Source organism: Vibrio sp. 10N.247.310.23, assembly GCF_041467155.1.
Taxonomy (GTDB): Bacteria; Pseudomonadota; Gammaproteobacteria; order Enterobacterales; family Vibrionaceae; genus Vibrio; species Vibrio crassostreae_C.
Genome location: NZ_JBFSTZ010000003.1, coordinates 1 through 228,178, shown reverse-complemented (window position 1 = coordinate 228,178; position 228,178 = coordinate 1). Strand labels below are relative to the sequence as shown.

Genomic DNA, 228,178 nt, shown 5'->3' with positions numbered 1-228,178 from the left:
CATACACCTTCGCACCGAATGAAAACTTCAATGGCGACGTAAACTTCGGTTTTGATGTGTCTGACGGCACCGATACGGTCTCTGCAAACATCGATGTGAGTGTTATAGCGGTTGATGATGCGCCAGTGTCTGGTGACTTAGCGTACTCAATCGATGAAGACGGTTCTATCCGTTTAAGCCAAGAGCAACTGTTATCACAAGCATCTGATGTTGAAGGCGATGACCTTACTGCTAGCGGCCTAACGGTTGGTGGTGATGCGACGGTTGTAGCTAACGATGATGGCAGTTTCACCATCACGCCAGATGAGAACTTCAACGGTGACATCGATATCAGTTTCGATATCTCTGATGGCACCAATACCGTTCAAGCATCGGCTGACCTAACGGTTAACCCAGTAAACGACCTACCAGTACCTCAAGATCAACAGTTCAGTATTGCAGAAGACGGTACTTTACAGTTCACAGACGCGGATCTGCTTACAGGCGCGACAGACGTTGAAGGTGATAACCTGACGGTTGAGGGCATCACTTATGAAGGCACTGATGGCGTACTGACTGACTTGGGTGAGGGATCATATAGCTTTGCTCCAAACGAAAACTTCAATGGTGATGTGAGCTTTAGCTTCGATGTGTCAGACGGTACCGATACCGTGTCTGCAAACATTGATGTTAGCGTGACTCCTGAGAACGATCCGCCTGTTGCGGGCTCAACGTCCTACACGGTGAATGAAGATAATTCGATTACCATTTCTGATGCACAACTATTGGCAACATCTTCAGATATTGAAGGTGATGTATCGATAGACAGCGTGACTTACTCTGGTAGCGACGGTGTCCTCGAAATCAATGGTAACGGCACTTACACCTTCTCGCCAAATGAGAACTTCAGCGGTGAAATTGCACTGGATGTGGTTGTTGCTGATGAAGATGGTGCGACCGACTCAACGACCGCGGGCATCAATGTTCTTGAAGTGAACGATCCGCCGGTTGCAGGCCCTACGTCTTACACCATTGATGAAGACTCAGTACTTACCTTCAGTGAGTCTCAAGTGTTGCTTAACGCCTCAGATGTAGAAGGGGATGTTGAGCTTGTTGGTATTAGCTACGATGGCCCTGAGGGTATCTTCTCCGTAAATGGTGACGGCACTTGCAGCTTCGCTCCAAATGAGAACTTTAATGGCCAAGTTCAGCTTGATGTCACCATTCGTGATGAAGATGGTGCAGAAGTGGAAACCGTCATCAATGTTGACGTATTACCAATCAATGATGCGCCAGTGTCTGGTGATTTGGCTTACAACGTTAACGAAGATGGTTCAATCACACTGAGCCAAGATCAGCTGTTGTCTCAAGCGTCCGATGTAGAAGGCGAAGATCTAACCGCAAGTGACTTAACAGTTGGTGGTGATGCGACGGTTGTAGCTAACGATGACGGCAGTTTCACGATTACGCCAGATGAAAACTTCAACGGTGACATTGATATTCAATTCAACATCACTGACGGTACTGACACGGTTCAAGCAACCGCCGATCTTACTGTTAACCCAGTTAATGACTTGCCGGTTCCTCAAGACCAACAATTCAGTATCGCAGAAGACGGTACGCTTCAATTTACAGACGCCGACTTACTTACCGGTGCCACCGATATTGATGGCGACGACTTAACCGTTGAAGGTATTAGCTATACAGGTGGTGATGGCGTACTGACCGACCACGGTGATGGTACTTATACCTTTGCGCCAAATGAAAACTTCAATGGCGATGTGAACTTCAGTTTCGATGTGTCTGATGGCACAGAAACCGTTAGCGCTAACATTGATGTGAGTGTGACTCCTGAGAACGATCCGCCAGTTGCGGGTTCAACCTCATACATGGTCAATGAAGACAATGCCATCACAATTTCTGATGAACAGTTGCTAGCTAACTCTTCGGATATTGAAGGTGCGGTGTCGGTTGATACTGTGACTTACAGTGGCACTGATGGTGTGTTCCAAGATAACGGCGATGGCAGCTATACCTTCCTTCCTAATGAAAACTTCAGCGGTGATATCAGCCTTGATGTGATTGTTGCAGATGAAGAAGGTGCAATTGATGAAACCACAGCAGGTATTACCGTTCTTGAAGTGAACGATCCACCAGTTGCGGGTCCAACGTCATACACCATTGACGAAGATTCGGTTCTGACGTTCAGTGAATCTCAGATTCTTGTGAATGCTTCGGATGTCGAAGGCGATGTAGAACTTGTTGGCATTAACTACGATGGCTCTGACGGTATCTTCACTGTAAATGGTGATGGTACATGCAGCTTTGCACCCAACGAAAACTTCAATGGTCAGGTTCAACTGGGTGTGACCATTCAAGATGAAGATGGCGCAACGGTTGAAACACACATTAACGTTGATGTATTGCCAATCAATGATGCGCCAGTATCGGGCGATTTGGCTTACACCATCAATGAAGATAGCTCCATCACGCTAAGCCAAGAGCAATTGCTAGCAAGAGCAGGTGATATCGATAGCGATAACTTAGAAGCTATCAATCTATCTACTGATGAAAATGCGACCATCCAACACAATGATGATGGCAGCTACACCATCACACCGAACGCAGATTACAACGGTGACCTAGATCTGAACTTCGATATCATCGATAACGATGGTGGTTCAGTTCAAGTTGGCCTAGACATTACCGTGAATCCGGTTAATGACTTGCCACAAGCGCAAGATCAACAGTTCACGATTGAAGAAGACGGTACGTTACTCTTCACCGATGCTGACCTGCTTGCAGGTGCGTCGGATATTGATGGTGATGAACTGTCGATTGAAAACGTACTCTACACAGGTGCAGATGGTGTTCTTAGCGATAATGGCGACGGCACATATAGCTTTGCTCCAAACGAGAACTTCAATGGTGATGTTCAATTCTCGTTCGATGTCTCTGACGGTACTGATTCAACATCAGCTGTTATTGATGTCAGTGTAACGCCTGAGAATGATCCACCGGTTGCTGGCTCGACATCTTACACAGTTCAAGAAGATGGCCAAATCACGATCAGTGATGAGCAATTATTGGCAAACTCTTCCGATGTAGAAGGCGATGTATCATTGTCTGGAGTATCGTACTCCGGTGATGACGGCTCATTTGTTGATAACGGTAACGGCACTTACACCTTTACGCCAAATGAAAACTTCGATGGTGATATTTCACTAGACGTTGTTGTCGTTGACGAAGACGGTGCAACCGCAACCACAACCGCTGGCATCGATGTTATCGCTGTGAATGACGGACCTGAAACTTCGGGCATTCAGGCTGAAGTCGATGAAGATAATTCAATCACCATTACTCAAGAGCAGTTACTCGCTAATGCGACCGATGTTGAAGGTGATGAGTTAACGGCATCTAACCTACAAACCAACGATCCAGATGCGACAATTGTTACTAATGACGATGGTTCATTCACTATTACGCACACAGAAAACTTCAATGGCGAGTTGGACTTCACATACAGCATCAGTGATGGTGAGAATGAAGTTCTGACGACACTCGACTTGACGGTTAACCCTGTCAACGATGCGCCAGAAGCGGGCGATGAAATCTTCATCCAAGCGCAAGAAGACCAAACAGTTGGTGTGACACTTCGTGAAGAACCAGCACTACGTTTAGACCAAGCGCCAGAAAACGGCATCATTGAAGCAAATGTGAATGACGAATGGGTGGTACTGGAAGTAGGACAAGAAGTTCCTGCAGATACCGAAGTGCGCTTTGTTCCAAGTGAAGATGCTCTTGCTGAAGGTACACACACCACACAAATCGGTACGTTTGACGATAACGCGAGTGTGGATGATTGGGGTACAGAAGTTGACCCTTATACGCGTGAGTTCTCAGATGGTGACTTAACGGTAACTGTTCAAAGTAACGATGACCCTCTTGGTGCCTGGAATGGCAACACCCACATTGGTCATGGTATCGGTGATACTGACCGCCAAGGCTTAAGTGGTGATGAGAAACTGACGGTTTCAGTTGAAGGTCAAGACATCAATGAAATCAGTTTCCACCTAGATGGTTTGGGTGGCTGGTTCATGGAAGAGTCTCGTCACTTTACAGAAGTAGAAATCAAAGCGTTCAATGAGGATGGCGACCTAATTGACTCGATGACTTACCACAAAGAAGACCGTGGTACTTTCGAGACAGATTACACGCTAACGGTTGATCAACCAGTGTCCTACTTTGAGCTTGGTACCGTGCAAGGTAATGGTACTTACGTCGTTCAAAACATGACAGTGTCACAAACTTGTCATGATGAAGCGGTGTTTACATCGATTGGTGTAGATGGTTCAGAGATTACTGAAACGGTTGAGTTGAATATCCATGCGGGTGACAACGAAATCGAGTTAACGGCTGATCTTCCGAATATTACTGTCGATACCGATGGTTCTGCCCAGTTTGCTTCGGTTGTGATTACCGAAGAGCAACTACTGGCGCAAGCATCTGATATTGATGGCGACGACCTTGATATTGAAAATCTAGAGCTAGTGGGTGAAAACTCAGAGCATGCAACACTCACCGATAATGGTGATGGCACTTGGACGGTAACACCGGATGAAAACTTCCATGGTGAAATCGAACTTGGTTACCAAGTTACCGATGGTGAGCTGACAGACAGCAATATCATCAATATCAATTTCGAATCAGTAAATGATGCGCCAATCGTTTCTGGCCCGATTGTTCTATCGACAGATGAAGATGAAGGTATCACGTTCAGTGCAGATGACTTGCTAGCGAACACCACAGATGTGGAAGGCGATACGCTGTCTATTTCTGACATCACTTACGGTGGTGATAACGGTGAGCTAGTTGATAACGGCGATGGTACGTTTACCTTCATGCCGAATGAAAACTTCAATGGTGAAATCGACATCGACTACAAGGTGTTTGATGGAACTGATGAAGTTGCAACGCATCTAGACCTAACGGTCGTACCAGTCAATGATGTGCCGGTTCCGGGTGAACCATTGCACACCCAAATGCTTGAAAACGGCTCCATGATCATCGAAGCGAAAGACCTATTGTCTGGTGCTACCGATGTTGATGGCGACATTCTTCATGTCGAAAACCTATTACTTGCAGACCAAACGCAAGGTACGTTAACGGATAACGGGGATAATACCTTTACCTTCGAACCTGCAGAAGACTTCTCTGGTGAAGTGAATCTGACTTTCGACATAAGTGATGGCCAAGCAAGTGCACCAAGCACTGCAAGAATTGACGTTGAAATTGTCAATGAAGGCCCTGAGGTGAGTGGTCCAATTGAAGCCACTGTTGATGAAGATGGTTCAATCACTATTACTCAAGAGGATCTGTTAGCGAATGCAACCGATGTAGATGGCGACAACCTTGAAGCCGTTAACTTAGCGACCAACGATCCAAATGCGGTTGTTGTAGAAAACCCAGACGGTAGCTTCACGATTACACCAAGTGCAGATTTCTTTGGTGAGATTGAATTTACTTACGATGTCACTGACGCAATCGAAACTGTTGCCGCTGACCTCAACCTAACCGTAAATCCAATCAATGATGCCCCAGACGTGCCTGACATGTCTTTCGCTACGGAAGATGGTCAAGCGATTACTATTACCGAAGCTGAATTACTGGCACAAGCGACAGACGTTGAAGGTGATGAACTGTCAGTTGTGAATGTAACGAGCGCAAGCGACACGGTAGAAGTCACAGACAATGGTGACGGAACATACACATTAACACCAGAGCAAGGCTTCTTCGGTAATGTTGACTTAGCGTTTGATGTGAGCGATGGCACTGATGTGGTTGCCGCAAACATCGACCTAAAAGTTGAGTTCGTCAACGATGCGCCAGAAGCGACACCGATGGTGGCAGATGTCGACGAAGATGGTTCAATCCTCGTTACACAAGAAATGCTGTTGGAGAACGCGAGCGACCAAGATGGCGATGAGCTATTTGCTTCTTCGCTTGAAACCAATGATCCGAACGCCAGCATTGTAGACAATGGTGATGGCACGTACACAGTGACACCTTCTGAAAACTTCAACGGTGATATTGCATTCACTTATGAGGTGAGCGATGGTGAGCTGAGCACGTCTAATGATATGACATTAACCGTGAATCCGGTGAATGACATTCCAATTGTTGCCCCAGGCATGTACCACATCGAAGAGGATGGCAGCATCCTGTTCACTCAAGAAGATCTGTTGAGTGGTGCGATTGATATTGATGGCGACGACCTAAGCGTTACTAGCATCAATTACTCTGGCGATGAAGGCACAGTCACCGACAATGGTGACGGCACGTTCAGCTTCGTTCCTGAAGAGCACTTCAGTGGTGATCTGCAGTTCAGCTTTACGGTAACAGACGGTACGGATGAAGTTGAACAAGACATTAATGTTCACATTGAAGCAGTTGCTGATGCGCCTGACTTACTTATCACGGATGGTGATGGTGTTAACGTCGACGACCAGGCGATTTTGGTTGAGCCAGGCGGTATTGTTGAACTGAACATTGCTGCGGCACTTGTCGACCAAGACTTGTCTGAAACACTCACTGTTACAGTAGATGGTGTGCCAGAAGGTTCGGTTATTCAATACGATAATGAAGGCGTTCTGAATGACCAAGAAAACGGCATCACCAGTTACAACGATACTGAAATCACAGTAACGTTTGAAGGTGAAACCGCGGGATACCAAAACGCAGCGGGTTACTACAAAGTCGATGAAGACGGCAACATTACAGGTGTTGAAGTTGTCTACGAGAATGCATCACAAGTGGGTGGCGGCGGTGACCTTGTCCCTGGGCAAGATCAGTTCAGCTTCCAAGTCGAGGAAGGTGAGAGCTTTAACCTGTTCTTAATTCCAAACGGACATCAGCACAACGACTTTGATGCGATGCAAGACGGTCAGTACGAGTTCCGTGCTGAGGATGGTTCGCCTGCGAACATGGATACGGTTGATCCTCAACTTGTCTTTGTGGCTGCTGATGGAACCGAGACAGTGATTCAAGGCCAGAATGGTGACGCGATCTTCCATGGTGGTTCAAGCTCTCAGCTAAACCAAGATGGTATCGAACATACTCGTACTACGGTTAATGAAGACGGCGAGCTGGTTTACGGATTTGAAGATTTGTATGGCGGCGGAGATGCTGACTATTCTGACTTCAACTTCACAATCGATGTCGGTGAAGTGAACAGCCAAATCTACAGCGGTGAAGTAACGGTTGGCCCTGATGGTACGGTGAACTTACCAACAACGGCTATCGAAAATGCGTTACAAATCCAGTTACCAGAAGACTTCAATGAGCAGCTTGAAGTTCATGTAACCGCAACTGCGACAGAGTTATCGAATGATGATTCTGAAACGGTATCTCAAACCATCTACATTAACGCGACAGGCGCGCACATTGAGCACGCTCCTGAAGCACTTCCGGTTTCTGCAACGGTTGAAGAAGATGGTTCAATCATCATTACGCAAGAAGACTTATTGGCTAATGCGCGTGATTTAGATGGCGATCAGTTGACGGCTCTGAATTTAGCAACCGATGATGAGAGCGTTACGATTACCGATAACGGTGATGGTACGTACACATTAACGCCAGATGCTGATTTCAATGGCGATGTGAGCTTTACGTTTGATGTGTCTGATGGTGATGATGTTGTCTCTACCAACCTTGAGTTAACAGTTTCACCAGTAAATGACGGTCCAGAAGCACAAGACCACGCATTCACAGTCGGCGAAGATGGCGTGTTAACCTTCAATGACCAAGACCTATTAACAGGTGCAACGGACATTGAAGGGGACGACCTAAGTGTTGAAGGTGTAACTTACACTGGCGCAGATGGTGTCCTAACCGATAATGGCGATGGCACCTACAGTTTCGCGCCGAATGAAAACTTCAATGGCGATGTGAACTTCTCGTTCAATGTATCAGATGGAACCGATACGGTAACCGCTAACATTGATGTGAGCGTGACACCAGAGAATGACCCTCCGGTTGCGGGTAGTACGTCTTACACGGTTCATGAAGACAACTCTATTACAATCAGCAACGAACAACTGCTAGCGAACTCTTCGGATATTGAAGGCGAAGTCGCAATTGATAACGTGACTTACAGTGGTAGCGACGGTGTTCTGGAAATCAACGGTGACGGTACATACACCTTCTCGCCAAACGAGAACTTTAATGGCGAAGTTAGCCTAGATGTTGTCGTGACGGATGAAGATGGAGCGACCGAAGCAACAACGGCGGGCATTACTGTCCTTGAGGTGAACGATCCGCCAGTTGCTGGCCCAACGTCATACACCATCGATGAAGATTCAGTACTGACTTTCAATGAGTCTCAAGTTCTGCTGAACGCTTCTGATATTGAAGGTGATGTTGAGCTTGTTGAGATCAACTACGACGGTCCAGACGGTATCTTCTCTATCAATGGTGACGGTACATGTAGCTTCGCTCCGAATGAAAACTTCAACGGCCAAGTGCAGTTGGATGTGACCATTCAAGATGAAGACGGCGCTCAAGTTGATACGTTTATTACGGTTGATGTATTACCAATCAACGACGTACCAGTATCAGGCGACCTTGCATACAGTGTTGAGGAAGACGGTTCGATTACCTTGAGCCAAGAGCAACTTCTTTCGCAAGCGAGTGATGTAGATGGCGACGACCTTACTGCTTCTAACTTGATTGTTGATGGAGACGCGACGGTTGTTGCTAACGATGACGGCAGCTTTACCGTTACGCCAGATGCGAACTTCAATGGTGACATTGACCTAACGTTCGACATTAGCGATGGTACAGATACGCTGGTTGCGACGGCTGACCTAACCGTTAACCCAGTCAATGACCTTCCACAACCACAAGATCAAACGTTCAGCATCGGCGAAGACGGCATCTTGAACTTCACTGATGAAGACTTGCTGACAGGTGCGACTGACATTGATGGGGATGACCTGTCGGTTGAAGGCGTTACTTACACAGGTGCGGATGGTGTTCTTACTGATAATGGCGATGGAAGCTACAGCTTTGCGCCAAACGAGAACTTCAATGGTGATGTGAACTTCAGTTTTGATGTGTCAGATGGCACGGATACAGTTCAAGCCAACATTGATGTCAGCGTGACACCAGAGAACGATCCACCAATCGCGGGTAGCACGTCTTACACCGTTCATGAAGACAACTCAATTACCATCAGTGACGAACAGTTACTTGCTAACTCTTCTGACATTGAAGGTGATGTGGCAGTCGATAGCGTGACTTACACTGGCGCTGACGGTGTCTTTGAAGACAACGGTGACGGTACTTACACCTTCTCACCAAACGAAAACTTCAACGGCGAAGTTAGCCTTGATGTTGTCGTAACTGATGAAGAGGGCGCAACTGAAGCGACCACCGCGGGTATTACTGTACTTGAGGTGAACGATCCACCAATCGCAGGCTCAACCAGCTACTCAGTCAACGAGGACGAAGTTATCACCATCAGTTCAGAGCAACTGTTGGCAAACGCTTCTGATATCGAAGGTGAAGTGGCGATTGATAGCGTTAACTACACAGGTTCAGACGGTATCTTTACCAACAATGGTGACGGAACATTCAGCTTCGCACCTAACGCTAACTTCGATGGCGACGTAAGCCTTGATGTTGTCGTTACTGATGAAGAAGGCGCAACCGTAGCGACCAACGCAAGCATTGATGTTCTGCCTGTTAACGATGCTCCGGTATCGGGCGACTTGGCGTACAGCGTGGACGAAGATGGCTCAATTACCTTGAGCCAAGAGCAATTACTTGCTCAAGCGAGTGATGTTGATGGCGATGACTTAACAGCGGCTAACCTAACCGTTGGTGGTGATGCGACAGTTACAGCAAACGATGATGGTAGTTTCACTATCACGCCAGATGCTAACTTCAATGGCGACATTGATTTGAACTTCGACATTACCGATGGCGATGCGACGCTTCAAGCAACGGCTGACCTAACGGTTAACCCAGTTAATGACCTGCCAACAGTCGGTGAGCCACAATTTGTGACTCAAGAAGACACCAGCTTTACCTTCACAGAAGAACAACTGCTGCAAAATGCGGGCGACATTGATGGTGATAACCTATCGGTTGAAAATGTGGCTTCAGATAGCGGTACTTTGGTTGATAACGGCGACGGCACTTACACATTCGCACCGAATGAAAACTTCGACGGCAATGTGAATGTGACGTTCGACGTGAATGACGGTACCGCGACAGTACCAGCAGAAGCGACGATTGATGTTCAATCTGTGGTTGATATGCCAGAGCTGTCGATTGCTTCTGACCTAGTGATTGCTTCAGACAACTTCGAGTCTGGCTCAAACGGTTGGAATACAGGCACAGAAAGCTCTCAAGGCTTCGAGTCGGGTGACATGCTAGGTCGTATTGGTGGAACGGGCGGTGATGAAGCCGTCAGCAAAACTTACGACATTCCAAGTGATGTGAGCGAAGTTAATATCTCGTTCAACTTCTACGAAATTGATTCTTGGGATGGTGAGTCGTTCCAAATCTTTGTCGGCGGCGAAGAGCTAACGACATTAGATAATTCTGCGTTCCGTACTCAAGATGGCACAACAACGCTTTACGATTCAGAAGGAAATGAAGTCGGCGAAGTGGTTCACGGCGTATCGCAAGGTGAGGGCTTCAGTGGTTGGAATGACCAAGCACATCAAATCAACCTAACGGTACCAGTAGAAGACGGCCAACTTGAACTTGGCTTCGGTTCAACCCTGAATCAAAGCGTCGATGACGAGGCGTTTGGTATCGACAACATCGAAATCACAGTGTCTGACGCGGATTACCAAATCATTGGTACTGAAGACACACCTGTACCACTTGATATTGATGCAGCTCTAACAGATACCGATGGCTCAGAAAACCTTGCTATCTTGATTGAAGACGTGCCAGAAGGCAGCTCGCTTTCTGCAGGTACCGATAACGGTGATGGCACTTGGTCATTGCAACCAGGCGAGCTAGAAGGGCTAGAGTTTATCCCTTCAGGTGACTTCAATGGTGATGTGGTTCTAACTGTGAATGCAACATCAACAGATGTTGATACCGGTACAACCGCAACAGCTACGCAAGACGTGACGATTCACATCTCACCTGCGAACGATGCTCCAGAAGTTGACGGTGATATTAGTGCCGTTACAGCCGAAGATAACAGCATCACGCTAACTCAAGAGCAGTTGCTAGAGCACGCTGTCGACATTGATGGTGATGACCTATCAGCAATCAACCTAACCACCAATGATGAAAATGCGACCGTTCAAATGAACGACGATGGCAGTTTCACCATTACACCGAGTGAAAACTTCAACGGTAATATCGAATTTAGTTACGATGTCACCGATGGAGAGGACATGGTCGCTGCTGGCCTAGACTTGACGGTAACACCTGTCAATGATGCGCCAGAGCCACAAGACCAAGCATTCACTATTGGTGAAGATGGGGTTCTTAACTTCACTGACGCTGACCTGTTAACGGGTGCGACGGATGTTGAAGGTGATGACCTAACAGTCGAAGGTGTGACATACACTGGTGCTGATGGTGTGCTTACCGACAATGGTGACGGAAGCTACAGCTTTGCGCCAAACGAGAACTTCAATGGTGATGTGAACTTCAGCTTTGATGTGTCAGATGGCACGGATACGGTTCAAGCCAACATTGATGTGAGCGTGACGCCTGAGAACGATCCACCAGTGGCGGGTAGCACGTCTTACACTGTGCATGAAGACAACTCAATCACGATCAGTAACGAACAGCTATTAGCCAACTCTTCAGATATTGAAGGTGAGGTTGCGATTGATAGCGTGACTTACACTGGCAGTGACGGTGTGTTCGAAGACAACGGTGACGGCACTTACACCTTCTCGCCAAACGAGAACTTCAATGGTGATGTGAGCTTAGCGGTTGTTGTTACCGATGAAGAAGGGGCAACAGAAGCGACCACCGCGGGAATCACCGTACTTGAGGTGAACGATCCGCCAATCGCAGGCTCAACCAGCTACTCAGTCAACGAAGATGAAGTTATCACCATCAGTGCAGAGCAACTGTTGGCGAACTCTTCTGATATTGAAGGTGAAGTGGCGATTGATAGTGTTACTTACACAGGCGCTGACGGTATCTTTACTGACAACGGCAACGGCACATTCAGCTTTGCACCGAACGCAAACTTCGATGGCGATGTTAGCCTCGATGTAGTGGTGACAGATGAAGACGGTGCGACAGTAGCCACCAGCGCAAGTATTGATGTTCTTCCAATTAATGATCCACCAGTATCGGGTGACTTGGCATACAGCATTGATGAAGATGGTTCGATTACTCTGACTCAAGAGCAGTTGCTGTCTCAAGCATCTGATGTGGATGGCGATGATCTGACCGCAAGCAACTTAAGCGCAGGCGATAATGCAACCGTTGTTGATAATGGCGATGGCACCTTTACGGTAACGCCAGATGCGAACTTCAATGGCGATATCGACCTAAGCTTTGATATTTCGGACGGCACCGAGTCGATTGTGGCGAACGCCGATCTGACGGTAAACCCAGTCAACGACTTGCCAACGACATCTGATGTTTATGCGAACGTTGATGAAGATAATGTCATCACTATCACGCAGGAGCAGTTACTTGCGAATGCCGCTGATATTGAGGGCGATGACCTTGTCGCTTCCGACTTAACCTTAGTGGGCGACGATGCAACGATTGTCGACAATGGCGATGGCACGTTCTCAATCACTCCAAGCGAAAACTTCAATGGCTACATCGATGTTGCCTACAGCATCAGCGATGGCGACACACCAATTGCCGCTAACTTAGGCTTAACCGTTGACCCAGTTAACGACGCGCCAATTGTTTCTGCTGATGTGGCGATAACCATTGAAGAAGACGGTTCATACACCATTACTCAAGAAGAGCTCCTACAATTCGCGACTGACATCGAAGACGATGACATGACCGCAATTATCGGAGAGCAGGGCGATGAAACAACCGTAACCGGTACAGTGTTGGATGCTGAAACTGGCAATCCAATCGCAGGTGCGGATGTTACGCTAACCGACAACGCAGGTCATTCTTACACAGCGGAGACGGATCAATCTGGTAACTACTCTGTGAGCGGTCCAGTTGTTGACCAAGGTACCGTTACGATTGAACAAGAAGGCTCAATTACTAGCAGCTTCCTAGTTCCAGCAGGCGAAGATACCAATGGTGGCGTGACTGCAATATCTGAAGTCCTTGAAGAAACAGATATGCGTATCGTGGTCACATGGGGTGACAGTCCACGTGATATGGACAACCACCTATGGCTCTACGATACAGAGAATGGCAGTGAGCTAGACCATATTTACTATCGCGACATGAGCCATGATTTGGGTGAAGGTAATGTCGTTCAGCAAGATGTAGATGACACGAATGGCGGTGGTCCTGAAACCATCACTATTCCAAATTATCAAGATGCTGACATGCACTATTCAGTACACAACTACACCAGCAGAAGTTGGGATGTAGATGGTGTTGAAGATGTACAGGTTCAGGTATTTGTTGGCGATACATTGGTTGAAACCTTTAGCCCTGATTTATCTGAAAGCCCATCGGGTGACCACTGGCATGTATTTGATATCGTGAACGGCGTTATTGTTCCAAGCCAAGATGTAGGCAGCGAGAATGCGTTTGATTTACCAACGGCAGAAGAAGCGCTCGCGAATGAAAACGGCATTGATATCTCTGAATTGCTAACCGGCGAGGAAGGTGATGATTCTGGTGAAACGGGTGGTAACGAACCAAGTGTTGGAGATGTTTCCATTGAGAACGCTCTTATCACTGACAATGGTGATGGTACTTACACCATTACACCGGAAGAGAACTTCAATGGTGAATTCTCGATTAGCTACAACGTAGACGATGGCAACGGTGGGGTTACTCCAGCGGAACTAGACGTGACCGTAACAGCAGTTAACGACCTTTCTGTAATTTACGACCACGACTACACCATTAATGAAGATGGTTCGCTGACCTTTACCGATGAACAGCTATTGGCTGGTGCAACGGATATTGATGGCGATGACCTTTCTGTCGAGTCGGTTAACTACGAAGGTACAGACGGTGTGTTCACGGATAACGGCGACGGTACTTATACCTTTGCTCCAAACGAGAACTTCAATGGTAATGTCGACCTAACTTACGATGTGAGTGATGGTACAGATGTTGTATCGGCGAATATTGATGTTCAAGTGGTTCCAATCAACGACGTACCGGTTACAGGCACAACCTCTTACAGCGTTGAAGAAGACGGCAGTATTACCCTAAGCGATGCACAACTTCTGGCGAACAGCTCGGACGTTGAAGGGGAAGTGTTTGTCAGCGATGTAAGCTACAGCGGCACTGATGGTGTATTCACTGATAATGGTGATGGTACTTACACCTTTGCTCCAAACGAAAACTTTAACGGTGACATCAGTCTTGATGTCTCTGTTATGGATGAAGATGGCGCAACCGCTGAAACAACCGCAGGTATCGACGTCATTGCCGTTAATGACTTGCCAGTTGCAGGTTCAACGACCTACAGCGTTGACGAAGATAACGTGATTACCATCTCTGAAGCACAGCTTCTTGCGAACAGCTCAGACATTGAAGGTGATGTATCCGTTAGCGACGTTTCCTACTCAGGCGCAGACGGTATCTTTACTGACAATGGTGATGGTACTTACAGCTTCGCACCAAATGAAAACTTCAACGGCAATGTCAGCCTAGATGTCACCGTTGCTGATGAAGAGGGTGCAACGGCTGAAACCACTGCGGGTATTGAAGTTATCGCGGTTAACGACGCGCCAGTGTCAGGTGACTTGGCTTACTCAGTGGATGAAGATGGTTCAATCACACTAAGCCAAGAGCAGCTGCTTGCTCAAGCATCGGATGTGGACGGCGATGATCTTACCGCTGCCAACCTAACCGCCGGTGATAACGCGACCGTTACGGCAAACGATGATGGTTCATTTACCATTACCCCGGATGCTGACTTTAATGGCGATATTGACCTAAGCTTCGACCTTTCTGATGGTACTGAAACGGTTGTTGCAACGGCTGACCTTACTGTGAATCCAGTGAATGACATCGCAGTTGTAGAAGATGTCGCTTACACCATTGAAGAAGACGGTTCGCTTACCTTTACGGACGAGCAACTACTAGCAGGTGCTTCTGATATTGATGGTGATGAGCTTTCAGTTGCCGACGTGTCTTACACTGGCGCAGAGGGTGTGTTTACCGACAATGGCGATGGAACCTACACCTTTGCACCGAACGAGAACTTCAACGGTGACGTAAGCCTAGACTTCTCAGTATCTGACGGTACAGAGACGGTCGATGCTAACATTGACGTAACGGTAACAGACGTTAACGATGCACCAGTGGCAGGCGCAACGTCTTACCAAATGAACGAAGATGGCACCATCACATTGAGCCCTGAGCAGTTGATTGCTAATAGCTCCGATGTGGACGGTGAAGTGTCGCTTGATAGCGTGAGCTACTCAGGTGCAGACGGTATCTTGGTTCAAAATGAAGATGGGTCGGTAACGTTCGCACCAAACGAAAACTTTAACGGCGACATCAACCTTGATGTGACGGTTATTGATGACGACGGTGCAACGGCTCAGACTACCGCTGGTATTGAAGTTATTGCAGTTAACGACGCACCAGTGGCCGGAAACGTGGCTTACTCGGTTGATGAAGACGGTTCAATTACGCTATCTCAAGAGCAGTTGCTGGCTAACGCATCCGATGTTGATGGTGATGCACTAACCGCAAGCAACCTATCTGCAGGTGACAATGCGACCGTAACAGCGAACGAAGATGGTTCATTTACTATCACTCCGGATGCTGATTTCAACGGTGACATTGATTTGAGCTTCGATGTGTCAGATGGCCTTGAAACTGTTCAAGCTGGAGTCGACCTAACGGTTAACCCAGTCAATGACCTACCAACAGCAGAAGACCAAAACTTTACTGTTGAGGAAGATGGAACGCTAATCTTCACGGATGCAGACCTACTAGCAGGTGCTGCAGACATTGACGGCGATGACTTGTCTATCTCGGATGTGTCTTACACGGGTGCAGAGGGTGTGTTCACTGACAACGGTGACGGCACTTATAGCTTTGCTCCGAACGAGAACTTCAATGGCGATGTAAACCTTGGCTTCACAGTGACTGATGGCACTGAGACAGTCGATGCGAATATTGGTGTGACGGTAACGGATGTTAACGATGCGCCAGTAGCGGGTTCTACGTCTTACCAAATGAACGAAGATGGCACCATCACAATCAGCCCTGAGCAGTTAATTGCTAATAGCTCTGACGTTGATGGCGAAGTGTCGCTTGAAAGCGTGACTTACTCAGGCTCTGACGGCACCTTGATTCAAAACGATAATGGGTCTGTGACCTTCACGCCAAGCGAGAACTTTAATGGTGATATCAGCCTAGATGTGGTTGTGACCGATGATGACGGTGCAACTGCAACAACAACGGCTGGAATCGAAGTTCTGGCTGTGAACGATGGACCTGAATCTGAGGATGTGAAACTAACCACAGCCGAAGACAGCACCATTCTTATCACACAAGACATGTTGTTAGCTCAAGCTACCGACATCGATAACACCGCAGACGAGCTGTCGGCTTCTGGTCTACAAATCGACCCTAGCTTGGGTGAGTTGCTAGATAACGAAGATGGTACTTGGTCATTTACACCAAACGAAAACTTCAATGGCGATGTGCCAATGACGTTTAACGTTAGCGATGGCCAAGAGACAATTTCAGTCGACGGCAACATCGATGTCACGCCAGTGAATGATGCACCTGAAGCACCAATGATTGAGATGCAAGGCGAAGAAGATGTGGTCATGGTGATTGACCCTGCATACATCGCGGGTCAAGTGACAGACCTTGATGGCGACGAGATCAGCATTGAGAGCATCACAGTTCGAGCTCCAGCGAACGCGACCTTAACTCAGCAACCAGACGGCATGTATCACTTAGTGACTACTCAAGACTTCAATGGCTTAGTAGAACTCGGTTATCAAGCGACTGACGGTGAAGAAGTGGTTGATGGCTCGCTGAATGTGGATGTCATTCCGGTTAACGACGCACCATTCAACGTCGGCAACGCAATGATGACCACCAACGAAGATGGCGCGTTCACCTTCGATGCTGGCGACTTGATGAACTTGTTCGGTGACATTGATACCGCAGACCTTGTTGTTTCTCGCATTATCACCGCAGACGGTGAAGATGGCGGAGAAGTTACAGACAACGGTGATGGTACTTGGACATTCACACCAACAGGCGACTTTGCGGGTGTTTCTGACCTACAAGTTGTCGTGAGTGACGGTGAGTTCGAAACGGTTCTCGATGTTCCTGTGTACGTACGTCCTGTCGCAGATGGCGCGGTTATTTCAACTGACCATGACGGTCCATTAGTCTTCGGCGAAGATGAAACGGGTCACTTGGGACTGAACGTTGGCCTAGTCGATGATTCAGAAACACTAAGTAACTTGGTGATGACAGGTTTCCCTGTTGGATTCGAGGTAACAGATGGTGTGAATACCGTGATGATCACCGAGCCGGGTCAATACATCGACCTGTTCGACTGGGATATCTCAAACATTCAAATGACGCCTCCTGAAGACTTCCATGGTGAGTTCTTCGTAACGGTTAGCGCAACAACGGTTGATTACGGAGATGAGCCGGAAGCGTTTGAAGATGGCATCGATTCTGGTGATTTCGAAACCGTAGCGGGTGATTCCATCATCCTAACGGCGGACGACCTAATCGGTTTGGCTGAGAATGTGGATGCTGACAGTGATGATGAAGTGAAACTGGTTCATCTTGCCGACCGCAGCCAAGGTGAGATTGTCGATAATGGCGATGGCACTTGGACCTTCACACCAGCACCAGGCTTCACTGGCGAAGCAGATATAGCTTACGTGGTTGATAAAGATGGCGTGCTTCATGATGAGCAAACTGGCGTGGTCGTGAAAGAAGGCGACTCGCAAGAGAATGCAGCACCAGAAGTTAACAGCATCACAACGACGGAAATCGCAGCGGATGCAACCTTGTCGTTCACTGATGAAGACATGTTAGCGAATCTGAGCGATGCAGAAGGCGATAGCTTGAGCATTGAGTCAGTAAGCTTGATGGAAGGTCAGGGCGTAATTGAGAGCGATAACCAAGGTAACTATCAATTCACTCCTGCTGAAGACTACACCGGCGATGTTCAAGTTGGGTTTATCGCGACCGATGGCGAAAATCGCATCGAAAGCTTCTTCAATGTGGATATCCAAAGTGGCGATGAAACAGCGGCGAGCGAAGGTTATACCTTAGCTGATGATGGTTCACTAACTATCACGGATGCACAGCTGGTGGATGAGTTGGGCGTGAGTGATTCTGCACAGGTTGTTGATGTTGCAGACGCGAACGATGCTGGCTTCTTTGCTCAATCTGGTGAAGGTGAGTGGACTTACTGGCCGAACGAAGACTTCGATGGCAATTTAGCGATGAATGTTGAAGTTAACGACGGGGGTGAAGTATCAAGTCACAGCTTAAGCATCCAAGTTGAAGATGATTCAGTACAAAGTGATGAACCACAAGTACAAGCTGCTCAAGCAACAGAAGAGCAACAAGTAGATGTGGCTCAACAAGCTGATGACCAAGCTCAAGATGCTGAAGCTGAAGGCAGCACAGCAGATGTAACCGCGGCACCGGGCGATACTATCTCTATCTCGATTCCAGATGAGGTGAGTGGTAACGAATCGGTTGATTACGCTGATATGTCTGGCTTACCTGAGGGCGCTACTGTGAACAACGCACTGGATAACGGTGATGGTAGCTTCACAATCAGTGGCAACCTAGAGCAGCCTGTATCCGTTGAACTTCCAGAAGGTTATGAAGGTACTAGCGAGATCCAATTCCAAGGTTACGACGAATTGGGTAGTTCAATAGACGGTGCTAGCGGTTCTGTTGAGGTTGAGGTCGATGATCAATACACCATGCAAGGTTCTACTCAAGAGCAGCAACCAGACATGGCGGGTATGGAATCTGGAGGCAGCGACTGGACAAGTTCAGGTGGTCAAGATCAAGGTGTTGACTTCACGGATGACTCTGGAAGCTTTGATTCAGATTCTCAAACTGGAACCGATCAAGGCAACGACTTCGACCAAAGCTCGATTTAATCGAGAGGGCTTGGTTTTAGTCTGAACCGACATTTAGTCTAAACCGACAAGTAGATAGGGCAGCGTAAAGTTGCCCTCATTAAAGCCATGTAGAGTTATTGATACATGGCTTTTGTTATTTATTTTTTTGTTTCGCTAAATAAACTTGAGAACAGGTAAATATGTCCTTAATTATTAGAAGGGTCCGTTAGACAGGAGGGACGACATGTATCGTTATGTCAGTTCACCGCAAGCGTCGAAGTACATAGTGCCACCGCCTCAACATCGAGAGTTGTCGAGTGTGGATGTGCCTGAGTCTGAATTAGAGATGCGAGAAATATTGAATAATTGGTTTGCTGATGGTTTAGCGCCCATTATTGAAAGTGACGATGACTACATCTCTGCGAGCGATCACGTTCGATTTGAAAAGCTTAGCCGCACCGTTGGGATGTTGTTGAGAAACAAAGATTATTATTTTGCGGCTAAACGGATTTTATCAGTGTGGGAACAAGATTGTCTTGAAACCACTTATATCAATTATCTCATTTTGCGCAGTGAGCGAGTCACTTCTTTAAGGTAAGTTAATGGTGTGGCATTTGTCATTTTTCATTAGGCATTTTTCATTAGGCATTAGGGATTAGCGACTTAGGGTTCGTGTGCTTACGATCTTTTTATTTTTCTAACGAATCAGCAAACAAAAAGGGCAAGCTTGGAGGCTCACCCTAAAGGTCTTTGTTTTGGCTTAACGTTATTTTCAACTAATTCTCAACTGGGTTACGACTTACACCCAACCATCAAATTTGAGTCGTTTTTGAATTCTTTCGACCGCTTCTTTCTGCATTTGTCTAACACGTTCATTAGAAACATTCACATCCAACATTTGTCCGACCTCAGACAGCGTTTTCACCTTGTTATCAAAGAAACCAAAACGGTGGATGAGCACCTTTTGTAATTTTGGAGGAAGTGTATAGATGATTTGTTCTAGAGCTTGGGTAAAGGATTGATCCTCACAATCTTGTTGAGGGTCTGGGATATATTCACTTTCGCATTGATCAAGCACCATAGGCGCATGGCTAGTTCCAACCGTTGTCGTCACGTCAATAAACCCGCTTAACGCCACCAGTTGATCGACGCGTTCGGCCTTTACACCTGAACTGTCTGATAGCTCAGAAATTGAAACCTCTTTACTCATTTTTTTGCTTGCATCGAGCTTTTTTGAGGCGAGGCTGTTTATTTCTTTACACACGTGGGCTGGCAATCGAACGGTTCGACCCGTGTTCATGAGTGCGGCTTCAATGTTTTCGCGGATCCACCAAACAGCATAGGTTGAAAAACGATAGCCTGGTTCTGGATCGTATTTGTCGATGGCCTTAATCAAGCCAATGTTGCCTTCCTCGATCAGGTCGAGCAGGGTGAAATTATTGCCTTTACGTTTTAGGTAACTCTTTGCGATTTTCACAACAAGGCGCAGGTTTGATTCGATCATGACATCACGCGCTTTTTTATCACCCGCGCGATTCAATTTTGCGTAATACACCTCATCTTCACGCGACAGCAGATCAATGCCAACAATATCTTTCAGATAATGAGCATAAGGGTCTGCACTGGTAGAAAATGATTCGGTAATGGGTGTTTCATCCGTGAGCCCCTGAAACGCAGCAAAACTATCGTTGTTCATTTCCTTGTCCTTATCTAGCCGACTGAACGTTTTAGTTTTTTTATTATGCCACCAAGTGATTAACGCTTGGTTTCATTAGAGTGTAGATAACAATTTCTTCTTTACCAATAAATAAAATGCAATTTCGTATGTTTATGTCACAAAAAGATCTACAAATATTTAACTATTTTGCATCTCATCAAGTGTGTTGGTTTTTCGTTTAAAACATTAAGACGGATAGTTTATAAAGCATGTGTTATACATCGGTTTATTTAGATAAATGACGTGAATTTATAGGTGTGGGTTAGAACTATAATTGAGAGGAGAAATGATGAGAAAAATGTTAAGAGTCGAGGTTCAATGTTTCCAAGCACCTCAACTCTTTTAGCTGTGTCGGCTGTTAAGTATCGCCATGCACGTTTTAATTCTATCGACTAATAAGTGCTAAGAACCTCATCGATTTGCTGATTAATGATCTTTATTTCGCTGTAGATAACCGAAAGATCATCATCTTGCGGCGCAAGCTTATTGAGTGTGTTTTGTTCTACTCTTTCCAATGCAACTGTGGCCGTTTCTTCACCAAAGCTGGCTAAAATGCCTTTTAAGGTGTGCACGGTAAAATGAAGCTTGCCCCAATCTTGTTGTTGAACCAACTCTTCGATCTCTTGTAGCGAATTGCCATGGTCTTCTTGATATGTAGACAAAACGGCGTAAATGACGTCTCTGTCATTGTCTAAATAGGCGTTTAAAGCATCAAAGTCTAGCATGTGGACTCCTGTCGGCTGAATGTTGAAAATGGGCTAGGCGGCTTAGTGGAAAAACCATACCTTGATGAATCACTAATCCATTGATTCCATTTTGGAGGAAGTTCTAACTGTAAGATTTCTTCTAGATAGTCGTCGCTAAGTTTCTCATCTATATGAGCTTTATTGACGGCGTATATATAGTCAAGTTTGGCGGCAACTGAATATGGGTAACTGTGAATGTAGTCCTTTATTTCTTGGATCGAACCCAAATTTTCAATGTTTATACACGTTGAAGGGTCGACATTTTTGGACTCAAGTTGGTGATTTATGGCTTCTCCACGAGATTTGAGACATTCCACTGTTAAATGATAAAGAGAGTACTCACCAAAGTGGGCGAGCATGGGTAATAACTGAGTGAGCAAATAAGTCGGTTGGCTGTGGAAATTGTTCGCTAACAGTGTCGAAGCTCTAATCACTTTTTTGTGGGCAATCTGAGGGCTATTTTCGATGAGCAATATGCTGCTCTGAAATAGGGCAAGGCTGGCCAAAACTTGCTGCTGTTGTTTTACCGGAAGTTTCAGGTTTACCAACTCGGTGAATTGGTTGGCGTGCTCAAGCAAAATACGTTTGTACTTTAGTTGCGTCTCGCGCTGATACGTTGCTTTTAAGGAATTAAAGTGCGCACCAATGGAATGGATGACATCAATGTCAGCAGCTGAAATGTGGGTTGCATACATCTCACCTAACTTTATGATCATATGTGTGTTATCTGCGTTCTCAGCTAAGTCGATGGCCCTGATTGCACGATGGCTGATGCTGGGAGTCATCTCAAATGCACGAATCGCTAATTTAAGAGCAGGCAGCAGCATTTTATGTTTTTCATAGATACAGCTTAAGCAGTCAATCACGCTCAATGAGAGTGGCTGTGCTATTAGAAAATTGTGGAGCTTATCTATGGCTAAATTTGGCTTGCCTAAGCTGTCGAGAATCAGCGCCTCAGCCACCAATTTGGTTGGGTGCATGTTGGTTTTGGAGTTGTTAATGACGCTAGAGAGTAACTGCCATTTCTTACCTGCAATTAAATGTTCAATCAATGTCGCTTCGAACTGAACGCTAGTACCATTAGGGGAGATCGCCAAAGCTTGAGCTAATCTCTCTTGACTGGCAATGGGATACAAATCATTCAGTTGGGTGAGTTTCTTTGAAACGGACACGGCACTTTGGATCTTTTTACCCAACGTTTGAGTATTAATCGGTTTAGAAACGAAGTGGTGTGCTTCACCTGAAAGGGCGGTTAATACTGTTTCCTGACGCATATCCCCAGAGAGCAAGATTGTCGCCACAGTATGATCGATGAGGCGGTTTCGATACAGAATGCCCAACAGCTCAAAGCCAGTAAAAGACTGTTCTAAGTGGTAGTCAATGAGGAGTACATGAAAAGAGTGTGTCTCGACCGCTTTAATGGCTTTTCGATAGTCGGTCGCAATAAAAATACAGTCGCGCGAAACTCCCAAACTAGCCAGTTGCTGCTTAATAAGTATTGTTGCGCTTTTAGAGTCGTCGACGATCAAAATTCGAAGGTCTGTTGGTAAGGTCAAATCCATTTTCCTTAATACCAAATGTTATTTTTTAATTTAGGTGTCAAGTTGCACATTGTCAAGGTGCCTATATCACATACAAACACTCAATAAACTATTGGTAATTAAAGAGTATTAGATAACATTTATGAAAGCCTTCAAACGCAGGTGACTTTTACCTGATTTTAGTGGGGTTATACGTGTTTTAGAAATAAAAAAGAGGCAAGCCGATAAGCTCACCTCTCTGTTTTATTGTTCGAGTTTTTATTCGAAATGTTGTTCTTTGCTTGAAGTTTTATTTACCGAAACTCTAGCGTTAATCACGCATGTTTAGAATCAATACTGCCGCTAGAGCCAAGAACGCCGTCATCATTAAGAACACATCGTTGTAAGCCATGATGGCTGCGTCACGTTGCATTGTGCCGAGCAAACTTGCTTGTGCTTGTTGCATCGCAGTTGCGGCATCACTTCCTGACTGAATGAAAAACGCTTGTTGTTGCTGAAGCGTCTGCCAACCAAGTTGACTCACTGAAGGTAGCGACTCCTTGATGTGTGCTAAGTGCTCACGGGTTTTGTTATCCAATAGCGTAGCGATAATCGCGATGCTGAAAGCGCCCCCTAAGTTCCGCATTACGTTGGTTAACGTTGATGCGTCTGGCGTGTCCATTTTGCTGATGTTCTTCATGGCAACCAAAGACAGCGGAACCATGATGAACGGACTACCAATAGCACGCAGAACCATAGATAAAATCAGCTGTTGCCCGCCAAAATCGATTGTCATGTGTGTATTTACGTAACAACTAAAACCGAACATCGCGAAGCCAAAGGTAACCAAGTACTTAGGCTTAATGATCTGTGTTAGCTTTGGCACAATTGGGAATATCAGAAGCTGTGGGAAACCCATCCACATTAGCACTTCACCAATTTCCATCGCGTTATATTGCTGAATTTGAGTGAGATACATCGGTAGAACATAGATAGAGCCGAGCAATGCCATTCCTAGAATCAAATAGGCGATACAAGACATCGCAAATTGCCCATCCCGCAATAGCCGCAGGTTAACCAATGGCTTCTTGTGTTGGAGTTCGTTTATCACGAAGTAAACCAAACTCACCGCCGACACGATACTCAAGCCAATAATAAAGCTCGAACTGAACCACTCTTCACGGTTACCTTCTTCTAACACCACTTCCAAACAACCTAGCCCTAATGCCATGGTGGCGATACCAAACCAATCGGCTTTTTTCAGCGTGCCAAGGTCGAGCTTTTCATCGTCCAAGCCATATCGGATCATGGTGATCACAAGCAAAGCTGGCGGAATATTGATGTAGAAAATATAGTGCCACGAGAAGTTCTCCGTCAGCCAGCCACCAAAGGTAGGGCCAATCGATGGAGCAAAGGTCGCGGTTACACCAAACAGTGCCATACCCACAGCACGCTTGTTGACCGGCAATAACTGAATCACCAGCGAGAAAGCAAGCGGGATTAGAGCACCACCACTGAAGCCTTGCATCGCGCGGAAAACGATCATCGAGGTCATGTTCCAAGAGAACGAACACAACAAAGATGAAATGGTGAAAATGGCTGTCGTCCACGTGATATAACGGCGTTTACCGAGCGCTTTAGAAAGCCAACCACTGAGTGGGATAGCGATCATCTCTGCGACTAGGTAAGACGTAGAGATCCACGAGCTTTCATCCAAGGTGGCTGATAGCGCACCTTGAATATCTTTGAGAGACGAGTTGGTGATCTGAATATCCAAGATCGCCATAAACGCGCCAATCAAGCCGCCAAATAGGGCGATCCAATGGCGTCTCGAAACCTCGTCATCATCATTTGTTTGGGTGACAACACCAGCGTTACTCATGGTCTAGCCTCGTTTATCGATGGTCGCTACCACAGACAAACCAGGAAGCAGTCGACCTTTCAACTCTTGCTGATCTGGAATAGTAATTTTAACCGGTACACGTTGAACGATTTTAGTGAAGTTACCGGTCGCGTTTTCTGGTGGTAGGAGCGCAAATTTAGCGCCAGTCGCAGGGGAGAAACTGTCTACCACACCTTCAAGAGGCTGCCCCGGGAACGCATCCAGCTCTACTTCAACCGTCTGACCTTTGTGAATACCACTTAGCTGTGTCTCTTTGAAGTTGGCTTCAATCCACACTTGGTTGTTTGGTACCAAGCTCATCAGTGGTGCGCCTGCTTGAATCAGCAAGCCTTCACGTACGCTGCGTTTACCAATCACGCCATCTGCTGGCGCGTAAACTTTGGTGTAATCAAGGTTAAGCTGTGCTTGATCTCTCTGGGCTTGAGCTTCGGTCACGGATGCATTTGCTTGCTCAATCTCACTAGCGATAACGGTTAATTGGTCATTGGTTGCAACGAGGTTTGCTTTTGCTTCTTCTAAATCTGCCTGAGTTACTTTTTGTTGTGCAACCATGCTATCGACTTCATCTTGAGACGCGTAGTTACGCTTTAGTAAGCTACGAGAACGTACCACTTGTTGAATCGCGCGTTCGTATTCAGCTTGTGCAGAATCAACGCGGCTTTCTGCTTGATTGATCTTGCTACGTTGTAACGTTTGTTGTGCCACTAGATTTTTGACGTCTGATTGCACGACGCTTAAATGGGCGTTTGCTTGAGCGAGTGCTGACTGGTAATCACGGTCATCGATTTGAACTAGCAAATCACCTTCTTTAACCGATTGGTTATCACTCACATAAGACTTAACAATATAGCCAGAGACCTTAGGGCTAATATTCGTGATGTCGCCTTGTAGGTAGGCATTGTCGGTAGATTCAAAGTACTGGCCATAGCCGTACCAGTATCCAGCACCGGCTAAACCCAATGACAGCATGATCGCAGTAGCAATAAGCGGAGCTTTTTTACGTTTTTTTGTGCTTACTGTTTGCGAAGCGTTGTTGTTCTCTGTCATTTTTTCTTTCTCATTTTGTTTTTATTTAGATGTAACGAATTGTAAATGAATTCGATTGATTGATAAGATAGGAAAAAAGGGAAACACTGTTGCAAAAATCTAACTAATGGCGCTTTGGGAGAAGTACGATGGACTTAAATGCTGTGACTGTTTTTACACAAGTTGTTGATTGTGGGAGTTTCACGCACGCAGCTGAAGCATTGAACATGACCAAGTCGACCGTCAGCCGAAAGCTAGACGAGCTGGAACAGCATCTAGGTGTGAGGTTGATCACTCGTTCGACACGAAGTTTAGTCTTAACGCCAGAGGGTGAGCGCTTTTATCAGTCGAGCATGCAGATGCAAGAGATCATGAACCAAGCTGAGCTAGAGGTTTCAGCCAATCAGGATTTGATCCGAGGGCAGTTGAATGTTGTGTTGCCTGTCGAATTGGGGCATCAAGTATTAGCCAAATACATCCACAGCTTCCTAAAAGAGCACCCTAACGTGACTTTGAACTTAGAACTGTCGAATCGAGAAGTCGACATCATTGCGGAGGGTATCGATCTTTACGCACAAATTGGTGAGCTAGTGGACTCGAGCTTGGTTTCTCGCTACCTCACAACATCAAAGCGTGTATTGGCAGCCAGCCCTGAGTATTTAGAGCAGTTCGATGACGTCTCTTCACCCGATGATCTTGAACCGCCATTCAGAATGATTGAGGTGGTGAACAAGGCCGCGCGTCTACCCAAGTGGCATTTACAATTAGAAGGCGGTGAGTCGATTTTGATCGATCTGCCGTGTCAGTTACGGGTGAATACCATCACGGCATGCCTAACAGCTTGTGTAGATGGGCTCGGCTTGGCGGTGCTTCCTGAATTCATTTGTCGTGAGCACTTCAAGACAGGCAAGTTGATTCGTTTGCTACCTGAATATGAGATGCCGGAAGTTTCAGTAAGCCTAGTGTATGCAGACAGGCAGTTGATGCCGAAACGTAAGAAGGTCTTTATCGACTATCTACTGACTGCTTTTCAAAATAGAGCCAATCAAATAACGAAATAAAGGCATATTGTATTGGGAGCAACAGAAGGAATCGGCTGCCTAACTGTTGATTAGTTGTAATTCATTGACAATGACCAATAACATTGAAAAGAGAAAAACGAACTTGTTAACAAGTTCGTTTTTTTCTGATTGCTAATGTAGTTGTAGGCTAAGTACCGAACTAGCTCTTTTTCTCTGTGTACTCTAGCTTGTAGAAGTGAGCTTCACTTTGTCCATTCGTAAATTGGTTGTATACGCCAGCTTTGAAGTAGCTTAATAGGTGACGCCAGTAGTCAATATCCTGCTCAACTTTACGTTCACCGTTTACGTCAACAATAAGTTTCTTATCACCCACGATTAAATCAAATGCTGTTGGTTTGCCTTGTGGTGCTTTGCCTAAATCATACTGAGAATATGCTACGTCTGATTTGCACATTTCCTTGTCTTGGTTTTTCTTGCCGAACGATCCTTTACAAATTACAGCGTTGTTTTTAATGATTGCCCAGAAATGCCCTTCAATACCATTATTGTCACGTTTCCATACAACACGAAGCAAAGGGTGAGGGACATTGTGAGTACCAAGATCATCTAAGCCTTTGTTATGTACTTGTAGGAATGTAATCTCGTCTTGCTTAGAGTCTGAGTTCTTCATCGACTCTTCAGGTTTTATGATCTCCACCTCCGAACTTAATGTGTATGTTTCATTTGTTAAGTCTGTGCGGAAGTTTTCCTGAACGCGTAGCTCGTTGCGCAGGTGGTCATTCTTCATGGTAAAGACTAGCGCTTCACTTTCTTTGTCGACATAGAAGTTGTTGTTCACAATGCCGTCGTAGTTATTATCGAGCGCAAAATAGTCTTTGTTGCCTTTCTTTCCGTTTGGATCTGAAATTTGAAGTTCAGAAACTGACAAAACATTTTGGTATTGAGAGTAATTAGAAGGTTCGCCTAAAGCTCCTTCTGGATTCGAAAACTGAACATTAGCGATTGCCGAAGAAGAAAAGGCAAGAAGGGCACAGCAAGTGAGTAGGGTCTTTTTCATCAAAAATATCTCTTTTGTATTATTATCATTCAATATAAGCATTGATATCACTTTTGAGATTTATGTGAAAACATCTGTGTTTGAAATTGTGGTCGGCACCCAATTTTCTTGTACAAAAATAGAGAGAATTAGGTGTCGATTGGGATTGGTACCTGAGTGTCAAAGGTGTGGATTTTTGCTCGTTAACAACACTACCTGCTAACCCGTAATAGTGAATAAGGTGAGGCTTAAAAACGGCACGTTCAAACTAGTTAGGCTCTGATTTCCACTCTAACGTTTGTCCGTTGCTCAATACGGCTTTTATAGCGCTCGGCGAGACTTTAAGGCCTCTCTGATGAAAGGTTTGATCTGAAAAATTGGCAATGATCTTACTCCCGTCACTGAACTCAGTTTGTTGAACATCGCCGCTCTTATCTAACCATTCGGAATCGACTAACTGTTTATCCCATAACTGTTCGTGCATTGGTTCAAAGCCATCTTGATAGTGTTTGAGTGCTTTGATTCTCTGGCTTGAACTTGATAAAGCTTCATCTCTGGTCAAGTGAACCATCGGTGGTGTGTTGTACAGCATGGCGGTTAAGTCACGTTCTGCTTGTACATTAGTGAACTTAAGGCTGTCTGAATGCCAATGGTGCGTATTGATTACTTCATCATGGAAAACGGCTTGGTAAAGTGGAATTCGATATTGAGGCGAAAACAGTAGCGACTTATAGGGCTCTTTAACCTCGGCCGGCTTAAAGAAGAAGTCGGGCTTTTGGTCTGGGTACCAACGACCTAAGTAATAGGGAGATTGACGGTTCTCTTTCATGTCTTTGTCTGTCCAACCAAAACCAACCGTTTCTAAGCCGTGTGCAAACGCGATGCCTTTTGTTGTTAGGCTGTTGCCGTCTTCAGAGCCTAATACTAACGAAGGTTGCTCGCTAAGCCACTTCATTCGGTTGTTGAACGCAGAAAGCATGTCTGATTCGTCGTTTGTATTGCCATTACTGTCTATAGAGACGCGGTAATCTTCACGTGCCATGGCGGTTGCATCAACATCTAAGAACAAGCTGTTGAAGTTGCCGAATCTCATAATGTCTTGAGCACGCTGTTTTACGTATTCTAAATGGCAGTTCGGGTTTAAGTAAAAGCCGTTTCCACGAAATCCTTTTTTCAAACTCCCACCCGCTAGTTCAATCGCACAACTTTGACGCATCGGCTCTGGTAATTGAGCGGTTAGCCAGTTGTAATTGAGCTTCGCAGGAATTGCGGTGTTGTAGGAATCGTAAGTACCGACCAGATATCCGGACTGTTTTGCCAGGCCCACAGCGTTAGGTTGATAGAATTCTGGCATCCAATTATCGAATCCAAGCCACAGTTTGTTTAAGCCTGCCTTATTTAGATTAGCGACCATGTCTGAAGACAGCGCTTGTCCCCAAGTCTCTGACGAGTTTAGGTAAGGGGAAGCGTGCTCTAGCAACCAGTTCTTCTTATCCTGTGCTGCTTTATATTGCGCTTTAATCGTGTTGTCTTCGAGTGTCGGATTACCAACAGGATATAACACCTGCAATGACTGGCTAATAGAGTCCAACAATAGTTGTTTGTGGTACTGACTGAACCAATCTTTCCCCTTGGAGAGTGACGATAGATCTCTTTTCGCTTCCGCAGAAACATTGAGTTTAGAGCCCTCTAGATACCATGTTTTCAATCCCCACCAGTCACTCACATCTTGGATGCTTAATGGGTCTTTGCCAAATAGGTAAACGTGGCTCGCGCCGATCAACTTAGTCACATCTGGATTGCGCTTTTGCTTTGCTACAAGCGTTTCAGACTGGTCATTATTGATGCGCCAATCTCGGTATTGTTTGGCACCATCTAACCACGAGTCTCCGAGGGTGATACGAACAAGAAAAGGTTGTGACTGATTGAGCATCGTAAATTGGTGTGCTGCCTTCATATCAATTTTGGTTTTTGTATTTGAGGAAGCATTAGAGGATGCATCTGAAAAGAGCAGTTGATTGTTGGTTGCATTAACCATTTGATAGCTAATGAAATGATTGTTTTGCTGTACTGTCCAAAAAGGCATCTTCAAGTCTTGAGTAGTGTTACTTCCAGAATGGTTACCGACGAGATAACTTGCCCAAATTGAGTTTCATCAGAAAAGTCATCGTAGCGATTTCTAAACATTTCGACGGTTAAGCCTAGGCTAGTAATAGGCGTGCGCAGTTCATGAGTAAGAAGCTGTAAAACGAACTGCCTCTCTTTTCGTTGTTTTGTTCTTAGGTATAAGACTCTAGCGAGCCCGGAAAGCAACGTTAGCAGCAATGTAAAGATCAACGTTTTCATGATCAGATTGTCATTGCTAGGCTCGTTTAAGCACACGTTACTGTAACGAAAAGTACAGGTTTCACCTGCCAAAGATACCTCTTGTTGCTCTGCGATAGGTTGCCAAACATCTAAGGGAATAGCTTTCCAGCCTTGTTCGCCACTTAACCAAAGCACATCATCTTGTTGCCAAGCGCGGTATCCATTGAGCAGTGCTTCTCTGCCTTGTGCACTTAGGCTTTCTAGTTTGTTATATAAAGGGTGCTGAGGGTTGGTAAGACTCAAAAATGGGCGTATCTGCTCGGTCACATCTGGGTAAGCGGCTAAATAACGACCAGCAAAGCTGCCACCGGCAGGGTGACGTTTGGAGTGTGCTGCAAACCAAATCGAATCCAATGTTTGTTGCTGACACAGAGCGAGCTCGAACTCGATGGCTTCATGTAATGAAGGGTTACTGCTTTCAATCGCTTGGCAGTGATCTTGTATTGACGCTAACGCTGCGATGTCGTCCCAACTGAATTGGTTGAAATCAGGATAGCGGCTATTTTCATGGAGCAGAACTTTCGGATACTGAGCCAACTCTTGTTGAGATACTAAGAGTGGGGATGATTGCCAGCTCAGTTGATACAGAGTTTGCCACTTATCTTGCAAACTTTGGGCATTGACTAGGGTTGGGAGCCAAAAGATCAAGCAAAGAGCTAATGTAAACCTGCGCATCCAATCATTCTCGTTAAAAGTCGTGGGGCGAGTCTAAAGAGTTTTGGGCGCGATTTGTAACCTGAATGTCAACAAGTGTTCTTTTAACAACAAATTGTCGAGTGGGTCATGCTTTTAAATAATAAAGTACAAATACAGTAAGTATCATTTATTTGAAACAAACTAGATAATTGTGTACTTACTGTCATTATTGGGCGGATTGAGGGGACTATACTGGGCTCATACCTAATAAGAGGAACCATTATGAAACTCATCATCAAATCAGTATTGGCAATCAGTATTTTGGCCGCAGGCTCTGCTCAGGCGTTCGAATTAACCAGCAACGATATTCAAGAAGGTCACCCAATGGCGAAGACTTTTGAATACTCAAGTTGGGGTTGTGACGGCGAGAACCTATCACCACAATTGATGTGGAAAGATGCACCAGCAGGCACCAAAAGCTTTGCAATCACAGCTTATGATCCAGATGCACCGACTGAAAGTGGCTTCTGGCATTGGGTTGCGTTTGATATCCCTGCAACTGTGAACGAGCTACCTCGCGGTGTCGACATCTCTAAAGTCGGTGGCAAAGAAGGTCGCATTGATTACGGTACAGTTGGCTACGGTGGCGTATGTCCTCCAGAAAAAGATGGTATGCACCGTTACCAGTTCACGGTTTGGGCATTACCAACGGATAAACTTAACCTCGACGAAAACACGCCGTCGGCAGTGGTTGGATTCACGTTAAACAGTATGGCTTTAGACAAAGCGAAACTGACCGCAACTTATACACGTTGATAGCTTATGTACGTTAAAAGCTTATACACGTACATAATAATTAAATAAGGGGGATGAGATGAATCATCAATATCAAGTGACGATCTTTCGTGCAGAGCAGTTACAGAAGCTGCGTAATGTGAGGATTCTATCCCCTAGTATCATTCAGATCATTACAGGCAGTAAGCGCCTGTTTTGGAAAGATTCAGCGGCAGAGCTCTCACATTCTGAGCTGTTATTGTGTGAGGCATCAGCTTCACTAAGTTTTGAGAACATGCCCCACAAAGGGCGCTTCTTGTCGCGAGTGTTCAGCTTTCAATTCCAACCTTCTCAGGCGATGCTTGATTTAAGTGAGGAACGGTCGAATGATCTGGGACTGCCTACAGTAAAAGCGGAGCGAAACTTACAAGACTCACTTAATGCGCTGTTTTCGTTTGATACACAGAGCATGAGCAAAGAGACTCAGCAGTTTTGGTTGCAGGGCTTGTACCAGCAATTGGCCGAAAAAGGAGTATTGCATCGGCTGTTTACCAGTGCCAACGTCTCGTTTAGCCAAAAGCTCAGCCATTATCTTTCACATTCACCAGACGAGAAGCATCCATTAGAGTCGGTGGCGGAGCGTTTTGCGATGAGCCGAGGGACATTGATTCGGAAGCTCAAACTGGAAGGTATGCAATATCGAGAGGTATTAGCTGAAGTTCGGTTAAGTCACGCGCTTTATCTGATGCAAAACGGACAACAGAATGTGGCGATGTTGGCTCAGTCTTGCGGTTACCAATCGGAAGGGCGTTTTAGTCAGCGCTTCAAAGGGAAGTTTGGTTTGTCGCCAAGTGAATACATCAAAACCGTCGTCAGCCATAGAGTCGCGAGCAAATAAAGTCGCGACGCCATAATCATTCTGTTTGGCCTAAACGCTCACTTTCTTATCACGTGCTGCCAATGCCGCGAAAATCGTGCACGCAAAGGCAACAGATGCGATCAACAGAATCGGCACACTCCAAGAATCTGTCTGAGCGTGAAGCTTACCCACCAGCGTTGGACCAGTGGCTGCCAACGCATAACCGATTCCCTGAGCCATACCCGACAATGATGCGGCTTGGCTGCTATTCGATGTACGCAAGCCAACAAAAGAGAGCGCGATAATAAATGTCGAGCAGTTGGCTAATCCAAACAGTCCCACCCAAAAGATCGCAAACTCAGGCAAATACAGAAGACCAATCAATCCAACAAATACACTCGATGCACATAGAGTGATGAGCCATTGTTGATTGTCACTTTTGGCTAAGAACGGCAGTAACAGCAGCCCCGGAACCATAGTCGAAAATTGCAGAAATCCATAAATGTAGCCCGCGTCGATTTCGCTGTAGCCAAGATCGTTCAATATCTGTGGCAACCAGCCAGCCAAAGAGTAGAAGGTAAATGAGTTAAGCCCAAGCGCTAACGTTACTTGCCACGCTACGCCGCTTTTAATCATCTGTTTCATCGGCAGAGGTTTGTCTTGTTGCTTGTTATTGCTGGCCGAAGATGAGCGTTTTCTGATTTTAGGCAACCAGATCATCAAAGCTAATATTGGAAATACCAAGTTCATTAACAGCGCTAATTGCCAACCCGTGATCGTAAATAAGGTTAGATTTGAAAACGGCACCATCAAACTTGAGCCTAACGTCGAACCGATGCCCATCGTAAAGATGTACAGAGAAGTCACAGTAGCGATGCGTGTCGGGAAGCTAACTTTCACTACTACAGGCAACAACACATTACCAATCGCGATACCAAGCCCGATCATCACCGTGCCGATATACAAGGTTGGGGTTAACCCAGCAGAGCGCAGTGTAATACCCGTAGTGATCAGAACTAAGCCTAATAACAGGCTAGGCTCTAGACCAATTCGTTGGGATATCTTGGTGACTAATGGTGAGAATAAGGCAAAAGTTAACAGTGGCAAAGCTGTTAAGAAGCCTGCAGCCGATGACGTAAGGTTGAGGCCTTCCATAACCTGAGAAAGCACAGGAGCCAAGCTCGTAAAAGGCCCACGAAGGTTAAGTGCTAGGAATAGAATCCCTAACATCACGAAAATGCTATTACGAAGAGAGGCGCTCATAGGTTGTTCTACTGTTTGCTTATGAGAAGACAGGCTAGCCTACAGATCATTGAATGATTACACAAATACCGTTTAAATAGGTTTACTAATGATTGAACCTGCGCAGTACGCGCTTAGCCAGAAAAGTCACCCATGACTGTATTAAATATCGACAAGCTCATCTCGGACTTCCCACTGCTTCAACAATTGATTGCATTGGAAGAAGTGGTTTGGTTTAACCCAAATGTGACGACTCTGGAGCGCGGTTTGCTTTATGTGGGATTAGGCGAACAAGATATTCACGATGCGAGCATGAGGCTACAAAGGTTTGCTCCTTATCTAGCCAAGGCGTTTCCTGAAACTCAAGCGACCAATGGCATCATCGAGTCTGAGCTTATTGACATTCCATCTATGAAATCAGTATTGGAAGCGCATTATCAGCAGTCTATAAAAGGGCGTTTGATGATGAAGAAAGACAGCCATTTGCCGATTTCAGGTTCAATCAAAGCGCGTGGTGGTATTTATGAAGTACTAACACATTTTATAAATTAAGCTTCTTAGATGTTCTAACTATCAGTTAGGTTGAGTGGCATTCAACTTGATAGGGATTGAGCAATGCAGACGGACAAAGTGATACAGATAAGACACATAAACACACCAGAAAAATTACTCCAGCGTTTAGATGCTATTGGGGAGTCTTTGGAAGCATCGGGTAAGGCTCATGCTTTGCTGGGATTGGGCTCAGTAGGTATTGAAACAGAACGACTTGATCAGTATTCAGATGTCGATTTTTTCGCAATAGTGCAAACAGGGCACAAGCAGTATTTCTTAGACAGTTTGCATTGGCTATCTGATATTCACTCAATCGACTACGCAGTGAGAAATACCGTCGATGGCTATAAAGTTCTGTACGCTGACGGAATCTTTTGTGAGTTTGCAGTGTTTGAACCCCACGAGTTAGCGCACATTCCGTTTGCTGAAGGGCGTATTGTTTGGCAGCAACATGAATTTGATACACAGTGTTGTGTTTCACCAATAAAAGGGGAGACAGACACTAATTCCCAAGATTGGATCATTGGTGAGGCTCTAACCAATCTTTATGTGGGTATGTCTCGTTATAACCGAGGCGAAAAGCTGTCGGGCAGTCGGTTCGTTCAATCTTACGCACTCGATCGTTTGATCGATCTTTTGGATCAAACTGAACAGTCTGAGCCTGAATTCGTTGATGAATTTATGTCGGATAGAAGGCTAGAAGCACGCTTCCCTAAGTTTGCCCAATTGCTACCAACCTTTACCCAAGGCTACGAGCGCACCGCTGAATCGGCACTTGCCCAACTAGCATTCCTCAACACCCACTTCGCAGTCAACCAAGCCATGTGTGACCGAATCTCTGAACTGTGTTCCAGTAAAGATTAAGCTTATAGCGTGTGAATCCCCAAGCCTAACTGACACCACCTTTCAGATGATAAGCGGCGGGCAACCTAATTGAGCTCTCGAATTATTATTCTTAAGCACTAAACCCGTACGCTTTTGTTTACTCTTCAAGACCGTGACTGTTCGTGTTTACTCCGCTTATCACTGGATGTCGTCAGCCAAATAAAATACAATCGAACAATGTTTTATTAATTCGTGCTTTATCATTATGATGAGAAAATTACTCATATTCATCGTTAGCCTGTTCTTCTTAACAGCCTGTTCTTCAACGAGTAATCATCAGCTAGACGACGAGACATTGAGCAACGAAGACGCTATGTCGAAAAGTATAGAGGGAGAGAGTAATCTCGAGACTTCAAAGGATACAAACGCTGAGACCAGCGTTGATTCTTCCCATGATTCAATCGTTAATCATCAACCACTCACTAACCTTGATTCAAATAAAGACACGATAGCTCACGCCAATGCAGAGCCAGAATCAGTGGAGCCTTCTCAAATAGAAGCGACAGAAACAACTGAAAGCGATGCTAAGAGTGGCGGTGAAAAAGGCATCGGAAGCTATTTTATTCGTCATAATAAACCGACTAAGACGGTGATTAAATCACTAGAGGGCGTGACAGATGCATTGAACGTCATGACGTTTGGGATATTTGCCACCGGTAACGGTTAAATCGTTAACTTAGAACCACAACCTAATAGATAGAATGAAACGTGAAGGCGAGCCAGATGGTTCGCCTTTTTTGATCTTCTAAATCTGGCCACCGTTCTTCCTAAGAATCGTGCTCACTTATCTGAGCGCTGAGTCAGGCGACGGTTAACGTAAATAGGAAATTATTCGTTCTGGAAGGGACTCGCCGAATTTACCCTGTTTGACTTGTTATATGCATCAAGGGTTCTAATACTCATCCCAAAGTAAGCAATGAAATCTAATCTTACAAAGACAACTCTTATATTCACTTACGAGCATAGTAAGATGTTTGCTGTTAAGTAGGTTTAGGTTTAGTTATCAATATTCTAGGGAAGAAAAATGAAGAATAAGAGTGTGTTTTTAAGTGCCGCATTGGTGATGTTGTCAGCTCATGCAAATGCATCAGATGCGAACCATGAGTCTGTATCAGATGGAGTTATCGCAGAACAAAGAGCGAAGCTTTCTGAAAATACCCAAGGACAAGGTTTTGGACCGCAAGCTCCACGAGATTTGGGTTCATTAGAAGGTAAAAATACTAGGCTGTTCTCGGATGCCCCTGATTCAACAGCGATGAACTTATGTAATATTCACTTCCATAAAAATGCTGAGCATAAAGGTGGAGAGTTTACTCAATACGCTGGTAACGGTGATGGTAAGGGATTCCAGAGTGGCTTTAAATACACAGGCAAGCTGAGTTCTGCTGAGCTGAAACCATTTGAGGGCAAGGTTTGTCCGAGCTAGCATGGTTCTTTGCATTCGGGTGACACCATTGAAGTTCACTATGTTTATTCAACGGCGCAAGTTGAACCGGGTGAAACACTGGGTGCTTGTTTTAACGATGCGATTACCAACCCGCAACTGCGTGTAGAAACCCAAGTTTACGTATTAGTGAATGACGACAAAGCACCCGACTTTGAAGCGCTCGCTAAACATTCAAAAGTGAACGGCTTACACCAAGCACCAAACATCCCACAAGATACGGGCTCAGCGATCCAATACGCAGGCTCTACAACGGGTCCTGGTTATAATGAGCAAGGTTCACCTTTCCAAGTAACATGGAGCGTTAGACCACAAGTCGCGAAAGTAAATATCGCGACAGTAGGTAGCTGGTGTGAAGGCAATGACTTTAACGAAGATCACGCCCACGGTGTGAGAAATTTGGTGGTTAACCCTGAGTTGTTATCACCCATTCGTAACGACTAAACGATTCTGGCGAACAAAATGATTAAGGCGAGCCAATAGGTTCGCCTTTTTTATGCCCTAACGAAAAGTACTTAGGTTTAGGTTTAATTAAGTCTGGTGGGTAAATTACGTGCGACACTTATTCAATACATGAGTTGTGTAAATCGTATTTAGTAAAAAACGTTCTTTACCAGAATCGAAGCTCCATGATACGTTCATGATCAATTATGTTGGGTTATAGAAAAGGACAGTCCAATGTCATTAGAAAGTGCGATTACATTCTTTATTGCCATGTTTGTATTTGGTATTACTCCGGGGCCTGGCGTCTTTGCCATTTTAGCTCGTGCTATGGTTCAAGGATGGCGAAAGTGCGTCACGCTTTCGTTAGGTATGATATGCAGTGATCTTATTTACCTTGCACTTGCCTGTTTCGGTCTAGCAACGATTGCCGAGAATTGGTCGATTGCGTTTGAGGTGATTCGCTATGTTGGTGCAGCTTATTTGATTTACTTGGGCTACAAGATGTTTAAGAGCCTGCCTGAAGTGCAAGGCTCTGCGGAACTTGCGGCCAAACAGAGTCAGAAATCTGAACTCGCGAGTTTCGCGCAAGGCTTTTTGATTTCAGCATCGAACCCTAAAGTGATTCTGTTTTATATTTCGTTCTTGCCGACTTTTATTGATCTGACTGTTCTGCGCTCACAAGATATCGTATTAGTTTCTGCTTTAGCATCTGTTGCTCTGATGTCAGGCTTAATGCTTATCGCTGTGGGCGCGGGCAGAATGGCAGGTTTGTTAAAAACGCCACGCGCACATAAAAGGTTAAACCAAAGTGCTGGTGGAATAATGATTGCTGCTGGCTCATATTTGGCGATAAACAGATAAACACAGTTCAATTTAAATAGAAAAAGCGCGTTATTGCCTTGTGGCAGTAACGCGCTTTTTTGTATTAGCTTATAGGTCTATCTTAGTTTGCTAATGGAGCACTTGCTGGTGGCAAGTCACGCTTCTTAATTACGTATCGCAAGCGAAGCAACATCAACGCAGCTGATACGCTTAATCCCGTTAGAATGCCAATCCAAAAGCCTTCTTCACCCATTGCAGGAACAATGTGGTCTGTTAAGCCCAACACCATGCCAAGTGGTAGTGCCAAGCCCCAGTATGAAGCGATGGCTAAGATCATTGGGATCTTAGTATCTTTATAGCCACGTAATGCACCGTTAGCAGACGTTTGCAATGCATCACTGAATTGGTACATAGCAGTAAAGGTCAACAATACCGCTGCCGTTGCGCTTATCGCTGGGTCAGTGGTGTAAAGTCTAATGATCCATTCTGGGAACAGCAGGAACATCGCAACCGAAAGCAATGAGATCAACGCTGCAACCAAGATACCGACTTTACTGCGCTCAATCGCACCGAGTTCGTCTTTTTCACCTAGAGCGTGTCCAACACGAATCGTAATTCCAAACGAGATACTCATTGGAATCACGTAAGTCAGGCTCGAGATGTTAAGTGCAATTTGAGCTGCTGCTACGTTCTCAGCACCAATACGACCAATCATCAGTGCGATTACCGCAAAGATGCTGCCACACACTGCAATGTTCATCCCGATAGGTAAACCTAATCTTAGAAGGTGAAGCATCTCTTTTGCTTTTGGCTTCGCATCTGAAAAGTTGATGATGGTCTTGTAATGGTGATGACCTTTAATGTAGGAATACAGCATTCCCGACATTAGCCAATACACCAAGCTTGTTGCCCAGCCACAACCCACAGCGCCCATTTCAGGGAAGCCGAACTTACCGTAGATAAGCACGTAGTTGACCGGAATATTCACCAACAAACCAACCACAGAAATGATCATTGGTACTTTGGTATTGTTCATCCCTTCACAGAAGCCGTTCAAGGTGTAGAACAGGGCAATACCCGGTACACCGAAGGCTAGGGCAAAGGCATAGTCACTGCCGATAGGGATGATCTCAGCGGCTACACCAATCCATTCTAAAATCGGTTTCGCACTCACCAAGTAAGCGATAAGCAGCACGCTAGCAATTAATGCGAGCCAAACCATCTGGAAGAATTCAACAGAGATACTTTGAAAGTCACGAGCACCGCGGTGGTAAGCGACAACTGGCGTTAACGCCATAATCACACCACGAAGTAGCAGCAAAACAGGAATCCAAAGGCTAGTGCCGAGTGCAATTGCGGCGAGGTCGGCAGGGCTTACTTGGCCAGCCATTGTCGTATCGACAAATCCTATCGCTTGGGTAGCTATTTGAGTCAAAATGATTGGAATCGAAAGGTGCATAAGCGCACCCGATTCACGAGTAAAAGGACGAAGTTTCGTTAGCATGGAAGTTCAAAACACCAATATAAATGCACCAGTGATGGCAGGATGGCCGGTGTGCATTTTAGGATGTGCCCCGTTTGGGCGGCGACAATATAAACACCTTACCGTATAGGGTCAAGCTTTGGATCTATAGAGTTCAACTCGCTCTGAGATAGTCACGGGTTCTGATGGTTACAACACGGGTTTAACGCACGTAAGTTAATGATTTAGCGGGAATCATACTAGACAGACAAATTCTATATTTGCCACGCTAATCACTAACACTGCGGTATAAGTGATTGTTATGGAAAGACAAAGGCTAGTACAATTAGTGGCATAAGCAAGTGAGCAGAACAACTCTGTCGATTAGTACAGAGTTTGTTGGTTTCATAACAGTCATGTTGAGTATTCAATATCACAATAAGGAAAAAATAATGGTTAATAGTATTAACTTTCAGAGCTTTATAGATTCTGAGTCACTGTACTTTTCAAAATACGGAAAAGGTGGTGTTCTAATATGTGCAGATAATGAGCAAACCTACAGCTTGGCCAAAGATTTCAATTCTAAACAGGACTTAGATTCTTTTCTTGGCGATAGCGTTAAGAAAGTTATTAGTATTCAAGTTAACGACGAAAATATTACTGTAGTTCTCGAGTTATCAGCTCCTTACGTAGTGAAACGAATAATGCCGAAAAATGAAGTCACAGTCGAAGTTTACGAAGTGCACCTGTAGGCATATTAATAAGCTATTCTAGTGATTCGCAACGCATGGCATTTTTATTATGCGTCGACTTTTGTGATTTAAGTTGGTGTACGGAAGCATCGATATTGCGTTGCTCACTAAAGCTTTCGGATAGAATATACATTGGAGGTTATATGCAAAATGGTAAGCTGATTTGGCATGTTGCATGCGATGAATCGGGTGTTGATGGTCAAAAGTATTATGGATTCGGGTCACTCTGGATGAAATATCAGCGGCGTGGAGATTTTGTTCGAATAATTCGAGAGTTAAGAGAAAAGCATAATTACCAAAATGAAATAAAGTGGCAAAAGGCACACAAGAAGCATTATGCAGGTTTCTATGAAGAGTTAGTCGAAATGTTTTTCAAGCATCAGTGGTTGGCCTTTCATTGCATTGTTATCCGAAAAGGAATGGTAGATAAAAAATATCATGATGGTGATTACGACTTAGCGATGCGAAAACACTTTACGAAACTAATTCAAACTAAGATCAGCGCTATACATAAAGCTCACCCTAAGCGCCAATGTGAGTTTCGCATTGAGGTCGATCCCTTACCTTCACGATACAAAAAAGCGGATGAAGCTTTTCATAAAATCGCCAATAGTATTCTTAAAAAGCAATTTGGTGGTGAGGTACCTATTCGCTCTGTCGTCACCAAAGATTCGAAAGACTCAGAACAAATCCAAATAGCAGACTTCTTATTGGGAGCCGTTATGAGTGCGTTCCAAGGAAAAGCGAGTTCACCAGCAAAGCTAAAAGTTGCCGAGAATATCGCTAGTTACCTAGGCTGGGAGTCTTTATTACACGATACAAAGCCAACTGAGCGAAAGTTTAATATTTGGTATTTTTACGATCCGACTAAAGGACCTCGTGAAATTGAAACTCAAGAGGTAAAACTCAAATACCAATTGCCAAAACGGACATGACAAACGGCTTTAGCACCAATATCAACTTGGCGCTATCCATTACACCTTTAAACCTAGCGCCGTATAAGCTTCTCACTGCCACAAAGCTAGCAGAAACACAAAAAGACCAATTCCAAGCGTTACTTTTAGAAGCAAGCCAAGAGGGGCTCCACCTTTTGGGGCTTTGTTACAACATCCCATAATTGATTCCTAATTCAGTGTTGGTTCAGTTCAACCTTAAACCTTTCCCTTACGGTAAGGTCAATGCATTTGTTGACGTTGAATTTCAGAAAACAAAAAGGCGAACCACTTGGCTCGCCTTTTATTATGTTTTATCGCTTAGCGTCGCTATGAATTAGTCTTCGTAGTTGTCGATGCTTGGGCAAGAACAGATTAGGTTACGGTCGCCGTATACGTTGTCTACACGGTTAACTGTTGGCCAGTACTTCGAGTTCTTCGTTGCTTTCGATGGGAAACAACCAAGTTCACGAGAGTAAGGGCGATCCCATTCTGCGCCAGCTAGATCAACTTGTGTGTGCGGTGCGTTCACTAGAGGGTTGTTGTCTAGTGGCCATTCACCGTTTTTCACTGCTGCCATTTCGTGACGGATTGCGATCATCGCTTCACAGAAACGGTCTAGCTCTTCTAAATCTTCTGATTCAGTTGGCTCTACCATTAGCGTGCCAGCTACTGGGAAAGACATCGTAGGCGCGTGGAAACCGAAGTCCATTAGACGCTTAGCAATATCTTCTTCGCTGATGCCTGTTTCTTCTTTTAGTGGACGAATATCGATAATACATTCGTGCGCTACGCGGCCATTAGTACCACGGTAAAGAACAGGGTAGTGAGGACGCAGTTTTTCCATCACGTAGTTCGCGTTCAGAATCGCAACTTTAGTCGCATCTGTTAGGCCAGGTTCGCCCATCATTGCGATGTAAGCCCAAGAGATAGGTAGAATTGAAGCACTACCTAGATCTGCCGCTGATACCGCGTAGTCAGAACCTTGTACACCATTTTCGATGTGGCCTGGTAGGAAAGGTGCTAGGTGAGATTTAACACCGATAGGACCCATACCCGGACCGCCACCACCGTGTGGGATACAGAATGTTTTGTGTAGGTTCAAGTGAGATACGTCTGAACCGATGAAGCCAGGTGAAGTTAGACCTACTTGAGCGTTCATGTTCGCACCGTCTAGATAAACCTGACCGCCCGCTGCGTGTACTTGTTCACACACTTCTTTCACTTGCTCTTCGTATACGCCGTGCGTAGAAGGGTAAGTGATCATGATGCTTGATAGGTTTTCTTTGTGCTTCTCGATTTTCGCTGCTAGGTCTGTCATGTCGATGTTGCCATCTTCATCACACTTAACAACCACTACCTTCATTGAAACCATTGATGCTGTAGCAGGGTTAGTACCGTGCGCAGAGCTTGGAATCAGACAAACGTTACGGTGAGCTTCACCGCGGCTTGCATGGTAACGTTGAATTGCGATTAGACCTGCATATTCGCCAGATGCACCAGAGTTAGGCTGTAGTGAGAAATCTTCGTAACCGGTGATTTCACATAGCTTCTCTTTAAGATCTTTTGCTAGTGCTGTGTAACCCGCCGCTTGCTCTAGAGGTGCGAATGGGTGAATTGAACCAAACTCAGGCCATGTTACTGGAATCATCTCAGCAGCAGCGTTCAGCTTCATCGTACAGCTGCCCAGTGGGATCATGCCGTGCGTTAGTGAGAAGTCTTTGTTCTCAAGCTGTTTTAGGTAACGCATCATTTGCGTTTCGCTGTGGTGCGTGTTGAACACTGGGTGAGTTAGGAACTCTGATTCACGACGACAGTTTTCTGGAATTGCCGCAAACTCATTTGATGCAATGTCAGAAGATAGCGCTTGAACGTCTTCTTTTACGTCGAAGATAGCGAATAGGGCATTCACGTCGTCGACTGTGGTTGTTTCATCTAAGCTGATACCGATCTTACCTTTAAGAAGGCGCAAGTTGATGTCTGCTGCTTGTGCTTTCGCGTACAGTGCATCTGTCTTCTCTTCAGAGTTGATTGTGATGGTATCGAAGAAGCTGTTGTTTGTTAGCTCGTAACCCGCTTTAGTCAGGCCAGCCGCTAGGATAGCTGTCATGTGGTGTGTACGACGAGCGATAGTACGTAGGCCTTCTGCACCGTGGTAAACCGCGTAGAAAGACGCCATGTTTGCTAGAAGTGCTTGAGCTGTACAGATGTTCGATGTCGCTTTCTCGCGGCGGATGTGTTGCTCACGAGTTTGCATTGCCATACGTAGCGCTTGGTTACCGTGAGTATCGATAGAAACACCGATTACACGACCTGGCATTGTACGCTTATGCTTTTCACGAGTACCCATGAATGCAGCGTGTGGACCGCCGTACCCCATAGGAACGCCGAAACGTTGTGCTGAACCGATTACTACGTCTGCGCCCATTTCGCCAGCAGGCTTAAGTAGAGCAGATGCGAGTAGGTCAGTAGCAACGGTTACTAGAGTTTTGTTTGCTTGAGCTTTCGCAATGATGTCTGTTAGGTCACGAACTTCGCCCGTTGTACCAGGGTATTGAACTAATGCACCAAATACGTCTTGCTCTGGAAGTGTTTCAAGAGCGCCAACCATTACTTCAAAACCGATGTACTCAGCACGAGTTTTAACAACTTCTAGTGTTTGAGGGTGAACATCGTCAGCAACGAAGAATACTTTGCTCTTGCTTTTACCTGCACGCTTACACAGTGTCATTGCTTCGCCAGCCGCTGTCGCTTCATCAAGAAGTGATGCGTTTGCGATTTCCATACCTGTAAGGTCCATTACCATTTGTTGGTAATTTAGTAGAGCTTCAAGACGACCTTGAGAGATCTCTGGTTGGTATGGTGTGTAAGCTGTGTACCAGCCTGGGTTCTCTAAAACGTTACGTAGAATAACGTTTGGAGTGAATGTGTTGTAGTAGCCTTGGCCAATGAAAGTACGTTTCACTTGGTTTAGGTTAGCGATCTCTTTAAGAGAGGCCAGCATGTCCATTTCGCTTAGTGGCGCAGCAAGTGTCATTGGTTTTTCAAGACGGATTTGTGCAGGAACCGTTTCGTCGATCAGTGCGTCTAGGCTAGTCGCGTTGATCGCTTCAAGCATTTTTTGCTGGTCTGCTTTATTTGGGCCGTTATGACGAGCAACAAACTCGTTTTGAGTACCCAGGTCTTTCAGTAATTGGCTTTGAAGTAATTCAGTCATGATATGTTCTACTTTCTCTCTGGAGCCGTGAGCTAGCCCCTAAAATTAAGCTGCTCAAAAGAGCAGCTTTATCGTAATGAGGTTACCTATTAGTCTTCTTCGATAGAGCTTAGGTATTCTTCCGCATCTTTAAGGTTGTCTAGTTCAGACGCATCAGACATCTTCACTTTAACAATCCAGCCACCTTCATAAGGTTCTTCGTTGATTAGCTCTGGGCTATCTTCTAATTCTTCGTTGATTTCTACGATTTCGCCAGAGATTGGTGCGTAGATATCAGAAGCAGCTTTCACTGACTCAACTAGAGAGAAGCTTTCGCCAGCTTCGATTTCGTCGTCAGTGTCAGGCAGGTCAACAAACACAACGTCACCTAGCATCTCTTGAGCGTGCTCAGAAATACCGATAGTTACAGTACCGTCACCGTTGTCTTTTACCCACTCGTGGCTGTCTGCAAACTTTAGTGTATTGTCCATTGCTTATTCTCCAAAAATTTATGAGGTTTTAATTTAAATCTTAAAAACGGTCTAACGGTAAAGAGGGAAGCGCTTGCAAAGCTCTTTAACTTGCTTGCGAACACGTTGCTCAACTTCAGCGTTGCCTTCAGGGCTTTCAACTAAGCCATCAAGTACATCGCCGATCCATTCACCGATAAGTTTGAATTCTTCAGTGCCAAAACCACGACTGGTTCCAGCTGGCGTACCTAAACGAATACCCGAAGTAATCATAGGCTTCTCTGTGTCGAATGGTATGCCATTTTTGTTACATGTGATCCCTGCACGCTCTAATGCTTCTTCAGTTACGTTACCTTTCAAGCCCTTAGGACGAAGGTCAACCAGCATTAGGTGCGTGTCTGTTCCGCCAGTCACAATGTCACAACCGCGAGTTTGCAACACTTCAGCAAGAACTTTTGCGTTGTCGATCACTGAATCAATATAAGTATTAAATTCTGGGCCAAGTGCTTCGCCAAACGCCACTGCTTTAGCCGCGATAACGTGCATTAGTGGGCCGCCTTGTAGGCCAGGGAACACTGCAGAGTTGATCTTTTTGTTGATGTCTTCGTGGTTAGTCAGAATCATACCGCCGCGTGGGCCACGAAGTGTTTTGTGCGTTGTTGTAGTCACAACGTGTGCGTGTGGCAGTGGGCTAGGGTGAGCACCTGTCGCAATAAGACCCGCGATGTGTGCCATATCGACCATTAGAATAGCGCCAACTTCGTCAGCGATTTCACGGAACTTAGCGAAATCAATAACGCGTGGAATAGCACTACCACCAGCAATAATCATTTTAGGTTGGCTTTCGATAGCTAAAGCGCGAACCGCTTCGTAATCGATTTCAAGAGTGTCGCGGTCTACGCCGTATTGAACTGCGTTGAACCATTTACCAGACATTGCAGGGCGCGCACCATGAGTAAGGTGGCCACCAGCGTCTAAAGACATTCCTAGGATAGTGTCGCCAGGTTGAAGTAGGGCAAGTTTAACTGCGCCATTTGCTTGAGCACCTGAGTGAGGCTGTACGTTTACGTATTCGCACTTGAACAGTTGTTTAGCACGTTCAATCGCGATAGCTTCAACTGTATCTACGTGCTCACAACCACCGTAGTAACGACGGCCTGGGTAGCCTTCTGCGTATTTGTTGGTTAGGCAAGTGCCTTGAGCTTGCATTACTGCTTTAGAAACGATGTTCTCAGAAGCAATAAGTTCGATTTGTTCGTTTTGACGAGTGTTCTCTGCTTGGATTCCAGCAAATACTGCGTCGTCAGTCGCAGATAGGTTTGTAGAGAAAAAACTGTCTAAGCTATGGTTTTGGTAAGCGTTCATTGTCGAGACCTTTCATTAAGCTAATGGTGATTGTTTTTATAGTCCATTAGGTCTTACGTTGATTTCTGCATCGGTATCGTTTGCGCTATATAGGTATAGATAAACGTGAATTGCGTTATAAATATACTCTTACAGCGTCTAAGCGATCGTTGTAGGGTCAATGCAGCACGAATTGTTTCCCAAAAAGTTCGGGTAAAAAACAGCTTTTGCAAATGTTAAAACTATCATTTGGTACAAGCTGAAGTAGCATCTCTTCATCTAACAAGTCGATAACATAGCTCCGATAAAATCAATTTTCAACAAAAATTTCCAATAGGAAACAGATTTTCTCGTTTTGCTACAGGGAGCACGCTTTATTTCCCTGTGTGCTCTTTAATCAACAAAGCGCTTCATGCAACAATGAAATGAATAGACAGGAAGTAAGAAATGAATGAGGGACCTATGTCAGAAGACATTTATGATGAGTACCCATCTTTAACGTTGGCGAAAGAGACGTTAGACCAGAATATCGAACCACTTAGGCTCGGCCAGCGTATTAAAGATATCCGCGGCAAGCTTGGGATCACGCTAGAAGAAGCAAGCCAAAGAACAGGCTTGGCGCGTTCTACGCTCAGCAAAATCGAGAACGAACAGATCTCACCAACGTTTCAAGCAATGCAAAAACTGGCGATGGGTTTGCAAATAGATATGCCACAACTCTTTGAGCCACCAAGAAAAAAAGTGGCAACAGGACGTCGCGACTTAACCAAGGCAGGCCAGGGTAAGCCACACCCAACACCGACTTATGAACATGAGCTGCTTGCGACTGAGCTTTCTAATAAGAAGATGATGCCGTTTAAGAGCCGCGTTAGAGCTCGTACTTTTGAAGAGTATAACGATTGGGTTCGCCACGATGGAGAGGAGTTCTTAATGATCATCTCTGGCGATGTGATGTTCTACTCAGAATTCTACGAACCTGTGCCAATGAGCGAAGGCGATAGCATGTATTACGATGCCAATATGGGCCACATGCTGATTTCTACCAGTACAGAAGATGCACTGATTTTGTGGGTGACTGCAAAATAAGTTAACAAAGTTAGAATTTCTTATAGTGAATGCAAACGTTTGCTTTTGTTTCTAACGTTTGCCAAAAGACGCGATGTTGGTGTGAAAAGCATCAATATCGCGTTTTTGTATGCGACTGAAAGTTGTTTTTAAATTGTTAAATATCACATTTTGAGCTGTTTTAATCTTGTTAAGGGTGTAAAACTGACTCAGGCTTGTTTACTATAGTGAACACGGTTTACTCATGTTGATTGAAGTTTACTGAAGTGAATTCTTAGAAAGTGAGTCGTATAGCTTTTATACAGAAGCCTCTTTTTATATCGCTAGTAATAAAAGCCTATATAGAAGACATCACTTTTTACTATCTACTGTTTCTAACGTTAACCCATATCGTTAGAGGCGACTCTAAATAGAGATATAAGCGGCAGATTCGATTTGGAAAGCCTGCAACGCTTCATGGAGAATAAAATGACTCAAGAACACGCTAATCAAGACCTACTAAAAACACCTCTGCATGCACTTCACGTTGAAGTCGGCGCAAAAATGGTTCCTTTTGCTGGCTACGACATGCCAGTTCAGTATCCACTAGGTGTAAAGAAAGAGCACTTACACACTCGTGACGCTGCTGGTCTTTTTGATGTTTCTCACATGGGGCAACTGCGTCTACACGGTGAAAATGCAGCCGCTGTTTTAGAATCTCTGGTTCCAGTAGATATTATCGACCTGCCTTCTGGTAAGCAGCGCTACGCCTTCTTTACTAATGAACAGGGCGGCATCATGGATGATCTTATGGTTGCTAACCTTGGCGATCACCTATTTGTTGTTGTGAACGCGGCGTGTAAAACACAAGATATCGACCACCTAACTGCGCACCTTCCAGCTGACGTAGAAATGGAAGTGATTGATGATCGCGCTCTATTAGCACTTCAAGGCCCTAAAGCGTCTGAAGTTCTTGCTCGTTTCCAACCAAGTGTTGCAGACATGCTGTTCATGGACGTTCAAAAAGTCGATATCGACGGCGTAGAATGCATCGTGAGCCGCAGTGGTTATACCGGTGAAGACGGCTACGAAATCTCAGTACCGAACGATCACGCTGAAGCACTTGCTCGTAAACTAACATCAGAAGCAGAAGTGGAGTGGATTGGCCTTGGTGCACGTGATTCACTTCGTCTTGAGTGTGGCCTATGCCTATACGGTCACGACTTAGATACAACAACGACTCCAGTAGAAGCTAGCCTTCTATGGGGCATTCAAAAAGTGCGTCGTACTGACGGTGAGCGTGCTGGCGGTTTCCCAGGTGCTGATATCATCCTTGAACAAATCGCAACTAAAGACGTTCAACGCAAGCGTGTTGGTCTAGTGGGTCAAACTAAAGCGCCTGTACGTGAAGGTGCTGAACTGTTCGATGCGGAAGGAAACAAAGTAGGTGTGGTAACGAGTGGCACTGCGGGTCCTAACGCGGGTAAACCTGTTTCAATGGCATACGTGCGCACTGATCTAGCGGCTATCGGTACAGAAGTATTTGCTGAAGTTCGTGGTAAGAAGCTACCAATGACAGTAGAAAAAATGCCATTCGTACCTCAACGTTACTACCGGGGCTAATCTCTTTTAAGAGAAAACACAAACTATAACGAAAGCCTATTGTTAGCTTCTCTTTTTAGGGATGTTTAACGGTAGGCTTTTTTGTTTTTTGAAACGTATACAAGGCAGAATAGAACAATTGAAGTCAGGTTGTTAAATTCGTCTATAAATTGAGAGATGTGGCAATATCGTTACAAATACTTACTATAATGATGGTCAGTACGTGTTATGGTGTCTATTCATCAATTTTGTAAATAAGTAGTAGGGGTTACAAGGAGTTATCTATGAATGTGAATCATACAATGAGTCCAGTTCGTAAAGCCGTTTTAGGGCTTTTAGCGCCAATGATTTACACATCAAGTGTTATGGCGACAGAAAACTCGGTCGAAGTTTCTCCTGACGCGACTGTGACACCTTATATTGTTAATGGCAGCGACGCTTCAGTCACGGAATTTCCTTCGATGGCAAGCTTGTTCATTGATCGTATTGATTATGACGGTGTTTACTCAACAGGCCCTTACTGTGGTGCAACAATTTTAGATCCAACGCATATTCTAACCGCAGCGCATTGTATATACGGTAATGAAGAAGGGCAGTTGTTTACTGTTGTCGTCCCTCAAATTGAAGATACTTCTCAGTTTCCCAACGGTAACATCCAAAAAGCTCGTGTATCTGAGGTTTACTATCGCAGCGATTATTCAAATGCGTTGAGCGACCTATTACGCAATGACGTTGCAATACTTAAGTTAGAAAGCGCACTGAATATCGACTCAATCAATGATGTTGTAAAGCGTCCTAGTTCGGATGGTTATCGCAGTTCTTCTGAGGCGTTTACCGCTGTGGGCCATGGTGATACACGCACTGGTTTCGACGGAACCACTTTGCTACAAAAAGCAAACCTCAATTATGTAGACAATGCGACTTGTAAAACGGTATTTGCTGCTGGCAATGAGTTAACAGAGAATCAAATTTGTTTCGTTGGAGATGTGGCTACTTCTGGCTTGTACGGTGGCACTTGTCAAGGTGACTCTGGAGGTCCTGTCTACTGGAAGGATGGTTCGGTTTACAGACAAGTAGGGATTACCAGCTTTGGTCCTGAAACGTGTGGTGGCAGCTCAAGAGTAACTTCGGTATTCACTGAAATCTATGACTACAGAGATTGGATTACAGATGTAACTGGTGGTGTGATAGATAGTTCTGAAACCGTTCAAATTTCAGCAACAGAAGCTAAGCGAACGGCTTATGTGAATGCACGGACTTCATCTGGTTCAGGCGGCAGTGGAGGCAGTTTGTCGTTTGGCGTGCTAGGCGCGTTGATGTTACTCGGTAGGTTTAGAAGAGCGATGTCTTGTTAGATACCCACGTCTTCATGTTAGCTAAACAAACGGCCAGTCATTCAACTATGACTGGCCGTTTTTGTTTTGTTTGTTTAAGCCGTTCAGAGGATTAGGCACAGAATTCAGTAGACGCTTTTCTAATGTACCTTTCGACAATCACATCCATCTCTTTAACTGCGTCGTTGATGCTTTGAATACCGCCTTGTGCGACACCTTTTTCATTTTGGTTCAGAGCAGAAAAGGCCTGCTTCAATTCTTTCTCTTCCAACATACTTCCGTGCAGCAGCACTTCTTTGTAAGTGAGTAGCCTATGCTGCACTGCAATAATTTCGGAGCGGGCATTGTCCGTTTCTAATGCGTGCTTAATGCAAGGAAATGCCAATCTATAACGATTCGCAATTTCCAATATGACGTCTTTCTTATTCGCAATTTGCAATTTTTCTAATTTCCCAACACTTGAATACTCAAGTTACCTAGCCTGTACGTTCACAACTGATATCAGTGTGAAGGTTTATGAAACGTAACGGTTTTATCAAGCGAATAATATGCCTTTGATGGCTTATGTAAACCATCACAAGTCAATATGGTCTGCTTCTTGCTGAATTTAGGACATAACTGTCTTTTGAGGATGAGCTTATGTCACAAGAACCCATAATATTGGCGCTGATTGAGCGTAGGAAACAAGCCAACTTGTCTCAAGAAAAGTTAGCCTCGAGTGCAGGAATGAGCTTAAAAACCTATCAAAGGATTGAACGCGGAGAGGCGGACATCAAGATGTCTCAGTATCGTTCAATCACTAGAACCTTAAAAGTGACGGATTTGGATGTGGTGCTTGATATTGTTGGCGCATCACAAGTAACAGCGGAAGATGTAGCTGCGGTCAGTCGTCTGCTGACCAGCGAAGAGCGCCTGTTGTTGATCAAGCTGATTTTGTCGGTCAAAAAGAAGCAGTAGTCTTTCTTTCAAATAAACAGCGTAATAGATCGATTCGTTAGTCAAATTGACAGATACTTCTAGGGTAATGTGTTCTCTGAGGGCATGAAGCCATCAGCTCACTCTTCCACGCAGCTGTTTGGTGGTGCTTCTTTGTTTTTTGCTTTCTAAACGTCTTTTCTGAGAGCCACGCGTCGGCTTAGTTGCTCGTCTTACTTTTTGAACCTTTGTCGCTTCCAAGATCAATTCTTTCAAGCGCACTAAAGCATCATCTCGGTTTTGTTCCTGAGTTCTATACTGTTGCGCTTTAATGATAATCACACCGTCTTTGGTGATGCGGCTATCTTTGTGTGCGAGGAGCTTTTCTTTATAGAAGTCAGGTAGGGTAGAGTGCTTGATATCAAAACGTAAATGTATCGCGCTCGATACTTTATTGACGTTCTGACCGCCGGCTCCTTGTGCTCTGATCGCTGTTAACTGAAGTTCCCAGTCTTGAATCGAAACAGAATTAGATATTTGTAACATAAACATCCATTTTGAACGGTAATATGGCGCCATGATACTGAATATTGGTTATGGTATCAGTAACTTTATTAAAGAGTGGTAGTAGTGATGAAAATAGATTTAACGGCATATGAAGGATTAATCTTTGATATGGACGGTACGTTGATCGATACAATGCCTGCACATGTAAAGGCGTGGCAGCAAACGGCTGAAGAGTTTGGTTTTCATTTTGAAGCGTCTTGGCTACATAGTTTAGGTGGCATGCCGAGTTATAAGATAGCCGGTGAGGTGAACAGCAAATACGGTTTATCGCTCGACCCACAAGCGGTTTCTACGTTTAAAATGGCGTCGTTTGCGGCTATTGAAGACAAAGGAGACGTTATCCCTTGTACTCACTCTCTGTTGTTAGAGCATCTGGGTAACAAGAAGATTGCAGTAGGAACGGGCAGTCAACGTAAAAGTGCCGAACAGTTGTTGGACAAAACAGATATTTTGAGCAAGCTGGATATCCTAGTGACAGCAACAGATGTGAAGAATCACAAACCAAATCCGGATACCTTCTTAGATGCGTGTTTTGGTATGGGATTACAGCCAAAGCAGTGTGTTGTGTTTGAAGATACGAACTTAGGTAAGCAGGCTGCTCATGCTGCGAACATGGATTGTATTCTGGTGGTAGAAGGGAAAAAGTTAGAGTTCTATCCAGCACCAAGCTGATTGAAAGGATTGGGTTGTTAAACCGCCAAACTGATAGCCTAGCGGAACAATACTGATTTTCTGTTAGGCGATTTCGCTCATTTCGCTGTCTAGGAACAGGCAAACACTGTTTCGACCTGCGGCTTTGGCTTCATAGAGTGCTAAATCCGCACACTTGTAGTTGAGAGTAGGGTCGTTGGTCAGGTTGGTGATTCCGCCACTGACCGTCACCACGTTGTCGAGCTCAATATTGACTGCGATTCTCAATCTGTTAAGCACATATTCAGCTTCTTCAGTTGTGGTATGAGGCAGAATAACGCCAAATTCTTCACCACCAATGCGAGCCACAAAATCAGTTTCTCGACACTCACGTTGTAATACCTCAGCAACGGTTTGAATGACGCGATCACCATAATCGTGACCAAATCTGTCGTTAATGCGTTTGAAATAGTCTATGTCCAAGATCGCTAAGCAAGAGTGTTCGCGAGTAGGGTATCGATTCACACGAGAGCACTCATCTCTCAGCTCAAGATCGAACTTACGGCGGTTCCAACACCCAGCTAAGGCATCTTTTTCGCTCAGGTTTCTCAGTTTGTTTTCTAGCTCTTTGTGTTTACTGATATCCACAAATGAAGCGACATAAAACTGAATCACGTCTTTCGAGTCTTTAATGGTTTGGATTCGCAATATTTCCGTGATCAAAGATCCGTCTTTACGGCGATTGACCACTTCGCCTTCCCATACCCCAGTCTTAGTGATTATGCTCCACATCTTGATGTAGAACTCTTCGTTGTAGCGACCAGAGGCAAACATGGATGGTTGGCGGCCTTTTACGTCTTCTAACTCGTAGCCACTAACACGGGTGAATTCTTGGTTTACCTTGATGATACGGTTGTTTCTGTCGGTAATCACTAAGGCAGACATACCATTCATCGCGGCTTTAGCCAGTTGACTATCGATACTGTTCTTCTTGTGGTTACTGTTCCACAATACAAAGCCAGCGGAGATCATCGAAATCAAGAAAGACAAGGTGATGATCTGAACGACAATCGCTTGTTTTTCTTGTCGGTATTGACTGCTGAAATGCTGATTCTCAATGTGAAGAACCATGTAAATAGGGCCTGCAAACTGCTTTATCTTTGGGCTGATGTCCGAGTGGAAATACCAGTTCTTACCATCGAAATAGCTAGACGAAGAGTTGTCTTGAATGTCTTTCCAAAGCTCTGGGTATAGCTTTGCGTATGTCTTGTCTGAACGTGATTCAATCACATGCCCAAATGATTCAGCTGGGTCAGGGCCCATGATGACATGACCAGTTTTGTTTAGAATGACCGGGACTGCATCTGAGTCTCCAATTTGGTAATGAAGGCGGTTGTAAATCTCTAGCATGTTTAGATTTGCAATGAAGTAACCAATAATTCGATTCCCTTCAGCGACTGGCGTCATAATGCGAAGCGCCGGCGTTAACGGGTGGATGATTTCTCCATTTTCCATTTCTAGGTCAATGCCTCTGGATCTGACATCGCCAATCTCTAATTTCTGAAGCATCTGGTAGTAATCTCGAGAAGATTTGTTCTGCAGTTCGTTCTCGGGGACGACAGTGGCTCGACCGTCTTTGTAGTTAACGCGGAACACTTCGTTGCCGGCTAGATCGAGATAACGAAGCTGGGAATAGTATTTTTGGCCACGAGCTAACATCACCCAAAGATCTTGCAGGGTTTCTTTATGGATAATAGAAGGTTCTCGAATCGCTCGGAGTAGTGTTTGAGAGTCGGCGATTGACGGAACAGAGTTAGAGATTTGCTCAACAATAACAGCGAGTTCATGAAAGCTGTATTCGATCTGGTTCTGGCTGGACTGTTGGATATTTAGCGTGTGCTGAGCTTCAACCCTGTCAAATTCAGAGTTAATGTAGAGGGCAGGGACTAGTCCTAGGGCAAAGATGGTACATAGAAATTGGCTGACTAGTTTTTTTATACTTGTATTCATCACTGTCCTCAAAGAATCAGCGCAATACTATATATTTTATAGGGTTTTTAATGTGATCTTGACCCAGAAGTTAAGACAAGATTCGCATATAACTACGATTTAAGTGCAACTTTTTGCATTTAAGCTTGATTGTTGAGCAATCACTTCGTTAGTAAATGATTGCTCAATATAGAACACTGCTCCGAAACCTAAGCTAAATTAATCGCGATTAATTGCCGATTATCTAACTAAGGGCAGCTAGCTTAGGCCGACGATATTTCCATTACTATCAATATCTAACGACATGAACGCCGGTTTGTCAGGCAAGCCTGGCATGGTCATTACATTGCCGCACAACGCGTAAATAAAGCCAGCACCAGCACACAATTTTAGTTCTCTAACAGGCACGTCAAATTGGGTTGGTGCACCTTTTACGTGTGCTTCTGTCGAGATCGATAGTGGTGTTTTTGCCAAACAAACTGATAGGTCGCTATAGCCATGCAGTTTGAATTCAGCCAGTTGTTTTTTAGCCAGTGGAGATAGCGAAATACTTGCCGCGCCATAACCAACTTCAGCAACTGCCATCAGCTTTTCTTCTAGGCTTTGCTCTGAGTGATACAAAGGCTTAAATTCACTCTGTTTTTGGCAAGCTTTGACTACAGCGTGAGCCAGTTGAGTCGCGCCTTCGCCACCTTGACCAAATGCTTCGCTTACTTCAACGTTAACGCTTGAGTCGAAGTCGGTGATCATCTGTTTCAAAGCATCGAGCTCTTGAGCTGAGTCTTGTGGGAATCGGTTAATCGCAACAACTGTAGGCACTTGGTATTGCTTAACGTTGTTGATGTGCCATTTTAGGTTCTCAAAGCCTGCAATTAGCGCGTCTTGGTCATCATTAAAAATTGAATCTGGTAATGGAGTGCCGGGTCTCAAATCGTATAAACCAGAGTTGGCCTTTAATCCACGTAATGTTGCAACAACCACAGCGCAATCGGGCTTTTTGTTCGACGCTTTTGCTTTTATGTTGCACGCTTTTTCAAAGCCCATATCTGAGCCGAAACCACCTTCGGTCACGACAAAGTCACTCAGTTTTAACGCTATCTCATCGGCAATAATTGAAGAGTTACCATGTGCGATGTTCGCGAAAGGCCCGGCGTGAATTAGGGTAGGAACGCCTTCAAGGGTTTGCATCAATGTTGGTTCAATAGAATCCTTCATGGTTACGGTCATTGCGCCTGCAACGTTGAAGTCATCTGCGGTCAACGGCAAGCCTTGTTTGTTGTAGGCAAGTACCACTCGTCCGATGCGCTTTCTCAAATCTTGAAGGTCATTGGCTAGAGCAAGAATGGCCATTAGCTCTGAAGCAGCTGAGATATCAAATCCATCTTCTCGCTCAAAGCCGTTAATTGTTTTGTCTGCTTCGTTCTTGCCAACCGTGATCATGCGTAGTGCGCGATCATTGTGGTCAAGTACACGTCGCCAAACGATTCTGCTTGGGTCAATATCCAAGGCTTTTAAGCCAGAACGCGCTTCAAACGCCTCTAAGCCTTCCCGTTGTTCATGATACAAACGTGCATCAATGGCGGCAGAGGCGAGGTTGTGAGCGGCCGTAACAGCATGAATATCGCCCGTCAGGTGCAGGTTTAATTGTTCCATAGGGGCAACTTGAGAGTAACCACCACCCGCAGCGCCACCTTTTACACCAAATACCGGACCCATTGAAGGCTGGCGAATGCAGGCCATTGCAGATTGGTTAATCTCTGCGAGGCCTTGTGCTAATCCGATAGTAGTGACGGTTTTGCCTTCACCAAGAGGTGTCGGTGTGATCGCCGTGACTACGACTAATTTACCATCTTGTTGGTTGGCGAGGCGTTCAAGTGACGTGAGAGACACTTTAGATTTGAATTGCCCTAATGGCTGATGTTCGTTGTGGTGCAGGCCAGCTTGCTTGGCAACCTCACTGATGTTTTTAAGGGGAGTAGAGCGACAAATATCAATATCAGACAGCATATTTGATCCTTATATCAGAACCGAAAGGCGGTACGTAAACGTTTGCGTGGCGATAGTACTGTATAAATTTGCCAAGTAAAGGCAAACCACACGAATTATGTGCTGGAAGATAACAGATCTAAAGAGTCATTGCGCGAGATCAAATCTTAAACGAGCAAAATATTCGATATGATTAACTTCACCTGCCGTTATATTGGTGTTGAATACAAAAAGGGCTGCATATAGCAGCCCTTCAAGGAATGGGTAATCTCACTTGGCGTTAACCTTTAAGAGGTAACTGCCTAATATGGTCGATTAACGATCCCAGTATGTTTCTTCTAAGCTATCTTCGCGTTCAGGTAATGCACGAGAAAGGCGAGGAGAGTGCTGAGTCAACACTTCGTAGCTTACACGGTTTGCGTACTTACAAATTTGAGACAGTGAAGAGTAAGTTAGACAAGTGTGCTCGTGTTTCTCTGAGTTTGGTACATTCACGTGGTGGTAGCTATTTGCTGCCATGTCGTGAAGTAGTGCTGAAAGTGCACCATCGCCAGCGCCATTGGTATTCTTAATCTCAAGTGGGCCACCTAGGTAAGGGCCAATGTGAGAGTACACTTTTACTGGGTCTTTACAGTCTTGCTTACGCATCGCACGGCTGAATTCGTATTTATTGAACTCAGGGATGTTACCCGGTAACAATGGCAGTGTGGTTTCGCGTTTCGCTGGTTCGTCAGTGTAACCTGCCATGTATAGACCAATAGGACCTGCAGTACATAGAACTAGGTCAACCCACTCAAGTGCCTTGTTAGCAGCCAATAGAGGATCTTTTTCACCCGTTAGCGCTTCACCTTCATCTTCGTTCATCGCGACGATGGTTACGTTTTCTTTCAGGTATTCTTGCCACCATTCAGCGTTGCCTTCGATCACATACTTAGTACCAAGTGTTAGTACAACAGGCACATTGTGCGCTTTCGCGTATTCAATCGCTTTTTGTACCGCTTTTGGCATCGGATCTTCAGGTTTGCCACGCATTAGGTATGACGACACAACCAATGCAGACGCTTTCTCGAAGACTTTTTCAGGAATGCTTTCTGGAAGAAGTTGGTTCATGTGGCCTTCGTTGATTGCAAACGTACGTTCGCCATCTTCAGAAATCAGCGTGTAACAACGACCAATTGGACCATCAACAGTTTGAAGGTGGTTTAGATTCATACGAGAAGAAGTGCGGCAAAGGTAACGATAACCAAATGAGCCAACTTCAATCTTCTTAGACATTACGCCAAGCAGGACCGATTTGCTGTCCGCAAGTACGGAATAGTTGTGCAGTGTGTTGCCGATAGTATCGCCAGGATATTGATGCGTGATCAAACCGCGCTCAACTAACTCTTCATACAGCGCATCTGCTTTACTTTCTTCCAATACCAGTGAGTGACCTTTACTCAGCTCGTATTTTTCTAGGAACTCGTTGTCAACACGGGCTTCGATATCAACAATCGTTTGGCCAACACCCACAATCGTTGCGCGGTGAAGCTTAGGCGTTTGTTGAATTTGGTTGACCAACGGATCACGTGCGTGAGTTGGAAAGTAGTGCTTAGATTTACGCTGTCCAGGAAACTTCATATGAAAAATACAGTGAAAAAATTTTGCCGCATGATATCACATTTTGTTTCTGTTTCTTTCATTTTTATTACATTTTGAATCACCTGCACAATGTCTGTACAGGTGATTCAACTAACTATATGTTTGAAACTACTCGGTTGGCTGTACTAACGCCGCTGGATCAACGTAAGCCTCTGTACCCCATAGTGGAACAGTTGAAAGGCTGTGTTTGAAGCTACCTTCTGTTTCTTTGGTGGTGTAAGACAAGTAGAGCAGCGACTGATTCTCTGCATCGTAGATACGACGAACCTTCATTGTTTTAAAGAAGATACTTTTCGATTGCTTGAATACCACTTCGCCAGACTTACTCTTGTCTATTTGAGCAATCATTTCTGGTGTAATTTCACCTGTTTGACGACAAGATATAGAGCTATCACTTGGATCAGAAAGGCTAAGGTTTGCTTCGATTGATGCGATATGACAGGTAACACCCGCGATCTTATCGTCATCTAATGAAGACATCTTGATATCCTTCATTGTGAAGAAACCCAGTGAGACGTCGCCAACCTCGTTGTCCGAACAGCCAGCTAACATTGTCACGATACCTGCTGCTATTAAGGCTTTTTTCATAAGAAGTCCTTTTTATTTATATAGTTCTGTTTACTATAAGGATATTGAAAGCTTGGATACGAGTGTAGAGCTTTTCGTTAAGTTCTTAAAGGATGTTGTTGGATAATGAAAAATATGAAGCATTTAAAGTACTTGTTGGCCTTGGTCATGCTCTGTATGCTCTCTGCTTGTAGCTCGGCACCTCAGCCGACCGTATGTCTTCCAAATAACTGCGATATTTGGGGATACTAACCGTAGGTACTAAAAGAATGAATAACGAAATACCTGAAATTGCACACAAGAAAAACCAATGGCTATTTAGTCAGCTCGATATTGCTTACCCCGCAAAAGAGAGCCTCCTCGGCCGTGAACTTTATCAAAGCAAACTTCCATCCAAGACATACCAACTCCTAGCACAAGATCAAACTCCTTCCCAAATTGATGAACTGCATAAAGTCGATTTCCATAAATTGACCGTGCTATTTTCACTCAACCAAGCAAGCGTTTACCAAGATGAAATCGAAAGGGCACACATGCTTGAGTTCTTGAGCCAAATTATGCTTTCTGACGATCATGTATTATATATTGGTACTCAAAACGGTGAAGTTGTGGCGAGCGCTATCGTCACAGAAGCGGATGGTTCCCTATTGATCTCGGATGTCGTTGCTGAAAATGGTCAAAGTATCAACAACTTTGCTAAGCAGTTACACGATTTTTGGGCACAAGATCATGCTTCTTGCGATAAAGTATGGATCGAGAACTAAAGATTCTTTGACAAAGCGTTAATCTAAGTACAATACCCCGTCTTATTTAAAGGGTATTGTATGTACAAGCTATTGATATCAATCGCTGTATTATGTGTTAGCGCTTATTCTTCACTCAGTTTTGCTAACGACTGGGATATTAAACGCATCCTAGTTTTACACTCATACGAACCTTCTTATCAATGGACTGCTGACTTCCAAAAAGGGATAGACAGTGCGTTCAGCCAGTCTCAAACCGAAGTTAAACTCTCAATAGAGTATTTGGATTCAAAGCGTGTCCACAGCCCAGAGTATTACGACTCTCTCGCGAACTACTTACGTGCGAAGTATGCAGGTTATAAATTTGATGGCGTAATTGCGACGGACGATAACGCAGCCAATTTTCTTGAATCTCTGCCTAATTTGATTGATCGCTCCACACCTGTCGTTGCAGCCGGCATCAATGATTTCAGCACCGACATGTACGCGGTGTCTGACAGAGCAACTGTGCTTTACGAGAACGATCAGATAGACGTTAATATTAAGCTGATCTCCAAATTAAGACCTAATCTAAAGAATCTCTATTTTGTAAATGATTATAGTGTCACGTCTGAATTGATTCATAAAGAAATGAACAAAATGATGGCTGAATTTTCAAATATCAATCTCGTAGAAATTCGCGACTTGTCGCTGGAGCATACGAGCCAATTTTTGGAAGGGATCTCTGCGGACGATGCGGTATTGCTCAGTCATTACAACACCGAGTTAAAGCAAGGGGTTTATCACACTTACCAAGAGATTGCGGATACGTTGTCAAAAGCGAGTGCTGCTCCGGTGTTTGCTTTATGGCAGTTCTATATTTCGGGTGATGTACTCGGTGGTTACGTTAATCACTCACAAAGCATGGGTGAACAGGCCGTCGATGCGTTGGATAAATACCTTCCACTTGGTTTTACTACACCGTTAACTCCCGGAGACAACAAACGTTTTGTATTCAATTACCCTGCAATGAAGAGATACGGGATTAGTGGAAACGCGTTACCTGACGAAGCGGTTTTCATTAACGAGCCTTCATCCTTTATTCGCAAAAACTTCCAGTTGTTATTGGGGCTGTCGATGGTGATTGCGGGTTTGAGCCTGATCATCTTGATGCAATTTGTCACTCTGCGCCAAAAGAAAGAGTTGGCGAATAAGAACAAACGAATCTTAAAGCTTCAGAAACAGACCTTGAATATCCAAAAGGATATGATTCATGTTCTCGGAGAGGCAATTGAAACCCGCTCTGGCGAAACTGGTAATCATGTTAAGCGTGTAGCCAAGTTGTCTGCACTGCTTGCTAAGTATCGTGGCTTGAGCCATCGCGAGGTCGAGATGATTGAGATCATCAGCCCAATGCACGATGTGGGTAAGATTTCAGTCCCTGAATCAATCTTGGATAAACCTGGGAAATTAACCGACCAAGAGTGGGAGGTGATGAAGCTTCATACTACGGCTGGCTATAACTTACTAAAGAGCGGAGCGGGTGATATTACCAACCTCGCGGCAATCATTGCTAACGAACATCACGAGCGTTGGGATGGTGCTGGATACCCGAATGGAAAAGTGGGTGATGAAATACACCTGTTTGCTCGTATCACTGCCGTAGCCGATGTGTTTGATGCGCTGCTTAGTGCACGTTGCTACAAAGAACCGTGGCCGTTAGATATGGTGGTCGATTTGTTTGAGCGAGAGTGTGGCTACCAGTTTGATCCTCAGCTAACTAAATTGCTACTGAAACACTTATCCGAGTTTGTCGCTATCCGAGATTCGTACCCCGATACTGGAACTGTAGAATATGCGTCTTCACCTTCGCTTGAAGCTAAGGTCTTAGAAGAGTCGGTTGTTAGCTAATTGTCGCTCTATCTGAGTAGCCTATAAGCCATTTTTTTTATCGATTCACCACGATCCGGCTAGGAAGTAGTGATTTATATTTTCTCCTGAAATTGAGTAGCTTATGTAAACCTCGCAGTATTTGGTTTCGTAGAATCTGGGTTAATTTAATGAAAACTGTTGCTTATGCTGAGCGATAAAGTGATCAACTCCATATTTCGCGAAGAGAAATAAGCCTGTATCTGCAAACTGTTACCTCAATCATCTCGCGCATTGAAAGAACACTATAGGATAAAACTTGGATTCAATCTGAGTGAGATACCTATGCGGTTAGAACAGACTAAATGTGTGATTTTCGATTGTGACGGAACACTTATCGATAGTGAAAAGCTGTGCTGCCAAGCTTTGGTGAACGTTTTCACTGGCTTTGGAGCGGAGCTAAACGTCAACGACTGCTATGCGCACTTTCAAGGCGGGAAGCTAGCCGACATCTTAATGGATACACAAGAACGTCTTGGGTTATCTATCTCGATTGATACACTTGAGCCGTTATATCGCAATGAATTACAAGCACTGTTCCAGCGTCATTTAAAACCGATGGATGGCGCTATCGAACTTATTGAATTCCTCAAACAACAAGACATCGAGTTTTGTATTGCTTCCAATGCACCGAAATCTAGGGTTGAATCTTCATTGGCGATGACAGGCATGCTAGACGACTTCAAAGGCAAAGTGTTCTCAGCTTTTGATGCTAACAGCTGGAAGCCAGAGCCTGATCTAATCATGTACACGGCCATGAACATGGGCTTTCTGCCAAATGAGTGCATCTACGTGGATGATACGTTGAAAGGGATTGAGGCTGGTGTTCGCGCGGGTATCCAATCGTTTCGATTACGCCCGAGTATTGATGAAGCAATCGTAGATCCCGAAGCCGACTCAGCAGAACTCGCGGCTCAGGATATCTACAGTTTAGAAGAAATTTCAGTTTGGATTAATGGCAAGCACTGCTCAAATGGTGGTATATCGAATTCTGCAGCTTTGGTGGGGTAGAGCTTAGTTGAAGGCTGACTACCTTACTAAATTGTTTGGTGTGGAAACCGCAAGATGCACAAGTAAACTTTTCTCCACTTTCTGAAAGCAGATACTCGTCGTGTTGGCATAAAGGGCATGCAATGTCGTCGGTGTTTGGTGTTTCTGTTTTATTCATTATGTGTCACCTGCAGCAAGGGGGTAAGCGAAAAAAGACCCGTTCAATTAGATTACTCCTAAGCTCGAATATTAGACAGTTCTGACACTTCTTAATCTCTCCTTTGCGACTTGCTTCATGGTAATTGATAATGTCATCGTTATTGACCATGGTTCTTGTAATGTTATTAAACAAAAGCCAAAAAGAAAGGACCCATTACGAGTCCTCATTAGTTTGTTTTCAATTCACGCCGCTAGTTCACCAGTTGATCCTTAAGTTCGGTAGCGTGCCAATGTCTGAGATAGAGAAACCGACGCTTCTGTTAGCCTAGATACGCCATTTGAAGAATTCTGAGCCACGTCTTTAATCACATCGGATTGGCTTCGAATATCGTTAAGCTCTGCTGCAATCGTATTGGCAACGTTACTTTGCTCATCGGCTGATGTTGCGATTTGGATACTCATGTCCATTAGTGCTTGAGCTGAATCTGCAATCGAGTTTACGTCGTGACCAATGTTTGAAATCAACTGGCTACTGGTTTGCGCTTGGTCAACCGTCTGTTCGGTGATCTTCGCGATATTTTGGCTCTCTTGCTGTAAGCGTTCAATCATCGCTTGGATTTCTACAGTAGCCGACTGAGTGCGGCTTGCCAGTGTTCTTACTTCATCAGCAACAACAGCGAAACCTCGGCCTTGCTCGCCCGCACGAGCGGCTTCAATCGCGGCATTTAAAGCAAGTAAGTTAGTTTGCTCTGAAATAGCATTGATCGTCGTGATGACCTCGTTAATTTGGCTCGTATTCACATTCAAGCTAGTAACAGAAGATGAGGTTTGCTCAATCAAAGAAGAAAGGGTGGTGATTTCCGAGATTGCCTGTTGAACCTTCGCGTGGCTATCGTTGATTTGCTGCGCGTCTTGTTCTGTTTGTTCAGTTGAGCGTGCAGAGATGTTAGAGACTTCATTTGCCGAAGCTGTCATCTGATCCATTGCTGTCGCTACAGAGTCTAGAGAGGCATTTTGGCTCATGATTTGTGTTTCGCTGCGCTTCATCTCAGTTTCGAAAGAAGCCGATGTTTCGCTTAGCGTTGCTGCACTGTGGTTTACGTTGTTGACTAACTCACTAAGCGTGTCCATTGAACGGTCAAGCGCACAACCAATCGTGCCGAACTCATCACGGCCAGGGTGGAAGCCAAGGCGTGATGTTAAGTCACCATCACCAATCTTTTGAGTCGTTGAATAAAGAACCCAAAGTGCGCCGCCTAGGAAAGTCGCTACCCAGTAACAGAAAAGGCCAAAAGGCACACACCACAAGAAGCTCAGTAATAAAGTGTACAGTGCTTGCTGCTTTTGATTCTGTATATCGTTAGTTGAAACGGTAAGTGAGTAGTAGTTGCCATCTTGTGCGAGTGCTGTGGCAGTCACAGAACCATTATTTGAAATAGTGGTTTGTTGAGCGCGAGTTTGCTGGCTAACAGAGCGAACAGATGCCGGGGAATCTGATGCTGATAAAATGCCTTGCAGTTGATACTCGACCTGCTGTTTTGCAGTTACGTCAATGTGTTCCATTTTGTTGACGTAGTTCAGTCCAGCTAGGCTTGCCAGAGCGGCAAAAAAGATTAAGAAAATGACCCAAAACTTGTCGTTGATCGACATCTTAATAAACAGTTTGTCTATCGTTCGAAATTGTACTTCTTTCATAAAAACTCCACGGTAAATCCTTTACCGTGGACTCTAAATAACCGACCTCAATAAAAATGTGACTTCAATCGACTAATTGTGAAAATTAATGATAGTGATATGTCATTTATGAGATCTGAATCAAGTAAATTAGTTCTGTATAGGTTTATTAGCCTAAAGAAGGCAGTAACCCTACTGAAATAAGAACTTGAATCGCAATGATAAATACGCCAACGCTACCTGCTAAAAACAACGCTTTGCTACCGCCTAACACTTGGTAACTGGCTTCTGAAGATTGTGGTTTGACAGAGAAATCAGTGTAACGAACCTTGTAGACCATCACTGTTGGTAACAGAATCGCGAGCACTGAAAGTGCAATGGCTGCGTAGCCTAAAGCCATGATGAAGCCTTGTGGGTAAAATAAGGCAAACCCCAGTGGCGGTAAGAAGGTGATAGCAGCTGTCTTAACACGTTTTGCGTTACCTAGTTTCTTGCTCAGTGAGTCGCCCATGAATTCAAATAAGCCCAAGCTCACACCAATAAAAGATGTCAGCAGTGCAAGGTCTGCAAACACACCGACGATCACGCTTAGGTTGGATTGATGAACCGTTTGCGATAGCGAGACTAATAGCGCGCCCAAGCTTGTGTCAGACAACAACTGCTCTTGGCTAATCACGCCCAAAGTAACACTTTGCCAGAAAACGTAGATAACCAGAGGCAGTGCCGAGCCAATAATCATTACCTTACGTAAAGAACGAACGTCACCATCTAGGTATCGAACAATTGATGGGATGCTGCCGTGGAAACCAAAAGAGGTAAACACAACCGGAATAGCCGCAACAATCAGGCCTTGCTGTAAAGGCATGCTCATTAAGTATTGAGAGGTAATGTTTGGCGCTAGGAAGCTGAGTACCAAAACCATCGCGATAAGCTTTAAGCCAAACAAAACGCGGTTAACTTTATCAACACTGTGTGTACCAATCGTAACAACGCCGGCAACTAATAGGGTAAATAGAAGCGTGGTGATTTGAGCATTAAGTTCGATACCCGCGATATCCGAAATTCGTTGGTTAAATTGCGCACCGCCGCCAGCTATGTATGCCGCACACAGAGCGTAGAAAAGAAACATCACCGCGAAGCTCGCAATCCACTTTCCTTTTGTCCCCAAAATGGTATGAGCTAACGTGTGTAGGGTAGCGTCAGATTCTGCGAATTGGTGAAGCTCTACCATTAATAGCGCAGTAAAAGCCATTAACGCCCATAAACCCAGCATCAAGAAAAGTGAAGTTGAAAAGCCAATACCTGCAGAAGCAAGTGGAAGAGCGAGCATGCCAGCACCAATGGTTGTGCCTGCAATGATCAAAGTACTACCAAAAACCTTTGATTTATTCATTGTATATAATTCTTTACGTTAGGGTGTGTTTTCATTGTAATTCTTCTAGCTTAAGCGCATAAACCCAAAGAATATCTCGATTTTGAAGTATTCTGATTGAGTTTAATTCCAAATGCAATTCTTATTGTAATTAAAAACATCCACTGTAAATTAATATTTACACAAAGGGGCGTGTCAGCATTCAATTGAGCAAAGCAAACGTTTGACCATGATCGGTTTCAAAATTTATAGAGTAATTTGTTGTACTTGGTGTAAGGTGGCAGTACATATGTCGTTCGCGTATACCCCTTTAGCGCAAAAAAGCGTTAATGATCGCGAGTAGCTTTAAGCTATGAATATGGAATGGGTAGAGTAGAGTGCGTTCATCAAAGTGACATAATATAAGTCCAAGATGGTGCACTAGTTAATCGGACATCATGTCCACATCAAGGAATAGAGGGGGCACAATGAGTGACCAATCTTATAACGACGAAAGTCTAGAGTTGTTAGATGCTATGGAAATTGGCATTGATTTGTCTGACTATGAGCAGACAGTGAAACAGTTAGCAGAAGAGCTTTTCAAGTCTTCGAACTAAGCTTTTAAGATCTTTAATTCAGTTTCAACTGAAACGTTTTAAAGCTAAAAGTTTTCTTAGCTAAAGCTTCTCAAAGCAAACAATTCTAAACTGAGCAAATCGTATTCGCTCACACGTCATACCAAAACTATCCTCATTAAAGTTCGCGAAGATAAACGAGTACGTTTACCATGTTACTTAGTTCTCGATACTTTAATGAGGTTCAATGAACTTTCTCGCACACCTTCACATCGCCAAGCACTGTAACAGCAACTTAGCAGGTAACCTGTTAGGTGATTTTGTTAAAGGCGACCCTAATAAACACTATTCTGATTCCCTTTCTGACGGTATTAGGCTTCATCGATTTGTTGATAGCTATACTGATCGTCATGATGTATCTCGTTCTGCAAAATCACTTTTCTCAGACCAAACACGACGCTTTGCGCCTATCGCACTCGATGTATTTTGGGATCACTGCTTAGCCAATCATTGGGATCAGTTTTCACAGCAGACATTAGAGCGTTTTTGTTTAGATAGCCATGAGCAGATCTTTGAACATCAAGAGCCACACTGGCCTGAAAATTTCGTTATGGTTCATCAGAAAATGGCTGAGCATAGATGGTTAGAGAGCTATCAAGACATGTCATCTATAGAGGTGGTGTTGCAGCGAATGGCGTTGAGAAGGCCTAAGCTCGGTATGCTCGAGGCATGTTACGATGACCTCGAACGTCACTATGATACGTTGCAGTGTCACTTTAATGAGCTTTATCCCAACGTTTTAGAGGAAGCTAAGCAGTTTAATGCGCTTCAAATGAAGAAAAATCAAAAGGAAAGGTAAACAGCGTAATGCAGGTTTGCTACAATCCGCGCCTATTTAATCTTTGAGCATCATACTATGTCTGAATCTACAAAATCTTTTAACCAACTAGGATTATCTGAGCATCTTCTTGCCACGTTGTCTGAGCTTAATTTTACGGCTCCTACCAGTGTTCAAGAACAAGCAATTCCATTGGTATTAGAAGGCAAAGATGTACTGGCTGGTGCTCAAACGGGTACAGGTAAAACGGCTGCGTTTGGTTTACCGATTATTCAAAGATTAATCGAGACAAAAGACAACGTTATTCCGAACCCTAAGCTCGTTCGTGCGCTTGTATTAGTGCCAACTCGTGAATTGGCACAACAGGTTTTCGATAACTTAACTAGCTACGCAAAGGGCACCGACATTAAAGTCGTGGTGGCTTACGGCGGCGTTAGCATGAAGGTGCAAACTGATAACTTACGCGGTGGCGCAGATATTCTTGTCGCGACGCCTGGTCGTCTTATTGATCACATGTTCACTAGAAACATCATGTTGAGCCAAACGGAAGTACTGGTACTGGATGAAGCTGACCGTATGTTAGATATGGGCTTCATGCCTGACATCAAGCGTATTCTTTCTCGCATGAACGAAGTGCGTCAAACTCTGTTCTTCTCTGCAACGTTTGATAACAAAATCAAAGCGATTGCACACCGTATGATGCAGAAGCCAAGTGAAATCCAAGTTACGCCAAAAAACAGCACCGCTGAAACCGTAACACAGATGGTTTACCCGGTAGATAAGTCGCGTAAAAGTGAGCTATTAGCGTATTTGATTGGTTCAAAAAACTGGCAACAAGTGTTGGTGTTCACAAAGACTAAGCAGGGCACTGATGCTCTCGTTAAAGAGCTTAAGTTAGACGGCATTAAAGCGGCATCAATCAATGGCGATAAGAGCCAAGGTGCGCGTCAAAAAGCCCTAGACGATTTCAAGTCAGGCAAAGTTCGTGCGTTGATCGCAACCGACGTGGCAGCTCGTGGTATTGATATTCAGCAGCTAGAACAAGTTGTGAACTATGACATGCCATTTAAAGCAGAAGATTATGTTCACCGCATCGGACGTACTGGCCGTGCGGGTAACAGCGGCTTAGCGATCTCTTTGATGAGTCAGGATGAAGCTTACCTATTGGGTGATATTGAGCGATTACTTGACACTCGCTTGCCTCAAGAGTGGCTAGAGGGCTTTGAACCAAGCCTTGAAAAAGATCTAGCGCCCGATCGTGGTGGTCGCAGCAAAAGCCGTTCATCAGAAAAACGTAAGATGAAAGCGAAGCTTAAGATTCACCAAAACCGCGGTAAAGCACGTCGCTAATAAGCTGTACAAAGCTCCAGTTTAAAGATCTATACATATAAAAACGCGCCGTTACAGTGACTTCTGTAACGGCGCGTTTTTGTATCTTATAAGCTCATAATGGTTATGAACCCGATTAAGCTTTATGTTCCTGGTTACACTTCCATTCACATGGCACTTCATAAATCAGCTCTTCAATCGAGGTTGGATTTAGAGCCCACTCTTCATCAATATTGAACTTGCTGACCATCTGCGTGTTGAAAAGCTGCCAATGCTTAAGTAGGGCGTCTTCGGGTGAGGTGACCATATCACCTTCATTCCAAGTGCTTTCCATAAAGGGAGTGAGGCATACAGCGCCGTTTGCGTACATGATCATTTGCCATTTAACTTCGTAAATGTTGATCATTTTGTCTGGGTTAGCTGCATTGTACTCAGCGGCAAGCCCGTTAATCTCTTTTTCAACATCGCCGACATTGTCGATGAAGTAATCAACTAGGTTGTCTTCTTGGCGAACAGAGTCTGAAATAAGCTGCATTGGCCTACGTGAGTGAATCATGTTGGTGAACAGACGCATGCTAAACAGGTAGATAGCGATATTTGGCGCAACATCTTTTGGCAGCTCTTCCATAATCTTACTGATGTAAGACTGAAAATAATCGTGTAAACAATCACTTATTGCATGCCAAATCTTTTCTTTGCTACCAAAGTGGTGGCGGATAAGGCTATGCGAGACGCCTGCCTTTTCACTGATGTTTCGCAGTGATACACGATCGTAGCCAAAGTCACAGAACATGTCTGCGGCAACGCTCATGATCAAAAAACGCGTCTCTTCGGCGTCTTTTGCACTTCTTCTACCTTGCTTCTTTTCGGTCATCTTCATTTCACATAATTACCTGATTACAACATTCTACACTGTTTTTACTGAAATAAAAAATACTGCACAAGTGGAAAGTAAAGCTTGAGAATTATTTAATATTAAATATACTGCCCACCTGTGTAATAAATAATAATAATTAAACGGAGAGGCATCATGCAGTTCAATTTGTCGATCAATGCCATATCGAGCAAGCGCATGGGAGCTGTTATTGCAGCACTATTGCTCGCAGGCTCTCTAACTGGATGTGACAAAGTTCAGTCAGAGGAAAATGTGCAGGTAATCAAGCCAGTCAAGCTGTTCGAAATCCCACAACAGACTGATATTGATCTCGATAGCTTCATTGCAAAGGTTGATGCAACCGACCGTGCGGCACTTTCTTTCCAAGTGGGTGGAGATATAGAAACCTTCGATGTTCGTATGGGACAAGAAGTGAAGAAAGGTCAGGTGTTAGCCGTATTAGACGCGACGGATTACCGTATTGCCGTTGACGCAGCCCAAGCTAAATTTGATCTGGCGAACAGCCAATACAAACAAGCTTCTGAGTTGTATGCGAAAAAACTGGTCAGTACCGATTACTACGACCAAGCCGTAAACACCTTTACTGCCGCTGAAGTTGAGTTGGACCAAGCAAAAACAAACCTTGGCTACACTACCTTAGTTGCTCCATTCGATGGCGTGGTATCGATGGTGTTTGGAAAGCAATATCAATTGATCGCAGAAAAGCAGCCTGTACTGAATATTTTGAATCACAGTGAAATGGATGTGACGTTTTCAATTCCAGTATCAAAGCTTGAAGACCGTTCTATTCAAGACCTAACGAGCTCAAACATGTGGGTTGTGATGGACAGCCACCGCGGCATTCGTATCCCGACTCGCTTTAAAGAAATCTCAACGCAACCAGATGAAGATACCAACAGCTACCAAGCGGTTGTGTCTATCGAAAAGCCAGAAGGCATCAATCTACTTTCTGGTATGACAGCGCAAGTTGAAGTTCAGAAAAGTAAATCTGACTACGGCATTGGTATTGTGGATTCAGCTTGGTTAAACAAAGACGTAGGCCATGGTGAACTATGGCGTTATAACCCTGACTCTCAACTGATTTCTAAAGTACAAGTCCTTCTTGATGAGCAAGGCAAGGTTATCGACGGATTGTCGTCTGGTGACCTTATCGTTGAAGCGGGTGTGGATGTGTTATCAGACGGACAACAAGTAAAAGCTTGGCTTCGTGAGGGCGGTATTTAATGAACCTTTCAAAATTATCAGTTGTTGTCGCGTCGGTTCTGTTACTTCAAGCCTGTAACAATGAAGCTGTACACCGTGAACAACCACCTTTGTTGGTTTCTACCTTTGAAGTTGGCGCACCGCTTACTAGGGCGTGTTGATCTTTCGTGAGTGTTTTTTGAACAGCATGGTAAAGAGTTATAATTTGCTTCGCCAAAAGTAAAACCATAACCAATACCATGCCAAGAACAATGCTAACTGATATTCGCTGGGAACTGCTACTCCAAGTTATGAAAAGTACAGGTCGTATTTACGATAAAACTGAACATCGAATGACATTTGAAGGAATACTTTATCGAATGAGAACAGGTATTCCTTGGCGAGATCTACCCTCTGAGTTCGGAGTACCGTTTACAGACGATTTAATCTTTGGTCAAAGAAAGGGATTTTAGATAATCTTTTCAAAAGTTTATCTAACATGGCTGATTTTGAATGGGTATTTCTTGATGGCTCTATAGTTAGAGCACATCAGCATAGTACAGGTGCAGCTACTGAAAGTTCAGAGCAAATAGGAAAAAGTCGCGGGGGCAACTCAACCAAAATTCACTTAGCCGTAGATAGTGGTGGCCTGCCGATTTGCTTTGATTTATCAGAGGGACAACGCCACGATATAGTGCATGCCGAAAGCTTAGTTGAGCAACTCGATGAAGTTAATACCATCGTTTGTGATAAAGGATATGACAGCGAACCTTTCCGTACTTTTGTTAAGGAACGTGGCGGAGAAACGGTAATTGCTAAACGCAATTACGGACAAGATATAGACAAAGACAGTATGGATTGGTGTTTATACAAGTATCGTCACTTGGTCGAAAATGCCTTTGGGAGAATTAAGCATTATCGAGCTATTTCAAGTAGATATGACAAGCTAGAAAGGAATTATGCCAGCATGTTATCGCTGGCATTCATGTTAATGTGGCTACCGATGTATTGTTGAACGCGAAATGTACAGCAAAGATCAACACGCCCTAATCAGTTCAGAAGTTTTAATGGACAGGTGATGCCAGCTGAATTGACTCCCTTGGCATTTAAGCTAGCAGGCGAGATTCAACAAGTATTAGTAGAAGCGGGCGACAATGTCGAAAAAGGGCAGTTATTAGCCACCTTAGATAACGCAACGTACGTACAAGATCTGACTGATGCTCAATCTCAATTCAAACTGGCAAGCAAACAGTTGGCCCGTGGAACGGAGATGTTTGGCAGCGAAATGTTATCGCAATCAGAACACGACCAACTGACGGCTAACTATAAGCTCGCATCGGCGAATTTGGCGGCGGCGAAACGCAAGCTGAGTTACACAGAACTTTTAGCGCCGTTCTCAGGAACAGTTTCAACTGTCGATAAGCAACGATTCGAAAATACGACGCCTGGAGAAACACTACTGAGTGTGTACCAGAACGACAAGGTGTATGTGCGAATTCAAGTATCAGATTCGATCTTGGCGTCAATTAGCCCAGACATGCTTTCAAATAGCTATCGTCCTGAGGCGACCTTTGGCGGTCACACAGGCCAATATCCACTGACGTATCTAGAACACACCAGTGAACTGCACCCACAATCCCGTACCTACGAATTTTGGATGCAGATGCAGCAGCCTGAAAGTGAAATTCTGCCGGGCACGAGCGTTACGGTCAATGTAGATATGGCGAAAGCGGGCCTGAGCGATGTTCAAGGCTACCAATTACCAATGACAACGCTAGAAGCGGGCTCTGAAGCGAATCAGTTCTATGTGTGGAAAATGGAAGACGGACAAGCATTCAAAAGCGAAGTAGAAGTCGACAAGATCAGTGGCCAAGGCGCACTCATCGCTCATGGTGTTGAGCAAGGTGAGCTACTCGTAAATTCGAATTTAAGAAAACTCCGTGACGGAATCCAATTGTCAGGAAAAGCAGAATGAACATCGCAGAATATTCAATAAAGAACAAAGTAATCAGCTGGCTGTTTCTAGTCATTTTGGCCATTGGCGGTGTGACGTCTTTTGGTAATCTATCCCGTTTAGAAGACCCAGCTTTTACCATTAAAGATGCAATGATTATTTCAACTTACCCTGGCGCTACGTCAATGGAAGTTGAAGAAGAGCTGACTTACCCACTAGAAAAAGAGATAAGACAGCTTCCGTACATCGACAAGATTACCTCGACATCATCGAACGGTATGTCCCAAATTATGGTCAGTATGAAGATGGACTACGGTCCAGACGAGCTGCCTCAGATCTGGGATGAAATGCGCCGTAAGATCAACGATCTACAACCAACACTGCCAAGTGGTGTAAATTCCGTTCAGATCATCGATGATTTTGGTGATGTGTTTGGTGTGATGATCATGCTGACCGGTGATGGTTACGATTACGTTGAGCTCAAACAGTACGCAGATTACCTAACGCGTGAAATCGAACTGGTCGACGGTGTCGGTAAAGTTAGCATTGCAGGTGACCAACAAGAACAACTGTTTGTTGAGATGTCACTGGAACGCTTAGCCGCATTGAACCTAGATATGTCGACGGTGACAGCATTGCTAGCACAGCAAAACAGTGTGGTATCGGCAGGCGAGGTGATGCTGAATGGTCAAAGCCTTACGATCAAGCCAAACGGCACCTTAAGCACGGTTGAAGAACTAGAAAACCTGATCATTCATGGTCGCGATACAGGTAACCTGATTCGCTTGAAAGATGTCGCTGAAGTAACTCGTGGTATTCAAGAAAAGCCGGGCAATGTATTAACGTACAACGGTAAACCAGCAATCAACTTGGGTATTGCGTTCTCTTCTGGTGTAAACGTGGTTGAGATTGGTAAAGCACTGGATGCGGAACTGGATCGCCTAGAAAGCATTAAGCCAGCGGGTGTAGAACTGAATTACTTCTACAACCAAGCGCAAGAAGTAGACAAATCTGTGGCTGACTTCTTAATCAGCCTAGTTGAAGCGGTAGCCATCGTTATAATTGTATTGTTGTTCGCAATGGGCTTACGCAGTGGTTTGATCATCGGTTTGGTTCTTCTATTGACGGTATTCGGTACCTTCATCCTGATGGATTACAACGATGTTGAACTGCACCGCATATCTCTGGGGGCACTGATCATCGCGCTGGGTATGCTGGTGGATAATGCGATTGTTGTCGTTGAAGGTATTTTGGTGGGCTTGAAGAAAGGCAAAACCAAGCTTCAAGCAGCGAAAGACATCGTCAAGCAAACACAATGGCCACTGTTAGGTGCGACCATTATCGCTATCACAGCGTTTGCACCGATTGGTTTGTCGAAGGATGCGACAGGCGAATTCATGGGTTCACTGTTTTGGGTACTGTGTTTCTCACTGTTTTTGAGTTGGGTAACTGCACTAACACTAACGCCATTCCTTGCCGAGATGTTGCTTAAAGAAGAAGACAAGGTTGATGAGAACGAAGACCCATACAAAGGCATCCTGTTTGTGGTATTCGGTGCGTGTCTGAAAGTAGCACTTCGATTTAGATGGCTTACTGTAGTTAGTATGGTCGCTCTATTAGCAGTTTCTGTCGTCGGTTTTGGTATGGTGAAGCAGCAGTTCTTCCCGCCGTCAAATACCCCAATGTTTTACGTAGACATGTGGATGCCAGAAGGCACCGATGTTCGTGAAACGATCAAGCAGACAGAAAAAGTTGAAAGCTACATTCGCCAGCAAGACGACGTGGAGTTTGTAACGACAACGGTTGGGCAGGGCATGCAACGTTTCGCACTGACTTACCAACCATAGAAAAGCTACGAAGCGTACGCCCAGTTACAAGTAAGAACCACTGACCGCGACACTATGTTTAAGGCTCTAGCGGCGCTAGACAAAGACTTAGCGAACGAATTTGAGCAACCAACGTTCCAGTTCAAGTTGATTGAGTTTGGTCCGTCACCCGCTTCAAAAATTGAAGCGCGTATTATCGGTGCCGATCCACAAGTACTGCGTAACATTGCAGTTGAAGTCGAAGACATCTTGCTTGCCGATCTAGGCTCTCGAAATGTTCGTCATGACTGGCGTGAACGTACTAAAGAACTTGTACCACTGTTCAACGAATCTAAGGCTCGTCGCCTAGGCATTTCAAAAACTGACTTGTCTGAGACATTACAGATGGCGTTTGGCGGTTACAACATCGGCCTACTGCGTGATGGTACTCATATGTTACCTATCGTGGCGCGTTTACCGGAAGAAGAGCGTTTTGATTTCGAATCGCTAAACAATGTGAAGATTTGGAGCCCATCACTACAAACTTACATCCCAGTTGAGCAAGTGATTGATGGCGTAGAGCTTCAATGGTCTGAGCCACTGATTCAGCGTCGCGACAGAAAACGTACGCTAACAGTATTGGCTGACCACGATGTTCTTGGTTATGAAACGCCAGCGAGTCTGTTTGCTCGTGTGAAACCAAAGGTAGAAGCATTAGATTTACCAGAAGGCTACAGCATTAGCTGGGGTGGTGAGTACGAAAGCTCTAAAGATGCGCAAGAATCTCTGTTTGGCTCACTGCCAATGGGTTATTTGCTGATGTTTATCATCACGATGCTTCTGTTTAACTCGGTTCGTAAGCCGCTTGTGATTTGGTTTACGGTTCCACTCTCTATCATTGGTGTTTCAATTGGTCTGTTAGGTACCAATATGCCATTCAGCTTCACAGCGTTCCTTGGCTTATTGAGTCTAAGCGGCATGATTTTGAAGAACGGCATTGTACTGCTTGACCAGATCAACAGTGAGCTATCAACAGGTAAAGACCCATATTTAGCGGTTGTCGACAGTGCGATTAGTCGTGTACGACCGGTATCTATGGCAGCATTAACGACTATCTTGGGTATGATTCCTTTGGTATTCGATGCATTTTTCGGCTCGATGGCGATTACCATCATGGCAGGCTTAGGCTTTGCTACCGTACTAACGCTAATAGTAGTACCGGTGATGTTCGCTATTTTATATAGAATCAAACCGTCCACTGCGGGTTATTAGGGAATGATATAAAACAGATTCTTTTAAGCCAGCCCAGTCAAATTTGACTGGGTTTTTTATGCGTGTTGTCCCGTCCTGAAATGTGTTGACACGTGAGAGCGGTAAGAGGGTACGAATAGGCAAGCATTAAAAAATCCGCTACTCAATGGGCAAGCGGCTTTAAGAACAATAGGGCGATTCTAAATTGCTAGCCGTATGTCTAACTCAATCGGCTTTGGCATGGCTAAGTGGTAGCCTTGATACATATTGAAGCCTAAGCCCTGCATCGCTTCGAGTTGTTGTTGGGTTTCAATACCTTCAATCACTGTCTTTGCGCCAATTTGGTTTGCAAGATCAAGTACTAACTCCATTTCTCGAGTGTCGCCTTGTTCAAAGTCCAACATAACCGAGCGGTCTATCTTGATGATATGAGGGTTAATGTGACGAACGCGTTGTTCGGTTGATGCTTGTGTTCCAAAATCATCGACCGCTATTTGAAAGCCATTATCCGCAAGAGAAAGAGCGGCATCTTTCAAACGCTCTTCACTTTCTGCGTTCAACTCTACCAACTCCATCACTATCTGTTCGCATGAAAGGTTAAGCTCGTGAAGGCGTTTAGCTAACAAGCTATCGCTGACCTTTTCTGCAGCAAACAACTCACCAACGTTTGGAAGAACGTTCAAAAATAGATGTAAATGACGGATTGTCGATTGTGCGAAGTTACGGATATGAATCGCTCGACTCAACCTCTCTACATTGATTTTGTCTGTGCTTGAGGTTTCGTCGGAATGGAAGAAGTGATCAGGACGAACAATATCACCTTTGTTATTTGAAATGCGCACCAAAGCCTCAACACCTATTTGAGTCATAGAAGAGTCGAATATAGGTTGATAGACGCTTCTAAGCGTCAGGTCTTGGTATTTCGCAATAAACTGCATATCAGCATCTACGGATATACAGCTAATAAATTCACTTCTGTCTGATAAAATCATAGTCGCTAATAAAGGTGTTTATTTAATGACGAGAATATACGTCACGGCTGTCACAATATTGACAGGTGTTACTAAATTGTCAATTAATAAAAATTCATTTGTAACGTCAATATTTAAATTAATATAACTAACGAAAAATCAGCATGATAAATGACATTAACCATTAAATTTACTTATCATTGACTGTGTTTGATAGTTTAAGTGAATCTAACGGCTAAGTAACGTCTCACATATTAACCCCAACCAATATAAGGCTAGAACGCTGATACACCAGAGAAAAGTAGGGTTAATGGCTTAAATTATGGGGGAGTGTCAAAGTTATAAAATAGATTGACTAAGCGAGTTACACAGAAATGATATCTATCTCTCAAAATCGAGACTGTGAGTCGATCGGCTATTAATAATTAAAACAGGAAGTTCGAATAATTAATGAACAGGGAATGAGTTATCTTTTATAAAATACTGGGATGGAGGTCTAACTATTTACTTTCAAGACTGATTAAAAAAGTTGACCCGTATTCTTACTGCCATTGAAGTACTGCGTAAAGTTGCAGATATTTACGAACCAGTTGTTGATTTCCTGACCGCTTTAAAGGGTGTCCAAATTTAATGAAGCAAGGGCTGATTTTAAAATTATTATTTAAGTCAGTAGCAAATTGAGAATCACTCTCTCTTAGCGTGATACCTTGTTGACTATATTCCGTGATCTCATCTGGGAGTTCACCCATCCACCAATGCAATAATTCGCCACTGTTTTTACTTCGGCTAATCCAATGGTCGGAGACAATGATCAAAACGTCATTGGGTTGAATGGAAAATCCATACTCTTGTTGCCAATTATGGATGTCCAACATCAACTTTCTACGACATGTTTTCCCGGCGCTCACCATATGATGACTGATCATCCAAACGGTACCGATTTCGGAAGATATTCGGAAGTGTCGAGGCGTTTCTCTAGAGGAAAGCATTTCAAGTGGGCTGATGTTGCTTGCATGATTAAAGCTAACGAAGGTGTGCTCCATTCGGCGGGCAAATGCCTTACCTATATGGTGCTCACTGATCCCTTGATTGTGTACAGTAGGGTAGTGGCGTTCACAGAGCTTTAGGCAATCGTCTTGAAATTGATTAACGCTTTTAATCACTAGATCTAATAACAATGAAGTCCCTTATACACAGCTACTATCTTATTGATGGGCAATAGTACGGTAATTGCGGTTCCGTTACCTATCGTCAAAGTGCGAGTTCTTGATCTCTCTATCAAAATTAACCATTGCTGAGTGATTTTATGGATAGCACTGGCGCTCTACAGGTCTGTATTCTAAATTATGAGGAATTCTAGCTAGTTACCTCGACTATAGTCTAGTCAGCAAATCACAATTGATCTACTTACTCTTTATTTGGAAACATTCATGACCATTCAATTAGATTCGAAACAAAAGTCTGAGCTTACTCATACGCTCCAAAAGTACCTGCAGGATGAACTTGATGTGGAGCTTGGTCAGTTCGACACAGAATTCTTGGTCGATTTCATAAGTAAAAAGTTTGGGGCGGTTTACTACAACAAAGGGATAGAAGACGCTCAAAAAGTCATGGAACGTAAAATGTTAGATATCTCAGATGAGCTTTACGAGATCGAACAAATCGTTGAAATCTAACGTTTAGCCCAAACTTGTTCAAATAATTTGAATAACTCGTTTAATTTGAAATGATGTTACCAATGTAAAGCTTGGTAAATAATATGTTACACAAACTTGGTGTAGGGTACGCTTTTCGAAACTACACTACTCGTTAACATTCGGAAGAGATGCATGGACAACAACGTTAGAAATTACAACCCTTTAGCAAGAGCGATGCATTGGATTTCAGCTCTCGCGGTATTTGGCTTATTTGGTGTAGGCCTGTGGATGGTTGATCTTTCATACTACAGCGAGTGGTACAAAACAGCGCCAGACTATCACCGCTCGGTAGGCATTCTTTTGGCTGCCGTTACCGTTATCCGCTTGGTCTGGAAACTAGTTACCGCGTCACCTAAAGTGGAAGGTAAAAGCTATGAAATTGCAGCAGCGAAGATCGCTCACGGCTTCATGTACATCAACTTAGCGGTTTTGTTTATTTCAGGTTATTTGATTTCGACATCAGATGGCCGCGGGATAGAGGTATTCAATTGGTTCACTGTACCAAGTATGGGCGAACTGTTTGCAAACCAATCTGATCTCGCAGGTACGGTTCACTACTATGCTGCATGGGTACTGATCATTATGGCATCAGTGCACGCCTTAGCGGCGATAAAACACCACGTTATCGACAAAGACGATACGCTACGAAAAATGATAGGAGCTTCAAAATGAAAAAGTCAATTATCGCTACAGGATTAGCATTTGCTATGGCAATGCCTTTCGCTGCGAACGCCGCTGATTACGTGATTGATACAAAAGGTGCGCATGCTTCAGTTAACTTTAAAGTTAGCCACCTAGGTTATAGCTTTATCCAAGGCCGTTTTAACACATTCTCAGGTGATTTCTCATTTGATGAAAGCAACGTTGAAGCATCAAAAGTAAACGTAACTATTGATACAACAAGCCTTGATTCAAACCACGCAGAGCGTGACAAGCACATCCGTAGCTCTGACTTCATTGATGCAGGTAAATTCTCTGACGCTACTTTCAACAGCACAAAAGTGGTTGATAAAGGCAACGGCAAACTTGAAGTAATGGGTGACCTTAAGCTTCACGGCGTAACTAAGCCAATCGTTATCGAAGCTGAATTCATCGGTGCTGGTCAAGACCCTTGGGGCGGTGAGCGTGCTGGTTTCGTGGGTACAACTCGTCTAGAACTTGCTGACTTCAACATTCCAGTAATGGGCGCTTCAAGCTATGTAGATATGGTTCTACACGTTGAAGGTGTAAAGAAGTAATCTAGCTATTGTTGATCGCTAACTAGTATCAATCTCTTATGTAACACCAAAAGTTAAATAGATACTTAGAAAGCAACAGTTAGAAATAGAGAAAGGCGCAAAGTTTTCACTTTGCGCCTTTTTTATTGAGATAAATGGCAACGCGTTTAGGTCTGTTTTGTGTCAAACCGTTTAGTACGTTAAAAGCCACCGTTTACCTCTAGCCAGTCAACGTTGCCATGACTGAGTTATCTAATTGAACTACTAATCCCTAATAGTTCAACTTAAGATTAGTTAAGCCGTTTCTAGTTCAGCTTGTGGAACCACGTTTAGTCGGTCACCGTAGATTGGACGTAGTGCTTGCATCACTTCAATGCGAGTCAACACACCTACCATTACGCCGTTTTCTAACACTGGAAGCATATGTGGTTGGCTTACTTTCATCGCTTTTGCACGCTCTTCTAGAGAAAGAGATGTCAGGCGAGTAGCGAAGCCCATGCTTGTCGTCGGGTACAGTTGCTCTTTGTCGATGCATAGGAACTCAGCAACGTCCACTAGCTTGTCGTTTGCGTCGATTGCCACAACGTCACGGCTCATTAGGTCTACAACTTTTTGGCCTTTAGTTGGGATGTAATCTTGGCACCAAAGGTCAACCATTACGTCATGAACAGAGAAGATACCCACTAGACGACCTTCAACATCGCAAACAGGAGCGCTAACAAGTTGCGCGTCTAAAAGTGTATCAATCGCGACTGATGTTGGCATTTCTACGCTCAGTGTAATTGGTTGAGTGTTCATGATTTGCTTGATAGTAGTTGCTGTGTTCATAGTAATTTCCTTAACTGACGTAATTTCTGTTGTTTGTGTAATAGCGGTAATTTTTGCTGCTTTAAGTTGTGGGCGACGGTAGATGCTCCAGTTCGCTAAGCCGACCAATACTGAACCACCTACGATGTTGCCGATTGTCACTGGTATTAAGTTTGCGGTGACAAATTGCATGACGTTTAGGTCTGCATACTGGGCTGGTGTTGCGCCGATTTGCATCCAGAAGCTTTCTGGTGCGAATGCTTGAATCGTGATGCCTAGCGGAACCATGAACATATTCGCCACACAGTGTTCAAAGCCTGAGCTTACGAACATTGCAACGGGTAACACGGTCATCATTGCTTTGGTCATTGCGTTAGCAGAGCTGAACGTTAACCAAATCGCTAAACACACCAACAAGTTACAAAGCACACCCAAAGCAAACGCTTGAACTGGGGTGTGGTGTAGCTTGTGTTGAGCAATGTTTAAAGCGTTTAAGCCCCATTGGCCGCCATCCAGTTGATACAAGCCTGCTGCGCTTACCAAAGCCAATAGGAACATGGCACCGATAAAGTTGCCGACATACACCTTGCCCCAGATAGACAGCATCTTCGTGAAGGTGATTTGCTTGTTAGCCCATGAGATGCTTGATAACACTGAGCTGGTAAATAGCTCACCACCGCAAATCACAATCAAGATCAAACCCATACTGAAGGCAAGACCGCCGGCTAAGCGACTCAGTCCCCATCCAGCATCAGCGCTGCCCGTGGTTACCGTGATGTAGAATAAAAAAGCAAGCCCGATGAATGCGCCAGCCATGATTGCCAAACTCAATGTCATGCTGCTGGTTTTATTTGCTTTACTTAATGCAAACTTCTCTGCTTCCGCCATCATTTCTGTTGGTGAGAACAGTTGATGATTTTCAGAAGTGCTGGTTGCCATATCCCCCCCTTGAACAATCCGTCATGTGTAATTCCTAGTGTTAATGACCTGGTTAATCCGTAATGGTTAATCAGTAATGTTTTGCAGGGCTCGTTGTGTCCTGCCATTCCAGATTAGGGCGTTGAGGGGTAGAGGTAAAATTGATAATTTTTAGAAACCACATCAAATTTATTGATATAGATTGGGTTACGCGTAGAATGAAATTGATTGCTCATTGGCTTTATAAAAAACGAGCATCAGGACACAAATAATTAAAAGCATTAAGGATGAATTTTGCGTTATTCATTAAAGCAACTCGCGGTATTTGATGCAGTAGCAGACTCCGGGAGCGTTAGTCAGGCAGCAGACAAATTGGCGTTGACTCAGTCAGCAACAAGTATGTCTCTTGCACAGTTGGAAAAAATGCTCGGCAGGCCTTTGTTTGAAAGGCAGGGCAAGCAAATGGCCCTGACTCATTGGGGTATGTGGTTAAGACCAAAAGCGAAGCGTTTACTGCAAGATGCGCAGCAAATTGAGATGGGTTTTTACGAGCAGCATTTGTTGAGTGGCGAACTCAAATTAGGTGCTAGCCAAACTCCAGCGGAACACCTCGTTCCGGATCTCATCAGTATTATTGATAACGACTTTCCTGAGATGCGAATCTCGCTTGGCGTGCAAAGTACCGACGCAGTCATTGATGGTGTATTAGATTATCAATATGACTTGGGTGTTATCGAAGGTCGTTGTGATGACAACCGAGTTCACCAAGAAGTGTGGTGTACCGACCATTTAACGGTGGTTGCATCGGCTCATCACCCGTTTGCGAAGCGTGAACGAGTCAGCTTGGCACAATTAGAACAAGCAAAGTGGGTATTACGCGAACATGGTTCGGGTACTCGCAAAGTTTTTGATAGCTCTATTCACCATTTAATTGGCGATCTCGATGTATGGCGAGAGTATGAACACGTTCCTGTTTTAAGAAGTTTGGTTGCAAACGGCCCATATTTAACGTGTTTACCTTATCTAGATGTCGAACAGTTTGTTGAGTCAGGTCAACTTGTGACGTTGAATGTTTCTGAGCTTGAAATGGAAAGAACCTTGTCCTTTATTTGGCGTGCTGACATGGCAGAGAACCCACTTGCTGAATGTATCAAGCGTGAAGGTAAGCGCATGATGAAAGGCAAACGGTCGGTTCTTTAGCCGCTATTCAACACCAATGCTAATAACTAAATGTGTTGAATAAGCGATTTCGGTCTCTATCTAGTGATAAATACACATCTGCATACATTATTAATGTGATCGTGATCGGCTAAATAAGGGCTATCTTCCCATAGTATGCTTACTTGATTTTAAGTGAGGCTAAATCCGGTTGCGTTCAATTACGTAATTAGGCTTTAGAAATAGTATGAGTACATTAGTCGCGATTTCATTAACAACAGGTATTTTGTCAGGTCTATGGGGATGGATTGCTATCTCTTTCGGCTTATTGTCATGGGCAGGTTTCTTAGGTTGCACCAGTTACTTTGCTTCGCCAACAGGCGGCGTTAAAGGACTAGCAGGTAGCTTATTGACCAACATGACTGGCGTATTCTGGGCAATGGTGATTATCGAAAGCTCAACCTTCGCAGGGTTAGAGATTTTAGGCTACATGATTACTGCTATTGTGGCATTCTTTATGTGTATTCAAGCGAAACAAGCGTGGCTAGGTTATATCCCAGGCACCTTCATTGGTTGCTGTGCGACGTTTGCTGCAGGTGGTGATTGGCAACTTGTAGTGCCATCTTTACTGCTTGGTGGTGTATTTGGATACTTGATGAAAGCAACGGGGCTATGGCTTCACGAGAAATCGACTCAATCTTCGGAAGTTGTTGAACAACACGCTAAACAGGCAAAGGCTTAATTCGTTAACCTAACCTTAGTTAGTCACTGTGAACTCTTGCAAGATAACCCCCAATTAATTTGTATATCGATTTATACAGGCACACCGTTTGGTGTGCCTTTTTTGGTTGAGGCGACTAGCTAAATATTTCATCAGTAGAGCAACTGATAGCATCTATAAAACAAATTATGTTTAGGTATTTCCATTCGCCATGGTGATCACGCGTTTTAATGTCCACCTTAATAAAAGCGGAATGCATTCTTGTCCTTGATTCTCGCAATGAGAAACAATGGCGAGTGCAAGGTCGGGTTTTGCATGTTTCTTCAATACCTTGGCAACCACTTTCTTTGGAGGGATAGGGTGATCGTATGGAATCTTAACCATGTCACGGAAAAAGCTCTCAAATCCATTCATATATAGGTAATGCTCGATATCTTTATCTGGCAGTTCCGTGAGTCGATGTCTTTCCTGATCATTACCAAGCTTCGATAGCACCGTTGCTGCGTATTTTTTACCCGCCGCATCGCCGTCAGTTACCACATGCCAATCGATGCCAAACTCTTGCGCGACCTTAATCAGTGCCTTAAGTCCTGATTGGGCGAACTCAATAATCTGCACACCTTCTGCTGCTAGGTTATAGCCACATTGGTTGGCAAGTTCATTGAACAACCAAACCTCGGTTTCACCTTCTACTAATAGCCAACAGCGAGCAAATAGTGCCCCAGAGCGGTGGAAGCGGATATGAAAACCAATTCGTCGAAGTTCATCCTTACTGAAATGGTTCATGTTGAGTTGATTGGCGATGGTTTTGTCTGACTGACGAACCAAGCGACGAATCGATTGAAGTGGGACCGCCGCAAGTAGGTCGCCACTGTTGGTGGTCAGGATTTTCTGCATGGGCAATTTCTGCATCAAGCTCCAAGCCCTTGCCAAGTGTGTTGGGTGCAGTCGACCCTCTGGATCTTCAAGGATCAAAAGAGGGCGCGCACATCGCCTTAAGTCGTTTGGCCCTTTAGCTTGTAGATAAGCGTTAAGTAACCCCATGAATAATAAGCGAGTTTGTTTGTTCTTGGTCTCTTCGACGAGTTGATGAATACTCTGATCATTGGTACCCGCAGAATAAAGCAATCCGTCTCGCTGTTTTCTAGGGTTACGACGAGAAGTACTTTTGAAAGAAAAATAGTGCTCAATCAAACTTTGCATCGACTCTAGGCTACTGCGCATTTCACCTTTATTAACATGTCCGGGTATCGCCATAAGACGGCGGCAGGTGTTGTCTATTCGTTTTTCTATTCTTGCTTGTCGACCATTACCGTTATTGGCGCCGTTTCCATTTGTTGTGCCATTGCTCGTGTGATGGTTCCCGTTTGAATTTGCATTAGTTGCGTGAACATTAGTCGGCAGGTGAGCATTGTGGTTAAGGGACTTGCCGTTGAAAGGGCGATCAAAGTGCCTTGCGTCTCGTAAACGGATCACAGGATGTAAGGTCATTAATTCTTGAGCGAGCTTTTCTGAATGATGAAGCTTGAGCGGATTACCGTCCAAACCAAGAAATGCATAGTGTGTTGTTGTCTCATACTGTTCTAACGTCGCGCTGATGCGATAGTAGATGCGAAATACGCCAAATTCATCTTGAACCCAAATAGGTTTGAGTTTGCGATAACGACCTGCGTTAAGTTCGCTCTTATCGTTAGCTTTTAAAGCGAGAACAATTTGAAGATGTTGAGACTGCGGGTGTGAAACAGAGTAATCGACATGAAAATCGGTCATTTCAAAGTGATATGGCACACCGTCTGAGGGCAGAATGACGGAAAGGGCATCCAATAATGAAGACTTACCCCAAGTATTTTCACCAATAAGCGTGGTTAGCTCGTCAAACGCGAGTGACATGCGCTTGATACCTCGAAAGCCAGAAATCTCGATTCTTTCTAGTTGCATAGGCTTACTCCTAACGGAAGGCTCTGCTAATTATTTGAAAGCTAACAGATATCTTTAATCATAATCGAAAAATCCAAATCCGGTATGCTCACCTGTCACAAAACCCGTTGTTTATTAATACGGTGCAAAATGAGATTTTTGATCTATCTCGAGTATTTTTTTGCAGTGCAGTTTCATAAAATTCACGATTCTGTCATGATTCTCGACCTAGTATGAAGGGACAAAGAGAGAAGAAAATATGACTAAAAAGAATAAGCCGACAAAAATAGTGTTGGCACACATCAACGACACCCACTCATACTTTGAACCAACCTCGTTACAGCTATCACTTAAAATGAACAACCACATCATTGAACCTTATGTCAGTGCTGGTGGCTTTGCTCGAATTTCAACACGCTTCAAACAAATAGAACAAGATGCCCAGCGTCAGAAGGTTGGAACCTTGTTCTTGCACGCTGGTGACTGCTTCCAGGGCACGTTGTACTTTTCCTTATTCAAGGGAAAAGCCAATGCCGATTTGTTGAATGCCCTTAATATAGATGCCATGACGCTCGGTAATCACGAGTTAGACATGGGTAATGAGCCCGTTGCGATTTTCGCGAAAAGAATCAAATTCCCGCTGTTGGCCGGTAACTGGAATCTATCGAATGAGGATATCAATAAAACTCATACGCTAGCGGACAACGACATTGTTAAGCCTTATCTGCCTGAAACACGAAGTGCTTCTTTTATAACGAAAGAGTTTGATGGCGAGAAGGTCGCAATATTCGGCTTAAGCATCGACAAGATGGCAGGCATCGCTAACCCAGATATCGATACACCGTTTGAAAATGCTTTGGAAACAGCAAAAGGGACCATTGAGCAAATCCATCAAGCAGGTATCAACAAGATTGTGTTACTTAGCCATCTTGGTTACGAAGCTGATTTAGAGTTAGCAGCCAACGTAACAGGTATTGGTGTCATCGTTGGTGGTCATAGTCATCGCTTACAAGGTGATTTCTCTGATATCGGCTTAGTTAAAGATGATGAATACGGTGTGAAAATTGGCGATACCTATGTTGTGCAAGCGGGTTTCCACGCCATGAGCTTAGGACACTGCGAAATCGAGTTCGATTCTCAAGGCAAAGTGACGCACTTCAATGGTAAAAACGAACTGTTATTAGGCCGTCGACTCTTTATAGACGCGAAACTGAGTGAAGTAGGGCAAGACGATGCCCACGATATGGCGTGTGAGTTTTTAAACAATCACCCTAATATTGCAGTGTGTAAGAAAGATCCTGAGCTGCAGAGCATTCTGACGGATAAATACCAGCCGCGAGTTCGAAAGCTTCAGCAACAAGTGATTGCTCATGCAGACACTAAACTTCGCCATGTACGTATTCCAGATGCTAAAGGCCCGAGTCAACTAGCCCCCTTGGTTGCTCAATCATTTCACCATCTAATGAACAAGAAAGGGCATCAGGTTGACTTTGCCATTCACAACGCCGGTGGTGTAAGAAATTCACTGAACAGCGGCGATGTCTCTGTTGCCGATATTGCCGGAAAACTACTACCGTTTGCCGTACCTATTGGTGTGTATGAAGTAAAAGGTGAAACGATCGCTGGCATGCTTGAAGGTGCAATCAATAACGCGATTGATAATGGTGTCGTGGGCACAGGTTCAGGTAGCTTTCCTTATACACATAATTTGAGGTTTTGTTACCACAAAGAAGCGCCTATAGGACACAGGATTCACCATCTAGAAATTCACTCTGATGATTCAGGTTGGCAAGCTGTTTCTCGCAACCGTATTTACCGGGGCGCGTCGTCAGCCTATACAATGAAAGGCAAAGAGGGCTATAACGCTGTGTTGGATATGATCGGTGATGGCACGGTCACCACTGACTCTATGGCAGACTGCTTCATCGAGTTTCTGCAAGACCACCCAGAGTCGCTTCAACTCAATGAACCGTTGAATTGCATGGAGTGTTTTAGATAACTAAAGCTGATACTGATATTTAACACTATTACTTTGGGTTATTTATAAAATTGGCATTGTTTATGCTTTATCTCTGCAGGTCGCCTTCTTGTGGAGATATGCATGGATAAGAAAGATTGGTTAGATGCGGTAGCGGTTGTCGGTTGGGTATCAGTTTGGTCAGCGTTAGTGTATTTAATACCTGCCGCAGGGCTGTAAATTGCTCTTTTTGCAACTTCATTACGCAGTGCAATAGTGTGTTTGACTTGCGAATTTATTCTTAGAATCAATTCGCGTGTTTATTTGACAAAGTGGCATCAATCAGAAAGGAGCGTTTGCTCCTTTTTTGCTTTTTCCGTGCAAATTTATATAGACGAAACACAACCAGAGGATTATTATCCACGCGTTTGGGGAGTAGTTAGCGCAAGTTTACATATCGTCATCTCGTTAGGCCAAGAGTCTATCCGGTATGTAAAAGTGAAATCCCATATTTCACTTCAACGAGACCAACGCAATCACAGTCAAGATCCGTAATGGAGCTTGATATGCTTTGTTTGCGGAAGGTCTTTGTACAGTTCTTCCGCCCGGAGGAATAATGAACTCAACTCAATCTCTATTATCTACACATAGTGAATCCTTTTTTTCATCGCCAATCATGACGACTTATGCGGGCTTTTTCCTGCTAACGGTTATTCTCGTCTCTATTGATATCTATCAGACTCGTGGCGGTAACGTTACTATCAAGAAAGCGGCAATCTGGAGTGTTTTCTGGTTTGTACTTGCGTTTTTGTTTGCTGGCTCGATTTACCTATTTTGGGACATTTATGCGCCGAACAGTGACTACACAGCGCAAAAAGCAACCGTGTCATTCATTACGGGTTACTTGTTAGAAAAATCCCTTAGCGTAGACAACTTGTTTGTTTTTGCGATGATCTTTGCTCAATACCAAGTTCCTGAGCATCTAAGACCTCGTGCGCTTCTTTGGGGCGTAATTGGTGCATTGGTGCTTCGTGCAATTATGATCGCACTAGGCGCACAGCTATTGGCGGAATATCACTGGGTGCTTTACGTGTTCGCTGCGTTCTTGATTGGTACAGGTATTAAGCTGGCATTAGACAAGGGCGAAGAGGAGAGTGTGAATACTCTGCCTGAAAAGCTACTTCGTAAAGTGATGCCGGTAACAGAGGACTTCCATGGCCCTGCATTAATGGTTAAACAGGGTGCTAAATGGGCATTCACTCCAATGATGTTGGTCATCGGTGCGATCGCAGTCATGGACGTGATGTTTGCATTAGACTCTATCCCTGCGATCTTTGCGGTAACACAAGAACCGTTCTTGGTACTTGCGGCTAACGTGTTTGCGTTACTTGGTCTTCGCTCGTTGTATTTTGTACTGCAAGGTATGATGGACAAGTTCATCTATTTGAAACCCGCGCTTTCATTCATCATGGTGTTCATTGGTGTGAAAATGCTTCTGGTTGATAGCGAGTGGGCTATCCCAACTTACTGGTCATTGGCGGTATTGGTTTCTACGATGACGATTGCGGTTATAGCGTCGGTTTATGCGAAGAAGCCAGGCATTGAACAAGTAAATTAAAAACAAATATAACTTATCGAAAAGTCGATAATGAACACGTGGCTGATGAAGTGGAAAATTTATTTATGTAAATTTTCTGTGACATTGGCCACTGTTGTTTGCGGGGTATTTGTACTAAATGCATGATTTAAACACTATATTGAATTTGTACTCACATAATCTGCATATCTATTTTGTGGTATTGTTAATGGTTTGTTTTATTAGAAAAACTAATCCCAAAATCTAATTTTAGTCATTTTTTAACCTGCAAAAGATCACCTATTATTCTTGTCATCAGAACGAAACACATTAATAAATTTATAGAGAGGCAATCATGGCTCAAGCAGTACAAATGAATACTATCGCTGTTCCTAACTCTATGGATAAGAAAACCTACTCGGTTAACTTCAAAGGATTGATTGCACACATTTTCGATATTCTTTTCGTAGACAACTCTCCACGTAGTTACTACGCAAGCGACCTATCTGGTCACATGCAACGCGATATCGGTATTAACCGTTAATCTCAGCGTTAACATGTAAATATAGAATTTTAAGAAAACGCCAGCCTCTAAAGCTGGCGTTTTTGTATCTGAAATAAACTCAATCTCTTCGTAAACTAAGCACCTGAAAGAAAAACCTAGGCATAACGGTCTGTATTTGAGCGCCATTCAATTCGCTTTGTACAAGGATCTCGGTATGTCACACGCCAAACGCAATTCATCATTGATTAAACTTTGTTTATTTGCCTTACCGATCGGCTTCTATTCCTCAGTGTCGCTTGCACAAACCTGGAGTAATGAAGGCCAGCCCGCACAGGTTATCGAGCTCTTCACCTCTGAAGGTTGTTCAAGTTGTCCTCCCGCTGATGCGTATCTAAGTACATTTGAAGATGACCCACAACTGTGGACACAAGTTATTCCGCTTGCCTATCACGTCGATTATTGGGATTACTTAGGTTGGGGCGACAAGTTCGCGAGCAAGGCGTTCAGTCAGAAGCAACGACTGTATAAAGCTTACGGCTTAACAAGTGGGGTTTACACGCCGGGCTTTGTTGTCGATGGAAAAGAGTGGCGCGGTTACTTTAACTGGTTAGACAGAACGTTACCTTCTCTTAAACAACAAAATAACCCCAAGCTAACGGTCAACCATAAAGGCGATACGTTCAGCGTAAGTTACGAAGGCAAAGGTGATTATGTGGCACATATCGCTCTATTGGCGATGAACGAAGTCACAAGTGTAAAAGCTGGTGAAAACAGAGGTAAGAAGTTAGAGCATGATTTTGTCGTAGTGTACGATGGCTACCAACGTGGTGAATCTGAGTGGCAATTCAATGTGGACTTTGATCCGCTAGTCGCTTCGCCCGATGCCGTAGCTATCTGGTTAACCGAGCCGAATTCGTATGCACCGGAACAAACGGTAGCAGGTTGGCTGAACTAACTGCAACCCACGACAATTGTGTAGCTGGAATACTCTTAGACGAAGTTGGTACGGCGAGTATCGAGGTTCTCACATCGATAACTTCGCTTCTGACGGATATTAATCAGTGAAATAGAAGCGAAAGGGCGATTTAGTTACGTAATACTGCTGAAATACGTTAATATAGCGCGCTATTATTTTAGCTTTGAGTTCCTGCAATTAATGACTAACACCACTACACCAACCAACTTCTCTGATCTTGGCTTAATCTCTCCTTTGATGGCTCGTTTATCTGAGCTTGAATACCAACAGCCAACGCCTATCCAAGCGCAAGTTATTCCAAGTGTGTTAGCAGGACGCGATTTAATTGCAGGCGCAAATACCGGTTCAGGTAAAACCGCAGCATTTGCACTTCCACTGTTACAAAAGATTCATGAAGATGCCCCTCTGGACCGTCGTTCAGGCAAAGGTAACTTTGTTTCTGGCCTTATCTTGGTTCCTACTCGTGAACTTGCTAAGCAAGTGGCTGACAGCGTTAAATCTTACGCTGTGCATTTCAATGGCGCGATTAAAACGGTTTGTGTGTTTGGTGGTGTATCGGTAAACACTCAAATGCAGGCGCTACGTGGCGGCACTGATATCTTGGTGGCAACACCGGGTCGTCTGCTTGACCTTATTTCAAGCAACGCTATCAAGTTAGACAAAGTGAAAACGTTAGTGCTTGATGAAGCTGACCGAATGCTAAGCCTAGGTTTTACCGAAGAACTTGATGCAATCTTGAAGCTCTTGCCGAGCAAAAAACAAACCTTGTTGTTCTCTGCAACTTTCCCAGAGCAAGTTAAAACGCTGACTCACGAACTTCTAAGCGATCCAATTGAAGTTCAACTTCAAAGTGCCAATGCGAGCACACTGGTTCAACGTGTATTCGAAGTAGAAAAAGGTCGCAAGACAGCGTTACTCGCACACCTAATTCAACAACATGAATGGCGCCAAGCTCTGATCTTCGTTAATGCGAAGAACAGCTGTGAGCACCTAGCAGACAAGCTTTACAAGCGCGGTATCATCGCAGAAGTATTCCACGGCGATAAAGGGCAAGGTTTACGTACTCGTATCCTAGAAGATTTCAAATCTGGCGAGATTGACGTTCTGATCGCGACAGACATCGCGGCACGTGGTCTGGATATTGAGAAGCTTCCAGTGGTAATCAACTTTGACTTACCGCGTAGCCCGTCAGACTACATGCACCGTATCGGCCGAAGTGGTCGTGCAGGTGAAGTTGGTCTTGCGTTATCTCTGATCGATCACGAAGATTACCACCACTTCAAAATCATCGAGAAGAAGAACAAGATTCGTCTTGAGCGTGAGCAAATTGAAGGCTTTGAAGTGGATGAAGAAGCGACAGCTGAACTGATCGCAGCACTAAAACCTGTTGCGCCACCGGCCGGTACTGGCAAGAAGAAAAAGAAAAAGAAAGCTCCAATAAACCAAGATGTGTGGCTGAACAACAACTGATCTTGAGTCAGCAAGCCATATAAATCAATAAGTAATAGACATTCAAAAGGTGCTTAATTGCGCCTTTTTTGTGTCTGTAGGGCTGGGATTTGAGTCGTTAATAAACGACTGTTGCGGTGTTAAACAACCCGATAATCCGTTCGAAGGATAGCGTCCTCCATAAGAGATTCAGCGATTTAACGCTTTGCTCATAACCTGTTCGGGTTTTGAGCAATTGGGTAACCGCGTGAAGACCTCGATTAAACAATTAGTGCTGGCCACTTCATTTTTCCTGTTTACCCAACACTCTTCTAGTGCTGCTGAATTTGAGGTTAAAGGGGTTAATAAAACTCTCACCGAAAATGTAGAATTATATTTAGAACCTTTAGCCGATGTTCCTGCATCACAGCTATCGAAAACGAAGCTATCTAAACGTATTCAAGATGCACTCAACCCTTATGGTTATTATCACCCACAGCTCGATATCGACCTCAATGATTCTGATAACGTGATCATTAACATCGATTCTGGTCCTGTCATGCGCATCGCAGAATCGATAGTAAAAATAACAGGTGAAGCTAGCCTAGATGCGGAGTTCATCAATATACTCAATCAAAGCAAGTTAGGCTCAGGTTTAACTTTGTCTCACCAAGAATACGACCAAACTAAGCGTGCGATTTTCTCTTTAGCAAAGCGGAAAGGTTATTTTGACGGCAGGTTTATCGAGTCAAAGATTGAAGTTATTCCTAGCGAGAACATCGCGAATATACACTTGTATTTTGCAAGTGGTCCACGCTACAAGTTCGGTTCTATAAGTATTCCTGATGATGGGGTTGACCCTACTCGTATCGAGAAAATACCCACCTTTAAAAAAGGTGATGACTTTGACACCATCAAGTTAGGTGAACTGCAATCTGATTTGTCAGACACTCAATGGTTTCGAAGTGTCATCGTACATGGTGACTTTGACAAACTTGATGACAACCTAGAAGTTCCAATTGAAATCATTGCCGAGCCAAGTTCTCGAAATATCGTGCAGGTCGGTGGCGGCTATTCTACTGATCTCGGTTTACGCGCCTCTCTCAGTTGGTCAAAGCCTTGGTATAACCGGAGAGGCCACAGCTTTGAAACACAGACATATTTGTCTGAACAGGAGCAATCACTTCAGTTGGGGTACAAAATCCCCACAGAGAAAGTCACAACGGATTACTTTGGTATTCAGTTTGAATCGAAACGAATTGATCATCGAGACACCAATAGCTTTACAAACGATCTTAAGTTCGAACGTTACTGGCAATTAGACAGTGATTGGCAAAGCACCATTTATGTCAGATACTTGCACGAACAGTACCGTCAGGCGTCTGAGGAAGAGCAATCGCAATTGCTGTTACCTGGCATCAGTTTTTCTCAGGTTGATCGTAAAAATGATCAGTTGGAGCTCAATCATCGACACATCTATTCTGTCGAGTATTCTGACCCTAGTCTGTTCTCTGACTCAAGGCTGTTGCGGTTGGAAGGAAACAGTGTCCTTTCATGGGATATTAGTGACAGGCAGAAGCTCCATTTCCGCTCCAACGTAGGCATCAACATTGCCAAATCATTATCTGATGTGCCGTCGTCACTGCGGTATTTTGCTGGTGGCGATGGAAACCTGCGAGGTTATGGTTACGAATCTATCTCCCCTAGAGACGAGAATGGTGAACTAACGGGGGCACGTTATATGTTAACTGCTGGGCTCGAATATCAGCATCAAGTCTATCGTTCAATTTGGTTGGGCGCATTTCTTGATGTGGGTGATGCATTTGATCAACAAGCGGATTGGAAGCGTGGGACGGGCGTGAGTTTGATTTGGAACTCACAGTTAATGCCAGTTAAGCTCGATTTTGCTTACGGCTTAGATGCGCCTGAAGGCGACGAATTTCGTATTCATTTTTCCTTGGGTACTCAATTCTGATTTTTGTACGCTGTTTATGCACTCGCGAGGATGCGAACCATCTAATAGGATTCAAGTAAATCGAAAGAGCGTAATAACCTTTGTGCTTTAGCAAACACAAAGGTAAAAACAATGAAAAAGCTACGATTCGGTGTATTTGGTAATATGGGCCCTGAAGCAGATGCTCTGTTCCAAGATATCGTCGCCAAGAAAGAAATTGAACACGGCGCACTTAAAGACTAAGACCACATGGCCATGATAGTGGTGAAAAACTCAGATATCCCCGCTCGATCTGAAGTGATTAACGAAGGCGGTACCGAGCCTGTGCCTGAACTGATTGAGTCAGCGTGCATTTTAGAACATGCCAATGTTCAGTTTGGCGTAATGACCTGTAACACCGCTCATTACTTTAGACCTGAGGTTCAAAAGCACACCAACGTTTATATCGTCGACATGCTTCAAACCACCGTTGATCAAATCAAAGAGCAGAACTCTGAATCTGTTGTTGGTATTTTATGTACCAACGGCACATACAATTCGGGAATCTATGATCGTTACCTAACGGACGCGAATCTGGTGTTCGTTAAGCCAGATTCCTTTGAGCAAGAGCATAACGTGCATAGTGCTATCTATGGTGAAGTAACCGGTGAGATGACAGAGTGTGGACAAGCAATCCGAGAAACCAACGGGATCAAAGCGGGCGAGTTTGAGCGTAATGCCGCACTGCTTGCTGTAGCGATTCAATCCATCGTAGAGAAGGGCGTTGATACGGTTATTTGGGGATGCACGGAACTTCCTTTGGTTAGAAAGCAACTTGAAACGGCATTTCCAACAGTCACTTTTATTGATCCTATGGAAGCGGTAGCTGAGCGTGTCGTTGATATTTACCGTCTCGCTGAGCAATATGTGGAGCGTGGACATGTGGATTACAACATTAATGATGTTAATTCGATCTTCACAACGCTTGATATGGTGAACTACGTAGCCCAAAGAGCGATGACCTACCGTCTATAAGCTCAGATACGTGTATTTGAAACATGAGAAAGCCGCGAATTACGCGGCTTTTTTACATTTGGACTGGAGAAAATTAAAAATTAAGATTCGAAGCTGAACACTTAAAGCTCGAACTCGCCATTCATTTTTCGAAATAACCAATCAGGTACCTTGTTCCATGAACTGTAGTTCGGGTTCTTAGTATGGATTTGTTCCTCTGAAGCCCAGATGGTGTCACCTGATTGTTCTCGCGACACAGCCCAGAACAACTCCTCTTTCTGACGTGTTAAGTAGTGTGTCACTTGCTTCGCAAACTCTTCACTGTCAACCAACACCCCAAACTCAACGTTGAGAAAGTCTGATCTTGGATCGAAGTTAGAAGAGCCAATATAGGTGACACGCTCATCTAAAATTACTGTCTTGTTGTGGTAGTAGGTATCAACATGAAAGTAGTGATCATCATTGATCGCTTGGCTTTTGTACTCATAGATACTTACGCCCTTGTCGAGTAGAGTCTCACGGTGTTTTTCGTAATACGCAGGCACAAAGCCCGAATCATTAGAAGCCGATGAATTCGTCAGTAAGGTGACTTCGGCTTCGCTCTCTCTAAGTGCGTCGACGAATACAAACTTGTTATCGCTTGGCACCATATAAGGCGTAGAAATAATAACCTTAGATGGTGTCGGTACTTTTTGCTTCATCAAGTGTTCAATACGTTGGCGAAAGTAGGGCTTGTTGTCATTGAGTTTCTCCAGTGAGTCAAATACCGGCGTGACAGAGGCTGAAATGAACTTCGGTTGGTTTAAGCTCTTTATCTGCCTTTCGACTTCAGACGTGATCAATGCTTGATTCTTTTCACCTTTGTTCAACGCTTTGGTGAACGCTTGGTATTGCTCTTTCTCTTTGATTTTAATGCGTTCTTGAATTGGCACTACATGCTCACTGTTCCACAACGCTTGGTAGTTTCGGTCGAAAGCAGCAATCACGTCGCCTTTAAACAGCACATCCATATCAAAGAAGTTGGCACTTTCGCTGTAGCCAAAGTAGTCATCACCGATGTTGCGCCCACCGAGGATCATCGAATGGTGATCAACGTTAAAGTATTTCTCATGCAGTCGATTATCTAACTGTTTTTGATGAGTAGAGAAGTTAAACGCACGACCAATCCAGCCAGCTTTGCGTGACTCAAAAGGGTTGAACAGTCGAATCTCAATATTGGGATGTGAGTCTAATTCTGCTAACCATTTGTCATTAAAAACGAGTAGGTCATCCAGTGTCAGGCGCACGGCCACATCGCGGTCAGCGGCGTGTTTCAGCTCGTTTAACAGCATCAGACCCAGAGTGTCGTTTTCCCAAGAGAAGTAAGTCATATCAATCGAGTGTTTTGCTTGGCGAACCAGATCAATGCGGCGCGCAAAGGCTTCAGGCGCACTCGGGATCAAATAGACTTCGGCTTGATGTTCTGTGCTTTGCCAGTTAGCTTCGAAGTCAGGTTCAACATCGGGGTAAGGTTGGGCACATCCTGTGACCAAAGCAATCAACATTATTGTGCATGCTGTTTTTAGTTTGCTAAGTGTCATAACTAACCTGCGTTTAAATAAAATTTAGATATAAAAACGGCCAGCGAACTGGCCGTTAAAATAGGAGAGGTGTTGAGTATGTTTAGTTTAGGTACCAGTCCCAAGGCATAAGACCTTGCTCTGCTAGACCCGTTAAGCGACCTTCACGAAGCTTAGAATCAACACCTGGGTTAGTGACATAGTCCCAGTCGAAGGTAGTGCTGTTGTCGCTGAATCCTGCACCATCAATGACAAGCACATTGTCGGTAGCATCGCTGTACTGGTAGCTCTGGAACAATTCATCGCTAAACCATAGGCGTGACATTTCGTTCATCATTGCCTTCTCATTACTTGTCGGGTGAATCTCACCACCGTCAAAACGTACAGCTTTGTTGAACACAAACGGCAGTTCTGAACCGTTACACGCACCGCTGATACAACCAATAGTTTTGAATAGATCAATGATTGACAGTTGGTCGTATTCGCCCGTTTCTTCATTTAGACCTGTTTTATAGTTCCACATGTTGAAGCTTGGTTTGTGCTCAAAGTGGTATAGCGTTGCTTCTACTCCGCTGTTTGCTGCCATATGACGAGCTGGACCATTGAACAAGGTGTCATTTAGCAAGGTTTTAAATTGCTTCATGTTGTCAAGAGCGCCACCAAAGCTAGATTCTGAGTTAGGGTAGAAATCAGTTAGAGCCAGAATATCTTGGGTTTGCTGGTGGCTAGTGATCTCAACAATGTCGACCAAGCAACCTACGGTACCCGCAATATCGTTGGTATCAATGCATCCAGTCATTTCAAGTAGATCACCTTCTAGCTTGGCACCATAAAATAAGCTCGTTACTGCGCTGTACGCACTGCTTGGCAATACAAGATCTGCTGAAACTTCATCACTTGCTTGCTCAGATAGTTTTTGTTGCAGAAGAACGATGTTGTTTTCATCTTCTAACCAGTTAACCATAGCTAGAGCTAGCTTTGTTGGATCTTCGTTAGTAAGCAGTTCAGGTTCATCATTTGTTAATAACTCGATGACCGTCGGGATTAAGAACGTAGCGCTAAATAGCATGCCAAAGCTGTTCGCTTCATGTGCATTTTCACCTAGGACAGTTGGTACTGAGAAGCCTGCTTTCATTGGTGACTCTGCTGATTCGCTACAGCTACCAAGGAGACTTGTTTTTTCACACAATATGTATGGAGCAAAAGGCATCAGGTTTGACATTGGCGTCTCATCTGCGGCTGGGCTCAGAATTGGGATTTGCAAAGAACCTAACAACCAATTTTTTAGCTGTTCAATACCATCCAAAGCTGTTTCTTGCGACGCCATGATCTCGTCGACCGAAGTGTCTGCATCAAAGTTATTGTTGCGGCTCTTAGCAACGTCATAACTTGGATACTCGAACCCATACGGGTTGCTTTGCATGATTGCACGTTGGAAATATTGACCTGCGATATCGTCATCTTGCTGCAAGAAACCGATAGACATAGCACCTGAGCCTTGACCCATAACGGTTACGTTTTGAGCGTTACCACCGAAGTCGGTAATATTATTGTGTACCCACTCCAAGGCACGCTTCTGGTCACCTAGGCCATAGTTGCCATCTTTGTAAGCGCCTTTAACCCATTGAGTACCTAACTGACCAAGACGGTAGTTAAAGCTTACATAGATGAAAGGCTTACCATCGTCGCTTCCTTGAGCAACCACGGTATCACCTTGGATGAGCGGCTCTGCACCAGAACCGTATTCGAAATCACCACCGTGGATGAATACATAAACCGGTAGATCTGCATCAGCATCTACGCCTGCTGGGCGCCAGATATTGAGGTTAAGGCAGTTCTCATCTTGTGTTTGTGTTGTCGTTTTTAGTTGAGGACAAGCATAACCGAACTGAGTCGCATCCAAAGTACCTTCAACAAGGTTTACAACTTCACTGTGTTCAAAGCGCTGAGCCTCTGCATATTGAATCCCTTTGAAAGATTCAACGGAAGCCAGTTTGTCGTCTTCGGTATTCGAAGTTATAACCAGTTCTTCTATCGTCGCTTTAATCGTTACGTTACCGATTTGAGCATCAAACGGTTTAGCCGGTGCCGGAACTAACGGTTCGGGCTTGTCTGGGAATGGAACAGTAGGGGCACTATCAGTATCGCAACCTGCTAAGGCAGTAGTAATAGTAAGAGCGATCATTGAACGGTATGCAATAGTCATAAAATGAGTTTCCACAATAGTATTCGGCGTAGTCTGTTTCATCGCTATCTGCGTAGATAACAGAACTACAAAATTTCTTATTAAGAACAACCTGGTTTAAGGGCTAGGCTGGTAATCAAAGTTCGGTGACTAGAATCGGTAGCCAAGATTCAGCGTTACAGCCGAACGAGTTTCGCCTTTGTTGTACAACATGGTCATGTTGTAGTTTTTGCCGATCTGCTTGTTAACACCTGTTAGGAATGCCCACTGGTCGATATCGACGCCAACGTCATAATCAAATTCGATGTCTCCGGTTTTTACGGTGCCTTGCATACGTGAATTTAAACCTTGGTATTCAGCACCCACGAAAAACTGAGCTCGATAATCAACTAATTGGTAACCCAGCATGGGTTGAACCGTGACAATGCCATCTCCCCAATCGTCCACTCCTTTTAGGCGTGTTTGTGAATAGGTACCTGTGACTGAGGCAAAGAACTCTTTGTAACCAACAGATAATGTGGTGCCCGCGCCGCGTAAGTCATATTCAAGATGAAGTGGTACATTCAAACGACCACTGTTACATAAGGCAGAGACACCTTCGCAAAGTGCGTTACCTAGCCCTGGCAATTTGTTATTGAGCTTGTCTTTTAAGTATTCACCTGCGGCGCCGGTATAAGAGGCGTCAACATTCGCATCAACGTTTACCTTTCCTACGTACCCGAATACATTCCAGAATGGCAAGATATTTACGTCGCCGCGTATCGAAACACTTTCCGCTTTGACCGTCGCAACACTGTCTTCCGGGTCAAATAAATCATTCAAGCGCACTCCACCAATCACGTAATCTGTCATGGGTATATCCATATCTTGATTGCGATAAGCCACTGATACGCCGAATGGAAGGGGTAAATCGATACCTTGACGACGCACCATGTCACCCATTAAAGGGAATACTCGATCTAACTTAACACTCGCTTCTTGCATACGAGGATCTGAAACTTCTTTTAGACGCCCTTCATGCAGGACATTAACGCCGTTGTCGTCTTCATAAATTGCGACGGGTTCAGTTACAGCGCTCATGGTCATCGGTTTCGTTTTAGACGTACCCTCGATGTTAATTGTCTTACGTTCAATAACGACTTGACCAGAGTCTAACGTTTGGAAATCAATCACTTGGTAATAGGTATCGACTTTTGACTTACCAAGATTAAATGGCTTGTCGTTGGTGATTACCATGCGTTTTGGTGTGCCGCCTACAAGTTCAATATCAACATTCAAGAAACGGAAATAGGCGATGTCTTGTGGTAAGCCGTATCTCGAATAGTTGAAGCTAATGGTCACGTCGCCGTTGTCTTTTTCATTGACTTTCACTGACGATGGATCGAAGCTTTCTGCATAATTTCTTAGTCGATACTCAGTGCGCGTAAACTCTTCAATTTCATCGATCAGTTTTTCGTTTTCATCCAGCTCTTGCGGGTTGTATTTGATGCGCAGGTCGATGTTGCCTTTGCTGTCTGTGTTTTTTATCAGATAGACGCTTGAGTCACGAACCTCATCGCCAATTTGTATGGTTCGATGTGCGTGTTCAACTAGGTGTTCGCCCTGTACGAGCGAACTGATTGCTAGCTTTGGTAAATCATGACTGATGCCATATTTGTCAAATAGTGCTCGACCTTTTTCCATAACTTCGCTGTAAGTCTTGGTTTCTGCCGCAGACGCAAAATTGGGGGTGGTAAGTAATAGGGCGCTCGCTAACACAGAAAGAGTATGGGTCTTACAGGCGCTGGTGCGTATTTCAAAAAAACTCATGACGGTTTCCACGCTGAGTGGCCTCAAACCTTCGAGACTCAAACAGTCGATGTAATACTGAACGTCGTGTTCAGTTGTTATGTATTTATCCGTTAGGATTGCTAGTGTGAATGTCGCGACTAAAAATGCATTGCGTCAATCAATGAGAGGATTTTAAGAGGAAGTGGCAGATCGCGTTAATCGCGTTTGATGGACGCTATCCTCACTTAGTAATAATTAGCGTTAATTAATTGATTTATAATGATTTTCAATAGATAAAAAAACGGCCTGTGAAGTAAAAATACTTGGCAGACCGTTTTGTTGTGAGTTGTTAAGCGCATTTAGTTCTAAGCAGTTACCCTCACTCTAAATAGATCAGTAAACAACTTCGCTATCATCAGAATAATCAAAATGTTTACGAGCATCAAAAGTGGCGTTTCAATTCCATAAACAGGTGTGAGGTTGAGCGCACCAGATGTGAGAACAACTAATAAGTTAATACCCAATATTCGGTGTACCATGAGCTTAGGTGTCGCGAACACTTTCCATATCACCATAATGTTAAGGAAGTAGAATAGTCCCAGCTCCCATAGTTCTGTCATTAATGGCATCACAAAGATGTATTGCAACAGAACCACCGACCCTGTACCCAACACACCATAAAAAGCGTCCTTAATAACGCTTGGTGGCATGGTCGGCACCATAGAAGAGAATACACCGGCTAACATAGGAAATATGAAACCACCTGGAACTGGAAGATAAATCCAAATCAACAGCGATGTGATAAACATCGACACGCCTTGCAGCACTTTGCGCCCATCTTCATTCAAATGTTCAACAAACGTGCGATGTGCATGATGCCAAGACACGTCTTTATGATCACCTATGACATTGAGTTCACCCTCAACAAGAGATTGTTCTGGTGTTAATACATCGAACGTCTTCAAGTTGTGAGTAAGAACTGCCCATTGGATATCTAAGTCTGATTCGCTGTTACTTTGTTTGAGTAATGTATCTTGGATATGTGCCATTTCATCGATACGCAAGCGCCATGTTTGGATGTTCTCTTTAAGGTGGTAGCTTCCGGTCAGTGGCAGATCTAAAAGTTGATACAGCTTATCAATATTCGCGGTGTTGCTTTCAAGTGCGGCAATGTCGATGTTGTCTGTTTTTTCCATTGCATCTAACAACGCTTGTTTACTGGTTTCGAAACGTTGTACAAAGTTGAGTTCAGTATTAACAGGCCACACGATGCGATACACAATAGAGAACACAACAACACCTAATAGTGTTTCTTGAAGTCTAAGTACAGCAAAGTGAAAGGTGGTTTGGTTATCAAACCCGCCCAGACAAGCAACAATCGAACACACGGTAAACCCTATTGAAAAGATGTAGCCGTATTTCTCGTCACTAGACATGAAAATACAAGTGCCTAAGAACACGGTAAGAAATGTTAGAAACAAAAATCGATCTTGTGAAAACATCGCAATGAGGAAAAAGGCATAACCGGTCCCTAACAAGGTTCCCATTAACCGGTTATGGCCTTTGTTTATTGAATGGGCGAAGCTCTCGTTCAATGCCATCACTGCGACGGCTATCGCAGCCCAATACGGTTTTTCCAAACCAAACCACAACGCTAGGCAGATTGCGATAACGATAGAGAGTGCGACTTTAATCGCGTCTTTAGTCGATGCAGTGAACATAAGAATCACCTAGCTATTTTTGATTATTTTGATCGAGGCAGTCATACCAACACGCAGTTGTACGTCTTCTGGTATTTTGTCTAACTTCACTTTGATAGGGATGCGTTGAGCTAGGCGTATCCATTGGAAGTTTGGATTCACGTTTGGCAATAAATCATTACCTGTGCTGCCGTCTTGCTTCGCGATACCAAAACCAATACTTTTGATATGTCCTTCTAGCTGAACATTGTTGTGCATCATTAAGGTCACATAAGCAGTGTCCTGAGCATCGACACCGACTAAATCAGTCTCTTTGAAATAACCTTCAATCCAGAAGCTATCTTCATCAATTAGCGCAACCACTGGTGAATTCGCGACAACTTGAGAGCCAACACGTAGGTTCAGATTGGTGATATAGCCGTTAGTAGGCGCATATACCTTGGTGTACTCAAGGTTGAGATGTGCTTCTTCTACGTTCGCTTTTGCCAGTTCGACATTTGCGGCGCTGGTTTCTACCGCGTTGTTCAAGTTGTTTAGTGTCAGCACGGGCACGGCACCGGGCGTTCTTTTCTCTAAATTCAACGCGCGTTGCTCTTCGTTTTTGGCTTTGGCGAGTAGGGCAAATGCTTGTTTTTGAGTCGCAAGTGCTTTTCTGTAGGTCGCCTTGTAAATACTCGGATCGATCTCAAAAAGAAGATCGCCTTTTTTTACCTTCGAGTTGTCTTCGACATGCACTTCAATGACTTGACCCGTGACTCGAGGTGTAATCGAGACGATATAAGCGCTGACTTGTCCGTCTCTGGTCCATGGGTTACTTGAGTACGACTGGTAATAGCTATAAACCACAGTTCCCGCAGCAGCCAATAATAAAAGTGTGATGAGATAACGTTTGATCACAGTAAGTGCCTCAAAAAATGGTAATAAAATGGCCGATAGCGCCAGTAAAAATCACGATCAAGCTCAGTTCTGCTATTGCAGGAAAGGCGACGTACTTATGAAGGCCAAACCGTGTCGCGATTGACCCTGTTAGCATTGTCAGTATGTAAGCCAGTGCGATAACCAATAACAGCGGTGGGAAGTAGACTTCATCCCACACAAGCTCATGCGGCATGGTATTCATGGTTCTGTTCTCTATTTGTTTGATGAATGCAACGATAACGGAGTTCGATTTATTGTGATAATCGCTTATAGAGGATCGTACCCATCAAAATCCAACTTTATTCGGTGATTATGCCAACTGCCTCTTTGTTGAGAGCCGTAAGCCAGTAAAACAACGGTAGGTAGGGGCTTTGTTGCGTAATTAAATTTAAAGATAGAACAACCCCGTTTCGCGTATTTCTTAATCAATACGACAAGTTTCAGGCATACCTAACCCAGTAAGCTTGTTCAACGCTTTTATCATCGCGTAAGTTTCACCCACCTGGGCATTGTAATTTCTTAAGCTCAATCGTCCTCCTAGCAACTGTTTAACTCGATACATCGCTGTTTCTGACAATGAACGTTTGTGGTATCCATACCGCTCTTTCCAATACTTATTTGAGCCGTATAATTTCTGGCAACCCACGGCGAGATTTCGAGGATGACCACGCTCCCAGAAGGCTGCCCCTTCTCTTGGGGGAATAAGCGCAACGGCTCGCTTCATCTTAATAGCAGCGCGACACGCTCTCGTGTCGTAAGCGCCATCACCAGACACCTCAAGGATGCTTCGACGTGTTTGTTTCAGTAGGTTCGGGAGTACTTCACCATCTGTAACCGTTGATAAACTTAGCTCGGCGGCAATGATCTCATGAGTGCTTGTATCAACTGCAATATGCAGCTTTCGCCAGACTCTCCGCTTGCCATCCGTCCCGTGTTTTTTGACTTTCCATTCACCTTCGCCATAAACCTTAAGGCCAGTTGCATCAATGGCTAGGTGTTGTATCGCTCCTCTCGCTTTAGTCTTAAATGAGACCTCAACTTGCTTGGCTCTACGACTGATGCAGGTATAATGCGGACAACTTAACGGCACATGGGCTAACCTAAATATCGAGTCGATAAATCCTTGCAGCGCTCTCAGTGGCATAGAAAAAACTCGTTTCACCATGAGTGCTGTCGTAATAGCTAAATCACTGAACCGACGTGGCCTCCCGCGCTTATTCTGTTTGCTTTGCGCCCACCCACTTATTGCTTCTTCATCGATCCAGAAGGTCAGAGAACCACGGTTAATGAGCGATTGGTTGTATTGCTTCCAGTTGGTTGTTTTGTAACAAGGTTTAGGCATAAGGCTACGAGAGAGAGTGGTGGTAGCTGATCAGATCGTAGGTTCTTGATTTAGTTCCATTGAATTACGCAACAAAGCCGTAGGTAGGTTGTCGTTCTTGAAGTGGAAACACTTAATTGAAATTGATTTCGAAAATCATCTACTTTTGCCGGTTTAAGATAAATCTATTTAAACCAATCACTTAAGGTGTAAATTGCACTTCAAAAACTATGCGAACAGTTAAAGTGATGATTTGATCCATCAAATGGGATTACATAATAAAACCTTTTGTTCTTAATATTCGGTTCGAAGCAACGAGATGCTTTATTTATTTTGAATAATCCAACAAATATCATTATTAAGTTATTAGTTAGATTATTTACTCCTTATATTTAGTAACAAGAGTAAATTTGTCATGGACATTATTTCTAATCTGTTTGACATGGCACCATTTGTCGCATTATTTATTACACTCTCATTGGGTTATATGGTTGGTAAAATTACTATCGGCCGATTTGTTTTAGGCGGTGTGGCCGGAACATTATTAATGGGCGTAATTATTGGGCAATTTGGTGTTCAGATTGATCCCGGCGTAAAAAGTATTTTCTTTGCGCTCTTTATTTATGCTGTGGGTTATCAAGGCGGCGCACAATTCTTTAAAGCGCTTAACTTTAGAACCATCAACATTCTGTTGTCTGCGGTTGTTATGACGGTTTCAGGCTTATTGTGTGTACTTGCTGCTGCGTGGTTGTTTGACTTAGATAGAGGTACTGCTGCGGGCCTAGCTGCCGGTGGTTTAACTCAGTCTGCGATCATTGGTACTGCAGGCGATGCGATCGCCCGTTTGGGTGGTGTGTCTGAAGAAGCCAAACATCTGATGCAAACTAACGTTGCTGTAGGTTACGCTGTAACATACATCTTTGGTTCATTAGGTCCAATCTTGATGGTGACTTGGGTATTCCCAACGTTGATGAAGTGGGACATTCGCTCTGAAGCAATTGCGTTAGAGGAGAAAAATTCTAACGGTAAACGTGATTTGGCAGATGGCGAATTTAACGCAGTCACAGCTCTAGTGACACGTGCTTTTAAAGTCACTCACGACGATAAACTGGTTGGAAAAACACTCGCGCAATTGAATCAATCATCACTTGCTGCGTGTATCGAACTTATTGAACGCGACGGAAAAGAGCTGAGTGCAGACAAGTTCACAGCACTTAAAGCGGGCGACCTTGTTGTGGTTACCGGCCGTAGAAATGCGGTTCATGAGCTACAGAGCATGGCGCAAAGTAATGAAGTCGCATTACCGGAAAGCTATGAAGTTATTGAAGAAAATCGTCAACTTATCGCTGACAATCGCAAACTGATTGGTCGTTCGCTAAGAGAGATCAAAGATAGCTCAAATCAACGTTCGTTCCGTGGTGTGTATGTTACAGACTACATGCGTGCTGGTGCTTCAGTCGCCATTACTGATGATCTGATTGTTCAGAAAAACGACGTTATTCAATTAACAGGCACCGCACAAGACATCAACCGAGTTGAAAAACACATCGGTAAGCGTATGGGCTCAGCAACCATGACTGATTTCATCGTACTGGGTTTTGGTATGGTGTTGGGCCTTCTTATCGGCTTAATCAGTTTCAAGATTGCAGGTATTCCAGTAACGATTGGATCTGGTGCAGGTTGTTTGATCTCTGGTTTGCTTGTTGGTTGGTTACGTAGCCGAAACCCACATGTGGCTCAGTTCCCTGCGGGTGCAGCAAGCTTTATTCGTGACTTTGGTTTAGCAGCATTTGTTGGCATCGTTGGCCTCCAAGCGGGCCCTCAAGCAGTTGATACCATAAAAGAACATGGTATGTCGCTTCTGTTCTTGGGTATGGCGGTCACCATCATTCCACAGATTATTTCATTCTTTTTCTCGTACTTTGTATTGAAGATAAAGAACCCAGTAGAAGCGTTAGGTTGTGTGACTGGTGGTCGAAGTGCAAACCCAGCGTTCGCTGCATTGATGGAAAAAACAGGCAACGCAACGCCAGTATTCTCTTTCACTGTGACTTACGCCGTAGCCAACGTGTTACTGACTCTATGGGGACCAATTATCGTCGGCATTATTACCGTTAATGCGGGTATGTAATTAAAACCTACAACTCATTATAGATTTAAAAAATCATCAACTTATTAACAGACCTACCCAATCAAAAATAGGGTAGGCCTGAATAATCACGCTTAAGTAAAACACTTTATTTAATTACAAGTGTTTAATATTAAATTATTAGGTAAATATTATGACTACACAAAATACAACTATCGACTTTTCAAAATTCGCTGATTTAAGCCCATTTGAATTAAAAGACAAATTAATTGAAGTTGCTCAAGCAGTGCCAGATCGTGCTTTACTAGACGCAGGTCGTGGTAATCCAAACTTCCTAGCAACATTGCCACGTAAAGCATTTATTCGCTTGGGTGAATTTGCAGTAATGGAAGCGGAACGTAACTACGCTTACCTCGGTGGTGATTTCGGTGGTATCCCTGATGGCGTGGGTATCGTTGAGCGTTTCGATACGTTTACTAAAGAATACTCAAACGACAAAGGTGTTCAGTTCATCGAGCGCGCACTAAGCTACGCAAAAGATCGTCTAGGCATCCAAAAACAAGCGTTCCTAAACGAACTCGTTCTTGCTTACCTAGCGTGTAACTACCCAGTACCACCACGTATGTTGACTAACATTGAGAAAGTGGTGAAGCAGTACATTGCAGAAGAGATGTATGGCCCAGTTCCAATGACCACGGACTTTGACTTGTTCGCAACGGAAGGTGGTACGGCATCAATGACCTACACATTCCAAACGATGTTCAACAATGGTCTATTGAAAAAAGGCGATAAAGTGGCGCTAATTACGCCAATCTTTACCCCTTACCTAGAAATCCCAGAGCTTTCTGAGTACGAACTAGAGATCGTTGAACTGCGTCTTGATGAGACCACTTGGCAGCTACCAATGTCTGAAATCGAGAAACTGGCAGATACAGACATCAAACTACTTTGCGTCGTTAACCCTGCTAATCCAGCATCAGTGAAATTCTCTGACGAGACTCTAGAGAACCTAACAAACTTTGTGAATGAGCAACGCAGTGACCTATTCATCATCACTGATGACGTATACGGTACATTTGCCGATGACTTCGTTTCTCTATTTGCAAAACTACCATACAACACACTTTGTGTTTACTCGTTCTCTAAGTACTTTGGCGCAACAGGCTGGCGTTTAGGTACCATTGGTATCCAACACAAAAACGTATTTGATGACGCACTAAGTTCTTTCAGCGAAGAAAAACAGTGTCAACTTGATGACCGTTACAAAACACTGACTCCAGAGCCACGTGACATTAAGTTCATCGACCGCATCGTTGCGGATAGCCGTAGCGTAGCCTTGAATCACACTGCCGGTCTATCTCTACCGCAACAAGTGCAAATGGCGATGTTTGCTCTAACTTGCCTAATGGATTCTGAAGGTAGCTACAAAGCAGCATGCAAGCGCATCATTCGTGAGCGCTATACAACTCTATACACCAACATGGGGCTAGAAGTTGAAGAGAACAAAGATCGTGTGGACTACTACACACTACTAGAGTTAGACACTCTAGGTGGCAAACTATACGGTCAAGAGTTCGTTGAATGGTTCAAAGCAAGCGGTAAAGGTAAAGATTTCTTATTCCGTCTAGCTCACGAAACTGGTGTTATTTTACTACCAGGAAATGGCTTCGATACTGTACATGCGTCGGTTCGCGTATCTCTGGCTAACCTGACTCACCATGAGTACGAACTGATTGGCCGCGCAACTCGCAAGGTATTGGACGAGCACTTCGCTGAGTTTCAAGACGCATAAGTTCAAGTCTGGCTTAGAATCAAATACATGATTTAAAGCCGATGACGTCCAACTCATTAAGAATAAGCCTCGGCGATGTCGAGGCTATTCCGACCAAATAAGCACAGTGGTTAGATCGATAAAACTTCCTATCTTGATTTTCCGTTGTGTTTATTTAGTCGTCTTATCCAAGTATTCAAATCCATTTCAAACTGAAAGAGCGACGCATGAAAAGCATTATTTCTATTCAATCTCACGTGGTTTACGGGCATGCAGGAAACAGTTCTGCGGTTTTTCCAATCCAAAGAATGGGACTCGATGTGTGGCCAATCCACACTGTTCAGTTCTCTAATCACACTCAATATCAACAAGGTTGGACCGGGCAAACATTCGGCTCAGATGATATTCGAAACTTGATTCGAGGCTTAGACAACATCAACGTACTGAAAGACTGTGGTGCGATCCTATCGGGTTATCAGGGAAGCGCAGACCAATGTAAAGCGGTTGCCGAGTCGGTTAATTTAGTTAAAGAAAAGAACCACAGTGCACTCTATGTTTGTGACCCTGTAATGGGTGACCCAGATAAAGGTTGTATCGTTGAGGATGGCGTTAGAACCGCCATTACTAAACACTTGCTTCCTATTGCCGATGTTATAGTGCCAAACCAATTTGAACTAAGTGAATTGACCGGCATTAAAATCCTCTCCCTTTATGACGCGGTTACAGCATGTAAGAAAGCATTGGAGCTTGGTCCAAAGATGGTGCTCGTGAAGTATCTTCACTCATTACCCGATGACGCGTTCAGTATGATTTTAGCAACGAAAAAGGCATGTTATTTAGCCCAACGACCGAACATTGAATTTGCTCAACAACCGGTTGGTGTCGGTGACCTTATCTCTGGCCTGTTTACCGCAGGGTTAATAAAGAGAATGTCTCCCGTAGCTGCATTCCGACATGCAAATAACGCGGTCTATGGTGTGTTGGAGCTAACTAAAAGCTATGGCACTTGGGAGCTACAAACAATCAATGCACAATATGAATTTGTAGAGCCTACCCACGATTTCAACGTGGTCAAAATCGGGTAGAGCGTTTAACTCCGATAGTGGTGGAGGGTGTACCTATTCGATGGGTCGCATCCTACAAACGAGATTACGAGCTAAGACTAAACCTAGCTATATTACTCCCACAAAGAGACGGACTTCACTTTATCCCTATTTATTAACTTCTCTGTTTATAGCTGTTCTTTTGATTAAACAGAGTTTCTGAATCATTTTAGAGAACATTAAATGAGCCTAATTATGAACCGTCTAATTTCCTCGGGTTTTACCGTTGCTTTGTCATTACTTGTAGTGGCATGTAGCTCACCCCACACGTTGGATGTACGCGTACACAAAGACAATTACAAAGAAGTGGTTGTAGAAGAAGCGATATCAGTAAAAGAGCCATTGCGTATGTGGGCGAGTGAGAACCCAGACTTCTTATACTCTCCAATCGATCAAACAACGCCAATTAAAGTGTCAGGTGAGCAACTAAATATCTTAGCTTTGTCAGGAGGCGGCGCGAACGGAGCCTTTGGAGCCGGTATTTTGATAGGGTTGGAAGAATCTGGCCAATTGAAAGACTACTCAATAGTTACTGGCATCAGTGCAGGAGCGCTAATGGCACCATTTGTATTCATCGGCGGAGATGCATTTCCGAAGATGAAGGAGGTGATGTTAAACATCAATGACAAATCAGTGCTCGGCAAAAAGAACTTTTTAAACACCGTGTTTAAAGATGCTTTTACTGACGGTAAAAACTTGAATCAATTTATCGCTCAGGCGTTCCCTGAACCGATGATCGAGCAAATTGCTGCGCGACACCGCAACGGTAAGCGTTTGTTTATTGGTAGCACACACTTTGATTCTGGAGAGCTTGTCATTTGGAATGTGGGCGCAATTGCAAATAGTGACATGCCAGATAAGTCTGAACTTATATATAAGGTTTTAGCAGCAAGTGCTTCTATTCCTGGAGTCTTCCCACCGCAGTTTATCAATGTGAAGTACGAAGGTAAAAGTTATGAAGAACTTCACGTCGATGGTGGTTTAGCCGCTCAAGTATTTTTCAATCCATCTAACTTCGACTATCAGCAGATCTCAGATGCTCTTGGGTTAGAAAAACCACCACAGCTCGATGTTATTCGAAATGGAGCACTGAAAGCGCCGTACCACTCGCTGAGAGATAAGGGTCTAGATTTAGTAGCAAAGAGCGTATCAAGCCTGACTCTTGCTCAAACACGTGGTGATTTATATCGAATGAAATACATCTGTGAAATCAACGACATTGATATGCAATTTACTTACATCGAGCACGACTTTGGTTACGCCAAACGAACCAAAGACATGTTTGATGAACACTATTTATTAACCATATACGAATATGGTTATCACAAAGCAACTCAGGGCAAACCTTGGGTAACAGAATTACCTTAATTTAGGGATATCGTAAAATGAATAAAACAGCTTTAGCGCTACTTATCATGGCAACGTCTAGCGCTGCCATGGCACAAAATGTGACCTCAATGGAACAGCAAAAAGTCGATAACGACATGCTACAACTGGCCGACGTTCAACAAGAAGCGGCGTTGTTCATGGTTGAAGAAAATTCAGACTACGTGGAGATTGACTACATTGGTCAGTGGGTTGACGTGAACAATTACGTCACACACAAAGAAGCTAAAGAACGCCAGCTTCAAAAGACCACCAAGAAATACATTTACTCGCAAACAGGTGAAACTCTAGAATCCATCGAGCAGCGAATTGCTGAGCATATTCAAGTGGACCAACCTAGATATTTCAGTGTCGATGTTTACCGTAATTACCACGGTGATTCTGGGGACTTTAACTATCTAGCTCGAGTTATCGAATACATTTAAGTTATTCGTTTGACATCAACGATAAAACCTACTATCTTAAGTAGGTTTTTTTGTTTCAAATTGACGAATTATTTTCACTAATATTATTCTGACAAAGTAGATATTTCGCCAACCTGTGATAATTTAAAGACATAACGATTAAAAGTAAGCACAACAAAATGAATTTCAGCATTGAACAACTTCTTGCTTTTGTAACTGTCTATGACCAACTGTCTTTCAGCAAGGCAGCAGTCAAGCTTAACAAGCACAGAACGACAATCGGGCAGGTTATAACTAACCTTGAAGACCAACTCGCGGTAAGCCTATTTGAAAGGGTTGGACGCTCTGTAAAGCCGACAGAAGATGGTCATCATCTTTACCACTACGCTAAGCAAACGATTGAACAGGCAAGAACATTCGACAAGGTGGCTTTGAGCTTGTCTTATGGCGGGTTGGAAAACATCACCTTTGCTTATTCGGGTGTGATACCTCATCAAATGCTTTTGGATATTCGAAAGAAACTGCGTCGTGATTTCCCGATGATGCGAGTGAACTTTTTAATTCGAAACAAAAAGGATATTAAGAAGGGCCTTCAAAGCGGAGAGTATCACTTTGGACTAGTCAATGTGCATGACAGCCGGGGTATACACAGCTTTGATGCGACTTTTCTAGGTCACATTGAGTTTTCCCCATTCGTTCAAAAAAATGGTGAGTTCTCATCTTTGGCGCAAGAGGATGTACTTTTAGCGTTAAGAAATTCAAAGCAGTTTATCTTGAGATCGTTTATTGAAGAGGGAATGTCAGAAAAAGTAACCATCAGCTCCGATAACGAAGAAGTCGATCAATTGGCGTTAGTTATTAAAATGGTTGAAGCCGGTTTAGGGTGGGCACTGTTACCAAAAACGTTTGCTCATTCTGAATTTTCCCATTACGACATTGAACCTATACAGTCGTCTGAAATGCACCAAGGATTCAAATTCGGTTTTGCGCTTTGGTGCAATCATTCTAAGCAAGTGAAGGATGTAAAATTATCGGTTTTATCTGTTATACAAGAACATGTTGATCGAGTATTGAGTCAATATTAGCAAAGGAAGAATGTAGGTAACTTATTAATAGAGGCTCATTTATATGAGCCTTTTGCGTTTCTGTCATCTCGAAAGCTCTTTAATTTTGTAGGGCGACATCCTCTATATAGGAGTAGGGCAACACCATTATTTGGCCTATTCTATGCCCGTCGATTAAGGACCCCCTTTATTGGCAATAAGTGTTTAATTTCTATGTTTATTGCAAGGAAGCAAACTTTCGGCCGGGTTTCGTCACCCGGTCTTTTCTATGAGGCAAATTTTATGACTCGCTGCGGCGGCATTGTTCTTCTTTCCTGCTTTTTATTTACAACATCTTCTTTCGCATCGTTTTATGATCCTGTTGATGGTCAATTTGATATGGGGCATCACCTTGCGGAAAACGCACATGGCTTTTTGCCTATCCCAATTTTGATTACCGAGCCTGCGGTGGGGTACGGCGGCGGTGTGGCTGGTTTGTTTTTACATGAGACGGATGAGGAAAAGCGACAAAGAAAGCAAGCTGCTCTTTCTGCCATAGATGGTGGTGCGCAGTTAGTACCCTCAGCAATGTCAGTAGTGGGCGCAGTAGGGACAGAGAACGAAACTTGGTTTGTATTTGGTGGCCATAGACGATCTTGGATGAATGATTCCATTCGTTACACAGGAGGCGGCGGCTTTGGTGTTGCGAATTTGGATTTGTACACATCAATCAACTGGGGCCCCATAGATCATGACCTTAGAATAGGCACGTCAACTTCGGTAGCCGTACTTTCACAAAAGGTGCAGTTCCGGATTGGGAATACGCCTTGGATGTTGGGAATAAAGCAGTTATTAGCTAAGTCTGAGATTGAATTTGATAACATGGTTTTAGACCGAATTTTGGGTAACGAATCGGTTACTTCTGGTTTAGGGTTGGAGGCTGAATATGACACAAGAGATAATTTATTTTATCCAACCAAAGGTTACAAATTGTCTGCAGATTACATGGTGTACGACGATGCGATTGGCAGTGATTACAATTACCGAAATTTGAACATAGATGGCGAAGCCTATATCCCAATTACCAATAAATGGACGTTAGGCTTGGCTGCAAATTATCAAAGCTTCGAACAGCAAGACCTGTTTGTATCACCCACAGCGAAACCGTACGTGTCGTTACGCGGGGTGTCATCTTATCGGTACCAAGGAGATGAGATTGAAACAATTCAAGGCCAATTGACGTATAGCATCACTCATCGTTGGAAGGTGTCTGGGTTTTACGGTTCAGGGGTTGCAAAGCAAGATAACGGCATAAGCCACGACAGTACCGTCAATGCCGGAGGTGTCGGCTTTCGATACCAAATCGCGAGACGTTACGGTTTGCACCTTGGGATGGATTATGCGCAAAGCCATGAAGAACGCGCTATCTACTTTAACGTAGGCAGTGGTTTCTAGAACAACGGAATAGGTTGAATTTTTCCAAGAAAAAAGGCGCTAATTAGCGCCTTTTCGTTTTCTATCACTTTCTTACAGTAAGATTACTTCTTACGGCAGAACTCAGCGATTACGTACATTGATTGACCGCCGTTTGTTTTACCAGAAACAAGCTTAGGATCGTCACCAACGCTGATACCACGAATAACAGTACCTTGCTTAATCACTTGGTTAGTACCTTTGATTGGCAGGTCTTTGATTACTGTTACGTCGTCACCTTTCTTAAGTTCAACGCCATTCACATCAAGAGGCTTGTCATCAGCAGACATGCCGATTTGTGCCCAAACTGATGTTTCTTCTTCAAGGTACATCATGTCTAGCGCGTCCTGAGCCCAGCTTTCTGTGTTCAGACGAGTAAGTTGACGCCATGCCGTTACTTGAACTGGCGCTTCCTGGCTCCACATGCTGTCAGTCAGACAACGCCAGTGGTTGATATCTTTAGGATCGTCAATCTCACCAAGACATTTGTCACATACCATGATGCCGTGATCCACTGTTACGTGGCTGTGTGGCGGCACTGCGTATGCAGTAAGAGAAGAATCAGAACCACATAGTTCACATTTAGATTGGCAGCGTTCTACCATAGTAGCTTCAGAAGACATAATGGACTCACATTTATTAGGTATTAAATTACGGGGCTATTATCCACTTTATTTACAATAAAGAAAGAGGTCGTACGGTATTCTGTCTTGATTAATTTTAGCTGAGATCAACCATTTGTGTTTTAAAGTTTTATGCAAACGGTTAACTAGGGGAACTGTTCGAACGGCAGATACAAAAATGCCAGCGGTTAGGCTGGCATTTGGTTTAGTGAAAAGCTTAAGTCTTAGTTATTCCAATAAAGCATCCGGTGCTGCTGCATCAAGGCTATCCGATTCTAAGAAATCAGCTACTTGAGCTCTCATTGATAGGGTATGAGTGGCATCAGAAAGGTCTGCTTGCGGTCCGATGATCGTAGAGTGCTTAGCCGTTTCGTTATACTGAACAAACACTCGGTTTCCAGTTGAAGTGCTAGCTTTTGTAGAGTCATCCAACCCTAAAGTTGAATCCAATCCTTCAGAACCAACAAACGAAGCCGTGTAAGACAATGGTTTATCGTTATCATCATTACCATTGTTTGGTACCGTTTCATCATTTTGCGACTGGATCAACAACGTTGGATAGCTAGAGCTAATTGATGACTGGTCCTCAGTGCTTGCTATTGAATGTGGATCGACCGTGTCAATAAGGGTTTGAGCGGCGACTTTAAATGCAACTAATTCAGTTTCAATTGCTGCGGCACTAGTTGGATTTTCCTTAGCAAAAGCGGTATAGCAATCGCCATCTTCAATGTCGTCCGTAGTACAAGCTGAAGCCACTGAATCCCGATACGTTGCATTTAACTGTTTAGCTAGATTGTGTTTAATTTCGGGGCCAAAGGTTTCCGATGCGAAGAGTAATTCAGCAATGTGCCCACCTGAATTAGCATATACCGCCGAGCTAAATTTATGTGTACCAGCAATTTCAGATGTAGCTACTGACGTAAATCCAGTAATACCGCCCAATGAGTGGCCCATAAATTTAACGGTTGTGTCTTTTACATCAACTCCGGCTAATGGTGTACCAGTAAAGTCATTCCCCACTTTTTCAAGTGCCATACGAAGACCTATTACATCAAGTGCACTTTGACGGATGTTGTCACGCGCAACGGGCAAAGCGCTTAGATTCAAGTAGTACAGAGCATTATCGTTAGTTGAAATAGCACCTCCGGCAAGTGAACGAGACCCATGAATAGGGTGGTCAATTGCAATGACAGCAAGACCTTCAGCCGTTAAGTTTGCCGCAAACGCATACGCATTCTCTTTTACAGAGGTAATACCGTGTTGGTAGATTACAACCCCGGTTATTGGGTCAGTCACAGGAGTAAACAAAAGCACATCAACAGCTTCAAGTGATTTAATTTGTGGTATTGGTGAATACTGAGTGACAATGCGATCACTATCTAGAGCTGTTCCACTTGCGTCCTTTGTGAGTGTTTTTCCCATTAAAGTCGTGACATCAGCTGCGCTAAGGTTTGTTGGGTCTAATCCTAATTTAACCAACTCTCCACCAACGAAAGAACTTGTAGAGTTATCCGTTAGTGCGCTTTTTATAACCGCTAAACTGTCCAATGCTGATGCAAATGGCGTTGTAGAGAACTTAGTTGGATCGGTTTCCAAGAAATATGGGAGTTGAACAGTACCTTTAGTCACGTTTACCGACGTAGTGCTGATACCAGCGTTAGAGTAAAGGAGATTTATCCCTCCAATCAAAGTGGCATTTTCTGTTGCATCGTCATCGGCAAGATATTTTTTAAAGTCAGCATCTGCAGCGATTGCTGTAGCAAATGGTGTTGTTGATGAGGAATCTAAACTAAGATTGTAAGCGTTTGTCAGATCGATATTATTTGGGTTTGCGCTGCCATTCCAATAAGTCGAAAGTGGGGCCCCAGCATCAATCATTCCGCCAATCAACGATGCTGTAGAGGCAAGAACATCACCAACAGAAGTTGTAGTAAACCAAGCTGAATACACAATCTTTTCCGCATCAATACCAACAGCGGCAGCTATAGCTTCTTGACCTTTAATTAAAGTTTGCGCACTAGCTAAGTCACCGGTTGAATAAGTTTTAGTGGCTGTTTTGAGAGCCGCATAGCTTTGCGATGTACCTACTGGGTTACCATTTACATCTGTAACGTCATCAGTAACAACAAGCAAATATTCAGACTTCTCATCAAAAGGAGTATTAGGTGTAATTGCTAGGTTTGAGCCTACTTTGTAAACTTTGTATTCAGAGCTAGCAACAGGTGTTGGTACTTGAGCCGCTGTGGATGTGTCTGTTAGCTTTTTAGAAAGCTTCAACAATGTCACTCCGGAAGTAACAACTCCAGGAGTATCACCAAAACCGTCGCCTTCAAACTCGATGTAAATTGGCATGCTGGTCGAAAAACCATCGGCATAATTTAATGCTGCTTTTGGGTTAGAAATGCTATCGTCGCCACCTGTTGGGATCGCTAACGTGCCATCTGTAGAGTCAAATAATAGGTTATTGCTTAAAGGAACTGATGCATTACTACCTTGCAAGAGCATTTTTTGAGTTGTCGCTCTTGCCAAAGACGTTTCTAGATAGGCTTCAAGTTGTTGGTTACTTGTTACCGAACTTTCGGTGTTGTCGCCACAACCTGCTAGCAGGGTCGCTGAACATAGTAGAGAGATCTTAAAGTTACGTTTCATGATACGATCCTGATTTAGTTAAAAGTGTAGTTAAGCTGAACTGAAGAAAGGTAAGCGGTACCTTCTGCTTCGAAAGTCCTTTCTTGCTGAGCGCCATTTGTCTCAGTGAACTCACCGTCATCACTTACAACAAGTGCGAATCCTGCATCGACAGTCATATTTTCGCTCCAAACATAAGTGAAGCCAGCGCTATACCACATACGATCACTATCAGGAATGCTTAAAGTTGCTTCACCAGCTTGTTCGTCATAAGCGTAACCAGCTCTTAATGTCCACTTACTGTTTAGTTGGTACGTTGCGCCTAGTGAATATCGATTGTTGTCTTCATATTTTTCAGGTTTGTAGAAGCACTGACCTGCTACACCGTTGTCAGTACAATCTGGACTTGTTGCTTTTAACTCCTTAAAAGTACTCCAATCAGTTTGTTGCCAACCGTAGTGAATTGCCCATTGTTCGTTAAGTTGGTGAAATGCTGAAAGCTCCAGAATAGAAGGAAGCTCGATTTGAAGACGACCATCAACCTTGGGAGATGTTGCTCTACCTGAATCGTAGCTGGTAAATTCACCGTCATCGAAATCAAGATCAACAGAAGAGCGGTAAGCGATACTAAAGCGATTGTTTTCGTTCAGCTCATACATCGCGCCAACATTCCAACCATAGGCAAATGTTTCACCGGTCATGCCTATAAGTTTGTCAGATGGATTTCCACCAACAAAGTTAGCGAGCTCACCTTTATGGCGAGTAAGTTCAGCTTCCGCATACACAAGGTTTAAACCTGCACCAACGCTAAATGATTCATTCACGCGATACGCAATATTTGGATTTAGATTTACAGATAAGAGCGACGTATCACCAGCCATATCACCTGCCGAGATGTCATCAGGGTAATCCGTAGCAACACCATAATTGGTGAACATACCGATACCCCAAGCCCATTTTTCGTTGATTGGGCTGATGTAATATGCGGCTGGCACGACTTGTAATGGAGCAACATCTTTTGAATGCTCGTTAGCGTCAACGTCGTAAACGTTAACCTCTGGATCAACGATAGAAACCGCGCCTGAAAATTGGGCTGTATCAAATAGGGTCATTGCGGCGGGGTTTCTCGCTAGTACACTCGCGTTATCGGCTACAGCGCCTTCACCTGAGAATGCGCGACCAAGACCTGAGGCAGAATGCTCAGCAACTTGGAAACCAGCCGCAAGTGAGTTACATGCAAATAGTACTGAAAGTGAAACGAGAGAGCGTTGTATTGTTTTCATCCTTGACCCTCCTAGGGCATCGAATTTCGTTATTATGGTTTGAAAACACACTGAGCATTTTTGGTGTTGAAGCTCTAATGTAAATGGTATGTTAAATTCATGTTTTATATAAAGTCAAAGAAAGAGTTGTTATTTTGTGAGGTTATGTTTTAAAGGGGCGGCACTTTAACATCGATAATATAAGTATAATCAATAATTTATTCGTGGTTGGAGGTGTGACCAGAGTGTTTATGCATCGTTGCGGTATAAATAGTGTTCAATAGCTCAATATGTAACAACTTTGTTTCTGTTTACCACCATTCGCTAAATCGGCATAATATCGACACTCGTTAGAAGTCATTAAATTGGAATTTTAAGTTTGGAATTACTCGCGATAGAGTTTCTTGGAAAACCGCTTCGTTTAGAAGGATCAATGGCAGGGTGGCAACAGTTGTATTGGGATAACACTTTGGTATCTCAATTAGATGCGACCACAGACCAAGAAGACGCACGAAAACACGAATTTACACTACGCGCTGGCGAAGAAACGTTGCAGTGTCACGTTGAGTCGACAGTTCAGTGGCAACCGTTTGAGATGACGTATAAAGCATTGGTCAATGGCCAAACCATTTCCGAAGGCAATCGAAACACCAAAGATATCGAACAACAAACTCCTGTTGTCGCTCCTAAACCAGAGAAGCGTTTTAGCTTAATTGGGTTGGTGTCGCTCGGTATGAAAGCGCTAAAAAGCGCCAAGCTAATCAAGGTCGTACTTGCTTCTGCGAGTTTAGCGGCCTATTCATGGTTGTTTTCAATTCAGTTCGCTTTGGCCTTAATCGCCTGTTTAATGTTCCATGAGTACGGTCATATTAGAGCGATGAAATACTTCGGCATGAAAACCAAAGGGATCTATTTGATACCATTTCTTGGTGGCTTGGCGTTATCCGATGAAAAGATTAATACGCGTTGGCAAGATGTGGTTATATCAATCATGGGGCCATTGTTCGGCCTGATATTGTCGTTAGTATTTATGGTGCTGTACTGGGCGACTGGCGAAATGTTCTTTGCCGGCCTTGCAGTATTTAATGCTCTATTAAACCTGTTCAATCTATTGCCGATTTTGCCTCTCGATGGCGGACATGTTCTTAAAAGTATCAGTTTCTCGATGAACAGCGTACTTGGCATTGTACTTTGTGTCGCGGCTGCCGTTGCTGGTGTGGTATTGAGTTATCAGTTGAATTTAACCCTGTTTGGTTTCTTATTGATCATGGGCAGTGTTGAAATACTGTTCGAATGGAAAGGACGTCATCACAGTCACTTGTTACCGTTAGACAAATACGGGCAAGTCGTGTCGTTCGTTTGGTATGTGGGTTTAGTGAGCAGTTTGATTGGTGTCATCTGGTATTTTGCATCTACTGGTGATCAGCTATTAAGCCTACCATTACAAATTCTTGGTACTTAACCTGTGAATTTCTGTTGTTGGAATTATCCAGCTACTTAGTGCACTTGAACTGTTAGCAAGCAAGAAACTAAAAATGCCCTAACCAATATGGATAGGGCATTTTTGTATTTACACCAGCTAGGCGATTCTTACTTAGATTACGCTTTGCAATTTGGTCTTGGTGAACCTGATTGAGGAAGCGTTTTTATCGTTGCTTGTAGATCTTTAATACGCGTACTGTGGGAAGGGTGCGTAGAAAGCAACTCTGGCGGTTGATTACCCCCTGATGCTTTCGCCATGTTTTGCCACAAGTTGACACTTTGGTTTGGATCGAAACCTGCTTGAGCCATATACTCTAAACCAACAACATCGGCTTCAGACTCTTGAGTTCGCCCATACGGTAGAATAACGCCATATTGAACGCCTAACCCTAACGCGGCCATCGTCATACCTTGATACTGTTTGTATTCTGATGCACCTAACGCAACGTTAGTAATAGATAAGCCAGTATTAGCGATTTGAGACTGAGAAAGGCGCTCATTACTGTGGTCCGCTAAAACGTGTGCCACTTCGTGACCGATAACCGTCGCGAGTTGGTCTTGATTGACTGCAACCTTGAGTAACTCTGTGTATACACCGATTTTTCCGCCAGGTAGGGCGAATGCGTTCACTTGATCACTATCAAACACAACAACTTCCCATTCACTAAAACCTTGTTTAGGAATATATTGAGTGATGCTGTTCGCTACGCACTGTACATAAGCGTTAGTTTTGGCATCTTTGCTGATGGGTTGTTCTTTTTTCATTTGTTCAAAAGACTGCGCTCCAAGCTGAGACATGTCTTTATCTGAAAAAAGCAGCAATTGGTTTCTGCCTGTCGGAGAAGCGCTACACGCGGTTAGGCCTGCAAGTGTGAGAAGCGAGGCAAACTTCATCCATGACGTCATACAATATCCTCTGTGTATTCGGTTTTTATGCATGTTAACATCAACTTGCGTAATAGCTAAGGGCTGTAAGATAACTAACAGCGGTAATATAGAAAAAAGCTATGCACGCGATAACAAGATCAATAATTAAGGAACCTATATGAGTATTTGGAAAAAGCCCGTTGACCTAGATACCTTCAACGCGACCTCAAAAAATACCTTAATTGAACACCTCAACATTGTTTACACCGAAGTAAATGACAATTCTTTGGTAGCAACCATGCCGGTTTGTCACTTTACGCACCAACCACTGGGTATGCTTCATGGCGGCGCATCGGTTGTGCTAGCAGAAACGCTTGGCTCATTGGCTGCAAACTTCTGCGTACCAGAAGGCTATTATTGCGTTGGGCTCGATATCAATGCGAACCACGTAAGGTCAATGCGTGAAGGGCATGTCATTGGTACTGCTGAGCCTATTCACTTGGGCGTCTCTACTCAAGTATGGCAGATCAATATCACTGATGATCGTCAACGCTTAGTTTGTACCAGCCGTTTAACCATTGCCGTTAAGAAACATAAGCGATAACAGACTAGGCAGTCGTACGCTGGTTTTGTCTTTAGAAGAAGTAATCAGTACTTAGAACAAGCAATCAGTATTTAAAGAAGTAACCCGAGAAGCCCATGGTCATAACGTTTAAAAGTGGAAAAGTCATCGCAACCGCACATGAATTGGTTGTTCGTTTAGATGGGGAGCATAGAGTCACGCTGCAAGCCCAAGTTGATGCAATTCAATTGATCGGAAAAGGGGCAAATGTTATTTCAGCTAACGGTTCTGAGTGTAAATGGTCGATAAAATTAGACGATGAACAGCAGCTCCGTGAAATCGCTAATGAAATTGGCTGCGATGTAATGTAATCCTTTACGGTAAAGGCACTTAACCCTTAAGATTGAATAACATCTTAGGATGTCGTACTCATAATTCACAATAAAATTGTGTCAGTAATATTGATTTTACGCCATAAAATAGGGAAACTGAATTCAATGTCCTTTGAATAAGTTTTCCTCTTTATGAGCAGCCCAAGACTTCGCGTTCAATTTGAAACCCTGTTTGAATACTTCGATGGTAAAGATTCTGATGTTCAACTCGACGACATCACGGATGTGCTTTGTTGTACCCGTCGTAATGCCCGAATGGTACTCAACAAGCTTGAAGAAGAAGGGTGGGTAGAATGGTTACCTGCAGCAGGTCGAGGAAAGTTATCTCAACTTATCTTTAAACAGAATCGTTGTGATGTCAGCGAGAACTTAGCAAGACGCTACTTGCAGGAAGGAAAAATTGGACAGGCGCTGTCAGTGCTTGATCACAATGCTGCCAAACTCACGCAAGTTATTCAAAACTACTTGGGCGTACAGTATCAAGAAGGCGAACAAGTTATTCGTTTGCCTTATTACCGGCCGCTTTCAATGCTTAACCCAACCAAATCGATGCGTCGTTCAGAGCAACATATCGCTTGTCAGGTATTCAGTGGGTTGACTCGTCTAGATGAGAATGACCAACTTCAACCCGATCTTGCTCATTCATGGCAAAAAATCAGCGATTACCAATGGCGATTCTTCTTGAGACCCGGTGTTCGTTTCCATAACGGGGAACCTCTGTTAACCAATCATGTTGTGGATACACTGCTTGCACTCGAACCTCTCAACATGTTTTCGCATATCAAAGATGTCTCTTCACCTGCAAATTGTGTAGTAGATGTTTTTCTCACACGTCCAGACAAGTATTTTCCCCTCGCACTAACGGAATCGGTCGCTAAAGTCACATTACCGATCACTTTACGTGGTGAAGACTACGATATTCGACCGATTGGAACGGGACCTTATCGCATTGAAAAGAACGACGAGAAACAACTCGTGTTAACCGCTTTCAATGGGTACTTTGGTTTCAGACCGTTAATTGATCGCGTTGAAGTTTGGGTGGTGGATGAGGCTTATTCTTCAATGGTTTACCCAAGCCTATCTAAGCCTGTTATGGCCGACCGTGGCGATAGCGATGAAGTAGAACTCGATCCTGGTTGCACGTATTTACTGCTCAATAGAAAGAAGGGTATTGCACAAGATCCCGCATGGGCACAGTTTTTATCTAACGCGGTGAATGCGGCGGATCTGTTTGTTCATATTCCAAAAGAGACTGTTATCGATTTGGGCGTGTTACACGCTTATGGCATAAAACCTGGTTGGTATGACATCAAATTGAAGGTGCCAGTTTGTCCACCAGCAATTTCCAAACCAACAATAAGATTGGCGTATCAATGCCAACACCCAATGTTTCCAACGCTTGCCAAGGCGATTGTCACGGTTCTGAAGCAATACAACGTCGATGTTGATCTTTACGGTTACGAAACCGATCCTCCACACGCTGATGATGTCGATATTTGGATTAACCCTATGGGTATCGCTAATAACAGAGACGACGCTTTAGCCGGTTGGCTAATGGACTACAGTTTTCTTGATGAATCTAGCCCGGCAGAAGACTTCGACCAATGGTGTCACATGATTGACCGTTGGCGTTCGGGGGAATTCGAGCAATTCCCAGCAAGACAACTCGGTAAACAACTTGTCCAAAGCAATCAATTGATTCCAATGTTCCATTGCTGGTTAGGCGTTAATAAAGATCAATGTGGTACGTTGCAAAACGCGAAATGTAATGCATTAGGTTGGTTCGACTTTAGCCAAGTTTGGGTGAAGCCTGACGTTGATTGAAATCCAAGAAAACTCAATTAGGACCAAACAACTCATTTAGGAAAAACGATGCAAACTCTGATGATTACATTTATTACGCTGGTGGCATTTGCTGCTAATTCAGTTCTGTGTCGCTGGGCCTTAATGGATCAAACGATTGATCCTTTGAGCTTTTCGATCGTTCGCATCTTATCTGGTGCGCTTACGCTTTTGATTTTATTAGCTTTATCTTCCCAATCTAAAGCTAAAAGTGAGTTAGCAAGTAACACATCGCTATACACAAAGCTCAAATCACAGTTTCAACTCACATCAATATTGTCACTGCTCGTGTATATGTTTGGTTTTTCGTTTGCTTACTTAGAGCTTGGCGCAGGTCTTGGTGCTCTGGTGTTGTTTGTCGCAGTGCAATTTACGATGATTGCCGCGCACCTGTTTTCTGGAAACAGAATGTCGCTCATTGAGTGGGGCGGGTGTTTGTTATCTGTGGCAGGGCTTGTTTATTTGTTAATGCCAACGGAATCGACTCAAGCACCCGACTTAGTTTCTATTATCTTGATGTCTCTGGCCGGAATTGGGTGGGGCATTTACACATTGGCAGGAAAGAAATCGTCAAACGCACTGCAATCGACCACCGCTAACTTTGGATTCAGCTCGCTAGTTATCCTTGTGGCATTGAGCTTATTAGTTTTAATACCTAATGCATTAACGCAAGTGTCTATCACTGAGCAAGGTTTGATTTACGCGGTTATATCGGGCTCTGTGGCTTCTGGTATCGGTTATAGTTTGTGGTATTACGTAGTGAAAAAACTGAATACCGTGGTTGCGTCTATTGCACAGCTTTCTGTTCCAGTTATCGCGACACTTGGTGGCGTATTACTGTTATCTGAACCTGTCACTATGCAATTTATAGTCTCATCAACCGTTATACTTCTTGGGATAAGCTTGGTTCTTGTCGCACCTAAACTTAAGAAATAAAGAGTTCAATCATTAACTTCTATGGCTAAACCAAACAAGAAACAACCGACCAAGACGGTTCAGATTTTCTGTGCCAAATGCAAAACGCAGCTTTTTAAGTATCGGAAAGGTGGCAAAGGTGCACTCGTGAAATGTTTTAAGGAGCGTATCGTTGAAGATTTCACGACAAAACCATGTGTGTGCCCTGAATGCGGGATTGAATTTGCGCGAGACACTTTGGTTCGAGGTACGCCAGCCTACAAGTTTGTTGGTGGCAAGGTAACGATGAAATAACCCGTCACGATGAAACGACCAATCATTATAAACGAGAAAATAATGTTGAAACTAAAAATGCCACAGCACAGTTTGTGTGTGGCATTTCAACGTTGCTTTTGATACTCAGAGTAAAGAATTGAGCTCAGTAAGCTCTGACACGCCCTTGAAGCTTAAGAAGTAATAGCGAAACAATTGCGCCCGTCGTATCACACAGCATATCTTTCTGTGCATCCCAAATATCGCCTTGTGAACCAAGGAATGCGATACCTTCATCACCACCTGCAATCTCCGCGTACCACCACTCGATGATTTCATAACCTGCAGCAACACTCATGATCGCAAATAACGCAAAGAAGCATGCAAGCACCGGTTGAGCCAGTTTTTTACGAATCAAGTACTCAGCGAGTGGGTAAGCATAAAGGCCAATAGAGAAATGCGCGACACGGTCAAAGTTATTCCGTTCTGAACCTATCATGTTATTGAACCAATCAAATGGCACTTCCGCGAAGGTATATTTTGCGCCTATCGTATGCAAAATCAGCCAGATAAACATCAAAACGTAAGCTGTCTTAGTGAAGGTGAGCTTTGTTGATAACCACCAAATACCCACCAATATCGCGAGCGCTGGGACAATTTCGGCAATCCACACCGCTCTTGAAGAGGGAGCGAACGCTGAAAATAGAAACACCGTCAGATACAGCGTCGTCAATGACAGCAATGGTCGATTTTGAGCAAGTGGCGTGATTGTCATATCAAGATCTCTCGTCGAAGTTTTTAATAGTTTTACACAATAATGAACAGTGTTCAATTGGGTCTTAATCACCAGATTTGTTGAAAAGTGGTGTTATCGCCCAGTATCTAGACAAACGGTTGCTAGAGTTTCACAAAAGTTTGATTTACAACAAAGCGATCCTTAAAATCGCTCTATTACTACATAACAAGAAAGAAAGTCATGAAACTGGAAACTGTCGATTACCTTGCTGACGACGCAGCAGAACAATTTGTTCGCTCTCTACGTGAAACTGGTTTTGGTGTTCTTAAGAACCACCCAATCCCGAAAGAGCTTGTTGAGTCAATTTACGAAAACTGGTACCAATTCTTCATCTCTGAAGAGAAAGAGAACTTCCACTTTAATGTTGAAACACAAGATGGATATTTTCCACCTTCAGTGTCTGAAGTTGCTAAAGGCCACACTGTAAAAGACATCAAAGAGTACTTTCACGTATACCCTTGGGGCCAAATCCCTGAACAGCTGAAAGAACAGATTCTAGATTACTACCAACGTGCGAATGCTTTTGCTCAAGAGCTGCTAGGTTGGGTTGAAGCTCATGCTCCTAAAGAAGTACAAGAGAAATTCTCTATTGCGTTATCAGAAATGATCAACGGCAGTGAACAGACTCTGCTTCGTGTTCTTCACTACCCACCAATGCAAGGTGATGAAGAGCCAGGTGCAATCCGCGCTGCGGCACACGAAGACATCAACTTACTGACGGTTCTTCCTGCTGCAAGCGAGCCGGGCCTTCAAGTTAAAGCTCAAAATGACGAGTGGCTAGATGTTCCATGTGACTTCGGTAACATGATCATCAACATCGGTGACATGCTTCAAGAAGCATCTGGTGGTTACTTCCCATCGACAACTCACCGTGTAATCAACCCATCAGGTGAACGCCAAGAGAAGTCTCGTATCTCTTTGCCTCTATTCCTTCACCCGAAACCAGAAGTAGTGCTATCTGAAAAGTACACAGCAAACGAATACCTAATGGAACGTCTAAGAGAGCTTGGCGTTATCTAGTCAGTTCAATGCTTCGTCCCTAAAATTGGGATATATGTGAAAGGTCAGCTAAGTCGCTGACCTTTTTTGTATCCGTACCAAAGAATTGCGGCTTTATTACTAACGGTTGTATTCAACGAAATGGTACTCAGTTTTGACGATAAAAGGTGCCTTTAAGCCAAACGTTAGAAAGTTGTTTGTCCTTAAGCTCGACAAATCTTAGAAAATCGCTTTCAATTAAAGAAGATACGCAACGGATGCGAAACAGGTTACTTATAGTATCCACAGTTCTAGAAATCCATTAATTCAGAGAAGCTAACTGAGTCAACTATGTCGAATTATCAAGATGTGAGAGCAAACTTTCATTGCCATATGGAAAACCCATTGCTTTGGCCGATAATGGAAGTGCTTAAGCAAAAGCCAAGCGGATGGAAAGTACACACATTGGCAGCTCATCTGAACGATCTTGGGTTTGTGCCAGTGTTGGATGCTGTGCCTGAGAAAGAGTTGTTTAAAAAGAACTTCCTTATCATGAATGCGCTTTATCAGCTTCAAGAAACCTTACACCCAGATGGTTGGCTCCAAGTCCAAGCGATGGACATCGAATTGATGAATGGTCGTTATCACGGAAGCAGTCACAGCATCGATCATCAAGACCCACTTCGAGAATACTACATTAATTGGGTTAACTATGAAGCGGATGAAGGTGAAGTCAAAAGGCTGTTGAACGAATTTTGGACTCGGTATAGAAAGTATGTGGGTGGTGATGAACTCGATATGGATCGAAGTCGAGCATTGAACCTGTTTGAGTTACCTTTAGACGCGACACACCATGAAATTAGAAAACGTTGGCGACAACTGGCATTGAGATGGCATCCGGACAGAGACGAAGGCAACACCGCAAAATTTCAGACGCTCTGTGAAGCATGGCATGTATTAAGAAGCTCATAATCGACAGGCATTTTTAGCTGTCTAATTGCTTAGAACCCTAAAACAGAAAGCCCCACATTGTGAGTGACACAAGTGGGGCTTTGTCGTTATTACGCTATGTGCTGTAGCGACTTAAGTTATTGGTGTTAGGAGTGATCTTTGCTCTCACCACTTTTATGTTCAAAGGCATAGTCGAGTACTTTACGGATATAAGGCGCACCAACTTTTGAGCCACCGTTACCGTGTTCAATAACCACAGTTGCGACATATTCAGGGTGTTCATACGGTGCGAAAGCCGTGTAAAGCGCATGGTCAAGCAAGTGTCTAGCGAGTTTCTTCGAGTTGTAGACCTGGTCTTTCGCAAGATCAAAGACTTGTGCAGTTCCTGATTTACCGCCGCTCGTGTATTCAGTTCCCTTAAATGCACGTCTGCCGCTGCCTCGATTACCGTGGTTTACGAGTCGCATCGCATTGATTGGCACATCCCAAATTCTATCCGGTACTTCGGTGATTGAGGGCATTGGCTCCGGTTCGACAAGTTGTTGTGTACTGAAATCTTCACCGTGATCTAAGGTGGCTCTTAAGATATGAGGTGGCATCACCTTACCATGATTAACCAATACTGACGTTGCTTTAGCAAGTTGCATAGGTGTCGATGTCCAATAACCTTGGCCAATACCAATCGGAACTGTGTCACCCTGATACCAAGGGGTGCGATAACGCATCATCTTCCATTCTCGAGTCGGCATGTTGGCGGTACTTTCTTCATAGATATCAATGCCTGTCGGTTCACCAAATCCAAATCGGTTCATCCAACTTGAAATTCGGTCAATACCCAAATCGAAAGCGGTTTGATAGAAGAATGAATCTACCGACTCTTCAATGGCTTGAGTGACATCGACAGGTCCGTGACCCCAACGTTTCCAGTCACGCCACGATTTAGAGTTTCGTTTAGAGCCAGGAATTCTCCAAACGCCATGGTCGTTACGGATGGTATCTTCAGAGATGACATGTTCTTGCAGTCCTGCCACAGCCATAAATGGTTTAACGGTTGAGGCAGGAGGATAAACGCCTAGAGTGGTGCGGTTAACCAACGGGTGAGCCGGATCATTCAATAAACGTTGGTAGTTCTTACTCGAAATGCCGTCGACAAATAGGTTAGGGTCGTAACTCGGGCTTGATGCCATCGCCAACACGCTGTTGTCTTTCGGATCGAGAATAACCGCGCTTCCAGTTCGGTGATCAAGTTGCTCAAAGACGTATTTTTGCAGCTCAAGGTCAATATTTAACACGATATCTTTACCAGCTACTGGCGGCACGTACTCAATGGTTCGGACTATTCGCCCACGGCTGTTTACTTCGACTTCTTGATAACCTTTGGTGCCGTGCAGAATATCTTCGTAATAACGTTCAACACCCAGTTTTCCTATGATTGTTGTAGCTTGATAATTCGCTTCTATCCCTTGTTCTTCAAGCTTTCTGAGATCGCTATCATTGATGTGCGCCACGTAACCAAGAACATGGGTAAGCACCTCACCATTCGGGTAAAAACGCTTTAAGCTGGTATCTATAGATAAGCCGGGGAACTGGTACTGGTGCACGGAGAACTTGGCGATCTCTTCCTCCGTTAAGTTCTCTAGAATAGTCACAGATTTAAAACGGCGGGTGTTGTGATAGCGTTTTTTGAAACGAGCGATCTGCTCTGCATCACGGGGGACATATTTGTCTAGCTTGGTGAGCATTGCATCGACATCATCGGTTTGCTCAGGAATCATGGTTAGATCAAAGACAAGCTTGTTCTCTGCAAGCAACACGCCGTTACGGTCGTAAATAAGTCCACGAGTAGGGGCGATAGGTAATACTTTGATTCTGTTGCCATCGGCACGAGTTTGATAGCTTTTAAAATTTTCAACTTGAAGTCGGTATAGATTGCCGACTAAGACAAGAGTGAACATCAAGATCCCACAAAACGCGACGATTACGCGGTTTTTGAATAGGTTCACTTCGATTTTATGGTCACGCATCTTAACGCGTTTATGATTCATTGAAGCCTCAAGGGTCTGTTACATTTGGTTACACTTGTCGAATCGGGACTTTATCTGAATATCACTAGGGTTTTGTAAAAGCGGTGTCATGTTTTGAGGGATCGACAGCATTAGATGGCGGTAAACAGTGCCTTTAATTTTCTCATTACAAAAGATGATAAGTAATTGATGTAAAGATTGGTTTTATGAATTTATAAAGTTCAAGAGTTTTGACGACACTAGAGGTTAGGTCAAAAGAGGTTAGATAAATTTACGGCCCTCAGAATGAGAGCCGTAGAAGGTTAATTTGCTTATTTAGTGGCTTAGAAGCTTTAGTAAATTAGAAGATTAAAACTTCAAAAACCTAGAAGCACAATAAATCCGATATTTAACGAAATCAGTTCGAAGGCTTGAACTGAGATTTACGCATACGGTTCAGAGCAGCCATCACATCTAACGTTCTTGGTTTCGCTAGGTCACCGTAGTTAGGCATGTTAGCGTGCCATTCGTTTTCTAAAATAGCGTTAAACTCTTTAGCAGGGTTGTTTGACCAACCTGGAGTTTGTGCGAATTGGAACCAAGCCCAACCGATCGCATTCACTTCAGACGGTGATTCTAATTGCTCAAGCGCAGAAAGGTCTGCAAACTCTTTACCAAAACGCAGTGACTCTTTGCCTTTAGCATTAACACGGAATTTACCGTCAGTCAGAATGTTCATCAGTGAAGCACGGTTCAATGAACGCGGTACAAACGTTTCTAAAGCAGTTTCACATTCGTTAGTACGCTGAGTAGGGTGCTGAGCAATCACGTCTTTTGCTTTTTCAGTCACATCTACCGCTTGGTAGTCGTGCATTTGAATCACAGTGTTCGCGACATCTAGGTAATCACCAGAGCCACCCATTACAACAATGGTAGAGATATCCATCTCTTCACGAAGCTGACCAATGCGGTCGACAAGTGGTGTGATTGGCTCATCGCCTTTTGACACTAGCGCTTGCATACGCTCGTCACGAATCATGAAGTTAGTCGCTGACGTATCTTCATCGATAAGTAGAGTTTGAACGCCGGCTTCAATCGATTCTTGTAACCAAGCCGCTTGAGACGTAGAACCTGACGCATCTTGTGTGCTGAAGTCAGATGTGTCTTTCTGCATTGGTAAATGGTTGATGTAGTTTGACAGGTTCAAGCTGTGCACACATCGACCATCTTCAGCGCGGATCTTCATCGTATCAATCGCAGTTACAATGCCTTCGCGACCGTCACCAGGAATATGGTTGTAGATAGAACGTTCAACGGCGTTCAACAGTGTCGATTTACCATGGAAACCACCACCAACGATCAGCGTAATGCCTTTTGGAATGCCTAGGCCGGTCACGTCACCTTGGTTTGGAGTATTTAACGTAACACTCAATGATTCTGGAGCCGCGAAAGGTACCGCGTCTTTCATTGGAAGGTCGCAGTTACCCGCGATACGAGGTAACACACTGCCGTTTGCAACGAAAGCGGCTAGGTTGTTTTCATCCAATTGAGCACGCAGCGCTTCTTGGTCTTCAATCGTTTCACAATGTTTGATCATTGCATCGATGTTTAACTCACGCTCAAGCGTCGCGCGACGAATAAACTTCGGTAAGTAGAAAGTGATGATGTTGTTCGCTTTCTTAGCAAGAATGCTACGACCATCAGCTGGTAAATTAATACGGAAACGAATTTCGATGCCGTGGTCTGTGAATACAACAGCTGTGTTGTCTAATACGGTTTGACCCGTCAGCGCGATAGAAACGGTCGACTCTTGTTTCGCGAACTCAGAGAAGCTACGTGCGATAAAGTCACGAGCGGCTACTTGGTATTCGTAAGATTTTTCTTTCAGCCAATCTAACCCGGTCAAAGACCACGCGCGCGTTGCACGAAAACGAGAAGCTGACGCGTATGGGTCACCTTGGATGTGGTCGATGTGTAATTCAAAATCAGCAAAGTCGTATTGACCTTTAATTTGTTGATATGCACGGTAGTTTTGTTTTTCGAGCTTTTTAAGCTTTGCAGTCAACTGATCCATAACGAGGAATGCCTATATAAGGGGAAAGATAAAAACAGAAAGGCGGCGATTATAAAAATCACCACCTTTAGAGTAAAGAGAAAGTAGGCCTAAATCCAAAACTAACTGCTCTTTTTCGCTTTAAGCGTAACGAGTTGTCCCCAAATAGTTTTGATTGATTAAGCTGTGTTCGAATTCTTGGCTCGGCATTGGTCTTCCGTAAAGGTAACCTTGGCCCACATCGCAGCCTTCGTTAATAATAAATTGCTCCTGAACCTCCGTTTCTATGCCTTCAATCGTCACTTTTAAGTCGAGCTTTTTGGCAATTTGGACAATAGAACGAACAATTTCCGAGTCTTCGTGTGAGTTGAGCATTTGGTCGATAAAGCTCTTATCAATCTTAATGGTGTCGAATGGGAACTTCTTCAGATAACTGAAGGAGGCGTAGCCCGTACCGAAGTCATCTAGTGACAATGTAACGCCAATATCGTGCAAAGATCCCAAGGTATTCTTGGCAACCACTTCATCTGCTATCAGTCCACTCTCCGTAACTTCAAGTTCTAAGAAACGAGGCTCTAAATGATAGGTTTCGAGTAGGTGAACCACTTGTTCCGCAAAGTGTACGTTCTTGAGTTGAATTGCAGACACATTCACAGCCATCTTGAAATCTTCAACGTATTCGGACCACTCTTTGGCTTTTTCAATCGCATTGCGTAAAACAAAGCTGCCCACTTCGAAAATCAAACCGTTTTGTTCAGCCATGTGGATCAGGGTTTCGTTAGAGATATCACCCAAAACAGGATGTCGCCAACGAAGCAAAGCTTCAGCACCGACCCAGCGATGCGTCAACGGGCTAACTTTGGGTTGAAAGTAGAGCATAAGGTCATCATTACGAACGGCTTGAAGCAAATAGCCTTCGATCTTATTAATGTGAGTTTGTTCTTCGGTATGGGATTGAGAGTAGTAAGCGAACTTTTGTCCTGAATCTTTGCAGGCTAACATCGCTTCAGAAGATTTCTGCAGAATGCTTTCCGCGTCATCTTCGTCGTTCGTAATTGCAATCCCAATAAACGCGTGCAAATGCACTTTGTCACTTTCGATGTCGAATTCTGAATGACCAACTTTAACGAGCGTCTGGCAAAGTTCTTCAAGGCGATGGTGTAAATCTTTAACGCTAAACGCCAATACGAGGTCAACCGAAGTAGGGCGTGCAGTTAATACATCGATATCAGAAATACAGTCGATGCGTTTTCGGTATTCAACAAGCACTTGGTCTAACGCGTTATAGCCGTAGCGTGCTTGTATGCGTCTACCGTTGGTAAAACCAATATGAACGACTGCAAATGAGCTGTCTGTCAGCCTTCTCTGTGACAGTAGCTTGTGGTTTAAGCGAGATTCAAATGCGTTTCGGTTTAAAAAGCCGGTGCCGAGGTCGTGATTCTTTTGGAAGTTAATCTTCTGTTCAGCCGCTTTTCGTTTATCAATTTCTTGATTCAACGAGTAATTAAGGCTCGCGAGATCTTTAGTGCGATTGTAAACGCGGTTTTTTAGGTCGCGATTCATTTGGGTAAGCTTGGCGTGTTGGAATAGGGTTTTAAGCTGAGATTCAATCGAGGTGCGAAAGCTCTGTAAAAGCTTGATATAGGTGGGGGTGTAGTGGTTTTCTTTCGAGTCTAAAATGCAGATAGTGCCAAATAATTCACCATTCGGCCAAAGCAGCGGAATGCCACAATAAGAGATTAAGCCAAGCTTCGTGTCGGGGTTGTTTTCCCAATCAACATCGGCAAGCGCATTGGGTACCACAAGTTGCTGCTGGGAATCCATCACCGTCTCACAGTAAAGCCCATTGCCTAGGGTTTCAGAATCACCTTTGTTGTAAGGGTTATTTTCATTTCGGCTGGTCGAGAATACTTCAATATAATTGGCGTGAACACGCATGATCAGTGCGGCGGGCACTTGAGTGATTTGAGCCAAGAGGTCGACAATATTTTGCCAACCAGACACCATATCGTCTGGGATATCTAAGTCTACTGTTTTTATCTTCTTCATATGACTCCGAGTCAATTATGCTAAATGCATCAACACATCCTGTGTTAATTATGATGAACCAAAGAAAACTATGAACCTTACGTTTAATAAGTATAAGAAATGTTGCACGAAAAAACCTCCGCAATTATGCAGAGGTTTTCAAATGTGAATCCGGGTCCCAGTAATGAGATAATTTTAGATTAAGGCTTTAACTTTATAAAATCTTCTGTATTAAGTTTCTGGCTATAATCTACCGATGGTTGAGCAAACCCATTTAATTGTAGAAATTCTTCTTTAAACCCTTGGTAATCCCCTAAGGTTTGGAAGTTATTTTCGTCCATCTTTTCTAGCAGTTCAGTTACGTGCGCTTGGGTTTCTGGGTCTAATTCCCAATCATCCATACGGATCAATCGCTCACCATCAAGTGGTACTTTGGATTGACCATAAAGTTTACTGCCAAACAGACGCTGCATTTGTTGGATACAACCTTCGTGGGTCTCTTTCTCTTTCATCACCTTATACAAAGCAAGTAAGTAAGGGCTTAATCCAGGGATGAAAACGCTCGCTTTAGTGACTAGGGCTTTACATACCGCCGCGTAAGCGTTGCCATCAAAGTTAGCTAACTCTAGATTAAGAGCGTGGCTGGTTTGGTGAAGGTCGATCTTAGCGCGTCCCAATGTACCGTCTAAATAGATAGGATGTGTGACTTCTGGACCCACATAAGAAAACGCGATTGTCTTACAACCCGGAGCAATAGATTCTGCGTTGATGAGCTCATCTATCCATTGTTCCCAATCTTCGCCTCCCATCACTTTAAGTGTGCTTTCGGCTTCCTCTTCCGTCGCGGCTTCAAGCGTGTTGGTGACCCAGTTGTCGTGTTCCAGAGAAATGGTTGCGCCAGTTACGCTTTCACCAATAGGTTTGATGGCAGAGCGCCAAAACTCATCGGAATCTGGTTTAGGACGAACGCCTGCAGCTAAGCTATAGATAATCAGATCCACTTCACCTTCGAAGTAGGTTTCAATGGCTTCGACAACTTGTGAGCGTGTTTCTTGCGAAAATGCGTCGCCAACGATGTTGATAGCAGTGCGTTGCTCTCGTTCGGCTTCTTTTTTGAAGTAGATGTTGTTGTACCAACCAGCACTACCTAGGGATTTTTCGTTTGGACCGCGCTCGAATGAGACGCCGATAGTGTCAGCTTTTGCGCCGCCAAAGGTAAGGGCAATACGAGCGGCAAGGCCAAAGCCTGAGGAAGCGCCGATAATCAGTACTCGTTTAGGGCCATCTTTGATTTGCGGCGCACTCTTAACAAACTTGATTTGTTGCTTTACGGCTTCTTGACAGCCAAGAGGGTGAGCGCTTTTGGCTACCACACCCTTGATAACAGGTTCGATCAGCATAAATAACCTTACAGTTAACGGTGATATGCACTCAGGCTAACGTAAAGCTGTGTAAAATTTATTGAGCTAGACCATTAAAACTTAAAGATACTGATATAATTCTTCGGCGACGAATTCAGCAATCCAAGGTTGAGCTTCTGGTTTTGGATGCAGTCCATCGTTCATCATCCACTCAGGTTTGAGGATGATATGCTCTAGGAAAAACGGCAAAAGTGGCACGTTTTGTTGATCAGCAAGCGCTGCAAAAACGTATTCAAACTGCTGGTTGTAACGCTTTCCGTAATTTGGTGGGATTTTAATCTGCATCATTATAGGTTTGGCGCCCGCAGCTTTTATCTGCTCAATGATCTGCTCAAGATTTGCAGACATCAGCTTAGGTGGGAAACCACGAAGTCCATCATTCGCACCAAGTTCGATAAGAACGGTGTCTGGAGCATGTTCTTCAAGCAATTGTGGTAGGCGGGCTAAACCATTGCCCGTTGTATCACCAGAAATACTCCCGTTAACCACGGTTACCGTTTTGTCATGCTTTGCTAACGCGTCTGGTAACAGGCTTGGCCAACTCTGTTTGATGTCCATGTTGTAACCAGCACTCAGGCTATCACCAAGGACCAGTAACTTAGAATCTAAGCGGGTATCTTGAGCCAAAGAAGCGGTTGAAAATAAAATAAAGAATAAAAAGGAAATTAGTCGAGTCATGCATACATCCATCATTAAAGCAGAAGCTGTTTCGAAGACAGTGTCTACTAATCAAGAACATTTAACAATCCTAGAGCACGTTGATATCGATATTCGTGAAGGCGAAACGGTCGCGATCGTAGGCACGTCTGGTGCGGGTAAATCGACCTTAATGACGCTGCTTGCTGGTCTTGATGTACCAACGAAAGGCGAAATCAGTTTATTAGGACAGCCACTTTCACAGCTTGATGACGAGGCAAGAGCGAAGATCCGCAGTGAATCGGTAGGGTTTGTATTTCAAAGCTTCTTGTTAATTCCAAGTCTTTCAGCGCTACAAAATGTCACGTTACCTTGTTTGTTAAAGGGAGAAGACGAAGACATCGAACGCGCGACTGCTCTGCTTGAATCAGTAGGCTTGAAAGACAGGCTTGATCACTTACCGTCGCAGCTATCTGGTGGTGAACAACAAAGGGTCGCGTTGGCGCGCGCATTTATGATTAAGCCAAAAATTCTTTTTGCCGATGAACCCACAGGCAACCTAGACCAACAAACGGCAGCCAAAATTGTTGAGTTGTTGTTTGAATTGAACTCATCCCACGGCACAACTTTAGTTTTGGTGACACACGATCCTAAGCTTGCACAACGTTGCCAAAGAACACTCAAGATGCATGTCGGTCAGATAGAGGAAGTCTAAATTGAATTCATCAAACGGACTGAATAAACGCCTGTTTTCATGGAGTATCGAAGAGATTCGACACGGTCAGCTTTGGCCAGTTTCAATCGCTTTAACGCTTATTATTGCTTGTGTATTTGCATTGTCGGCGTTGGCCGAACGTATGGAGCAGGTAATTGTTAAGCAGGGCAAAGATGCGCTTACTGCCGATATCGTGTTTATCTCAGCAAACCCAGTTCCACAATCCTTATTAGACCTCACTCAAGTTGAACAGTTAGAAAGCTCTCAGTTGACTCGTTTTTCAACCATGGCATTCAGTGACAACTCGATGCAGTTAGTGACGGTGAAAGCGGTTGAAAGTAATTATCCATTACGCGGTGAAATGATCTTAGTGGGTGCTGATAAAGCATCAAGTAACCATGTTGAGCCAGGGGAACTTTGGTTAGACGAGCGTATATTTGCACAGTTAGAGGTTGAGATTGGTGACGTTGTCACTATTGGCGATGCCGATTTAGCGATAACTGGACGAATCACTCAAGAACCAGGCTTAAGCTTTAACCCATTCCAACAGATGCCAGCCGTTCTGATTCATACAAGCGATATTGATGCCACGGGAGCGATTCAACCGGGCAGTCGTGTTAGTTTTAGGCTGTTTCTCAACGGTGATGATACAAAACTGCAAGCCGCGCAAGACAGCGTAGAATTAACACCAAGCGATCGCTGGCGTACTCAAGATTCTGCGAGCCGTACTAACGACATGTTCGAAAGCACGACTCAATATCTTTCGTTAACCGTTGCTATTGTTGTGATCATGGCTGCGACCACTTTGGTACTCACTTGCCAACATTATGTTGCGAGTCGCCGTAAAACCATCGCGATGCTTAAGAGTTTGGGTGCAAGCAAGCAGTGGATCGTTAAATGGTTGTCTGTACAGGTATCTTTATTAGTGGTTATCGGTGCAGTACTGGGAATAACTATCGGTATCGGCTTAGAGTTTTTGCTTCGTATACCTCTGGGTGACTTATTACCAACGCCACTTCCTAGCTATGGTATTGAACCTGCAATCTTGGCGATTTTATCAAGCATCTTAATTGGTGTTCCTGCTCTTGGTATCCCGTTAATTGGCTTGGTCAATACCTCGGCAATCAGCGTTATCCAATCAAGTCACCAGTCCAATGAAAGCTACAAGAAATATTTGTTGTTACTGGTACCGATTATTCCAATGATGCTGATGTATGGCGACAATCTATTGGTATGGATAGTTCTAGCGGGTATCGCTTGCCTGTTCTTAGTACTTGCGGTCGTTAGTACGCTTGTTCTGCGTTTGGTTGGCAAGTTACCGACATCTACGTCTATGCGTTTAGCATTGAGCAGAATTAATCGCACACCTTTAGCAACGGGGATTCAATTTGGCTCTTTAGCGCTTTCACTGATGTTGCTGTCTATCATCTGGTTGGTAAGAAGTGATTTACTGTCAGATTGGCAGCAAACCTTACCCGAGAACGCACCAAATGCGTTTGCACTTAACATTGCAAGCTATGAAAAAGACAGTTATCTCGAGACGATTGATGCAAACGAAGTAGAGCGTACTCAAGCGTTTCCAATTATCCGAGGACGACTGACGACGATAAACGGTGTCGAAGCATCGGAATACAGTGATACCTCTGGAGAAACAGACGCACTAAGCCGTGAGATCAACTTCACTTGGGGAGATAGCTTACCTAAGTACAATGAAGTATTAGAAGGTAACTGGACACAAGAGCATGGCGTATCTGTAGAATCGGATGTCGCGGAGCAACTGGATCTAAAGATTGGCGATGAGCTGTCATTCACAATCAACAGCCAGAATGTTTCTGCCAAGGTGAATAGCATCCGCAAAGTCGAGTGGCGAGAAATGAAGCCGAACTTCTACTTCATTTTTACTCCAGATGTCTTGAGTTCAATCCCTTCTACTTGGCTAGTGAGCTTCAGATTAGAAGAACAACACAATCAGATGCTCAACGAACTCTCTCGAAATCATCCAACCGTGAGTTTGATGGATATTCGTAAGATGGGTAGCAAGATCCAAGAGTTGCTTAAGCAGATTGTTTGGTCGATTACCGTACTTGCGGCGTTAGGTGTGGTGGCGGGGCTGTTGCTTATCTTCACTCTATTGCGATTGAGCTTATCTCAAAGACAACAAGAGATACGCTTGTATCGAACATTAGGCGCGAGTAAGAAGCGAATTCTCAATACTATTTGGTGTGAGTACGGTTTAATGGCGTTAGTCGCAGGCTCAATTGCAGCCCTTGGTTCTGAGCTCAGCGTGGCAGGAGTGATGAACTTTGGTTTTGAGTTACAACCTTCACTTCACCCGATGTTGTGGATAGCGCTACCGGTGCTAACGTTCATCACATTAGCCGCGGTAGTGAATAGCTTAATCAAACGTTTGTTGGCACCAGTAAACAAGGATTTTGGCTAGTCGTTAGCGAGATCTAGCCAAGCGCTTAAAACGGTCTAAAAGTGAGATTATTTATACTTAGTCATGCACTATTTATAATACGTCGCTTTAGACCGTTTTTTATTTAACCAACCGGTAGCATAAGTAAAAAATATCGCACCTTAGATTCCACTGTTTTTAGCATTTTTTAAAACTAATTACCCAATAATGCCGATTTAATGAACAGCGGTTAGTCCCTGTAAACAAAGGGTTTGCGCAACTTAGCAAGAACGTTATCAACAGTTATCCACAAAAACGGTGGATAACTTTAGGGATAAGTTAACCGCTATGTTTTAAGAGTACTGAGGCAGCCTTTATGTGGCGTCACTTAGGACAAATTTGACTGTTAGAATAACCTTTAAAACCCTATCTGGAGTTATTGAGTCAAGAGATTATTTATGTTTTTTACATAGATATTAAATCCCGCCTATCTAAGACCTTGATAAAAATGTGTTTTAATTCATCGCAGAACAAAAGTAGAATAGAGGCAGTTAATCTTATTCTACAGAACACGATGAACCACAACAAAACGGATACAAATCAACCTTCTATTGCCATTGTTGGTGGTGGTATTGCCGGAACAACGAGCGCGATTCACTTTAGTGAGTTGGGTTTTAAGGTCACTATCTTAGAAAAAGGGCCGAGTTTGGTTAATGGTCCACCAATTTGCCACCTGCACGCTGGCGGCAATTTGTATCGAGATATTTCTGTAGAGCAGTGTCTTCAGTTGCTCACGCAGTCAATTGATACCGTCCGCTTATTTCCTCATACGATCAATATTCGTCCGACAATCATCGCCGTTCCGCACAGTGATGGTGGAGAGCCGTTGGATCTGCTTCCTCGTCTCAAGATAATCAAAAGCGCTTATGCCGATCTTGTTAAACAAGATAAAAGCAACCAAGTGCTCGGTGATCCGGAAGAGTATTATAAGCTGTACAGCAAAGAAGATTTATTAGCACTTTCTGCGAAAACACAGCCTCTGAAACCAACATCGCTTGATGATTGGTGTATTCCTTTCGCCAAGCATACGGATTTAGAGACCCTAAAGTATCCTGTTGCGATGGTCCAAGAGTATGGCTGGAGCGTATTCCGACTTTCTGCGACCGCTCAACTCTCTTTGGGGCAACAAGCTAACTGTACTGTGTTAACCAACAGCCGATTACATTCTGTTGAGTCGACAGGTCAAGGTTGGTCTTTGACTTATACCGATGCCGAAAACCAAAGCTGCCAACTAACGACCGATTACTTGATTAATGCGAGTGGGTTTGAAACGGGTATCGTAGATGACTTTGTTGGCTCTAAGCAGCAAAGACTTGTTGAGTTTAAAGCTGCATACGTTACAGAGTGGCCATATTCGCAAGAATGTAAGGAAGAGTGGCCAGAAGTTATCTTCCATGGCCCGAGAGGTACACCGCAAGGCATGGCGCAATTAACGCCGTATGCTGATGGTGTGTTCCAACTTCACGGCATGACAGAAGGGATTACTCTGTTTGAGGGTGGGCTTGTTTCATCGTCAACAGACTCGTCACAGCCACAGTTGCCTTCGAAGCTGCTTAAGAAAATCGTATCGGGTTGGAGTGAAGATCAGCTTGAATTAAGAACTCGCGCGGCAATAACGCATATGTCTCAGTTCATCCCAAGTTTCAGTTCTGCATTGGTCGGTGGTAAACCTTTGTTTGGTGCACAACAGATTCCGGGAACCGATCCAAGCTTAAGAGCTTCAGACGTTTCATTCTGTGGGGATCGCTATGCTCGACTTGAAGTAGTAAAAGCTTCTTCAACATTAGAAGCGGCACAAAAGGTCGCTGAGCAATGGTTTGATGTATCAGAGGCGGCATCTATTGAAGACACACACTCAGTGACAATGTCACTTAATCTAAATGATATTGAAAACAGAGCGATAGATTTGACACAAGAACGTGGATACCCAGAAGCGCTTGCCAAGGTGTCAGGTCAAGATCACGCTTAATAGCCTATAATTAGTCTATCATCATCGACTGCGTTTAATTTCTTCAATTCGGCTTACTGTAATAGGTAAGCCGAATCTTCATTTCAACATCTGCTTAGATACCGAACCTCATCTAAATGACATCTTCCTAGTTGATTATTCTCAGCTACATAGCATTTAGCACATAACACATCGCAAAAACTAATAGCCGAAAAACTGAGCCCATTGGCACCAAACATCTTGTAAGCCCAAGCGATCGCCCTTGCTGAACGATATCGCATGTCCAGGTTTTGCTTGCGCCAAGCGTGGTAAATCGATTCTGGCGACACATCCTATCTTCGGATAACCACCTAAGGTCTGTCTATCATTAAGCAGCACGATAGGCTGTCCATCTTGTGGAATTTGAATCGCACCTAGGGCAATGCCTTCTGACAATAGCGAAATGTCAGGCGAGTCTACGGGCTCGCCACTGAGTCGATAACCCATCCGATTAGAGTTTTGGTCAACGTGATACTGCGCGTTATACAAAATCTCTCTTGCTGACTCGGAGAATAGCTCGCTTTGATAGCCTTCAATCACTCGTAGGTTCACGGGTAGATTGTAATCAGGCGTGTATCGGAAGGTAACACTCAACGCTTTAAATGGATGAGAGAGTTGGTGTTGGGTAAAAGCGATTTGTTGCCCTTGCTGGCATGGCTCGCCATCTTGCGTTAATCCACCAATCTTTTCACGAGTGACTGTAGAGCAGCTATCAAGAGTTGATGGAACATCGAAACCGCCCTTAATGGCTAAATACGCCCTTAGACCATTTTTAGGCAAACCAAATGAGAGAACTTGCCCCTTAAAAGCTTGAAAAGTGCTCCAGTTAGCCTGTGGTTTACCATCGAGTTTCGCTTGTAAATCACCCCCGCATAGTGCCATCTCGCAATCAACATCGATTCTCAACGCACATTGCCCAAGCGTGATTTCCAACGCCGCTTGGTTGACTGGGTTGCCCAATAGATGGTTAGCCCAGCTATAAGAGTAGTCATCAACCGGTCCACCTTGCGTTAATCCAAGATGAGCAACACCAAATCGCCCAAAGTCTTGAATCAAACTCAACGGGCCGGGCTTAATCACTGTCAGTGTTGGTTTAGTTTTTGTCTTAGCCATTTACGATGCCTCCACCCAACTCTACAAATTCTTTTTTTGAAATCGCTATGAAACGGACGGTATCACCAACATTAAGCAGAGACAGTGGTCTTTGCGTGATATCGGCGTTCTTCAACTGGCTATGATCGAACAACGGAAGTGGGCAATTGCCAATAATATTCCAACCGCCCGGTGAATCCGAAGGGTACACAGCTGTTTTCGTATCCGCGATGGCGATACTGCCTTTGGGCACAATGAAGCGGGGTGTGGAGTGACGGGGCAAGGCAAGCTCATTAACCACATCCGACATAAAGGCAAAGCCAGGCGTAAACCCAATCGCACTGACGCTGTATGTCTGTGAGGTGTGATGTTGAATTATCTGGTCGAGCGACAGGCCTTTGTTTTGATATCGGTCTAAATCGAGCGCCGTTTCTGGTGAGTAATAGGCAGGAAGCTCAATCGTATCACGAGTTTTACTAACACTAGAAAAGGACGACAGAGCATGACTCAACAAATTATTGAGCTGTTCAATGAGCTGCTGTTCTGATATTCGATAAGGGAGGTAGTCGACCAATATTGTTTGGTAAGCCGGTGTCACATTCATCAACACCGATGCTAAGTTTTGGCGAATGGCATCGGAAAAGTGAGCTATGTATTGCGCATATTCGGCGCTAGATTGATTATTTGAAGGCGATAGCGTCAAGGTCACCAAAACGCTGCATTCCGCGACTGGCGCTATATTGAATTCAATCTGATTCGTCGTCATTTCGTTTCCATACGTTTGTTATCTTGCCTTTTTTAGCTTACTTGGCGTGTCTCACTTCCGTGTCCAAGCCAATACAAATCAATTAGATCTCACGAGCGATTAGACCATGCGTCATACCAATCACACGCTTCATACTAATTAAAAGCGTTGAGGTCTTGTCTGATTTTTCTAATTAATGCGATGGATTGAGGGTTATCACCATGAACACAGATAGTATCAGCTTCAATAGGCAGTCTTTCGCCCTCTAAAGTCGTAACCGAGCCATAGTTAATGATTTGCATAACTTGGTTATAGATATCGTCTTGATTGACGTAAACCGAGCCTTTTTGAGTACGTGGCGCTAATTGTCCGTTATTTAAATAAGCACGGTCGGCAAACGCTTCAAACAAGAGAGGCAAGTCATGGTCGTCAGCAATATCCAAATACTGTTGATTGTCTGATGAAGAGAGAATCATCAACGGGATGTTAAACTCAGCGACGGCTTGGGCTACCGCATTGAACACATCAATGTTTGCCATCATATCGTTATAAAGAGCGCCATGAGGTTTCACATAGCCAACAGTGGTATGGTGATAGCGGCAAAGGGCTTGTAATGCACCGACTTGATAACAAACCAGCTCACTGATTTCGTCCATGGTGTGTGGAATAGAACGGCGACCAAAACCAACGAGATCTTGATAACCGGGATGAGCACCAATTTGGGTGTGATAGTGCTGTGCCAGTTTTATCGTCTTGGACATAACGTGCGGATCAGACGCGTGGAAGCCACAAGCGATGTTTGCCATATCGACCCATTCCATGACCGACTCGTCATCGCCCATCTTCCAATTGCCGAAACTTTCTCCCATGTCGCAATTAAGCAAAATCTTCGTTGTCACGTGGTGCTAATCCTTTACGTTGAGGTAAGTAATGACGGTCTTATAAATACCATAAATAAACAGTGACCTAACTCAAACTTTCGACACCGTAGATTTACCAGTATGGCATTTCATATATAGTTGAACTATTGATTAAAGGATTAATATCTATCTGTATATTAGGTGAGCACATGATATCCCGCCAGGTTTGCTTAGGACTAGCATTAACGACACCTGTTTTTGTCTCTGCTCAAGAAAACTCTCTAGACCAGCTCATGTCGATGAGCCTTGAAGAGTTGTCTATGTTAGATGTCGAAATGGAAACGGCTTCGAAAGTGACACAAAAACTCACTGATATTCCCTCGTCGGTGTACGTACTTTCTAATGAGCGAATTCAGCGTAGTGGGGCGAAAACCATTGCTGAAGTCCTAACACTTGTACCCGGACTCAAAGTCACCAAATTCAACGAAACCTCATGGTTTGTTTCGACTCGCGGCTTTCATGATGGGCTATATAACAAGATGCTCGTGATGATGGATGGACGAAGCTTGTTTAGCCCAGTCTATGGCGGTACGTATTGGAGTGACGTTGATTATGTGCTTGCCGACATCGAACGCATCGAAGTACTAAAAGGCCCCGGCGGAACAATTTGGGGAGGCAACGCGGTTAATGGTGTTGTCAATATCATTACTAAGTCTGCCAATGATACGCAGGGGACTTATCTCTCCGGTGTCGCGTCTAATACTGATAACTATGAATTTAGTGTTCGTCAGGGATTAAGCCTCAACGACAGTGTGAATGCGCGTGCCTTTTATAAGTACCGAGAAGAACCCACGTATCGCACAAACGAATCTGAAAAATGGAAAGCACAAACGGCAGGGATGGTTTTTCAGCCAAGTAATGCCGAAGAAAATTGGTCATTACGTATCGGGGGTGAGAAAAGCTTTTATGAGTCGGACTTGTATACGTTTCAATATGATAACTCAGGGTCGTTTGTCGGATCACAAGCCAACGATTTCGATAACAAGAGTCAATCTGTTTACGTCCAATTCAACGACTCTCGCCATTTTGATGAAAGTTCGACACTCTCATATTCGTTATGGGGTGAATATAATGAGGATAATGCGCCAGACGCTCCGGGAAGCTATTCGACCCTCGATTTTGACTCTACTTATATCAACCAACTATCGGAAAGCCATCAGCTAACACTTGGTGGTGGCCTGCGATATATGTATCTTGATTTCTCCTCAAGCCAAGTTTCGGACGTGGATTGGTACAACCCTGATTACTACGGTCGAGCTTACAACATCCAATCTGCCAACGATTACATTGCGAACGCTTTTATACAGTCTCAAATTCAAATGACGGAAGCGCTGTCTATTACTCTTGGTGCCAAGGTTGAACACTTTACACAGAACGAATCAACTGAGCTTTCACCTCAATTGCGTGGTTTATATAAGTTCACCCAACGTCACTCCGTATGGGCGGGGCTTAGCCGTGCGGTCGTTGCACCATCTTATATGGATTCCAATTCCACCTATTATTTCAATAGTTACAATGCTGACTCAAACAACAGCTACCTAGATGTATATAAATCAAGCTCGAGTCTTGAAACAGAGAGTGTCGTAACGGCGGAAATGGGTTATCGCTACTCAAACAATTCAAATTTCGAACTCGATGCAACGATTTATCTGAGTGAACATGACAACCTTCGCTTTCACAGCTATGACCCGAATGATATCCCTGCGAATCATGTCTATGTCGGTGCGTTGTCTGATGATTATAAAGCAAAAACTTATGGCTTAGAGTTAGGCGCGAGTTACCAACTCACCGCAGATTTAGCCAGTTACCTGAGTTACGCCTATACGACATTGGAAGGTGAGAATAAAGGTGATGACCTGAAATCTAGTCCTCAAACGAGTGTTTATTACGATATTGATAATGAACATTTAGCCACGGCACAGTTGATGTGGAATATCACCGAAAGTTGGCAATTCGATGTGATAGGCCAGTACATTAATGTGAATTACCCAGACTATTGGGTAGCAGGCGATGGCACTCAATATAAATGGCAGTCTTACCCACATGAAATAACCTTTGATGCGCGTCTCGCATGGAAAAAATCGTCCGCAGCACCTTTAATTGAAGTGGTTGTTGAAAATATAGGTAAGAGTGACGGCTATCAAGCTGAATTCACATCTCAGAAAAGCGTCAATCAAGAATCGGTGTATGTGAGGATCTCTCATGAATTCTAAATGGCTTAAGCACCGCATTAAGCTCGGCTTATCTAAACTAGGCTTAGCGGCTTTAACGATGCTTATTGTGCCGTTGAACACCTCAGCTGCTAGCTTCAAACCTTATGAAGTGAAAGCGGTGTACCTTTTTAGAATTGCGAATTTTATACGTTGGAATGATGAAAGCTCAATGAACGCTGTGAACTTTTGTGTGATTGGCGATGAAAAGGTAAGCCAAGTGCTGACGTCAATTACCGAGGGGAAATCTATTCGTTCACTCGATATCCAAGTCCAACAGTCGATTACTTCTAAGTGCGATATTACGTATTTGTCTGACCGTAAAAATGACCAATTTCTTAGTCAAGAGCACTCGCCACATACTGTGACAATCAGTGATATGCCTAACTTTACGGACTTAGGTGGAATCATTGAACTCACGCACATCGATAATAAGCTCAAACCTAAGATCAACCTAGAGAACGCAAGGCGCGGTGACTACGCCATTGGCTCAAGCCTGTTACGAATCGCTATAGTGGAGGGCCAATAATGTTGTCTTTCATTAATAACATATCGATTAAAAACAAGCTGATATTACCCATTATCATCTTTATCGCAGTCACTTTTGTCACGATTCAATCAGTAAATTACACTGTCACGTTTGAGAGAGAGAAAGAGAGTCTTATTCAGCGTGTTAAAGTGCTAGCACAAGTTGTTGCTTATAACTTGCAAGCCGCGATTTTATTTGAAGACAAGTCATCGGCTCAGGAAATATTGTCAGCTTTCGTCGCAGATAAAGATATTGTTAGAGTGAAGCTCTATGACATCAACGAACAGCTTTTTGCCAGCTATCAGGTGAGCAACACTCTGGTTCCAAGGCCAAACGCAGAAGAATTAGACGATATCGCCGATCATCAATTTGCCATCTCTGAGCATTTCATCTTCTTGCTCGTTCCAGTGACACTGGATGGCGCAGTGATCGCGAACTTGAGAGTAACAATATCGAAAGAGACGTTTAATTCGATCTTAACGAATATTTTCAAGGTTGCGGTCGTCTACCTGTTGTTTCTGGTGATGTTAGGCGGAGTAGTGGTCAAATTGGTGCAACGCTTGATTATCGAACCGATGTTTGACCTCAATGAGGCGATGCAAGCCTTTGTTGAGCGTCGTTCGAAGCAGCCTAAATTAGTCGTAACGAACCGCGATGAAATCGGCGATCTGGTTCGAGCTTTCAATACCATGTTAGAAAGGCTTCAACATCGCGATAACCAAATCAATTTTACGTTAGACAAGTTACAAGAAGAAAAATCATTCGCAAATGAGGTCATTGAAACCGTTCAGCACTCTTTGTTGGTGGTGGATGAAAAAGGGCTCATTCTTCATGCGAACGCAGCTACTCGGGATATTTTTAAATGCTCGGAAGCCTTTCTTGAGAATTTGTTGATCCAAGAGTTGATCGCGACCAAGCAAACGGGTTACTTACAAGATGTTATTGATGCCAATATTGAACTTAATGACGAATTGCTGGAAACCACCGATCTCTTTCAATCAAAACGCTGGCTTCGTGTGAGCAGTCGTTCTTTGACAAAACATGGTCGTATTCTTTATGCAATCCAAGATGTCACCGACATAGAAACGGCCATGAGTCGCCAACGTATTGCTGCGGGTGTTTTCGAAAACAGTAAAGACGGCTTGATCGTGCTCAACTCATCCAATGTGATAACCATGGTTAACCCGGCGATCACACAACTTCTCGGTTATCACTCTGATCTGCTGGTGGGCAAAACACCATTTGAAGTATTTTCGTGGCAGCAATTTTCATCATTGATGCCGACAATTCGCAGTTCGTTAGACAACTATGGTCAATGGCAAGGCGAAGTGTGGGAGAAAAGCGCGTCCGGCACGTTAGTTCCAATGTTTGTCAAAGTGAATCGAATTGCCTCAGACAACGAGAAAGACGAGTTTGATATGGTATTAACGCTGTCTGATTTATCCAACGTTAAAGAGATGGAAAGACTCGAACACTTGGCTCATCACGATGCATTAACCGGGTTAGCGAATAGAGCGCAGCTGTATAAGGTTATGGATGATGTTGTCACGTCGAGCCACTATTCAAATCAGCATTTTGCGGTTATTTACTTGGATTTGGATGGCTTCAAAGAAGTGAATGACAACTATGGTCACGATGCGGGTGACGAAATCCTTAAAGAAGTGTCAAACCGGTTATTATCTCAGGTAAGAGCGGGGGATTTGGTTGCACGTTTGTCGGGTGATGAATTTGTTCTTATTATTAAACAGACAAACAAAGTCTTATTAGCGAAGTTAGCCGAGCGATTGTTGGATCTGATCGGGCAAGAAGTGAATTATAAACAGCGTTCACTTCATGTTGGGGCGAGCTTAGGTATCAATTTAGTTGATGGCTCAGAGCGTGATATTGACGTGATTCTAAAGGTTGCTGATGAGGCTATGTACCAAGCGAAACGCAAAGGAAAAGGTCAGTTTGTGTTCGCTCGTGAGGGTAAATAGGCACCGGTGTTTGTGAGCTCACCCTAAGTTGTTGTATCATAAGTGATAGGTTGAATATTTTTAATTAAAAGGTCTGCTAAGCATGAATGTTTTAGTTACAGGTGGCATGGGTTACATTGGTAGCCATACAAGTATCCAGATGATCAACGCAGGTATGACACCTGTACTTTTTGATAGCTTGTACAACAGCAAACCAAGCGTTCTAGAGCGCATCGAAAAAGTCTCGGGCGTTCGTCCCAACTTCATTGAAGGTGACGTTCGTGATAAAGCGCTTTTGACTGAAACTATGAAGCAACACAACATCGAAGCGGTTATCCATTTTGCTGGTCTGAAAGCCGTCGGAGAGTCTGTGGAAAAGCCTCTTGAATACTACGACAACAACGTAAACGGCACTTTAGTTCTTGTTGATGCAATGCGTGATGCGGGTGTAAAAACCTTGGTATTTAGCTCTTCAGCAACGGTATACGGTGATCCTGCAAGTGTGCCAATTACTGAAGACTTCCCAACAAGCGCTACCAACCCATATGGTCGTAGTAAACTAATCGTTGAAGAGTGTTTAACCGATTTCCAAAAAGCCAATCCTGATTGGAGCATTACACTGCTGCGTTACTTTAACCCTGTAGGTTCACATCCAAGTGGTGAGCTAGGTGAAGACCCGCAAGGTATCCCAAATAACCTAATGCCATTTGTCTCTCAAGTAGCAGTGGGCCGCCGTGAATTCCTATCTGTATTTGGTAGCGATTATCCAACAAAAGACGGGACTGGCGTTCGCGATTACATCCACGTAATGGATCTGTCTGATGGCCACATCGCAGCGCTTGAGAAAGTAGGGTGCAAAGACGGTCTTCATATCTACAACCTTGGTACGGGTAACGGTTCAAGTGTGTTAGACATGGTTAAAGCATTCGAACAAGCAAGCGGTAAAGAGATCCCTTACAAGCTAGTTGAACGCCGTCCTGGTGACATCGCAGAGTGTTGGGCAGATCCAGCTAAAGCTCAGAAAGAACTGGGCTGGAATGCAAGCCGCACATTGGCTGAAATGACCGAAGATACATGGCGCTGGCAGTCAACAAACCCGAATGGATTCCCTGGTTAACCTAGTGGTTTCGTGAATGATTCAAAAATTAAAAGATGCTTTCGGGCATCTTTTTTGATCTTAATCGAATAAAAAGTAAATTAGTGGTTAAAAAGTATCATTCTGTATCCGCTGTGTTATTATGCTCGCGAATTATATGTTTAATGTTAATTTTCTTTGGAGTTAATCATGGAACTAGGCCTAATCATCACTTTCATCGTTGCTGCTGCAGTAATGGTTAAAAAAGAGATGGCAGAGAAGTAATTTCACTTATTACCTTTTTTATACAATTTTTTAGTGAAATAATAAAAGCCAGCATTTAGCTGGCTTTTTAGTATCTGCAATTCAGTTTTTTAACGAATTAGAATTCGTATTTAGCTGTAATTGACCAGTTACGACCTGCTTGCGTGTAATCTTTATCTTCTTGTGAGAATCCACGAACGTCATTCCACGAGTAGTACTCTTCATCCGTAACGTTGAAGAGACCTGCTCTAAGCGTAAGATCCTTCATCGGCAAGTAGTATGCTGTTAGGTCAACTACAGTTGCTGAATCAATTGGTAGAATTTCATCATTCAAACCATCGCTGTTGATATCACTAGACTTCTTACCTGCTGTGTAGCTTATGTTAAGTGATGTACCCCATAGTGCTGAAGGAGCATCATAGTTAAAACCAACGACAGCGTTCCAAGGGTTTACACTGTTAAGAGGATTACCTTCGCCATCTTCACCTTCAGTATACGTTGCAGAAACACGAGTACTAACACCTTTCACTGGCATGAAGCTATTCCAAGACTGTGTATTTGACGCTTCGATACCTTTAATTACGGCTTCATCAATGTTTACATTCTGATATATTGTTGGATCGGCCGGAGTGGCTGAGCCACTAACTGCTACGTTATCAATAAAGTTATCATAATCGCTGTAGAAGATAGCGATTTCGCTTGATGAATAATTTGTGTTATGACGCCAACCTAACTCGTATGAAATACTTTCTTCAGCTTCTAAGTCAGGGTTAGGGGCATTCAAATAACCGTGAGCAGGATTACCAAATGAGTAGTAAAGCTCTTGGAAATCAGGAGCTCTAAAGCCTTGGCTGATTTGACCGAAGATCTTATTTTCATCATTAAGCGTGTAAGTTGTACCCAAACGTCCGGTAACAGCTGAGTCTGAATATTTTGCATAAGACTCTTCTGGGTTACCACTTGGGTTTTGACTTGTATCACCTGGATCAGTTTCAAAACCATCAAAACGAACACCCGGAGTAATCATCCAATTTCCGATCGTCATTTCATTTTGAGCAAAGAATCCATATTTTCTTTCAGATGCGGCAGGGATGTAGAAAATAACTTGGTCTGCGCTGATGGAGTTATATTCGTTATTAACGTTTTTAATGTCTTTGTCCGAATATGAAGCGCCATAGATAAAGTAGTTTTCTACATTACCCGTCATGAAGAACTTATCGAATTGCACATCAAATTGATAACCTTCATCCTCGTAGATATAGTCCTTTTTCTGAACATTACCTGCCGGAGGTAGGAACATACCGCCATTAGAAGTACGATTAGTTACGCCATTCTCTTCTTTGCTCAGCCAGTCAGCTTGCCAAGTAATAGTATCTGCAAACGCTAGGTCAGCATCCCAAATATGTTTGATACCGATTTGCTGTTGGCTAGTTGTGTCTTCGCCAGTGTAGTCGGTGTAACTTGCACTATTTAAATCGGTATCACCAGAATTCTCAATGAAGTTACCAGAAAACTCTAAACGGTGTTGTTCGTTTAATTGGTACTGAAGCTTAACCAACAAGTTGTTGTTCTGAGTATCTTGCTCATCAGGTGTACCAAAGTTATCAGTTTGCTCACCGTCTCTGCGAGTATAAGCAACTAACGTTTCTAGGTCGCCAATACGATTTGCTAAAGCAACCGATTCGCTAAAGGTATTATCAGATGAAGAGTAGTTGAACTTCGCGTGGCCACCGAAGTCTTTGTCTTTTAAAAAGTCACTCGGGTCTTTTGTTTCGAACGCAGCAATACCACCAATCGCGTCAGAACCATACAGAGAAGAAGCCGCACCTTTAACAATCTCGACAGACTTCAACATATCCGTATCGACATCAATGCGTGAAGAGTTAATGAAGTTATATGACTGAGTACCACTTGGAGTAAATTGGCTAGTTTGTGATACTCCATCAACGATAACCTTTACTCGGTTACCTTCCATACCACGAATGTTAATACCTTGAATCCCTTGGCGAGAATTCGTCGTCACCGTGACACCTGGTGTGTACTTAAATAAGTCTTCTACATCCGTAACCATGTTTTTTTCGATATCTTTATCGTTAATCACAGTTACCGACGCAGCAACATCTTCAAGTTGTTGATTAGTACGAGTCGAAGATACAACAACCTCGTCAAATAGGGCATAATCTTCAGCAAAGGCTGATGTTGATGAAAGCGCTAAAACGATTGAAGCAGAGAGCAGGGATTGCTTATACATCTGATAGTTACCTTAGTTCCATAGTATTATCTTGATTTGCGAAATATAATATTGGATCTAAATGATAATTACTATTATTTGCATTTAAATAATTTTCAATTTTATCAACTAACTCATAATTAATACTCTTAAATATCTGTATTAAAAAGACTTTTACAGTTCCATTCACAGTCTGAATGCTTCTGTTTTTGTGATTCAAGTCTCATTTATAAAGTAGGAAAGCTATGCATAGTCCAATAACACTTGAAGCGTTACACATCCTAGACGCCATCGACCGACGTGGAAGTTTCGCCGCCGCGGCCAATGAAATGGACAGAGCGCCTTCATCACTCAGCTATCAAATACAGAAGCTTGAACAAGATCTAGACATCATGATTTTTGACCGCTCAGGCCACCGTGCAAATTTCACGGAAGCGGGTCAGTTGATACTTGAGCAAGGTAGAATCATTCTTGGAGCTACAGAACGTCTTGTTAACGAGGCAAGCATTCTAGCCAATGGTTGGGAGCTCGATTTGACCATCGCCTTTGATGGCATTATCCCGATTGCTAACTTTTTCCCACTGGTAGATGAACTAGGAAAAATCAGTAAAACACGCGTTCGTTTGCAAGAGGAAATCTTAGCGGGTTGTTGGGAATCTCTCACAGATGGTCGTGCTGACTTATTGGTATGCCCTAAGCTCGATACAATTCCAAACGATATGAAAAGTGACGCAATTGGTAAAATGGAGATGGTGTGGGTCGCGGCATCAAGCCACTATGTTCACAAGCGTTCTGGTGAATTCGATCAGAAGGTGAGAGAAAGTTACAGGGTTATTGCCATTGCAGACACCGCACGCGATCAGCCAGCACTAAGCATCAATATTCTAGAGAAACAGCCACGTTTAACCGTGACAAGCTTTCCTGCGAAAGTAGAGGCTTTGACATCAGGACTAGGGATTGGCACCTTACCGAATAGTGTCGCTAAACCTTTGATTGAATCTGGCGTACTACAGCAGATCTCCGGTACAGAACCACAACCGATCGATATTGTTATGGCTTGGCGACGCAACAAAATGGGCGACGCCAAGTCTTGGTGTATCCAACATCTTAAAAAGACATGGGCGTTAAAGTAACGGTAACACCATATCTGCAGTACCATCTTCAAAACTGATATCTAGCTTAAAACCGAGCTTTTGAGCTAGTGTCAGCATCCCTCTATTGGTTGGCATCGTCATACCCGACATCTGCTTGGTCTGCTTCGCACGGCAGTAATCGATAACCTTGGTCATAAGAATGCGACCTAGACCAACACCTTTAAGGTCAGAACGAATCAATATTGCGAATTCGGCGTCTGTGTTCTCAGGGTTAATCAGCGCACGGGACACGCCGATGATCGCTGGAACGCCTTGTTCCTCGCGAACGACCACAAAGGCGATTTCTCTATCGAAATCAATCTGAGTGAAATTCGCCAACGCCTCATGATTGAATTCACCGACATCACTAAAGAAACGCTTATAGAGATCTTCCTTAGACACACGGTTAATGAAGTCAGCATGAAGCGGTTCATCTTCGGGAAGAATAGGGCGTAACAACACTTCGGTTCCATCTTTTAGCTGGATACGTTCTTCAAGCTCGACCGGATAAGGGCGAATCGCAAGACGTTCCTGTGGATCGCCTTCGTACGCTTTCAAGATGATATCGGCATCTAATATCGTGAACTTGTCACCATTGGCCAGTACTGGATGGATATCCAAATCATGTATTTCAGGGCAATCCACTACCATTTGCGATATACGTACCAATAACTCAGACAAACCTTCTATATCGATGGGGTTAGGGAGTTTTTGTAGACGAATCTTGCCGCTTTTTATCGCTCGAATAATCAAGTAACGCGCCAGTGTCATGTTGAGCGGTGGAAAAGCAGCTGCGGCATCAATCGACTCATCCCACTCCGAACCACCTTGTCCAAGTAATATGATTGGGCCGAAGGTTTCGTCTGTTGTAACCTTAATACGCAACTCTTGGCCGCCCGCGAGCTTAGCCATACCTTGAATTAACAAGCCGTGGATGTTTGCTGTAGGGAAGGATAATTGAGAACGATCGAGAATTGCCTGAGCCGCATTGGCAACTTCACTGCTGTTTCGCAAATTGAGCATCACGCCTTGTACGTCTGACTTATGTGCAATATCCGGCGAACGTAATTTTACTGCGACGGGATAACCGATCGTTTCAGCGATGTGTACCGCTTCACTTGGGTCAGAAGCGATCCAAGTTGGTAACACATCGAGGTTGAAGCTCTTGAAAAACTGACTGTTTTGGTGAGTATCAAGGCTAACTGTATCTTTATCCAGTAGTTTTCTTTCTATCCAACCTTTCGCATCTGCTAGATCTTCAATGTGTACTTTTTCTGCAGTGGTCGGCGTTTCCATTAACTGACGTTGGTTACGTCTGTACTCGACTAAGTGCATGAATGCGACCACAGAGCTTTCAGGGGTCCGATAAGTTGGGAAACCCGCTTCGGTAAACAGCTTTCGTGCGGGCCTTGCTGTTAGCTCACCAGACCAATTCGTCAGGATGTTAAAGCGCTTGTGGCGAGGGTGCTTCTTAATCGCTTCAATAATTCGTTCTGCCGTTTTAGCGGAATGTGCGACCGCTGAAGGGCTGTGCATGATAAGAATCGCGTCTGCTTCATCGCCATCGAGTAAGATGTTTATAGTGTCGATATAACGTTGATCACCAGCGTCGCCGACAATATCGATAGGATTGCTATGAGACCAACTCGATGGCAAAACCTTGTTCAACTTATCAAGTGTCTCTTCTGAAAACTCTGCGAGCTTACCACCGCGGTCAAATAGGGTGTCCACAGCCATAATCGCAGGGCCGCCACCATTAGTAACAATAGCCAAGCGCTCGCCTCGCAATGGTACTGAATGAGTCAGTGTTTCTACCGCAGCAAACAGTTCATGTAAGTTCTTAACTCGTAGCATGCCGCTGCGTCGGATTGCGGAATCATAAATAATATCTAATGTGTCGGCACCGCCAGTGTGAGCCATTGCTGCGGCTCTGCCTTTCGCCGTTCGACCGCCTTTCAACACCAAAATTCGTCGGTTACGCGAAGCCGCACGCGCTGCAGAAATAAAGCGCCTCGCATCAGTAATGCTGTCTACATAAAGCAATATCGCTTCGGTGTGAGAGTCGGTACTGAGATAATCCAATAACTCCGAGAATTCGATATCGCTACCATTGCCTATAGAGATAAACGCCGAAAAACCGATCTCTTTGTCATTAGCCCAATCGAGAATAGTGGTACACACAGCTGCCGACTGAGAAACAAAGGCGATCTTACCGGGTAATGCTGTCACTGGAGAGAATGAGGCGTTCAAATTTAACCAAGGAACAATCACCCCCAAACTATTGGAACCCAACACTCGAATGTTGTGCTTTTTGGCAATCGCTAGGCATCGTTCATCATACGTCTCACCATTATCGCTTTCTTGCTGCATGTCTGAAGAAAGCACAATGACAGAGGCTATACCTTTCTCAGCCAGTTCTTCAAAAATAGCGACATTACGGGTCGCATTGGTACACAAGATTGCGAGGTCAGGAACAATCGGTAACGACAAAATGTTCTTGTAAGAAAGCACACCGGCCACTGAATCATATTTCGGCGTAACCGGCATCACCGCACCTTTAAAATCCCCATGCAACAAATTGTTCATAACAATATATCCTGCGCGTGTTTCTCGTTGAGAAGCACCAACAACAGCGATTGAACGGGGTTTAAGTAGGGGATCAAGATGATTCATAGACATATCCTAGCAATGCACGTAACTTCATCGTAACTTACTTTGCACTCACAGGTTGATGGCAAATTCACCGAATTCAGATGAATAAGCAAACACTGCATAAAGTTTGTGAAATAGGTCACCCACTAATGGTGTATAATCCCAAAGTTAACTTGATTCTAAACCGACGTATCGGCATGATTTATAGTAATTATTATTAAGGATATAGAGCTTTCCATGAAAAAATTTGCAATTGTGACTTTGCCACTGCTCTTGGCTGCGTGTGTATCTGACGACTACGTTACCAATGTCACTTCAGATAGTTATCAAGAAGAGTACAAAACGGCAAAAGTTGAAGCTCCAGTTGTATCTCAATCTGAGCAAACAAGCGTTGTTGAAGAAAATGTTGTCAACGTTATCAGAACCGAACCTGTTGAACAGAAAGTCGCTCAAACGACTCAAGCTAAGCCAGTTGCAGTAGTGACAGGCCCAACCAAGAAACAACAAGACATGAACCAACGTTTTGGTTACACAGTTCAAGTTGTTGCTGTTGGCAGCCAAAGTAAAGTCGATTCTTTCGTGAAAATGCTACCTACGACTTCTCAACCAGTTTGGGAAAACTACAAAATGGTTAACGGCACTAAGTGGTTCACGGTACTTTATGGTGACTACGCAACACGCTTAGAAGCTAAAAAGGCAATCTCAACACTGCCGAACACTTTCCAAAACTTGAAGCCGTTCGTTAAGAGCATTGATGACATCAAGAACTCTGAATACCCAACGCTTAACAAGTTGAACTAAGTTTTGATTCATAAAGAAGGGGCAAATGCTCCTTCTTTTGTTTTAAGACTCGCTGTTTTGTTTAATAGTTAATCGCTCGATCTTTCGAACGCAATTTTAACAATCAAAACACTGTACCTATCTCGACTTTTGTTTATCATTGAAGTCAGTACTCCTAGTTTCAAGGACCGAATTTACCCATGAACACCACAAACATCCTTCTACTTTGCGGCGGTGGATCTTCAGAGCATGAAGTATCTTTAGTTTCAGCCAATTACCTTTTTGAACAACTTAATAGCGTTGCAGATTTTAACGTTGTAAGAGTTGAAATTAAGAACGAAGGCTGGTGTCTTGATTCAGGTGAATTGGTTTATCTTGATATTAACGACCAAACCTTACGCGGTGACAATTTAGCATCTAAAGTCGATTTCATTGTGCCTTGCATACACGGTTTCCCAGGTGAAACAGGTGACATTCAATCACTGTTTGAAATGGCTAAAATTCCATACCTAGGTTGTGGTCCAGAAGCAAGCAACAACAGCTTTAACAAAATCACGTCAAAGCTTTGGTACGACGCACTTGGTATTCCAAACACGCCGTACCTGTTCTTATCAGACAACAATGATCAAGCTCACTCACAAGCAACTCAAGCATTTGAAAAGTGGGGTAAAGTGTTTGTGAAAGCGGCTCGTCAAGGTTCTTCTGTAGGTTGTTACCAAGTTAACCAAGTAGAAGATTTAAGCGAGGCTATCAACAAGGCGTTCACTTTCTCGGACCAAGTATTGGTTGAGAAATCAGTGGTGCCTAGAGAGCTAGAAATTGCTGCTTATGAAATCGATGGCGAGCTACACATCAGCAAGCCGGGTGAGGTGATTGCACCGAATGGCGCATTTTACTCTTACGAAGAGAAGTACAGTGCAGACAGCCACTCGATCACTGAAGTTGAAGCAAGTAATTTAACTGACGAACAGCGTGAATTGATTGCAGACAGCGCACGAAAAGTCTTCACCCAGATGAAGCTTCGTCACTTGTCTCGTATCGACTTCTTTTTAACGCAAGACAACGAAATCTACCTGAACGAAGTCAACACCTTCCCAGGTATGACGCCAATCTCCATGTTCCCTAAAATGGTTGAGCATGACGGCCACAAATTCAGCCAGTTCTTAGAAAACTGCGTGAGAACAAGCCTTTCTTAGGTTTCTAACTCGTTTTCGTTCACTTAGAGCTGAACCAACAAGTGCCTTGAGCTTTCGCCAAGGCGCTTTTTGTTTTTAACGCTAACCGTTTTTTCAAATATCGTTTTAACCATAACTTATATCAAAATAGTAATATCCAAGTAATCTGCGACCCGTCATTGCCAAGGTATTAACGCCTTAAACTTCATCTTCTCACTATCAGCCGTTCCCGTGAAACCGACATATTGAGCTGGCATTGCCGGGCTAAGCCAACGACCAAAGTCCTGAATATCTCTCACCTTAAGACCTTGTTTCGACAACTCTTGTGCAGCACCAACACGAATCGAATTTCCAGAGAAATGGTGATTTTCTGGCAGTTGAAGTAAGTCGCTAGCTCTTCTCAATATCCTATAGATGGACGAATCATCTAAAGGCTGCAAACCAATATTCTCATGCTTGTCTATCGCACGAAATACTGGCAAGTCATCTTGTATACCAGTAAACGAAAGCCAACGTTGAAGTGCAACATTGGCTATTTGTGACAACTGATAAGCCGAATCTTTGACTGTTACTTGGTAATGATCTTCAACGTACTCAACATCACTCATCGATAACAACTTAAGCTCTGAGCGCTTTAAAGCACACTCGAACATCACGTTATAAATAGCAATGTCTCTGATCTCTTTCAGGTTTGCTTTCTCATGGGAGAGTAACGTATTCAAATCAGTGAGATGCACAGATGTCATAGCATTGGTTTGTTTAGCGTCACCGGCCATTTGAGATTGTAAATGGAGTAGGGTAAAGCGAACTTGCCTGTGCTTGATCGGGTTAGCAAAGCTCAACACAGTATGCAACATGCTAAGCGTTGCAGTGTAACGTTTTAGCGATGCGTATTTTCTATCGTTAGACTCCGTTTCAAGAAAACGACGAACAGCGGTTATAGATGCGGGAAGTGTGTTAATACGATGTTTGGTACAGAACGCATGATAGCGATTCCAATCACTGTAAATGCCCAACAGTGAATTGCGAGAGTATTGAAATCCTGTCAACTCATCTATAATTTCTATTGTCGCGTTGCTGTTTAATTTTTCAACAAATGAATTAATTATCACAGAGTCAGTTAAAATAGGGACTTTTTTTCTCAAATTACCATACCTCGACAGGTGTTTTTACCATATTATGCTTGATATCATTATTAGTATACTTATGATTAATGCAGTGAAAACAGAAAGATGATTAATAGATATGGCTAATTCAATTTACCGAAGCGTCCATCTTCAATCGATAGATGCTAACAACACAGTTTGGCGTGCTAAGTTAAAAAACAACGTTATTCAGGGCAACCTAGCTGCCGTGAAAAAGAGTATTGATTGGTGGATTGATACCGCATCTATTATTGATCCAAAAGAATTCATGTCATTAAATAAGTCGAGAGGAACTGGTGGCTCGACTGAAAACTTCAACGGCTACCAAATCAAGAATGATACCGGTGAGCCTAATGCGTGGTATTGCATGTTTAACGGTCGCTTAATCAAAGGCGGCAAGGTTGCAATCCAACGCCATATAGAAGCTTACTTACTCGCAAAACAAAAAGCAGAGCAACAAAAGAAGTAAATTATGAGCCTAGTATATTCAACAGAAACAGGTCGCATTAAGCCTGAAGAAGAGAAAGTCCAACGTCCTAAAGGCGATGGTATCGTTCGAATCCAAAAAGAAACCAAAGGCCGTAAAGGCAAAGGCGTTTCTGTCGTAACTGGCTTAGACCTAGATGACGCACCATTAAAACTAATGGCAGCAGAACTCAAGAAAGTTTGCGGCTGCGGTGGCTCAGTAAAAGATGGCAACATCGAAATTCAAGGTGACGCGCGCGACAAGATCAAAGCGCACCTTGAAAAGAAAGGCTACAAAGTTAAATTTGCTGGCGGTTAATCTCTAACTAATACCAGGGTTAAAATCGAAGATTATTATCACTGGTTATTAGGTATTTTATGGTAAATAGCCAGTTTGGTTAAATACACAGTATAAATTAGAGAATATCGGCACAATACAAAGGCAGGGCATCACACAAAGATACCTGCCTTATAAACATCAAAATCCATTTAACATAACGTACATAATACGCAGTTAATAATACGTGTAGTTAATTCTAAAGGTAGTATTCTCATCTTTTGTCCTTAAAATCCTTGTTCCAACTGACTCTCACGCTTCTTGCGCCGTTCAGGGTTTTCTTAGCGCATTTGAAATCAAATAATTATATGTGCGGCCAACATCTACACAATCCAACCTTCATTCAGCAAATCTAATTGACGAGAAACTTTGTCCATCTGATTTAACTTATCTTGCCACTTCTCTGTTTGCACTAACGAACCGCCGCGTTGTGTGTGATTCTTGTGAGCATTGCTGTTGTTTCTTTTTCAGATTTCACACACGCGACCAATGTTTTTATCAACTGCACATGCTGAGCTTTCGTTCAAATCCATCAGCTAATAAAGTTCGTCTGTCTTACGTAGATTCGCACACACATTTTTCAAACCTTCTTAACGATTCTCTCTAGAGTTAGTACTTTGTGTTCAGTTTGCATAGATTCATTACACTTATTGCTGGTACACAACACCGATACTTGGCAGATCCATAATCACGGTTTGCCCTGAAATTACGTTCAATTGGACTTAGGTAGCTTTGGTAATAAACCTAAGAGTTACTTTAAACCCATTGCGCTTAGTTTTTCTTTACTTGTTTTCTCTAACTGATATGCCTGCTTTGAAGTCGCAATGGTGTTACCGCCTGAGATTAGAAAGCTTATAATGTTTATCGACACATGTAATCAATAAGTAAAGTGACACTGTAGCTAGCTGTACAGGTAAAGCTTGGTCCTATGGAACACAAAATAAAGAACCCAAATAATAACTGTATATTTACACAGTTAAATTATTATCCCCTTAAAAACGTTACCTTTCGTATAAATACCGAACAAAAACAACGCTATTTAGGCATATATCTGTCGCTGGGCGCGTATTTTTGCCTAGCAATCACGCTAGTGTCGTTGATCTCTTTTAATACGCTCATGGATAAGAACTACATCATCACACCTGACAGATAGCCTACGCGCGTAAATACGGACAGAGACCACGATGGTGGCACCGTAGGCTCATTACATAAGTCAGAAGATGGAATTAAGTTACAGCGTGACTTTGAACAAACCTATAGCTTACCCTTCTGTGAAATTGAGTACGTTAAGAGATCGACCCAAAATAAAGGGCTCGATCTCTCAACGTTCGATTCGGTCACCATCAATATAGAATATGAAGGTCAAGAGGAGCCAAGGTTTCGATTCTACATACGTAACCACGACGACAACTACAGCGCTCAAAGCGACCCTATTTCTAACAAGTTCTATCGCTTAGACTTATCATTCCCCAATAGAAAACACATCGATTTAGCATTCTCAAATTGATACGCGCCGCATTCCTTAATCGACTTCTACACAACACCTTACGCCTCGTAAGCTTTTTAAATACTTATTCTGTAAAGCACATATGTGGCAACGAAGCTTGCTCTAAGCGGTGGTAAGCCATTCGCGATATCGGTTTTGAACATTACCGCTGTGGATTGTTTCACTCTGTTCTTAGATAAAATCCTCATTTGTCTGCTTCTGATCATTCATGGATTCTCATCCGTTCAAAATACAAGTCACAACGTCACTAGCCGTAAAAACACCATATATTTAGCCATTTAGACATGGTGACACAAATACTGACACCTAAAGTGGCGATTGTTTTACTTTCAGATCTTGCTGTAATTTAATTACAACTCAAAGCCAAGTAAAGCCTGAGAAGTTAATTACTCTGACGTAACTTGTTGAATAAAAAGTATTTAAGAGTTTTGGACAGGTCGGGATTTAGAGAAACTAAAGAGTAGGTATGTACGAGATAATATACTAGAGGGCAATATATTTAGTTATAGTGCACTATCGTATTAAAAAAGAAGGGCTGATGCCCTACTCTTCTTTATTACTCATTTCTTCACGGATTTGCTCAGCAACGATTTTGATAGCTTGTGCTGTGCTGATGCCTTGGGTCATCATTTCTTGAATTCGTTCAACAGCTTTCTGTTGTTCTTCGTGAGAAAGGGTTGGTAAGTCGTTTAGCATGCTCTGCTCCTTTATTTAGGAGCAGAACTATATAAGGACTGTTAGTAACTAGCAAGGAAATTGATGGATGCACCCATTGCATTTTCATTCGTGTAGTTAGCACTTAGATCTAGCTGAAACAAGTTCAATGGCGAGATACCAACACCAGCTGTCACTGTTCCTTCTGAATCAGAGTAAGCCAGGTTCTTGTAATACCCTCCCCTTAGCTTAAGCTGACGTAACAGGTCGACTTCAGTACCAACACGAATCATCTGTTCGTTGTCTTCGAACGAAGTAAACTTCTCTGCTTCATTCAAATCATAATCAACACTCAACGTAAAGTAATCAGAAACGATCCCCGCACCAACAGTGTAGACAGGCCCCAGGTTATAAGAATGACTCGATGTTACTGTTCTTGTAGCCCCTGTGCTGCTTGTTAGCTGTTGGCTAACGGATTTAGTTTCAATCTCACGGTCTATAATATTCGTTGCAGAAAAACCCACTCTAAATGGGCCGTAAAACCAAAGCGCACCTGCATCAATATTAAATGTAGTTTCCGCGGTGTCGTTTTCTCGAACATCACTTAGATCGTAGTTTTGTGCCGAGGCAATGTAGTTATACGTATAGATTCTTTGGAGTTTTGGAGAAATACCAAACGACAAATGTTGTCCCATGAACGTTTGATATTTTGCTAATGATATACCAGCTTCCATAATGCCAATAGAAACAGCTTTAACAGCAGTTAACTCAGCATTAACCAAGTCACTATTAGCAGCGTCACTAGATGTATCAGGGGTTACAAATGATTCAGTGTATGCTTTTGCAAATACGTTTGCTGCAATATACTGATTTGGTAGAGCGAATGCTACAACACCACCTAAATCAACATTCAGGCTATCACCATTAAGAGCATCTAGATCAGAACCAGTCACAGTACCTGACTCAATGCTGTCAACTAAATTATCGATATCATCAACTAAGTTATTAGGGTCATTATAATTACCGCCAAAACTTGGCGTGATCATTCCCATGTCATCATTACGACGATAAATCGCAACAAGTGCTGGGTTATAGAATGGAGCAGTTAGGAAGTTTGCTGAAACAACACCAACACCACCCATCGCATCACCACGCGCTTCAATGGCGTAGTTTGCTGCTGAAAGAGGAAGACTGGCGAATGCAATTGATGCTGCGAGTAGTTTTGTGGTTTTTTTCATGCCGTTTATCTTTGTTAGATCCCTTACATAGTTAACGGCTCAATTCTAAATTACTTTAACTCTTCTTCGCTAGAAATATCATAAGTTTTACTGATAGTTTGTGCTTGTTCTATCGCTATGTCACCTTGCCAGCGTGAATGCACCATTGAAACCGCCAAAACGTAGCGATCATTGGGAAGTTCTTCGCCAGTTAGGTTCATTGGATAATCAGATTCATAGCTCTTGCCCCACACCTGCTCATAGTGTTCATCGATGTAATCGTACAAACCAATTTCGAGCTTAGGAAGCGGACAATAAGGGTTCAGCAGTTCTTTTTTATCGATGCGCCACGTGTCTTTTGATGCCCAACGAACTTGCTGACGAAAAGCAACGTCACCAAGAATAATCCAAGTACTCCATGAATTACCGCCATCGCCTTTCACACTTAAACGATACAGGCCTGACTCAAGTTGAGATGCTAAATTGTAACGCTTGCGGTATAGGCTCACCGATGCGTTGTTTACCACTTCACTGTCTTTGGTTAGCTCACTGTCCGATGAAACAATCTTATCGACCCATTTCTCGAAGGTAATATCTTGAATGTTGTTTTCGGATTCAACATCAATCGATACGCGAAAAGTATCTCGGCCAGGGCTTTGAATGATGTGTCTTTTAACGACGACTGAACTGATCCAATCTGGGAGTGTTTTTCTGGTGAGGGTTTTACCACAATCTTTGTTCAATGCTTGATCGAACAGCTCATTGAGGTGATCTTCTCGTGATTGAGAAGAGTTGATTTGCCAAACTTCCACTAGTGAATCAAACATCTGAGGTAAGTCATTATCCAACAGGTGTTTATGAACTTGAGTTAGAGTATCACTACTCTTAAACCAATCCGCAGCTTGCGCGGTATTCACCACGCAAGACAACATTAATAGTGGAAGTAAGGCTTTTTTCATTACGCTTTCATCTTGTAACCAACGCCACGCAGCGTTTCGATTTCTAGACCCGGCAGTTTCTGTCTTAGTTGCAGAACGTGCGTGTCTACCGTACGTGTTGTTGGGAAATGGTTGTAACCCCATACATGGTCAAGCAGCTCATCACGAGTGAATACACGGCCAAGGTTGCTTGCCAAAAATAGCAGTAGGTCAAACTCAGTACGCGTTAGGGTGACTTCCAGTTCATTGAAAAACACTTCACGTGTCGCTTTATCGATAACTAGATTTTGAGCCATCACTTTTGATGCATCTTGATCTTCAGCATCAGGCAGGCGTAACTGCGCGCGAATTCGAGCAAACAATTCAGCTTCAGCGAAAGGCTTAGTTAGATAGTCGTTTGCACCTGAGTCTAGGCCCGCAACTTTGTCTTTTACTGTGACGAGAGCCGTTAGCAAAATAACTGGGATGTCTTTCTTTTTCTTCCAACCTGGAAGTGAATCTACTGAGTCACCATCAGGAAGTTGACGGTCTAGAATCACTAGGTCCGCTTGTTCCCAGTAGCCTTCAACTTCAGAGATCAGTTCTGCATGCAAACATTCATATCCAGCTTGCTCAAGGCTAACTAATAAACCGTCAGCTAAATTTTTATCATCTTCAACGAGAAGCAATGTCTGTTTCACAAGGTATCTCCAAAATAAATGTTGTTGGGGGGCCGATAAGCGTCATGTGACCGCCCATTTTTCCGACCATAGATTCCACTATCGTCAGACCTAAACCGAGTCCACTCTTACTTACGAATGGCTTTCTTAGTTGCCCCCAATCTTTGCGGGACAAGTCTCCATTATCTATAACTTTGAATGTCAGCTTCTTGTCAGAAGTATTCAGTTCTAGTATCACTGGTGCGACACCGTATTTCACGGCGTTTCTGATCAGGTTGTCGATGCACGTTCCTAACCAATATACGTTTATTTTTGCAGCAATATCTTTGTTTACACGGAGTTCAATACCCGGTGCAAATTCTTCTTCAACTTTGTATTGAAGCCACTCTTCAACGCTTGGTACCCACTCTGTTGCGAGCGGTTGGTTGTCTGATTGCAAATAGTCTTTACTTGCTTCTGCCAACTGTCTTAAACGGCGTGTATCTTCACACAGCCTACGAAACTCATCATATACTGATTCTGGTAAGTGTTCGAACTCGCGTCTGAACCCTTCAACCGTCAATGACAAACTTGCAATCGGCGTTCTTAATTCGTGCGTTAGGATTTGAAGCACCAGCATGCGGCTCTTCATCTCTTGTTTCTTACTGTTCCAACGGTAAACCGCCCAACCTAAGACAAGCATGATGTTGGCAATAACCAAGATAAACATGGCGACTTGCAGAAGCTCTGAATGATCTTCTATTTCCCAACACACATTACCACGCTGGACAAAACAGCTTTTACCTTCTGAAGACAAGCTAAACGATAACCCAGCAAGCGTGGCATTTTCGTTCCAGACTGATTTTTTATACAGGTAATATCTGTAGCCGCGTTTTACCCACATCTCATCAAGCTCAACAAACATACTCGCACCCGCTAACAGCGCGGTGATTGCTTCGCTATCCATTTGTTGCAAGCGAGACAGTAGTTCATCGTGTTCGGTGTTTGGTCGCTCTTGAATATGCATAAAGCGCTTCAGAGAGTCGAATTTTTCTGGGTACTTCTCAACGTATCGTGCCGCATAAGAACCGCCGCCAGGGTGAATCAAACCACTACGGCTAAACCAACGGTCAGAAAGCTTGGTGCCTTTACACATTGCACGAGTAAAAACTAAAGGCTCAGTAATCAAAGGGCTTAACGGCAGTTTACCACTACAGGTTTTTGATAACTGGTACAAGCGCTGAATGTCTTTTAACGGGTACTCTGCTGTTTGTGGCAGCATAGAAGACGGCATGATCAAACGTGTTGGATAATCAGCCTGTAGCACTCGAATATCGTAAGATTCGATTGCCGTTTCATGATCAAAGAGTTTGGTGAAATTATCGATACGCTCAGGTAAAGAGTCGGCAAATGCGTTTGCAGACACAGACAACGTAGCGATAAGAAGAGTAAATGTTCTTTTGATGATCACAAACCAACGCAAATTCATATAGATCAACCAAATATATACCATTCGCTATCAAAGATAAATTTTTAACCGCATGAAAAACATTGAGAATGGCGAGCTACAGAGATAAAGGCCAATATATTACGGCCACATTGTACATACGTACTAGTAGGCTGATTGGCAAGCCAAACCTCAATTGCGACAAGTTTTGCATCAGGCTTCGTCAACTTCGTATCAACTGAGATCACACATAGAGTCGCTTTCGTAAGATAAAAAAAGGAGCTCAAATGAGCTCCTTATCGAGTTGTTACATATTGTTTAGAGGTGATCTCTATAGATGTTCTAAGATACTTAGACAACTCTTTTTAGCATCGCCAAACAGCATCTGCGTGTTCTCTTTGAAGAACAGTGGGTTTTGCACACCGGCGTAACCTGTGTTCATCGAACGCTTGAATACGATAACATTCTGAGCGTTCCAAACTTCAAGTACTGGCATACCAGCAATTGGGCTGTTTGGATCTTCAAGTGCTGCAGGGTTTACGGTGTCATTCGCACCAATTACCAATACAGTATCTGTCTCATCGAAGTCATCGTTGATTTCGTCCATTTCTAGAACGATATCGTAAGGCACTTTCGCTTCAGCAAGCAGTACGTTCATGTGACCCGGTAACCTACCAGCAACTGGGTGGATACCAAATCGAACATTAATGCCCTGCGCTCGTAGCTTGTCAGTGATTTCATGCACTGGGTATTGTGCTTGAGCTACTGCCATGCCGTATCCAGGAGTGATGATTACTGACTTAGAGTTTTTCAGCATATCAGCCACATCTTCAGCTGATGTTTCGCGGTGTTCACCTTGCTCTTCATCGCCATCAGACACAACCACTTCTTGGCCGAATCCACCAGCAATAACGCTGATGAAAGAGCGGTTCATCGCCTTACACATAATGTAAGACAGAATCGCACCCGACGAACCAACCAATGCACCAGTTACGATAAGCAGATCGTTTGCAAGCATGAAACCTGCCGCTGCTGCTGCCCAACCAGAGTACGAGTTCAGCATAGAGACAACTACTGGCATATCTGCACCGCCAATCGATGCCACTAGGTGGTAACCGAATGCGAATGCGATAAGTGTCATCACCATTAGTGCGAACATGCTGCCGTCTGCTTTAACGAACATGATCATCAGCAGTGTAGAAACTACGATAGCCGCTAGATTCCACTTGTGCTTATGAGGGATGTTCAATGCAGACGAAGAGATAACGCCACGAAGCTTACCAAACGCAACAATAGAACCCGTGAACGTCACCGCACCGATAAACACGCCAAGGAACACTTCCACTAGATGGATAACGTGCTCTGCATGAATATCTGCAGGGTTGATAGAAACAGCAGCAGGTGGATCGATGTAGCTGTTGTAACCTACAAGTACTGCAGCCATACCTACGAAGCTGTGCAGAATTGCAACCAGCTCTGGCATTTCAGTCATTTCTACTTTTCTTGCGTAGTGGATACCAATACCACCACCGATCACCATAGCGATGATGATCCACACAATACCAGCAGAGTGAGGGCCAAAGATCGTTGCGATCAACGCGATTGCCATACCCGTGATACCGTAATAGTTACCTGCACGCGCAGATTCCTGTTTCGATAACCCAGCCAAACTCATAATAAAAAATACAGCAGCAACAATATAAGCTGCTTGTACTAATCCTTCAGACATCTGTTACTCCTTAGTCTTTACGGAACATTTCAAGCATACGTTTGGTCACGGTAAAGCCACCAAAGATATTGATACTTGCAATTAATACGGCAATAAATGATAAGAACGTGACGACGCCACTTCCTTGTCCGATCTGTAACAGTGCACCTACTACAATGATGCCTGAAATCGCGTTAGTCACAGACATCAAAGGCGTATGCAGAGAATGGCTTACATTCCAAACTACGTAATAACCCACCACACAAGCGAGAACAAAAACGGTAAAGTGAGATAAGAACGCAGCTGGAGCAACCGAAGCTACCCAAGCGAATGCACCAACAGCTACCGCCATACCCGCCACTTTCTTAATTGGAGAAACAGGTTCTTCAACTTTAGGCTCTGGTTTGGCCGCTTTTGGCTTAGTTTGTTGTGGTTGAGCTGAAACTTGAATTGGTGGAGCTGGCCAAGTGACCTCGCCCTCTTTAACGACAGTAACACCACGCAGAACAACATCTTCAAAGTCGATATTGATGTTGCCATCTTTCTCTTTGCAAAGCAGTTTCAAAAGGTTAACTAGGTTCGTTGCATACAGTTGAGATGATTGAGTCGGCAGTCGACCAACCATATCAGTGTAACCAACCACCTTCACGCCATTAGCCGTTGTAATGACTTGATCCGCAACCGTGTATTCACAGTTACCGCCATTGGCCGCCGCAAGGTCTACAATCACACTACCTGCACTCATGCTGTCTACCATCTCTTTGGTAATCAGCTTCGGAGCCGGGCGACCTGGAATCAGCGCCGTAGTAATGATGATATCAACGTCTTTTGCTTGAGCTGCATAAAGCTCTTCCGCTTTCTTATTGAATGCTTCAGACATCTCTTTTGCGTAGCCGTCACCAGCACTGGTATCTTCCTTGAAATCCACTTCCAAGAATTCAGCACCCATCGACTCAACTTGTTCTTTAACTTCAGGACGAACATCGAATGAACGAACGATCGCACCTAAGCTACCCGCAGCGCCGATTGCCGCTAGTCCAGCAACACCAGCACCTGCAACCAGTACTTTTGCTGGTGGAACTTTACCCGCAGCCGTAATCTGGCCCGTGAAGAATCGACCAAACTCATGCGCCGCTTCAACAACAGCACGATAACCCGCGATGTTTGCCATAGAACTCAATGCATCTAACGCCTGAGCTCTTGAAATTCGTGGTACAGAATCCATCGCCATCACGTTGATGTTACGACTGGACAATTGTTCCATTAACTCTGGATTTTGAGCAGGCCAAATAAAGCTGACCAATGTTGCGCCATCTTTAAGAAGATCGATTTCATTTTTAGACTCGTCAACGATCGGAGCGTTAACTTTAAAGATAATATCGGATTTCCAAGCTTCATCTGCGGTGACAACTTTTGCTCCAGCTTGTTCATAAGCTGCATCTTCAAAACTTGCTAACGCACCTGCTTGTGATTCAACACAAACTTCAAATCCTAATTTTAGAAGCTGTTCTACCGATTTCGGCGAAGCAGCGACTCGCGTTTCACCTGCGAGCGTTTCTCTTGGTACACCAATTTGCATAGCTATTCCTTGACTATTGGCACGAATGACTTATTCGTTTGTATCTAACGACAACTAATACTTCAAGCGTTTTGTTCAAAGAACAGGAAAAGTTATTACTTATAACGATTTGGACGGAATTTAAGCGCTTCATTCGGATAAATGACGACCGTCTCGAACCAAGAGGTCAAACCACTTGCAAATAATCCTTTTAATAACAACTCACTAGCTGTTCTTTATCCATAAAACTAAAAAGAGCTTTCAGCATATACACTGAAAGCTCTCTAAATTATGACCAACATCAATTCTAACCCTAATTGGTTAGCTAAATATATTGTCGCCCATTTGGTCGATGAACATCTGCGATTTTTTGAGCATCAATTCATCGGCATCTTGTTTGTTTGAAACAACATCTGAACGAATAAAACGGTGAGTTTTGATTTCACCATCGAATTCTTTCTCGATTCGCCCAGCAACACGGTATTGACCAGATTCTGCAATGGCATCTTGATAGATATTGAAACCCTTATATTCGACTGGCTCAATCTCTACTTTTTGTTCGGTTTTTTCTTTGCCACCAAATAATCTAGAAAAGAATCCCACGTTTTTTTACTCCTTAAATGACCGTATTCACCCTAAACTATCATGACTGTTTACGGTTCAACAACGGCTTTTCATACCATTGCAATTCTACGTCATCGTCAAAATTGTGTTGACTAAATATAACAGGCACATTGTCGTCACGTTCACGTCTTCGATCGTCAATAATCATACTTTCTGCATTTTTGACCGCGATCTCACTATTGCGTTTATAGAGCACCAATTTGTCTTCTGGCAATGCTGACAGAAAATCGATATCAAAACGAATATAGATAGGTTTTAGCTGGCCCAAAGCCAAGCACGCGAGATCGGCCAACTGTTCGTTGGTATAACTAGACACATATTCCTCGGTAGCCAATACATGACCGACCAGAGTTTCCATATAGTTATGTACATCAACACTAATTTGCATACCACACCTCCATTTGTAGCGGTTTTTCTAGTCGCAGTCGTTTCTAAAGTCACTTGAAACCATGCAATTCCTAATAGCTTTCTATAACTCAGTTATAGGTTTTACTGTCCATAGTTGAAACTTAGGTATTATTTAATCTTACTCTGACTTCATTACAGATCTTCGTCGCTTAATGAAAAGGTCACTCAATGATAACTGATCATCAAGCCCTTTAAGTGACAGCGCCAACGTAAGAGCAGCAGAGCAGATTTTGTTAAGTATCTATAACGACTAATTAATTTCTCATATATACTGTGTAGTTCGTTCTAAGGTTAATAGCAACTCAAAATACATATAAAAATGATTGCACCAATAGCGACCTATGACTATGTTTTTGCTCTAATTTAGGTAAAAAGCTTGGCAATCGCTTGTTTAACCGTATCCTACGCATAGTATTAAATAATAAGATCATCAATATAGTTAGGCTCACCACATAAATGGCATCATCTTTTGTAACGTCGAGCATGTTTCGATTTTGCTTCCCTTTAGTCCTGTTAACAATTTTGCTCGTTGGTATGGACAACGTCATTCTCGTGACGGACTCAAATTTAGGGTTTGCTAGCAACCTCCCTTACATTTTATTGAGCGTTGCGGTTCTGCTATGCCATACGTTCAGACAAGGTCGAATGGCGATGGTATCGGTGACCATGCTTGTCGCTTATCTGATCATCCAAGTTCGCTTACAAACGCCTCTCAATACTGGCACAACGCTATTAGAGCTCTCGTTACTTGCGGCATTAGTACCTGTCACTTGCTTACTTGTTTATGCCTTCCCTGATAACGGCGTAAACTCAAAGTCGATGCTGCTCTACGCCATCGTTCTTGTTCTGTTTATGGTGTGGGCACAATTGATCGTCTCTCACTTCCATGCCGGCGGTTTTGAATCATGGAGTGATGGTCTTCTATTTATTGTCAGAGACTTCTCCAAACTGCCTTTTGTTTTAGTGCTGTATAGCCTTTGCTTGCTTGGCCTTACTGCCATTCTCGTGTTGGTGTATAACCGCTCTATCGATGTTGTGGTTTATAGCGCTATCCTGCTTTCTTCTTGTACGTTCATCTTCTTCGATATTCAGTACATCTCGAGCACCATGTTCTCGCTGTCAGGCACACTGATCATCGTCTATGTGATGTCTGCTAGTCATGATATGGCCTTTAACGACCAACTGACTAACATTCCCGGTCGACACGCCTTAGAAGTCGATATGAAGCACTTGGGGCGTAAGTATTCGATGGCGATGGTCGATATTGATCACTTTAAACAATTCAACGATACCTACGGACATGACATTGGCGACGATGTGTTAAAACTGGTGGCACGCATTCTGAGGGAAACCACAGGCGGCGCTAAAGCTTATCGCTATGGTGGAGAAGAGTTCACGATTATCTTCAAAGGAAAACATTCGGAACAAGTTAAAGAGCACCTTCAAGCTCTGATTTCCGAGGTTCAAAACTACGACATGACGATTCGTAATAGTCATGAACGCCCCGACGATCATGAAGTGGGTATGAAAAAGCGTGGCAAGAAAGGCAAACCATCGGAAGTGGTGAATGTGACGGTGAGTATTGGATTGTCTGATAGTACAACCACCAGACATCCTGAAGAGGTGTTGAAGCTTGCTGACCAAGCGCTGTATAAAGCGAAAGAAACCGGTCGAAACAAACTGTGTATTGACCGTTAACAATAGTTGATAGCGAAAGATATTGAGTGCTAGAGATCTAAATAGCTTAAGCCATTAATAGCGATCTGCTTCAATAACTATCACTTCCAAGTTCAACGAGCCTCATTGATTTGAGGCCGTATGGGCTTAACTGGAAAAAAGAGCTTAATCTTGGTTGAAGAATATAACCAAGCTGCCACCTTTTAAGCTACTTCCGTAGTTAATCGTAAAACCTATTCCCACGTTATCGACCCACTCATTAAACAGGTTTGGGTTAAGCAACCAACCAACACTGCCCTCGTAGTAAGATGTGGTGCCCATAGATGCCACGGTGTCACCACCAATATCAATTCGTCTTATACTCGAGTACATCGAAGTGATGTTCTTATCCCAACGCACGAGATCATAGAAAACCTTGGCTTCATTGGCGATATACCACCCTTCAGGATGACCGACATTGCCATTATTCGCCTCGCCCCAGCCGATGCCATTAAAGTAATGCCAACTGGTGCTCAATTTATACTTTCCCCAGTCATTCTTATCTTCGTACATCAGCTTGATTTTAGGCTCGATGATGTAAGCCCAAGCATCAGTATTGAGATATACGCCATCCAGTTGGTCTTGAATAGGCTTTAGCAACGAAGCGCGATATTCATAATCATTGCGGTAGTAAGAGATGTGGTTACCGATTGCAGAGCTGAAGCTCCAATATTCGTCTAGCTGGGACACATTCGCGAATTCGACGTAGCCAGACACTACCGACTCTTTTTGAAAATCGTTTCTGTTTGCTGCCGCGTACTCGACATCGTTCTCGATTCGCAATGCAGACAAGCGTAGCGTCACCTCTTGATGGTTGTCTTCGATGTAACTTGGTAATTCAAATGTGTAAGGCAAACTCAGGGAGGTGATGTTTTGGCGACGACTTACCGAATCATTCGAACCGATGTCTTCATTGTCCAAACTAAACACTTTATTGGGGTCAAAGTTATTGATACCAAAAGTGAAAACATCGGTGTCGTTGAGCAATACACTGGTGGCAAAGCTCTGCTCTAGATCCTTTCGAAAAAGATCAGATAGCGTATTGGCATTAACAGTGGTCGCCAAAGCGGTAAAAAATAGAGGAACCGCAAGCGTCCAAGATGTGTTAGTCATAGAAAATGACTTCGAATGTGGCATTTCTTTTATCACTTAAAGCACTTCCTAGCTCAAACGCTATTAGAAGTATAAATTCAAATATCGAAAAGAGCTCGCCAACTAACGCGCAAGCTCCAAAATGTTACGTTGTACAAAGGTATTTCTACCACTTTGCTTCGCTTGATAAAGCGCTTGATCGACCTTTTCGTAAATAGACGCAATAGATTCGCCACCTTCTGGCACAAATGACAACACACCTTGTGACGCTGTCACTCTATCCGATACCGTTGAGTGTTCATGAGCGTAGTTCATCTCATGCAATGCCTCTTTAACTCGAGTCGCGTGTACCTTAGCGCCTTCACTATCTGTATCGCTAAGAATCAGAACAAACTCTTCACCGCCATAACGACCTACAAATTCTCCCGCACGAACAAACAGCTGTTTCAAGGTATTAGCAAGCCCTTGTAAGCACTTATCCCCTTGAATATGACCATAATTATCGTTGTAAGGCTTAAAGAAGTCTACATCTAGAAGTATGACTGTCATGGATATATTACGTCTTCCGTGCCACGCTATGCTCTCTTCAAGCTTAGTATCCATATATCGACGGTTATACAATTTGGTCAGGCCATCTTCGTTGGCTTGTTGCTGCAGAAGGATGTTCAGTTCTTCGAGTTTGGCTGTGCTTTGTTTTAGCTCTCGTCTCATGTGCGCGATACGTTGCATCGCAATCAGCTTAGAATTCAAAACAACCTTGTTTACTGGCTTGATCAGGTAATCATCGCCACCAGCGTCAATCGCTTTTGCGATCATCTCAGGTTCTTCGTGACCACTAAGAAAGATGATGGGAACCCATTCTGGGAATCGGCTTCGAACCTCATTCGCCACTTCAAAACCATCCATATCAGGCATGCTGATATCAAGTAACACGAGTTCAGGATCAAAATCAGAATAAACACTCAGGGCTTCTTTTCCGCTACCGACAGCTTCTACAATATGACCCAGTTGCTTGAGTCGGATAGCAAGTTGCATCCTGTCTAGTTGAACGTCATCAACCAGCAATATGCGCATTGAAGATCCCTTTTCTATCATCACATCACCTTTATCTAGTGTTGAATATTCAAAGTAGCTCAAATTTGGGCTTAAATCATGCCCTAATCTCTATATTAGATTGACTTTTTTACAGATCTTTTTAGCATTGTTTCTTTTTAAAGAGAAATACTATGTCAGACGCTACAAACAACGAACAACAAGAAATCGATTTAACCACCATCTCACCAGAACTTCGTCAAGTTATCGAATTTGATGGCGTACCAAAAGAGATGCACTTTATGGTTACTTCTATTCACGAAGTGTCTGAAGAAGCAGTACGCGAAGCTTGGGATAGTCTTCCAGCAAGCGCACAAAATGTTTTAGACAACTTCGAGCAGTTCCACGCTCTAATCTCAGTTAGCCAAGCTTTCGCTGGTGTTAACGTGATGGAAGAGTTCCCTACTCTTAAACTTCCAGAAGACATGTCTGACGAAGAAAAAGAAGAGTACCGTGCTCAACTGCTAGACCAAGTTCTACACAACTGTGTAAAAGACATGGTTAAACAAATCAAGAAAGCTCGTCGTGATGCAATCTTGAAGCGTGATTTCAAAGAAGTTTTTACTAAGTAAGTCGCTAGTCGCCTAAACTAGGCTAAGCGCTAACAGTACTACTTAGAATTAAGCCGCATGTTTCTTTAAACACGCGGCTTTTTTATATCCGCTATTTTCTGTTCGTCGATCGTTACGTCTGTATGTTCTTGTTGCTAATGTTCATATGATTCGACAAATCATATGCTTTAACACTCATATAGTGTGGCGCAAAACTGGCAGTTATACCGTATAAAAATGACGCATGTATCCATTCATGGAATCAAGACCGAATTTTCAGAACCTATAACAGGCAGTATCGCGGCAATATCGAAAAACTGACCTTGTCAGGTTTAATGCGTTACCGCGATATCTCTTTGAGCGACACTCACACCTTTAATTTGAGCGTAAACACGCTGCCCGATTTCTAGATTTAACTCATCCAGCGCCCACAATGTAATGGTTGCCCATAGGTAGCACCCAGACTCTAACTCTAGCTCGACCTCGACACTCTGCTTATTTGTGCCTTGTTGGTGCGTCTCTACGCTTTTAATGGTGACAGGAAGGATGTTACGTATAGAAGTCCCTTTCGGCCGTTCTAGCGTGATAGAGACATCATTTGCCCTAACTTGCAGCCTCACTGTCGTACCAAGCTCACTCGATACTTTCTGAACCCATAACGACGTCGACTTTCCTAGCATCAGGCGAGACAGCGCATAATCGTCATTGTGTTCCGCTAATGTCGCTTCAAACAACGAGCTTTGCTCTGAGAAAGATTGCCAAGGTTGCATGGCTCTCGATGCCCAAACCTCTTCCGTCACACCCGACGAAATCACTTTGCCTTGGTCAATAATCACAAGGTGATTTGCCAAGCGTAAAATTTCATTGAGGCTATGGGTGACATAGATGATCGGTATTTGGACGGTTTCGGATAAGTTTTCCAGAAATGGCATCACTTCGCGCTTACGAGGCAAGTCGAGAGACGCTAAAGGCTCATCCATCAACAAAATGCTCGGCTTTGATAACAAAGCGCGGCCAATCGCCACACGTTGCTTCTCACCGCCAGACAAACGAGCTGGGTATCGGTCAAGCAATGAACCCAAAGACAACAGCGAGACTATTTGCTCAAAGTGCGCTTGATCGACGCTTTTCATACCGTATTTAAGGTTCGCTGCCACCTTCATATGTGGAAACAATCGCGACTCTTGAAACACATAACCGACGTTGCGTTTGTGAGTCGGCAAATTAATGCCATTTTCACTATCGAACAGTGTGGTTCCAGATACGCTGATCAGACCTTTATCGGGCTGTTTAAGGCCACTGATTGCATTGATAAGTGAGGTTTTACCCGCGCCAGAACGACCAAAAATTGCCGTAATGCCGCTACTTGGTAATTCCAAGTCGATATCAAAGAACGTTTCACCAAGTTGTTGTTGATATTGGAGGATCAAAGCACTCATGCATTGCCTCCCAAGCGTTGTGCTGACTTTTTGTTGAGCCACTCAGATAGCATCAATGAACCCAGCGCTATCACAATAGAAATGACACACAAACGCGCGGCTTCCATTTCAGCGCCAGGGGTTTCAATAAAGGTATACATAGCCAAAGGAATGGTTTGAGTTTCACCGGGAATATTTGAAACGAAGCTGATGGTCGCGCCAAACTCCCCTAGGCTTCTTGCGAATGAAAGCATGGTGCCGGTAATGACCCCTGGGATCATCAAGGGTAAAGTGATCGTGAAAAACACACGAAGAGGTGAAGCGCCTAATGTAGCAGCCGCCTCTTCAAGCTTACTGTCTACGGTTTCTAGGCTCAATCTAATAGAGCGAACCATCAGCGGCAACGCCACAACCACACAAGCGAGTGCCGCGCCCTTCCAGCTAAAGCTGAATACAATACCAAACACGTCATTGAGCCACGAACCTATGATACCTTGCCTGCCCATCATCACTAGCAGTAAATAGCCAATAACTACAGGTGGAAGTACCAAAGGTAAATGGACAATACTCTCAACAATGCTCTTACCTACAAATTGTTTCTTAGCAAGTAGCCATGCTAAGCCAATACCGATAGGGATAAGCCATAAGATTGCAAACCCAGCGACTTTTAAGCTCAGCATTAAGGCTTGGTATTCGTATTCCGATAAATACATCATTTAACGCACTTCAAATCCAAAACTGTTCAAGGTGTCTTTCGCTTTTTCGCTCTTTAGGAAAGTATAGAACTCTTCTGCCACAACTTTATCACTCAACTTCGCTACAGGGTAACGTATTGGTGTGTGCAGATCTGATGGGAAGGTCGACACTAGGTTTACTTCTTTAGAAAGCAACGCATCCGTTTTGTAGACAATGCCAAGCTTAGCTTCACTGCGCTCGACTAAGGCTAAGGCCATACGAACATTGTTACTTGGTGCCAATCGAGTTTTCACATCGTCCCATACACCTAACGTTTCTAACGCTTCTTTTGCATAGATACCAGCAGGAACCGACATGGTGTTACCCACTGCGAGCCTTTCATTAGTAAGCAGTTTAGCCCATTGTTCACCTTTTGATAGGTCTAACGTTACCGATGTCTCTTTAGGAGCAATCAGCACCAGTTCGTTTTCACATAGGTTTGTGACATTGTCACTATAAACCAATTTACGATCGACTAAATGCGTCATCCATTTCTCATTTGCCGAGATAAAAATGTCTGCTGGTGCTCCTCTTTCGATTTGTCGCACCAAAGACGACGTACTCGCGTACACAGGAATCACATCGACAGAATGGTCTTTCTCAAACTCTTCAACCAACAGATTAACCGCATTGGTCATCGACGATGCAGCGTAAACTCGTAGCTTTTCCGCAGCAAAAAGATGACTAGAACTCAATGCCGAAGTTAAAGCCATGGTTAAAAGGAAGACTCGCTTTTTCATTGTTATCACTTATCTATTGTTCGTTTAAGTTCTTTAGCTAACTTCTAAATGGCGGCTTAAGCTGTTAACTCTGGCCAAAGCAGATCAAGATTTAAGTACTCTTCGATGGCATCAGCGATTCGATTAATACCCAGCTCTTTAAGCTGTTCGTGGTCAATCGCGGTCACATCGTTGGCTCCTGCCCATTCGCAAATAAGCGACAACGCATCACTGTTGTCGAATACGCCATGCAAGTAAGTACCAAAAATCGAGTTATCTTGATTCACAGCGCCATCTAGGCTGCCAGATTCTAACTGAACCGGTAAGGCTGTTTCTTTGACATCAGTCCTACCTACGTGGATTTCATACCCTTTTACTTGTGCTGTTTTGCCATCCAGCGTCATGGTGCCGCGTACGTTGGTTAAGGTTTTCTGCTGTGTAAGGGTCGTTTCAGTATCCAGATACCCTAACCCTTCGCTGCTGCCGGGTTCCCCTTCAACGCCATCAGGATCGTGGATGATGTTACCTAACATTTGGTAGCCACCGCAGATACCCATCACTTTGCCGCCTAAGCGCAGGTGGCGTTGAATATCTTTATCCCAGCCTTGTTCTTTTAGGTAATCCAAATCTGCTCTTACCGACTTTGTACCCGGCAAGATAATTAAATCAGCATTGTTTACACGTTCGCCTTTACCGACATAACGTAAATCAATCGAAGGATTCAATCTTAACGCGTCAAAGTCTGTATGGTTGCTGATTCGGGTTAGCACTGGCACCGCCACCTTAAGCTTAGCTTCTCCGTAAGACTCTTGAGCAGAGGTAATGGCATCTTCCGCTTCTAAGTTAAAACCATGCAGATATGGCAAAACACCAATGACTGGCTTGCCGGTTTTTTCCTCTAGCCAATCTAGGCCAGATTGAAGCAGTGCGATATCGCCTCTAAAACGATTTATCACAAAGCCTTTTACACGAGCTTGTTCAGATTCAGACAATAGAGCTAATGTCCCGTAGAGATGCGCAAAAACGCCACCACGGTCAATATCAGCAACGATGATCACAGGGATGTCCGCTTTCTCAGCAAATCCCATGTTAGCGATATCATTTTCACGAAGATTGATTTCGGCTGGGCTCCCCGCACCTTCAATCATCACGCTTTCATATTCTTCAGAAAGTCGGTCAAACGAATCGATAACTGTATCCATCGCCACTTTCTTGTAATCATGATAACCCGTCGCTTCCATGTTGCTCAGCGCTCGGCCTTGCAAAATCACTTGCGCGCCGGTATCTGAGTTGGGCTTTAGCAATACAGGGTTCATGTGAACGGTTGGCTCTATATTACAAGCTTGCGCCTGAACCGCTTGAGCACGGCCAATTTCGCCACCATCTTTTGTCACAGCACTGTTCAACGCCATGTTTTGTGGCTTAAAAGGTGCCACTTTGATTCCTTTCCTTGCCAAAACACGGCATAAACCTGCCACCAAAACACTTTTTCCGGCATCTGACGTTGTCCCTTGAACCATAAGGGCACTTAATGGTGCTCGCATTTGTACTTAAATCCTTAATTTCTTAATTTCTTAATTTTCAATTTATAGCTGTGGGCAATATTTCTCTGCGACCATCTTAACGTCATTGCCGAGTAGATGCTCAATAAAATGAATGGAAAATGAATGTGTTACTCACTCTGGATTCAACCCCAGTGTTGTTTAATAGCTCCATCGAAACGAAGCTTGTGAACGATAACAGGCGCTTCAACAAAAAACGTACTAACGAAAAGAAACGTTTCAAATTCAGAAAAACGTTTCTACTAAAAACAACATTAAGGGATTCACCATGAAAAAAACTGTATTAGCTATCGCATCTACTATTATCCTTGCTCCTACTTTCGCAATGGCTAGTGACCACAACAGCAACAAGCACGAAAGCGCTATTGCTTATACTGGCCCAATTGAAACCGTTTCTGTTGCGACACTACTTGCCGACACAAGCATGTTCGCAGAGCAAGAAGCAATTGTGGATGGCAAGATCGTTCGTCAACTTAAGAATGACACGTTTGTCTTCTCTGATGGCCAGAGTGAAATTCAAATCGAACTTGATGATGATATCCGCCTAGCACAACCACTGACCGCTGATACAAAAGTTCGTATCTTCGGTGAATATGAAGGTGGTAAGACACCTGAAATCGAAGTGGACCACATCCAGGTTCTATAAGCGATTAATATAAAAATACCGACTTCAAATAATTGGCCTGCATATTGCAGGCTTTTTTGTATTATACTGCCGCAAAATACAATTTATATGGAGTCACCATGCTAAGTTGCACGAATAAGACTGTCCTTTTAGGACTCGCTGCACTGTGTTCATTCTCTGCGTCTGCAAACAACTTTAACTACAACACATTCGAGCTGCGCATGGGTACTAGCCCAAGTACTTTCGGTGGTGAAGTCACAACAATGTTCACTCAGAACTCTCATTTTGTTGCTCGTATCGATTCAGAATTTGAAAGTGATTGGGATGCAGCGGTAGGTATGGGATTCAACGGCCCAATCAGTCAATTTGCTGACGTTACTGGCCAAATGTTGCTGCACAACATTGAACGGAATGACGATAACCACATCAAAACAGAAATTAACCTTGGCTTGAGAGCTTGGTTAATGGCAAACGTTGAAGTTAACGCACGCCTTGGTCAACTGATCGACAACGATGACACTCGTTCAATTTTGGGTATCGGTGCTCGTTTCCATTCAACTGATCAACTGTCTGTTGGTCTTGATATGCGCAATAACGGCACATATGGCCACCAAATCTTAATGTCGGCTCGATTCGGATTCTAATCTAGATTTCAATTACTGAGTAATAAATAGCTAAACGTATTACATAGAAAAGCCCCGAACATATTAATGTTCGGGGCTTTTTTGTTTGTTAGTTTCGCTGGCTTTTAGTCGTTCACGACCTGAGCCAGCGACTTGCTTTATAAGCTAACCATCAGCATCTTTTTCTGGTGATCTAAGTACTCTTCATAAGTACCTTGGAAGCTCACTAGCTGTTGATCTTTTACATCGATGATGTGTGTTGCTAATGAAGAAACGAACTCTCGGTCATGGCTTACGAAGATAAGCGTGCCAGTGTAAACCTTCAACGCGTCGTTCAGGGCTTGGATTGCTTCCATGTCCATGTGGTTGGTTGGTTCGTCCATTACAAGCACGTTGATGTCTTGCATCATTAGCTTGCCGAATAACAGACGGTTCTTCTCACCACCAGAACAGTTACGCGCTTTTTTGTTCGCATCGTCAGCAGTAAACAATAGGCGACCTAGAATGCCACGTACCATAAGGTCATCGTGCTTCACTGTGCGCCATTGTGAGATCCAATCGAAGATGCTCAGGTCGTTATCAAAGTCAGACGTACTATCTTGTGGGCAGTAGCCTACAGATGCGTTTTCAGACCATTTTACGATACCTTCGTTTTGCTCTAGCTCTTGAACTAGGCAACGTAGCAGCGTGGTTTTACCTACACCGTTCTCACCGATAACCGCAAGACGAGTACCCGCTTCAAGCAGCAAGTTACCACCGGCAAACAATGTTTCGCCATCGAAGCCGTGACCAAGGTCTTGAAGTTCAAGCGCTTGACGGTGTAGTTTCTTACCTTCGCCAAAATCAATAGATGGGCTCATGCGGCTCGATGATTTCACTTCATCAAGCGTGATCTTATCCATTTTCTTGGCACGAGAGCTTGCTTGTTTTGCTTTAGATGCGTTAGCACCAAAACGGTTTACGAAATCTTGAAGCTCGCTGATTTCAGCCGCTTTCTTAGCGTTGCTTGCTAAAAGCTGTTCACGAATCAAGCCAGATGCTTCTAGGAAGTACTCGTAGTTACCAGGGTAGACACGTAGCTCACCGTAGTCGATGTCTGCCATGTGTGTACACACAGAGTTCAGGAAGTGTCTATCGTGCGAAATGATGATCATTGTACATTTACGCTGGTTTAGCTCTTCAGCAAGCCAGTTGATCGTGTGAATGTCCAAGTTGTTGGTTGGTTCATCAAGAAGCAGGATATCTGGGTTTGCAAACAGAGCTTGTGCCAATAGCACACGCAGTTTCCAACCTGGAGCTACTTGCTGCATCAAGCCGAAATGGAACTCTTCTTCAATACCCGCTTGAATTAGGATGTCGCCAGCACGGCTTTCTGCTGTGTAGCCATCCATTTCCGCGAATTCACTTTCAAGTTCTGCGACTTTCATGCCGTCGTCTTCGCTCATTTCTGGCAAAGAGTAAATGCGGTCACGTTCTTGTTTTACTTCCCAAAGTTTTCTGTCGCCCATGATCACAACGTCGATAACGCTGTACTGTTCGAAAGCGAACTGATCTTGGCTTAGCACACCCAGTTTTTCTCCTGGAGTGATAGAAACGTTGCCCGAGCTTGGCGTTAATGCGCCACTTAGGATTTTCATGAACGTTGATTTGCCGCAACCATTAGCGCCGATCAAACCATAACGGTTGCCGTTACCAAATTTAGCAGAGATGTTTTCAAACAGCGGCTCTGCGCCAAATTGCATTGTGATGTTCGCGGTAGATATCAAAGAACTAATTCCTAAGCGTGTACTGACAGATAATTATTAGGCTATTTCAAGAACCTAAATAAGAAGTACGAAAGTATGGATTAAACAAAAATCGAAGCGCGGATTATATAGAGATCTCGATCACGTTGTCGAGGCTAAACAGTAAACGAATAGTAAACATAGACCATTTAGATGCTTTTCATACGTTATGGGGTGTAAATAAAAAAATCCCCACCAGCAGAACTGGTAGGGATTTCATTTATCAACACTAAAAGTCTTTTAAGCTCGTCACCTTTGAAACTATAGCTCTTCAAAACGAAAAGCTTTGATGACGAGCAGAACTTGTTATTTAGTAATTTTCTTCTGAACGTATTTTTTGCTCACGTCGACAACCGCAACATCTCTAAAGAAGCTTCTACCCAACAGAAGTGGGAAAGAAAGATGCGTTCGGTCGGCTAGCGTAAATTCAGTTTTGTCTTTTAGATCGCCAATTTGAATCGAAGCTACAACCACAGCGCGTCGTTGTGTGCCTTCTGCGCTTGATTGCTTGATCTTAACCCAGCGTTCTACTGGTAAGCTGATCTCTTCAGTTGTAATTCCGTCGTGTTCAATCTTGAACTTAACCCAGTCTTTGCCGTCACGTTCAAAATCAACAATATCAACTGCACTGATTGAAGAGGTTGTTGCACCGGTATCGACACGTGCTTTAAACGCTTCTTTTAAACCAGGAACAAACACCCACTCTTCTTCACCAAGAATCAGTTTGCCGTCACTTGTTTTTCTAACCTTCTCTACTGGTTTTTCAACAGGTGCAGGTTTTACTTCCGGCTCAGTTGGTTTTACTTCTTCAGGCTTCTCAGTAGGTTCCGTTACTTTCTCGCCTTCTGTTGCGTCAGTTTTTGAAGAGTCATCCACAACAGGTTGTTCGATTTGAGGCTTTTGCTCTGGCTCAACAGGAGCTTGAGTTGTAGCCGAACAAGCAAACAGGCCACCACTTAGCATTAAAACTACAATCGCTTTCCAATTATACATTCAGTCACCTTCTATTTTGAAACGTTTGCTATCGCTTTTGCTACATAAGGAATATGAGATTCAGAAAGGCCTGCGATATTGATGCGTCCATCACCAACACCATAGACTCCATATTCTTCACGTAATTGATTCATTTGAGTTTCTTTAAAGCCTAGTACACTAAACATGCCTTTATGGCTTTCAATGAAGTCAAATTGTGACGTGTTATAAGTATTTCGCAATTCATCACATAAACTTTGGCGCAGATTTAACAAACGTTGCTGCATTTCACTCAATTCTTGCTTCCAAATCGAGGTTAGCTCTTGATTCTGAAGAATTGTTTTAACCAAAGCTGCACCATGATCTGGCGGCATTGTGTAAGTTGAACGAGCAAGCGTTAGAAGCTTACCTTTAGCATTGCCAACGTGTTCGCTGTTTTTGCCAATCACGATAGCGGCACCCGTTCTTTCACGGTATAAACCGAAGTTCTTCGAGCAAGATGTCGTAATCAACATCTCTTCGACGTTGTTAGCCATGTGTTGAAGACCTTTTGCGTCTTCTTCTAAGCCATCACCAAAGCCTTGGTAAGCAATATCAACGAACGGCAAGAAGCCATTTTTCTGCGATAGTTTGGTAATTTCCTGCCACGCCTCAAAGTCGATATCCGCACCCGTTGGGTTATGACAGCAACCGTGCAGTAGTACCACATCTGATGGACCCGCTTTTGAAAGGTCATCCAACATTCTTGCAGTATCAACTTGCTTCGTTTCAGGACTGAAGTAATTGTAATATCGAACTTTTAAGCCTGCCGCTTCCATCACCGGTTTGTGGTTAACGTAGCTTGGGTTTGAAATCCAAACCGTGGTGTCTGGTTGAGAAACTTTCATTAAGTCACCCAACATGCGAAGTGCACCACTTGCACCCGGTGTTTGAATCGCAGCAACGCGATCCATTGCAGAAGTCCCTTTAAGCAGCAGATCAACCATGCTCTGGTTGAACTCTTCACAGCCTGCTAGGCCAACGTAAGCTTTGGTTTTCTGCGTTTCAACAACGATATCTTGAGCCATAGAAACGGCTTTCATGATCGGAGTTTCGCCTTGATCGTTTTTGTAAACGCCAATGCCTAAGTCGACTTTATCAGTACGAGTATCGCCGCGGTAAGCAACAGAAAGAGATAGAATTGGATCTAAAGTTGGTTTTGGTAGATGTGAAAACATGAAAGTCACAACCCTTTGAAATTCAAGTAATGGCCTCCAAGTTATCATTTTATTTACAATTTAAGAAACAGAAATTCATCAAAGTTTTGATTTTTAGGAGATAACTCTAGTTGAGACTGGTGCAATCTAATATTCCCTATTCCATATAGTTCAATATTCAATCAATTTACAAATTTAGAACGTCATAAAATAAAAAAGCCTCAACAGAGAAGCTGAGGCTACTAATTTGCACTAATGTAGGTTGACGTTAACTAACGAAAGTCTACTAGAGTCGGAACCGATGAATAATTTGGTTTGAACTACCACGCCAATCCAACATTGGATCCGCTTTATCTTGCTCAAAACGACCATCAATCAAAGTATCAACATATTCAAGTACTTGCCTCTGCTTTTCGTCGAGTTCGTCGAGCTCGTAGCCCGTCCACATCCAGATGTCTTTGCCTTCACATTCTGCTTTTACACGCTGAACAAGCTTAAGCACTTCAGACACGTTTGCAGGATGCAAAGGATCACCACCAGAAAGCGACAAGCCACGACGCTTGATTCGTGGATCATTGAGATCAGCGATAATGTGGTCTTGCAGCTCTTGAGTAAACAAATGCCCGGAGTCCAACCTTTGCGTTGATTGGTTATAACACCCGCGACACTGGTGTACACAACCCGACACAAACAAAGTGCAGCGTGTTCCAGGGCCATTTACAACGTCGATTGGGTGATATTGGTGATAATTCATAAGGCAGTATTGAAAACTCGTGATGGCTTAATGGTTTAACTCGAAAAGTAGCGAGAGTTGAAACAAATGAATTGGTATCGACATAGCGCCGATACCAAACATATTTCTTGAAACGTAGCTCTTCTAAGTAAGCTAGCTAATAATCTTAGAGCTTACTAAAGATGCTTCACGCGGCGTTTAACTTCTTCTTGCTTACCGAAGTTAAATGGTCGTGCATCTGGGCTACCAAGGTAACCACAAACACGGCGCGTCACCGATACTTTGGTTGAGTCATGGTTGCCACATTTAGGACACGTAAAGCCCTTACTTGTACAGTCGAACTCACCGTTGTAACCACATTCGTAACACTCATCAATCGGTGTGTTAGTGCCGTAGTAAGGAACACGTGTGTAGCTGTAATCCCATACGTTTTCTAGTGCTTCGATGTTCTTCTGCATGTTCGGGAATTCGCCGTAACAGATAAAACCACCGCTAGAAATTTCAGGATAAGGCATCTCGAAATCGATCTTGTCGTATGGGTTCACTGTCTTCTGCACATCTAAGTGGAAGCTGTTGGTGTAGTAACCACGGTCTGTCACACCATCAATCACACCAAATTCTTTGGTGTCGATGCTGCAGAAACGGCTACATAGGTTTTCACTTGGTGTGCCGTATAGGCTGAATGCGTAACCTGTCTCTTTCGTCCAAGATTCCACTTCACGCTTCATGTACTCCACCAGCTCAAGCGCTTTAGCACGCATTTCGCCATCGTCGTACAGGTGAACGTCTGTGCCGTAAAGCGCAGTCATTGCTTCGTGGATACCGATGTAACCAAGAGAAACAGACGCACGGCCGTTCTTGAAGATGTCTGCAATAGAGTCGTCTGCTTTCAAGCGAACGCCACACGCACCTTCCATGTATAGGATTGGAGCAACACGCGCTTTCACGTTTTCTAGACGAGAAATACGAGTTTCTAATGCACGACGAGCCAGCTTGAGTTTATCATCAAGCAGTTCGTAGAACTGAGCCATATCTTGTTTTGCGTTAATCGCAATACGTGGCAAGTTCAAGCTAACAACACCTAAGTTGTTACGGCCTTCGTGAATCAACTCACCATTTTCTTCGTAAGTATTCAAGAAGCTACGACAACCCATAGGAGTTTTAAATGACCCTGTCACTTCTACTACTTTGTCGTAGTTAAGAATGTCTGGGTACATACGCTTAGACGCACACTCTAGCGCTAATTGCTTGATGTCGTAGTTTGGATCTTGCTTCTGGTGGTTCAAACCATCTTTGATCGCAAATACCAGTTTAGGGAACACGGCTGTTTTACGGTTCTTACCCAAACCTGCAATGCGGTTTTTCAAGATTGATTGCTGAATCAATTTCGAGCCCCAGCTTTCACCTAAACCAAAACCAAACGTCACGAATGGTGTTTGTCCATTAGCGGTGTGCAGCGTGTTTACTTCGTACTCCAGAGATTGGAACGCGTCGTAACACTCTTTCTCTGTGCGAGAGATAGCAAAAGCTTCTGGGCTATGAATGTCCCACTCTTTCGCTAGCGATAAGTGCTTCTCGTAGCTCGCCATAACGTAAGGTTCAAGAACCTCATCGATGCGGTTAATCGTTGTGCCGCCGTAGATGTGACTCGCCACTTGCGCGATGATCTGCGCGGTTACCGCTGTCGCCGTAGAAATAGACTTAGGTGTGTCGATTTCCGCGTTACCCATCTTGAAGCCATGCGTTAACATGCCTTTCAGATCGATAAGCATGCAGTTAAACATTGGGAAGAACGGTGCGTAGTCTAGATCGTGGTAGTGAATATCACCACATTCGTGAGCATGTACGATATCACGTGGCAAAATGTGAGTTTTCGCATAGTGTTTAGCCACGATACCCGCCAGCAGGTCACGCTGAGTTGGGATTACTTTGCCATCTTTGTTCGCGTTTTCATTGATTAGATCAACGTTGCTTTCTTCGATCAAACCTTCGATCTCACGCGTTAAAGCGCTTTGCTTCTCACGGGCGATGTCGCGGTCATGACGATATTCAATGTAGGCACGAGCCAGAGACTTGTATGGTCCCTGCATTAGCTCGTTCTCGACCATGGTTTGAATTTCAGAGATATGAACTTCATCGTAGTCTTCGAGCTTCAACTCAACTGCTAATGCCACATTCAGTGCATAAATAGCAATTTCCTTATCGGCTTTGTCTGATGCTGCTTCCACTGCAGCTTGGATGCGATCTCTACTGAATGGAGCTCTTGAGCCATCACGCTTGATTACGATTGATTTCACCACTTCTCCTTACTCTTGAGGTATTCACAGACTTATCCACAAACACACTATATAGAGCGATTTATCGTTTAACTAACACTAGATATTGTGGCGTATTTAACGAGAACCACCAACTTTGAGTATTGATTTGGATCAATAAAAAGAGAACGCTGACTAAGATCAATTCAATATTATTACGCTAGTTCTCAAGTCGAAAAGAAACAATGTAACAATAAAAAAACTCCTAAAAAGAGTTGAATTTTTGGTAAGTGTTGTAGGATAACGGCTCATCAATATTGGCAGACAAAATTAGGGATATTTGGCATGAAACGACTTCAAAACTGGATAATGTTAGGCTGCTTACTCAGTAGCCAGACATTTGCTGAACCTTTGACCATATCCAGTTGGAATATCGAATGGTTATCAACCAACGAGGCTGTGAATAAGTTTTCTGACAAACGTGATCAAGCTGATTTCGACAAACTCGCAACTTATTTTCAATCCTTAGACGCAGACGTGGTTGCGTTTCAAGAAGTCGATAACGTAAATGCCATTCAGCGTGTGGCTGGTGATCAATACAAGATATTGATGTCTGACCGGGCGCTATCTAAGAACAGCAACCGCCAATTTAAAGAAGTGAACCAATACACGGGATTTGCAGTTCGTAAAGGAGTAGCCCTCACCGACTACGCTGACTTTCCGCTTGAAACCACATCCAACAGTAAACTTAGGTTTGCCAGCTATATCGTTGTAGAAACAAACTTTAAACCCATTCACATGTTGTCTGTGCATTTAAAGGCAGGTTGTAGCGGAGCGTATAAGTCCAACCGCGATTGCTCTCGTTTAAAAGAGCAAGGTCAGCAACTGAACAAGTGGATAAAGCAAAGAGAGCGCAATAACGAAGACTACGCCATTCTTGGCGACTTTAACCATAACCTCGCTTACTCACGAGATTGGATGTGGAAAGAGTTATCACAATATACTGATGCGCAGTTAGCGACACGAAAGACCCGTGCAGATTGTAAGGTACGCTCTAACCGCAACAATTATCGCACACATCAGTTCCGCTCTGTTATTGATCATATTGTGGTGAGTGAGTCGCTAAATGCTTCTCCTGCAAAGCAGAAGGTATTTGAAACACAAGATGTTCTGGACTACAAACTCAGCGACCACTGTCCAGTTTCAACGACTATTAAATAGTAGATTTTAGATAACAGCAGATTGTAGATAGCTGAAACTAATAGAAACAGTAAATATAGAAAGAGGCTGACTGACTTTCGTGCTGAAAGCGAGTCAACCTCTATGCTTGGTCAGCTCAGAACGGATAACGTCAAAGCCAATGTAATCAGCTATAAGCTTGCTACTAACACGTTTTGTTCATACGATCCGCCAGCCACATTCCCACCAGCATGCTTATCATAAACACCCACACCGTCGGGTTGCCGCCACTTAGGCTGGTTACCGCAGGGCCTGGGCAAAAGCCTGCAATCCCCCAGCCTAAGCCAAACGCTGTAGATCCAAGAATCAGCTTTCTGTCTATCAACGGATTGTTACGGCTATCTAACGGCTCGCCATTGATGGCTTTAGCGCGCTTTTTAATGACCAGATGATAAAACGGTGCAAAGACCAATAGCGCGCCACCCATGACGAATGCCAAACTAATGTCCCAGTTACCGGTAATGTCTAAGAAGCCGAGTACCTTCTCAGGATCAACCATCCCTGAGATGATCATGCCAGAGCCAAAAAGAATACCTGCGACCAAACCGATAACGATAGTAAATGAAGCGTTTTTCATTATGCCCCCAAGCCAGTCAGATTCTTGATAAACACGGTTACGATTGCCACACCCATAAATACACAGGTCGCAACAATAGAACGTTTAGATAAACGCGCCATTCCGACAATGCCATGCCCGCTAGTACAACCGTTCGCTGTTTTAGTACCAAAGCCCACCAGAAGGCCAGCAATAATCACTAAAGCGAGATTCATCTCTTCTAACTGCGGAAGTTGGTAGCCCGTCGGAATTAATAGCCAACCACTTGCGACCATTCCCACAACAAAGGCGATACGCCAGTGTTTTTCGGTGTTTGCTGTATCCGCATCTTTACGTTCTTTGTTGCTGGTGCCAGTTGGCAATAATCGGCTGACAATGCCACTAATGCCAGCAACTCGACCAATCCCCAACATTAAAACAATGGCCGACACGCCTAACAACATGCCGCCGAAAAAAGCATCCCAAGGAATCAAACTAAGCACAAACCTCTCCTATCCACAAACATCATAAACTCATAACAACCTATAAATTAGAGTTTACTAATAAATATAAATTAGTCAATGCTAATGTACTGCGAGTATGTGTCGTTTTGTAAGTCTGGAATTAACAAGCGCCCTGCATGAAAAAAGCCCCTAGGCGTTAACCTAAGGGCTTATGATTTAATTCGGTTGTATTGGTTGTATTATGTAAGCTACTTAGTCTTGTTCTTTTCAGCTATCCACTGGGACATATACTTCGTGCTCGCCATGCTGTGGTGTTTGAGCATCGAACCAAAGAAGTTATCCAGTCGATGAGATTCAAGATCCGACTCTAACGCAATCAATCGCTCAATCAATGTGTCGCCCAGTTTATTCTGCTCGTAGTGCGCTTCAAGGATTGAATGACATCGGCTTTGTGCCTTAAGCCACTTCTCTTCATCTTTATAAAGGGCAACTGCAGCTTCAACAAATTCGTCGATATCATCAGCAACCGCACCTGGCCATTGCAGTTCTCCTTGTGGCAACATGCCTTCGCTGCCGATTTCACTGGTCACGTTCGGAGTCTGTAGCTTCATCGCATCAAGTAACTTGCCTTTAATGCCTGCGCCAAATCGTAAAGGTGCAACACACACACGAGCCTGCTCCATCACTTCTTGAGCGTCTTTCGCCCAACCTTTGATATGGAAGCCAGTTTTAGGGTTATGCAAAGCGGTTGCTTTTGGCGGCGGATACGATCCATAAATATGAAGTTCAGTGTCAGGTAACTGTTTACGAATCTTCGGCCAAATCTTCTGTAACTGAAGCACTGCATCCCAGTTAGGCGCATGTCTAAAATTACCTATCGTCATGAAATGCTTACGTTCTTCAAAGCTTTTCGTACTTTCAGGCAACGTGTTGAGATCAACCATGAACGGCAGGTGATGTAATAGTTTTGGATCGATATTGAACTCAGATTGGAGCAATTCCATCTCGTAACTTGAGATGATCAACGAAAGATCACAGCGCAGGATTGCAGCGATTTCACGTTTCGCCAAGTCACTGTACAGGTGCTCTTTCGTTAACTCTGTCTCTTTCTTAACAGCTTCATGTCGAGCATTGCGTAGGAATTGTAAATCTTCAGTATCCAGTAGCTTAAAGGCATTGGGACATACCTTCTCGACGCGCCAGCCGAATTGCTCTTCCATCATAAAACGGTCAAACATCACAACATCGGGCTGCAGCTCTTCAATGTAATCGTCAAAGCTATCGCAATTTAACTGTATAGATTGGCTTGTGATGCCCTCTTCAGAGAGATCAATCATGTGCTCGGTTTCTTGAGCGGGTGTTGCAAATTCAACTGACCAACCTTGTCTCTTAAATAGACGTAAAAGAGACATCATATGGCTGCCAGCCGCCGATGAATTCGGTTCTGGCCAAACGTAGCCAATTGCTAAAACTTTCTTCAAAATACTTCCTAAGAAATAACAAAAGGGCCACAGAAGCCCCTAATAAAACGTTAATCGAGTTATGCCGCTGATAATAATGGTTCTAAGAACTCAGCGATCAGATTCGTTCACCTACATTGCGAGCTATCATAAGCACTTCATCGGCTGAGTAAAAGTTTGAAATCGTGGTTTCGACTTGAGCGCCCAATGTCGACTGATAGAGCTTTTGTGCAAAGTTATCTGCTCTGGTGGTCACTAATACATGTTTTAGTGTCGAGCCCTGCTCTGATAGCTTCTGCTTCACTTGAGGCAAAGAGTCTAGAATCAGCTTTTTGCCCAATCCTTGCCCCTGAGCACTCGGTAACACAGCAAGTTGTTCTAGCTCCAAAACAGCTTCAGGCCTAAACCCACTCTTTTGAACCCAAATAATGTAGCCGACAATCTCGCCATCGCTTTCAGCAACAAAGTTAAGAAAGCGTGGCGCAGCATTTAAGTTACATTGTAACCAATTTTTTGAGTTTTGCTGTCGAACAAAAGTAGCTTGGTGAACTAAAGCCGCTCCATCGAGGTCGGCTTCTGTCATAAAACGAACTTGGGCCATGCTGCTACTCATTCTCAGAATTAGGACGCGTTTTACAGTGTAAAATGGCTCTCTCTAGAAGTTCTAATGCCGAGCTATCTGCTTCTGGAAGCTTAGCGTCCGATTGACCTAACGGCTCAACACGGCTACCCCACTTAATATGGCCTGCCCCCCAAGTTAAACCGGCACCGAATGCCGCCACAAGAATGTTTGAGTTAGGTTTAACAAAGCCTTGCTCTAACGATTCACACAATGCAATCGGCACAGTCGCAGCCGATGTGTTGCCGTAGTTTTGAATGTTCACAAACGCTTTCTCACGTTCAATGCCCGCCATATCACACAGAGTTTGAATAATTCGGATGTTCGCTTGGTGCGGAATCACAACATCGATGTTTTCAGTTGAGATGCCAGTGCGACTCAATACTGTATGTGCTGCAGCGCCCATTCCTTTCACTGCACGCTTGAAGATCTCTTTACCAACGAAATCAAAATCCCAGTAACCGTTATCAGCAGCAAAGCGGTCCATAGAAGTACCGAATTTTGGTACTGCTAGAATGTCACGGCCCTCTGCGTCACAACCGATTTGAGCTTCTTGTAAACCCACTTGCTCTTCAGTACGTGATAGAACCACAGCGCCAGCGCCATCACCGAATAGAACCGCAGTATCACGCTTGGTCCAGTCGATGAAGAATGAAAGACGCTCTGCACCCACAACGATTGCATTGCGGTAGTTGCCCGCTTGAATCAATCGAGTTGCTGTTTCAACACCGTAGATAAAGCCTGTACACGCTGCATTAAGGTCAAAAGCTGCTGCGCTCTTGATGCCTAAGTTCTGTTGAACTTTAGACGCGGTATTTGGAATAAGAGAGTCTGGACTGCACGTCGCTACGATCACAAGATCGATATCTTCGGCTGTTAAACCAGCACACGCCATTGCATGTTGAGCAGCAACGGTCGCTAGCTCAGAGGTATTTACATGACTGATACGACGATTTTCGATACCAGTTCGAGTACGAATCCACTCGTCAGACGTATCAATGAAAGTGCTTAAATCATCATTGGATAGCACGGCTGGTGGCAGACACTTTCCCCAGCCCGTAATTTCAGCGTAAAATTTTGTCATCATTTACCTGTTTATTGTTTGTTTTTATTTGAGTATCTTATTCTTGTTTTAAACAGTATAAGCGTTCCGTACATGATTCGTAAATCGCGTTAGGCACGGAGACGCAATAAAAAGAGAAAGTTATGTCTACATTCAACACACGTTGCCCTTCTTGCGGTGGCGTAAACCGAGTTCCTTCAGAAAGAATTTCAGAAAGCCCTACTTGTGGTAAGTGCAAAAACGCACTTCTAGACGGTGCACCAATCGAAGGTACGTCACTGAATTTCCAATCAATTTTGAACAGTTCACAGCCTGTCGTTGTCGATTTTTGGGCGACATGGTGCAACCCATGTGTAGGTTTCGCACCTGTGTTCAGCGATGTCGCTAAAGAGCGCGCTGGCGATGTTCGATTTGTTAAAATTGATACCGAAGCTCAACAGCAACTGGCGGCTATGTATCAAATCAGAAGCATCCCAACGGTGATGGTGTTCAAGAACGGTCAACGTGTTGATACGATTAACGGTGCACTGCCAAAAGGTCAATTTGATCAGTGGCTTAATCAAGCACTAACTAAGTAATACTATTGGTTAAGCTATTGATTTAGCATTACTTAATTCTAAGTAAGCACACAAAAATAGGTTAGAGAGTCTTACCAAATCAAGACTATCTAACCTACTGTTTTATTTATGGTTATCACTTAACTTCTTGAATAAAACTACAGCTTCGCCTTTCGCTTGAATATTAGATTCTTGCTTGCCAAACCCGTATTGCTGTTTGATTTGATCTGCGACTTTCTCAGCAATCATAATGGTTGGTGCATTGGTGTTTGCCCCAATCAGTGTCGGCATCACAGAAGCATCAATGACTCTCAAATTATCCAATCCATAAACTTTGAGATCTTTATCTACCACAGCTAAAGAATCGCTACTAGGTCCCATTTTACAGGTCCCGATCGGGTGATACTGAGTGTCTGCACGATTGCGAATATCTTGCTCGATAGCCTTGTCATCACTGGCGTCCACAGGGTAGAAAGCATTGCCTCGGATATCATCAAACGCGGAACTCTCTAACATTTGATACTGCTTCTTCCAGCCCTTAATCATGATCTCCATGTCTTCAGGATGACTGAAAAACGCAGGATCGATCTTAGGCGGATCATAGGGATCATTACTATTGAGCGTTACGGTGCCGTAGCTCTTCGGTCGCAATAAGGTGACATGAGAGGTAAAGCCATGACTGGTATGAATTTTTCTAGCATGGTCATCTACAACAGCGACCACAAATACAAACTCTAAATCCGGTACAGCGATATGATCTTCGGAACAGAGAAAGCCTATTCCCTCTGCAAAATTACTGCTCATTTTACCGCGGCGTTCTTTGTGCCATAGTGGTAAGGCTTTGGTCATTTCAGAGGCCATTTGCAGCGAGATACCAAAAGTTTCACGCTTTTCACTGCATTTATACGAATGTACTAAGTCGATATGATCTTGAAGGTTCTTGCCCACTCCAGGTAATTCATGAACCTGTTCGATTCCATGTGTCTCTAGTTCAGTTTGAGCACCGACACCAGACAGTAACAGCAATTGGGGAGAACCAAACGCGCCAGCGGAAAGAATCACTTCTTTGTTGCATCGTATCTGATAACGCTTTCCGCTAGAACCATATTCAACACCAATCGCCTTCTTGCATTCAAACAAAACCTTATGTGTGGTGGCTTTAGTCACGACCGTGAGATTCGATCGTGAAAGGTTTGGCGTTAAGTAAGCCTTGGCAGCACTGCATCGTTCACCATTCAGCTGTGTTACCTGCGTCGGCATCGCCCCAAACTGAGCAGCGCCGTTAATATCCTCATTGCGAGGTACACCTATCGATTCACACGCCGTTAAATAACGTTCCAACATAGGGCTTGGCGATCTAAGATTGGCCACATTAAGAGGACCACCTTGGCCATGGAACTCATCTTGGTGGACTTCGTTGTTTTCTGCTTTCTTAAAGTAAGGCAAACAGGATTCATAGTTCCAGCCAGCATTGCCCAAGCTTTCCCATCTATCGTAGTCATAGCGATGTCCACGAGCGTACATCATGGCATTGATAGAGCTAGAACCGCCAAGTGTCTTACCTCTAGGCTGATAGCCTTTACGACCGTTCAAACCCGGCTGTTCAACCGTTTCGAATGCCCAATTATTGAGTTTGGTTGGCATCATCGCCACCACGCCAACGGGTGTGTGAATGAATGGGCTGGTGTCTTTACCACCCGCTTCTAACAAGCAAACCGTCACATCAGGATCTTCCGACAGCCGAGAAGCCATCACACACCCAGCTGAACCACCGCCAACAATAATAAAATCATAACTATCCATTTGCCATCTCCGCTATTTCTAGTGGGTGTAACTCACGCTTCAAGATTTTTCCGGTTGCTGTCATGGGTAAGGCTTTACGAATGAATACCTTACGCGGGTATTTGTAGTCGGCGAGTTGCTCACGACACCATGCTATCAAGGCGGCACTATCACATTGCGTATGTTCGTGAAGAACCACATGCGCGTGGATCTCCTCGCCTAAATGTTCATGATGCTCGCCTACCACCGCGACCATTTCGACATCGGGGTGACACATCAACACTTCTTCGACTTCACGTGGATAAACGTTGTACCCACCACGAATAATCATGTCTTTAACACGGTCAACAATGAACAAATTGCCATGCTCATCGACGCGACCGATATCTCCCGTTAAGAACCAACCATCACGAATAGATTCAGCTGTCGCCTCTGGCCTTTGATAATAGCCTTTCATCACACTTGGGCTTTTAATGCAGACTTCGCCGAGTTCACCCATAGCGACAGAGTTGCCTTGTATATCAGTAATCTTGATGAGGTGGCCACATAAAGGCTGACCGACACTACCCGATAAACGATCGCCATCAATATGATTAAAGGTCGCAACCGGCGCCGTTTCCGAGAGCCCATAACCTTCTAAGACTGGTAATTCAAAACGAGATTCAAACTGTCGTATAACCTCAAGCGGCATAGAAGCACCGCCAGAAACACCTAACCTCAAGCTGTGTTTAACCTGTTCAGAGCGTTTGCTTGTGTTTTCTAAACTATCAGAAGACTCTTCTCCCGCCTTTAATAGCGCGATATACATAGTAGGAACACCCGCAAACACGCTGACTTTATGGCTAATGATCTGTTCAATAACCAATGACGGTTCAAAACGAGGAATCAACACCATGGTGGACCCTGTTAGCACACTCGCGTTCATCATCACCGTCTGACCGAAGCTATGGAATAAAGGCAGTGTAGCCATTGTGGTGTCGCTGTACTCCAATCTCATTAGATACTGTGACGACATCGCATTGGTTTGCATGTTGGTGTGGGAAAGCTCAGCCCCTTTTGGTTGACCCGTCGTGCCAGAGGTATAAAGGATCACAGCGGTATCATCGCCATGACAAGCCACAGACTCAAAAGGAGTAAAAGGTTGTGCCAACCAATCAGCGATTGATTCATGCTCCTCATTACTTTCTAAAGTAGTGTCTGTGTTTGTTGGGATAGGCATCTCGACAAAGTGTTCACAGTGGTTTGCCTGCTCAAAACCTTGTAAACCATAGCGACCAATGGGAAGCTCTTCACTGCCGTCAAAACATAAATAGGCCTTCGCGTTAGAGTCATTAAGGTGATAAGCGATCTCTCTGGCCTTGAATAGCACGTTCAAAGGCACGACTACACAACCCGCTTTTAGAATCCCGTAATAGGCTATCGGAAAGTAAGTCACGTTCGGGCATGACAACGCTACCTTATCTCCGTTCTGCAACCCAAGTCTTTTCAAGTTAGCAGCCACGTTTCCAGAAAGTTGTTCTAACTGAGAAAAACTGATTTCATCCGATCCCATACGCAGAGCGGCTTTAGTTGGAAAAAGCGAAGCGCTACGCTCCAAATTAACAGCAAGATTGTGCATCCATGATCTCCTTGTGCGGCTTAGACCTATTTGTGACGGTCACCGTAGACGTTCTAATCGTTGTAATAAGTCTCTTTCTTGTCATCACGAGCCTGCACATTGGTGTGTCATGTAGATAAGAGTCGTTATTGAGCAAAATGTTTGAGACGCTCCAATGTGCAGCCCAATAAATTACAACATTTCGATAACATTTCGAACAGGTTTCAAAAAGACAAAAACCGGTGATATTCGGACACGGCCTGTGTAAGCCCAATAAAACCTTGCACACATAAACCAAAATTTGGAACAAGCTTGCGAAAGTGAGAACAAGCAACAGGCGTAAATGTTAAAAGTTCGGTTAAGATATCGATATTCAACAAGAGGCAGCTTATGGAATACACCGCAGTTTACGAACCCGACATGCAAGCATTCGGCATTCTGGATCTTCAGTTGCTGCATCGTTACCTGTCGCCTGTTCTTAGTATTGAAGAGTTGCTCGAAGGCAGTAACATCGATGCTCTCCAACTCAACACTCCTGATACACACATCACTTTGGCGCAAAAGCTTGCTGTGTTCAGTAATGCGTTAGCGAATTCCAACGAAGACGGTTTGGGGCTTAAAGTCGGCCAACAAGCGAGGTTCAGCGACTTCGGCGTGCTCGGTTATGCGGTGTTTAGTAGCGAAACACTACTCGATGCCTTTTTAATCGGGTTCAAGTATCTGCAACTTGCTGGCCCTGTCCTCAGGAAAACCATGTCTGTAGAAGACAACATTGGTTACTTTCGCGCAGAGCAACTTATCGAACTCGATTCTTTACTGCCCTTTTGTTGTGAATACTGGTTCGCAGCGATACACAGTTTGTGCGAAGAGGTCTTACAGCAGCCCTTTCCTTCTCAAGTGATCCGCTTCCCCTATCCAAAACCTGAATACGGCGATCTATACACAGAGATTTTCCGCTGCCCGGTTGAATTCAATAGTGACCGGCTTGAATGGGAGTTCGACGCAACCACCTTGTATTCATCTCTTCCTACCGCCAACCCCATCACTTTACAGATGTGCTTAAAATCGTGTGATGACATGTTGGCAAAAGTCAGTGCACCCAGTAGCCTCAAAGAGAAAGTCTCTCAGATGCTGATTGAAAGGCCAGGATGTTACCCTTCTATAGAATCCATTTCTTCAGAACTGGGCATGTCTTCTCGAACTCTGCGTCGTCACCTGAAAGCAGCGGATACGAGCTATCAGAAGATACTGGACCATGTTCGCTTTCACCTTTCCCGGCACTACCTTTCTTCAACTCGAATGAGTATTGAAGAGATATCTGAACGAGTTGGCTTTTCTGATAGCGCTAACTTTCGTCATGCCTTTCGTAAGTGGAGTGGTAACTCGCCACGTCAATACCGTAAAGAAACGGTCTAACACTTAAAATCCCACTCAATCCAAATCATAAAAAGACAATCACGCTGCAATCTTTTTCTAAATTAAACCACCAATGAACAACGGCTTAACGACTTTTTGCCCGCATAAAATCTCGCCAAACCACCAAATATCGCAACCGTATTTTAGTTTAGTTGGTCGATAAATTTCTTTTATCTTAACGACCATTTTTATTTGTTTTACCCAATTCAGTTTCTCCCCCATAGTCGCGGAAAATTCATCGTTTCTTTTACTATCAGAGGCTCCTGCATTGGACAACATCCAACCAACAACTCGCATAACTGTTCCTGTTATTGCATTGTCTTTTTACGCGATCGCTTCAGGCTACTTAATGAGTTCATTACCATTAATGCTGTCTGAGTATGGCTTAGACAAAGATCTATCGAGTTGGTTGGCGAGTGCATTCTATGCAGGTCTACTGGCTGGTACATTATTGATTGAACGTGCCATTGCGCGTGTTGGCCACAAAGATGCGTTCGTCATCGCATTAAGTGTGTTCATCGCAACGATCCTTGTATTGCCATTGATCCCACACCAAGCAGTATGGCTACTAGCTCGCTTTGTGGCTGGTGTGGCGGTTGCAGGTATCTTCGTGATTGTAGAGTCTTGGCTAATGAGCGGTGACGAGTCACAACGCGCAAAACGTCTCGCTATCTACATGTGTTCACTGTACGGCGGTTCTGCAGTTGGTCAGCTTGGTATCGGTTACTTAGGTATTACTGGTGGCGTACCTTTCATCGCAATGTTCACCCTTCTGTTTGGTGCGATCATTGTGCTGATGTACGGACAAGCAACTCCACCACAGATCCACGATGCGCAATCTTTGTCTTTAAAGCAGATCAGCAAATTAAGCCACAGCGCGCTAATTGGCTGCATTGTTTCCGGATTAACGCTAGGTGCGATTTACGGCTTGATGCCAGTTGAACTTGCTCAACGTAACATTGCACACGAAGACATTGGTGGTTTGATGGCTTTGGTTATCATGGGTGGTATGGCTGTACAGCCGATGGTGACTTGGTTATCTCACCACGTAGGACAAGTGTTATTAATGGCTTTGTTCTGCCTGCTAGGGGTTGCAAGCATTGGTGTGCTGACTATCAATCACGATTTCTACGTACTAGGCATGAGCTTGTTCGTATTAGGCATGGCCACATTTGCGCTATACCCAATCGCGATTAACTTAGGTTGCCGTAACCTTGACCCAAGCTACTTGGTGTCAGTGACTCAAATCATGCTACTTTGCTACAGCATCGGTTCTGTTGCGGGACCAATCGTTGCAGACAGCTTTATGGATTCACAAGCAGGATTGTTCACTTACCTGTTCGCGTCTCTACTTGCTACAACGATCTACATGTTGATTGCTAGCCTAAAGCGCTCTCACCTACAGATTGCAGGCGAGTAAGCTTAAATAGACAGACACTAGATGCGTGTCATTAGGGCTCCGAGTTCAGACTTTATGTCTAAGCGAAGGGCTCTTTTCAACTCATGCCTATATGTAACCTTCTTCTCCCACACTTCTCATTTCATCGTGCAAGGCTAACCAAGAAGTCGATGGCTCTTTCGATATTGACTGGGTGACAAACCGAAATGCTTTTTGAAACGATGCGAAAAGTTATAAGGATCTTTGTAGCCTAAGCGATTAGCAATCATAGAAACTGACCAATCTTGATATTTCAGTAGACTGGTGGCTTTGTCCATGCGTAATTGAATCAATTTACTGCGTGGTGAGAGGTTGAATAGCGTCTTGGTGACTCTATTGAGTTGCTCTTCACTGATAAACACTCTTTCAGCCATCCCTGCCACTGTCCATGGCTGATGCAGACTACTTTCAATTTCGTTATAGAGCGCTTGAACACGTGCAGTGGTGCTGGTCGACTTAGGCTCAAACCCCGTCAATGTTCGGATAATTTCACTCAAGAGTAACTTACGGTAACTGGCTCTACCGCCTATCTCAAAGTAAACCAAGTTCATTAATGACCAGATCTGCTCACACTCTCCAAAAGGCACAATCCCCTGTCCTAAACTTGCTATGTGCTGCCATTGCTTGGTGTCAGGCGTCAGCATCCACGCCATTTTCCAATAATTATATTGAGGATCGAGTTCAAAACGAAATGGGGTTTCAGCAGGAAGCACCACGAGTGTATAAGGTGTAATCGCTTGGACCGATGTTGCGGTTGTTAGAATGCCGCCACCTTCCATAGTGAAAATCAACGTATGAACATTAACGGATTCGCGCTCAACCCAGTAGCCATCATATAGCTTCGCCATGCCGCCCATATAGACACCAAAGCTTTTCATCTCTGGAATATCTTCAACGGTCAAAAAACGTTCTTTGCACTGTTCAGCGAGAAAAACATCATCATGCCAAGTTGATTTTGGTCTCATTGAATCAATGACGGATTCGCACAGGTTTTGTTGTTTTTTAAACATGTTGTTACTTCGCTCAAATCACTATAGTTCTGCCATAAATCGGAGAGCTTATGACAACTAACATCAACCCTAACTCATCTATGAATAACAAGCCAGAGAGCATCTTACCTCGTATCGTTAAACTGGGTTTACCTGTTGCTTTACAAAGTGCGCTTGTCGCTATTCTTGCCCTTGCTGACGTATTAATGGTCAGTGATTATGGTATGGAAGCAGCTGCGGCTGTGGGAATTGCATCAAAATGGCACTTCGTTGCTATTATGATTATGGCAGGGTTGGCCTCAGCAAACGGAACATTAGTCGCTCAATACTGGGGAAAGAACGACCGAAAAAGCGCGCGAACGGTATCATCTATCGCAATGGTGTTTGGCTTAAAAGTTCTGCTGCCTGTTACTGCAATCATCACTCTTGGTTCTCAGTTTTTAATGATGTTGCAGACCAGCGATCAAACCGTGATTGAACTTGGCGCGACTTACCTGTGGTATGGATTCCCTGTCCTTCTGCTGACTCACATTGTGGTCGTGGTAGAAGCAAGCATGCGCTCATCAGGTGACACCGTAACACCACTATTGCTTGGTGCGGTCACGATTGCCCTCAACATCGCACTTAACTTCGTACTCATTAAAGGTGCCTTCGGTATTCCAGCGATGGGCGTTGCAGGTGCGGCATTGGCAACCACTTTAGCGCGCTTGATTCAAGTGGGTTTGATGTATGGCTATATGCGCATGCGTAAACACTGGTTGTTAACCACGCCTAGCTCACCACATCGTCCGTCATTATGGTTGTCTTACCGTCGTATTGCTTTGCCACTAACGATGAATGCCGTGTTATGGGCAATGGGTACTATGGCATACCAAATGATCTTCGGTCACATGGGCACAACGGAACTTGCTGTGTTCTCTATGCTCGCGCCTTTTGAGTCGCTGTGTTACTCGATATTCTTTGGTATTTCTGTAGCGTGTTCCGTGTTGCTTGGTCACTCACTCGGTCGTGATGAGTTTGATGACGCTATGAGTATGGGTCTGACGTTCATCAAAGCCGTGGTTGGTTTTGGTGCGGTTGTAGGCTTGCTATTGTTTATGGGTAAAGAGCACGTTCTGTCATGGCTAAACCTGACCAAAGACGCTTTATACCCGCTTGCTTCACCTGCGATGATGATCATGTGCTTTGCGGTCGTGATTCGCATGCTCAACATGGTGATCATTAACGGTATTATTCGTGCTGGTGGTGATAATGCGTTCTGCCTTCGCATGGATTTCATCGCGATGTGGATGGTGGGCATTCCAGTATGTGTTTACGGCGCGTTTGTCGCTGAATGGGACTTTAAATACATCTATGGTCTAATGTTGGTAGAAGAAGTCGTGAAATTGACCATCTGTTCACACCGTTACTTGAGCCGACGCTGGATCAACAACCTAACGGTGACCTACGAAGAGCCTCAAGCGGCGTAAGTTTCAGTTACCTGGCTATATTCAAACTTAGATAAAACGTATCTACATAAAAAAGGTCTGCGCAATCAGACCTTTTTCGTTTCTTCAGCAACCACTTTTAAACGCCAGTTACTTCTTATTCATTCGGATATGGCGGTTCGACACATTCGACAACGGCTTTTCAGGCACTTTCCGTTTCTCATGAATCAGATGTCGAATCGCTAATATCGGATGCTTAAGTAGCATTCTTGGCCCGGCATAGCGCATCACCAATCGCATTTGCTCTTTCGGGTCTGGTTTATAGCAATGAATCGGACACTTATTACAGGTCGGTTTTGCTTCGCCATAAGGACATCTATCCAATCGTGTTTCGGCGTAACGCAACAGTTGCTCACACTCCTCACATAACGCGTTATTCTGACGAACTTCACCGTGGTGATCTTTGCAATAGATGTGCACCATCGCAATAACGGTTTTGTACTCCGTTGCGAGTTCGCCTTGTAGAATATTGTTATGTTGGAACATGTTTTAATTACCTAATGAGAAACCGTACAGGTTGAGATTGACGCTTTCACTTAATACGTCTTCGACTCGCTCAAACACAAAGCCTAACTTAGTCAGTAGTGTGATACTTCGAATGTTATCAGAGGTAGTGATGGCAACTAAATGATCGATATCAGCATTCTGCTTAGCTTGTTCAATTATCGCCTCCGCGGCTTCTTGGGCAAAGCCTTGACCATAAAACTCAGGAGCAAACCCGTAGCCAATATCATGCGACGCTAAGGTGTCTCTTTTTATTAATCCGCAGATACCAATTTGCGTTGAAGTTTCTTTGATTTCAACCATCAACAAACAGACACCCTTCTCTTCATGCATCTTAAGAATGTTGTTTTCAATGTACTCGACAGCCTTTTCAGTGTCGTTGATTTCCTTATCACCAATGTAACGCAGGAAATCTTCTGAGCTGTATAGTCGTTGAATAAACGCCGCATCTTGAGGTGTGATCATTCTTAATCTTAAACGTTCGGTCTCGACTGACTGCATAGTGATATTTTCCTTGCTGAATACCATGTAAATATTGAGTTCTAGAGCTAAAATGATTATCCTCCACCGCCTAAACTAAATACAAGGCTATGCAGCAATGAACCGTAAGAAAAAAATCAATCAAATTCTAAAAAAGAAGCAGAAACAGGCGAATTCTAAACTGCATAGTAGCAACAAGCCTCGCTACATCTCTAAAGCTGACCGTGCAAAAATGGAAGCTGAAGAACAAGCGAAAGCAGCTCAAGAGCAAGCTGAAGGTTCAGTAGAAGCAACCGTTGAAGCCGAAGAAGCTGGTATCGAAACTAAAGAAAAAAAAGCTGCAGAGTAAGTTTAAACTCGCAGCGTTCTTGCCAGGCACTCTGACCAGAGGCAACGAACAAGAACAAAAAAAGCAGCCTCTATTTGGGCTGCTTTTTTGATCCTACCATTTTTAATCGCGCTGGTTAGCCTTTGAATGGCTGCACTTCCCAACGGGCAAACGGTGCTTTTGCGTTGATTCCCGCTCTGCCCCAACGATCAACAGAATCCACTACCAAGATACGCTCATTCGGTACCAATGATTTAATCAAGTTGCTTGGCTTTTTCGCTGTAACTAACCATAGAGCATCATCTTCCGAAAACATCTCTTTAAGCTTGGCTTTGTCCTGCTCTGTCCATTCCAGTTCAGCTTTGAACATGCGTTCTTCAACAAACAGTTGGCTGCCAGAGGCGAAATCTTCCAAGCTTTCTGAAAGCAACAATACTGAATCTACGTCATTGTCGAGCAATACTGCTTGCTGCTTGTTGATCAGTTCACGAACATCCAACATCACACGTTGTAAGTTGCTATCAATCGTTTCAGCTTGCGCAGGCCACAACAACTTAAAGTCGTCAGCCACAATCGCCGCCATACGTGTTAAGTTGGTCGGGTTTAACCATGCGTATTTAGACACATCACCATTCGACAATGTAAGCGCAGCAACGCCTTGTGCACGCGGTGTAATCGCTTGAGCGGCATCAACCTCAACTAAACGGATATTGCTTTGTCTTGCGTATACAAACGTAGGGTCGGCTTGCCAGATCGATGACAACGTTACCGCAACGGTCGCCTTTTCACCCGATTGAAGCACTTTACTCGCACCCTTGGTACCAAACCAATTCGGCAGACGGTCAATACCGTAGCGCTTAGGTGGTAGATATTCGGTGGTAATGTCTGTGGCTTTGGTTAGCTCTGTCGCCAAAGCATAAGTCACAGGCGTACTGGTAAGGATATCCTCGGCATTAGCACTGATAGACACCATTGAGCCGGCCAACCATAGGCTGCTAACGGCACCAACTTTAGTAATAGCCTTCACTGTTCTTGAGATACGATTAATTAAAGAGGTCATGATTATGCCTTTCTTATAATCCGGTATAGCGTTGCCGCTAGGAAAAATGTCGCTGAAACGATGATGATCGAAGCGCCCGAAGGTACTGGTAGTTTCAATTCCATAGGTAAGACGGTTCCAACTAAACACGCGACTGTTGCCAGTAATGCCGACAGCAATACAAAGCTGCCCATGCGTTTAGTTAACAAGCGAGCTGTCGCACCTGGGATCAGCAATAATGCACCAACCAGAACAGCACCTACGATCTTCACCGCTGCAATCGTCACTAAGGTGATCATCATGACAAACAAGTAGTCGTAGAAACTGGTGTTATAACCACGAACCTTGGCAATATCAGGGCTGATACAGGTTAGAAGAATACGGTTGAACGTCGGTATCAAGAGCAAAATAATGATCGCGCAGCTGCCTGCGAGAATCGCTAAGTCTTGGTCTGTTACCGTCAAAATCGAACCAAATAGTACGTTCTCAAGCATGTGGATGTTGATCTTACGCGCCACGTACATCAGCAATGCCGCACCCACTGCCAGTGCTAAAGCAAGGAAAACGCCAACTAAAGTATCGTATGGCACATTGGTTCTGTTTCTTACAAAGTGAAGAAGCAGCGCGAAGATCATACAGAAGCTAAACAGACCAATAATTGGGTTTTCTGGTGGCTCGCCAAGCAACACACCTATAGCGATACCGGTTAATGCCGCGTGGCCTACCGCTTCAGAGAAGAAAGCCAAACGCTTAGCAATCACCAAAGTACCCAGGCCACCTAGTAACGGGCCCAGTAACAATGCAGCAACCAGTGCATTGACCATGAACGCATACATGAAGCTGTCAGATAACCAACCCGCTTCAACACCACTTACGGCAAGTTGTCGTAGCCAATCCATTACGCAACCTCCTTCGGTTTGTTCATCGCAGCACCACTGCTGTAATGCTGGAATAAGCTTTCAATCTTACTTGGATGTAGTACCTGTTCGTGTGGACCACTATCAACCAAGAATCGATTCACAACATGTACATTGGCTTCAAGGCGACGTACTGCGGTTACATCGTGGTGAACCGCAAGGATCGTGCGACCCTCGTCAACACATTCACGAATCAGCGATTCAAGATAACGAACGCCCTGCTCATCCATACCCGTGGTTGGTTCATCCAACACCAGTAGACTTGGGTTATCTAATAGCGCTTGGGCAAACAGCACGCGTTGCTGCTCACCACCCGATAACTGTCCCATGCGGCGGTCGCTACGAGTAGCCATACCAACGCGATCTAATTGTGCGAGTGCAAGATCCAATTGCTTAGACTTACGACGCCAAAATAGCGGAATTCGAGTTTGGTTAAGCAACACGAAATCCATGACCGTCAAAGGCAAGCTCGATTCGAAGGTCGCTTTTTGTGGAACATAACCGATACTTGGCTTTTCTGGCCAATGAATATTGATTTGCCCAGAGAAAGGCGTCAAACCAAGAACAGAGCGTAGCAGAGAGGTTTTACCACCGCCGTTTGGCCCCATGATTACATGGCACTCACCCGCTTTAAGTTCTAGTGAGATATCGTCAAGAATGACGTTGTTGTCATATTGCAGACCGAGTTGATTGATTGAAATCGATGGACCTAACATTATGCGTTCCCGCTTTTAGCTTGGTTCGCCGCCGCAAATTTCATTGCTTCGATTAATGTCTCGAGATTCTTCTGCATCTCAACTTCGACTTTGTCGTCTTCATATTCGCCATGCGTCATGTGAGAGAAACGGTAAAGCTGAACACCCGTTTCCGCTTCAATCGTGTCAACAAAACGGTTTGGCATGTTTAGCTCGTAGAACAACACGTCAATGCCCGATGCGCGGATCTTTTCGATCGTTTCTTGCAACTGGCTCGCACTTGGTTCAACACCGTGTGCAGGCTCAATCACCGCCGCAACATCCACACCAAATTCTTGAAGGATGTAGCCATACGCATTGTGCGTGGTCGCCACCTTCATACCTGAAGTATCTAACTCACCTAATGACAACATCGCATCGCGCTTCATAAAGCGAAATTGCTTTGCGTATTTACGTGCATTCTTACGATAAAAAGCCGCGTTGTCAGGGTCGAGCTTAGAGACCTCACTCGCGATGGTGTAAACCTTTTGAATTGTTGTCGAAAGCCCAACAAAGGTATGTGGGTTAACGGCACCTTGACCAACAGACTGACCAAGAGCAGGAAGTAGAGGCACTTCTTTGTTTGCTTCGATCACGACTAGGTCATCACGTTGCGCGACTGAAATCACTTTAAGCGCGAAGTCATCGTGACCAATACCGTTTACCACGATGGCGTCCATCTGGCTCAATCTCTTCAAGTCGTTCGGTTGTGGCAAGTAGTTATGCGGATTAAAGCCGGCATCAACCAAAGGAAGGATGTTCACTTTGTCGCCTACTACTGCTTTTACGTAGCTGTAGTAAGGTTGAAGCGTGATACCAATCGTCAGCTTGTTGCTGTCGATCTTATATTCTTTTGCCAATGCATTGGGTGCCATGAACACCGCTAATAACGACATGAACAGAGTCATAATTCGCATAGTAATTCTCTTATTATTAGTGAGCATCGCTTTCATGATGCTGTTCAATTTCTGATTCGTTCACGACCATTTTCCAACCCGTAGACTCTAGCGTGTGTTGGTCAAAAGTAGCGGGCTGTTTCGCTACACCGCCCAAGAAGATCCAGATTTCAGGAGAAACGCTGTTCGCATTTAAAATAAAGGAATCCGCAAAACCATGATCGGTAGGCGTAGCTTGTTCACTTGGAGTAGAAAAGTAATAACCACGCTCGTCCAGTACCCAAGCATGAGAACCTTTGCGCTTCCAACTCTGATCTTCTATAAACGGGGCAACCCATTCATCTTTAAGTGATGCAACACTCGGCCATTCACCATCTGAGTCCATGCGCAGGTCACGGATTTCTTCATGCGCTAAACGCAGCTCTGATAGCATCGCCAAGTTTTCTTGTTCAACATCAGTCACTAGAATTTGATGATCAAGCACTGCTTTAACGTGGGATTCAGCCTGATGAAATGGGATTGCGACAGTTGCAAAGCAAAGGATGAACACAATGATCAGTCCTACCCATTTGCCCTCTCTGCCGCCCGTATCAGCACGTACGCTTTGAATCATCATTTTTCACTGATCTCTACAACATCAACTTCAACTGGAAACTCATGACCTGAATCGAACACAAGGTAGAACTCAGTGTCAGGATGTGGGAATTCAACGATAGAACGTTTATCTGTCATCTCTTTTGCAATCAAGTTGTCTTCGTAATCGTACATCTCAACTGCGTAATCAATCGCTTTGCTGCCATCCGAATAACCCGCTTCACAAGCAACAGTCTTACCTTCAAACCAGCAGCTCATCAGTGGAAAGTGTGCTTGCGCAGGTAATGCAGCGAAACCAAGTCCCAATGCTAAGCAAGGAGTCATTAAAGCGTTAAGTTTTGTTTTTATTGTCATGGTTCGTACCCTAGCCACAGTGCAAATTCTCAGAAGTAAACTGAGCGATAAAGGGCTCAAATGAGCCCTTAAGTTTTTTTGATTCTTAATCAGGGATCTAGCCCCGATATCACAGACTATTGAAGCAGCGCTTCGAACGTTAGGTGAACGTTCGCGCTTGCTTTGTCTGCCAGTGGGTTGTCAATCAACTCACCTTTGTAGTTCGCTTTCATTACGTAACGACCTGCTACGTCTGGAGTAAACGTGATTTCACCGTTCTCATCACTCACCACATCAATCTGCTCTTGGTGGTTGCGGTAAAGCGTACCTTCACGAGTAATCTCCGCTTTCACGTCTTTCTGGATATCACCGTTGTAGAAGAACTGGAATGTCACAGGTTCGCCTTCAACGATATCTGAAGGGTGTGTCACAGGCTTCATTTCTAGAAGCTTGCCTTCAATTTTGAACACTGAATCCGTTGGCTTACCTACCGTGATGTAGCTTTCTGCACGAGTGAAGCTGATCTGCGTTACCACGTCACGTGATTTTTCAGGCAGAACTGAGTCACGCTCAGCTTTGTTTGCTTTAATCCACTTCACCGTGTCACGGCGACCCGCTTTGTATTGCGTGTAGTAAGACGGCTGGTTGTTGATCGCCACTTTGTGTGTACCTTCTTCTTCAAAATAGAAGTCGAAGATTGAACGACGCTTGCCACGAATAACGAAGTTAGGACGCTCGCTGCGGCCATCTGGCATGATGACATGAGCATTTTCGCTGCCAGCAGGCTTATCAAAAACAAACGTACCGTGAGACGCAGTAACATCGAACGTTAGCCAATCACCACCTTCTTTAGATACAGTAAAGTGAGATGGCAAAATCCAACGTGGGTGAGCTTGTGCCGTTGTCGTTGCTGCTAGGCCGAATGCCATCACACCCGCTAGAGCAAGTGCTTTGATTTTTGTCTGTTTCATCATGTTCAATTCCAGTATTTATAATTGTTAGCCGTGTCGCTCTATCTGAGCCTACGATGACCACTGTCTATTCTGTTCAGCTTGGTTTTAGTCCGTACTTACTAGTTACTGTTCGCACTTACTATTTAGCGATGTAGTTCAGGGTGATTTCACCCGTCTCTTCCGTTGCTTTTAATTCGTAAGATATGTTTGAATCTGCGAGTGATACTTTTTGGCGAAGGTAATTACGGCCACCGTGTTCACGAACCACTTCGATATGAACCGTGTACTCGCCTTGTTCTAACGTTTCACCGCTGTCGCTCTTACCATCCCACACGAAACGGTACTGGCCAGCAGGACGTGTTGCAGACGTCACAGCATCAACCAGTTCACGATCGTAACGGCCAACCTTTCTCCACCAGCTGCGCAGATCCTTAAGCCATTCGTCTTTACCGACCCAAAGCTCGATGGTTTTCACTGACTTTCGTTCGCTATTCTCTACCCACACCGCCACATAAGGACGTGCATACATAGAGGTATCAATCTTTGGAAGCTCAAAGCTGACATCCAGTTTTGCCGTATCAGGAATCGCTTGTGCCATACCTAGGCTTGGCAAAAGAGATAAAGCAAGAAGCGCCTTGCTCCAGTTCATTTTTTTCATTTTTAACAACCTTTTAAATCCGTTTAACCTTAAGTTCGCTCTTCAATCCGATTCATCAATCGAATCAAGCGTTAAGGCACGGCGACAAAATAGATAACCAATGAGATTGCAGACCCAAACACCGTCCATTTGATGGAAGTATTAAGCGTCTTTTTCTTAGGTAACAGTAAGCACACGCCAGTAAGCACAAAGAAGATCATCAATAGCGCAGTGATATCGATAAACCATTTCCATACTTCACCGCTGTTACGACCTTTATGCAGATCGTTCAACAATGCGATAACGCCGTAATTAGTGGTTTCGACTTCTACAAACTCAGACGTAACGTCAACAAAAACGGAAGCGTTGTAGCCGGGTCCTTTGAAGTCCATAGATACCTCACCGATGAGCAACTCACCATCTTCAATCTCTGCATAGATGTCCAAACCAGAAGGAACGCCGGAGAGGTTGGCTTCTTCGAACAGAAACGTTTCAAAGGCTGTCTCGTCAGCTTTTAAACGTCCGTCTTGAACCGTAAATAAACTTGTAGGAAGCGTTAGCGTAGAGCGTTGGATATTGGGTTGGCTTGATTCAAATAACTCAGGTCGGTTCAGGGTGATACCGGTTACTGAGAAAAAAAGAACCACGAACAGAAGCGCCATAGAAATATAAACATGAAGTCGACGAGCCCATGACTGAACCGCCCTACTTTTTAACGACATACAAACCAATACCTATAAATTTTATGGCGACAATTTAGTTGATAATCATTCGTATTGGCATTCAATTTACATTGTTTACGTTTGCCGAGCGGCGTAAGGAAATTTACATAACATTACATGGGAAGTAATCGAACTGTATGCATATTCTTGCTAACTTGTACTAAAGGGAATGGATAGCTTGTATTTGAGGTCATCGATAGTAAGGTCAAACCTCAAAAAAATCTCAATATCAACATGCTTGATTGAGGTTGGTTTAAGGTAGCAGTTGTGGCTTTAAAGAATGAAAGTTGGAGCTATTTAAGCTTCATGACTATTAACCTTCAGAGCTATTTGATCTTTGGAACATTTTGAAGATCATACACAAACGGCGGACTCTTCGGTTGATGCAGTTTGTTAAATACAGACGAATAACCGATTTAACGATAGCTAATTAGGCTTAAAGGGATTTTGAAATGCGTATTATTGTTTTGGCTTTTACAGCGCTCGTAACAGCGTGCAGTAGCCAAATGAGCAGTACAGAAGAGCACGTCCAAGAATACATCGGTTCAGACATAACCGATGCACAAGAGCAGTATCTAACCGAACGCTCACGTCCTATCAGCTTTTGGGCATCTCGAAACTATGCTTGGGTTGAGACGAAGAAACCACTAGATAATGGTTACACTTTACATGCCTTTAAGAACCCTTATCGAGACTGCACCATTAACTGGGTCGCTAACACCAGTGGCGCAATTCAAAGTGCGACGCTTAGTGGCACGATGTGCGAGCCTTAATCAATCCAGGCCAATCGAACAATAACGCTAGATGAGCTAAAGTCTCAAGGTGAGTTTAAGTCGCTAGAATTAAAAAGGGTGTCATTTGAACGATCAAATGACACCCTTTTGCTTTTGTTGGTTCTTATGTGCTGTTCTTGTCTTCTGTTTGCGATGAGCTGTTAGACGTTGCCGTTATCACTCACTGTTCTTAGCTGAGTCAGATATTTAATCCAACCTTTTGCCTCAGAAGAAGGCTCAATGTTGTTCGCACGTTTCGCTTGAGCAAGAGCATTATCAAGATTCTTTAGCTTGTACCATGAACGTACTTTCGCTAAAGCAACATCAGCTTGCTTGTTCTTGTCTTTCACTTTATCCAAAACAACCAGAGCACGATCGTAGTAACCTTGCTGAACCAGTAATTGAGCCACATTCCAATGATATTGCGTGTCCTTTTTAGATGCTAACGTCCATACTTCAATAGCACTGTCCCACTCTTTCGCTAACTGCCAGTAGGTTGCTTGCTCAGCCAGGAGTTGAACATCGCTGTTCGCATCATCTAACTTAGCGATCTCTTGTGCTGCACGCTCTGGAATACCACGTTTAGCATAAAGCTGAGCCAGTAATCGGCGGTCTGAGTTTTTCAGCTCTACCCCTTGAAGATCAGCCAACGCTAGTGTGTTCAATGCATCGCGGTTACGCTCTAGTCTTAACTGAATACCCACAAGTTGACGCCACCAGTTGTCTTTTTCTGGCTGAAGTTCAATCAGGCTTTCCAGTGTTGGAATAGATTGCTTCCATTGCTTTAACTGTAGTTGTGCACCCAATTTTAGCGAAAGAGGCGACAGTTCTGATTTCGCATTGAACTTGTCGCGATTACCAATAGCAACCAGTACTTTTGACCAGTTTTCGATTTGGTATTCCGCTTGTGCAATTCGCATCCAAAGCACGTCTTTCTTTTCTGCCTCTGGCGCTGTTTTTACTAACTCGTAGTAATGTGGAAGCGCGTTTTTGAACTGTTGATCGTTTAATAACAGATCCGCAAGCATACGCTTCGTTATCCAAGCTTGTTCATCCACCAGCAAATTGGTATCGACGGCGTATGTAAGCTGCTTAATCGCCTTATCGGTTTTGCCATCTTGCCAGTAAAAAACACCTAGCATACGAGCTACGTACGCTTTGTCGTAGCCCTTAGAAAGCTCTAAACCTGCTAGTACGTCAATGGCCTGTTTAACCTGTTCATCTTGAGCAAGCTTATGCGCCTTTTGAACACGAATAGCAGTATATTGGGTTAGCTCTTGTGCCTGTGTTGTAAGGGGCATTAACAACAAGCCCACTAATATCCATATATGTTTCATCATTTTGCCAACTTAAACTCTAGTTTCACGGTTTGACCAACCTGAGCTATCGCTTTTCCATCGACGACTTTCGGTTGATATTTCCATTTTTTAAGTGCTCTCATCGCTTCACGTTCAAACATACGACGTGGGTTTGCGTCAGTGACTTGAATGTCAATTGGACGTCCCGTTTCATCGATAGTAAAAGACATAATCACATGGCCTTCAGCTCCACGCTTAAGCGCTTTCGCTGGATAACGAGGCTCTACTCGATACAAAGGCATTGCTTGTTGGTTTGACCCAAAATCAGAGAATGTCGGTGCGTTAATCGCTAAGCCATCAATGGATGTGTGCAAATCCAATGAAGGCAAAGAAGACATCGAATTCAGAGGCGTAACTTCAGCTTGTGACTGAGACGTTTGCGCTTCCGGTGGCGGCTCTGGCATTTCTGGTTTTTCAGGGACTGCACGTTGTCTTCTTTGAACTTCTTGTTCTTGTTCCACCATTACCATGTTGAAACTTAACGTCTCGCTATCGTCTGGTGAACGTTGGTGGCCATTATCGACCATCCAAGCCATGAAAGAAAACAGCGCTAAGCCCAACGCGCCCGCTAGCGGTAAAGCAAGAAATAGGCGAATCATTTATGAAGATCCTCCAAGATCATCGCTTATCAGCAGCAAGCGCAATGTTTTTAACACCTGCACCTTTCGCGGCATCCATCACTTTAACAACAGTACCGTTGTAAGCGTGTTCATCCGCTTGAATAACCAAAGAAGCATCAGGTTGTTCTAGCAACAAGTGCTCTAACGTCGCTTGGACACGTTCAACATCTACGACACGCTTGTCGATGAAAATGTCGTTTGCAGAAGTAATCGCAACAAAGATGCCTGCATCCTTTTGGCTTACTACGTTAGAAGCTTGTGGGCGATTGACTTCCACCCCTGACTCACGAACAAATGAACTGGTCACAATAAAGAAAATAAGCATGATAAAGACAATATCAAGCATCGAAGTAAGGTCTATTTGAGCCTCTTCGTTTTTAGAATGACGTCGACCGAGTCTCATCGTTGACTCCTTAAAGATTTTTCTAATTTCAATTCTAAGCGGTTACATACTTTCGCTAAGCGAGCGTGAACGAACATGCCCGCTAACGCTGCAACCATGCCTGCCATGGTTGGCAGTGTTGCTAACGAGATACCTGAAGCCATCAATTTAGGGTCACTGCTGCCTTGTGTCGCCATAACATCAAAAACAGAGATCATACCGGTTACAGTGCCTAGCAAGCCCAACATCGGGCAAATAGCGACTAACAGCTTAATAAAATTCAAGTTTTGGTTAAGCAAGATACTCGCTTGCCCTAACCAACCTTCACGAATGGCTTTGGCATGCCAAGAAGAGTGATCTTCTCTTTCATGCCATTTCGCTATCCAAGCTTGGCGTTGCTTAGGAAAGTAGAACGCAAGATAAAGCACACGTTCTACCACAAGCACCCAATACACTAGGACGACAGCCGCTAGCCACCACAGGACGAAACCGCCCTGCTCCATAAAGCTTGATAAAGACAGCAGCCAGTCACTCGTTAACCAACTCGCTGGTAATAGAGAACCCGACAAAATATCCATTACGCAGCAGTCCCAACTGGTGAAACAACAGCGTTTGATTCAACGGTCTTTTCAGCCTGCTCAGCAACAAGACCAATACCTTGCTTCTCAAGAATATTGCGAATGTTTTCTGCTTGAGTGCTAAGAATGTTGTGTGCCAGTAGAAGAGGCATTGCCGCAACCAGACCAAGTACCGTAGTTACAAGCGCCATCGAGATACCACCCGCCATAACTTTAGGGTCGCCATTACCAAACTGAGTGATCACTTGGAATGTTTCGATCATGCCGGTTACTGTACCTAAAAGGCCCAACATTGGTGCTAGTGCCGCCAATAGCTTAAGCATCGATAGACCTTTCTCTAGGTGAGTCTGCTCATCAACTACCGCTTCTAAAAGTCGCAACTCTAACGCTTCAACCGTTTGGTTTTGTTCCTTGTTGTACATCGCAAGAACACGACCTAGTGGGTTATCACCCGCTTGCTCAGGGTTCTTAAGTTGCGCGCGAATTTTCTGGCGTGCGATAGCAAGAGAGACACCACGAACTAATGCGATGATTAGACCAATAGCTAGTAGGCCAAGAATCACTTTACCAACCACACCACCCGCTTGAAGGCGATCAGTTAGACTTGGTTCCAAAGCCAATTGTTCTAGCATGAATCCGCGTGAGGGATCGACGACTACATTAGATACTTCACCATCCACAAGTGAAGAAAGCGATGCCAACGTTGGGCCATTTGATGGTTGCTTAAGGTAAGCGATCGCATCTTCACGCTGAGTGTTCCAGCTAACATAGCCTTGGTCTGTCACAAGACCAATCGAACCTAGTCGGTAAGCGTCAACCTTATTTGTATTGCCTTCACCATTAATGAATGCAATTTGAGATTTGCTAAGCTCAGAACTCGCTTGAATCTGCTCAACCATGCTCATCCACAAACCAGAAAGCTGTGGCATTGATGGCAGGGATTTAGCATCGATAATTTGCTCAACGGTTGCTGTGTGCTCAGCGCGATCAACGCTGTTTACTGTTGAGCTAAGCTCTGCGCCTAGTTCTTTCGCGTTTTGACGAACGACACCGAACAACTCACCAAGACTACCCGTTTCTAAACGGAGTTGTTCTTCTAAACGAGCAAGTTTGTTTTCGTTATCGCTGAAGGTTTGAGTAAGAACGTCTGTTGCGTTTTGAACCGATGTACGTTTCGCTTCAAGCTCTGCTTTGATCGCTTTAAGCTCTTGTTCAGTCTTTTTGAAGTCAGCTTCACGAACAACGTTGTGAGAAGCTTGAGTACGGTTTTCTGATTTTGCTTTGTTAACGAGCTGAGCCGTTGAGTCTGAAGCTGAGAAAGCAGAAAATGAAAGTGATGTAATGCAAAGCAATGCTGCTAATGATTTTAAGTTCATTACTTAACCTCCGCAACAATTAAAGAAACAGGTAAAGTAATCAAGCTTGGGGCAGCTTGTTGGCCAGCAATATCGTACGCTTTATCTAGCTCAGACTTCATAGAAGAATCAAGTTCTTGCCATTGAGCTTCTGTTTGATTCCAAGCCCAGTATTGGCTGCCATTTAGGTTACGAGCAACTAAAGAGATACGACCTAAGTGCAGAACATCTGCCTCGATTGTTTTATCACTCGCCAATGCGACACGACCTTGGTAAACACCCAACTTAATGCCGTAGTCCATCTCGATTTGGTATGCCTCTAGGATACGGCGGTATTTCTCAGCGTCACTTACGTCAGCACGAGTCATCATTGCTTGTAGCTTTTCTACTCTTTCTAGACGCTGTTCTTTCTTAATCGGCACGTCTTTCTCTACCAACTGTTCAAGACCATCGATCATTTGATACATCAATGGCACAACACCTTGGCGTGTGTATTTGATTTCTTCGATCTGCTCTTCAATGCTTTGAGCTTCTTGGTTTTGGCTCTCAACTAATGCAGCAAGGTGATCGTGATAGATTTCTAGGTTTTTAACTTCTTCTTGCAGACGCTCAATCTCAGCTTGCAGCATTAAAGTCGCTTGTGAGCTTTTATCAATAACCTTTTGACTCGAAGCCGACGCGTTATTGGTCTTGTTTTGAATTGATTGAGCTTGATCCAAGCTATTTGCCATAGAAGACGTTGCAACCAAACTGATGGCAAGCGCTAGGCTAGTTTTTAAAAGATTCATAATTGTAGTCATTTACTATAGAAGAAGGTCAAATACATTTTATTGATAAATACTATTATTGATAAGCACTCTCATTATCATTAAAAGTCACTCGCATTACTAGGGATATTTTTACTGAATAGCAGAATCACGAAAGGGGAAAGCCGAAACTTTCCCCTTAGTATTTAGGCTAACAATAGTACCCTACTAACAAATTAGTATTTTACCTGTAAAGTCGCCATGTAGTTACGGCCTTCGCCGATTACTACGTCTTCAGCAAATTGGTGGTTTGAAGATGTTGAACCGCCACCCGCTAGGTATTCTTTATCAAATACGTTCTCGACTGTTAGACGCGCTACGAAATCAAGAGAATCGTCGTACTTAAGCGTGTATGCAGCACCCATATCTACACGTGCGTAGCCGTCTTTCTTGAATGTGTTCGCGCTATCGCCGTAACGAGAACCTTCGTAGATAAGACCCAGGTTCACATCAACTTCGTTTGTTGCTGCATAGGTAGACCAAACGCTTGCTGCAAACTCAGGTACGTCTACTGGACGGTTACCTTCATATGTTTCATGGTTCGTGATTTCAGCATCTAAGTACATTGCAGAACCAGACATTGAGAAGCGCTCTGAAATAAAGCCTTGTGCGGCTAGCTCAGCACCACGGTGAACTTGTTCGCCACCTTGTGTCTTCGTCCAATCGCCTGATGAAGTGTCTTCTACATCCATTGAAATGTTTTCTTGGGTAATATCGAATACCGCACCAGAAACGAATAGACGTTCGTCCATCAGTTCCCACTTAGTACCGACTTCGTAAGACACGCCCGTTGCTGCGTCAAGAAGTTCGCCATCGTTAGTGTAGTTGCGGCTTCCGCTAGACACAACACTTTGTGGTTCGAAACTTTCAGAGTAAGAAGCGTAGATACTACCGTTTGATGCTGGGTGGTAAATCAGGCCAAGCTTAGGCGCTACATTTTCTTCTGCTACGCCATCACTTACTTTACGGTCGAAACGAGCACCCGCAAGAACTTGCCATTCATCATTAATAGTAATCAAATCTTGGATGTAGAAGCCCCAAGTATCGTAAGTACTCATCTTACCTAGCGATGTTGGACCCACTGACGGCGCTGGTACTGTTGCATCTGGTGCGTATTCAGCGCTGCTGAAGCGATCCATACCACGGTAATAGCTGTAGCCTAACCAGTTAGCACCGAATAATAGTTGGTGCTCTGTGCCCGCAAGATCAGCGGTTGTTGTTAGATCAACGTAAGCCGTTCTGAAACGCCATTTATCATGACGGTAGTTACCGCCTTGAGTCACGGTGCCCGTACCATCAGGATTCATATTTGAAAAGCTTGGGTAGCTTTCCATATCAATACGTTCGAAATCTTGGTAGTTGAAACCTGTTTTTAATGACCATGTATCAGTCAGGTTAGCAGCAATATCAAAACCAACGTTCTCAACATCATTCTCGATCTGTGACCACTGTGCATCCCAGATGTGCTTGTCGCTACCTACTCGGTTGCCGTCTAGCGTGTATAAAGCGCCAGAATCTACGCTACCTTCGTCGTTAGTTTTGTCGTAATGAACAGAAACTGTCACGTCTTCAGTTACATCGTAATCAACGAATACACCACCAACAAAACGTTCTGTTTGTGGTTCAGTTCCGTCACCATAAGTTCTCCAAGAGCCGTAGCTTTCTTTAGATAGAATCGCGCGACCACGTAGAGTTTCAGAGTCGTTCAAAGCGCCACTTACGTCTACCGTTGTACGAGAATGGTCATTAGAACCAATATCTTGGCTAACACTTACTTGCGTATCGTAAGTTGGCTTTTTGCTTACCATGTTGATCAAACCACCTGGTGCAGAAATACCGTAAAGAAGACCAGAAGGTCCTTTTAGTACTTCAACACGCTCTAGCAGTTCGATTGGTTGACGGTAGTGAGACCAATGTTGCTGGCCATTTTTAAGGAAGCCCGAAGAGCTTTCTACCGAGAAACCACGTAGAGAGAAACGTTCACGGTTACGGCTTGTACCGCCAGCACTTACACTCGCGTCATTCTTAAGCACGTCACCAAGCGTTGTTGCACGCTGTTCATCGATGATTTGCTCATCGATTACTAAAACTTGTCCCGGAGTCTCTAATTGAGTCGCCTCCATGCGCATTGCTGTTGTGTTCGTGTCGGCTTTATAACCGTAGTCACGACCTTCAACAACCATATGCTCGTCTGTTTTTACTGTTTCTGCCAATACTGCTGGTGAAGCTAATACTGCGCCGATCACTAAAGCCAATGGGCTCTTTGAAAACATGTCCTTTACTCCGCTTTTATTCTTTTAGACGAACACTTTGTTATTTATTCGATGTGTTCGCTGAACCGTTGCCGGTACCACTGAATTATTTCGGGAGTGAATATAAGTGATAACTATTACCATTTGCATTAAATTTACATTCTTTGCATTTGTAAAGGCCTGTCGGTGAGTCATATTTGAGGAGTTCAACAAAACCATTCAATACAAATAGTTAAGGCTCATGGACGTAAATCGACTGGTTATCTTCACCGAATTTTTTGAAACAACGGTATTTGTTTGGTCAATTGAAGACGTGAAGATTGATAAGAAAATCATCTCTTCTTATTTACTACCTTTGAAACGACAAATTTATGTATAAAACCCTCGATAGATGTAAATTAATAGTGAATTATTTTGTTTTTAATTGTTTAATTTACACAATTATCAGTGATTTTGATCACATCTATAATTCCAAACTCATTTTTTGTTTTTCGAATTGATTATCCGACTGCTAATCTCCTGCTCACTTTGAAAAGGTATCAAAGTTATAAATAATAAGGAGTGTTCTAAATGAATACCAAGAAACCTATGTCTCTGACTGGTCGAGTAATCCTCGGTATGGTCGTAGGTATATTAACGGGATTCGCCATTCAATCCCTTTTTGCAGACAACGGATTTGTTAACAACTACATCGTTAACGGACTCTTTGAAGTGGGCGGACAAATCTTTGTCGCCAGTTTAAAAATGCTTGTTGTGCCTCTAGTCTTCGTTTCACTAGTGTGCGGTACAAGTTCTCTTAAAGACTTATCAACTCTTGGCCGTATGGGTGGCAAAACGCTTGCACTTTATATCGGTACTACTGCCGTTGCCATCACTCTAGCATTAACTATCGGTAACCTGTTCCAACCTGGAGCTGGTGCGGATCTTACTGCTGCGAGCTCTTTCAAATCAGCGGATGCCCCTTCTCTGGGCCAAGTAATCATCGACATGTTCCCAACCAACCCTATTCAGGCGATGGCTGAGGGCAAAACGTTACAAGTTATCGTATTTGCAGTGTTGTTTGGTATCGCAATCAGTGCAGCGGGCAAACCCGGTGAACGTATCGCTGCAGTTTTCTCTGATCTAAACGAAGTGATCATGAAGCTAGTTGCGCTACTAATGAACCTTGCTCCTTACGGCGTATTCTTCTTGATGGCGAAACTGTTCTCTGGCCTTGGCTTAGGTGCAATTTGGAACCTAGCAGAATACTTCTTAGTGCTTGCTGGTACCCTGCTGTTGCATGGCTTGGTGACTTACAGTGCGATGCTTAAAGGATTCACAGGTCTTAGTCCGATTACGTTCCTACGTAAGATGGAAGATGCAATCATGTTTGCATTCTCAACAGCATCTTCGAACGCAACAATTCCAGTAACTATGGAAACGGCTAAGAACCGTATGGGCGTAGACAACAAAGTCGCTTCTTTCACAGTACCACTAGGTGCAACTGTGAACATGGACGGCACTGCAATCATGCAAGGTGTTGCGACGGCGTTTATCGCGCAAGCGTACAACATCGACCTTTCAATGGGTGATTACCTAATGGTTATCCTAACGGCGACACTGGCGTCTGTTGGTACTGCAGGTGTCCCTGGTGTTGGTCTTGTTATGCTAGCGATGGTATTGAACCAAGTTGGCCTGCCGCTTGAAGGTATTGCTCTAATCATGGGTGTTGACCGCCTTCTTGATATGATTCGTACCGCTGTAAACATCACAGGTGATAGTGCCGTATCTATCATCGTTGCTAAGTCTGAAGGCGCTCTAGACGAGTCTCGCTTCAACGACCCAGCAGCAGGTGAGAAAGAAGAAGAAGTTAAGCTATCACGCCAAGAAGCGTAATCTAACAGCCTTGCTTCAAGCTAAAGCGTAATTAATGGCTACGCTTTAGCTATAAACACAAAAAACGCCACAGCATTTGCTGTGGCGTTTTTTATGGATTTAAAGAAGTACCATCCGAGGAATATAACCAGAGCGGTAAGATTAATTAGCGGACTCACTAATTGGGAACATAAGATTCACTCTGAGTCCCCCACTTTCTCTATTCTCCGCAGTTACATGTCCATTCATCACACCCATCGCTTCTTTAACAATCGCAAGGCCCAGACCGTAGCCACCAGACCGTTTGTCTCTTGCTGATTCAATACGAGTAAACGGGTCGAATATACCTGCAATCTTGTTATCAGGAATACCGTCACCGTCATCTTCTACAGATATTACACTGTAACGCCTATCCATTACCTGTTCGTATGTCGTCACGACCACATGAGCGTTCTCACCCGCGTATTTAATGGCATTCCCGACCAAGTTACCAATGACTCGAAGCAGTAGCCTCTCATCAACGTTCACCATTGATATCGGCGTCTCTAGGGAACCAATCAAAGTTTGATTCGGTTTTAAATCGTTTTGCATCTGCGCGATCAACATTGAACAATAGTGCTCAAGGTGCATTAAACTTAACTTGGAGTCATAGCGAGAGGTTTCTAAGCGGCTAAATTCAAGTATCTCACCCACCAGCTTATTCATCTCTTCTGTTTCATTTTCCATTCGTTCTAGCAAACCAATGCTTTTATCATCAACCTTGCTGCGCAGCAGGTGTAGTGCGAGGTTTTGCCTTGCTAATGGTGTTCTTAACTCGTGTGAGACATCACGAATCAAACAACGTTGCTTTTCAGCCAGAGATTTAATCTCAAAGGTCATATAATCAAAATCGTGTGCAAGCTCGTTGAATTCACGCGTGGTGGAGTTCAACTCCGACACCACACTGACCGTGAAGTCACCTTGAGCCAGTCTGCGGCTCGCTTCTCTCAATCTATCCAACGGTTGCTGAAGGCTTTTGGCCATGATAATCGAGAACAGAGACAATACGACCAATGCAATCAATGCTTTAAGCATATAGGAATATGGCGCAAAAGATTTTGCGGGATGAAACTGGTGCGGTAGTTGGATAACCAGTGTTTTACCGTTATCCAGTGGTAGGCCGAAGATCGGCTTACTCACACGATCACTAAGTTGGTGATCTAACGTTCTTAAGTATTTGAGCTTAAATTCAAAATGTGGGTGCATGTGACGATGTGTGATCGGACGATTGTCTTTATCAATGACGAACAGATAATACTGCTGAGCATTACCCCAGTCCGCGAGTTCATCCATGTCCCCTTCTTCGATCAACACATTCGCTTGGTAAGCAAGGTCGAGCATTTCCGCTTTTACCGATTCTGGGACTTTAAGCAGCGCTTTCATCAAGGCTCTTTCAGCGACACCTTGCAGGATCAAAATACTCACCAAAATGACGGTCAGGTAACTGAACAGTTGGAAAGTGAGTCCGTCTTTACGCTTAGCAATAAAATCAGGGCAACGCAGCAGTTTTTTACTCATGCTCCGACCGACTCTAGGTAACTGTAACCTTTACCACGAACGGTTTTTATATGTTGTTTAGACAAACCTGCCTGAACGAGCTTTCTACGTATATTGCTGATATGCATATCTAAATTACGATCGAAGGGACACAATTCTTTCTTGAGTACATGGATTTGCAGATCAGATTTTGAGACGACAATACCGTCATTTTTGACCAAATAATCAAGCAAGTCTTTTTCAGTGCCAGTTAATGGCAAACGAGAGAGTTGTTCACACAAGCCGTGATTAGAGGAAGCTAAAGATTGTCTCTGACGCTCAAAGCCCACTCGGCGCAAGATCACCTTAATACGGGTTAAGAGTTCAGGAACATTGAAAGGTTTAGCGATGTACTGGTCGGCGCCTGCTTGGTAGCCATCGAGCATTGAGGCATCGTCGTTAAGCGCGGTTAGCATAAGAATGGGAGTAGCAAAACGCTGACAAATACGTCTTGCTACTTGAATGCCGCTTAGGTTCGGAAGCATTACATCGAGTAGAACCAAATCGACAGGGTGAGATTGAATAAACTCAAGCGCGGATTCACCGCAATGAACAGTATCAACGTGATACCCCTCATTTTCTAACACTTCACCCAGTAATTCACACAACTGAATATCATCATCAACAACTAAAACGCGAGACATTACACATACCGATAAATAAGAACTGTTTGCATTCTAATTATCGTTATTATTGATTTCAATTATAAAGTGCCCGATTTCCTCTATAGAAGAAAATCTTTTTCAATCGGTACAAATTTTGATGCAGAATCGATAAGATTTTGAGCAGTTAACCCGGGAACACCATACACTTCAACAGGCTTGCCAAAGCGCTCTTTGATTCGCTCTACAAGGATTTCGAAATCACCGTCTCCTGATACCAAAACAATCGTATCAACCGTCTCAGCAAGTTCTATCGCGTCTAACGCAATACCCACATCCCAATCGCCTTTTGCACTGCCATCTCGACGCTGAATAAACGGCTTTAACTTCACATTAAAGCCCACACCACGAAGGATATGATGAAATTGACGCTGCTTTGGATCTTGGCTTGAGATTGCGTAAGCATTAGCTGCAATAACGTTACGCCCTTCCGTGGCAACATACCAAAACTGGTTATAGTCGAAGTTAGAACGGTATTTGTCGCGCGTCGTGTAGTAAACGTTCTGAACGTCGACCAAAATTGCTATGTTTTCCATAAATTCATACCTTTAGATTTTCCGTATACCCTATTCTATTAAATTGTAAAATGCGAGTCGCTTTACTCAATAAAAATGAACCTGCCAGCTATCGTTAACGTAAATCTAATATCTTTAGCGTAAAGCTAAGTGTCTTTACGTAATCCTAACTATGCTTATTGTAAGTGGATTTGTTTTGAGCGTTTCTTAGGTGGTTCTGATCTTCACCTTCTTCTTTACGTAGCGTTCAAATCGTACTCAGGCTTAGAGTTTTTAAAGGGAGGTTGGCAATGCTGCACCGACAAACACACAATTCGATCGTAAGCATCGACACAACCAAAGCGATGCAAACTTTAAATCAACCATCAAACTCTGGTAGCTGGTTTAGTTTGCTTAAACTACTGACCATCAGCACGGTAATAATCATGAGCTTAACCATCAATTCAGTACTCGCCTACCCCGCTTATTCTCACTCAAAGCCTTTGCCACACCGCAGTGTGATTTATTTCGCTCCAAAGGAAGATTCAATCGTTAAAGAGTTTCTGAATGAAGTGTTGCTCAATAACTGTCAATTGGACGAACGAGATGTCGTCATTATGGTTATTGCTGAGAGTGGTTACACAGTCCCAACTTGGTTAGAAGAAGAGTTTAACTTAGAAGCAGTCACCAGTATTTACGAGATCCCGAAAGGATCACATACCGCTGTTTTGATTGGTAAAGACGGGAAAGAGAAGCACCGATGGAGTGGCAAAACAGATTGGAAACAGATCACCAATATCATTGACGAAATGCCGATGCGCCAACAAGAAATGCAGCGACAAGGCAGCCGCTGCAGTATTTGATTCTTGATGGACTCAGTAGTGGCTTAGAGATCCAATTAGAAGGTCAAACGATCAAGCTTGTTTGTTAAACCAAGCAAGTTTTTCATGGAGCTGAGCCACGCTGCCTACAACAATCAGCGCTGGGCTCTTTGCGACGCTCGCAAGGTCAGCTAAATCACGTAACCCACCTCTAAACACCTTTTGTTCTTGGCGTGTACCGTTTTCGATGATCGCAACTGGCATGTCAGCTCGCATACCATTATCGAGTAGATTCTTCTGAATGTTCGGACTCTCTTTCAAGCCCATGTAAAACACGATGGTATGGTTGTGCTGAGCAAGAGATTGCCAGTCAATATCTTCGCCATCTTTCTTCAAGTGACCTGTAATAAACTGCACGCTTTGTGCATGATCACGGTGCGTCAACGGAATGCCCGCATAAGCCGTTGCTCCGGCAGCAGCTGTGATGCCCGGAATCACTTCAAATCTCACGTCATTCTCAGCTAGCGTTTCACACTCTTCACCACCACGGCCAAAGATAAACGAGTCACCACCTTTTAGGCGTACTACGTGCTTGTTCTCTTGCGCTTTGGTCACTAATAGTTGGTTGATCTGATCTTGCGGTACACAGTGATGATCAAGCTTTTTGCCCACATACAACATTTCCGCTTCTGGATTAGCCATCGCCAAAATATCTTTTGATACCAAACGGTCATAAACCAACACGTCTGCTTGTTGAATCACTCGTGCCGCTTTTAACGTAAGTAAGTCTGGGTCGCCCGGACCTGCACCTACTAATGAAACAAATCCTGTGTTTCCTGTTTTAACATTCGATGGCGATACTTCTGACATGCTTTGCTCCGAAAGTTAGCTTGTTATATTTCAAGCTTAATTCTGTATGACGATTCATCGTTGTATGAATCACCAATATCCCTACTTCTTAGACTATCAGTTGTTGCCATAAAACTTTACGATTAATTCTAATCAAGATAGAAGTTTATATAACAAAACAATCTATTACGTTGGAAAACCCTGACATTTGCACCATCATCAAGCACACATTGCTCGCCTTAGGTGCACGGTTATCAAAGTAGAGAGTGTTAAGATCAAAAAAGCCCCAAATCAACAGCTTGGGGCTTAACACACATTATTAGTTGCTCATTAACCTAGAACTATCTAATTACTTAGCGCCTAGAGAAGGAGCTGTTTTAGCATGAGTTAGGTATAGAGGAACACACGTCATTAATAGACCACCAACGATGTTACCTAGGATTGTTGGGATAAGGTTGAAGTTCAACCATGTCGCAATACCGAAGTCAGCGCCAAGAATCATACCCAGTGGGAATAGGAACATGTTTACTACTGTGTGCTCAAATACGAGTGCGAAGAAGATGAAGATTGGGAACCACATCATTGCTACACGGCCAGATACTGTGCGTGCAGTCATGTTGCCAATCACACCTAGACATACCATAAGGTTACAGAAGATACCGCGTACGAAACACGTGATCCATCCGTCCATACCCATGTTTTCAAAACCTAGGCTACGACCTGTAGAAACAGCAATGAACTTTTGAGCAACAGCGTTTGGTTCTAAAGAGAAGTTACCCGTTAGTGATACTGCAACAAGGAAAGCAACAATCAAAGAACCGATAAGGTTACCAAGACCAACAATACCCCAACAACGTAGGATACGACCCCAAGTAATACCTGGGCGGTTGTCGAATTTCGCTAAAGGTGCAAGGCCGAATACGCCAGTTACTAGGTCATAACCCATTACACTTAGAATGACGAAGCCAACTGGGAACACAAGTGCGCCAACAAGGCCAATACCGGTTTGAACCATTGCTGTAATAGCAACAACAACCGCTAGAGAAAGGATGATACCAGCCATAGTGCTTCGAATCAGAAGATCGCGAGTACTTGTTTTCGTTTTCGCTTCACCCACATCAATCATCGTTTGAACGAATTCAGCTGGTTTGTAATCAGGAGACATAAGGTTGTCCTTAAAAAGTTTAAATTAAAAGTTAAAATTGGATAGGAAAAGGCTCTAGTTGCCGAGTTAAGGCAATATCGAGAACTAGAACCCTTGAACTATCAAATCTTACTCATCCGAAGATTAAGCAGAGATTTCTACAGCGCCTTTGGCAACACGAGCTTTGTACGCTTTCACGTTGAAGTTCTCGTCTTCCATGCACACACCTGTTGCTAGGTTAAAGCGTTGCTTCTTAAGTGGGCTTGCTACCCAAAGCTCTTCTTTGTGCTCAACAATCAAACCACGTGATAGCACGTTAGATTGGAAGTATGGGTCTGTGTTGCTAATCGCGAATACTTCTTCAGCCTCAGTTGGGCGGAAGATAGCCACTTGCTCACCACTAACCAACGCACAAACACCTGTACCTGGGATAATGTCTTCGATCTTACAAACTTTGGTAAATGCCATGATGTCGTCTCCCAATTAAACAGATTCTACGTGAATGATGTCGCCCTGATGCTTTGAAGTAATGGCTTCAGGGTGTTTCTCAGTGAATGTCGCAGGACGGTGTTGTTCACGACCATCTTCAACAAACACAACGTTATCATCGCGGTCATCAGCATTGATGAAGTGTGCAAAGCGCTTAAGTTGAGCTTCGTCGTTGATTGTATCTGTCCATTCACAAGCGAAGTTATCAACTAGGCCAGCAATGTCAGTTTCAAGTTGGTCATTGATACCAAGCTTGTTGTCTACAATCACTTCACGTAGGTAATCAACACCACCTTCTAGGTTGTCCATCCATACCGAAGTACGTTGTAATGGCGCAGCCGTGCGGATGTAGAACATCATGAAACGGTCGATGTACTTGATTAGCGTTTCTTGGTCTAGGTCGCTTGCCAGTAAGTCTGCGTGGCGAGGCTTCATACCACCGTTACCACATACATACATGTTCCAACCTGCGTCAGTCGCAATAATACCTAAATCTTTACCTTGAGCTTCAGCACACTCACGAGTACAGCCAGACACACCAAACTTCATCTTATGAGGAGTACGGATGCCTTTGTAACGGTTCTCGATCATCACGCCTAGGCCAACTGAATCTTGAACGCCGTAGCGACACCAAGTAGAACCTACACATGTTTTCGCCATACGAAGTGCTTTTGCGTAAGCTTGACCCGTTTCGTAACCTGCAGCGATTAACTTCTTCCAGATTGCTGGTAAGTCATCTTTCTGAGCACCAAATAGGCCGATACGTTGTGCACCTGTGATCTTGGTGTACAAGTTGTATTCAGCAGCAACATCAGCAAGAACGCTTAGTGCTTGAGGTGTTACTTCACCACCCGCCATACGGGGGATTACAGAGTAAGTACCGTCTTTTTGCATGTTACCTAGGAAGTTGTCGTTGGTATCGTGCAGCTTCACTAATTCAGGCTTAAGGATGTGTTCACCCCAGCAAGAAGCAAGGATAGAACCTGCTAGAGGCTTACATACTTCACAGCCGTAGCCTTTACCGTATTTCTCTAATAGCTCATCGAACGTTTTGATTTCTTCGATGCGAATTAGGTGGAAAAGCTCTTGGCGAGAGTATGCAAAGTGCTCACACACGTCGTTCTTCACTTCAACACCAGCTTTAGCAAGTTCAGCGTTTAGTACTGAAGTCACTAGTGGAATACAACCACCACAACCAGTACCTGCGCCTGTTACTGCTTTGATATCACCGATTGTGTGGTGACCTTCAGCAACCGCTTGAGCGATCTTGCCTTTAGTCACATCGAAACAAGAACAGATAACAGCAGACTCAGGAAGAGAATCCGCGCCAAGTGTTGGCTTTTCAGCACCAGCATGAGCAGGAAGAATCAATGCATCTGGGTGTTCTGGTAGGTCGATTTCGTTCAGCATAAGCTGTAGAAGATCACCGTAGTCAGACGTGTCACCAACCATTACTGCACCAAGCAGCTTCTTGTTGTCTTCAGAAACGATTAGACGCTTGTAAACTTCTTGTTCTTCGTTTTGGTAAACGTAGCTCTTACAGCCAGGAGTACGACCGTTCGCATCGCCGATAGAGCCTACTTTCACGCCCAAAAGCTTAAGCTTCGCAGACATGTCAGCACCTTCAAATGTGCTTTCGTTACCAACAACGTGGTCAACCGCTACCGTTGCCATTTTGTAACCAGGAGCCACTAGGCCGTAGAACGTTTGGTTCCAAGACGCACACTCACCGATTGCGTAGATGTCTTTGTCTGTCGTTTGACAGTGATCATTAATCTCGATACCGCCACGTGGTGCAATACCCAGCCCCATTTGACGAGCAAGTTTGTCTTGTGGGCGAATACCAGCAGAGAATACGATGAAATCAGTTTCTAGCTCTGTACCGTCTGCAAAGCGCATTACGTTACGAGCTTCAGTGCCTTCAGGAGCAATCTCAAGCGTGTTCTTACTTGTATGTACGTTAACGCCCATACGTTCGATTTTTTGACGAAGTTGGTTACCACCCGCTTGGTCAAGCTGCTCAGCCATTAGCTTTGGAGCAAACTCAACAACGTGCGTGGTTACACCAAGAGCTTTTAGTGCGCCTGCAGCTTCAAGACCAAGCAAACCACCACCAACAACCACACCAGATTTAGAATTCTTAGCGGTTGCTTCGATAGCTTTCAAGTCTTCGATTGTGCGGTAAACGAAACAGTCTTTACCTTCGTTACCTTTGATTGGCGGAACGAATGGGTATGAACCTGTAGCAAGGATTAGCTTGTCGTATTGAATTTCACGACCAGTACTTGAGTAAACTGTTTTCTTTTCACGGTTAACGTTAATAGCACGCTCACCGATCAGCATGTTGATGCCGTGTTTCTCGTAGAAGCCTTCTTTAACTAAAGAAAGTTCGTCCGCAGTATGGTGTGAAAAGTAAGAAGAAAGGTGTACACGATCATAGGCTACGCGAGGCTCTTCACAGAAGACTGTGATGTCCATGTTAGCAACGTCTGTCTTCTCGACTAAATCTTCGATATAGCGATGGCCGACCATCCCGTTACCGATTACGACTAGCTTCATCTTGCTCATAAGAATTCCTGAAGGTTATATATTTCTTAACTGAGCGAATAATGAATTATGAAAGAAAATGAAAATATGATGTAAATCAATTACGAAATCGAACTACCCTAAAGGGGTAGGACAAAAGAGGTAGATCTGCTGATTTATCATACGAAGCAAACGAATAACCGTAGGTTTAATAAGGTTTAGCGGGGTTTTATATACACTTTCGTGCAGTAAATAAGATGTTGTAAAGTTTCACAATAGGTTAGCAGTAACACAAGTAAATGACAATCACTTTCATTTGCGGTCATAATAAGTGTAATAACTCATGAAAGCGTTACAGGATCATGAGCAACTATGTATAAATATGAAGAATTTAATGACGCAAAAGACAGTCGCCCTTTTCCATTCCCCACTCATTCCACTCACAAACGGCGCAATTGGTTAACAGATGCTGTTGGTTGTTTAGCAAATGATAGGTTTACATAAGGAAAAGACCGGCACAAAAGTGATCTGATATAGCTTGTTCCTAGTGGTGCTACTGATTAGAGAGCATACGTGGAAGTTTGAACATAGCATGAGGGTTTAGAATTTCAGATAGCAAAAAGGCCAGCATTTCTGCTGGCCTTTCAACTTTGAATAGTGGAGGCGCCTCCCGGAGTCGAACCGAGGTCCACGGATTTGCAATCCGCTGCATA

The 228,178-nt window shown here is 43.9% G+C and carries 176 protein-coding genes and 8 pseudogenes; 81 read left to right on the top strand and 103 right to left on the bottom strand.

Translation table 11 applies throughout. From position 1 onward, the window contains the following. Both AB6D93_RS03665 and AB6D93_RS03660 read left to right on the top strand, forming a co-directional pair. Positions 1–19,256 (top strand): tandem-95 repeat protein (locus tag AB6D93_RS03665; protein WP_372159154.1); only part of this gene is annotated, 19,256 nt, incomplete at its 5' end. Between the two features lie 205 nt (positions 19,257–19,461). Further along, positions 19,462–19,815, top strand: coding sequence for a hypothetical protein (locus AB6D93_RS03660; protein WP_017060510.1), 354 nt, complete (start codon positions 19,462–19,464; stop codon positions 19,813–19,815). A gap of 201 nt (positions 19,816–20,016) precedes the next feature. On the opposite strand, the gene AB6D93_RS03655 is transcribed toward AB6D93_RS03660, so the two are convergent. The 5 genes from AB6D93_RS03655 to AB6D93_RS03635 form a co-directional block, all read right to left on the bottom strand. Further along, positions 20,017–20,913, bottom strand: a complete 897-nt coding sequence (locus AB6D93_RS03655) for an RNA polymerase sigma factor RpoD/SigA (RefSeq protein ID WP_017060509.1) — start codon at positions 20,911–20,913, stop codon at positions 20,017–20,019. A 413-nt stretch (positions 20,914–21,326) separates the two neighbouring features. Then, entirely contained in the window at positions 21,327–21,659 is a 333-nt protein-coding gene (locus AB6D93_RS03650; protein WP_102331898.1) for an Hpt domain-containing protein, read from the bottom strand. After that, complete coding sequence (locus tag AB6D93_RS03645; RefSeq protein WP_017064673.1) at positions 21,653–23,242, bottom strand: response regulator; 1,590 nt, start codon at positions 23,240–23,242, stop codon at positions 21,653–21,655. Before AB6D93_RS03645 ends, AB6D93_RS03650 begins: the two co-directional genes overlap by 7 nt. Positions 23,243–23,531: 289 nt before the next feature. Beyond that, on the bottom strand, positions 23,532–25,082 hold the full coding sequence (locus AB6D93_RS03640) for a DHA2 family efflux MFS transporter permease subunit (RefSeq protein WP_017060506.1): 1,551 nt from the start codon (positions 25,080–25,082) through the stop codon (positions 23,532–23,534). A 3-nt stretch (positions 25,083–25,085) separates the two neighbouring features. After that, positions 25,086–26,150: an HlyD family secretion protein gene (locus AB6D93_RS03635; RefSeq protein WP_017066726.1), complete on the bottom strand. Its 1,065-nt coding sequence runs from the start codon at positions 26,148–26,150 to the stop codon at positions 25,086–25,088. Between the two features lie 128 nt (positions 26,151–26,278). Here AB6D93_RS03635 and AB6D93_RS03630 point away from each other — a divergent pair, with 128 nt between their 5' ends. Further along, positions 26,279–27,190 (top strand): LysR family transcriptional regulator, encoded by a 912-nt coding sequence (locus AB6D93_RS03630; RefSeq protein ID WP_017060504.1) that lies wholly within the window; start codon positions 26,279–26,281, stop codon positions 27,188–27,190. Between the two features lie 160 nt (positions 27,191–27,350). On the opposite strand, the gene AB6D93_RS03625 is transcribed toward AB6D93_RS03630, so the two are convergent. The 3 genes and pseudogenes from AB6D93_RS03625 to AB6D93_RS03615 form a co-directional block, all read right to left on the bottom strand. Beyond that, positions 27,351–28,208 carry a polysaccharide lyase family 7 protein gene (locus AB6D93_RS03625; RefSeq protein WP_017060503.1) on the bottom strand — a complete coding sequence of 286 codons (858 nt, stop codon included), beginning with the start codon at positions 28,206–28,208 and terminating at the stop codon, positions 27,351–27,353. Between the two features lie 247 nt (positions 28,209–28,455). Then, positions 28,456–30,273 carry a glycoside hydrolase gene (locus tag AB6D93_RS03620; RefSeq protein ID WP_240799503.1) on the bottom strand — a complete coding sequence of 606 codons (1,818 nt, stop codon included), beginning with the start codon at positions 30,271–30,273 and terminating at the stop codon, positions 28,456–28,458. Positions 30,274–30,332: 59 nt separating this feature from the next. Then, positions 30,333–31,229, bottom strand: a pseudogene (locus AB6D93_RS03615) (DUF3404 domain-containing protein); the annotation flags it as partial. Positions 31,230–31,472: 243 nt separating this feature from the next. Between AB6D93_RS03615 and AB6D93_RS03610 the strand changes: the two are divergent. Then, on the top strand, positions 31,473–32,006 hold the full coding sequence (locus AB6D93_RS03610) for a YbhB/YbcL family Raf kinase inhibitor-like protein (RefSeq protein ID WP_102331899.1): 534 nt from the start codon (positions 31,473–31,475) through the stop codon (positions 32,004–32,006). Positions 32,007–32,064: 58 nt separating this feature from the next. After that, positions 32,065–32,862, top strand: a complete 798-nt coding sequence (locus AB6D93_RS03605) for a helix-turn-helix transcriptional regulator (RefSeq protein WP_102331900.1) — start codon at positions 32,065–32,067, stop codon at positions 32,860–32,862. Between the two features lie 30 nt (positions 32,863–32,892). On the opposite strand, the gene AB6D93_RS03600 is transcribed toward AB6D93_RS03605, so the two are convergent. Then, positions 32,893–34,086, bottom strand: coding sequence for a CynX/NimT family MFS transporter (locus AB6D93_RS03600; protein WP_102320431.1), 1,194 nt, complete (start codon positions 34,084–34,086; stop codon positions 32,893–32,895). Between the two features lie 132 nt (positions 34,087–34,218). On the opposite strand from AB6D93_RS03600, the pseudogene AB6D93_RS03595 reads away from it, so the two are divergent. The 5 genes and pseudogenes from AB6D93_RS03595 to AB6D93_RS03575 form a co-directional block, all read left to right on the top strand. Beyond that, a pseudogene (locus AB6D93_RS03595) lies at positions 34,219–34,605 on the top strand (D-serine dehydratase); the annotation flags it as partial. 75 nt (positions 34,606–34,680) lie between these two features. Then, positions 34,681–35,481 carry a hypothetical protein gene (locus AB6D93_RS03590; protein ID WP_102331901.1) on the top strand — a complete coding sequence of 267 codons (801 nt, stop codon included), beginning with the start codon at positions 34,681–34,683 and terminating at the stop codon, positions 35,479–35,481. 226 nt (positions 35,482–35,707) lie between these two features. Then, positions 35,708–36,169: a lipoprotein gene (locus tag AB6D93_RS03585; RefSeq protein ID WP_102331902.1), complete on the top strand. Its 462-nt coding sequence runs from the start codon at positions 35,708–35,710 to the stop codon at positions 36,167–36,169. A gap of 357 nt (positions 36,170–36,526) precedes the next feature. Further along, a pseudogene (locus AB6D93_RS03580) lies at positions 36,527–37,390 on the top strand (delta-class carbonic anhydrase). Between the two features lie 234 nt (positions 37,391–37,624). After that, the gene (locus AB6D93_RS03575; protein WP_017066602.1) at positions 37,625–38,251 is read left to right on the top strand and encodes a LysE family translocator; all 627 of its coding nucleotides are present in this window, start codon (positions 37,625–37,627) and stop codon (positions 38,249–38,251) included. Between the two features lie 82 nt (positions 38,252–38,333). Here AB6D93_RS03575 and AB6D93_RS03570 read toward each other — a convergent pair whose 3' ends face one another. Then, complete coding sequence (locus AB6D93_RS03570) at positions 38,334–39,716, bottom strand: MATE family efflux transporter (RefSeq protein ID WP_102331903.1); 1,383 nt, start codon at positions 39,714–39,716, stop codon at positions 38,334–38,336. A gap of 410 nt (positions 39,717–40,126) precedes the next feature. Between AB6D93_RS03570 and AB6D93_RS03565 the strand changes: the two genes are divergently transcribed. Together AB6D93_RS03565 and AB6D93_RS03560 are read left to right on the top strand one after the other, a co-directional pair. Further along, positions 40,127–40,426: a hypothetical protein gene (locus AB6D93_RS03565; protein WP_102331904.1), complete on the top strand. Its 300-nt coding sequence runs from the start codon at positions 40,127–40,129 to the stop codon at positions 40,424–40,426. A 143-nt stretch (positions 40,427–40,569) separates the two neighbouring features. Beyond that, positions 40,570–41,361, top strand: coding sequence for a DUF3800 domain-containing protein (locus AB6D93_RS03560; protein ID WP_102331905.1), 792 nt, complete (start codon positions 40,570–40,572; stop codon positions 41,359–41,361). A gap of 334 nt (positions 41,362–41,695) precedes the next feature. Here the strand turns inward: AB6D93_RS03560 and gcvP are convergent, their stop codons facing one another. From gcvP to AB6D93_RS03545, 3 genes are all read right to left on the bottom strand, one after another. Next, the gene (gene gcvP / locus AB6D93_RS03555) at positions 41,696–44,575 is read right to left on the bottom strand and encodes an aminomethyl-transferring glycine dehydrogenase (RefSeq protein WP_102331906.1); all 2,880 of its coding nucleotides are present in this window, start codon (positions 44,573–44,575) and stop codon (positions 41,696–41,698) included. An 89-nt stretch (positions 44,576–44,664) separates the two neighbouring features. Beyond that, entirely contained in the window at positions 44,665–45,045 is a 381-nt protein-coding gene (gcvH, locus tag AB6D93_RS03550; protein WP_017072176.1) for a glycine cleavage system protein GcvH, read from the bottom strand. A gap of 51 nt (positions 45,046–45,096) precedes the next feature. After that, positions 45,097–46,389 carry a serine hydroxymethyltransferase gene (locus AB6D93_RS03545; protein WP_059018605.1) on the bottom strand — a complete coding sequence of 431 codons (1,293 nt, stop codon included), beginning with the start codon at positions 46,387–46,389 and terminating at the stop codon, positions 45,097–45,099. 441 nt (positions 46,390–46,830) lie between these two features. On the opposite strand from AB6D93_RS03545, the gene AB6D93_RS03540 reads away from it, so the two are divergent. From AB6D93_RS03540 to AB6D93_RS03530, 3 genes are all read left to right on the top strand, one after another. Then, entirely contained in the window at positions 46,831–47,454 is a 624-nt protein-coding gene (locus tag AB6D93_RS03540; protein ID WP_017064652.1) for a helix-turn-helix domain-containing protein, read from the top strand. Positions 47,455–47,901: 447 nt separating this feature from the next. After that, positions 47,902–49,035, top strand: coding sequence for a glycine cleavage system aminomethyltransferase GcvT (gene gcvT / locus AB6D93_RS03535; protein WP_102331907.1), 1,134 nt, complete (start codon positions 47,902–47,904; stop codon positions 49,033–49,035). 263 nt (positions 49,036–49,298) lie between these two features. After that, positions 49,299–50,369 (top strand): trypsin-like serine protease, encoded by a 1,071-nt coding sequence (locus tag AB6D93_RS03530; RefSeq protein ID WP_017067505.1) that lies wholly within the window; start codon positions 49,299–49,301, stop codon positions 50,367–50,369. A gap of 91 nt (positions 50,370–50,460) precedes the next feature. Here AB6D93_RS03530 and AB6D93_RS03525 read toward each other — a convergent pair whose 3' ends face one another. Further along, on the bottom strand, positions 50,461–50,787 hold the full coding sequence (locus tag AB6D93_RS03525; protein WP_102331908.1) for a hypothetical protein: 327 nt from the start codon (positions 50,785–50,787) through the stop codon (positions 50,461–50,463). 200 nt (positions 50,788–50,987) lie between these two features. Between AB6D93_RS03525 and AB6D93_RS03520 the strand changes: the two genes are divergently transcribed. Beyond that, positions 50,988–51,305: a helix-turn-helix transcriptional regulator gene (locus AB6D93_RS03520; RefSeq protein WP_017059843.1), complete on the top strand. Its 318-nt coding sequence runs from the start codon at positions 50,988–50,990 to the stop codon at positions 51,303–51,305. A 93-nt stretch (positions 51,306–51,398) separates the two neighbouring features. Here the strand turns inward: AB6D93_RS03520 and arfB are convergent, their stop codons facing one another. Then, the gene (gene arfB / locus AB6D93_RS03515) at positions 51,399–51,809 is read right to left on the bottom strand and encodes an alternative ribosome rescue aminoacyl-tRNA hydrolase ArfB (RefSeq protein ID WP_017059842.1); all 411 of its coding nucleotides are present in this window, start codon (positions 51,807–51,809) and stop codon (positions 51,399–51,401) included. A gap of 87 nt (positions 51,810–51,896) precedes the next feature. Here arfB and AB6D93_RS03510 point away from each other — a divergent pair, with 87 nt between their 5' ends. Beyond that, complete coding sequence (locus AB6D93_RS03510) at positions 51,897–52,502, top strand: beta-phosphoglucomutase family hydrolase (protein ID WP_102331909.1); 606 nt, start codon at positions 51,897–51,899, stop codon at positions 52,500–52,502. 63 nt (positions 52,503–52,565) lie between these two features. Here AB6D93_RS03510 and AB6D93_RS03505 read toward each other — a convergent pair whose 3' ends face one another. The 4 genes from AB6D93_RS03505 to AB6D93_RS03490 form a co-directional block, all read right to left on the bottom strand. Then, entirely contained in the window at positions 52,566–54,470 is a 1,905-nt protein-coding gene (locus AB6D93_RS03505) for a GGDEF domain-containing protein (protein ID WP_102331910.1), read from the bottom strand. 237 nt (positions 54,471–54,707) lie between these two features. Beyond that, positions 54,708–56,456 (bottom strand): formate--tetrahydrofolate ligase, encoded by a 1,749-nt coding sequence (locus AB6D93_RS03500; protein ID WP_102331911.1) that lies wholly within the window; start codon positions 56,454–56,456, stop codon positions 54,708–54,710. Positions 56,457–56,750: 294 nt separating this feature from the next. Then, positions 56,751–58,055, bottom strand: coding sequence for an inosine/guanosine kinase (locus AB6D93_RS03495; protein WP_017069885.1), 1,305 nt, complete (start codon positions 58,053–58,055; stop codon positions 56,751–56,753). 129 nt (positions 58,056–58,184) lie between these two features. Beyond that, positions 58,185–58,664, bottom strand: a complete 480-nt coding sequence (locus AB6D93_RS03490; RefSeq protein ID WP_371725173.1) for a CreA family protein — start codon at positions 58,662–58,664, stop codon at positions 58,185–58,187. Between the two features lie 248 nt (positions 58,665–58,912). On the opposite strand from AB6D93_RS03490, the gene AB6D93_RS03485 reads away from it, so the two are divergent. From AB6D93_RS03485 to AB6D93_RS03475, 3 genes are all read left to right on the top strand, one after another. Then, entirely contained in the window at positions 58,913–59,407 is a 495-nt protein-coding gene (locus tag AB6D93_RS03485; protein WP_017064644.1) for a hypothetical protein, read from the top strand. A 60-nt stretch (positions 59,408–59,467) separates the two neighbouring features. After that, positions 59,468–61,276 (top strand): HD domain-containing phosphohydrolase, encoded by a 1,809-nt coding sequence (locus AB6D93_RS03480; RefSeq protein WP_102333464.1) that lies wholly within the window; start codon positions 59,468–59,470, stop codon positions 61,274–61,276. Positions 61,277–61,579: 303 nt separating this feature from the next. Continuing rightward, complete coding sequence (locus tag AB6D93_RS03475; RefSeq protein WP_017059834.1) at positions 61,580–62,305, top strand: HAD-IA family hydrolase; 726 nt, start codon at positions 61,580–61,582, stop codon at positions 62,303–62,305. Positions 62,306–62,713: 408 nt separating this feature from the next. Here the strand turns inward: AB6D93_RS03475 and AB6D93_RS03470 are convergent, their stop codons facing one another. Beyond that, positions 62,714–64,138, bottom strand: a complete 1,425-nt coding sequence (locus tag AB6D93_RS03470; protein WP_017064641.1) for a methyl-accepting chemotaxis protein — start codon at positions 64,136–64,138, stop codon at positions 62,714–62,716. Positions 64,139–64,286: 148 nt separating this feature from the next. Continuing rightward, complete coding sequence (locus tag AB6D93_RS03465; RefSeq protein WP_017059832.1) at positions 64,287–65,510, bottom strand: aromatic amino acid transport family protein; 1,224 nt, start codon at positions 65,508–65,510, stop codon at positions 64,287–64,289. 446 nt (positions 65,511–65,956) lie between these two features. Here AB6D93_RS03465 and AB6D93_RS03460 point away from each other — a divergent pair, with 446 nt between their 5' ends. From AB6D93_RS03460 to AB6D93_RS03450, 3 genes are all read left to right on the top strand, one after another. Continuing rightward, positions 65,957–66,085: a hypothetical protein gene (locus tag AB6D93_RS03460; RefSeq protein WP_017059831.1), complete on the top strand. Its 129-nt coding sequence runs from the start codon at positions 65,957–65,959 to the stop codon at positions 66,083–66,085. A gap of 205 nt (positions 66,086–66,290) precedes the next feature. Continuing rightward, positions 66,291–66,902, top strand: a complete 612-nt coding sequence (locus tag AB6D93_RS03455; protein ID WP_017059830.1) for an ACP phosphodiesterase — start codon at positions 66,291–66,293, stop codon at positions 66,900–66,902. A 57-nt stretch (positions 66,903–66,959) separates the two neighbouring features. Further along, entirely contained in the window at positions 66,960–68,231 is a 1,272-nt protein-coding gene (locus AB6D93_RS03450; protein ID WP_017059829.1) for a DEAD/DEAH box helicase, read from the top strand. A 115-nt stretch (positions 68,232–68,346) separates the two neighbouring features. Here the strand turns inward: AB6D93_RS03450 and AB6D93_RS03445 are convergent, their stop codons facing one another. Further along, positions 68,347–69,090: a TetR/AcrR family transcriptional regulator gene (locus AB6D93_RS03445; RefSeq protein ID WP_017064637.1), complete on the bottom strand. Its 744-nt coding sequence runs from the start codon at positions 69,088–69,090 to the stop codon at positions 68,347–68,349. 150 nt (positions 69,091–69,240) lie between these two features. Here AB6D93_RS03445 and AB6D93_RS03440 point away from each other — a divergent pair, with 150 nt between their 5' ends. From AB6D93_RS03440 to AB6D93_RS03425, 5 genes and pseudogenes are all read left to right on the top strand, one after another. Further along, a complete protein-coding gene (locus AB6D93_RS03440; protein ID WP_017064636.1) occupies positions 69,241–70,329 on the top strand; it encodes an efflux RND transporter periplasmic adaptor subunit in 1,089 nt (362 codons plus the stop codon). Continuing rightward, positions 70,329–70,457, top strand: a pseudogene (locus AB6D93_RS24145) (efflux RND transporter periplasmic adaptor subunit); the annotation flags it as partial. The gene AB6D93_RS03440 and the pseudogene AB6D93_RS24145, both read left to right, overlap by 1 nt. A gap of 90 nt (positions 70,458–70,547) precedes the next feature. Then, positions 70,548–71,302 (top strand): annotated as a pseudogene (locus AB6D93_RS03435) (IS5 family transposase). A 33-nt stretch (positions 71,303–71,335) separates the two neighbouring features. Continuing rightward, positions 71,336–72,262 (top strand): annotated as a pseudogene (locus AB6D93_RS03430) (efflux RND transporter periplasmic adaptor subunit); the annotation flags it as partial. Continuing rightward, positions 72,259–75,318: pseudogene (locus AB6D93_RS03425) on the top strand (efflux RND transporter permease subunit). The pseudogenes AB6D93_RS03430 and AB6D93_RS03425, both read left to right, overlap by 4 nt. A gap of 179 nt (positions 75,319–75,497) precedes the next feature. On the opposite strand, the gene AB6D93_RS03420 reads toward AB6D93_RS03425, so the two are convergent. Together AB6D93_RS03420 and AB6D93_RS03415 are read right to left on the bottom strand one after the other, a co-directional pair. Beyond that, a complete protein-coding gene (locus AB6D93_RS03420) occupies positions 75,498–76,235 on the bottom strand; it encodes an EAL domain-containing protein (RefSeq protein WP_029235240.1) in 738 nt (245 codons plus the stop codon). 575 nt (positions 76,236–76,810) lie between these two features. Further along, on the bottom strand, positions 76,811–77,446 hold the full coding sequence (locus AB6D93_RS03415; protein WP_017067365.1) for a hypothetical protein: 636 nt from the start codon (positions 77,444–77,446) through the stop codon (positions 76,811–76,813). Positions 77,447–77,698: 252 nt separating this feature from the next. On the opposite strand from AB6D93_RS03415, the gene AB6D93_RS03410 reads away from it, so the two are divergent. The 3 genes from AB6D93_RS03410 (at position 77,699) to AB6D93_RS03400 (ending at position 79,203) form a co-directional block, all read left to right on the top strand. Then, positions 77,699–77,944 carry a DUF2164 domain-containing protein gene (locus AB6D93_RS03410; protein WP_017059821.1) on the top strand — a complete coding sequence of 82 codons (246 nt, stop codon included), beginning with the start codon at positions 77,699–77,701 and terminating at the stop codon, positions 77,942–77,944. Between the two features lie 153 nt (positions 77,945–78,097). Beyond that, complete coding sequence (locus AB6D93_RS03405; protein ID WP_017064631.1) at positions 78,098–78,637, top strand: cytochrome b; 540 nt, start codon at positions 78,098–78,100, stop codon at positions 78,635–78,637. After that, on the top strand, positions 78,634–79,203 hold the full coding sequence (locus AB6D93_RS03400; RefSeq protein WP_102333463.1) for a YceI family protein: 570 nt from the start codon (positions 78,634–78,636) through the stop codon (positions 79,201–79,203). The genes AB6D93_RS03405 and AB6D93_RS03400 overlap by 4 nt, the downstream gene beginning before the upstream one ends. Before the next feature lie 273 nt (positions 79,204–79,476). On the opposite strand, the gene focA is transcribed toward AB6D93_RS03400, so the two are convergent. Further along, positions 79,477–80,928, bottom strand: coding sequence for a formate transporter FocA (gene focA / locus AB6D93_RS03395; protein ID WP_050650436.1), 1,452 nt, complete (start codon positions 80,926–80,928; stop codon positions 79,477–79,479). A 273-nt stretch (positions 80,929–81,201) separates the two neighbouring features. Here focA and AB6D93_RS03390 point away from each other — a divergent pair, with 273 nt between their 5' ends. Both AB6D93_RS03390 and AB6D93_RS03385 read left to right on the top strand, forming a co-directional pair. Then, complete coding sequence (locus AB6D93_RS03390) at positions 81,202–82,107, top strand: LysR substrate-binding domain-containing protein (protein ID WP_102333462.1); 906 nt, start codon at positions 81,202–81,204, stop codon at positions 82,105–82,107. A gap of 205 nt (positions 82,108–82,312) precedes the next feature. Further along, complete coding sequence (locus AB6D93_RS03385; protein WP_017059817.1) at positions 82,313–82,807, top strand: DUF1097 domain-containing protein; 495 nt, start codon at positions 82,313–82,315, stop codon at positions 82,805–82,807. A gap of 171 nt (positions 82,808–82,978) precedes the next feature. Here AB6D93_RS03385 and AB6D93_RS03380 read toward each other — a convergent pair whose 3' ends face one another. Beyond that, entirely contained in the window at positions 82,979–84,724 is a 1,746-nt protein-coding gene (locus AB6D93_RS03380) for an ATP-dependent endonuclease (RefSeq protein WP_102333461.1), read from the bottom strand. A gap of 238 nt (positions 84,725–84,962) precedes the next feature. Between AB6D93_RS03380 and AB6D93_RS03375 the strand changes: the two genes are divergently transcribed. The 7 genes from AB6D93_RS03375 to AB6D93_RS03345 all read left to right on the top strand — a co-directional run bounded on the left by AB6D93_RS03375 (position 84,963) and on the right by AB6D93_RS03345 (position 94,113). Beyond that, positions 84,963–86,702: a bifunctional UDP-sugar hydrolase/5'-nucleotidase gene (locus AB6D93_RS03375; RefSeq protein ID WP_102333460.1), complete on the top strand. Its 1,740-nt coding sequence runs from the start codon at positions 84,963–84,965 to the stop codon at positions 86,700–86,702. A 574-nt stretch (positions 86,703–87,276) separates the two neighbouring features. Then, positions 87,277–88,278: a TerC/Alx family metal homeostasis membrane protein gene (locus tag AB6D93_RS03370; protein WP_102333459.1), complete on the top strand. Its 1,002-nt coding sequence runs from the start codon at positions 87,277–87,279 to the stop codon at positions 88,276–88,278. 313 nt (positions 88,279–88,591) lie between these two features. Next, positions 88,592–88,780 carry a hypothetical protein gene (locus AB6D93_RS03365; protein ID WP_017059812.1) on the top strand — a complete coding sequence of 63 codons (189 nt, stop codon included), beginning with the start codon at positions 88,592–88,594 and terminating at the stop codon, positions 88,778–88,780. Positions 88,781–88,955: 175 nt separating this feature from the next. Then, the gene (locus AB6D93_RS03360; protein WP_102333458.1) at positions 88,956–89,696 is read left to right on the top strand and encodes a DUF1223 domain-containing protein; all 741 of its coding nucleotides are present in this window, start codon (positions 88,956–88,958) and stop codon (positions 89,694–89,696) included. Between the two features lie 201 nt (positions 89,697–89,897). Next, the gene (locus tag AB6D93_RS03355) at positions 89,898–91,187 is read left to right on the top strand and encodes a DEAD/DEAH box helicase (protein ID WP_102333457.1); all 1,290 of its coding nucleotides are present in this window, start codon (positions 89,898–89,900) and stop codon (positions 91,185–91,187) included. A 214-nt stretch (positions 91,188–91,401) separates the two neighbouring features. Then, positions 91,402–93,120, top strand: coding sequence for an autotransporter assembly complex family protein (locus AB6D93_RS03350; protein WP_029235664.1), 1,719 nt, complete (start codon positions 91,402–91,404; stop codon positions 93,118–93,120). A 228-nt stretch (positions 93,121–93,348) separates the two neighbouring features. After that, positions 93,349–94,113 (top strand): aspartate/glutamate racemase family protein, encoded by a 765-nt coding sequence (locus AB6D93_RS03345; RefSeq protein ID WP_102333456.1) that lies wholly within the window; start codon positions 93,349–93,351, stop codon positions 94,111–94,113. A gap of 101 nt (positions 94,114–94,214) precedes the next feature. On the opposite strand, the gene AB6D93_RS03340 is transcribed toward AB6D93_RS03345, so the two are convergent. From AB6D93_RS03340 to AB6D93_RS03310, 7 genes are all read right to left on the bottom strand, one after another. Further along, positions 94,215–95,672: a phospholipase D family protein gene (locus AB6D93_RS03340; protein ID WP_102333455.1), complete on the bottom strand. Its 1,458-nt coding sequence runs from the start codon at positions 95,670–95,672 to the stop codon at positions 94,215–94,217. An 82-nt stretch (positions 95,673–95,754) separates the two neighbouring features. Then, entirely contained in the window at positions 95,755–97,857 is a 2,103-nt protein-coding gene (locus tag AB6D93_RS03335; protein WP_102333454.1) for a carboxylesterase family protein, read from the bottom strand. A 129-nt stretch (positions 97,858–97,986) separates the two neighbouring features. Further along, positions 97,987–99,645: a hypothetical protein gene (locus AB6D93_RS03330; protein WP_102333453.1), complete on the bottom strand. Its 1,659-nt coding sequence runs from the start codon at positions 99,643–99,645 to the stop codon at positions 97,987–97,989. Between the two features lie 326 nt (positions 99,646–99,971). After that, on the bottom strand, positions 99,972–101,327 hold the full coding sequence (locus tag AB6D93_RS03325; RefSeq protein ID WP_102333452.1) for an FUSC family protein: 1,356 nt from the start codon (positions 101,325–101,327) through the stop codon (positions 99,972–99,974). A gap of 9 nt (positions 101,328–101,336) precedes the next feature. Next, complete coding sequence (locus AB6D93_RS03320) at positions 101,337–102,203, bottom strand: HlyD family secretion protein (RefSeq protein ID WP_017059803.1); 867 nt, start codon at positions 102,201–102,203, stop codon at positions 101,337–101,339. Positions 102,204–102,213: 10 nt separating this feature from the next. Then, on the bottom strand, positions 102,214–102,426 hold the full coding sequence (locus AB6D93_RS03315) for a DUF1656 domain-containing protein (protein ID WP_017059802.1): 213 nt from the start codon (positions 102,424–102,426) through the stop codon (positions 102,214–102,216). Positions 102,427–102,645: 219 nt separating this feature from the next. Beyond that, the gene (locus AB6D93_RS03310) at positions 102,646–103,566 is read right to left on the bottom strand and encodes an IS5 family transposase (protein WP_065583724.1); all 921 of its coding nucleotides are present in this window, start codon (positions 103,564–103,566) and stop codon (positions 102,646–102,648) included. Between the two features lie 394 nt (positions 103,567–103,960). Between AB6D93_RS03310 and aspT the strand changes: the two genes are divergently transcribed. The 7 genes from aspT to AB6D93_RS03275 all read left to right on the top strand — a co-directional run bounded on the left by aspT (position 103,961) and on the right by AB6D93_RS03275 (position 112,796). Then, a complete protein-coding gene (aspT, locus tag AB6D93_RS03305; protein ID WP_372050288.1) occupies positions 103,961–105,676 on the top strand; it encodes an aspartate-alanine antiporter in 1,716 nt (571 codons plus the stop codon). Positions 105,677–105,827: 151 nt separating this feature from the next. Next, positions 105,828–107,426 (top strand): bifunctional aspartate transaminase/aspartate 4-decarboxylase, encoded by a 1,599-nt coding sequence (locus tag AB6D93_RS03300; RefSeq protein WP_102333638.1) that lies wholly within the window; start codon positions 105,828–105,830, stop codon positions 107,424–107,426. A gap of 206 nt (positions 107,427–107,632) precedes the next feature. Further along, the gene (gene pdxY, locus AB6D93_RS03295) at positions 107,633–108,490 is read left to right on the top strand and encodes a pyridoxal kinase PdxY (RefSeq protein WP_102333637.1); all 858 of its coding nucleotides are present in this window, start codon (positions 107,633–107,635) and stop codon (positions 108,488–108,490) included. Between the two features lie 213 nt (positions 108,491–108,703). Beyond that, positions 108,704–109,876, top strand: a complete 1,173-nt coding sequence (locus AB6D93_RS03290) for a patatin-like phospholipase family protein (RefSeq protein WP_102333636.1) — start codon at positions 108,704–108,706, stop codon at positions 109,874–109,876. Between the two features lie 17 nt (positions 109,877–109,893). Next, positions 109,894–110,319, top strand: a complete 426-nt coding sequence (locus AB6D93_RS03285; protein WP_017060059.1) for a hypothetical protein — start codon at positions 109,894–109,896, stop codon at positions 110,317–110,319. Between the two features lie 158 nt (positions 110,320–110,477). Next, complete coding sequence (locus tag AB6D93_RS03280) at positions 110,478–111,383, top strand: LysR family transcriptional regulator (protein ID WP_102333635.1); 906 nt, start codon at positions 110,478–110,480, stop codon at positions 111,381–111,383. Between the two features lie 261 nt (positions 111,384–111,644). Further along, positions 111,645–112,796: a BamA/TamA family outer membrane protein gene (locus AB6D93_RS03275; protein WP_102333634.1), complete on the top strand. Its 1,152-nt coding sequence runs from the start codon at positions 111,645–111,647 to the stop codon at positions 112,794–112,796. Between the two features lie 83 nt (positions 112,797–112,879). Here AB6D93_RS03275 and AB6D93_RS03270 read toward each other — a convergent pair whose 3' ends face one another. The 3 genes from AB6D93_RS03270 to AB6D93_RS03260 all read right to left on the bottom strand — a co-directional run bounded on the left by AB6D93_RS03270 (position 112,880) and on the right by AB6D93_RS03260 (position 117,348). Next, entirely contained in the window at positions 112,880–113,437 is a 558-nt protein-coding gene (locus AB6D93_RS03270; protein ID WP_102333633.1) for a PhnA domain-containing protein, read from the bottom strand. Positions 113,438–113,665: 228 nt separating this feature from the next. Next, positions 113,666–116,086: a VolA/Pla-1 family phospholipase gene (locus AB6D93_RS03265; protein ID WP_102333632.1), complete on the bottom strand. Its 2,421-nt coding sequence runs from the start codon at positions 116,084–116,086 to the stop codon at positions 113,666–113,668. Positions 116,087–116,100: 14 nt separating this feature from the next. Next, a complete protein-coding gene (locus tag AB6D93_RS03260) occupies positions 116,101–117,348 on the bottom strand; it encodes a porin (protein ID WP_050654485.1) in 1,248 nt (415 codons plus the stop codon). A gap of 358 nt (positions 117,349–117,706) precedes the next feature. On the opposite strand from AB6D93_RS03260, the gene AB6D93_RS03255 reads away from it, so the two are divergent. Then, positions 117,707–118,789, top strand: coding sequence for a site-2 protease family protein (locus AB6D93_RS03255; protein WP_086968002.1), 1,083 nt, complete (start codon positions 117,707–117,709; stop codon positions 118,787–118,789). A gap of 137 nt (positions 118,790–118,926) precedes the next feature. Here the strand turns inward: AB6D93_RS03255 and AB6D93_RS03250 are convergent, their stop codons facing one another. Beyond that, complete coding sequence (locus AB6D93_RS03250) at positions 118,927–119,715, bottom strand: M48 family metallopeptidase (RefSeq protein WP_102333631.1); 789 nt, start codon at positions 119,713–119,715, stop codon at positions 118,927–118,929. Positions 119,716–119,854: 139 nt separating this feature from the next. Between AB6D93_RS03250 and AB6D93_RS03245 the strand changes: the two genes are divergently transcribed. The 5 genes from AB6D93_RS03245 to AB6D93_RS03225 all read left to right on the top strand — a co-directional run bounded on the left by AB6D93_RS03245 (position 119,855) and on the right by AB6D93_RS03225 (position 123,681). Continuing rightward, the gene (locus AB6D93_RS03245; RefSeq protein WP_017060067.1) at positions 119,855–120,280 is read left to right on the top strand and encodes a hotdog fold thioesterase; all 426 of its coding nucleotides are present in this window, start codon (positions 119,855–119,857) and stop codon (positions 120,278–120,280) included. 95 nt (positions 120,281–120,375) lie between these two features. Continuing rightward, a complete protein-coding gene (locus AB6D93_RS03240; RefSeq protein WP_017064605.1) occupies positions 120,376–120,609 on the top strand; it encodes a DUF3389 domain-containing protein in 234 nt (77 codons plus the stop codon). Positions 120,610–120,762: 153 nt separating this feature from the next. Beyond that, positions 120,763–122,454, top strand: a complete 1,692-nt coding sequence (locus AB6D93_RS03235; protein WP_102333630.1) for an SgrR family transcriptional regulator — start codon at positions 120,763–120,765, stop codon at positions 122,452–122,454. A gap of 48 nt (positions 122,455–122,502) precedes the next feature. Beyond that, positions 122,503–123,408: a DMT family transporter gene (locus AB6D93_RS03230; protein ID WP_102333629.1), complete on the top strand. Its 906-nt coding sequence runs from the start codon at positions 122,503–122,505 to the stop codon at positions 123,406–123,408. 21 nt (positions 123,409–123,429) lie between these two features. Next, positions 123,430–123,681, top strand: coding sequence for a hypothetical protein (locus AB6D93_RS03225; RefSeq protein ID WP_017060071.1), 252 nt, complete (start codon positions 123,430–123,432; stop codon positions 123,679–123,681). 124 nt (positions 123,682–123,805) lie between these two features. On the opposite strand, the gene AB6D93_RS03220 is transcribed toward AB6D93_RS03225, so the two are convergent. Next, entirely contained in the window at positions 123,806–124,414 is a 609-nt protein-coding gene (locus tag AB6D93_RS03220) for a DUF2238 domain-containing protein (protein ID WP_017067299.1), read from the bottom strand. Between the two features lie 201 nt (positions 124,415–124,615). On the opposite strand from AB6D93_RS03220, the gene AB6D93_RS03215 reads away from it, so the two are divergent. Beyond that, positions 124,616–125,455: an isopenicillin N synthase family oxygenase gene (locus AB6D93_RS03215; RefSeq protein ID WP_017060073.1), complete on the top strand. Its 840-nt coding sequence runs from the start codon at positions 124,616–124,618 to the stop codon at positions 125,453–125,455. 309 nt (positions 125,456–125,764) lie between these two features. Then, positions 125,765–126,385: a DNA-J related domain-containing protein gene (locus AB6D93_RS03210; RefSeq protein WP_029235437.1), complete on the top strand. Its 621-nt coding sequence runs from the start codon at positions 125,765–125,767 to the stop codon at positions 126,383–126,385. A gap of 125 nt (positions 126,386–126,510) precedes the next feature. Here the strand turns inward: AB6D93_RS03210 and mrdA are convergent, their stop codons facing one another. The 5 genes from mrdA to AB6D93_RS03185 form a co-directional block, all read right to left on the bottom strand. Continuing rightward, positions 126,511–128,409 carry a penicillin-binding protein 2 gene (gene mrdA / locus AB6D93_RS03205; RefSeq protein WP_017060075.1) on the bottom strand — a complete coding sequence of 633 codons (1,899 nt, stop codon included), beginning with the start codon at positions 128,407–128,409 and terminating at the stop codon, positions 126,511–126,513. Positions 128,410–128,785: 376 nt separating this feature from the next. Further along, complete coding sequence (locus AB6D93_RS03200) at positions 128,786–130,441, bottom strand: ABC-ATPase domain-containing protein (RefSeq protein WP_017060076.1); 1,656 nt, start codon at positions 130,439–130,441, stop codon at positions 128,786–128,788. Positions 130,442–130,561: 120 nt separating this feature from the next. Continuing rightward, positions 130,562–132,469 carry a GGDEF and EAL domain-containing protein gene (locus AB6D93_RS03195; protein ID WP_102333628.1) on the bottom strand — a complete coding sequence of 636 codons (1,908 nt, stop codon included), beginning with the start codon at positions 132,467–132,469 and terminating at the stop codon, positions 130,562–130,564. A 179-nt stretch (positions 132,470–132,648) separates the two neighbouring features. Continuing rightward, positions 132,649–133,848 (bottom strand): enoyl-ACP reductase FabV, encoded by a 1,200-nt coding sequence (gene fabV / locus AB6D93_RS03190; RefSeq protein WP_017067782.1) that lies wholly within the window; start codon positions 133,846–133,848, stop codon positions 132,649–132,651. Between the two features lie 81 nt (positions 133,849–133,929). After that, the gene (locus AB6D93_RS03185; protein WP_017060079.1) at positions 133,930–134,547 is read right to left on the bottom strand and encodes an arylesterase; all 618 of its coding nucleotides are present in this window, start codon (positions 134,545–134,547) and stop codon (positions 133,930–133,932) included. Between AB6D93_RS03185 and AB6D93_RS03180 the strand changes: the two genes are divergently transcribed. The 3 genes from AB6D93_RS03180 (at position 134,546) to AB6D93_RS03170 (ending at position 139,647) form a co-directional block, all read left to right on the top strand. Further along, complete coding sequence (locus AB6D93_RS03180; RefSeq protein WP_004730959.1) at positions 134,546–135,220, top strand: ABC transporter ATP-binding protein; 675 nt, start codon at positions 134,546–134,548, stop codon at positions 135,218–135,220. The genes AB6D93_RS03185 and AB6D93_RS03180 overlap by 2 nt on opposite strands. Position 135,221: 1 nt before the next feature. Next, on the top strand, positions 135,222–137,660 hold the full coding sequence (locus AB6D93_RS03175; RefSeq protein ID WP_102333627.1) for an ABC transporter permease: 2,439 nt from the start codon (positions 135,222–135,224) through the stop codon (positions 137,658–137,660). A 532-nt stretch (positions 137,661–138,192) separates the two neighbouring features. Then, positions 138,193–139,647 carry an FAD-dependent oxidoreductase gene (locus AB6D93_RS03170; RefSeq protein WP_102333626.1) on the top strand — a complete coding sequence of 485 codons (1,455 nt, stop codon included), beginning with the start codon at positions 138,193–138,195 and terminating at the stop codon, positions 139,645–139,647. Positions 139,648–139,827: 180 nt separating this feature from the next. Here AB6D93_RS03170 and AB6D93_RS03165 read toward each other — a convergent pair whose 3' ends face one another. The 3 genes from AB6D93_RS03165 to AB6D93_RS03155 form a co-directional block, all read right to left on the bottom strand. Beyond that, entirely contained in the window at positions 139,828–140,778 is a 951-nt protein-coding gene (locus AB6D93_RS03165; RefSeq protein WP_102333625.1) for a biotin-dependent carboxyltransferase family protein, read from the bottom strand. Then, positions 140,771–141,523, bottom strand: coding sequence for an allophanate hydrolase subunit 1 (locus AB6D93_RS03160; RefSeq protein WP_102333624.1), 753 nt, complete (start codon positions 141,521–141,523; stop codon positions 140,771–140,773). Before AB6D93_RS03160 ends, AB6D93_RS03165 begins: the two co-directional genes overlap by 8 nt. Positions 141,524–141,657: 134 nt before the next feature. After that, complete coding sequence (locus AB6D93_RS03155; RefSeq protein ID WP_017060084.1) at positions 141,658–142,401, bottom strand: 5-oxoprolinase subunit PxpA; 744 nt, start codon at positions 142,399–142,401, stop codon at positions 141,658–141,660. A 170-nt stretch (positions 142,402–142,571) separates the two neighbouring features. Here AB6D93_RS03155 and AB6D93_RS03150 point away from each other — a divergent pair, with 170 nt between their 5' ends. The 4 genes from AB6D93_RS03150 to galE all read left to right on the top strand — a co-directional run bounded on the left by AB6D93_RS03150 (position 142,572) and on the right by galE (position 148,233). Continuing rightward, positions 142,572–144,635: a TonB-dependent siderophore receptor gene (locus AB6D93_RS03150; RefSeq protein WP_102333623.1), complete on the top strand. Its 2,064-nt coding sequence runs from the start codon at positions 142,572–142,574 to the stop codon at positions 144,633–144,635. Continuing rightward, positions 144,625–145,161, top strand: a complete 537-nt coding sequence (locus AB6D93_RS03145) for a YfiR family protein (protein ID WP_102333622.1) — start codon at positions 144,625–144,627, stop codon at positions 145,159–145,161. Before AB6D93_RS03150 ends, AB6D93_RS03145 begins: the two co-directional genes overlap by 11 nt. Continuing rightward, positions 145,161–147,137, top strand: a complete 1,977-nt coding sequence (locus tag AB6D93_RS03140) for a diguanylate cyclase domain-containing protein (RefSeq protein ID WP_102333621.1) — start codon at positions 145,161–145,163, stop codon at positions 147,135–147,137. The genes AB6D93_RS03145 and AB6D93_RS03140 overlap by 1 nt, the downstream gene beginning before the upstream one ends. Positions 147,138–147,219: 82 nt before the next feature. Continuing rightward, positions 147,220–148,233, top strand: a complete 1,014-nt coding sequence (gene galE / locus AB6D93_RS03135) for a UDP-glucose 4-epimerase GalE (RefSeq protein ID WP_102333620.1) — start codon at positions 147,220–147,222, stop codon at positions 148,231–148,233. Positions 148,234–148,573: 340 nt separating this feature from the next. Here galE and AB6D93_RS03130 read toward each other — a convergent pair whose 3' ends face one another. Then, positions 148,574–150,706 carry a TonB-dependent hemoglobin/transferrin/lactoferrin family receptor gene (locus tag AB6D93_RS03130; RefSeq protein ID WP_017060089.1) on the bottom strand — a complete coding sequence of 711 codons (2,133 nt, stop codon included), beginning with the start codon at positions 150,704–150,706 and terminating at the stop codon, positions 148,574–148,576. Between the two features lie 224 nt (positions 150,707–150,930). Between AB6D93_RS03130 and AB6D93_RS03125 the strand changes: the two genes are divergently transcribed. Next, positions 150,931–151,818 carry a LysR family transcriptional regulator gene (locus AB6D93_RS03125; RefSeq protein WP_102333619.1) on the top strand — a complete coding sequence of 296 codons (888 nt, stop codon included), beginning with the start codon at positions 150,931–150,933 and terminating at the stop codon, positions 151,816–151,818. Here AB6D93_RS03125 and AB6D93_RS03120 read toward each other — a convergent pair. Beyond that, positions 151,810–154,491 (bottom strand): bifunctional acetate--CoA ligase family protein/GNAT family N-acetyltransferase, encoded by a 2,682-nt coding sequence (locus AB6D93_RS03120; RefSeq protein WP_017069918.1) that lies wholly within the window; start codon positions 154,489–154,491, stop codon positions 151,810–151,812. The two genes, AB6D93_RS03125 and AB6D93_RS03120, sit on opposite strands and share 9 nt — an antisense overlap. A gap of 216 nt (positions 154,492–154,707) precedes the next feature. Here AB6D93_RS03120 and AB6D93_RS03115 point away from each other — a divergent pair, with 216 nt between their 5' ends. Together AB6D93_RS03115 and AB6D93_RS03110 are read left to right on the top strand one after the other, a co-directional pair. Next, positions 154,708–155,271 (top strand): SPOR domain-containing protein, encoded by a 564-nt coding sequence (locus tag AB6D93_RS03115; RefSeq protein ID WP_017069919.1) that lies wholly within the window; start codon positions 154,708–154,710, stop codon positions 155,269–155,271. 179 nt (positions 155,272–155,450) lie between these two features. Beyond that, on the top strand, positions 155,451–156,446 hold the full coding sequence (locus AB6D93_RS03110) for a D-alanine--D-alanine ligase (protein ID WP_017064584.1): 996 nt from the start codon (positions 155,451–155,453) through the stop codon (positions 156,444–156,446). A 155-nt stretch (positions 156,447–156,601) separates the two neighbouring features. Here AB6D93_RS03110 and AB6D93_RS03105 read toward each other — a convergent pair whose 3' ends face one another. Then, positions 156,602–157,570, bottom strand: coding sequence for a tyrosine-type recombinase/integrase (locus AB6D93_RS03105; protein ID WP_102333618.1), 969 nt, complete (start codon positions 157,568–157,570; stop codon positions 156,602–156,604). A 100-nt stretch (positions 157,571–157,670) separates the two neighbouring features. Between AB6D93_RS03105 and AB6D93_RS03100 the strand changes: the two genes are divergently transcribed. The 3 genes and pseudogenes from AB6D93_RS03100 to AB6D93_RS03090 all read left to right on the top strand — a co-directional run. After that, positions 157,671–158,039, top strand: coding sequence for a DUF3319 domain-containing protein (locus tag AB6D93_RS03100; RefSeq protein ID WP_017060095.1), 369 nt, complete (start codon positions 157,671–157,673; stop codon positions 158,037–158,039). Positions 158,040–158,042: 3 nt separating this feature from the next. After that, the gene (gene yciH / locus AB6D93_RS03095; RefSeq protein ID WP_008221404.1) at positions 158,043–158,354 is read left to right on the top strand and encodes a stress response translation initiation inhibitor YciH; all 312 of its coding nucleotides are present in this window, start codon (positions 158,043–158,045) and stop codon (positions 158,352–158,354) included. A 1,030-nt stretch (positions 158,355–159,384) separates the two neighbouring features. Beyond that, a pseudogene (locus AB6D93_RS03090) lies at positions 159,385–159,876 on the top strand (GGDEF domain-containing protein); the annotation flags it as partial. Between the two features lie 546 nt (positions 159,877–160,422). On the opposite strand, the gene AB6D93_RS03085 reads toward AB6D93_RS03090, so the two are convergent. The 9 genes from AB6D93_RS03085 to AB6D93_RS03045 all read right to left on the bottom strand — a co-directional run bounded on the left by AB6D93_RS03085 (position 160,423) and on the right by AB6D93_RS03045 (position 169,051). Beyond that, positions 160,423–160,575 (bottom strand): YoaH family protein, encoded by a 153-nt coding sequence (locus AB6D93_RS03085; RefSeq protein WP_004731009.1) that lies wholly within the window; start codon positions 160,573–160,575, stop codon positions 160,423–160,425. A 41-nt stretch (positions 160,576–160,616) separates the two neighbouring features. Then, positions 160,617–161,771: a conjugal transfer protein TraF gene (locus AB6D93_RS03080; protein WP_017069084.1), complete on the bottom strand. Its 1,155-nt coding sequence runs from the start codon at positions 161,769–161,771 to the stop codon at positions 160,617–160,619. A 50-nt stretch (positions 161,772–161,821) separates the two neighbouring features. Then, positions 161,822–162,709, bottom strand: a complete 888-nt coding sequence (locus AB6D93_RS03075) for a DUF2861 family protein (protein WP_065584952.1) — start codon at positions 162,707–162,709, stop codon at positions 161,822–161,824. Further along, positions 162,709–163,368, bottom strand: coding sequence for a response regulator transcription factor VxrB (gene vxrB, locus AB6D93_RS03070; RefSeq protein ID WP_009845363.1), 660 nt, complete (start codon positions 163,366–163,368; stop codon positions 162,709–162,711). The genes AB6D93_RS03075 and vxrB overlap by 1 nt, the downstream gene beginning before the upstream one ends. Continuing rightward, positions 163,343–164,815 (bottom strand): sensor histidine kinase VxrA, encoded by a 1,473-nt coding sequence (gene vxrA / locus AB6D93_RS03065; RefSeq protein ID WP_065584951.1) that lies wholly within the window; start codon positions 164,813–164,815, stop codon positions 163,343–163,345. Before vxrA ends, vxrB begins: the two co-directional genes overlap by 26 nt. Before the next feature lie 289 nt (positions 164,816–165,104). Beyond that, positions 165,105–166,502 carry a Re/Si-specific NAD(P)(+) transhydrogenase subunit beta gene (pntB, locus tag AB6D93_RS03060; RefSeq protein WP_065584950.1) on the bottom strand — a complete coding sequence of 466 codons (1,398 nt, stop codon included), beginning with the start codon at positions 166,500–166,502 and terminating at the stop codon, positions 165,105–165,107. A gap of 10 nt (positions 166,503–166,512) precedes the next feature. Next, complete coding sequence (gene pntA / locus AB6D93_RS03055) at positions 166,513–168,060, bottom strand: Re/Si-specific NAD(P)(+) transhydrogenase subunit alpha (protein ID WP_017069088.1); 1,548 nt, start codon at positions 168,058–168,060, stop codon at positions 166,513–166,515. A 300-nt stretch (positions 168,061–168,360) separates the two neighbouring features. Continuing rightward, positions 168,361–168,642 carry an HlyU family transcriptional regulator gene (locus AB6D93_RS03050; RefSeq protein WP_004731023.1) on the bottom strand — a complete coding sequence of 94 codons (282 nt, stop codon included), beginning with the start codon at positions 168,640–168,642 and terminating at the stop codon, positions 168,361–168,363. A 40-nt stretch (positions 168,643–168,682) separates the two neighbouring features. Continuing rightward, entirely contained in the window at positions 168,683–169,051 is a 369-nt protein-coding gene (locus tag AB6D93_RS03045) for a late competence development ComFB family protein (protein ID WP_017060104.1), read from the bottom strand. Between the two features lie 476 nt (positions 169,052–169,527). Between AB6D93_RS03045 and AB6D93_RS03040 the strand changes: the two genes are divergently transcribed. After that, a complete protein-coding gene (locus tag AB6D93_RS03040) occupies positions 169,528–170,769 on the top strand; it encodes a GGDEF domain-containing protein (protein WP_032546996.1) in 1,242 nt (413 codons plus the stop codon). A gap of 144 nt (positions 170,770–170,913) precedes the next feature. Here the strand turns inward: AB6D93_RS03040 and AB6D93_RS03035 are convergent, their stop codons facing one another. Then, complete coding sequence (locus tag AB6D93_RS03035; protein ID WP_029235232.1) at positions 170,914–171,924, bottom strand: Solitary outer membrane autotransporter beta-barrel domain; 1,011 nt, start codon at positions 171,922–171,924, stop codon at positions 170,914–170,916. A gap of 78 nt (positions 171,925–172,002) precedes the next feature. After that, positions 172,003–172,974, bottom strand: coding sequence for a diguanylate cyclase (locus AB6D93_RS03030; RefSeq protein WP_170791831.1), 972 nt, complete (start codon positions 172,972–172,974; stop codon positions 172,003–172,005). 131 nt (positions 172,975–173,105) lie between these two features. On the opposite strand from AB6D93_RS03030, the gene AB6D93_RS03025 reads away from it, so the two are divergent. Then, the gene (locus tag AB6D93_RS03025) at positions 173,106–173,543 is read left to right on the top strand and encodes a DUF3069 domain-containing protein (protein ID WP_017060108.1); all 438 of its coding nucleotides are present in this window, start codon (positions 173,106–173,108) and stop codon (positions 173,541–173,543) included. 311 nt (positions 173,544–173,854) lie between these two features. Here AB6D93_RS03025 and modC read toward each other — a convergent pair whose 3' ends face one another. From modC to AB6D93_RS03005, 4 genes are read right to left on the bottom strand one after another with little or no spacing between them, the layout of a single operon-like run. Further along, positions 173,855–174,961 (bottom strand): molybdenum ABC transporter ATP-binding protein ModC, encoded by a 1,107-nt coding sequence (gene modC / locus AB6D93_RS03020; RefSeq protein WP_017060109.1) that lies wholly within the window; start codon positions 174,959–174,961, stop codon positions 173,855–173,857. Continuing rightward, entirely contained in the window at positions 174,958–175,656 is a 699-nt protein-coding gene (gene modB / locus AB6D93_RS03015; protein WP_017060110.1) for a molybdate ABC transporter permease subunit, read from the bottom strand. The genes modC and modB overlap by 4 nt, the downstream gene beginning before the upstream one ends. Beyond that, the gene (gene modA / locus AB6D93_RS03010) at positions 175,657–176,415 is read right to left on the bottom strand and encodes a molybdate ABC transporter substrate-binding protein (protein ID WP_017060111.1); all 759 of its coding nucleotides are present in this window, start codon (positions 176,413–176,415) and stop codon (positions 175,657–175,659) included. It lies immediately after the preceding gene. Between the two features lie 56 nt (positions 176,416–176,471). Continuing rightward, on the bottom strand, positions 176,472–177,938 hold the full coding sequence (locus AB6D93_RS03005) for a cobyric acid synthase (RefSeq protein WP_017069093.1): 1,467 nt from the start codon (positions 177,936–177,938) through the stop codon (positions 176,472–176,474). Between the two features lie 286 nt (positions 177,939–178,224). On the opposite strand from AB6D93_RS03005, the gene AB6D93_RS03000 reads away from it, so the two are divergent. Both AB6D93_RS03000 and AB6D93_RS02995 read left to right on the top strand, forming a co-directional pair. Next, complete coding sequence (locus tag AB6D93_RS03000; protein ID WP_048608277.1) at positions 178,225–178,602, top strand: YgiW/YdeI family stress tolerance OB fold protein; 378 nt, start codon at positions 178,225–178,227, stop codon at positions 178,600–178,602. A gap of 98 nt (positions 178,603–178,700) precedes the next feature. After that, entirely contained in the window at positions 178,701–179,225 is a 525-nt protein-coding gene (locus AB6D93_RS02995) for a hypothetical protein (protein ID WP_017069094.1), read from the top strand. A 137-nt stretch (positions 179,226–179,362) separates the two neighbouring features. Here AB6D93_RS02995 and AB6D93_RS02990 read toward each other — a convergent pair whose 3' ends face one another. The 5 genes from AB6D93_RS02990 to nrdD form a co-directional block, all read right to left on the bottom strand. Beyond that, on the bottom strand, positions 179,363–180,970 hold the full coding sequence (locus AB6D93_RS02990) for an ABC-F family ATPase (RefSeq protein WP_080582218.1): 1,608 nt from the start codon (positions 180,968–180,970) through the stop codon (positions 179,363–179,365). Positions 180,971–181,294: 324 nt separating this feature from the next. Next, positions 181,295–181,981 (bottom strand): ATP-dependent zinc protease, encoded by a 687-nt coding sequence (locus AB6D93_RS02985; protein WP_017069095.1) that lies wholly within the window; start codon positions 181,979–181,981, stop codon positions 181,295–181,297. 11 nt (positions 181,982–181,992) lie between these two features. Further along, positions 181,993–183,177, bottom strand: a complete 1,185-nt coding sequence (locus tag AB6D93_RS02980) for an amino acid aminotransferase (RefSeq protein WP_017060118.1) — start codon at positions 183,175–183,177, stop codon at positions 181,993–181,995. Positions 183,178–183,442: 265 nt separating this feature from the next. After that, a complete protein-coding gene (gene nrdG / locus AB6D93_RS02975) occupies positions 183,443–183,910 on the bottom strand; it encodes an anaerobic ribonucleoside-triphosphate reductase-activating protein (RefSeq protein ID WP_017064571.1) in 468 nt (155 codons plus the stop codon). Between the two features lie 155 nt (positions 183,911–184,065). Further along, on the bottom strand, positions 184,066–186,186 hold the full coding sequence (gene nrdD, locus AB6D93_RS02970) for an anaerobic ribonucleoside-triphosphate reductase (RefSeq protein ID WP_102333617.1): 2,121 nt from the start codon (positions 186,184–186,186) through the stop codon (positions 184,066–184,068). 303 nt (positions 186,187–186,489) lie between these two features. Between nrdD and AB6D93_RS02965 the strand changes: the two genes are divergently transcribed. After that, positions 186,490–187,365, top strand: coding sequence for an endonuclease/exonuclease/phosphatase family protein (locus tag AB6D93_RS02965; protein ID WP_102333616.1), 876 nt, complete (start codon positions 186,490–186,492; stop codon positions 187,363–187,365). 163 nt (positions 187,366–187,528) lie between these two features. Here AB6D93_RS02965 and AB6D93_RS02960 read toward each other — a convergent pair whose 3' ends face one another. From AB6D93_RS02960 to AB6D93_RS02940, 5 genes are all read right to left on the bottom strand, one after another. Beyond that, positions 187,529–187,960, bottom strand: coding sequence for a YeeE/YedE family protein (locus AB6D93_RS02960; RefSeq protein WP_016787649.1), 432 nt, complete (start codon positions 187,958–187,960; stop codon positions 187,529–187,531). Continuing rightward, positions 187,960–188,421, bottom strand: coding sequence for a YeeE/YedE family protein (locus tag AB6D93_RS02955; protein ID WP_010429747.1), 462 nt, complete (start codon positions 188,419–188,421; stop codon positions 187,960–187,962). Before AB6D93_RS02955 ends, AB6D93_RS02960 begins: the two co-directional genes overlap by 1 nt. Before the next feature lie 209 nt (positions 188,422–188,630). Then, complete coding sequence (locus tag AB6D93_RS02950) at positions 188,631–189,863, bottom strand: glycosyltransferase (protein ID WP_017067865.1); 1,233 nt, start codon at positions 189,861–189,863, stop codon at positions 188,631–188,633. 97 nt (positions 189,864–189,960) lie between these two features. Beyond that, the gene (locus AB6D93_RS02945; RefSeq protein ID WP_029235379.1) at positions 189,961–190,425 is read right to left on the bottom strand and encodes a GNAT family N-acetyltransferase; all 465 of its coding nucleotides are present in this window, start codon (positions 190,423–190,425) and stop codon (positions 189,961–189,963) included. Between the two features lie 22 nt (positions 190,426–190,447). Then, entirely contained in the window at positions 190,448–191,545 is a 1,098-nt protein-coding gene (locus tag AB6D93_RS02940) for a ketoacyl-ACP synthase III (protein ID WP_102333615.1), read from the bottom strand. Positions 191,546–191,667: 122 nt separating this feature from the next. On the opposite strand from AB6D93_RS02940, the gene trxC reads away from it, so the two are divergent. Further along, complete coding sequence (gene trxC / locus AB6D93_RS02935; protein ID WP_017060125.1) at positions 191,668–192,102, top strand: thioredoxin TrxC; 435 nt, start codon at positions 191,668–191,670, stop codon at positions 192,100–192,102. 102 nt (positions 192,103–192,204) lie between these two features. Here the strand turns inward: trxC and AB6D93_RS02930 are convergent, their stop codons facing one another. Continuing rightward, the gene (locus tag AB6D93_RS02930; protein ID WP_102333614.1) at positions 192,205–193,884 is read right to left on the bottom strand and encodes a GMC family oxidoreductase; all 1,680 of its coding nucleotides are present in this window, start codon (positions 193,882–193,884) and stop codon (positions 192,205–192,207) included. Then, a complete protein-coding gene (locus tag AB6D93_RS02925) occupies positions 193,877–195,481 on the bottom strand; it encodes a long-chain fatty acid--CoA ligase (RefSeq protein ID WP_017060127.1) in 1,605 nt (534 codons plus the stop codon). The genes AB6D93_RS02930 and AB6D93_RS02925 overlap by 8 nt, the downstream gene beginning before the upstream one ends. Before the next feature lie 369 nt (positions 195,482–195,850). On the opposite strand from AB6D93_RS02925, the gene AB6D93_RS02920 reads away from it, so the two are divergent. Continuing rightward, positions 195,851–196,876 carry an AraC family transcriptional regulator gene (locus AB6D93_RS02920; protein WP_017069105.1) on the top strand — a complete coding sequence of 342 codons (1,026 nt, stop codon included), beginning with the start codon at positions 195,851–195,853 and terminating at the stop codon, positions 196,874–196,876. A gap of 57 nt (positions 196,877–196,933) precedes the next feature. On the opposite strand, the gene AB6D93_RS02915 is transcribed toward AB6D93_RS02920, so the two are convergent. Then, positions 196,934–197,173, bottom strand: a complete 240-nt coding sequence (locus AB6D93_RS02915; protein ID WP_017060129.1) for a hypothetical protein — start codon at positions 197,171–197,173, stop codon at positions 196,934–196,936. Here AB6D93_RS02915 and AB6D93_RS02910 point away from each other — a divergent pair. Next, entirely contained in the window at positions 197,145–198,296 is a 1,152-nt protein-coding gene (locus AB6D93_RS02910) for an MFS transporter (protein ID WP_029235229.1), read from the top strand. The two genes, AB6D93_RS02915 and AB6D93_RS02910, sit on opposite strands and share 29 nt — an antisense overlap. 134 nt (positions 198,297–198,430) lie before the next feature. On the opposite strand, the gene AB6D93_RS02905 is transcribed toward AB6D93_RS02910, so the two are convergent. Then, entirely contained in the window at positions 198,431–199,324 is an 894-nt protein-coding gene (locus tag AB6D93_RS02905; protein ID WP_017060977.1) for an AraC family transcriptional regulator, read from the bottom strand. A gap of 50 nt (positions 199,325–199,374) precedes the next feature. On the opposite strand from AB6D93_RS02905, the gene AB6D93_RS02900 reads away from it, so the two are divergent. Beyond that, positions 199,375–200,772 (top strand): MATE family efflux transporter, encoded by a 1,398-nt coding sequence (locus tag AB6D93_RS02900; RefSeq protein ID WP_102320789.1) that lies wholly within the window; start codon positions 199,375–199,377, stop codon positions 200,770–200,772. A gap of 108 nt (positions 200,773–200,880) precedes the next feature. On the opposite strand, the gene AB6D93_RS02895 is transcribed toward AB6D93_RS02900, so the two are convergent. Both AB6D93_RS02895 and AB6D93_RS02890 read right to left on the bottom strand, forming a co-directional pair. Then, positions 200,881–201,276: a nitrous oxide-stimulated promoter family protein gene (locus AB6D93_RS02895; protein WP_102333613.1), complete on the bottom strand. Its 396-nt coding sequence runs from the start codon at positions 201,274–201,276 to the stop codon at positions 200,881–200,883. 3 nt (positions 201,277–201,279) lie between these two features. Then, positions 201,280–201,795 (bottom strand): GNAT family N-acetyltransferase, encoded by a 516-nt coding sequence (locus tag AB6D93_RS02890; RefSeq protein ID WP_102333612.1) that lies wholly within the window; start codon positions 201,793–201,795, stop codon positions 201,280–201,282. A 97-nt stretch (positions 201,796–201,892) separates the two neighbouring features. Here AB6D93_RS02890 and AB6D93_RS02885 point away from each other — a divergent pair, with 97 nt between their 5' ends. Next, complete coding sequence (locus AB6D93_RS02885) at positions 201,893–202,123, top strand: DUF2986 domain-containing protein (protein WP_102333611.1); 231 nt, start codon at positions 201,893–201,895, stop codon at positions 202,121–202,123. A gap of 115 nt (positions 202,124–202,238) precedes the next feature. Here AB6D93_RS02885 and AB6D93_RS02880 read toward each other — a convergent pair whose 3' ends face one another. From AB6D93_RS02880 to AB6D93_RS02840, 9 genes are all read right to left on the bottom strand, one after another. Next, positions 202,239–203,162 carry an ABC transporter substrate-binding protein gene (locus tag AB6D93_RS02880; protein ID WP_102333610.1) on the bottom strand — a complete coding sequence of 308 codons (924 nt, stop codon included), beginning with the start codon at positions 203,160–203,162 and terminating at the stop codon, positions 202,239–202,241. 2 nt (positions 203,163–203,164) lie between these two features. Further along, positions 203,165–204,040: a metal ABC transporter permease gene (locus AB6D93_RS02875; RefSeq protein WP_050622353.1), complete on the bottom strand. Its 876-nt coding sequence runs from the start codon at positions 204,038–204,040 to the stop codon at positions 203,165–203,167. After that, positions 204,040–204,774, bottom strand: a complete 735-nt coding sequence (locus tag AB6D93_RS02870) for a metal ABC transporter ATP-binding protein (protein WP_017067855.1) — start codon at positions 204,772–204,774, stop codon at positions 204,040–204,042. Before AB6D93_RS02870 ends, AB6D93_RS02875 begins: the two co-directional genes overlap by 1 nt. After that, a complete protein-coding gene (locus AB6D93_RS02865) occupies positions 204,774–205,709 on the bottom strand; it encodes a metal ABC transporter solute-binding protein, Zn/Mn family (protein WP_102333609.1) in 936 nt (311 codons plus the stop codon). Before AB6D93_RS02865 ends, AB6D93_RS02870 begins: the two co-directional genes overlap by 1 nt. Before the next feature lie 16 nt (positions 205,710–205,725). After that, on the bottom strand, positions 205,726–206,304 hold the full coding sequence (locus AB6D93_RS02860) for a DUF6162 family protein (RefSeq protein ID WP_029235608.1): 579 nt from the start codon (positions 206,302–206,304) through the stop codon (positions 205,726–205,728). After that, positions 206,301–206,636: a hypothetical protein gene (locus tag AB6D93_RS02855; protein ID WP_017062543.1), complete on the bottom strand. Its 336-nt coding sequence runs from the start codon at positions 206,634–206,636 to the stop codon at positions 206,301–206,303. Before AB6D93_RS02855 ends, AB6D93_RS02860 begins: the two co-directional genes overlap by 4 nt. A gap of 116 nt (positions 206,637–206,752) precedes the next feature. Then, positions 206,753–207,589, bottom strand: a complete 837-nt coding sequence (locus tag AB6D93_RS02850) for a DUF4198 domain-containing protein (RefSeq protein WP_102333608.1) — start codon at positions 207,587–207,589, stop codon at positions 206,753–206,755. Positions 207,590–207,707: 118 nt separating this feature from the next. Beyond that, a complete protein-coding gene (locus AB6D93_RS02845) occupies positions 207,708–208,226 on the bottom strand; it encodes a DUF2271 domain-containing protein (protein ID WP_017062545.1) in 519 nt (172 codons plus the stop codon). Positions 208,227–208,297: 71 nt separating this feature from the next. Continuing rightward, complete coding sequence (locus AB6D93_RS02840) at positions 208,298–208,927, bottom strand: PepSY-associated TM helix domain-containing protein (protein WP_017062546.1); 630 nt, start codon at positions 208,925–208,927, stop codon at positions 208,298–208,300. Between the two features lie 452 nt (positions 208,928–209,379). Here AB6D93_RS02840 and AB6D93_RS02835 point away from each other — a divergent pair, with 452 nt between their 5' ends. Then, entirely contained in the window at positions 209,380–209,700 is a 321-nt protein-coding gene (locus tag AB6D93_RS02835) for a hypothetical protein (protein WP_017064552.1), read from the top strand. Positions 209,701–209,861: 161 nt separating this feature from the next. Here the strand turns inward: AB6D93_RS02835 and AB6D93_RS02830 are convergent, their stop codons facing one another. From AB6D93_RS02830 to AB6D93_RS02800, 7 genes are all read right to left on the bottom strand, one after another. Continuing rightward, entirely contained in the window at positions 209,862–211,040 is a 1,179-nt protein-coding gene (locus AB6D93_RS02830) for a lipopolysaccharide assembly protein LapB (protein ID WP_032547615.1), read from the bottom strand. Further along, entirely contained in the window at positions 211,037–211,657 is a 621-nt protein-coding gene (locus AB6D93_RS02825) for an energy transducer TonB (RefSeq protein WP_102333607.1), read from the bottom strand. Before AB6D93_RS02825 ends, AB6D93_RS02830 begins: the two co-directional genes overlap by 4 nt. A gap of 19 nt (positions 211,658–211,676) precedes the next feature. Further along, the gene (locus AB6D93_RS02820) at positions 211,677–212,081 is read right to left on the bottom strand and encodes a biopolymer transporter ExbD (RefSeq protein ID WP_004739212.1); all 405 of its coding nucleotides are present in this window, start codon (positions 212,079–212,081) and stop codon (positions 211,677–211,679) included. Then, complete coding sequence (locus AB6D93_RS02815; protein ID WP_010429842.1) at positions 212,078–212,638, bottom strand: MotA/TolQ/ExbB proton channel family protein; 561 nt, start codon at positions 212,636–212,638, stop codon at positions 212,078–212,080. The genes AB6D93_RS02820 and AB6D93_RS02815 overlap by 4 nt, the downstream gene beginning before the upstream one ends. After that, positions 212,638–214,014, bottom strand: coding sequence for a MotA/TolQ/ExbB proton channel family protein (locus tag AB6D93_RS02810; RefSeq protein ID WP_102333606.1), 1,377 nt, complete (start codon positions 214,012–214,014; stop codon positions 212,638–212,640). The genes AB6D93_RS02815 and AB6D93_RS02810 overlap by 1 nt, the downstream gene beginning before the upstream one ends. Continuing rightward, on the bottom strand, positions 214,014–214,781 hold the full coding sequence (locus AB6D93_RS02805) for a DUF3450 domain-containing protein (RefSeq protein WP_102333605.1): 768 nt from the start codon (positions 214,779–214,781) through the stop codon (positions 214,014–214,016). Before AB6D93_RS02805 ends, AB6D93_RS02810 begins: the two co-directional genes overlap by 1 nt. A gap of 194 nt (positions 214,782–214,975) precedes the next feature. After that, positions 214,976–217,072, bottom strand: a complete 2,097-nt coding sequence (locus AB6D93_RS02800) for a TonB-dependent siderophore receptor (RefSeq protein ID WP_102333604.1) — start codon at positions 217,070–217,072, stop codon at positions 214,976–214,978. Positions 217,073–217,621: 549 nt separating this feature from the next. Between AB6D93_RS02800 and AB6D93_RS02795 the strand changes: the two genes are divergently transcribed. Beyond that, complete coding sequence (locus AB6D93_RS02795) at positions 217,622–218,926, top strand: dicarboxylate/amino acid:cation symporter (RefSeq protein WP_102333603.1); 1,305 nt, start codon at positions 217,622–217,624, stop codon at positions 218,924–218,926. 141 nt (positions 218,927–219,067) lie between these two features. Here AB6D93_RS02795 and AB6D93_RS02790 read toward each other — a convergent pair whose 3' ends face one another. From AB6D93_RS02790 to AB6D93_RS02780, 3 genes are all read right to left on the bottom strand, one after another. Then, positions 219,068–220,462, bottom strand: a complete 1,395-nt coding sequence (locus AB6D93_RS02790) for a sensor histidine kinase (RefSeq protein WP_102333602.1) — start codon at positions 220,460–220,462, stop codon at positions 219,068–219,070. Next, the gene (locus AB6D93_RS02785; RefSeq protein WP_017062555.1) at positions 220,459–221,124 is read right to left on the bottom strand and encodes a response regulator transcription factor; all 666 of its coding nucleotides are present in this window, start codon (positions 221,122–221,124) and stop codon (positions 220,459–220,461) included. Before AB6D93_RS02785 ends, AB6D93_RS02790 begins: the two co-directional genes overlap by 4 nt. An 80-nt stretch (positions 221,125–221,204) precedes the next feature. After that, positions 221,205–221,678 carry an NYN domain-containing protein gene (locus AB6D93_RS02780; RefSeq protein ID WP_010429860.1) on the bottom strand — a complete coding sequence of 158 codons (474 nt, stop codon included), beginning with the start codon at positions 221,676–221,678 and terminating at the stop codon, positions 221,205–221,207. Positions 221,679–222,001: 323 nt separating this feature from the next. Here AB6D93_RS02780 and AB6D93_RS02775 point away from each other — a divergent pair, with 323 nt between their 5' ends. Then, positions 222,002–222,499 (top strand): DUF4174 domain-containing protein, encoded by a 498-nt coding sequence (locus tag AB6D93_RS02775; RefSeq protein ID WP_050546503.1) that lies wholly within the window; start codon positions 222,002–222,004, stop codon positions 222,497–222,499. A gap of 51 nt (positions 222,500–222,550) precedes the next feature. On the opposite strand, the gene cobA is transcribed toward AB6D93_RS02775, so the two are convergent. The 4 genes from cobA to nirB form a co-directional block, all read right to left on the bottom strand. Further along, positions 222,551–223,327 carry a uroporphyrinogen-III C-methyltransferase gene (gene cobA, locus AB6D93_RS02770; RefSeq protein WP_017066845.1) on the bottom strand — a complete coding sequence of 259 codons (777 nt, stop codon included), beginning with the start codon at positions 223,325–223,327 and terminating at the stop codon, positions 222,551–222,553. Positions 223,328–223,655: 328 nt separating this feature from the next. Further along, positions 223,656–224,471: a formate/nitrite transporter family protein gene (locus tag AB6D93_RS02765; protein ID WP_017062558.1), complete on the bottom strand. Its 816-nt coding sequence runs from the start codon at positions 224,469–224,471 to the stop codon at positions 223,656–223,658. Positions 224,472–224,594: 123 nt separating this feature from the next. Then, positions 224,595–224,918, bottom strand: coding sequence for a nitrite reductase small subunit NirD (gene nirD, locus AB6D93_RS02760; protein WP_017062559.1), 324 nt, complete (start codon positions 224,916–224,918; stop codon positions 224,595–224,597). A gap of 15 nt (positions 224,919–224,933) precedes the next feature. Then, positions 224,934–227,507, bottom strand: coding sequence for a nitrite reductase large subunit NirB (gene nirB / locus AB6D93_RS02755; protein ID WP_017062560.1), 2,574 nt, complete (start codon positions 227,505–227,507; stop codon positions 224,934–224,936). Between the last annotated feature and the right edge of the window lie 671 nt (positions 227,508–228,178).

Coding starts and splice junctions, on each gene's coding strand:
- AB6D93_RS02815 (WP_010429842.1), bottom strand. CDS start 212,638: ATGGATATTTTGTCGGGTTCTCTATTACCAGCGAGTTGGTTAACGAGT.
- focA (WP_050650436.1), bottom strand. CDS start 80,928: ATGGCAACCAGCACTTCTGAAAATCATCAACTGTTCTCACCAACAGAA.
- AB6D93_RS03545 (WP_059018605.1), bottom strand. CDS start 46,389: ATGAACGCTTACCAAAACCATAGCTTAGACAGTTTTTTCTCTACAAAC.
- nirD (WP_017062559.1), bottom strand. CDS start 224,918: ATGGCATTTACCAAAGTTTGTAAGATCGAAGACATTATCCCAGGTACA.
- AB6D93_RS03300 (WP_102333638.1), top strand. CDS start 105,828: ATGACTACACAAAATACAACTATCGACTTTTCAAAATTCGCTGATTTA.
- AB6D93_RS03400 (WP_102333463.1), top strand. CDS start 78,634: ATGAAAAAGTCAATTATCGCTACAGGATTAGCATTTGCTATGGCAATG.
- AB6D93_RS03365 (WP_017059812.1), top strand. CDS start 88,592: ATGGCTCAAGCAGTACAAATGAATACTATCGCTGTTCCTAACTCTATG.
- gcvT (WP_102331907.1), top strand. CDS start 47,902: ATGACTCAAGAACACGCTAATCAAGACCTACTAAAAACACCTCTGCAT.
- AB6D93_RS02835 (WP_017064552.1), top strand. CDS start 209,380: ATGCGTATTATTGTTTTGGCTTTTACAGCGCTCGTAACAGCGTGCAGT.
- AB6D93_RS03165 (WP_102333625.1), bottom strand. CDS start 140,778: ATGGCTAAGACAAAAACTAAACCAACACTGACAGTGATTAAGCCCGGC.
- aspT (WP_372050288.1), top strand. CDS start 103,961: ATGGACATTATTTCTAATCTGTTTGACATGGCACCATTTGTCGCATTA.
- AB6D93_RS03495 (WP_017069885.1), bottom strand. CDS start 58,055: ATGAAGTTTCCTGGACAGCGTAAATCTAAGCACTACTTTCCAACTCAC.
- AB6D93_RS03655 (WP_017060509.1), bottom strand. CDS start 20,913: ATGAACAACGATAGTTTTGCTGCGTTTCAGGGGCTCACGGATGAAACA.
- AB6D93_RS03215 (WP_017060073.1), top strand. CDS start 124,616: ATGAAACTGGAAACTGTCGATTACCTTGCTGACGACGCAGCAGAACAA.
- AB6D93_RS02945 (WP_029235379.1), bottom strand. CDS start 190,425: ATGACAGAAGCCGACCTCGATGGAGCGGCTTTAGTTCACCAAGCTACT.
- AB6D93_RS02875 (WP_050622353.1), bottom strand. CDS start 204,040: ATGGATTGGCTACGACAACTTGCCGTAAGTGGTGTTGAAGCGGGTTGG.
- AB6D93_RS02940 (WP_102333615.1), bottom strand. CDS start 191,545: ATGACAAAATTTTACGCTGAAATTACGGGCTGGGGAAAGTGTCTGCCA.
- yciH (WP_008221404.1), top strand. CDS start 158,043: ATGAGCCTAGTATATTCAACAGAAACAGGTCGCATTAAGCCTGAAGAA.
- AB6D93_RS03040 (WP_032546996.1), top strand. CDS start 169,528: ATGGCATCATCTTTTGTAACGTCGAGCATGTTTCGATTTTGCTTCCCT.
- AB6D93_RS03335 (WP_102333454.1), bottom strand. CDS start 97,857: ATGACTATTGCATACCGTTCAATGATCGCTCTTACTATTACTACTGCC.
- AB6D93_RS03285 (WP_017060059.1), top strand. CDS start 109,894: ATGAATAAAACAGCTTTAGCGCTACTTATCATGGCAACGTCTAGCGCT.
- AB6D93_RS03280 (WP_102333635.1), top strand. CDS start 110,478: ATGAATTTCAGCATTGAACAACTTCTTGCTTTTGTAACTGTCTATGAC.
- AB6D93_RS02885 (WP_102333611.1), top strand. CDS start 201,893: ATGAACCGTAAGAAAAAAATCAATCAAATTCTAAAAAAGAAGCAGAAA.
- AB6D93_RS03000 (WP_048608277.1), top strand. CDS start 178,225: ATGAAAAAAACTGTATTAGCTATCGCATCTACTATTATCCTTGCTCCT.
- AB6D93_RS02960 (WP_016787649.1), bottom strand. CDS start 187,960: ATGAAAAACGCTTCATTTACTATCGTTATCGGTTTGGTCGCAGGTATT.
- AB6D93_RS03260 (WP_050654485.1), bottom strand. CDS start 117,348: ATGAAAACAATACAACGCTCTCTCGTTTCACTTTCAGTACTATTTGCA.
- AB6D93_RS03085 (WP_004731009.1), bottom strand. CDS start 160,575: ATGCTAAACGACTTACCAACCCTTTCTCACGAAGAACAACAGAAAGCT.
- AB6D93_RS03470 (WP_017064641.1), bottom strand. CDS start 64,138: ATGAAAGAAGTACAATTTCGAACGATAGACAAACTGTTTATTAAGATG.
- AB6D93_RS03440 (WP_017064636.1), top strand. CDS start 69,241: ATGCAGTTCAATTTGTCGATCAATGCCATATCGAGCAAGCGCATGGGA.
- AB6D93_RS03650 (WP_102331898.1), bottom strand. CDS start 21,659: ATGCTAGACTTTGATGCTTTAAACGCCTATTTAGACAATGACAGAGAC.
- AB6D93_RS03130 (WP_017060089.1), bottom strand. CDS start 150,706: ATGTATAAGCAATCCCTGCTCTCTGCTTCAATCGTTTTAGCGCTTTCA.
- AB6D93_RS03475 (WP_017059834.1), top strand. CDS start 61,580: ATGCGGTTAGAACAGACTAAATGTGTGATTTTCGATTGTGACGGAACA.
- AB6D93_RS03410 (WP_017059821.1), top strand. CDS start 77,699: ATGACCATTCAATTAGATTCGAAACAAAAGTCTGAGCTTACTCATACG.
- cobA (WP_017066845.1), bottom strand. CDS start 223,327: ATGTCAGAAGTATCGCCATCGAATGTTAAAACAGGAAACACAGGATTT.
- AB6D93_RS03230 (WP_102333629.1), top strand. CDS start 122,503: ATGCAAACTCTGATGATTACATTTATTACGCTGGTGGCATTTGCTGCT.
- AB6D93_RS02780 (WP_010429860.1), bottom strand. CDS start 221,678: ATGGAAAACATAGCAATTTTGGTCGACGTTCAGAACGTTTACTACACG.
- arfB (WP_017059842.1), bottom strand. CDS start 51,809: ATGTTACAAATATCTAATTCTGTTTCGATTCAAGACTGGGAACTTCAG.
- AB6D93_RS03275 (WP_102333634.1), top strand. CDS start 111,645: ATGACTCGCTGCGGCGGCATTGTTCTTCTTTCCTGCTTTTTATTTACA.
- AB6D93_RS03075 (WP_065584952.1), bottom strand. CDS start 162,709: ATGAAAAAAGCCTTACTTCCACTATTAATGTTGTCTTGCGTGGTGAAT.
- AB6D93_RS02785 (WP_017062555.1), bottom strand. CDS start 221,124: ATGTCTCGCGTTTTAGTTGTTGATGATGATATTCAGTTGTGTGAATTA.
- AB6D93_RS02900 (WP_102320789.1), top strand. CDS start 199,375: ATGACAACTAACATCAACCCTAACTCATCTATGAATAACAAGCCAGAG.
- AB6D93_RS03590 (WP_102331901.1), top strand. CDS start 34,681: ATGCAGACGGACAAAGTGATACAGATAAGACACATAAACACACCAGAA.
- AB6D93_RS02915 (WP_017060129.1), bottom strand. CDS start 197,173: ATGCGAGTTGTTGGTTGGATGTTGTCCAATGCAGGAGCCTCTGATAGT.
- AB6D93_RS03385 (WP_017059817.1), top strand. CDS start 82,313: ATGAGTACATTAGTCGCGATTTCATTAACAACAGGTATTTTGTCAGGT.
- AB6D93_RS03355 (WP_102333457.1), top strand. CDS start 89,898: ATGACTAACACCACTACACCAACCAACTTCTCTGATCTTGGCTTAATC.
- AB6D93_RS02995 (WP_017069094.1), top strand. CDS start 178,701: ATGCTAAGTTGCACGAATAAGACTGTCCTTTTAGGACTCGCTGCACTG.
- AB6D93_RS03080 (WP_017069084.1), bottom strand. CDS start 161,771: ATGAAAAAAACCACAAAACTACTCGCAGCATCAATTGCATTCGCCAGT.
- AB6D93_RS03180 (WP_004730959.1), top strand. CDS start 134,546: ATGCATACATCCATCATTAAAGCAGAAGCTGTTTCGAAGACAGTGTCT.
- AB6D93_RS02765 (WP_017062558.1), bottom strand. CDS start 224,471: ATGTCTCCTGATTACAAACCAGCTGAATTCGTTCAAACGATGATTGAT.
- AB6D93_RS02965 (WP_102333616.1), top strand. CDS start 186,490: ATGAAACGACTTCAAAACTGGATAATGTTAGGCTGCTTACTCAGTAGC.
- AB6D93_RS03115 (WP_017069919.1), top strand. CDS start 154,708: ATGAAAAAATTTGCAATTGTGACTTTGCCACTGCTCTTGGCTGCGTGT.
- AB6D93_RS02895 (WP_102333613.1), bottom strand. CDS start 201,276: ATGTTCCAACATAACAATATTCTACAAGGCGAACTCGCAACGGAGTAC.
- AB6D93_RS02810 (WP_102333606.1), bottom strand. CDS start 214,014: ATGAACTTAAAATCATTAGCAGCATTGCTTTGCATTACATCACTTTCA.
- AB6D93_RS03510 (WP_102331909.1), top strand. CDS start 51,897: ATGAAAATAGATTTAACGGCATATGAAGGATTAATCTTTGATATGGAC.
- AB6D93_RS02920 (WP_017069105.1), top strand. CDS start 195,851: ATGGAATACACCGCAGTTTACGAACCCGACATGCAAGCATTCGGCATT.
- AB6D93_RS03235 (WP_102333630.1), top strand. CDS start 120,763: ATGAGCAGCCCAAGACTTCGCGTTCAATTTGAAACCCTGTTTGAATAC.
- AB6D93_RS02850 (WP_102333608.1), bottom strand. CDS start 207,589: ATGATGAAACAGACAAAAATCAAAGCACTTGCTCTAGCGGGTGTGATG.
- AB6D93_RS03445 (WP_017064637.1), bottom strand. CDS start 69,090: ATGAAGATGACCGAAAAGAAGCAAGGTAGAAGAAGTGCAAAAGACGCC.
- AB6D93_RS03605 (WP_102331900.1), top strand. CDS start 32,065: ATGAATCATCAATATCAAGTGACGATCTTTCGTGCAGAGCAGTTACAG.
- AB6D93_RS02855 (WP_017062543.1), bottom strand. CDS start 206,636: ATGACAATAAAAACAAAACTTAACGCTTTAATGACTCCTTGCTTAGCA.
- AB6D93_RS03200 (WP_017060076.1), bottom strand. CDS start 130,441: ATGGATCAGTTGACTGCAAAGCTTAAAAAGCTCGAAAAACAAAACTAC.
- AB6D93_RS03585 (WP_102331902.1), top strand. CDS start 35,708: ATGATGAGAAAATTACTCATATTCATCGTTAGCCTGTTCTTCTTAACA.
- AB6D93_RS03460 (WP_017059831.1), top strand. CDS start 65,957: ATGAGTGACCAATCTTATAACGACGAAAGTCTAGAGTTGTTAGATGCT.
- AB6D93_RS02820 (WP_004739212.1), bottom strand. CDS start 212,081: ATGAGACTCGGTCGACGTCATTCTAAAAACGAAGAGGCTCAAATAGAC.
- AB6D93_RS02790 (WP_102333602.1), bottom strand. CDS start 220,462: ATGAGTAAAAAACTGCTGCGTTGCCCTGATTTTATTGCTAAGCGTAAA.
- AB6D93_RS03465 (WP_017059832.1), bottom strand. CDS start 65,510: ATGAATAAATCAAAGGTTTTTGGTAGTACTTTGATCATTGCAGGCACA.
- AB6D93_RS03565 (WP_102331904.1), top strand. CDS start 40,127: ATGGTTAATAGTATTAACTTTCAGAGCTTTATAGATTCTGAGTCACTG.
- AB6D93_RS03625 (WP_017060503.1), bottom strand. CDS start 28,208: ATGAAAAAGACCCTACTCACTTGCTGTGCCCTTCTTGCCTTTTCTTCT.
- AB6D93_RS03485 (WP_017064644.1), top strand. CDS start 58,913: ATGAATAACGAAATACCTGAAATTGCACACAAGAAAAACCAATGGCTA.
- AB6D93_RS03310 (WP_065583724.1), bottom strand. CDS start 103,566: ATGCCTAAACCTTGTTACAAAACAACCAACTGGAAGCAATACAACCAA.
- AB6D93_RS02775 (WP_050546503.1), top strand. CDS start 222,002: ATGCAAACTTTAAATCAACCATCAAACTCTGGTAGCTGGTTTAGTTTG.
- pntA (WP_017069088.1), bottom strand. CDS start 168,060: ATGCAAATTGGTGTACCAAGAGAAACGCTCGCAGGTGAAACGCGAGTC.
- AB6D93_RS03160 (WP_102333624.1), bottom strand. CDS start 141,523: ATGACGACGAATCAGATTGAATTCAATATAGCGCCAGTCGCGGAATGC.
- AB6D93_RS03265 (WP_102333632.1), bottom strand. CDS start 116,086: ATGAAACGTAACTTTAAGATCTCTCTACTATGTTCAGCGACCCTGCTA.
- AB6D93_RS03270 (WP_102333633.1), bottom strand. CDS start 113,437: ATGTCTTCTGAAGCTACTATGGTAGAACGCTGCCAATCTAAATGTGAA.
- AB6D93_RS03520 (WP_017059843.1), top strand. CDS start 50,988: ATGTCACAAGAACCCATAATATTGGCGCTGATTGAGCGTAGGAAACAA.
- AB6D93_RS03530 (WP_017067505.1), top strand. CDS start 49,299: ATGAATGTGAATCATACAATGAGTCCAGTTCGTAAAGCCGTTTTAGGG.
- AB6D93_RS03210 (WP_029235437.1), top strand. CDS start 125,765: ATGTCGAATTATCAAGATGTGAGAGCAAACTTTCATTGCCATATGGAA.
- AB6D93_RS03620 (WP_240799503.1), bottom strand. CDS start 30,273: ATGCCTTTTTGGACAGTACAGCAAAACAATCATTTCATTAGCTATCAA.
- AB6D93_RS03185 (WP_017060079.1), bottom strand. CDS start 134,547: ATGACTCGACTAATTTCCTTTTTATTCTTTATTTTATTTTCAACCGCT.
- pntB (WP_065584950.1), bottom strand. CDS start 166,502: ATGTCTGAAGGATTAGTACAAGCAGCTTATATTGTTGCTGCTGTATTT.
- AB6D93_RS03645 (WP_017064673.1), bottom strand. CDS start 23,242: ATGGATTTGACCTTACCAACAGACCTTCGAATTTTGATCGTCGACGAC.
- AB6D93_RS03140 (WP_102333621.1), top strand. CDS start 145,161: ATGTTGTCTTTCATTAATAACATATCGATTAAAAACAAGCTGATATTA.
- AB6D93_RS03195 (WP_102333628.1), bottom strand. CDS start 132,469: ATGAAGAAGATAAAAACAGTAGACTTAGATATCCCAGACGATATGGTG.
- AB6D93_RS03150 (WP_102333623.1), top strand. CDS start 142,572: ATGATATCCCGCCAGGTTTGCTTAGGACTAGCATTAACGACACCTGTT.
- AB6D93_RS02870 (WP_017067855.1), bottom strand. CDS start 204,774: ATGTTAGGTCCATCGATTTCAATCAATCAACTCGGTCTGCAATATGAC.
- nirB (WP_017062560.1), bottom strand. CDS start 227,507: ATGAGCAAGATGAAGCTAGTCGTAATCGGTAACGGGATGGTCGGCCAT.
- AB6D93_RS03360 (WP_102333458.1), top strand. CDS start 88,956: ATGTCACACGCCAAACGCAATTCATCATTGATTAAACTTTGTTTATTT.
- AB6D93_RS03220 (WP_017067299.1), bottom strand. CDS start 124,414: ATGACAATCACGCCACTTGCTCAAAATCGACCATTGCTGTCATTGACG.
- AB6D93_RS02985 (WP_017069095.1), bottom strand. CDS start 181,981: ATGTATAATTGGAAAGCGATTGTAGTTTTAATGCTAAGTGGTGGCCTG.
- AB6D93_RS03345 (WP_102333456.1), top strand. CDS start 93,349: ATGGCCATGATAGTGGTGAAAAACTCAGATATCCCCGCTCGATCTGAA.
- AB6D93_RS03110 (WP_017064584.1), top strand. CDS start 155,451: ATGAACACCACAAACATCCTTCTACTTTGCGGCGGTGGATCTTCAGAG.
- AB6D93_RS02925 (WP_017060127.1), bottom strand. CDS start 195,481: ATGCACAATCTTGCTGTTAATTTGGAGCGTAGCGCTTCGCTTTTTCCA.
- galE (WP_102333620.1), top strand. CDS start 147,220: ATGAATGTTTTAGTTACAGGTGGCATGGGTTACATTGGTAGCCATACA.
- AB6D93_RS02980 (WP_017060118.1), bottom strand. CDS start 183,177: ATGTTTTCACATCTACCAAAACCAACTTTAGATCCAATTCTATCTCTT.
- gcvH (WP_017072176.1), bottom strand. CDS start 45,045: ATGGACAATACACTAAAGTTTGCAGACAGCCACGAGTGGGTAAAAGAC.
- AB6D93_RS03245 (WP_017060067.1), top strand. CDS start 119,855: ATGAGTATTTGGAAAAAGCCCGTTGACCTAGATACCTTCAACGCGACC.
- AB6D93_RS03375 (WP_102333460.1), top strand. CDS start 84,963: ATGACTAAAAAGAATAAGCCGACAAAAATAGTGTTGGCACACATCAAC.
- AB6D93_RS03250 (WP_102333631.1), bottom strand. CDS start 119,715: ATGACGTCATGGATGAAGTTTGCCTCGCTTCTCACACTTGCAGGCCTA.
- pdxY (WP_102333637.1), top strand. CDS start 107,633: ATGAAAAGCATTATTTCTATTCAATCTCACGTGGTTTACGGGCATGCA.
- AB6D93_RS03570 (WP_102331903.1), bottom strand. CDS start 39,716: ATGCTAACGAAACTTCGTCCTTTTACTCGTGAATCGGGTGCGCTTATG.
- AB6D93_RS02805 (WP_102333605.1), bottom strand. CDS start 214,781: ATGAATCTTTTAAAAACTAGCCTAGCGCTTGCCATCAGTTTGGTTGCA.
- AB6D93_RS03610 (WP_102331899.1), top strand. CDS start 31,473: ATGAAACTCATCATCAAATCAGTATTGGCAATCAGTATTTTGGCCGCA.
- AB6D93_RS03045 (WP_017060104.1), bottom strand. CDS start 169,051: ATGCAAATTAGTGTTGATGTACATAACTATATGGAAACTCTGGTCGGT.
- AB6D93_RS03290 (WP_102333636.1), top strand. CDS start 108,704: ATGAACCGTCTAATTTCCTCGGGTTTTACCGTTGCTTTGTCATTACTT.
- AB6D93_RS02905 (WP_017060977.1), bottom strand. CDS start 199,324: ATGTTTAAAAAACAACAAAACCTGTGCGAATCCGTCATTGATTCAATG.
- AB6D93_RS03125 (WP_102333619.1), top strand. CDS start 150,931: ATGCATAGTCCAATAACACTTGAAGCGTTACACATCCTAGACGCCATC.
- AB6D93_RS02890 (WP_102333612.1), bottom strand. CDS start 201,795: ATGCAGTCAGTCGAGACCGAACGTTTAAGATTAAGAATGATCACACCT.
- AB6D93_RS03370 (WP_102333459.1), top strand. CDS start 87,277: ATGAACTCAACTCAATCTCTATTATCTACACATAGTGAATCCTTTTTT.
- AB6D93_RS03640 (WP_017060506.1), bottom strand. CDS start 25,082: ATGAGTAACGCTGGTGTTGTCACCCAAACAAATGATGATGACGAGGTT.
- AB6D93_RS03630 (WP_017060504.1), top strand. CDS start 26,279: ATGGACTTAAATGCTGTGACTGTTTTTACACAAGTTGTTGATTGTGGG.
- modB (WP_017060110.1), bottom strand. CDS start 175,656: ATGATGTATTTATCGGAATACGAATACCAAGCCTTAATGCTGAGCTTA.
- AB6D93_RS03315 (WP_017059802.1), bottom strand. CDS start 102,426: ATGAATACCATGCCGCATGAGCTTGTGTGGGATGAAGTCTACTTCCCA.
- modC (WP_017060109.1), bottom strand. CDS start 174,961: ATGAGTGCTTTGATCCTCCAATATCAACAACAACTTGGTGAAACGTTC.
- modA (WP_017060111.1), bottom strand. CDS start 176,415: ATGAAAAAGCGAGTCTTCCTTTTAACCATGGCTTTAACTTCGGCATTG.
- AB6D93_RS03170 (WP_102333626.1), top strand. CDS start 138,193: ATGAACCACAACAAAACGGATACAAATCAACCTTCTATTGCCATTGTT.
- AB6D93_RS03330 (WP_102333453.1), bottom strand. CDS start 99,645: ATGAGTTTTTTTGAAATACGCACCAGCGCCTGTAAGACCCATACTCTT.
- AB6D93_RS02860 (WP_029235608.1), bottom strand. CDS start 206,304: ATGATGATTCAAAGCGTACGTGCTGATACGGGCGGCAGAGAGGGCAAA.
- AB6D93_RS03490 (WP_371725173.1), bottom strand. CDS start 58,664: ATGAAAAAAGCCTTAATAGCAGCAGGTATCGTGACAATGTTAGCTGGC.
- AB6D93_RS03450 (WP_017059829.1), top strand. CDS start 66,960: ATGTCTGAATCTACAAAATCTTTTAACCAACTAGGATTATCTGAGCAT.
- AB6D93_RS03145 (WP_102333622.1), top strand. CDS start 144,625: ATGAATTCTAAATGGCTTAAGCACCGCATTAAGCTCGGCTTATCTAAA.
- AB6D93_RS03120 (WP_017069918.1), bottom strand. CDS start 154,491: ATGAATCATCTTGATCCCCTACTTAAACCCCGTTCAATCGCTGTTGTT.
- AB6D93_RS03325 (WP_102333452.1), bottom strand. CDS start 101,327: ATGTTCACTGCATCGACTAAAGACGCGATTAAAGTCGCACTCTCTATC.
- AB6D93_RS03560 (WP_102331905.1), top strand. CDS start 40,570: ATGCAAAATGGTAAGCTGATTTGGCATGTTGCATGCGATGAATCGGGT.
- AB6D93_RS03340 (WP_102333455.1), bottom strand. CDS start 95,672: ATGACACTTAGCAAACTAAAAACAGCATGCACAATAATGTTGATTGCT.
- AB6D93_RS03025 (WP_017060108.1), top strand. CDS start 173,106: ATGTCAGACGCTACAAACAACGAACAACAAGAAATCGATTTAACCACC.
- AB6D93_RS03480 (WP_102333464.1), top strand. CDS start 59,468: ATGTACAAGCTATTGATATCAATCGCTGTATTATGTGTTAGCGCTTAT.
- AB6D93_RS02825 (WP_102333607.1), bottom strand. CDS start 211,657: ATGATTCGCCTATTTCTTGCTTTACCGCTAGCGGGCGCGTTGGGCTTA.
- AB6D93_RS03240 (WP_017064605.1), top strand. CDS start 120,376: ATGGTCATAACGTTTAAAAGTGGAAAAGTCATCGCAACCGCACATGAA.
- AB6D93_RS02830 (WP_032547615.1), bottom strand. CDS start 211,040: ATGATGAAACATATATGGATATTAGTGGGCTTGTTGTTAATGCCCCTT.
- nrdG (WP_017064571.1), bottom strand. CDS start 183,910: ATGAATTATCACCAATATCACCCAATCGACGTTGTAAATGGCCCTGGA.
- trxC (WP_017060125.1), top strand. CDS start 191,668: ATGTCTACATTCAACACACGTTGCCCTTCTTGCGGTGGCGTAAACCGA.
- AB6D93_RS02930 (WP_102333614.1), bottom strand. CDS start 193,884: ATGGATAGTTATGATTTTATTATTGTTGGCGGTGGTTCAGCTGGGTGT.
- AB6D93_RS03225 (WP_017060071.1), top strand. CDS start 123,430: ATGGCTAAACCAAACAAGAAACAACCGACCAAGACGGTTCAGATTTTC.
- gcvP (WP_102331906.1), bottom strand. CDS start 44,575: ATGACTGAATTACTTCAAAGCCAATTACTGAAAGACCTGGGTACTCAA.
- mrdA (WP_017060075.1), bottom strand. CDS start 128,409: ATGAATCATAAACGCGTTAAGATGCGTGACCATAAAATCGAAGTGAAC.
- AB6D93_RS03455 (WP_017059830.1), top strand. CDS start 66,291: ATGAACTTTCTCGCACACCTTCACATCGCCAAGCACTGTAACAGCAAC.
- AB6D93_RS03575 (WP_017066602.1), top strand. CDS start 37,625: ATGTCATTAGAAAGTGCGATTACATTCTTTATTGCCATGTTTGTATTT.
- AB6D93_RS03660 (WP_017060510.1), top strand. CDS start 19,462: ATGTATCGTTATGTCAGTTCACCGCAAGCGTCGAAGTACATAGTGCCA.
- AB6D93_RS03600 (WP_102320431.1), bottom strand. CDS start 34,086: ATGAGCGCCTCTCTTCGTAATAGCATTTTCGTGATGTTAGGGATTCTA.
- AB6D93_RS02845 (WP_017062545.1), bottom strand. CDS start 208,226: ATGAAAAAAATGAACTGGAGCAAGGCGCTTCTTGCTTTATCTCTTTTG.
- AB6D93_RS02880 (WP_102333610.1), bottom strand. CDS start 203,162: ATGACCTCTTTAATTAATCGTATCTCAAGAACAGTGAAGGCTATTACT.
- AB6D93_RS03005 (WP_017069093.1), bottom strand. CDS start 177,938: ATGCGAGCACCATTAAGTGCCCTTATGGTTCAAGGGACAACGTCAGAT.
- AB6D93_RS03500 (WP_102331911.1), bottom strand. CDS start 56,456: ATGCTGTCTGATATTGATATTTGTCGCTCTACTCCCCTTAAAAACATC.
- AB6D93_RS03405 (WP_017064631.1), top strand. CDS start 78,098: ATGGACAACAACGTTAGAAATTACAACCCTTTAGCAAGAGCGATGCAT.
- AB6D93_RS03380 (WP_102333461.1), bottom strand. CDS start 84,724: ATGCAACTAGAAAGAATCGAGATTTCTGGCTTTCGAGGTATCAAGCGC.
- AB6D93_RS03100 (WP_017060095.1), top strand. CDS start 157,671: ATGGCTAATTCAATTTACCGAAGCGTCCATCTTCAATCGATAGATGCT.
- AB6D93_RS02800 (WP_102333604.1), bottom strand. CDS start 217,072: ATGTTTTCAAAGAGCCCATTGGCTTTAGTGATCGGCGCAGTATTAGCT.
- AB6D93_RS03030 (WP_170791831.1), bottom strand. CDS start 172,974: ATGATAGAAAAGGGATCTTCAATGCGCATATTGCTGGTTGATGACGTT.
- AB6D93_RS03505 (WP_102331910.1), bottom strand. CDS start 54,470: ATGAATACAAGTATAAAAAAACTAGTCAGCCAATTTCTATGTACCATC.
- vxrA (WP_065584951.1), bottom strand. CDS start 164,815: ATGAATTTGCGTTGGTTTGTGATCATCAAAAGAACATTTACTCTTCTT.
- AB6D93_RS03420 (WP_029235240.1), bottom strand. CDS start 76,235: ATGCAGTTTATTGCGAAATACCAAGACCTGACGCTTAGAAGCGTCTAT.
- fabV (WP_017067782.1), bottom strand. CDS start 133,848: ATGCTGATCGAACCTGTTATCAAGGGTGTGGTAGCCAAAAGCGCTCAC.
- AB6D93_RS03035 (WP_029235232.1), bottom strand. CDS start 171,924: ATGCCACATTCGAAGTCATTTTCTATGACTAACACATCTTGGACGCTT.
- AB6D93_RS02840 (WP_017062546.1), bottom strand. CDS start 208,927: ATGTCGTTAAAAAGTAGGGCGGTTCAGTCATGGGCTCGTCGACTTCAT.
- AB6D93_RS02795 (WP_102333603.1), top strand. CDS start 217,622: ATGAATACCAAGAAACCTATGTCTCTGACTGGTCGAGTAATCCTCGGT.
- AB6D93_RS03540 (WP_017064652.1), top strand. CDS start 46,831: ATGTCAGAAGACATTTATGATGAGTACCCATCTTTAACGTTGGCGAAA.
- AB6D93_RS03635 (WP_017066726.1), bottom strand. CDS start 26,150: ATGACAGAGAACAACAACGCTTCGCAAACAGTAAGCACAAAAAAACGT.
- AB6D93_RS02865 (WP_102333609.1), bottom strand. CDS start 205,709: ATGCGAATTATGACTCTGTTCATGTCGTTATTAGCGGTGTTCATGGCA.